Source organism: Emticicia agri, assembly GCF_004168285.1.
Lineage (GTDB): Bacteria > Bacteroidota > Bacteroidia > Cytophagales > Spirosomataceae > Emticicia > Emticicia agri.
Genome location: NZ_SEWF01000007.1, coordinates 1 through 194,976 on the forward strand (window position 1 = coordinate 1; position 194,976 = coordinate 194,976).

Below are 194,976 nucleotides of genomic sequence, written 5' to 3' on the forward strand. Positions count from 1 at the left end.
TCCCGTCCATAAACCTCAAAAATCACCCCAATTCTTATGCAATATAATGAAAATAAGCTAATTGAAATCTTTGTGAGATGCGATGATTTCTGTCAATTATTTGATAATTGGTTAGCAAAAAGGGGGGTACCTGCAAACCAAAACCAACCCTTAAGTACCTTAAGTGATAGTGAAATTTTGACACTTATTATATTCTATCATTATTCAGGATATAAATGCTTTCAGTACTATTATCAAGATTTAGTAAGGAATGTTTTAGTGAAAGATTTCCCTAAAATACCTTCATATAATCGTTTTATTGAATTAATTCCCTATCAGACTCTGAGATTACAAATGTTCTTAAAATACCTTTCTTTGTTTTCTATTAGGACGGGTAATTATTTTATTGATAGTAAGAAAATGCCCGTTTGTGATAATAGACGAATTCATTCAAATAAAGTCTTTGTAGGGTTTGCTGGTCGTGGAAAATCTTCTACTGGTTGGTTCTATGGACTAAAAACCCACCTGATAATCAATGAATTAGGTCAAATTATTAATTTCGCCCTTACACCAGCCAATATCTCTGATAATGATGACAGACTTATGAATTATATGTTTGATGGTCTAAAAGGACAATGCTTTGGTGATAAAGGATATCTAACTAAACTCTTTGAACAATACTATCTCAGAGGGCTTTTATTGATTACTAAAGTCAGAAAAAATATGAAAAATAAACTGATGAAAATAAAAGACAAAATCAACCTAAAAAAACGGGCTTTGATAGAATCTGTCAATGACATTCTAATGACTGTTTTTGACATAGATCATACCAGACATAGAAATCCTATCAATGCTATGGCTCATACTTTTGGTGGACTAATTGCATATTGCTTTTATGAGACTAAACCAGCTACTTTCATCATTAAATAAACATCGAATTCACGTTAAATATAAGTTTATCCTTACGCAAAATACATTCACTTCTCAGAGAGTCTTTTCCCAATCTACCGGTTAGCAAAAGTTTTTCAGCATTAGGTTTTTCAAGTGTCCACACCTGACTTTCATAACGGGTATTCTGGTTATCAATAAAACTAAGCGTAGCCTGCGTTTCTGTAGAATCCATAAAGTAAATAAACCTTTGTCTTTTCAAAGGGCTTTGCAGAACCCCAGCATAACCCTCAAAAAAACATCTGTTAAAGTTACTCGAATCTGTCTCCGCCATCGCTATCCATTTATCATTTACCCATTTTTCCATCTTTTCTACTCTCCAGGCTCCATAGAGTTTATTTTTTGGAGTTGTTGTTTCAGTAGTAAAAAGAGAATCCCAGATACTTACTACTGGTTGATAAAGAATAAAAAACATTAGCAATGCTTTAATGCCGTATCCAAGATACCTGAACGATTGTTTATCAGCCAAATCAGGATAATAGGGAGCCGGAACTTCCTGATTGGTGAAAAAGAATTTCCAGAGCCTATTGCTGTACTGCAATAAAATATAAAAAGCAACAGACAGGTAAGTAAATGAATTGAGCTTTACACAAACATCAAAAAAGATATTGATTAACCATACATTCAATAGCACTACTACCATCAATAATGCCCCAAGTAAGGTGGTGCGGCGAAAAAGCAGTAAGAATGCCGGAATCACTTCTCCCCAGCCTAAAAAAACCTGATAACCTTTAGAGTACCCAAAGAATGCCCAGGCCACGCGCATGGGCGATAATTCTATCAGGCGGGCGTCCATATTTGCCATTAACTGAGGAAATTGAGAAGCAAAAACTTTAGCCAGACCATAACTCATAATTATCCAGGCCAGATACATTCTGAGTAGAAAAACAAGCATTGGCTGAACTCTGTAAGCATTAGGAATCTTCCCATACAATACATTAAAAAGTAATCCAACAGCAGCTCCTATCATCGCACCATACCCTACTGCTTGATAATGTTGCGGAAAATCACCACATCCACTATTATAATTGGCCTGAAAAAATACCCCAATGGCAGCTCCGGCCACTGTAAAACCTAAAATATTATTCCAGAAACTAACGTCCAAAGGGCTAAGACTTTCATAATAACGGTAGGGTTTAGTCATTGTATGTGTAGTTTATTGTTTCCATTTTATATTACATCCCATACTTGGATATTGAATTTCTGATACTAACTGATTAGCCAGTATAGCATTCAAAGCTCCTCTTAAATCGCTCCCGGTTACGGGTTTGGGATTTTCCATTTTTGGTCGGGAATCATCTAATCTACCTCTGTAACGTAAGTTTAAAGCACCATCAAATACATAAAAATCAGGAGTGCAGGCGGCTTCATAAGCACGGGCTACATCCTGGCTTTCATCGTACAGATACGGAAAGGTAAATCCTGACTCACGGGCAAAAACTTTCATGGCTTCCGGCCCGTCTTGCGGATATTGCTCTGCATCATTTGAACTGATAGCAACAAATGAAACACCTTTAGGCTGATAATCTTTTGCCAGTTTTACCAACTCATCTTTTACATGCAATACATACGGACAATGATTGCAGATAAACATCACCACAGTAGCTTTTTCCGAACGTAAGTCGTTCAAGGAAAGCAATTGTCCTGTAATGGTATCAGGTAATATAAAAATGGGTGCCAGAGTCCCGATAGGAAGCATAGTTGATTCAGTGCGAGCCATAATTCAGTTTGAAAGATTTAAAAAGCAATTTAAGGATTTTCTTAATATCATAATGAGGATAAAAATCGTTTTAATTGTCATGGGAGTATTGAAACTGCATAGGATTTTAAAACAAAGAAACAATCCTAAACAACTCCATCAATTAAACCATTCAGGATTTTATTAATCTAAGCATTAAAATGTCTATAAAAATTATGAAAAATCAGTCAAAATTTCGTACGCTAACCTTGGTAGGTGTCTTTGCCCTGCTTACTTTGTCGCTTTCAAGTTGTGTGTATAGTAGCCGACCAGTTCGCTACTATGATAGGCCTGCGGTTGTTCATCGTCCTTATTACAGAGTTCAGCCAAGAACAAGAGTTGTGGTAGTTCCAAAATATAACAGACATCATCATCACCGTGATTACGACAGACGTTATCGTAACAATAGCCGTCATCACCGTGGAAGATATTAAGCTATATTTTGGTTCTTAAACCAGTCAATAGATTGAGGGTTTCGCATAGCGTCCAGAGAAACCGCTTTTTCAACCGGAGTGCCCATCAGGATTTTCTTGATGGGCATTTCCATTTTTTTTCCACTAATAGTATAAGGTATTTCAGGAACGGCAAATATAGCATCAGGCACATGTCTTGGGCTATATTGTTTGCGTAACTGAGCCTTAATTTGGGTTTTCAATGCCTCGTCTAACACTGCATTTTCTTGCAAAACCACATATAACGGCATAAAAAAACTGCCATCAGTTTTTTCTATACAAATTATAAGGCTATCTTTTATTTCTGCTATCGCATCAACTGCATTGTACACTTCTGCCGTACCTATTCTTACACCGTCACGGTTCAGGGTGGCATCAGACCTGCCATAAATAACAATACCCAGATTTTTAGTAATTTTTATCCAGTCGCCATGCGTCCATACATCAGGATACTTTTCAAAGTAGCTATTTTGGTATTTCTGGTTATCAGCATCATTCCAGAAGAATAAAGGCATAGAAGGCATTACCTCTTTAATCACCAACCCTCCTACCTCCTCATATACAGGTTTACCTTCATCATTCCATGCTTCGATATTAGCTCCTAACATTCTGCACTGTATTTCACCGGAATACACAGGCCAATACGGACAACCACCCATAAATGCACTACATACGTCTGTGCCACCGCTTAATGAAATCAGGTGTAGATTTTGAGAAATATTTTCATAAATCCAGTCAAAAGCCTGTGGTGGTAAAGGTGAGCCTGTTGAGCCAAGTGTCTTAATTTTAAGCTTATTATCCCTCAAAAAATGCGTATCCTGCTTCATATAATTAATGTAAAAAGCCGCTCCACCGCCAAAGTGGTCAACTCTGGCATCTTTGGTAAACTGCCATAAAACATTAATATCCGGATAAGCAGGCGAACCATCATACAAACACAAAGTAGCTCCACAAGCGAGCGATGATAGCGCAAAATTCCACATCATCCATCCGGTTGTCGAATACCAGAAATATCTTTCTCCTACCTGCACATCCTGATGCAAAGCAAGAGCCTTCAGATGTTCAATAAGATTTCCACCTGTACTATGTGTAATGGCTTTGGGCTTTCCTGTCGTGCCTGATGAATAAAGAATCCAGATAGGGTCATTAAATGCAACAGGTGTAAAAGTCAAAGGTTGATTTGGTATAGAAGATAATATCGCTTTCCAGGCCGGGCTTTCTACAATAACTGTTTCTACCAATGAGGGCAACTTACCTGATAACTCTTTTACTATTTCGGTTTTGTCAAAAACCTTTCCGCCATAATGATAATTACCGCAAGCAAAAAGAATGGTAGGTTCTATCTGCTGAAATCGGTCAATCAGGCTTTCTAAGCCAAAATCAGGCGAACAGCAAGACCAGATAGCTCCAATAGAATTTACAGCTAAAAAAATAGCAATTGTATCAGGCGTATTGGGCAGATACCCTACTACTCGGTCTCCTTTCTGCACACCTTTTTTCAGTAGATAATGTTGCAGGGCTGAAACTCTATTTTCTAAAATCTTCCATGAAATTTCGATCAAAGGCTGAATTTCAGATTGGAAGGTAATTGCTGGACGTTCAGCAGTTTTATAACGGAATATATGTTCAGCATAGCTCAATGTAGCTCCTTCAAACCATTTTGTGCCAATCATTCCGGTTGTTGGTTGGCTTAATACCGATTGGTAATTTGTGTGGCTTTTAATTTCAAAAAACTCATAGATTGACTCCCAGAATTCCGCAATATTATTAACTGACCATTGCCATAAAGCCTCATAATCTTTAAAAGATAGGTTTTTATGAATCTCAAGCCAGGATTCGTATTTCTTTAAATTGGATTGTTCGATATATGTGGAGGAGGGTGTCCAAAGAGGAATATTCATGCCTATCAATGATTTTTAGGCAATATTAGGAAGATAGTTTTATATTTTAAACAATTTTATCGCCATTCAAAATTATAGCGGGTATTTTTATATCCTTTAATTTCCATGCTGGCACTGCCAATCGGAAATTCTAATTCTATTCTGATTGGTACCCGATTTTTATCGTCAGATACCCATATTTTTATGGCATCTTCACCCTTAAACATTTCATTCTGAGGTAAAACAGGTGTCAGTTTAATCACATCAATTTTTCCGAATTTTGTTTTTACGACCCCCTTTCCATTATACTTTACTTTCATGTTGTAAATCTGGTCGTCAAAAAACATCGGCGAAGTAACGGTCTCTCCTACTCTCATTTTTGCATAATCCAGTGTTCTCAGAAAATAATACCCCGACACTACATCGTGTATATTATTAGGCAGGTTAAATGCTTTTTTCTCATTATTCTGTTCTCTCATGGCCGAATTAGCCGCATGGTCAAAAACAATAACCTGGTCTTTTTTATAATTATTCTCCTGTAAACTCATCAGAAATTTTTGCGGCAGAATAGCCGCCGTATCCAGATAAGTACGATAGGTGTTTCTGATATGAAAAAGGTCTGTTAAACCGGTAGTACGACCAAAAACATTAACTCTGTAACAAGTACGGCTATTCACAGAATATAATTGTGGACTTACTTCTACCGTAGCCTCTCCCACGGGCAATATTCCGTATTTAACCTTATATTCAAAGTATTCTCCGGCCTTAAAGCTTGTGTTGGGAATAAATCGATAGGTATCCCCCAAAACAAACGATGAGACAACGAATAAAAAACAAATCATCAATATTTTCACAAGATATTTCATCTCAATTTTTCTAAACAATAGGTATAACTAAAAAAACATGCCAATATCAGAAAACTATACTGCTCGGATACGCCTCTTTAAGGTGTGCCAGATACTTTTTAAAATCCTGATTGAATTTCGTCCGGAACTCTTCTTCAAATTGATTTTGCTTACTCTGATACGTCAGATAACCTATAAAATAGGCGTTATTTATTTGAGTAGTACGTCTTCGATTCTTTTTAAGTGATTGTTGCATTTCTCCTTTCATCAACGTATCGGTAGAAGCTATTATTTTTCCTATTAAATCAAATTTATACGAAGTTTTCTGGCTGATTGTTAAGTCTTTATTAAAACTATTATAAAGGCTATCTAATTTTTTTGCCCCTCTGATTAAATGCTTTGTGTAAGCATCACCATACTTTTTAGATAGTTTATATTTTCTTAGCTCTTCTGAATCATTACCATATTTATAAGCTAAAAATCGGATAGCACCATACTCTCCTATAAAATCGGCAAGGTTTTCATTAAACTCAAGATTATTTTTCACAAATAGTGTTCCATGTGTCAATTCATGAATAATCAAAGATGCCAACCTCGCATCTGAATAGTAAAGCATTGAACTCAGAATAGGGTCTTTCAGATACCCTAAAGTACTCCACGCCGAAACCTCATTCAATTGGGTATCGTACCCTTGTTTTTTCAATTCTGCAATCTCACTATCAGCAAGTGGCTTTTCAAAATGGCCTTTATAACTAAAAGTGCCCACTATAGGGAAATGCCATTTTTTTGCTTTCAGCTCAAAAGGCTCACAGGCCGTCATGACCCATAAAATAGGTTTGCCATGCTGGTTGTAAAAAGTTGTATAGTTTTCTGATGGATTCAAGCCTAAAGAATCAACGGCAAATTTTTTAATTTCCTGAATTAGTTCAATACGCTTCTTTAATGAGTCAGGAAATGTTTTATCGGCCATAACTTCTTTTACCGGACGGGTATTAAAGATGATTTTCAGTTGGCCTTTTGCCTGGCGAAAGCCATAAACTGCTGCATCAAAATTGAATGCAATAAAGCCTGCAAAGATTATGAAGAATACAAGAAAAAAATATTTGATAAACTTTTTGAAGCCAAGCCACATATTCGCATTAAAATTGAATCCTTAATTTTCTATAAAGAAAACTATACTCTCTTGAATAAACAAAAATAAAAGCCACTCTGTTCAGAATGGCTTTGTATTTAACATTTCTTAAAATTATCTGCTTAAATAAAGATTTCTTTCCGAATATACTTGCAAGAAGAAATCATCAGTTAAATCCTTGATGAAATAAATACCTTCTCCTGTCGATTTCATTTCTGGCCCTAATTCTTTATTTACATTCGGGAATTTATTGAATGAGAAAACAGGTATTTTAATAGCATAACCTTTTTTATAAGGTTTAAACTTAAAGTCTTTTACCTTTTTCTCACCTAACATCACCTTAGTAGCATAATTTACATAAGGCTCACGGTAAGCTTTACAGATAAATGGTACTGTTCGTGAAGCTCTTGGATTCGCCTCAATTACATATACCTTTTCATCTTTTATAGCAAACTGAATGTTGATTAATCCAACAGTATTCAGGCCAACAGCAATTTTCTTAGTATATTCTTCTATCTGGGCAATTACATTCTCGCTTAAATCAAACGGAGGTAATAAGGCATAAGAATCTCCCGAGTGAATACCCGCAGGTTCAATATGTTCCATAATCCCAATGATATACACATCTTTTCCGTCACAGATAGCATCAGCCTCGGCTTCAATGGCATTTTCCAGAAAATGGTCAATTAGAATATTGTTATCAGGAATTTCATTCAGAATTTTCACTACGTGTTGTTCTAATTCCTGCTCGTTGATAACAATTTTCATACTTTGCCCACCTAAAACGTAGCTTGGGCGCACCAGAAGAGGAAATCCTAATTCACGTGATACTTCTACGGCACGATCAGCCGAGCGGACCGTATCAAACAAAGGATAGGGAATAGCTAACTCTCTTAAACGTTCCGAGAATCTACCTCTGTCTTCTGCCAGGTCTAAAGCGTCATAAGAAGTTCCTATTATCTTAATACCATATTTGGTTAGTTTTTCTGCCATCTTCAAGGCAGTTTGTCCACCTAACTGCACAATTACACCTTCAGGTTTCTCATGCTGAATCAGGTCATACACATGCTCCCAAAATACAGGCTCAAAATATAATTTATCCGAAATATCAGGGTCTGTCGATACAGTTTCAGGATTACAGTTCAGCATGATGGTTTCATAACCACATTCTTTAGCTGCCAAAACCCCATGTACACAAGAGTAGTCAAACTCAATTCCTTGACCGATGCGGTTAGGTCCCGAACCCAATACCAAAACCTTCTTTTTATTAGAACTTACCGATTCGTTATCTGGGTTCTCCTGATTGGCATTAAAAGTAGAGTAATAATAAGGTGTTTTAGCTTCAAATTCGGCAGAACAGGTATCAACACATTTATAGACACGCTTGATACCCAAGGCATTTCTTTTACTGAAAACCTCACTTTCTTTGCTGTTTACTAAATGCGCAATCTGACGGTCGGCATAGCCTTTTTGCTTGGCAGTCAGTAATAAATCTTTTGGTAAATCATTAATTGAGAATTTCTCAATTTCTTTCTCTAATAATATCAGTTCTTCAATCTGACGTAAGAACCATTTATCTATTTTGGTAAGGTTTTGTATCGTTTTAAAAGAAAGACCTGCTTTAAACGCATCGTAGATATGGAATAAACGATTCCATGATGGATTCGCTAATGATTTTTTCAGTGCTTCCTGGTCTTTCAGTTCTTTACCATCTGCTCCTAAACCATTGCGGCGTATTTCAAGCGACTGACAGGCTTTTTGCAGAGCTTCCTGAAAATTACGGCCTATTCCCATCGTCTCCCCTACCGATTTCATCTGTAACCCCAAAGAACGGTCAGCTCCCTGAAATTTATCAAAGTTCCAGCGTGGTACTTTTACAATTACGTAGTCGATAGCAGGTTCAAAAAATGCAGAAGTACTTCCGGTAATCGGGTTAATCAACTCATCAAGGTTGTAACCAATAGCCATTTTTGCAGCAATTTTTGCAATCGGGTATCCGGTAGCTTTAGAGGCTAACGCTGACGAACGGCTTACACGAGGGTTAATTTCGATAGCAATAATTTCATCAGTATCTGGGTGCAATGAGAACTGAACGTTACAGCCACCTGCAAATTGCCCGATACCATTCATCATCTTGATGGCCATATCACGCATTTTCTGATAAATGGTGTCCGGCAAGGTCATAGCAGGTGCTACCGTGATAGAATCTCCTGTATGAATACCCATCGGATCGAAATTCTCGATGGTACAAATAATTACGATATTGCCTTTATTATCACGAAGTAGCTCTAATTCATACTCTTTCCACCCTAAAATTGATTGTTCAACCAACACTTCATGTACTGGAGAAGCATGTAAGCCGTGGTTAAGTGCTTTATCAAAATCTTCAGGGCTATGCACAAATCCACCACCAGTTCCGCCTAAGGTAAACGATGGGCGAATCACTAAAGGGAATCCTATTTCCTGTGCTATTTCTTTTCCTTCCAGGAATGAGCGGGCGGTACGGCCTTTACATACACCTATACCCAACTCCAGCATTTTTAGTCTGAACTTTTCACGGTCTTCAGTAGTTTCAATGGCCTTAATGTCAACACCTATAATCTGCACACCATATTTCTTCCATACACCACCTTTATCGCAATCAATAGCAAGATTTAGTGCGGTTTGTCCACCCATAGTTGGCAAAACGGCATCAATGGGCTTGCCCATTGCTTTGTGTTTTTCCAGAATTTCTACGATGGATTTTTTCTCCAATGGTTTCAGATAAACGTAGTCAGCATTGATAGGATCCGTCATGATAGTAGCCGGATTTGAGTTAATCAAACTCACTTCAATACCTTCTTCCTTAATTGACCTTGCTGCTTGAGAGCCTGAGTAATCAAATTCACACGCCTGACCTATGACAATGGGGCCTGAGCCTATGATAAGAATTGACTTAATATTGGGATTTTTTGGCATTTTTTTTTGTGAAGGGGTTTCGATTCGTTAATCGAAGAACAAAGGTAGTACAGAATTTTTATTTTACCATTGAAAGATTGAAAATACCTTAGAAAAGTACAAAGAAAAGATAAAAATATCTCATTAGCACAACCTATGATTTACCATTGGGCAGCCGTATCATTGAAGATATTTAATACTAATTGGTCAAGGATTTTAGGTACTAATGAGCCCTCTACCTGTGCCAGCGTTTGCTCTTGTGGAAAGTCCTGATAAAACGAAAATTCTTTTTCAAAGCTATCATCTTCACTCTTTGAATTCACAAACCTTACTTCTACTCTTATGGTTAACCTGTTAAGTGCTGCTTTATCGCTGGCAGTAGCAGCTACAGGAGTTAGCTCATACCCTGTAATTGAACCTTCTAAAAACAAATCGCCTCCGGTAGGTTTCAGTTTCAGGTTTGTATTACGCTGATAATATTCTTTTAATTTTTCGGTAAAAGTCAACGTAAGATTGGCAGGTCCTCCGGCGGTATTCATTACAAAATTCTGTATGGTAATGGTTTGTAAATCGCTTGAAAGAGTGGTTCCTGTAAAAGAGTAAATCTTGCATGAACCAAGCAAAAATGCATAAAATAACAAAAGAGACAGAATAAACCCTCTCTTTCCAAATAGCCTAAACCTTTGGTTTATTTCTTTATTATTCATCTTCAATATCATATTGCTTGATTTTTCTGTACAAGGTTCTTTCCGAAATACCTAAGTCAGAAGCGGCATATCTACGCTTGAAACCGTTTTTCTTCAAAGCCTTGATAATCATATCTTTTTCCTGTTTCTCTAATGAAAACGAATCTTCCTGCGTTTCATGCGTAATGTCCTCTATATTATCTCTGTCGTCTTGTATATCATCAATCTTGATAAACCTGTCATTATCAACAGGCTGATAGGGCTGAAACTGATTGGCTACTCCAGGGCCATACATACTCTGAGGCACAAGCGCTACACTTTCTTCCTGATGAATATTATTGAATAATTCACTATGCTGCTTCATCATTTCCGGATTTATCTGTCCTCCTTGCATAAGCGACAAGACTAACTTTTTCAAATCGGTCATGTCTTTTCTCATGTCAAAAAGCACTTTATACAATAAATCTCTTTCCGAAATACCTCCATCATTGCCTCCGTTCATGCCTTTTAGTAACGTAGGCAAACCACTCGATTGCTCCCGGGGCAGATATTTTGCCAATATCTCTGCCGAAACTAATCTGTCTGTTTCTAAAATCGTAATTTGCTCGGCTATGTTCTTGAGTTGACGGATATTACCCGGAAAACGGAAGTTCATTAATAATTGTGTAGCACTATCGGTGAGTTCAATAGGCTGGATATGGTTTTTCTCAGCAAAATCAGAAGAGAATTTTCTGAATAATAAATCAATATCGTAACCTCTTTCTCTTAATGGGGGGACATAAATCGGTACGGTATTTAAGCGGTAATATAAATCTTCTCTGAACCTTCCTCTTTCAACAGCTTCAATCAGATTTACATTGGTTGCTGCCACTACCCGAACATCTGTTTTCTTTACTTTAGAAGAACCTACCGGAATAAATTCGCCGTTTTCTAATACACGTAACAAACGTGCCTGAGTACCTATGGGTAATTCGGCTATTTCATCTAAGAAGATGGTACCCGTGTTGGTGGTTTCAAAATATCCTTTACGGTCGTCGATAGCTCCGGTAAAAGAACCTTTTACGTGACCAAATAACTCTGAATCTATGGTTCCTTCCGGAATTGCCCCACAGTTAATCGCTATAAAAGGCCCGTGTTTACGAGTGCTCAGTGCATGGATTATTTTTGAAAAAGACTCTTTCCCACTCCCACTCTCACCTGTTATCAGTACAGTAAGGTCAGTCGGAGCTACCTGTACGGCTATACTCAAAGCATAATTCAATGCAGAGGCATTGCCAATAATTCCAAACCGATTCTTAACCGATTGTATTTCTGCGTTGTTGGTCATTTTAATACTAAACTAAAACTTCTTCTACTGCCTTTCCTATCAGGGTGGCAGCTGTACACTCGGTTACCAGTACGTTTACATAGTCACCTTTTTTAAAATTCTCTTTCGGAAACACAACCATTTTATTCTGGTCATTTCTTCCACATAAATGTTCTGCCGAACGTTTAGAGAATCCTTCCACTAAAATTTTATGCACTTTACCAATAGCCATCTGATTACGCTCTAATGAATGTAGTTGTTGCTTGGCAATCACTTCAGTCAATCGTCTGTTCTTTACTTCAGCTGGTATATCGTCAGTGAGCTTTTTGGCTGCCGGCGTATTAGGTCTTTCTGAATACGCAAACATGTATCCGTAATCATATTTCACATAATCCATCAATGAAAGTGTATCATGATGATCCTCTTCGGTTTCTGTACAGAATCCGGTAATCATATCTTGCGAAATCCCACACTCTACGCCAAGAATCTCACGTATTCTATCAATCTTACCCATATACCATTCACGGTCGTACGTGCGATTCATCAAATCAAGAATACGGCTACTACCGCTTTGCGCTGGTAAGTGAATATATTTACAAACGTTCTCATGCTTCTTCATGGCATAAAGCACATCGTCTGTAATATCTTTTGGATGAGAAGTAGAGAACCGTACACGTAAATCGGGATTAATTGAAGCTACCATTTCCAGCAGATTGGCAAAAGTGGTAGTATTCAGTTCTCCGTTTACCCCTTTCCACTTATAAGAGTCAACATTTTGCCCTAAAAGTGTAACCTCCCTATATCCTTGTTCAAAAAGCTCAGTAGCTTCTTTTACAATCGAAAATGGGTCACGGCTTCTTTCACGCCCACGGGTGTAAGGTACCACACAAAAACTGCACATATTATCGCAGCCCCGCATAATACTTATAAATGCCGTAACACCGTTCGAATCTAAACGAATGGGTGTAATATCGGCATAGGTTTCTTCTCTCGACAAAAACACATTCACTGCTTTTTGCCCGTCTTCTACCTCATTAATCAAGTTCGGCAAATCACGATAGGCATCAGGGCCTACTACCATATCTACAATTTTCTCTTCTTCCAGAAACTTGGTCTTCAATCGCTCTGCCATACAGCCCAGTACGCCAATTTTTACCTGCTGGCGTTTTTTCTTCATTGGTACCAGATGTTGCAGGCGGTTTCTGACCTTCTGTTCGGCGTTTTCACGGATAGCACAGGTATTCAACAGAATCAATTCTGCTTCTTCTATCTTAGAGGTAGTCGCAAAACCATTTTCCCGTAGTATAGACGCTACTATTTCGCTGTCAGCAAAATTCATCTGGCATCCATAGCTTTCTATGTATAGTTTGCGTTTATTACTACTTTCTTCATCAACACTTACACGTGCTACATCTAAATCTTTCTTATCTTCTTCTTTCAGAATTTCTAATCTGCTGGTTATTAAACTCATGATTGCTACCTTGATTTATCAAACACAACCCAATTGAATAAAATAAAGTTCTTCTGCTCTTCAACCGGATTGCTGAATTAAGACACAAATTTACTATAATACTGACAGATTGTCAGAAAAAACTCAATTAATTATTCTTAATTGGGCATTTACACGCTTTTTCTCCTATCTATTTTCAATAATCCTTTGTAATTTGCCACACATTCAACCTTATAACCTGTTGTCCTTATGCCTTTGCTCATTACTATTATTGGGCTTATTATCCTTATATTGCTCATTTCTTATTTCAAACTCCATACATTTCTTTCGTTTCTGGTTGTAACATTAGGCGTAGGTCTGGCTTTACAAATGCCTCCTGCCAAGATCATGAATGCTGTTCAGCAAGGTATTGGTGGCACGCTCGGCTCTATTGTCTCAATTATTGCTTTGGGAGCCATGTTGGGCAAATTAGTGGCACAAAGTGGGGCAGCGCAAAGAATTTCTACCAGAATGATGGATATAATCGGAACAGGTTATGTGCGTTGGGCTTTCATGATTACAGGATTCATAGTAGGCCTACCCCTCTTCTATTCGGTGGGGTTCATGCTTTTGGCACCTTTGGTAATTACGGTATCTTATCGGTACAAATTACCTGCGGTTTATATTGGCATCCCTATGCTGGCTTCACTTTCGGTTACCCAGGGCTATTTGCCTCCCCACCCTGCCCCATTAGCTATTGTGAAACAATTTGAGGTAGATATGGGGTTAACACTCTTTTACGGAATCATCGTGGCTATTCCGGCAATCCTTGTTTCGGGGGCATTGTTTGGTGGTACGCTAAAAAAATACCTGACCTTACCCAACAAAGCCTTTATTGCGCCTGAATTAACCAAAGAACAGATGCCTTCGGCTTTCATGAGTTTTCTATCTGTGTTGTTACCTATTCTGCTAATCAGTATTTCTACTATTATTCTCCCTTACTTTGTCAAAGATTCTTTTCTATATCAGTTCTTTGCATTTGTAGGAGACCCTATCGTAAGTATGTTTATTTCAGTGCTATTCGCCATTTATGCTCTGGGAATCAAACAAAGTAAAAGCATGGAAGAGATAACAACCCTGTTGGGTGATTCTATCAAAGAAGTAGCTATGTTGTTTTTGATTTTCGGAGGAGCAGGGGCTTTAAAACAAGTATTGACTGATGGCGGAGTAAATCAGTCAATTGCCTCTATGATGCAGGCTTCATCCCTGCACCCATTGATATTAGCCTGGGGCATGGCCGCTATCATACGTGTGGCCGTAGGGTCGTCAACTGTTTCGGGCATTACTACTGCCGGATTCGTAGCACCTATATTAGCTTCTACCCATACCGAGCCGCATCTGATGGTATTAAGCATTGGTGCAGGGAGTATGATGTTTTCTCACGTCAATGATTCGGGCTTCTGGCTATTCAGAGAATATTTTCAGCTTTCTATGGCTGAAACACTCAAAACATGGTCTATCATGGAAACACTTGTATCTGTATCAGGTTTGGCAGGTGTAATGCTACTGAATGTTTTTATTGGATAAATACCTTTTAAAAAGGATATCCTATGGCAAAATGAAAAACAGGATAATAATCGTTATTTCTCCCAAACCGGGTTTTATCTAAAACAAATCGGTCTCCCTCCTCTCTTGAGGGGTCAATTACCTTTACACCCCAGTCGAAACGAGCCACAAAATAATCTAAATCCAGGCGGATACCTGCCCCTGTGCCCACAGCAAATTCTTTATAGAATCGTGTCCAGTCAAAATTGGCTTCATTGAATTTAGACGAAATCTGATACCATTTCCAAACATTTCCTGCATCTATAAATAAGCCGGCATTCCAGTTACCGATGAATCTAAACATATATTTGCGGTATTCTATGCTACCTTCTAACAGAATATCTCCGGGTTGCTGAAAGAAACGGTTACCAACTGTTACCCCTTGCGCTGACCCAGGGCCTAACGAACGTGGTCGCCAGGCTCTAATGCTATTCGGCCCACCAATAAAAAAGTTCTTTTCAAAGGGTAACGCCTGATTATCTCCATAGGGATGTGCTACCCCGACGTTTACCCGGTATGCCCACGAATCCCGTGAATTAATCGGAAAATATTTCCTGAAATCAACATTTACCTTAATAAACCTGAAATAGGCTCGTTGAATAGTATCCAGTGGAAATAACTGGTCAATAAAATTGATTTTACTTTTATTCGGAAAAAAATTAAGGGTAGTGCCACCCGATTCTACAAAAATCCTCAGATACCTTGCCCTGATATTTTTGCCCTGTACCTGATTATTAAAAATATAAGTAGCGTTAATACTCGAAACGAATTGGGGGTCAAATAATACTTTCAGATTATTGCCACGTGCTGCCTCTGAAGTTAGAATAGAATCAAAAGTAAAACTTTTGTAGGGTGTATTAATCAGGTTAATATCAAACGGTGAAATCTGAATAGTTTCATATTTCGATTTCAGCCATGAATAATTTCCTGTCAGACGAAAAACCTGTCTGCGATACAATTGCTGTGCTGAATTATTATAACTTAAAGCTACCTGCGTGCGTGGGCTTTTCAGGCTTAACATATTGGCAATTCTATTGAAAAAAATAATCTTCGGGAAATTGAATGCCAGATTTGCCCCTAATTCACGGCTTCGCTGAACCGTTGTATCTAACCCCGGCTGACCTTCCAAATTGGCTCTTAAACCAAGTTCTGTGGTTTCCAGCACGCTTAAAAGGTTCCTTGCTCTTAATGAAACATTAGCTCCTCCGCCTAAAATCCCATTGATATTATTCACATCAAAATTATATGAAGCAGTATATTTAGGGTTAGTAGGAGCAATAATATCTGTTCGTAACCGGTTATCAGGCAATTGAGTAAAACGAATATTGGCAAATGCAAACTGGTCAAGACCATATAACTGGCGGTTTGTTTCGTTCACCAACGAAATTCTGAAAAGCTGATTGGGTCTGAGCAGAATCTTTTTATCTAATAATCTCGCGGGGAACCTTTTACCTATAAAAGTAAAATTAATTCCATTATAAGTGGTTTGCGTAGTATCTCCCCTAACTGTCGGGTCGTTTGAAGGGTCAGCAGAAATAAAGTTTACTGATTCAAAGTAGAACTGCTCATGCTGATTTCTTGCAATCGGGTTTCTTATCAGCATTTTTACATTAACTCTGTAATTCCGCTTGATATAGTCTGTGGTATCAATCTCTGTCGAAATATAATTTTTAGCTATAAAATTATAATACCCTTCGTCTTTCAATAATAGTTCTATCCTACCCTTCTCTAATGTAATATTATTCATATCTACATGTTGCCCCTGTTTTATCATGGCAGAAACTATGGTAACTTTTATAATGCTATCTACACGCGGGTCTTTAATATCATAAGTAATGCTATCTATATAGTAAGCATTTTTTTCATCTACCTGATAAGTGATTTTTATCCCTCGTTTATTACTGACAGAGTCAATCTGATAGGTAACTATGTTATCAAAATAGCCTTTATTATAGATATATTTCTGAATGGTTTCAGAAGTACGTTTAATAGCCGCCTCAGTAATTTTAGCAGGTGGTTCACCTACGTTTTTCATCCACCAGTTTTCTCTGGTCTCTAATCGGTCTTTATAAATGTTTACTTTACGCTGATACCTTGCCCTCTTTTTTTCAATATCAACATCAAAATTAGCAGAGTCAGGTAAGGCTTTAAGTTTAGCATTCCATTTATCATGTCGGCTCTTAATTTTAGCCGAATCGTAAAAGGCTTTTCCCAGATTATACAAGCCTACATAAGGGGTAATGGGTAAATTAAACGGGCGACGATTTGGCTTTTGGGTAGGTGGAATCAGGTATTCCAATTCCTCAGTTGAAATTTGTTTATTACCTTTGAACGCCAGACTGTGTAATCGGTACTCACTGGGTTCTAATTGTACTTTGCGTGAACACGAGATAAAGAGTATGAAAAGCAAAGGCAGGTATTTAATTTTATCAATCAAGACATTTGTTTGTGCTTTTGGGGTTCTGGTATGTCTTGGTGATAAATAAGAAAAACGCATAAATTATATTGATATGTTTTCTAAGCAGCAACAAAAATACGTTCAATCCTTACAAATAAAAAAATATCGTCAGGAACACCACACTTTTTTAGTAGAGGGTTCTAAAAGTGTGCTGGAATTAATGGATTCTGATTTTCAGGTTGAGCTGTTGCTATGTACACCTAAATTCTTTGAAGAAAACGAAAAAAAACTAAAAAAAATATTAGTTGAACAAATTTCTCAGACAGAATTAGAGAAAATAAGCACCCTTCAAAGTAACGATGCAGCTTTAGCTGTGGTAAAAATGAAACCCAACGTCAGTTTGCAGGCTGATTCTGAAGAATTTGTTTTAGTTTTAGACGATATCCGAGACCCGGGTAACCTGGGTACCATTCTGCGTATTGCCGATTGGTATGGTATCAGAAAGGTCATTTGTTCTGATACTACCGTTGATTTTTATAACCCTAAAGTAATAGCAGCCTCAATGGGTTCTTTTACCAGAATCCAGACCTTTTACACCAATCTGCAAGCCTATTTTGAAAAGATTTCCAGTCAGAAACCTGCGGTTATTGGTACTTTTCTGAATCATGAAAACCTGCATCAATTCAGCTTTCCTGATGCCGGATACATTGTTTTAGGAAACGAATCGAATGGCATCAGTGCAATAGTCGAGCAGCTTGTTACAAGCAAAGTAACTATTCCCCGGTTTGGTCATGCCGAATCTCTCAATGTAGGCATTGCAACAGCCATTGTTTTAGATAATTTAATGAGAAGAAAATAATTCTGCCATGAGTAAAACTTATTTTGAAGAAGTATCTTTTGAAAAAGTTGATTTTTCTACAACACCATTAGCTAAAGGTGAATACGAAAACTGTACTTTCAACAACTGTAATTTTGCCGACTTACATTTATCAAATTATACTTTTACCGAATGCGAATTTAAAAATTGTAATTTAAGTACGGCAACGCTCTCAGGTACTTTTCTGAGAGACATTCAGTTCAAAGACTGTAAACTTCTGGGAATCCATTTCGAACAGTGTAATCCTTTTTTATTTCAGGTAAGTTTTGAAAATTGTTTGCTAAACCTTTCTTCTTTCTATAAAAGAAGCCTCAAAAAAACCAGGTTCAGAAATTGTACCTTACAAGACGTTGACTTTACAGAAGCCGACTTGAGTAATGCTGTTTTCGAAGGATGTGATTTGTTTAAAAGCAAGTTTGACAATACCAATCTTGAAAAAGCTGATTTCAGAACATCATATAATTACTCAATTTCTCCGGCAATCAATCGTATCAAAAAAGCGAGATTTTCAAAAGAAGGCATCATCGGGCTTTTAGATAGCTATGATATTATCATAGATTAAACTACTTTGATTTCAAATAGTCCTAAAGTTGTTCCCCAATAATGTTTGGGCAGGTCCTCTGATGGGGTTATTGTTTTTTTGCCAACATTCGCATATCCGGCATTCTGATAAACTTCATGCAGTTGGCATTATCCTGCCATGTATCTAATCTTACATAAGCTATCTGATTAGCTCTGGCATAATCAATAGCCCAGTCAGTAATTAGTTTAGTAAACCCCCTACCCCTGAAATCAGGGTTGGTAGAAATACGATGAATATAAATAGCCGAATCTACATCTTTTTCGTCCCATATGGCAGGGTCATGATAGGCAATCATAAATACGCAGGCCACTTCGTTATTAATCACAATTTTCCATTGCCTGTTGTCTTCAATTTCTTTTAGTACCATCGCTTTATCAAAGCCTTTCCACACCAAATCACTTACTGCTTTTTGGTGAGCAATTGCACTATCATATAAATTCATTAAGGTATCTAAATCGTCAATTGTAGCGTTAATAATTTCCATCATACTTTATTTTTTTGCAAAAATTTGCATAATAAAATTATTCTCCAAATATTTGCGTAACTAATTACGTAATTAATTACCTATTATGGATTTAATATCAGATTTGGGTGCGTTGGCACTCGGCAGTCGCTTAAAAAGACTCAGCGACCGAATGATGAAATCGGTCTCTGAAATATACAGGAATTCGGGCATAGACTTTGAATCAAAGTGGTTTCCTTTGTTTTATTTATTAAGCAAAGAGGGTGAAAAAGGGATTATGGAAATTGCTGAAATACTGCATATCAGCCATCCCGGTGTAATACAGTTAGCCAGAGAAATGGAAAAAGCAGGATGGATAGTCTCAGAAAAATCAGGACAGGATGCCAGAAAAAGGCATTTGAAACTAACGGAAAAAGCCTGGCAGACTTTACCTCAGTTAGAGGAAATGTGGGTGAGTTTTAAAGAAAACAATGCCAAGATTATTCGTGGTTCTCAACAGAATATTTTACTGGCCTTAGAAGAATTTGAGCATTTTCTTGATAACAATGACTTCAAAAAGCAGTATTATGAGACATTCAGGGAAATGAAAGAAAATCCGATTGAAATCAAACTCTTTGACGAGCAATACCAGCAACAGGTAGAAGATATGGTATTGTCTATCCAGAATGGAGAATTTAATTTAGGATTAACTGCTCAAAGACAACCTGACTTGCACAATCTGAAAGCCTTTTATAACGATAAAGGTAACTGGCTTTGGGTTGCCCTTAATAAAAATGACGAAGTAGTGGGTACTATTGGCTTAGAACGGCTGAACGATAAGCAGTCTGTTTTACGGAAAATGTTCATCAAAAAACAATATAGAGGCAAAGCATTGGGGTTAGCCTCAAAATTACTTGAAATTTTACTTAAAGAGGCTAAACAACAGCAATTTACAGAAATTTTGCTGGACACACCTTTAGTTACGCATGCAGCCCATCGCTTTTATGAGAGCAACGGTTTTGAACTAATCAGCAATGATTTAGTACCAGACAATTATATTCTGCCTAAGGGTATTGTTTTGAAAATTTATCGATTAAAATTGTAACAACCTCAATAAAAAATAGCCGCTGATAGTACCAACGGCTATTCTGCATCTATTTCATTTAGCTATTACTTAATCAATTTCAAACGCACCATTGCCTACATTCTCAAAGATTATTTCTCCGTCTCTATCCAATTCCATCATAATCACCGAATCTTTGTGCACTTTTCCGGCTAATATATCTTTTGAGAGTTCGTTCAGAATTTTACGTTGCAAGACTCGTTTCAAAGGTCTGGCACCAAAACTTGGGTCGTATCCTTCTTCGCCTAATTTAGCCAAAACCTCATCAGTAGCCTCTAAAGTAATTCCTTGTTCGGCCACACGTGCCTGAATCTGTTTGAACTGAATACTGATAATTTTATGAAGATTATCTTTAGTTAAAGGCTCAAACAATACAATTTCATCAATACGGTTCAGAAATTCTGGTCTCACAAAGGCTTTCAGTTGGTCTAAAACCGCATTTTTGGTTTCTTCTAAAATCAGGTGGTAATTCCACCCTTCGTTTTCAGCAAACTTCTCCTGAATAATATTACTACCCATGTTTGAGGTCATGATAATAATGGTATTCTTAAAGTTGGCCACACGACCTTTATTATCAGTCAGACGCCCTTCATCGAGCACCTGTAATAAAATATTCCAAACGTCTGGGTGAGCCTTTTCTATTTCGTCTAACAGTACAACACTATACGGTTTGCGACGAATAGCCTCTGTCAATTGTCCCCCTTCATCATATCCAACATATCCCGGAGGGGCTCCCACCAAACGGCTAACAGCATGGCGCTCCTGATATTCACTCATATCTATTCTGACCAGTGCATTATCATCATTAAATAGATATTCTGCGAGCGCTTTTGCCAATTCTGTTTTACCTACACCTGTAGGCCCCAAGAATAAGAAACTACCAATCGGACGTTTAGGGTCTTGCAAGCCCGCCCGTGAGCGGCGAACTGCATCAGCCACTACTTGAATGGCTTCATCTTGTCCGGCTACACGATTATGGAGTTCTTTTTCAAGATGCAATAATTTTTCTCGTTCGCTTTGTAGCATTTTAGCCACCGGAATCCCCGTCCACTTAGCTACCACTTCAGCAATATTTTCAGCCGATACTTCCTCATGCAATAAAGTGGCCTGAGTACTATCTGCTTCTTTCTGAATTTCGTTCAGCCTGTTATTAGCCTCTACTAATTTACCGTACCGTATCTCTGCTACTTTTCCATAATCACCTGCACGCTCGGCTTGTTCAGCTTCTAATTTCAACTGCTCAATTTGCTCTTTTAACGAACGTAATTCATTAATCGAACCTTTTTCATTTTCCCATTTGGCTTTCAACTCATTGCGTTTCTCGCTCAAATCAGCAATTTCTTTATTCAGAATGCTTTCTTTGTCTTTATTATTTTCACGACGAATCGCCTCTCTTTCAATCTCCAATTGCATTATCTTACGATTCAACTCGTCTAATTCTTCTGGCATTGAGTCCATTTCCAGACGAAGTTTAGAAGCAGCTTCGTCCATCAGGTCAATAGCTTTGTCTGGTAAAAAACGGTCTGAAATATATCTGTCAGATAACTCAACCGCTGCAATCACGGCATCATCCTGAATACGCACCCCATGATGCAGTTCGTATTTTTCTTTAATACCGCGTAGAATCGAAATCGCATCAGGTACGTTTGGTTCATCAACCATAACCGACTGGAAACGGCGCTCTAAGGCTTTATCTTTTTCTATATATTTCTGATACTCGCTAAGTGTGGTAGCACCAATAGTATGTAATTCTCCACGAGATAAAGCCGGTTTCAATAAGTTGGCTGCGTCCATTGCACTATCACCGCCTGCACCTGCACCAATCAAGGTATGAATCTCATCAATAAACAACACCATCTCCCCTTCTGAATCAGTTACTTCTTTAATAACGGCTTTCAGACGCTCTTCAAATTCACCTTTGTATTTAGCCCCTGCAATCAACAAACCCATATCTAACGATACGATGGTTTTGGATTTCAGGTTTTCAGGTACATCACCCGATACGATTCTTTGAGCCAGCCCCTCAACAATCGCCGTTTTACCTACACCTGGCTCACCTAAAAGAATCGGATTATTTTTGGTACGACGTGATAATATCTGTAATACCCGACGAATCTCTTCATCACGTCCGATTACCGGGTCAATTTTGCCTTGACGGGCTAAATCATTCAGATTTTTGCTGTATCGTGCAAGGGCTTGATAAGTATTTTCTGCGTTCTGGTCTTTCACTGGATTATTTTTACCTCTTAGTTCCTGTATAGTGGATTTTAGTTCTTTCTCTTTAAAGCCTACTTCTTTCATTAAGCTGGCTACTGCATCTTTTCCTGCTACTAAACCCAGGTAGAGTAGCTCTACACTCACAAACTGGTCGTTAAATTCTTTCAGGTAACTCTGAGCTTTTGCTAAAGCTGCCGATAGGTCATTGCCTAAATAAGGTTGTGCACCACTTACTTTCGGGTAGCCGTTAACAATGCTTTCTAAGCGACTCGCAAACAAATTTTCATTCACATTCAGCTTATTCAACAAAAAAGCAGATGTATTGGCATCTTCTTCTAACAATGCTTTTAGCAGATGCCCGGTTTCAACTGCCTGCTGCATATTTCCCTGGGCAATTTGCACAGCTTGTTGAATAATCTCCTGAGCTTTTATGGTATATTGATTAACATTCATCTTTCAACAATTTTGTATTTGTGTCTATATCAACAAAAAATATGCAGATAGGCTTTTTTCGGAAAAATTGTCAGAAAAAACTATTTTTTACAAAATCAAGAAAGACAAAAAGGCAGTTTCGTAGTTAATACTCAAGCATTTTTAGCAATTTTGGCATTTATTTCAGACCAATATGCTTTTCGACGATACCTATACAACTATTAAGCAAGCCACCGAAGGGCTTTTTAAAGACAGAGGAAGTAAGTTTTTAGCTTTTGCTTATCCTATCCACGATGAACAAGAGGTGAAAAAATATTTAGATGCACTTCGTGGCCTGCACCCCAAAGCCAATCACCATTGTTATGCTTACCGATTAGGTATAGACCGAAACCAATTCAGGGTAAATGATGATGGAGAACCATCAGGTTCGGCAGGCAGACCCATATTAAATGTGTTACTTTCTAAAGATGTTACCAATATTCTAATAGTGGTAGTTCGCTATTTTGGAGGTACGCTTCTGGGTGTCCCCGGTCTTATTAATGCTTATAAAGCAGCTACTATAGAAGCATTACTTAATGCTGAATTGACACAAAAAACAGTAAATGACTTATATGAAGTAAACTTTGACTTTGAGACAATGAACGAGGTAATGAAAGTAATTAAGGAATTTGGTCTAAAAATAAGCAATCAGCTTTATGATAACCGCTGTACTCTCACCATCGAAGTCAGGAAATCCGTTTTAAATCAGGTATTAACTAAAATGGAAAAAATTGATAGTATCTCTACACAGTATCTATTAACTTTATAAAACTTATAAGCTCTATAAACAAAAAAAAGCAAGACAAAATCCTGCTTAGTTTTCTTATTCAATTTATAGTTTGTTAGAAGAGTCTTGTGAAGGCAACTGCTACAAATACAAAGATAGAAGCCCACATAGGCACGCGACGAGCTTTGTAAACAGCTACTTTAAATACTTTCAGGTATTCTAATCTTAGCCATACTACTACGGCTAACAACAAAAACATAACAGCACTTGAAAACTTAAACGCCATCACATGGGCTGGATTGGTTGAGAAGTAAAGGAAAATATTTACTAATAAAAGTAGGACTCCAAGGAGACCAAATACTTTACTTGTCCAGGTATAAGTTTCTTTGTCTATGTTATTTCTCATGATTTTGTTGTTTGATGTACAAATGTAAAATAATTATTAAGTATTTGTCAAGTATTTTGAAATAAATTTTGGCAAATATTAGTATAACCAAATAATATTCTGACACACATCTAAAATATGTATCTTTTAATATTAGAATAATACAATAGTTATTTTCATAATTCTATAAAATCACGTTTCAAAAACAATCAATTACGCTGAAAATATTCAAAAATCAGAAAAACTACGTTTATATAATAATACATAGCATATCTTGAAAAATGTAATTTATTTAAGACATGGGGATACACAGTATCATCAGTTTTTGAATTGTGTCAGATAATAATGAATAACCAGAAATAAATATAAAAGTGGAAGAAGACAGTAAACAAAGGTAATTTCGGTAGTTCTGATAAACCAGTCTGTGATGTTCTGATACGAATACTTTAATAAGTAAACGGGGTTAATTGAGAGGTAGTAAGAAAAATAAATAAGTCTTGGCAATCGGTTTCTATCACTAATTCATCCGATCGCTCAATTTTCAACAAAAGTATATAAACAAAAAAACAATAGCAGTTCATGCAAAAACACGAATGCTATTGTTTTATGGGTTAGGGCTGAATAAGAAAATATTATTTAGTATCTTCTGTAGCTGCCTTTTCGATATTTTCTTTTACTTCACGAGAAGCATCTTTGAATTCACGGATACCTTTACCTAATCCACGAGCTAATTCTGGAAGTTTTTTAGCTCCGAAGAAGAAAAGGACAACTACTAAAATCAAAACCATCTCTGTTGTTCCAAGACCAAACATGACGTAATAAGTTTAAATGTTTTCTACAATAATTTAACACAAATATAAACGAAATTCAAACAACTAAAAAATTAAATTCCTCTTAAAGTCTTTACTCTGGCTGAGGCACAACCTTTTTCCATTGTTCAAATTTTTCAATTTCATCACTGATACTTTTAATAATAAACATCAGCAAAGCGACATCGTCGGTCAGACCGACAAAGGGCAAAAAATCCGGTAACAAATCAATTGGGGAGATAAAATAGATAAACCCCGCAATAACTTTTAAAAGATTCTGGAATTCTATATTTCTATATTCGCCTGTTGCATAGGCTTTTATTAATCCTCCTAATAAAACAACTTTATCTCTTAATACATCAAAGGTCGCCCCTACTCCCAAGCCTTGTACTTTAACAAGCGCACTCTTTAAAAGTTTAAGTAAACTATTGGCATTTTTTGCCAATCTTGGGGCTTTTCCTAAAGCAGTTCTGTAAAAGGCCGATTCTAATACTCTTGAAAGCAGGTTGCCGGTTTCTGATGCCATTTGAGTTTTATAAAGCTATTATATTTCTAATAAACGTAAAAATTCAGAAAAAAAGTAAGGATTTATGGAAAAATACAAAAAAAACGCACTAAAGCCTTGTATTATATTGGTTTTGTCCAATAAATTTGAACCAAATTTAAAACAAGTATTTAGCCTGTGCTTAAATTCATTAATGATATAAGTTATATAACAAAATTATTATGATTAAGTTTGTGGCTCAATTATTACATTATTCTATTTAACATATTTATGAAACTTCATGTCAATAAATTCTACCCCAAAGCATGATAAGTTTCTAACCAAATAAGTTCCGTTAAATACGGATTAGGGGTATTATTAGCAAATGAAAGTAACCGTAGTTGGTGCAGGTGCTGTAGGAGCAACCACCGCCGATAACATCGCTCGCAAACAGATAGTTGATGAAGTAGTATTGCTTGACATCAAACAAGGAGTAGCCGAAGGAAAAGCAATGGATTTGATGCAGACTGCTTCATTAGAGGGTTTCGATACTAAAATTATAGGTTCAACTAATGACTACGCTAAAACGGCTAAATCTGATGTAGTTGTTATCACTTCTGGTCTTCCACGTAAACCGGGTATGACACGTGAAGAGTTGATTGGTATCAATGCGGGTATTGTAAAAGGTGTAGTTACTCAGATTCTTACTCATTCGCCAAAAGCTATTTTATTGATTGTTTCTAACCCGATGGATACCATGACTTATCTTGCTCTGCAAGTAGCACAATCTATGGGCGTTAACAAAAAACGTGTAATAGGCATGGGTGGAGCTTTAGATTCTTCACGTTTCCGTTATTATTTATCACAAGCAATGGGTGTATCACAAGGAGATTTACACGCTAACGTAATTGGTGGTCATGGCGATACAACCATGATTCCGCTTACCCGTTTAGCTACCTGGAATGGTATTCCTGCAAGCAGATTTATTTCTAAAGAAGCCTTAGCCAAAGTTGCCGCCGATACAATGGTAGGTGGTGCTACTTTAACTGGTTTGTTAGGAACCTCAGCATGGTATGCGCCGGGCATTGCTTCATGTTCTATGGTAGAAGCTATTATCCGCGATGAAAAACGTATTGTACCTGCTTCTGTTTCTCTGAATGGAGAATATGGACAGAAAGACATTTGTTTAGGAGTACCGGTAGTTTTAGGCAGAAATGGTTGGGAGAAAATTGTTAACTACCGCCTGAATAAAGAAGAACAGGCTGCCTTTGCAAAATCGGCCGATGCAGTAAGAAACATGAATAATGTTTTAAGTACTTTGAGCATCTAACTCCTTGATTAAGAAAGATTTATTCTGATTTTTTTATAAAAAAATCTCGTAGTGTAAAAACTGCGAGATTTTTCTTTTCTTAGAAACAATTATTAAAACATTTGAATCAAATTCATTGTTTTATTCGTAAATTTGATTAAGAATCCTAATATCCCTGATTGTTTCTTATAACCGTGCTTACAAATGCTTGACAAGAACAACTTTATCGACTTCCTGAACAATCCGCAGTCGTTAAGCCTGAACGACATTATGCTCATGGAAAATATGACCAAAAAGTATCCATATTTCCAGTTGGGCTATACCATGATTGCCAAAGGAATTTACACTAAAGCCCCCGAAATCGCCCATGATGCTATCCGTAAAGCAGCCATTTATGCCCTCAGCAGAAATGCCCTGCGCAAAGTGATAGAAAATGATATTGACTGGAACGCCAATATTACTGCCCGCTTAATTGATACACCCATTGAAGTTAAATTTTCGCCTGATTCCATTGAGGAAGAATTAAACCGTGAAAAGTTGGAAGAAGAACTAATAGAATCTATTGCCAAACCTGCCTTACGTAATATACAGGAAGAACAATTAGCTCTTATTGAGCAATTTATTAAAAAAGAGCCCCGTATTCAGCCTATACGTACCAATATCACTACCGAAGAAGTAGAAGACCTTAGTGAGCGCAGTACAACCATGAAAGGACCGCTTTTGACTGAGAGTTATGCCAAAATTTTATCCCGTCAGGGACGATTTGAACAGGCTATAGAAGTTTATCATAAACTTATTGCAAAGAATCCCGAAAAAAGTAGTTACTTTGCAGCAAAAATCGTCGAATTAGAAAAGAAGAGCCTTTGATAAAGAGGTTCTTGTTTCGAGATAAATCATTGTTCAAAGTTAATTTTAATTGAAAAGATGTACACTACAATTTTAGTTTTGATGGTTATTGTTGCCATTTTATTAGTTTTAATCGTATTAATTCAGAATCCAAAAGGTGGCGGCATATCAAGCGAATTTAGTGGTGCCGGCTCACAGATGTTCGGTGTGCAACGTACAGGAGATTTATTAGAGCAACTTACCTGGGGTTTCTTTGCTTTTATTATTGTAGGAGCTTTAATATCGGGTATTTTTATTGACAAAACCGGTGCAGGTGTACAAGACAATGGTCTGAACGTAGAAAAAACTCAGACTCGTCCTTCAACAACTCCGGCTCCAGCACAAGCCCCTGCTACTGCTCCGGCTCAAACACCTGCTAATACAACTCCTGCTCAACCGCAGAAATAAGAGTTCTTTAGGATATTTAAAAGCCCTGATAATTCGGTTATCAGGGCTTTTGGTTTTATAATTCCTAAATGTTATTTCGATTTAGACTCTTCTTGTTTCCTTTTCTCCTCATTCTCCTGTTTCAGTAAGGCTATTTCCTGTGCCAGTTTAGTCATATTCTTTTGCAGTTTTGAATTAACAATTGATAGGTGTAACAAATAAATCAAGATAATAAAGATAAAACCTGTAAAAACCAGATTTGGGGCTTCATATACCCCGAATAACTTTGATAACACCTCAAGTCCATTTCGCCAGATAGCAAAAACCCCTAAAAACAAGGTACATACTAACCATACAATAGCATATTCTTCTCGCAGTTTCCCTTTTACAATCAGATAAGCGATTGAAAGTAGAAAAAAGAAATTGATAACAATGGTAATAATCTGGATACGTGCCATAGTAGTGATAGCTAATGTAGATTTATGAATAACGGAAGTAAATTTAAGAAAATTGCAGGCAAAAATCCTACAAATAATAAAGGGTACAGAAACTAATTTCCATACCCTTTAAGGTTGAGTTTATCTTTATATCTATTCGTAGCGAAGCGATTCAATAGGATCTAATTTTGAGGCTTTATAAGCAGGATAAATGCCTGATATAATACCTACTACCACACATACTATAATACCCATAAGCATCCACCCCCAAGGTACAATAAAGCTACTTTTATCACTAATAACCTTGGCAATTACATTCCCGACAGATATACCCAGGATAATACCTCCAATACCGCCTAAAATACAGATAACAATGGCTTCCATCAGGAATTGTAACCTGATTTTGAACGGTGTAGCACCAATAGCCTTCCTGATACCTATTTCACGGGTGCGCTCAGTTACAGACACCATCATAATATTCATTAATGCAATAGCCGCTCCTAATAAAGTGATTATTCCGATACCAAAGCCCCCAACCCTCAGATAACCCGTTACCTCTTCAAAATCTTTCGCTAAAGCATCTGAGCGTTCTATTTCAAAAGACATGGGCTTACTCACAGGGTCTTTCCTTACACGTCGCATGACAGCTTCTGCTTCACCTAATATATAGTCCATATCCGACACATTTGGTACAGAGGTTGTAATATCAAAAGTCAGTGTTCTGTTACCAGCTATCTGTCGGCCCGTTTCTAAAGGTACAAGGGCTACTCTATCATCGCCTCCCCCATTAATACTCCCCTTCTTCTCCAAAACACCTATTACCTTAAATCTTAAGCCAAGCAGTGTAATCTCTTTATCTATCGGGCTTTCTTTAGGAAAAAGCAAAGTTGATAGCTCACTTCCTAAAATCACCACATTGTTCGTAAAATCAATATCATTTTTATTAATATCTCTACCAGCCAGCAATCTATATCCTTTAATTGTCAAAAAATCTTCATCAATACCACGTATCAGCGTATTAGGATTTGTTTTGATAGATTTATATTTCAACTGAGCCGCTCCGGCCACGTTTGTATAGATACTGATAGTTGCAGGAGTTTTACCCTGAAACAGGGTTTTATACAATTTTGCCTGTCGGTAATCAATAGGCGGAAAATCTTTATCATCTACTCCCCCACTCCTGCGTCTCCAGGGTCTTGGGCCTTTGATATCAAACGAATTGGCTCCCAAGCCGGCAAAACTATTATCTACCGAGCTTTGCATACCATCAATTGCTGTCAGAATACCTACTAATGAGGTAATACCAATAGCAATAATCAAGGCTGTAAGCACCGTACGGAGCATATTTCCTTGTATAGACCTAAGCCCTTCCCGGACATTTTCTTGTAAATTCATTTGATTACCTGCTAAAAAAATGGAGAGAATAAAATGATATAATTGGCATCATTTATAATTACAAATTTCCACAAGAGTTTTGAAACCTACAAACCAATGAGATAATTGATTTAGCCGTTTATCATTATTTTTAAACGAATCGTCTCATTTTCCTCAGGAACAAGGCTTCATCTTATACTTTTAAATAAAATTAACCAAATTAAACAGGAATTCCTTAATTTAGGAACCTGAATTAACATCACAAACAAACTCTACATGAAAAAAACTACCCGTTCTCTCATGGTTGGTTTGATGCTATCTGGTAGCTTTAGTTTTGCACAAACCAAAGAAACATCAAAAGACCCTGTTATTGCCAATATTATTAAAGAGGCTACTGAAAACTCTCAGCTCGAAAAAATTGCCCACGAATTAATGGATGGCATTGGTCCACGCTTGGTAGGCTCTCCACAAATGAAAGAAGCGCACGACTGGGCTATCGATAAATACAAATCTTGGGGAATCTCTGCCAAAAACGAAAAATGGGGAGAATGGCGTGGTTGGGAAAGAGGCGTATCACACATTGATATGGTGTCGCCCCATGTCAAATCATTAGAAGGCACACAACTGGCCTGGAGCCCAAGTACTAAAGGCCAATCAGTAGTTGCCGAAACGATTATTATCCCCGATTTGGTCGATTCACTGGCATTTCAAAAATGGCTACCCAGCGTAAAGGGTAAGTTTGTGATGATTTCGATGAATCAGCCAACTGGTCGCCCCGACTATAACTGGGAAGAATTCGGCACAAAAGAATCATTTGAAAAAATGAAAGCCGACCGCACTGCGCAAACAGAAGCCTGGACAAAACGTATCAGCAAAACAGGTTATAACACCCGCACACTTCCTGTGGCTTTAGAAAAAGCAGGAGCTGTAGGTATAGTGATGTGTTATTGGTCAAGAGGATTTGGAGCTAATAAGATTTTTGGAGCTAATACCAAAACTATCCCGACCGTTGATATTTCATTAGAAGATTATGGTCTGTTATACAGATTAACAGAGTCGGGTATTAAACCTAAAATCAGTGTCCGTGCCGACTCTAAAGAATTAGGGGTAGTGCCTACATTTAATACCATTGCCGAAATAAAAGGCTCAGAAAAACCTAATGAATATGTGATGCTCTCTGCTCACTTCGACTCATGGGATGGCGGCACAGGTGCAACCGACAATGGTACAGGCACTATCGTCATGATGGAAGCCATGCGTTTACTAAAGAAATTTTACCCAAACCCTAAAAGAACCATTCTCGTAGGCCATTGGGGTAGTGAAGAGCAAGGGCTGAATGGTTCAAGAGCGTTTGTAGAAGACCATCCGGAAATTGTATCTAACCTGCAGGCACTGTTTAATCAGGATAATGGTACAGGTAGAGTGGTAAATATTACAGGCCAGGGTTATTTACATGCCTACGACTACCTTGGTCGTTGGTTGTCTAAAGTCCCTGCTGAATATAAAAAAGGACTGGAAACTCGTTTTCCTGGTGCTCCGGGCGGTGGTGGCTCCGACTTTGCCTCTTTTGTAGCCGCTGGTGCTCCCGGATTCTCTTTAAGTTCATTGAACTGGTCGTATGGCACTTATACCTGGCATACAAATCGCGATACTTACGATAAAATTGTTTTTGACGATGTGCGTAACAACGCTATTCTGGCAGCAATATTGGCTTATCAGGCAAGTGAAGACCCTGCCAAAACCTCTACAGAAAAAAGTATCTTACCGCTCAACGAAAAAGGAGAACCCGGTAGCTGGCCCACAAAAAGGTCTCCTACTCGCAAAGGCGGCTTAGACTAATAGCTACAAAGGCCTATGGCTCACAAAGAATCATAGGCCTTTTAATTGACGCATTTTTTTTTCAAGGAGGCGTTTCTCAGGTTCTGATGTAACCAGATTTAAAGCTTTTTCATAACATTGCCGGGCTAAGGTATTTTCTTTCAATTCGGCATATAAATCTCCTTTAGCAGTCTGATATACATAGTTCTGATGCAAACTCTCCAATTTTACAAGGTCTTCTAAAGCCACTTTTGCTCCATATACATACCCTTTTACAATAGCTCTGTTCAAAAATACAAACGGGGTTGGTTTTATATCTGCTAAAAGATTATATAGTCTTAAAATTACTTCCCAATTAGTTTTTTCAAAACTCTTAGCAGAAGCATGATAAGAAGCAATGGCCGCTTCAATATGATATTCACTGATTTCGTTACCTGCTGACGATTTCCTGAAAAATTCATAGGCACGAGAGGTCATGAAGGCATCCCACAAACTACGGTCCTGATCTTTCAATAAAACAATAGCACCTTTATCATCAAGTCTTGCCGGAAAACGAGCCGCCTGAAAACACATCAAAGCTAAAAGCGCATTAGTCTTGGGCAAATTAGTGAGTGTATTTCTGGTTAAAAGTAGACAGATACGAATGGCATCTTCGCATAAATCGTGTCTGATTACCTGGTCTGGGTACGAAGAGCTATATCCTTCATTAAATATCAGATATACAATTTTTAATACGGCTTCCAGACGAACTACTAATTCTTTCGATTGTGGCACTTCTAATACAATTTGCTCACTTCGTATTTTCTCTTTTGCCCGATACAATCGCTTATTGATGGTATCTTCGGTAGTCAGAAAAGCACGGGCAATTTCAGCCGCACTTAATCCGCCTAATGTTTTAAGGCTCAGGGTAATCTGAGATTCTAAGGCAATAGCCGGATGGCAACAGGCAAATAACATTCTTAACTGACTATCTTCTATTTCATCATCAAGAAAAAGTTTGCCTAATACATGTTCCTGTTGTTCTGATAGATAGGTTAATTCTTCCTTTATTTCGCCAAATAATTTTTCTCTGCGTAATAAATCAAGTGCCTGATTCTTGGCTACCCTATAAAGCCACGCCGAGGGATTTTCAGGAATCTGACTCCTCCACTCGTTCAATGCCTTTAAAAGTGTATCCTGCACTATATCTTCGGCAATTTCAATTCTATCAAAACCGAACATACGTGCCAAAACAGCAGTCATCTTTCCCGCTTCATGGCGAAAAAGATGACTGACTAACAGATTAATATGCTCGTATTTTGTTGTATCAGCCAAAATTCTGAATAGGTCTTACTTCAACCACACTTTCATAATCATACATAGGACACCCCTTCGATAATTCTATGGCTTCTTCAATTGAGTCAGCTTTCAGTAGCATATAGCCACTCACAATTTCCTTGGCTTCGGTATAAGGGCCATCTGTTACCACATGATTTAATCCTTTTACACTCTTTCCGGTAGGATAAAGCGCATCGGTAGCAATCAGTTTGCCTTGTGCTGCTATCCCTCCTATCCAGTTGTTCCACTTTTCTAATTCCGCCTGCATGTCCTCAGGTGAAAAATTTTCATACATTGATTCGACTTGCATTTCGTTGCGGAAGATAAGCATAAATTTTTCCATGATGTTGAATTTTAAATGTTAACTGAATTAAATTTTGCTCTGAAGACGAACCAAATTTCCGGTTTTGGACATTCATTCAAAAAAAATTTTTAAATTGCTTAATGGCTAATTCTTAAAGAATAATCAATACCCAATAAGGCGACTTTTTTTTCGTTAGTTGGTATAAAGATTGCTGTAATATCTTAAATTAATTTGGTTTTAAGTATGAAGAAATTACTAATTTTATTAACCTTTTCCCTTTCATTTGTCTCTCATGTATTTGCCAATAAAATACTGATTCCGATGGATGAAAGTCAAAAAAACCATTTAAAAGCCTATGGCATTGCTTTTTGGTTATTGAAAGAACACGCAGCAGAAGTTGAATGGCTATTAAATTACCGGGGTGGGAGTTTTTTATTTGATGCCTCTCAAAGCTATATTAACGAATGTGTTATCAGAGGGGTAAGCTATGAAATGATTTCTGATGCGGAATCACAATCTATTTTAGCGCAGATAGCCTCTCCTGATGCCAACATGGATGCTGTAAAATTAAATAAAGCGCCAAAAATAGCTGTTTACTCGCCCAAAACAACCCAACCCTGGGATGATGCCGTAACACTGGTTTTAACTTATGCCGAAATACCTTACGATAAGATATTTGACGAAGAGGTCTTGGAAAATAAACTTCCCGAATACGATTGGCTACACCTGCACCATGAAGATTTTACCGGACAATTCGGTAAATTTCTACGGATGCGTGGCCAGGCATGGTATCAGGAGCAAAAGCAGGAAGCGGAGACTATTGCCAGAAAATATAATTTTGCAAAAATTCCGGATTTAAAATTAGCTGTATCGAAAAAAATCAGGGATTTTGTAGCAGGTGGTGGTTATATGTTTGCCATGTGTAATGCTACTGATACTTTTGATATTGCCTTAGCCGCTGATGGAATTGATATTGTAGAATCGCCTTATGATGGGGATGGTGCCGACCCGAACGCTGATAAAAAACTGAAATTTGAAAACAGTTTTGCTTTTCAGAATTACAGATTAATTATCAATCCTTACGAATTAGAGTTTTCATCAATTGATAATCAACAAGAGGAACGTGGCGTTACCGAGAGCAACGACTACTTTTCTTTATTTCAGTTTTCGGCCAAATGGGATCCTATTCCTACCATGCTTACGCAAAACCATGCAAACCTTATTAAAGGATTTATGGGTCAGACCACGGCATTCAAGAAGCAATATATTAAGCCTGAAGTGATAACAATGGCCGAAAATCGCTCATTAGGCGAAGCAAGATATATTCATGGTACAATGGGTAAAGGTTTCTGGACTTTCTACGGTGGGCATGACCCCGAAGATTATCAGCATTATGTTGGCGAAGAACCAACTGACTTGAATCTTCACCCCAATTCAGCAGGGTATCGACTGATTCTGAATAATGTATTATTCCCTGCGGCAAAAAAGAAAAAATTAAAGACTTAAGCTCAGAATATAAACAGTAAAAAATGGCCTGGAAGTTTGACTTCCAGGCCATTTTTTACTGTTTATGTATTGTTAAGAATCACCTTTCTTAACTTTTTTACCTCTGTTTTGTGCCCATTCTTCTGCTTTAGCAGTCGCAATAGCAATAGCAGATCCTTCTTCCTTACCTTCTTCTAATAAAGCATTTGCAATTTCAACTGCCTTATTTCTGACTGGTGCAGTAAGATTTTTCATGGATGGCGGATATTCTGATTTTGTCCAGGGCATAATCTTATCGTTTATGAGAACAGTTTTACTCTATTCTCGTCTATTACTGCTTATCTGTTAACTTCTCAATTCTGTCCGCTTCCTCTTTATGATGATTCAATGTTGGAAGTGTCTTAGACGCAAAGGCTTTCAAATCTGCATCATTACCTTTATCGGCCAATTTCTCAAACTTATCAATATCCTTCTTATGATCTTCTACCATTACGTCCATATACTTTCTATCAAAGTCTTTACCAGTCTTCTCTGACACATCATTTAAGTCTTTCTGATGTTTATCACTTAAGGTCGTTGGTAAAACAATGTTTTTACTCTCGGCAAGACTTTTAAGTTCATTGTTTGCCTTGGTGTGGTCATCAATCATCATCTGAGCAAACGACTTAACTTCTGAAGAAGTAGCCTTTTGTACTGCTACTTTTGCTAATTCAACTTCAAACATCCCACCACTTGCCAGATCTACTACCATTTCTGCATCATCTTTTTGAGCCGAAGCTACAGAGTCTGTTGGTGCTGTTGCTTCAATTGCTTCATTGTTTACTTGTTCAGTAGAGTCTTTTGAATCCTCAGATGTGTTTGAATTACAAGATGCCATTCCTAATGTAAACACAATGGCTGAGCCTAATAAAATGCTTTTTGTTTTCATGATAAAAAAAAGGATTTAGTTTATGCTTATAATGTTAAAAAACCTATGCCAATCCTTAAAAAAGTATTTTTCTGTGGTTTATTTTCTACTAACCATCGCTGACTAAAAAATCTCATTTTTTTATGCCAGTGTAGAAATTTAGAAAGAACATTCAGAAATACGGGTATTTTTTTCTACACATTGGGTGTTTTTTTCCGAGTATTGGGGATTAAGAAAATTTTTAAATTTTGCTTAATAATTCCTGAAATAGATAAATTAAGTGGCATAAATACCCCAAATAAGAAGCAATAAATGCTATAGTTTATCCACAAACAAAGGCCTAATTCATTAGCAATGAGTGATTTATAAAAAAGCCGTCGATAAAATTGGTATTTATCTGACGGCTTTACGGCAAGTTTTAGGCGGTTAAGCCTAAATTTGCTTATATTTTGCTTCAAAATCTTTAATCCTTCTTCTTGAAATACATAGCTGCTCACCTGAATGTAGATATACCGAGCCTGTAAATTTCTCCAGTTTTATTTTCTCGATGTGCAACATATTGATAATAACCCCACGATGAATTCTGAAGAAACTTGATACATCTGTTAGTTTTTGCTCATAAACCTGTAAATTTCGTGCACTCAGCAAGGTTCTTCCCTTTGTCAGATACAGAATTGTATAATTAATTTTGCTCTCAAGAAAGATTATTTCTTCGGGGCGAATGTACTTCGATTTGCCTCCACTCAAAAAACGTAGGGTAAACGATGGATTCATTGGAAAGTGAGTTTTCATGACAATTGTGATAAGTTTTACTTAATACTAAGTAAAACCTCTACCAAATAAAGAAATATTACTACAATTCTCTTTTTTAGTATAAAATATTTATGCCACTATTTATCTCAGTTCTTAATTACTATAGAAGTGGTATTTTTACGGTAAACTTATCGTTAGTTTCATTAATTTCTAATTTGCGATTAGATAAGTAATGATAAAGTGTTTGCAGGCTGGTTAAACCCAGTTTATTTGATGTTTCTACATAATGCTTTTTCTGAAGGTTGTTTTCAACAATTAAAAAATTATTCTCTACATAAATAGCAATCAATAACGGGCTTTCATCTTCTATAATATTATGTTTTATAGCGTTTTCTAATAGATTCTGAAGCGTTACCGGAACAATCCTATACATTTGATATTCATCCGGAATTTGAATCGAAACCTGTAAACCTTCTTCAAATCTTGATTTTTGTAAGTCAATATAATTCTGAACAAAAGCAATTTCTTCTTCAAGACTAACCAGTTCTTTTTCTTTATTCTGTAAAATATATCTGTAAATTAATGAAAGTCTCTTCAAAAACTTTGACGCCTGCTTGGGATTAGTGGCAATCAGGCTATTTAATGAAGTAAGGCTATTGAACAAAAAATGTGGATTCAGATGGTTAATAAGATTCTGATACTGTATTTCTGTTTTATCTTTCTGTAATCTTGTAGTTTGAATCTGCAAATGATGCACCTCAGCCGTCTTCTGAACATTATACCTGTAAAAAGCAAATCCCAATCCAACTATCATCAATAATATCAGACACAAAAACCATTTGGTTTTATAAAAAAATGTATCCACTTCTATGATAAGAGATTTCCCCTCAATAGATTTATTGTTAACAACCGTTTTTACCTTAAATTCGTATTCACCACCAGGGATTTTAGTGTAATTAGCAGTTGTTTTATTATCTGCGGCCACCCAGTTTTCATCATACCCCTCTAACATATAATAATATTTGTATTGCTCCTGATAAGGAGTCAATACAGAATAATTGATGCTGAAATTACTCTGTGTGGCATTCAGGGCAATCTTCTTCGTTTCAGAATTAATAAAAAAAGTACTATCCGGAGTCTGCAAGCTACTAATTAATGCCGGGCTCTTTGGAACTTCGCTCGCTACTTTTTCCGGCATAAACTCTATCAGATAGCCTTTCTGCAGAGCCAGTATATGCTTATTTTTCAGAGGGAACATAAAATTGCGGTAATCAATTTCACCCTCATTATAAGGTATCTTAAAATTCTGAAACTGGTTGTTGATAGGGTTAAAAATAGAAAACTTATTCAAGCTACACGTCCATATCTGACCAAACTCATCCGGACAAACAGCCACACAGTTATCAGAAATTAATCCATCTGCTTCCCGCCAGTTCTGATATCTCTTCTTCTGAGTATCATATTTTACCAGGCCGAATCCTAAACTTGGAATCCAGAAATTATTCAGCGAATCTTTTCTGAACTGATAAAACCATTCTTCAAATGGATGATGATTACTGATTTTTTCAACAACGAACGCTTGTTTCTTTTCCGAAAACTTCGCTAATCCTTCAGGAAATAAGTTTACCCATAATTCTCCTTTACGATCAAGTTCCAAAAAAAACCTTGTTGTATAAAAGCCTTTCTGAACATTATGAGGTAAATAATACTCTTTCCATTTTTTCTGACTGATGTGATAAGAAAAAATAGTTGCTGCATCAGTTCTTACCCAAAGATAATCACCTATTAGTTGAATAGCCATTGTTCCTGTTGACTTCAGGTCTATTTTAGGCGGTAAAGGTAAGGCTGATACTTTTCTGGTTCTCTTATCCAGATAAAAAACGCCTTCTTGTGCTGCCACGTAAACAACATTTTTGGAATCGCAAACACTATGTATATATTTAACCCTCCCGGGAGTTTTGGTCACAGGAATTGAAAATATTTCAGTTGTTTTCTTTACAGGGTCAAAATGAATCAATTTACTGCTCCAGGTACCCAACCACCAGGTTTTATCTTCAGCTTCTGCAAAAGAATTAAAACTTTCATATTCACGTTTTACAAGCGTAAGCGTATCGATAAAAGGAACGCTATAAACTTTGTAGAAAATTTTATCCGGATTAGTATAAGAAATCCCCTTTGCAGCTGTACCCATCCATATAGTTCCATCATCAGTTTGCCATATAGTAGAAAAATACCTCCCTCCAATAGATGTTTTTTTATTAGAATCATACTCTATTTCTTTTGGCACACCAGAAGAATCAATATAGTAAGCACTATCATAAAAACTAATCCAGATATTCTGATTCTTATCAATCATCATTGTTAACAAGACCTTTAATCCTTGCCATGCCTCAGATGTGATAGTTCTTTCTATTTGCTTTGTTTCAAGGTTGTAGATAATTAATTTTTTAAGCTTCATGCCATAACAATAAAGCTTTTTCCCTATAATTTTTATAGCGCCTTTCCACTCATCATCAAATACCGGAATCTTTTCCGGATTGTTCAGATAATTAAAAAATTGTTTCTTCTTTGCATCATAATAATTTAATCCCTTCACGGTAGATACCCAAACGCTACCATTCACAGGGTCTTTTGCAATAGAAGAAACAGAAGTTTCATTAGAAGAAACAGTGCCGGGCACGCCTGATTGATGTTTATATCTTGTAAACTTTTTCGTTTTCTTAGAATACGAGCAGATAAAGTTTTCTCCGCTTACCCAGACATTACCTGAATCATCACAGGCAATAGAAGTACAACGACCGAATTTCCCCAAATCATCTTCCAAAAAACTCACAAATTCTAATTTCTTTTTATCGAAATAACAAAATCCATAAGCAGTGGCTGCCCAGATGATACCATCGCTGTCTTCAAATAAATCTATTACGTAGTTATGAGCTAATGAATTGTGCGTTTTATAATTACTTTTAAATACATTAAAATGGCTCCCGTCAAAACGTAGAAGTCCATCTGTAGTACCAAGCCATATAAAGCCATCTCTGTCCTGCAAAGAGCTATAGACAGAGTTACTCGGCATACCTGTAGACTCGTTCAGATGAGAAAAAACAAAAGAAACTTTCTTTTGTGCGAATGAAGCCACACAAAAAATAAGTACTGTAAAAACTATACAACACGTCTTCTGAAGCATGAATTTTATTTTTCTAACCAACGTCTGAACACCGGAGCCTTATCACGGCTGATGTCTATTTCAAAAGAATGATTAGGTGATTTAAGTTTAAGTATGAGCTTACCATTAGTCATGCTTTTCACGCTTTGAATCGCATCAATATTAATAATCATCTGTCTGTTAGCCCGGTAAAAAATATCAGGGTCAAGCAAAACTTCTACTTCATCAAGCGTGTCCATCTCAAGTATATACTTCTCCCCTGTTTTTGTTACAAAAAAATTAATCGTTTCCCGGTTAAAACAAGCTATTTCCTGTGTTCTTACAGGGACTAAACTATTACGCAGATTACCTAAAAAATGCTCTTTATAGGTAATCCTGCTACTATTAGAACTACTCAAAGCCTCTACCAGTTTAGTAAAGTCAAGTGCTACTTTAGATTTGCTTTTGATGATACTCTTTGCCTTATCTATCGCTCTTTGCAGCTCGTCTAATTCAACAGGCTTCAACAAATAATCAATGCCGTTTACTTTAAAGGCCCTGATAGCATATTCATTATATGCAGTAGTAAAGATAATTGGACAGGTAAGTTTAAATTTTTCAAATATATCAAAACTTACCCCATCTGATAATTGAATATCGGCAAATACAAGGTCAGGTTCAGGGTTTTCGGCAAACCACCGCATAGCAGTTTTCACGCTGCCCAAAATTTCAAGCAAATTGATACCTGCCTCTATTTCTTCTATGCTGGCCACTAATTCCCGTGCCACGAGTTTTTCATCTTCTATAATAATAGCATTCATTGGTATTGCTTTTATGTCGCCTTAAAGTAAGGGTAAAAAAGGGTTTTATTGAAGATAAATACAATAATTTAATATTGAATGACACAAAAATGCCATTGAGTCGTAGCAGATTTGTATTGAGCCGTTTTTATTACTCGCCAATTTCAGTCGGTAGTGCCTGTTAAAACAGCTTGACTGATGTATTAATTCTTTCCTTATTTAATTTGTCGTAAATAGCCAAAAAACATTTTCTTTTCAGAAAAATCTGTAATTTTATATCGTTTTAGTTCTTCATTATATCTTATAAACCGCAAATGATAACTACCCATACAGTTAAGCACCAGCCGGATGACAACCTCTTTCTCATCAATATCGGTCACGATATGGCTTATCAGGAATACATTCAAACCAAAACAGATTTAGTTATTACCCATACTGAAGTACCGAAAGAATTAGAAGGAAAAGGACTGGGAAGTTTACTAGCAAAAAATGCTTTACAATATGCCGAAGAAAATGGCCTAAAATTAATGCCTTTATGCCCTTTTATGGCTGCTTATGTTCGTAAGAATTATGAACAATATAAACACTTATTAGCATCCGGTTTTAACGTTTAAATATAATGAATATATCACGCAAAAATGCCTTAAAATCCTTATTCGGAACATTGATAGGCTTGCCTGCTCTGGCAAAGAGTGACGATAAAAAAGACCTTTTGGGTTTTAAAGACGAGTTTAGTGCTGCCTGGAAAAGTTCATTAGATTATACGTTGAAAATCTTCAACCAGATGCCTGAAGATAAGTTTGAGTTTAAATATACCCCTGAATCTTTCTCTTTCCGGACTCAGTTTGTTCATTGTATTACTTTCACCACATCCCAGATTTGCGGCCGACTAAACCTGCCTAATCCATACGATGAAAAGGAAAAGCAAAATGGTTATTGGGCAAAACTATCGAAAACAGAATTGGAAGCCGAATTAAAAGGTTTTTATGCCTGGGTTGAAAAGACTGTGATGGAAACAAAACCCGATAAATTAGCACAGATGGAAGTCTACGCCGGAGACAAAATTCCTGTATGGAGATTATTATATGCTTTAGAAAATCATATTATTCACCATCGTGGACAAGCCATCTGTTATTTACGTCTGAATGGTGTAACACCGATAGGCTATATAGGTTGGTAAAATTACTGAATCTGAAACTATCCCATACAAAATAAATGCCCTGCAAGAAAAACTTACAGGGCATTTTTATGTTGTAACCAATTGTTTCTTATTTTTCTACGCAAGAACCTTCTTTGCCATCTTTGCAACAACGGTTGTAAGACTTGCCAAGTTGTTTGTATTGTTTTTCATCAATGGTTACATATAATTTATTGTAATCACCAACCATTACATCTTGTTTTGTAAAGTTATAAGTCAATGTTACAGGAACATTTACATTTTGTTCAGGAAGTGGATTGCCGTTAGCATCGCACACTCTGAAGATTTTTGACACATTGCTTAAACCAGAAGTAACTACTTCATAGCTTGATTTAACAGGTACTGAGAATGAACCTAAGCAAAGGTATTTTTCTGGCATTTCGCCTTTAGCAAGTTTACCTTCTTTTTTGTACACACCAATGATAGTTACGCTGTTACTTGCACCTTTAATGCTTCCATCCTGAATCTCAGTTTTACCAATAAAATTAACTTTTTGGTCAGCACATTTAGCGGCACCTGCTGTTCCGATAACAACATCTGATGGGCTATCTGATAAAACTTTTTTCTCGAAAGTCTGAGTACTTGCAGTAGCTGCGCTTGCACTCACTGGGCAGTCTTTATAAGCTCTACCTAATGCTTTAAATTGTTTTTCGTCAACATTAAGATAAATTTTATCTCCTTCACCTACCATCACTTCTGATTTTGTGATTTTGTAATCCAAATTCAAAGGCAAAGTAAGATTCATTGCTGCAGGAGCTGCTGCACCTTGGTCAACACAAACAGGAATTGTTTTTGAATAAGACATTTCACCTTTTACATTGAAATCATAAGTGGCACGAGAAGCTACCGGATATGAACCTAAGCAAAGACCTTTCTGTCCGTTCACGGCTATAATCTCCATTGTTTTGCTGGCATTCATTACATCACCACTTGAGATTTCGCCTTTGGCAGTAATACTTACCTGTTGCTCAACACAAACGGTCGGAGGTACAGGCGGGGTTGGAGGTAGATAAGGGAAATAAGAAGGAATATGGAAAGCATTACCACATTTTTTCATGATGTAGATGTAGCAATCACCTGTTTTCGCTTTTATTTTGAAAGTTTCAAAATCTCTTCCTAACTCTGACCATACGTATTTATGACCTTTGGCATAAGCACCCATCCAACCTGTAGCTCCTTTTGGAAGAATTTCAGGGGTGATAGTACTTACTGTAAACGCAGGGTCGTTGAATCCGGTATAACCTAAAGCAATCAATAAATCATCCATCTCTTTCTTGATGCCTCTTTGATTTCTTCCATAAACCCTCTTCAGGTGGCTATAAGCAGATTCTGCCGTATGTTTAGGAATTTCTCCAAATTGTGGGCTGGTGCCAAGTCTGTTCAAAACAACCCTTTTTGAATCTGAATTACCTTGGAAAACTTTATAAGGTAATGTGTTACAAGGGTTCTGTGGTTGACTAGGCGCTGGGTTCTGTTGGGCATACCCCAACAACGGTAATAATACCACAAGTGTGAGAATTCTAAATGAAGAAGCTTTCATTTTTTTAGATTTTTAAAGTGTCTGAATAAATTTCTAATCCAAATCGGATACAAAAATAATTTATTTAAATTAAAGTGACAGAAACGGATTCTTTAGGAAAAAATTATTTCTATCTATTAGGTTTTGTGAGTTTTTAGGTCTCTATAAGGTGTTTTAGAGAATAGTTACGAGACTATTTCCCGCAAAAATGGTAATTATTTAATTTAAAAACAAAAACTAACAGATAATGTTATTCGCTCCTGACTGTTTTCTTTATTTTTTTTTGCATCAATTGGTTTATACAGGCTTTTATTGAAAAACAGGTTATTTTTTATTTACTCGAAAATTTATATATCGTGGTAGTCTTATACGTTTCTCCCGGACGTAACACTACTGTCGGAAATTTGGTCTGATTTGGTGAATCCGGAAAATGCTCTGTTTCAAAACAAAAGCCCGAACGCTTCTTATACACTACCCCATTTTTTCCGGTAATTGACCCATCTAAAAAGTTTCCGGTATAAAACTGTACACCCGGCTCAGTAGTTGACACTTCCATCAAGCGACCCGATGTTGGTTCATAAGCCGATGCGGCTAAGATCAATTCATCTTTCTTAGGCTGATTTAACACCCAGCAATGGTCATATCCTTTTCCTCTTACTATCTGCACATCTGTTGAATCATTGATTCCTTTACCAATTGCTTTTGGCGTTGTAAAGTCAAAAACTGTGCCTTTTACTGCTTTTAACTCTCCTGTGGGTATTAATGTTTCGTCAACTGGTAAAAAATGGTCAGCATTAATCATTACTTCATGTCCTAAATGGTCTGTTTTACCACCTGTCAGATTGAAATAAGAGTGTTGAGTCAGGTTAATAACAGTAGCTTTATCAGTAGTAGCCGTATAGTTAATTTCAAGTGCATTATCATCTGTTAACACATACGTTATTTCAACATTCAGGTTACCCGGGTAGCCTTCATCACCATCTTTACTTACATGATTCAATTTCAATCCGATTCTGCCATCTTTTAGTTCTTCTGTTTTCCAGATTACTTTATCAAAGCCTATTTTGCCGCCATGTAGGTGGTTAGGACCATTATTTTTCAATAAATTGTAAGTTTTGCCATCTAAAGTAAATTTCGCTCCGGCAATTCGATTACCATATCTACCAACCAATGCACCAAAAAAAGGACTTGATTTTAAATAACCCGACAATGAATCATACCCTAATACCACATCTTCATATTTACCCTCTTTATCAGGTGCTGTCCAGTGTGTAATCAACCCACCATAGTCACTTATTTTCATTTCCATGCCTTTCGCATTTTTAAGCGTATATAGGCTCACTTCTTGTCCGTCAGGCAATTTTCCCCAGGGTGCTTTTGTAATAGATGCTTCTGTTTTCGTTGTTTCCATAGTATTTTCCCTCTTTTTAGACTGACAGGCAATGCTGGTGTACATTAACAGGGCTCCTGCCAAAAACAATTTGGACTGCTTTTTAAAATTATTCATAATTATTAAAGGGGGTTGATTTTGATTGCCAATATTACACAAAAACTCTTATATTGAAACTTTGTTCAATAAACATTTCTTAATTTTAACCTCTCTCCTTAAACGAAAAGCCTATCTTTACCGTTAATTGAACATTATTGTAAATTTTTAAACCCATATTATCTCTCACTCAAAATATGCAAATACGCAAGATATTTATTGCCAGCCTTTTTGCTGTCACTCAAATAACTCAGGCTCAAACTCCCTCTGCTTCAAAATACGACCACAGAGATGCGTTTAATCCTTTATTTAATTTTATGCCCGGCACTGCTTTCCGGAGTGGTACCGGAGCACCGGGGCCGCTTTACTGGCAAAACAAAGCAGATTATAAAATAAATGTTAAGCTTGATGAAACGGCCAATACGCTTACAGGAGAGGTAGAAATAACTTATAAAAATATCAGTCCCGATAAACTCCCTTTTGTGTGGCTCCAGTTAGACCAGAATCAGTTCAACGACCATTCACGTGGGGGCAAAACAACGGCTATTGTAGGAGGACGTTTCGGCAATACAGGGTTTGAGGGTGGCTATACAGTACAATTTGTGAGTGCAGAAAAAAAAGTTACGGCAGGTAAAAAATCATCAAATCGCTCAGTATATGCCGAACATCTGATTGATGATACCCGTATGCAGATACGGTTATCTGAACCACTGACAACCGGAGAAGAATTAAAAATAAAAATAAGCTATTCTTTCAAAGTTCCTCGTTATGGCTCTGATAGAATGGGTAAACAAGAAACCGAAAGCGGAATTATTTATGAAATGGCACAGTGGTATCCACGTATGGCTGTTTATGATGATGTAGAGGGCTGGAACACGCTGCCTTATCTTGGTGCAGGAGAGTTTTATTTAGAATATGGCGATTTTGAGTATAACGTTACTGTGCCCTGGGACCATATTGTAGCAGGTTCAGGCGAATTGACGAATCCAAGCGAAGTACTCACTGCTGAACAAATCAAAAGATTCAATGAGGCTAAAAACAGCGATAAAACTGTTATTATTAGAAGTAAAGAAGAAGTAGCTGATGCTAAATCAAGACCTCGTAACAGTGGCACACTAACCTGGAAGTTTAAATGTAAACAAGCACGTGATATAGCCTGGGCATCTTCAAAAGCTTTTGTGTGGGACGCTGCCAGAATCAATCTGCCAAGTGGTAAAACTTCTATTGCTCAATCGGTATATCCGACTGAAAGTGCAACCAACGACAGTTGGAACCGCTCTACCGAATACGTAAAAGGTTGTATTGAGTTTTACTCTAAATATATTTACGAATATTCTTACCCATCGGCAACAAATGTGGCAGGTATAGTAGCAGGTATGGAATATCCGGGTATTGTTTTTTGCAGCTACCGTGATAAAAACGAAAGCCTATGGGGTGTTACCGACCATGAATTTGGGCATAACTGGTTCCCGATGATTGTGGGTAGTAATGAAAGAAAATATGCCTGGATGGACGAAGGTTTCAATACTTTTATTAATACGCTCTCTACTAAAAACTTTAATAATGGCGAATACTATCAGCCTGAAAATGCACGCCAGTATGCACCCTATTTCTATGACCGTGACCCAATCATGAACATTCCTGATGTGATTCAGAACAACAATATAGGTTTGGCATTGTATGTAAAACCGGGTTTTGGTCTGACAATGCTGAGAGATTTAGTATTGGGGGAAAAACGTTTTGATTATGCTTTCAAGGAATATGTAAATCGTTGGGCTTTTAAACACCCTACCCCTTTGGATTTCTTCAGAACAATGGAAGATGCCGCAGGCGAAGATTTAGGCTGGTTCTGGAAAGGCTGGTACGTAAACGACTGGAAAATAGACCAGGGTGTAAAAGACGTGAGCTATATTCAGCAGGATGCTACAAAGGGTTCAGTGATTACGATTGAAAATGTTGAAAAAATGCCGATGCCTGTTGTAGTTGAAATAAAAGAATCTAATGGTACTACCAAAAGAGTAGATTTACCTGTAGAAGTATGGCAACGTGGCAGTTCATGGAGTTTTAAATACCCATCTACCTCGGCTATCGAATCGGTAACAGTTGACCCTGATGGAAAACTGCCTGATGTAAATGCTAAGAATAATCAGTGGAAACCAACCCGATATAGTGCTCCACAAGCCAATTAGTAGTAATCAATCTTTCAGCCTTCTTCAACAGGAGGAAGGCTGAAAGGTGTAGTAATTGATATTTTTGAGCGTTCACAAACCCCACCTATCGGCGGATTGAATTTGGATACATTTACAGTAATCTGCTGAATTTCAGGAAATTGCTCCTTAACCGCTTCAATTATTTTGTAAGCAATGTGTTCTAACAACCTGTGTTTTATTTTCATCACATCTGCTATGATTGCATAAACCACTTCATAATTAACTGTCAAACTTAATCTGTCTTCCTGAGCCGCACGATTCAAATCGGCCGTAATAGCAATATCAATCGAATATTTATTGCCCATTTTCTGCTCTTCATCATAGTAACCATGATAAGCAAAAAACTCTAAGCCTTCAAGCGAGATTATTCCCATAAATTCAACTAATCAATTACTGTTATAGGTGATGATATATTTATTCTGAATATTTCAAATATTATCAAAGAATGAACTACCGCTATTATTGTCATGATTTTTACCAATCACATCATTCACGGTCGGCAATGGGGTACTATCTTTAGCAGGGCTATCTGCCTTTTCAACCATTGCTTTTCTGATAGCTGCTTTTACCTTATTTACTTTTTCAAGCATTTCTTCGGTAATAGATTCAATATTGTTGTCTGTGGCAGGTTTGGCTTCCTCTGTTTTTGGAACTTCAACTTTATTGACCGGAGGTTCCGGTTGTTTGTTTTCTATCTCTGTTTGAGTTTCGCCAATAGTATCAAAAAATGCAACATTGCTTTCAATACCCCGTTCTTCCACATCCTCCACAATTCTACCACCTACCAACCTGTCTTTCATCTCTTCTAATTCTTCAAAACGGCCTTCAGCAGCTAATAGTGCCTGTTCTACCCAGGTACTTGGGTCATGCATGGCATAAGCAGGCCCGGCATTTTCCAGTATCTCACGAATTTTATAAACAGGCGTAGTCGCTAAATCTTTGAAAGTAAATATACCTGAATCATACAAACGCATAGCTATCTTTGGCCCGATTCCTTCAATTATCTCCAGTTTATCTGACCCTCTCTCTTCTACTGACGTCGCTTTTTGTACAACAGGTTCTTGCGCTTGTGGGTGTTCTACTATGGTTTCAGACTGATCAATTTCTTCTTCCGGGCCTTCTTCTATAATATCATTAGCCGATGGCTCAGTTTCAATCTCTTCCGGTTCTTCTTTTTCTTCACTACTGCTTACAGGCAATGTTTGCTCAACCTCTTCTTGCGGTTCTTCTTCTGCTGTTGTTTCCTCAACAATTTCTTCAGCAGTTTCCTCTTCTAAGGTTGGTTCAGGCGTTACTTCCGCAGGAGTCTCTATGCTTTCCTTCAGTTCTTCAACAATTGCTTCTGTTTCAGGCACTTCCGGTTCTTCTTCAGCAATGCTCTGTACTTCTTTACCATCCGACAATATATTTGCTGCCTCCTGAATTTTCTTATTGATACCTTCTTTATCAAATTTATCTTCAAATCGTTGTACATGGTCCAATGTAGCATTAGAAAGCGTACGCATCTGAACCAGTAAATTGGTTTTATATAGATCCATTGCTTTGAAATCTCTTTCTAACAGTTTTACTTCACCCAATACTTCTTCTTTAATATATTTTGCTTTGGTTTGGGCTTCTCGCAATATTTCGTCGGCTTTAGCATGTGCTTCCTGTAATACCTGCTCACTTTTTTGCTTAGATTCCTGAATATGCTTCTCTGCTTGCTGATTAGCCTGTTCAGTAATCATTGTACTTGTATCTTCTGCGGTTTTAAGCGTTTTAAATAAAGTCATTTCAATCTCCCGAAGCTTACTTGCTTCTTTTTCAGCCATTTCAAGTTGCATTCTGAGCATCTTGCTTTCGTTAAGTATGCGTTCCCATTCCTGCGAGAGATTTGCTAAAAAATTATCAACTTCTTCGATGTTGTAGCCTCTGAAAGTTTTTTCAAATTCATGTTGGCGTATTTCGAGCGGTGTAATTTTCATTTTGTCAATGTTTTATGGAAAGATTAAGGCAAAATTAATAAAAAAACTATCTGTACTCCTTATTTGAGGTTTTTTCTTCGATTTTGCAAGAAAAAGCACTATATAAAATCGGTATTTTTTCAAAACTCTTAAACTATTTCTACTATAACTGTTTTGTTAGCTTTTTGATTATATTTTTTTTACTGAAAGGTTCTATTCGTGCAGTTTCCATACCGAAATTGTACGGTCATCACTACAGGAAACAATCTGATTTTCAAAATCTGACCATAAAACCCTGTTGACGGAAGTTCCGTGTCCGGCATGTCTGGCACGGTCAATTACTTTTAATAATTTCATCTTTTCTGTATCCCATACCTTAATAGATTTATCCATACTGCAGCTTACAAACCGCTGACCGTCAGGACTAAACGAGAGGTGATTGATGGCAAAAGTGTGAGCAACAATTTCTTCTTCTAAACTGTAATCACGCTCGGCATTCCAGATTTTTAAACGAGCATCTCTACTGCCTGATAACAATAATGTAAAATCAGGAGAGTACCTGATACTAAATACCGAGTTATTATGCGCAGGAATTACTTTTTTCAGTTCAAAAGTCTTTAAATCAAATATCTTAATCGTATTATCGCTATATCCTGCCGCTAATTCCCGTTCTACCGGATTAATCGCCAGACATCTCACACTCACGTTAGCCGCCTTCAAGTGTTTACGAAAACTCAAATTTTCGGTATCAATCACTGATATTACCCCATCGCCACCAGCAACAAATGCCTGATTATCGTAAATCTGAATATCAAAATAAAGTGAAGGTGCTAATTTAAGCGACCGGATTTCCTGTTTGGTATTTAAGTCAATTACATGAATTCCCTCCTGATTCTGCGCAACCCACAAATGGTTATGCTGTGGTAAATAAGCTAAAGCATATACCGAGTTCTTCACTTTGGCAATCAGGTCACCAACATCAGGCTTTTGCAGATTCCACCTTACAACAAAGCCGTCTCCCGCAGCAGAAAAAAAACGGTGGTTTTCTCCTGACTTTTCTAAGGCATACACACAATCTCTATGCCCGGTAAATGTATCTATTTTCTCAACTTGTATCATGGCATCACACGATTTTTTCAATCATGTAGCTAATAGTTTAGTAACAATATTTAATTTTGCCTGCAAAACTAATTCTTAAATATATCCATTAATCTTTTCATCTCATGAATTTTTCGGCTCATACAGAAAAAAACGTCGTTTTTAAAGAGGTAGAAAAAGTAATTACCGATTTGGGCTTCACTATTGCCAACCAGGACAAGAGTCGTCCGTGGGGAGGTTTTTTCGTTTTAGATGAATCGCAGGCACCTAAATTTATTGAAACATATTTCCCTCATTTAAGTATTAACGATTTTGGTATAGGACAAAAATTAAGTCCGAAAATTTTGGTAGTTGCTCCAGATAAACGTCTATCCTGGCAATACCATTTTCGCAGAGCCGAAATCTGGAAAGTTGTCGGTGGAATTGCCGGGGTGGTTACCAGTGAAACAGACGAAGAAAATGAATTACAAACTTTAGAATTAGGAACTATCATCAACCTGAAACAAGGCGAAAGACATCGTTTGATTGGTCTTGACCAATGGGGAATTATTGCCGAAATATGGCAACACACCGACCCTGAAAACCCATCAAACGAAGATGATATAGTGCGTGTACAAGACGATTTCGGTCGTTAATATGTATCACGATTGAACGGTCCGTCGTTACGGAAATCGTTTGTTACCTTACGTTTGCTTTTAGATTTAAAGCAAACGTAAGGTAAATCTACTCCACATACAATACCAAACCTTTCAGATAACTTCCTTCCGGGTGGAAAAGATTTACCGGATGGTCTGCTCCTTGTGTCAGATGATGCAATACTCTTACCTTTCTGCCTACTTCCAATGCTGCCGAAACAACTGTATTATAAAAAAGTTCTCTGTCAACTACTTGTGAACAAGAGAAAGTAAAAAGAATACCTCCTTTAGCTAAACGTTTGATACCCTCAACATTCAATCTTTTGTAACCCTGCACAGCCTGATGGCGTTTAGCTATACTTTTGGCATAGGCCGGAGGGTCAAGTACTATTAAATCATAAATCTGGTCATTTCTTTTCAGGAAACTCATGAAGTCTTCTGCATAAGCTTCATGATTATCAATCTCTCCAAAATTAGTGGCTACATTCTGATTGACTAATTCAATGGCTTTTTTAGATACATCTACTGAATGAACCCATCTGGCACCTGCTTGTAAAGCATAAATAGAAAACCCTCCCGAATAACAGAAAGCATTCAGCACCTTTTTGTTTGAGGCATATTTTGCCAATAAAGCCCTGTTATCTCGCTGATCCAGAAAAAATCCTGTTTTTTGGCCTGTTTCCCAGTCAATCAGAAATTTATTCCCGTTTTCTAATACCGGATGCGGTAACAGGTGATTCGTTGGTTCTACAGAAAATAAATAAGTATTACTTACATTTCGGGCAAACTCCTCCGGCAATGTTTCTGCACTTTTATCATAAATAGCCATCAGAGTATTGCCATAAATTCTTTTTAGGGCATTCACTATCTTTTCTTTCTCCAGCCACATTCCTATCGTGTGTGCCTGAAATACAATCACCTGCTGATAATAATCTAAAATTAATCCGGGAAACCCATCTCCTTCGCCATGAGTCAGACGATAACAGGTGGTATTATCACCCAATTGAATAATTTGTCTGAGTTCATAGGCAATTTTCAACTTGTTGTACCAGAAATCTTCATCAACTGTAACCTGTTCATACGAGAAAATTTTTATCGTAATACTTCCTTTATAGAAATGCCCCGTAGCTAAATAATTTCCTTTTTTATCGCAGACTTCTACTATATCTCCATCGTTAGGTTGTCCTTCTATTCTGGCAATAGCTCCTGAAAACACCCAAGGATGTAGCCGCTTAACTACCTGTTCTTTGCCTGCTTGTAAAAATACCTTTGCGTACATATTCTCCTGTTTAATTCATGTTCCATCTACAAAATAAGAAAATATCATGCTTAAAGAAAACCTTTTTACGATTTTATATTTACATTTACTTTCCTTTAATAGTACTCTGATTACAGTAGAATTTGTTTCTAACCCCTTAACATCATTTAAAGCACTATGAAACTAAACCGTCGTAATTTTTTACGCAATACAGGCCTGTTGGCAGCTACTCCTCTATTAGCAAATCAATTATGGTCATGTACTCCTTCATCAAAAACCGAAGAAAAAAGCACCGATTCAACAGCTACTTCCTCAATGGTAGCAGAACCTTCAGTAAAAGAATTTGGCATACAACTATGGACAGTAAAAGAAGACCTTGCTAAAGATCCAAAAGGCGTATTGAAAGCATTGGCAAGTTATGGATATAAACAAATTGAGAGTTTTCAGGGCGACAAAGGTGTTTTCTGGGGCATGACCGCCAAAGAATTTAAAACCTTAATGGATGATATTGGTAGCAACCTGATAAGTACCCACTGTAATCCGGATTATACCATGAAGAAAGAGACAGAGGGAGAGTTTAAAAAATTAGTTGACGATGCCGCAAGCATAGGCATGAAATATCTGATTAACCCATTCTTAGGTGAGTTGAAGAAAGAGGACGAGTGGAAAAAAGCGGCTGAGGGTCTGAACCGTCAGGGAGAAATAGCCGCTAAAGCCGGTTTGCGTGTTGCTTACCACAACCATAATTTTGAATTCAAGAAATTCGCAGATGGTACTCTGCCCGAAACCATTTTATTAGAGGGTACAGACCCTAAATTAGTAGATTTTGAAGCAGATTTATATTGGTTAGTAGCTGCGGGCGAAAATCCGGAAGAATGGTTGACTAAATATAAAAACCGTTTCCGCCTGGTACATGTAAAAGATATATTACCGGATGTAAAAGTAGCCGAAATTACAGAGAAAGAAAAAGTAAAAGACCCTCTATTCTCATTCTCAACTACCATAGGCACAGGTAAAATCGATTTTCCAAGATTATTGAATGTAGCTAAACAAAACGGAGTAGATTATTTCATTGTTGAACAAGAACGTTTTGATGGCACCACGCCAATGAAAGCAGCAGAAACTAATGCAGGTTATATGAAAAATTTAGTTTTTGCGTAGTATCAGCAGTCAAAAAGGGCAATTAATTGCCCTTTTTGACTTTATAGTTACCATTATAGACTACCGATGATTTCTTTTATTATAAAAGTCATGGTTGGCTCTGCTTTATGGGCAGCTTCAAGAATTCTGCTCAATTCTGCTTTTTGTAAAATTTCCGGAATCCCCATATCTGTAATAACAGAAATACCGAATACCGGAATATCCATTTGTCTGGCTACAATTACTTCCGGCACTGTACTCATGCCTACTGCATCTGCCCCTAACATCCTCAATAACCTGTATTCCGACTTGGTTTCAAGATTTGGCCCTGCAACACTCACATATACCCCTTTATGAATACCCTCCAGTCCATTTTGTGTAGCTATCAGCAAGGCTTTTTCCACCGTTACCATATCATAAGGTTCGCTCATATCCGGAAAACGCTCACCCATGATATTCTCGCCCATTAGTGGGTTTTCGGGCAAAAATAAAGAAATATGATCTTCAATAATCATCAGATCACTTTCTTTATAGGTAGGATTCAACCCTCCGGCAGCGTTTGACACAAAAAGCCTTTCAATACCTAAAAGCTTCATTATCCGCACCGGAAAAGTAACCTGCTGCATCGAATAGCCTTCATAATAATGAAATCTGCCTTGCATACACACTACTTTTTTGCCATTCAGTACCCCGAACAGAAGTTTCCCCTTATGAAACTCAACCGTGGCCAAAGGGAAATTGGGTATATCACTATAATTAAGTGTAAAAGCAACTTCTATCTCTTCTGTCAGTTTTCCTAACCCTGTTCCTAAAATGATTCCGAACTGGGGTCTGAAATCACCTATCTGCGATTGTATATAAGCGGTAGATTCTTCAATAAATTTAAGCATGAGTACGGTACAAAATTGTTTGTATAGACAAGGTACGAAATAAAACTAAAAAAGCACGACTCTCAGAGCCATGCTTTTTTATCTACGAACGAGATTATATCTTACAACGCCAATGTACCTTTGCGGGCTGCATCAACTAAAGTAGCTTCTAAGCCTTTTTTGTTGATAGTACGAAGGGCTGAAGTCGAAACTTTCAATGAAACCCAAACACCTTCTGACTCTAAGAAAAATTTCTTGGTTTTAAGATTTGGGAAAAACTTACGCTTTGTTTTATTGTTAGCGTGCGATACATTGTTACCGACTTGCGTTCTTTTACCAGTGATTTGACAAACCTTTGCCATTGCCTTATATAATATTTTCTATGAAAAAAAGATAAATCCTTAAACGGGAGTGCAAAATTCGTAATTTTTTTGGAAATAAAAAAGCATGAATCACTTTTTTTTGAATCCATAAGGGCAATGCCGACAGCCGCTCTTACAGCAATACTCTCTTTTCTTATGGTATATTTCTGTAAAAACCATTAAACCACCCTCTATATAATAGTCTTCTTGTGTTAGTGATGGCAAAAATATGTTTTCTTTTTTATTTTTTCCGTTTTCCAATTTTGAATTACTCTTTTGTTCTATTAACTTTTGTTTTCAAATAAACGTTTCCTGAAACCTCATGAACTTAACTATCCGTTTAGCAACTATCGACGATGTACCTGCTATATTAAATGTTTATGCATCAGCTTTAGACAATAACAAAGTGCTTTCGATAGAAGAAGCGCAAAAGATTTTCATTAAACAAAGTCAATACCCCGACTATCATGTTTTCCTGGCAGAAATGGATAATGAGGCGGTAGGCACTTTTGCGCTTTTAGTCATGGAAAACATGGCACACATGGGCACTCCATCGGCAGTAGTAGAGGACGTAGGTGTGTTACCGGGTTTGCAAGGAAAAGGAATCGGGAAAAAAATGATGGCATATGCCCTGCAATATGCCAAAGAAAAAGGTTGCTATAAAATGAGTCTTTCAAGCAACCTTCGGCGAGAACAGGCCCACCAGTTTTATGAATCTTTAGGTTTCAAAAAACATGGATTCAGTTTTCTGATGGAGTTATCCTAAACTAATTCTGCGCTGTTTAAAATATGGCCGAAGTATTTTTTTATCAAATAGAGCCAGCATCACTATCAGGTTCAATAAAATACCTAACTGAGTAAAGTATTTTGAGAACAAATCACTTAATTCCTTAATCAATATATTAGGCTCTTGCTGAACTGTTGCAGAAGTTGGCTGATAGAATATGGCAATGATAACAGATACCACCAATATTGCTACCATCGTTCCAAAGAAAATATAAGGCAGTTTACGGCTCCAATCTTTCTTCTTTACTGAGATAACTTTGGGTTTTGCTACAGGAGTAGCTGCCAGAACATTTTCTGTAAAACTCACAGAGGTATGCTCTAAAGGCATTTGTGCCAAATCGAGATGGATAGATTCCAATTCTTTAAAATATTGCTGATAAACACCCGAATTAGCTAAAAGATAGGTGTGCTGTTGCAAAACTTCTGCATCGGCACAGCCATCAAGAATATCAAATATTTGTTCGTCTGTTAACATGACTCTTTCGTTTTTAAACTTTCTGCACTTTCCTGCGTCACTATAGTAAACTCTTTACTTCTTCTTTCCAATGTTTTCTCATTTCTTCTGCCAGACGCTTCCTTGCCCGATGAATCTTTACTTTGGCGGTCTCTGCACTGATTTTTATAACAGCAGCAATTTCTTCTAACGATTGTTCCTGCAGATAAAACAAGGTTATTAATAAAACATCATCTGCCGAAAGTTGCTGCATTGCCTGCCTGATAGCCTGCTGGCGTTCGTTTTTTCTGACATCTTCACTCGAATCACTCAGATTACTAACCATTGATGCTTGGGGTGATGCTTCTATATCTTCAGTAAAGATACGGCTTTTTCGTTTCTGCATCAAAGCCGCATTAAAAACTATCCGATAAAACCACGTAGTAAATTTGGCCTCAAAGTTAAAAGTATGAATATTTTTGTACACCTGCAAAAAAGCATCCTGCGCTATTTCTTCTGCATCTTCACGACTATTTAATATACGAAAAGCAACTGTAAACGCATAGTCTTTATGGCGATTGATTAACTCCTTATAAGCTAATCTATCACCACTTTGGATACGTTTAAGTAGGATAATATCTTTCTGTTCGTCGTTCACTATACCATTAGATGCAGTCTAAAAAAAAACGTTACACCTTATAAGAAAAAATATTTTTTTTATCAGCCTGTAACCTCCTGTCAAAGATCTGCATCCTATCGCCAAACATTATTTCACTGCTTAAAACAAATATATTATGAATACTCCAGTAGCTTTAGTTGTTCCTGTTACCGCAATAGTATCTGTTGTCAGTCTGTTGGCTATTTTAAGAAAATTTGAAAATGAAGAAAGAATGGCCATGATTGAAAAAGGCCTTACCCCACCACAAAAAGAAAGCATGAAAGTAAATCCTGCCTCGGCTTTACGTTGGGGGTGCTTATTTATGGGCGTTGGTTTGGGTATCTTTATAGCTAATTTAATCGAAAGTGTAAGAGACGATAGTTCAGAGGCACTATATCCGGCATTAATCATGTTCTTTGGTGGTTTAGGGTTACTCATCTCCTACTATATACAATTAAAATTAGATGAAAGGAACAAACAGGTTTAATTTTAATTCCTGCTTGAGACCTATCTCATTTTTTCCATTTGGCTAAATTACCTTTTGCCCCTATCGCCCAACAGTCGTCTTTATAACAGGATATTGCATGGAAAGCTTCCGTATCAACGGCTTTCCATGTTTTACCCATATCTACCGAAATACCTGTACCGGAAGTACCAACTACCAACAAGCTTTTATTAGTCAATACCCAACTCGATTCTTTCAAGCCATCAGGTTTTGCCTGTTCTGTCAAAATCCATGTTTTACCTCCATCATGCGTAATGGCTAAATTATCAGACACTTTTTTATCTTCTTTATAATCTCCGCCTGTGGCTATTCCATCTTTATCCGTATAAAAGTGTAAGCCAAAAATACCGGAGGTTTCACCTGGTTTAAATGGGGTCTCTGCCACCTGCCAGTTCTCCCCTTTATCAGTTGTATAGAATACCCTGCTTTGTGTATTAATCCAGGCCAGTTTTTTATTTCGTGCCTTTACACAAGTGCCGCTCGAAGCAAAAGAAGCCTCTCCTTTCCTAACGGGTGGAAGTTTTTCTTTGGGTACTCTTTGCCAGTTTTCTCCATCTAAAGTCCGTAAGATATAAGGCTTATCATCAATGGGGTCTCCAATTAAAACCCCCTCTTTTTCATTCCAGAAGTCAAATGAATCAAAAAAAGCCCCTTTTTCAGAGGTCTGAAAAATTACTCTCCACGATTTTCCCCCATCTGTGGTCTTATATATTCTGGCAGCATCTTTATCTGCGTCCCCTGCGCTCATGGCAAAAGCCACCTTTGCACTTACCCCATGTATATCTCTGAAATCTAACGCTTCTGCTCCTGCTACTTGTAATACTTCCCATTGCTGCCCACCATTGGTTGTTTTCAGAATAGTTCCTTTGGTTCCACCAGCCCACACTATCTTATTGTTTACCGCACAAATAGACCGAAAAGAAGCATCGGTGCCTGCATTTTGCTTTATCCATTGGGCTTCTACAGTAGTGATAGATAAAATTAAAAGAAGATAAAAACGTTTTTTCTTAAAAATAAAGGTAATCATATTAATCATTCAGAATAGTGTCTATTTTTGTACGATGAACCAACGAATGTACATATTTCTTGCTACTCTTCTCTTTTTTTGCTTCAGCTTTTTTGCACATGCACAAGAAGATGTTAAAATAAGTTTCGGAAAAAAGAACCTGCTGATTGATGAAAATCTGGAAATAAGTGTGGTAATAACAGATAATGATAAATCTATTGTAAGCACCTTTCCCGAAATACAAGGATTTACTAAAGCTGATAGAAAAATAACACATACCAAAAATCAGTCTCATACCATTACACAAAATTATACCCCTAACAAAGAGGGAACTTATAGAATTGCACCTTTTGAACTAACTGTCAACGGGAAAGTCTATGAGTCTGAAACTACTACTATTGTTGTAACAGCACCTAAAGACGACGACGAAGATGGCAATGAAGTAATCAGCTTGGAAAACATAAAAGAGAATGCTTTTCTGGCTATAAACATTGACAAAAACACAGTTTACGAAGGTGAGGGATTCAGAGTATCATTGGCGTTCTATATTGCTGAAAACAATACCATGCAAATGGATTTTCCTGATGATTTGAATGCACAGGTAGATGCCATTGCCAAGAAAATAAAGTCGCCTGATTGTTTGGAAGAGCGAATAACTATTACCAACATCACAGAAGAACATCGCACTATCAACGGCAAGAAGTTTTTAGCTTATAAAATCTTTGAGGCCATCTATTTTCCGCTTAATAGTCAGCCCATTAAAATTCCTGAAGTACAATTACGCATGGACCAAAGCAGGAAAAACAGTGATGAAAAAGAATCTATTAGTTTTTCTAATAAGCCATTTACTGTAAAAGTGCTGAGTTTGCCTGACCATCCGCTCAAAGACAAAGTAGTAGCTGGGAATTTCAATTTAACCGAACAGATTGAAACCCGAAAAATCAATACAGGGAAAAGTTTCGATTATAGTTTCAAGATTTCAGGGCAGGGAAACTTCTCAACAGTTAATGTTTCTTCGCCTGTTAATGATAGCTTCTTTGATTTTTATCCACCAGAAATCCGGGAGGTACATAACAACGATTTAACCCTAAGAGAAAAAGAGTTTCGTTATCGCATAGTTCCCAAAGACTCGGGACAGCATACCTTAGATAAATATTTCTATTGGGTCTATTTCAATACCAAAACCAAAACCTACGATACACTCAAATCGAAATTAAAAATAAAGGTTTTAGGTAAAGCCATTACCAACAAAGAGTCTGATGCCTCAGAAGATATATTTGCAGGCATCGATAAACTCGATACTTCGGTTATTCAGACAAATTATCAGGAAGTAGTTAAAAATATTTCAAACCTCCTGATAGTGTGCATGATTATGGGTTGTTTATATCTGTTTAGCTGGAGACGGCGGGCAAAATAAATTTAGAGTGCCGGATGTTTTTTATGAAAATCTGTGGCATCCTGATAGGCTTTAGCCACCTGTAATAACTTGGCTTCTCCGAATAATTTCCCCATAAAAGTAATACTGGTAGGGCGACCCTCCGCTCTGAATCCATTGGGTAACACCACACAAGGATGCCCGGTAAGGTTGGTTAATGTCAGGTTTCTTCCGAATGAGGGTGACAGATACACATCAATTCCTTTTAAGCGACGTTCCATTTCCTGAATCAACAGGGTACGGTGCCTATTAGCCTGAATATACTCTACCGCCGGGATAAATCTTGCTGAACGGAAAGCATTAGGCCAGGCATTTTTATTCTGGCGAACCAGCATATCATCCTTACCCGAACGTGTCAGTTCATCGAAAGCAGCGGCAGCCTCTACGCCGAGCAGAAAACTAATATCGTATGAGGGCAAATCAGGCAATTCTAATGAAATTAACTCCGCTCCTAATTTCTGTAAAACTATCAGACTAAGCGAATCTATGCTTTTTGTCGGATACTTTTTTTCAAAATCACTTTTCAGGTAAGCAATTTTTACACCTTTCAGACCTTTTGTGCCGTCATAATTAAAAGGTGCTTTTATACAGGTGAAATCCTGCCCATCTATTCCCTGAATTGTATTAAACACAATCGCACAATCTTCTACTGTACGGCATATCGGTCCCAGTTTATCCATGCTCCAGCTTAGGGTCATAGCACCTGTACGAGGAACCCTACCATAGGTTGGACGTAATCCGGTTGTACCACACTCGGTAGAAGGAGAAACAATTGAGCCCAGCGTTTCGCTACCAATGGCAAAAGGTAATAATCCGGCTGCCACCGACGAAGCCGATCCGGCTGAAGACCCACTCGACCCCCTTTTTAAGTCCCAGGGATTTAAGGTTTTACCACCAAACCATACATCTCCCATTGCTAATTCACCTAAGGTCAGTTTGGCACAAAGTACCGCACCCGCTTTGGCTAATCTCTGAATTACCACTGCATCCTGGTCAATTATCTGGTCCTTATAAGGCACCGAACCCCAGGTTGTTTTATATCCTTTTACTGCCAGTAAATCTTTCGCTCCATACGGAATGCCATGCAATATGCCTTTATACTTACCTGCCTTTATTTCACTATCAGCTTGCGCTGCTTGTTTCAAAGCTAAATCCTCCGTAATAGTAATGGCATAATGCAGTTTGGTATCGTACTTTTTTAATCTTTCAATAAAAAATCTGGTGAGTTCAACAGAAGAAATCTTTTTGGCACGAATCAATTCAGCTAATTCTCTTACTGAAAAATAGGCTAAATCATCACGGTTAGCAGGTAAATTAACTACCCCAATCTGAGAGGCTTTAAAAGGTAAATAAGTTTTTTCAAACTCAAAACCCACAGGCAGTGGATTAAAGTACAAAGCGGGGGCAACACTATTGTCTAATGATATTTTCCTGATACTCTCAAAATCTTTCCGGTTATCATTCAAATCATTAATCATCGAATCAGCTTCAGCATCATTAAAATCCAAGCCTAAAATTTTTTCAGCCTGATTAATTACTTCAACTGTAATCGGAGGGCTATCAACTATTTTAGTAATAAAGGCACCTAAGCCTAATGAAACAATACAGGCAACTGGTAGAACAATTTTTTTCATGATTGGAGTAGTAGTGTTGTTGAAAAGGTATGAGGTACCAATATACTCATTTTGTTCAATATCTGATTATCTTTCCTGAATCCTCAAAAAAAATGGGTAAAATACCTCTCAGCATTTTACCCATTCTGTTATTTTTTTACTGCTTAAGTTGATTAATTAGTACAACCTCCATTAATTAAAGCACTAAAAGCAACTCCTTTATCAGCCATAAATCCCGGACTCAGTAAAACTGATTTCTTGGCTTCATAACTTACCACACTCGCCCCGGTAATCTTATTAGCCGCCTGAATTGAACTGGTTGATTGATAACTTTTGGTAACACTAATCAGGTTTTGGGTAACAGTAAAATTGGTTTCACAGAATTTAATCGTAATTGTTGCCGTTACTTCATTTAGTCCATCTTTAACTTTTACCTCCAAAATAATAGGATTTGGAAAAACAGCAGACTTATTTTTCAAGATAATCTGACCTGTGGCATTAATTTCAAACCAGTTATTGTTGTTGCCAGCTACAATTTGATAAGTTAATGGGTCATTCTCAGGGTCGGTTGCCTGAACTTTTCCAACTACTGTATTAACAGCTATGGTTTCAGAGGTAGTAAAAGTGCTATTACTTACTACTGGTGCCTGATAGGTTTTCAATTGTCCGTTAATAATCTCAAACTTCTGTGGTGTTGTAAACGCCGACCCGATAAACGAAGCATCAATTGCCTGTACAGACCAGTAATAGGTACCATTAGGCAGCATTTTTATATTCCATGATAAATTGTGTTCGGTATTACCTTTTCCTGCAATTTTCCTGACACCATTTACCCCTGCATTAGCCGCCAGAATTTCATCACCCGCAGTGGTTTTACCAATTCTTAAATTATAGCTTAGGCCCGATACAGGTGTATTATCATCAGTAGCTGCCAACCAGGCAAATTCTAATATTTTTTTGTTAGCAACCGTAAGTAATTTAAGTGACTTGGTTTTGGGAATACTTGGCGCAGTATTAAATCTATAAGTTTCTGATGCTGCAAGGGTTGTCTTCATTATTTCCGATTCACTCACAAATCCTTCTGCATTTACAAGACTGTTGGTATTTACACTGGCCGATTCGTTCTGAACATTTAATAAAGCTCTGAAAATCGTATTACTTGCATTACTCACATCATTACCCGTCAGTATCATATCTAAATCGCCATCGTTTTCAATATCACCAAAGGCAAATTCAGCATCGGTCAGGTTTCCATAATTAAAGGTACTGGCCTCATAATTTTTGGTAGTAGCATTATATTGTGCCAGTCCGGTTACCTTACCAACTCCATCTCTGAAACCTGTGTAGAATATATCCAGTAAACCATCTCCGTTAAAATCTCCGAATCTTATTTTGGCATTTCTCAACGAACCGATATTAATGGTATGAGGTACAAAAGTGGCATTTTCTCCAACCAGTTGATTTTCATACACCTGAAACACATCAGGCCCCGAAGCTATCATACCCGTAAATATTATATCCAGGTCTCCATCTCCGTCATAGTCAACCAAATCGGTCGTACCCTGATTAACCGGAACAAATTCGTTAGTAGTTGGTGTCAGTGTCAATGTCGAATCGGCAATAGTTGTATTCTGGTATAAAATACTTTTTAGTCCCTCATTTTCATCATAACCGGATGTTACAAAATCTATTTTCTTATCCTTATTGAAATCTCCGAAGTCATAAGAAGCATATTTCAGAGAAGCTATCTGAGAAGATAAATCACTAAAAACAAAATTACTACCAATCCCCTGCCATTCCATTCTATAAAACTTAGGCACACCATTATCATCAGTTGAGGTAATTCCGGCCATCATAATATCCATCAGGCCATCGTTGTCCATATCAACCAGTTTAAGTTTGGTATTAATCAAGCCTGTGGCAGAGACAGTATATACCTGACTAAAATTACCGCCTGTATTAAAATACACCCGAAGAATTTTATCTGTGGAATTAATCACCACATCTGTCAGACCATCATTATTAATATCTCCTTCTACCAGATTCTCAATACCACCAAAACCAATATTTAAAGATGCCGGACGATATATTTTATCATCAAACAGATAGGCTTGTCTGTTGTAGCTTGAGCCAAGTATTAAATCTAAATCTTTGTCGTTATCAATATCAAGAAGCGTTAATTTAGGCTTATCTACCCCATTAATACTCCTGTTCACAATTCCCCTCTGATTAATCAATTTCCAGTCATATTGTAAAATATAGATTTGTTCAGCCGCAAAAGGTGAACCCTGAAAACCCTGGTCGATTGCCTGTACAGACCAATAGTATTTGCCCGGACTTAATTGAGTAATATAACTATTGGTATAAATAGGCGGAATAGCCGTGATTAATCTTGACCCATTCTGCAAATTACTTTGTGGGTTCGATAATTCGGTACCACCGGGGCTTGTACCCAGGCGGATATTATATCCCAAAAATGTTGAATAGTCGTCCGAGGGTTTATCCCAACTTAGCTTCACAAACCCATTGCCTAAATCTGTCACAGTAAGATTAGTTGGCGCAGCTGGTGCCTGATTATGCTTTACACCTGCATCATTTTTATACAAGACCGTGGTCTGTCCGTTAGTGGCATGAATACCCGTCATAATTAAGTCCAAATCTCCATCAACATCGTAATCCACCCAGTCAGCAGTAGAATTACGCAGGGCTGCCAGTGCTATATCTGAAAGTTCGAAACTTCCGTTACTTTTCTGATAATACAATTGTGACTGACCTGTGGCAGCAGCATTTTCTCCACTGACCAATATATCCGTCAATCCATCATTATTAAAGTCCCCGGCGGCAATAGCACCATTTTTTCGGGCTACGTTGCCCGTGAGAAAAGACAAATAAGTATTTGCACCAAAATTCGGGTTGCTACCACCTGTTGCCCCTAAACCCATAATGGTAAGAGGGCTTGTGTCATTAAATACCTTACTTACTTCATAACGAAGGTCTGTATAGCTTAAAGCAAAACCAAAGTCGCCTGTTTCATTATAGGAGTTTCGTATGTATCCTCCCTTGAATATAATATCGTTGTCACCATCCAAATCAAAGTCAGCTACTTTTAAATCTCCATCCACAATGGCACTGATATTAACCCCCGGATTAAAATCAGAAATTATCTGATATTTTAATTGATTGTCCAGTTTTTCATACAAATAAAACAACGATTGATTAGACTCGTTTTTACCTAAGATAGCCAAATCCAGATCTCCGTCATTGTCTAAATCGCCGAATGCCAGTTTGGTATAAGATAATCCGACAACATTAATATCTGAGGTGGCCGTAAAAGTATTGCCCTGGTCGCTTATGTAAAGAATTGTTTTTCGTACAGTCGTATTGTTTTCTGAACCAATACCACTGACAATTAAATCAAGGTATCCGTCTTTATTAATATCCACCCATTGAATGTCCCCATTTCTAAGTTTAAACAGATTCTGATTTGTATTCACAAATACTCCGTTATCATTCCTGTATATCCTTGTTACATTACCTGTTGCCAGACTTGTACCCATAATGGCTAAATCCTGGTCTCCGTCTCTGTCATAATCTCCCCATGAAATAGCACTTTCGGTTAAAGCCGGAAAAGGCGTGGCTTGTTGAGTCAGTTGAATCCGGTTTTCTTTAATGGTAAGTGTCAGCGCACCATTAGGGAATATAGCATTGGCAGAGGTAGGTGTCAGAATAATACTTTCATCGGTTTCATTCAGCCAATCTTCTATTCCTTTTACTTTTATACTATCGCTTACAGATGTTTGTCCTGCCGGAATAATCATTTGAGGGGCAGCCGCAGTTCCATTGGTCGTAAGTGTAACCAGATAATCAGTATTATATTGAGCAGTTCCTGATAAATCAATGTTTACTATTATATCCCGTGAAGTAGGCGAACTCAGAGTAGCTTTGATAGTAGAAGTACCCCCTACTTCGGTGAAACTATTAGCCGAAGCAGTTAATACCATAGATGGCTTATCTTCAGAGCTAATATAAGCAGTAAGGGTTGGATAAACAGTAGACACATTTACTGATGAGCTGATACCTAATTGAATAGTCTCAGCAATTTCTACAATAGTATCATTTATAGGAATAATTTTAAAAGTAGCGTAAGATTGCCCTGCAGGTATTACCAGCGAATCGCTACTTAAGGTGTAATCTGTACCCTTAATAGCGGTTCCGCTTGTCATGAGTTTAAAGCCAATATTCTTGGCAGACACTCTACTTAATGATACCGTTACATCGGCCCCTGCTGACTCTTCGTTAATTGTTGTCTGAGGTAAAGAAAAACTTAATACAGGTGGCGAATCGTCACTTACAATAGTTAATGTTAAAGTAGTAGGTGTACCGATTGTAGCATTAGTTGCAGTAGGTGTTAATATAACAGACTCGTCAAATTCATCTGTTAAATCATCTAAACCCTTTATTAATAGAGTTCCGGTAGTTTGTCCGGCCGGAATAACAATCTGCGGTGTTGCTGAGGTACCACTGGTGGCATAAACAACCTGATAATCTGTATTTCTGATGGCAGTTCCTGTCAATGCAATATTTACTACCACTTCTCTTGAAGTAGGCGCATCTAAAGTAGCTGTGATTGTTGACTGGCCCGATGCCTCTGAAAAACTTGCTAAGGAAGCCGATAAAGCAACTGATGGTGTATCTTCAGAACTAATATAAGCTGTGAGCGTAGGATAAACAGTAGATAAATTTATAGACGAGCTAATACCTAACTGTATTGACTCTAATACCTCTACTAAATTGTCATTGACAGGCGTAATAGTAAGTGCAGCCAATGAATCTCCGGCGGCTATTGCTATTGAATCGCTACTTAGTGTATAATCGACTCCATTAATAGCTGTTCCACCGATACTGAATTTAAACCTAATATCCTTAGCTGATTTTCGGCTTAATGAGAGAATTACATCAACGGCTGATGCCTCTTCATTAATAGTGGTCTGAGCCAAATTAAAGTTTAAAGTCGGTTCCGGGTCATCATCAATGATAGTCAATGAAAGCGGCGTAGCAGAATATAAGGTCGCATTAGTAGCGGTTGGCGTTAAAATTACGGTCTCATTAAACTCATCTGTCAGATCATTAATCCCAGTTACAGTGAGTGTTCCGGTTGTTTGCCCGGCAGGAATATATATCTGGGGTGAAAATTGAAATCTTCTTACATCATTATACATATAATTAGAGCAGTAAACATTCCCATCTTTATCTACAAATATATCGGTCGGTTCGTTGATGTTGTTATTCCCTTGTTCTACTAATATTATTGGCGTTTTAGAATTAGGTTTAAACATGCGAACTTGCAATAAAGAACCATCGCAAATAAAAATATTGCCTTCATCATCAACATGTATTCCTGTTACGTATTGAATGGGATTGTCAGGATAGTTATTAGGGTTCTCAAGACCTATAAGTTCTTCAACAGTATTTGAAGAAGCGTTCCACTTAAGTATTCTTGAATGAGTTCCGATATAATCTCCTACGTATATATTTCCTACCTTATCGCCATATATATCCATAGGTGTAAAGTTTATATCAAAAACTTTACGATTCACCCCCATAATAGTAGTTCCGACCGAGGCTCCGGGCGCCCATTTCTGGATACGGGCATTACCTCTGTCATTGACAAATACATTTCCTGTTTTGTCAACATAAACACTTTGTGGATAGGTCAATTGATTTGCTGCGGTTCCTTGTCCGTTTCCTCCAGCTACAGTTACCCCTACGCTCGCACCGGGAGTCCATTTCTGAACGCGATGATTATATCTATCAGCCACATAGGTATTTCCCAGGCTATCAATAAAAATTCCTGTTACTCCTGATGAAAGATGGGTTTGTCCGGTTGTTGCACCATAAGCCCATTTTTGTATACGGCTATTTCCTGCATCAGCAACATAGACTTTTTTTTGATTATCAACAAAAATACCAGATGGGATATAAAGTTGATTAGAGGCAGAGCCCTCCCCGTTACCACCTGCTACAACCTTGGGTTGTGCATAATGTGGAAAAGTAATCTTATAATCTACCTTATTAGTTGAGGTACCTCCTATTGAAAAATCAATATATACATCTTTATTTGTGGCAGCAGATAAAGTAGCAGTAATAGTAGCTATTCCTCCGTTCTCTGAAACGTTTGTAGTCGTACTACTTAGTGTGACAGTTGGTGTAATGAGAGTAGAATTGGGGCGAGCCTGGTTAGTTTTTATGTTTTGTGAAGCCACAGTTGTTGCAAGCATTAAACTTGTCAACACAGTTAAAATGAGAACTCTTATTTTAGTCATTAATGTAAAGATTTGTTCATAAGTAATGTTAGTTTGTTTTTAGTTCTAAAGGCTATAATAAAGTGGGGCAAATATCTCTATTTATCGTAATATTATCAAAAAATTATTCACAGCCCAGCGAATATTTACATAATAATAATTCGGAGTATAATTCTGAAAAAACAACTCACTTAATAATCCGCTTATCATAACCCAATCCCTTATAAAAAAAGCCAACTCTGAACACAGAATCGGCTTTTTATGAGTAAATAACACCATAAAAACAGGCAACTTATTGCTTCATTGCTTTAATCACATCTTTATAGCTTACCAGTTGAATACCTTTCTGCTCAATGGCTTCTTTCACTTTATCACTGGTAAAAATATGGGTTACATCCTGGCGTCCTTTGGCAACATCTTCATATCCAATATGATAAATAGCCCTTAGTTCATCATTATCGAGGCCCGGGTGTTCTACATATACATAGGTTTTGCCCTCCTCCAGTTTATCTAACATAGCAATAAAAGCCTGAATGCGTTCTTCGGTAGTTTTATTTCTGAAATCAAATCCGGTGTAGTTAATACCAGAATCTGTATCAATCATAGTCAGATTATACTCTTTAGCTACCCGTTTCGTCATTTCTTTTACTTCCGGTGAAAAGGCCGTACTACCCATATGGCCTGAAATATGGCTGAGACGTGGAATATATTTCAGTGCCATTTCTATCTGCGCCCTGAGTTCTTTTTCTACATCGGCCAATTTCCAGGCATTATCCATCACCGCCTGTTGCGGATAATTGTTGTTATGGAAAAGCATCGGATAAAAATAGCCATCTTTGTTTCTTAAACTCGGGACATCAGTCAATGGTCGCCATTTTATATTATCCCATTCTGCCGTAATCGCAAAATGTAATCCTACATCAATTGTCTTGTTTTGTTCCAGTAATTTAACTGCCTCAGGAAACCAGGGAGAAGGTACAATTACCTCAATTGAGGTCTCAATCCCTTCTTTATAGCATTTTATCAGTGCCTCATTTCCCGAATGAGAAAAACCCATATCGTCACCCCTTACAATAAGTTTAGGCGGATTTGTCAGATTTTTTCTCAAAACACCATTTTTGCTCGATTTGCTGAAAATATTTGCAAACTCTACAGCAACCTTATCGCCGTCAAAGGTACATTTGATTGTTTCAGTATGTGGGCTTTCAATATACCGGAGGGTTAGTTCTAAGTTATTATCATCTTTCCAGGTATAACTGCCTGCTACTTTAAAAGGGGGCAGGTTACTTCGGTTAGCTTTTGCTCTTGCCACTAAATAAGGGCCGAATTTTGTTGTTTCGCTATACTCCCATTTACCCGAACCGAACGGAATACGATGCGTAGTTGAATCGGTTTTTAAACTTAAATAGCAAATATTATTTTTAAAATCAAGGCTTATACTTTCAAGCCCTCTATCCTTAGCTATTACTCCAAATGTTGTGCCCGAAATCTTGCTTTCTAAAGTAGAACTTGCATTTTTTTGAGGGACATTCAAGGCTAACTGACTTATTCGCCCTTTCAAACTTGCTAATGCTTTCTGATTAGCAGGCAGTTTTTTAGGTTTAAAAGCAGGAAGTATGTATTTCCATACCAGATTAATCTCCGATTGCATATCTGGTGCTTCGGCCGTTAATAAAACCACCGCATCTTGATCAGGCATTACAATAATAAACTGTCCGTTGGCACCGTCACCTCTGTAAGCATTATTCCGGCAACGCCACATCTGGTAGCAATAACCCTGCAACCAATCACTTGAATCTTTTTTGGCTTGTGGCGCATTGGGGTCTTGCATGATTTTCATGCTTGATGCTTCCTCTATCCATGAAGCAGGCAATATCTGTTTGCCTTTCCACATTCCTTTTTGCAAAAATAATTGCCCGAATTTTGCCATATCTTCGGTTTTTACTCGCAACCCCCAGCCTCCTGTATTAATGCCGTGCGGATCAACCTCCCAGTCTATGCCTTCAATGCCCAAGGGGTCAAACAATCTTGGTTTCAGATAATCAACTATTTTTTCTCCGGTTACTTTCTGTACAATGGCCGAGAGCATATAAGTCGCTACCGAATTGTATAAGAATTTTGTACCGGGAGCATTTACAATTGGTGTACTCAGAAAAGTTTTTACCCAGTTATCGCTCATAACAACCGGCCCGGTTGGGTCTGGCACTTGTCCGGCACTCATACTCAATAAATCTTTTACTTTAAGTTCAGCCAGATTGGGGCTTACAGTTTTGGGTAAATCATCGGGGAAAAAAGAAATAACTTTATCGTTGACTGTCAGCTTTTTTTCAGCCACAGCAAAACCTACAGCAGTAGCTGTAAAACTTTTACTGCAAGAATACATCGTATGTTTTAAATCTGCTCTGTAAGGGTTCCACCAGCCCTCTGATATTACCTTGCCATGACGCACAATCATAAAACTATGAAACTCATGCTTGCTTTTAGACGCAGCTTCTAAAAACTGATTGATACTTTCACTTGATACGCCTTCTGCTTCGGGTGTACTCCGGGGAAGAGAAGTAGTTTTCTGGGCAAATACATAAACACTTAATAGAAGAAGAAGAAATGTTTTTTTCATCTGTATCGGTTGAATAGGTTAATGGTATAAGGTTGAAAAATTGATGAAAGATAAAGATTATCTGAATACTTTCATAATTTCTATGTAATCAGAAAATAGGAAGATTTTACTCTATTTAGACAATCGAAGTATGAAGTAATTCCGTAAGCTCTTTTGCCTGACTTACGGTCATAAAATGCCCTCCACCTTTTATAACAAAATCAGCATTGACAAAATGAATAGGCAAAATGCGGTCAGTATCACCGTGTATATGAATGACATTCGGAGGGATAGTCAGGTTTTTCCAGCATAAGATTTTATCAATAGCCCATCTTAAAAAATAAGCATCTAAATCGTAAAGAATTTCTGCAAATATTTTTCGGTGTTCTTTAGTCTCTATCCCAAAAAACCAATCATTGATAAAAGTATGTTGCTTGAATACTTTAACAGGTAGAATCTTATGTAATTTTAGATACCCTGCCCATCGGTAGTAGAATGGTATTTCCTTGAAGGTTTTAGCAGAAGCAATCAGAATAACCTTTTCAGCAGGCAAATGCTTTGTTATTTCTATAGCCATCATACCACCAAATGAAAGCCCGACTATAACAGGCTTTTCAGCAGTTATCTGACCAGTCAATCTTTTAGCATAATCTTCTATACTTTCATTGGCATCTGGTTGTACCCATTTTATAAAAGTTACCTCAAAATCCGTAAAGTCGAGATACTTAAATACTCTTTCATCTACGCCTAAACCGCTGAAAATATAGAGATGTTTCATCATTTTATTAAAAACAAAATGGAGAGAACCGCAATCCTCTCCATTTCAATATTGGCCTATGTATTACTCACTTTCGTCTTAGGTCTGATAATCAACCTCAGCGATTGGTCGTAAGTAACATAACTCCAGAGCCAGTTAATAAAAACCATTACTTTATTCTTAATACCTAAAATCGACATCAGATGCACAAACATCCACACATACCAGGCAAAGGCTCCCTGAAATTTCCAGAAAGGTAAATCTACTACTGCCAGATTTCTACCTACTGTAGCCATTGAGCCTAAATCTTTGTACTCAAAACCTTCAGGAGATTCTCCACGCATAATTCTGAATATATTTTTTGCCAGTAAGTTTCCTTGCTGAATAGCAGGTTGCGCCACTTGCGGGTGTCCGTTCGGGAATTTCTCATCTCCGCTCATCAAGGCAATATCACCAACAGCAAACACATTTGTAAAACCATCAACCTGGTTATATTGGTTTACTTTCATTCTTGCACCTCTGCCATACACTTCTGGTGCAAAGCCTTCTACTGTATTTCCTTTCACACCTGCTGCCCATACAATATTATTAGTACGTATTTTTTCATTCGTACTGGTATAAGCATACTTACCATCAAAATCGGTAATTCTCACTCCTGTTTTTACTATTACGCCTAAACGTTCAAGGTATTCTTTACTTTTGGCAGAAGCCTCGTCAGACATGACTTCTAAAACCTCAGCCGAAGACTCAAACAAATAGATTTTCATCGTATTAAAGTCCATATCCGGGTAATCTTTTGGCAAGATAATCTTTTTCATTTCAGCCAAAGTACCCGAAACTTCTACCCCAGTTGGTCCCCCTCCTACTACTACCATATTCATCAGTCCTTCACGGGTATCAGCATCTTCTGCTGTTAAAGCATCTTCAAAATTCTGTAATACTCTGTTACGTAAATAAATGGCTTCAGACACAGATTTCATCGGTATAGCATGGTCAATCATGTTTTTCATGCCAAAGAAATTAGTACCTGCACCCATCGCCAATACCAGATAATCGTATTTTATTTCCCCTAAGTCAGTCTCAATGGTATTTTTTTCAGGATTTACCTTATTCAAATTGGTAATGCGGATATGCACATTTTTCTTTCGCTGAAATATTTTGCGGAGTGGAAAAGAAATCGAACTGGGTTCAAGACCCGCCATTGCCACCTGATAAAAAAGTGGCTGAAACTGGTGGTAATTATTTTTATCAATCAGTACAATCTGGACATCACGTTTGGCAAGTTTCTGTGCAAGTGCCAACCCTCCAAAACCCGCACCTACAATCACGATGCGCTTTTGGGAAGTATCAGGAATATTAGGTTCCATAGTATTTTATAGCCGAAGCAATTTTGGATTTTTCTAATAATAAAACGCCAAAGTAAATAATTTTGTTCGTCTTTTTTTAGATTTATTCAAGGTATTTCCATAAATAAAAAACCCGTTTGAAGATTCCTCCAAACGGGCTGTATTTTGCTTAGAATAACATTTCATTCGGTGGTTTTATACCCTTCATACGGATATAAATAGTAGTTTGTCCACGGTGGTGTGTCTGGTGTTCAAAGGCTTTGGCAAAAACCAGTTCTTTGTTCATTTCATTATTACCCATTTTCACCATCTCTTTCATTTGTGCGTCAGTCATACCTTTCAAGGCATTAATCACAAAATCGTAGCTGTCTAATACCGTTTTAGTGGTAGTTGCTTTTGACTTATCTGTAGATTTCTCAAGCGACCCTCTTTCAATAGGACTTTTAACACCACTCGCCAGGGCAGCAAAATTATAATTGGCATTAGCTAAGTGCATCATTTGGTCGGCAAACGAACGAATATCTGGCGATGGTTTAAAGTCAAAACCATCATCAGGCATAGTTTCCAGATATACTTTTGTGTAGGCTTTGGCTCTCTCCCACTCTTTTATCATCTGCTCTTTGTCAAGTGCGCTGGCACTCTTAAAGCTAAAGACAAACAGGGTCAGTAGGCTTAACAGTAAAGATGTTTTTTTCATAGTAATATCAGACCGCCGAAGCGGATGTTTAAAAGGTAATAAGAAATTGTTTCAGTCAAATTTATAAATCAAACAGTTTCAAAAGTAAATGTAACAAAAAAGAGACTTGCTGTGAACAGGAAGCCTCTTTTTAATAATTTATCTAAAATTAATTAGCTACAAATTCTCCACTGGCTCTTAATTCTACTTCTTCGCTTACTACTGCTGCAGGCATGGCTCCTACACCAAACGCAGTACGGTTGATAGTACCAGACGCTTTGAAACCAACCAGTTTTTTACCCTGACGGTTTTGGCCTGTACCAACCAATGTAAGGTCAACAGTAACAGGTTTGGTTACACCTTTAATGGTCAAATCACCTGTTAATTGGAATTTTTTAGGACCTGTTGGTTTGATAGCAGTACTTTTGTAAGTGATAGTCGGATATTTTTCTGTATCAAACATATCAGCTCTGTTCAAGTGTGCATCTCTGTTTTCCTGGTTGGTGTTTACACTTTTGGCATCAATAGTGAATTCAAAAACTGCATCAGAAAAATCTTCTTTTGATGAGGTAAGTTTAGCATCAAAACTTTTAAAAGTACCATCTACTTCTGACAACATCAAGTGAGTTACAGTAAAGTTTACTTTTGCGTGTGCTTTGTCAACTGACCAAGTTTGAGCAAATGAGCTAACTGATGCCAATAGGCTAAGTACCAAAACGACTGCTTTTTTCATTAGTCTGAGTAATTTTAATTAATAATAGTGAATTGATTAAAAGACAAATGTAGATACATATAATTTATCTACAAGTATTTTTCAGGTTTTAACAAAACATTAACTTATTTAAGTTCAACAAATATGATAAATCGGAACAAAAATCTTAAACATGAGTAGACATATTCCTAAAATCACTCGGCATGCTTTATCATTAAGCAGATGTTAATTGCGCATGTCAAATAACTATACAAGTTAATGAAATATTTGCCATCTCAACTCTTTCCCAAATTTCAGCCTTTCATTCAAACAATTTAAAACGTTTGCACGACGATTTGAAACGTTTGCAAAAATAAATATTTTTATATTAAGTCTTTATATAATACTATTGTAACTATTATTTGTCGGCAAGACAATTATTGCATCTCTAAAGTTTGCCTATACTATTTAGATAAACTAATTTTGCCACAACTTGTCTATACAAGTTATAACAACAATAACCTAAATTCTGCTTTTTAGCTGTATCTATTTCGTATGAAAGACCAGAATCTATTAGTTAAACCACAACAAAACCCTGTTTATCAAGATTTTACTGCCGATGATGTTGGTTGGAAATACCTGAATTTTGGCGCAAGGCTTATGCAAAAAGGTGAAACATGGGAATATGACACAACAGCGCATGAAATGGCAATTGTGGTTTTAGGAGGAAATTTTAAGGTAGATTCAGATAAAGGCACCTGGGAAGTAACCAACGGACGCAAAGATGTTTTTAGTGGTATTGCTCATACGCTTTATTTACCCCGCCATACTAAATTCACACTTACCGCTACCAGCGACATACTGGATATTGCCTATTCGTGGGTAACCACCGACCAGGATTTTGCCCCTTATCTGAAACAGCCTGAAGAATGTGCCATTGAATTAAGAGGGGGTGATAATGCCAATCGTCAGATAAACAGCCTCGTCCAGCCGGGTTTTCCCTGTCATAAAATTGTTTGTGTAGAAGTGTACACCCCCTCAGGTAACTGGAGTTCTTTTCCGGCACATAAACACGACGAAAGGAAAGTAGATACAGATGGCAAATTAATCGAAGCCGAATTAGAAGAAATCTATTTTTATAAATTCCAGTCTCCGCAAGCGTATGCAATCCAGCAGGTTTATACCTACGACAGAAGTTTAGATGAAATCATAAGAGCCCGAAACAATGAGGCCGTATTGGTTCCTAAAGGTTATCATCCGGTAGCCGCCTGTCATGGATACCACGCTTACTATCTTAACTTTTTAGCCGGAAGCGACCAGGTTCTCACTGCTACCAACGACCCCGACCATGAATGGATTTATGGTACATGGAAAACACAAGACCCAAGATTACCATTGGTAACTGCCGATATGAACGTTAAAACCTGATATGCAAGAAAACAATAGAAAATACGATATTCTGACAATAGGTCGCTCGTCTATTGATTTATACTCTAATGATATAGGCTCACCTTTTGTTGATATTACCTCCTTTGGTGCTTTTGTGGGTGGTTCACCATTAAATATTGCCGTAGGCTGCAAACGTTTAGGGCTGAATACAGGTTTCCTGACAGCCGTAGGCAACGACCAGGTAGGAAAATTCATTCTCAATTTCCTGAATAAAGAAGGCATCAATACCTCATCAATTCCAACCATTACTACTGCCCGTAGTTCGGCCGTGATTTTGGGAATTGAACCACCTGACAGGTTTCCATTAGTCTATTATCGTGATAATTGCGCTGATATTCAGGTAAATCTGGAACATATACGTCAAGCTGATATTTCGCAATACCGTTCGGTGATGTTCTCAGGAACGGCGTTCAGCAAAGACCCGAGCCGCACAGCCATGTTTTATGCCATAGAAGAGGCTAAAAAACAGGGAGCTGTTACGGCACTTGACATAGACTTTCGTGCTGACCAATGGTTTGACCCTCTGGCGTTTGGGGTAACCATCAGAGCCGCTCTTCCTTATATGGATTTTGTTTTAGGTACAGAAGAAGAAATTCTGGCAGCTTTTATGACCGACCCTAAACAATTAGAAATTAAACATCAACAAATCTCTGCTCCCGAAATCAGAGGAAATATTGATAGTGCCATTCAAGAAATTCTGCGCAAAGGCGTAAAAACCTTGATTGTGAAGCGTGGTGCAGAAGGCGCATCTATATTCCGACCAGGAGAAGAAGAAGTAAAAGTACCCGGATTTCCGGTAGAGGTAATAAATGTATTAGGCGCAGGAGACTCATTTGCCGCAGGTTTTATGTATGGTTTCTTGCAAGGCTGGGACTTGTACAAAGCCGTAAGAATGGCTAATGCTACGGGTGCTATTATGGTTACCAAGCACGGTTGTGCCAATTTTATGGCAACACTCGAAGAAGCAATAGCTTTTGCTGATAGCAAAGGTGGTTTATAATCAATAAAGAAAAATTCTATTCAAATAAATGGTAAAATTAAATAACTATATAGACGGACATTGGGTAAATAGCTACTCAGAGGGAACATTAGAGGTAAAAAATCCTGCTAATCAGGAAGTGATAGCGAAAGTGCCACAAGGTTCAGTACAAGATGTACAAAAAGCAGCCGAGGCTGCTGCCAAAGCATTTCCTGAATGGAGAAATATTCCGGCTCACCGCAGGGTACAGTATCTGTTTAAACTGAAAACACTGTTAGAAGATAACATTGATGATATTTCAAAAACCATTGTATTAGAAAGCGGCAAAACCTTTGGTGAAGCAAAAGCCGAAATGCAACGTGCCATTGAAAACGTAGAAAACGCTTGCGGTATCCCAACCATGATGCAAGGTACTTTCTCGGAAGATATTGCCCGTGGAGTTGATGAATTTATGATTCGCCAGCCTGTGGGTGTTTGTGCGTGTATCGCCCCTTTCAATTTTCCGGGTATGATTCCATTCTGGTTCTTACCTTATGCTATTGCTTGTGGCAATACTTATATCATCAAACCATCAGAGAAAGTACCTTTAACTATGACCAAGGTAGTGGAGTTGATGGAAAAATTGGATTTACCTACAGGTGTAGTCAACCTGGTTCATGGTACCAAAGATGTAGTTGACGGCATCCTGCAACATCCGGCTATTCGTGCTATCAGTTTTGTAGGCTCAAGCAATGTAGCACGTTATGTATATTCGCAGGGAGCTTTATATGGTAAAAGAGTACAGGCGCAAGGGGGTGCCAAAAATCCGGTATTAGTCTTGCCTGATGCGGATATTGAAATGACTACCCAGATTATTACGGATAGTGTATATGGTTGTGCCGGACAACGTTGTTTAGCCGCCTCAACAATTATTACAGTTGGCGACCATAAGCAAATCACCGAAAGCCTGGTAGAAGCCGCTAAAGGGCGTACAACCGGATTCGGATTAGATGAAAAGAGTCTGATGGGGCCTGTAATTACCCCTGAAAGCAAAAACAGAGTAGAGCAACTGATTCAACAAGGGGTAAGCGAAGGCGGAAGATTGTTGGTAGATGGAAGCAACAAGAAGGTATCAGGCTATGAAAATGGGAACTTTATATTGCCTACCATTATAGAAGATATACCATTAAGTAGCCATGTAGCGCAAACCGAGATTTTTGGTCCTGTGATGTCGCTGATGCACCTGAATGATGTTGATGAAGCCATCGAATTTATCAATAGTGGTAAATATGGCAATGCGGCTTGCATCTTTACAAGTAGTGGAGCCAATGCCCGTAAATTCAGACATGATGCTGATGCCGGAAATATCGGTATCAATATCGGCGTAGCGGCTCCTATGGCCCAATTCCCATTCTCAGGTTGGAAAGATAGCTTCTTTGGTGATTTGCATGGACAAGGTATGCACTCTGTTGAGTTCTTCACACAGACCAAAGTTGTGATTGAACGCTGGTTGAAAGAATGGACTCGTAAATTCTAATAGAATCCACCAATAAATAAATCGATTTAAACTATAACTTACCTATATAATATAGTAATGAAAAAAACACTTAAAATCGGCATTGTCGGGCTTGGGCGTATCGGACAAATCCATCTTTCCAATATAACTACCCGGATAAAAAATGCAGAAGTAGTAGCTGCTGCTGATATATCAGAAAACTTGCTGGATTTTGCCAGAAGACATGGCGTAGAAAACGTTTCTACCAATCCTGAATCTGTGCTGACGAATCCCGAAGTTGATGCCGTGATTATCTGTACCCCTACTCCATCGCATGTACCTTATACGATTTTAGCTGCCCAACATGGGAAACATATTTTCTGTGAAAAACCGCTTGACTTAAATATTGAACAGATTTTAGCAGCCAAAGAAGCCGTTGAATTAGCCAACGTACAATTAATGTTAGGTTTTAACAGACGCTTTGATGCCAACTTTCTGAAAGTAAAAGAGATGGTTCATGGTGGCTTAGTTGGTGACCCTCATATCCTGAAAATAACCAGCCGAGACCCGAATCCGCCACAAATAGAATACGTAAAATCATCAGGTGGGCTTTTCATGGATATGGCCATTCATGATTTTGATATGGCACGCTATGTAATGAACAGCGAAGTAGTAGAAGTATATGCCAAAGGCAAAGTATTGGTTGATGCTCGTATTGGCGACGAAGGCGATATTGATACAGCCATTACTACCCTTACTTTTGCCAATGGTGCAATTGGGGTAATAGATAATAGCCGTAAAGCGGTATATGGTTACGACCAACGCATTGAAGTTTTTGGTTCGGGAGGTATGACCCAAACTAAAAATAATACCCCAGATACGCATGAATATTATAATGAAAAAGGCGGCCATTTGTCATTACCGCTCAATTTCTTCTTAGAAAGATATGCCGAATCTTATGTGAACGAAATTAACGTTTTTGTAGCAAGTGTACTATCAGGTGAAAAAGTACCTGTAAGTGCACATGATGGGCTAATGGCCACAGCCATTGCCATTGCCGCTAAACAATCTTGTCAGGAAGAAAAACCAATCAGAGTAGAAGAGATACTCAATGCCTTGATGGCATAGTAGTCTGAGAGTACCCCAAAACACCAATTCAACCTTATAACCTAAGTATTATTCGAATGGAAACACCTGGTTTACATACGCTCGACTATATAGTATTTTTTCTATACTTTGTTCTCATACTTGGTTATGGGTATTGGGTATTTCGTAAAAAGAGTGCCGATAATAATACCGCCAACGGCTATTTTCTGGCCGAGGGTTCTCTGACTTTCTGGGCAATTGGTGCTTCATTAATTGCCTCAAACATCTCCGCAGAGCATTTTATTGGTATGTCAGGTTCGGGCTTTGCCATTGGTTTGGCTATCTCTTCTTACGAGTGGATGTCAGCAGCAACACTCTTGGTAGTAGCAGTCTTTTTTCTACCTGTTTATCTCAGAAACAAGATATATACCATGCCGCAGTTTCTGCGTCAGCGGTATAACCCTGTGGTGGCTACCACTATGGCTATTTTCTGGCTATTGCTATATGTCTTCGTAAATCTCACTTCTATTCTGTATTTAGGGGCTTTGGCTTTAGAGGTAACCGCCGGAGTGGACTTCAATATGTCTATTATTGCTTTGGCCGTTTTTGCTATTATTATCACCATCGGTGGCATGAAGGTAATCGGCTATACCGATGTGATTCAGGTAGTAGTACTGGTATTAGGTGGATTAATTACCACTTATCTGGCTATGGATTTAGTAGCGAAACATTTTGATAAGCCTAATATTTTAAGTGCCTTTGGTACATTGAAACAGCAGGCTGACTCTCATTTCCACATGATTCTGCCAAAATCAAGTCCTTATTATAAAGACCTGCCGGGTTTGACAGTAATCATAGGTGCGATGTGGGTTAATAACCTGAACTACTGGGGTTGTAACCAATACATCGTTCAACGTACTTTAGGAGCCGATTTAAAAACAGCCCGTCAGGGAATTGTCTTTGCAGCTTTCTTAAAATTATTAATTCCATTGATTGTAGTTATTCCGGGTATTGCAGCTTTTGTATTGTATCAGAATGGCGTATTTCAGAAAGAAATGTTAGATACTACCGGAGTAGTAAAACCAGACCATGCCTATCCTGTTTTGTTAAACTTATTACCATCGGGCTTAAAAGGCATTGCCTTTGCCGCTTTAACTGCCGCAATCGTAGCCTCATTGGCCGGAAAAGCCAATAGTATTTCTACGATTTTCTCATTAGATATTTACAAAATTTACATTAAGCCCGATGCATCTGACAAACATCTGGTAAGAGTAGGCCGGATAGCCGTTTGGGTAGCAATGGGAATCGCAGCCTTAATTGCTCCACAATTGCGTGTTTTAGACCAGGCTTATCAGTTTGTACAGGAATATTCAAGTTTCATAACACCGGGCGTATTTGCTATTTTCTTTTTAGGTCTTTTCTGGAAAAGAACAACAGGCACAGCCGCCCTTGTAGCGGCATTATTGACTATTCCGCTATCGTTAGGCGGTAAAATCTGGTATTCAGAGATTCCGTTTTTAGACCGTATGGGTATTATATTCTTGATTTTAGTAGCAATTATGGTAGCTATAAGCATGACTTCTAAAAAAGCTGACAATACCAAAGGTATGGATATAGGTGTACCTAAACCTAATTTTACTACCGGATTTATTATCTATAGTGTCATTATTTGTGGTATTTTAGTGGCATTATATACAGCGTTCTGGTGAGAATAGGTTATTCTGTCTGATATTAAATATTTTATTAATAACTGCGAACGGGACGCAACCGTCACCCGGTTCGCACCACAATTTTTTAAAAATGCTTTTAACAACCAAAGAAATATTCAAAAAGTGTTATGGCAAATATGGGATTCCTGCCGTAAATGTGTTTTATATGGAAGAAGTGCATGGACTATTTGAGGCCGCACAAAAAGCCAATGCACCATTTATTGTACAGACTACTCCCTTTGCCCGTGATTATGCACACCCGAAAATGCTGATTGCCATGATTGAAGCAGCAGCTAAGATTTATCCGAAAGTAGTGTATGCGGTGCATGTTGACCACGGTGTAGAAGAACATATCTATGATGCGATTGATAGCGGAAGTTATACATCAGTCATGATTGATGCTTCGCACGATGATTTCGATACCAATGTAGCCCGTACTAAAGCAGTAGTAGACAGAGCCCATGCCAAAGGCATAAGCGTAGAAGCTGAATTGGGTGTGCTGGCAGGTATTGAAGATGATATAGTAATTGAAGCCGGGAAATCATCTTATACTAACCCGAAAGATGTTGAAAGGTTTGTACACGCCACAGATTGCGATTGTCTGGCAATTGCCGTTGGAACAAGTCACGGAGCTTATAAATTCAAAGGTAAACAAGGGATTCAGTTTCATATTTTAGAAGAAATTCAGCAACGGTTGCCTGAATTTCCATTAGTATTACATGGAGGTTCATCAGTAAACCCGGAGGAAATTCGTCGTATCAATAATGCGGGCGGAGCCTTGAAAGACGATGCGCAAGGCGTAGCAATGGCCGAAATTCAGAAAGCCATCAGCTTAGGCGTTTGTAAAATTAATATTGCTACCGATACCCGATTACTCTGGACAAGAGTAGTCCGTGAATTTTTCAGAGATACTCCAGAACAATTTGCCCCAACAACACCGGGTAAAGTTCTGATGGAAGAATACGTAAAATTCATGCTCAATAAATTTGACGACTTCGGCACCACAGGCAAAGGAATAGATTTTGGAATTAGCTAAGAATTGGGCACAATTATATTGTAACATTTATTCGCTAATTCACCATTCACAAATTCACGATTATCATGACTATCAAGCTTACTGTTGCCCAGGCAACTATAAAATTCTTAAAAAACCAGTACATCGAAAGAGATGGCGTTGAACAGCCTTATTTTGGAGGTTGCTTCGGTATTTTTGGTCATGGCAATGTGGCTGGGTTAGGACAGGCATTACAACAAAACCCTGATTTCAGGTATTACCAATGCCGTAATGAGCAATCAATGGTGCATACAGCCGTTGCCTATGCGAAAGTGAAAAACCGCTTGGGTGCAATGGTCTGTACATCTTCAATAGGTCCGGGTGCCACGAATATGATTACTGGTGCAGCATTGGCAACCATCAATCGTTTGCCTGTCTTACTACTACCCGGTGATATTTTTGCTACACGTGAGCCAAACCCTGTTTTACAACAATTAGAAAGCAATGTTACGCAAGATATATCAGTCAACGACTGTTTTAAACCTGTTTCCAAATACTGGGATAGAATCAGCAGACCGGAGCAGTTAATTTACTCACTGCCGGAAGTTATGCGTGTGCTTACTTCACAAGCCGAAATGGGTACAGTTACTCTTTCAATGCCGCAGGATGTACAGACTTTTGCTTATGATTATCCTGAAGAACTATTCAAGAAAAGAGTCTGGAGCGTGGCTCGTCCTCGTCCTGATGCCAATGCTTTGAAAAAAGCGGCTGAACTGATTCACAATGCTCATACTCCTGTAATTGTGGCAGGTGGTGGCGCTACTTACAGCGATGCCAATGAAATATTACACCAGTTTGCTACTAAAACAGGTATTCCGGTAGGAGAAACTTTTGCAGGCAAAGGAGCAGTAAGATACGATGCTCCATATTCATTAGGTGGTTTAGGTGCTACAGGCACCAAATATGCCATTGAAATTGCCAACGAAGCCGATGTAGTCATTGGCATTGGCACACGTTATAGCGATTTTACCACAGCATCTAAATCTATTTTCCAGAATCCTGAGGTAAAATTTATTAATATCAATATTTCTGATTTTGATGCGTTTAAACATGCTGCCTTACCTTTGGTAGGAGATGCCAAAGCAACCTTAGAAGAACTGGCAGAACTATTAGGTGATTTTGAAGTTTCTGCTGATTACCGGGCAAGAATCAAACAAATGAATAAAGCCTGGGATGACGAAGTAACTCAGATTTATGCCGAAGGTAATGGAACGGTCCCTCCTATCGACCAGGCTATTGTGATAGGTACATTAAACAGTTTCATGGACGACCGGGATATTATGATAAATGCTTCCGGTTCAGCCCCCGGCGATTTACATAAACTCTGGCGTGCTACCGACCCTAAGAATTTCCATTTAGAATATGGGTACTCAACTATGGGGTACGAAATTGCCGCAGGTTTGGGAGCAAAAATGGCAGATACCTCTCGTGAAGTATATATCATTTGTGGTGATGGTGGGTATCTGATGAATAATCATGAAATCATTACAGCCATACAGGAAGGCTATCGCTTTACTATCTTATTGTTGAATAACAATGGGTTTGCCAGTATCGGCGGACTTTCTCAAAGCATAGGTAGCGAACGTTTCGGAACAAGATATGTCTATCGTGACGAAAATTCAGGACAATTATCAGGCGATTTTCTTCCGGTTGATTTAGCTAAAAATGCAGAAAGTTTAGGAGCAGTAGTGATCAAAGCCACTGACAGAGCCTCTTTAGAACAGGCATTGGCCGAGTCGAAAAAGCAGGATAGAACCACAGTGATTTATATCGAAACCAGTCTGTATCGTACGGTAAAAGGCTATAATGCGTGGTGGGAAGTACCAATAGCAGAAGTTTCAGAATCAGAAGGTGTACAAAAAGCCTTTGAAACTTACAAAGAAAACAAAAAGACACAAAAAATTTATCTATAAACCATTCAAGACATACAACGTACTAACGTATTATCAATATGAGTGTTCAAAATATAAAATTAGGTGTAGCCCCTATCAACTGGACAAACGATGATTTACCTGAATTAGGCGCAGAGAATACCTTCGAGCAATGTATCAGTGAAATGGCTTTAGCAGGCTTTGAAGGTTGTGAGGTTGGCAATAAATATCCTCGTGATACCGAAGTTCTCAAAAAAGCATTGAACCTGAGAAATCTGCGAATCGCCAATCAGTGGTTTAGCTATGAATTAACTACTAAATCATTGCAGGAAAATGTCGTGGAATTCAATAAGTTGCTTGACTTCTTAGGTGCAATGGGTTGTACCATTGTAGGTGGTGGAGAAACTGGTAATAGCTGCCAAGGTAAACCTGTTCCGGTTTTTGAAGGTAAAGGCATGTTACATTCTGCGGCTGACTGGAAAAAATATGGTAAAAACATGAATGAGTTAGGCAAGATAGCTTCTGACAGAGGTTTTAAATTGTCTTTTCATCACCACATGGGTACAATTATCCAGACTATAGAAGAAACTGACAAGTTTTTAGAAAATACCAATCCTGATTATGTATTTTTGAATTATGATTGCGGCCATTTCTATTTTGCAGGTGAAGACCCGGTTACGGCACTGAAAAAATATATCAGCCGTGTAGGGCATGTACATTTAAAAGACATTCGCCCAAAAGTACTACAACAAGTGCACGACGAAAAATGGAGTTTTCTGACTGCCGTTAAAAATGGTGTCTTTACAGTTCCGGGAGATGTAGAAGGTTGTATTAATTTTCCGGCTTTATTCTCTATCTTGCAGGAAAATAGCTATAAAGGATGGGCCATTGTAGAAGCCGAACAAGACCCTGCTAAGGCAAATCCTTTAGAATATGCCTTAATAGCAAGAAATTACATAAAAAAGAACCTCGGTATATGAGTGGACAGTCTCAAATTACCATTAAAGACATTGCCAGAAAATTTAAGTGTTCGCCCTCGACCGTGTCGAGGGCATTGAATGACCACGATGCCATCAATATAGAAACACGCAAAACTATTCAGGAATACGCAAAAAAAATGAACTATCAACGAAATCAGGTTTCGTTGAGCCTACTTAATAAAAAAACCTATTCCTTAGGTGTCATTGTTCCCTCTCTCAAATACAGTAACCTTGAAGCCTCTGTTATAGAAGGCTTACAATCTGTTTTACAACCTTTAGGCTATTCAATCAGCATCTTTATTTCCCAGGAAAGCCATGAAATTGAAGCCCAGAATGTAGAACAATTATTAGCCAGTCGGGTTGATGCGATATTCCTTTCAGTCAGTCAGGAAACTTATAATTTAGGCTTCTACGGTCATTTTGATAGAATCATCAATGCCAATAAAAGCTTAATCTTCATCGACCGTGATTATGAAGGTTTTAAATCAAGCCGCGTGGTAATTGACGATTATCAGGGTGCTTACATGGCCGTTGAGCATCTCATTAAAATGGGTTGTAAAAGAATTGCCCATCTGAAAGGCCCAAGCGGCACATCAGTGTCAGAAAAACGGCTCGAAGGTTATATCGATGCTCTCAGGAATTACAGCATTCCAATAGATGAAGACCTGATTCAGACCTCTGGTTTCCTGTCTGACAGAGCTATTTTCCCTACTAAAACCCTATTAGATAATCCTGACAGACCAGATGGAATTTTTGCCGTAAATGACCGTGTAGCCATCGGTGCCCTTTCTGTAATTCGTTCGGAAGGGTTAAGTGTACCCGGAGATATAGCAGTTGTTGGTTTTGATAACGACCCGTCATCTGCTTATATCACCCCCTCTCTTACTACTATTTCACAACCAAGTTTTGAAATAGGCAGAGAAGCTGCCCAGCTTTTCCTGAATACGCAAAACTTAGAAAAAGAGGGAGAAGCAAAATTCGAAAAAATTATACTTCCCCCCGAATTATTAATCCGTGAATCTTCTTTAAAAATTCTCTGATTAAGATAATGAATCCTTAAATAGTTTTAATGTCCGTTCCCATGCCAGTTTAGCAGCCTCAGGATTATAGCGTGTAGGGGCGGTATCATTATTAAAGGCATGATTAGCCCCTTCATACACATAGAGCTCATATTGGGTTCCTGCAGCTTTCAAGGCGGCTTCATAAGCCGGAATCCCGGCATTTACTCTTTCATCTAATCCGCCATAATGCAACTGTAGTTTTGCTTTTATTTTAGGTACATCAGCCGCATCTGCCTGGCGGCCATAGTAGGCTACTGCCGCATTTAGTTCCGGCGAATTTACTGCCAACTGATTGGCTAATCCCCCACCCCAACAAAAACCTACACAAGCTGTTTTTCCGTTGCTTTCGGGTCTTGATCTTACATAATCCAATCCTTTCAAAAAATTATTGAGATTTTTTTGGGCATCTAATTTTGCAAATAAGCCTCTCGCTTCATCTTCATTGACAGGAGTTCCACCAAATGGAGAAAGAGCATCAACTGCTACGGCCAGATAACCTGCTTTAGCCACACGCCGGGCCACATCTTTAATATGAGGATTCAACCCTCTGTTTTCATGAATCACAATCACCGAACCTAATTTTCCGGTTGCATTTTTAGGTTTGGTCAGGTAGCCCCGCATAGTTGTATCATCGCCGGCATAAGTAATGCTTTCTATCGTTAAATCATCATCTTCTTCTTTAACGGTTGCTGCATGCGCATAATTCACTTCTAAAAGTGGCAGTACAGCCAAAGCAGCCGCAGTGCTTCCGGTAAGTCTGGCTAAACGTTTCATAAATTCCTCTCGTCTCAGAGGTTTGTGAGTGTACTCGTCAAACAAATTAATAATTTCTTGATTCATAAACGTATGTTTTAAACTTTTGAATTTATTATACTTGTACTTAGAGGCTATGTTGAGGCTTTTTTAGTTAGCAGTATTGGCCGAGAAGTTTATTTTTTTAGTCGCAATATTTGTTCTGCCAAATTTACAAAAAAGAAGCTTGTCGCAAAGCAACAAGCCTTTTTATTAACCTAATTTTATATTTAAAATCTTTATCACCTCTTTATCCAAAGAGAAAGATACTTGATATCTGCTGTCAGGAATCTATAAACTGCTGATTAGCTTCTATTCAGCTTTTTGTCTATAGACGAGTATTCATACGTTCAGGTTTCATCTTTTATTGAATTTTAACAGGTATTTAATCTCTATTAATACCACTTCTGAACCTAAACTTTACTCAAAACAACTAACAAATAATATATGTTCAAACATCTATTATACCATTTGGCACATTTTCTCGACAAGTAAGCACAATTATCGTAAAACAGTCGAGTTTTTTCGACAATAAGTCGGTAAAACGCCTTAAATAGTATAAAACTACCGTCTTAGATTAGTCTAACAATTTGTTTATTAAACAATATCTGCTTACTTCGTCGTGATTATATACTAAACATGGCAATTCAATCTTTTGTTCAGCGCCACCGGAATCTGATAGTTCACCTGGCCTTTTGGTGTGCCTATTTTTCTTTTTTCTTTTATCAGATTGGCTTTCAGCATAGCGATGAAAGGAACCTTGCCCGTCTTCTGGCAGATGCCATTGCGCACGTCTCGGTTATAGCAATTGCCAGTTACATGAATTACTTTTATTTTCTACCCCGCTTTCTTAAACATAAAAATAGCTGGCGCTATCTTTTTGAATTTATCATTCCCTTTTTTTTACTGCACGTTTTCCTGATTTATCTGAAAAGACAGATATACATCGATAGCGGTAATCTTAACCGGATTAAGGTGGTATATAGTACCAGTTTTTTTATCAGAAGTTTTATCAGTGCTATGTTTATTGTTATTTTCGTAGGTATGCTGAAATTTGTTGAAGACTGGTTTGAATTAGAAGCAAGAAAAAAAGAAGTAGAAAACGAAAAACTGATTGCTGAATTAAGATTTCTGAAAGCGCAGATAAACCCTCATTTTTTATTCAACACACTCAATAACCTTTACTCATTGGCTTTTTCAAATTCGCCCAATACCACCGAAGTAATTGCCAAACTCTCAAAAATGATGCGCTACATGCTCTACGACTCCAATCATGCCAAAGTGCCTTTAGAAAAAGAGATTGAATACATAGAGAACTATATCAGTTTAGAAAAACTCCGTTTAAATCATCAGATTCCGATAGATTTTGTCGTAAAAGGAAACACAAGTCAGGTAATGATAGTACCTTTGGTGCTGATTACTTTCTTAGAAAATGCTTTTAAGCATGGCGTTAGTGGAAACGACCCTAACTCGTGGATAAAAGTGTTGTTGCTTATTGACGGTAAAATATGTACTTATACTGTTGAAAACAGCACTCTGATTGCCATAAATGGCCATACCAAAGAAAGCTCAGGAATTGGTTTACAAAACCTGAAAAGACGTCTGGAATTAAGCTATCCTGATAGTTATGAATTAAAAGTAGAAAACAAAGATAATAAGCATCGTATTCAGTTAAAGATAGATTTGTGATGAAAATGAGGTGTATCATTGTTGAGGACGAACCTTTAGCCCGTAATTTACTTGAACAGTATATACAAAAATTACCTTATCTGGAATTAGTAAAGTCTTTTGCCAATCCCTTAGAAGCTTTAGATTTCTTGCATACCAATACTGTCGATATACTCATTTCAGACATTCAGATGCCTGAATTGACAGGGATCGGCTTATTGAAAATTTTACCTGCAAAACCTTTAATTATTTTAACAACAGCTTACCCTGAATTTGCGCTGGAAGGGTATGAGTTAGATGTAATGGATTATTTGCTAAAACCCGTTACTTTCGAAAGATTCTTACAAGCTATTGAAAAAGCAAAAAGCAGAGTACAAACTCTCAGACAAGCAAGCACTCAGGAAGAAAATGCTGTCAGGTCTTTTATTTTTGTAAAAGACCGTACCAAATTAGTAAAAGTTAAATTAGAGGATATTATTTACATAGAGGGGTTAAAAGATTATATCATCATTTATACCAAGGATAAAAGAATTGTTACACTGCAAACCCTTAAATCTTTTGAAACCCAGCTACCAGCCAATCAATTTATACGTATTCACAATTCTTACATTGTTTCTTTCGATGCCATTGATGCGATTGATAAAGATAGGGTACAAATTGTACCTATTACTTATCCCACAGGTACTCCGGCCAAAACTTTTCTTCCTATAAGCGATACCTATCGTAAGGCCTTCAAAGAATTTATTGAGAAGAAAAGTAACTAATCATAGAAGATAACTTCGTTATGATAGGTGATAATAAAGTACTCTTGAATATAATTGATAAATAATCCTAATCTTTTTGCATAGCTACATTATGCAAAATGAAAGGCTATTGATTGAGATTTGTCAAAAAATTTTAATTTTGTAGGAATAAAAACATAATACCTATGCTTAACGCTCAAAAAATATTGAAATGTACTCTTGGCTTTTTATGCTTTTTCCTTCTATCTGTTTCATATACGCAGGCACAGTATTATCCGGGCTATGGTCGGGGTGGTGGCTTTGGTGGAGGACTAAACAGATACGGTAGTGAATTTGACAATGTAAAACCCAAAGGGCCATTAGACCCCGATGAACTGGCTAAAGAGGAAACCAAATGGATGGTAAAGAAACTGAAACTGACCGATGAACAGGAAATTTTAGTGTCTTCTTTAAATGAAGATTACGCTTACCAACGTAAAGACTTATACGACCGTATCAAAAAAGATTTTGGCCTCGAACGTCCAACGCCTCAGCAAATATCTGATGCCAAAGCTAAAATGACAGATTTGGACGAAAAGCAAAATAAAGAATTAGAAAAAATTCTTACGCCTGAACAGTATAAGATATACATAGAAAAGAAAGAAGCCACCAGGAAAAAAGCTAAACAATAAGCGCATAATCATGTTATAAAGTAGGTATATATTATCTTATTATTTATGATTAGCCGATGCTTATCAACTCTGTATTCAAAAGAATAAATACTGTCTGTTGTTTCTTAGGAGCTTCAATAATTTTTATTTTTTTTCTCTGTTCATTTTCACAGGCACAAAGTACTCATTTGTTGTCAGACTCTGTTTTGTTAAGACCACCCGATGCTCCCAAACGAGGTCTGGGCTTTGTTCTCAACTGGGATGCCCGCAGGTCTTTTGTAAAGAATCAGCGTGTCAATATATGGGGAGTAAATACAGGCCTTGTTTTTGGCAAAAAAAGAAATCAGATGACTGTGGGGTATTATTGGCTAAATTTTAATTCATACCAGAAGTTACTGGATTTCAGAAGAAAAAACTCCAAACTTGTCAATCTGGACTCTTATACCAAAACAGACTTATATTTCTTTAGCCTGATGTATTGGAAGAACTTTATTGAAACCCGTCGTTGGCGGGTCAGTATGCCTGTAGAAGTGGGCATAGGTGCAACCAAAAACCAAGGAACTGAACTACTGACCGAAATACAAATCTGGAAAAGAAAAGACTTTTTTCTGCCTGTTCAATCAGGTCTGTATGCCAAATGGAAAGCTACCCGCTGGATAGGACTGTCTGTACAAGGAGGCTATAGATATGCCCTGATTTCTCAGAACATTCAGGAGAATTACGATGGCTTTTATTACAGCTTTGGTGCTGAATTACAACCTGAATTGTTCAGGGATCTTTATCGTTGGATTTTCAAGAAAAATAAAACCGAAAAGCATCCGGAACCTGAACAATCAACCATAAATCCTGGATTATCACAATAAAATAATTTACAAAGAGTTAATTATATCCAGATACCTCTATTACAAAGAAATTTAACAATTAGCTGAATAAATTTCATTAAATTGATATGACTTAAGGTTTAGAGACTAATATCAAGTTAATCATTCAAAAAATTTGGTAGCTATATTTTTACTGTTTGTCTATAATTTCTTTGAAATATAAATTTTGTATTATGTGAAATTTATATTAAATTTGACTTAGAAATTGAGAATATAGGCGGGGGCAACGAATAGTTTTCAAGAAAATTATAAAATTTCTTGTTTTTTTACCAGAGTTTTTTTTAAATTTGTCCTATTAAAAATAAATAATTAAAAAAATACTTGTTTAGTTATTAATTTCGTTTTTATATTTGAATCTGAAATCTTTGTAATAAAAATTTAAGGGACTGGTAAGATTTCAGACAAAAGCTTAAAGATTTAAGCATTATTTTCATCAGAATAAAAATATTAAAGATAAAAGTTGTGTGGATTTAGTAGCGGGAAAGGCTGGAGTCATTTACTCCAGTCCTTTTTTTTTATACATTCCTTCATTTTAATCCCTTTTTAACCTGCTATTAATAACAATTTTAATACCTTCTTCTAATTTTGTAGCAGAAAAAAGCAATCATATTGTTAATTTCTTAGCTTATTAAAGTTTTCAGATTCGATATTATTCAGAACGTAATATAGTTTTTTCATAAAAGTTGTGTGGATTCAATAGGACAAAGGCTGGGCAAATTGACCCAGCTTTTTTTGAACAACCACAAAAATTTACCAACTGGGTAAATGGTTTTCTGAAAAATCGTTTTAAGTAGGCACCCCATTAAAAGCTTTTAATTGGTTTTTAATTTCATATTAAAGCTATCTTCATGTTGCCTTCTCACCTTTGCTATCGTAAAAGCACCATCAGGTACAATCAGGATTATTATCAGATTTGAAATAAAATTTCAGGTGATTTTATTTTATCAGATTTATTAATTAACTTAAAATTTAATATAACTATGCCAAACGATATGAGAGTTTTAGTAGTGGAAGATGAGCCGAAATTAGCCGAATTTGTAAAAAAAGGTTTAGAAGAAAACGCATGCAATGTTGACATAGCCTATGATGGACAAATAGGAAGAAACATGGCATTGAGCAATCCTTATGATGTTTTAGTACTTGATGTAAATTTGCCTAAAATAAATGGTTTCGATTTAGCGCAGCAACTTCGGCAAGAGCAATTAGGTACGCCCATTTTAATGCTCACAGCTATGGGAAGTATCAATGATAAATTGGTGGGATTCGGTGCAGGAGCAGACGATTATTTAGTGAAACCTTTTGAGTTCAGAGAGTTATTAGTGCGTTTGAGAGCTCTGCAACGCCGTTCAAATGATATGCTTCCGCAACAAAATATATTAAAAGTTGCTGACCTTGAACTTGACCTTAATGAAAAAGTAGCAAGACGCAGACAACATACCATTGATTTAACTGCACGTGAGTTTGCTTTATTAGAGTATCTCATGCGTAACAGAGGTCGTGTGGTATCACGGGTGGACATTGCAGAAAAAGTATGGGACATACATTTTGATACGGGTACTAATACTATAGACGTGTATATTAATTTTCTGCGCAAAAAAATTGACAAAGATTTTACTACCAAACTCATTCATACTGTAGTAGGAATGGGCTATATTCTGAAAGAAGACTAACCATTTTTAATGAAAATTATAGATAGACAACCTCTTCGTGCCTCTTTAATAGTTTCTATTTTATTTGGTGCCTTTTCCATTGTAATCTATAATTTTTATGCTGATTTCCGTCAGAAAGAATTTCTTAAAATTCTGAGGCAGAACGCCATCTCGCGCGAACGTCTCTTGGCTGACAGTACTTCTCTTTTGCCTGCGGTTCTTGAACAGATTGAGACTAACTCAGAATTCAGAATGAAAGGCGAAGCTACCGGTATTTATGATACCAATGGGAACGCTATTTATGTCTTCTCTGCTGAAAAACAATTATCTCCTCCTTTACTTAAACAGGTACTTAGAAAAAAAGAGGTAGTTATTGATAGCCTCAATATTGACAGAATATTATTTCTTTATGAAGTACCTGAAAACCATCAGAAAGTTATTCTATCAGCAGCCGCTATTGACGATTTTGGCTATGCCAAGCAAGAAAGGCTTAGAGATTTATTATTGGTAGGCACCTTCATAGCCATTATTGTAATTATTCTGATGATGCGCTTTTTTGTAAAACGTGATGTAAAACCCATAGGCCAGATTGCCGACCGAATGGAGCAAATTACAGCACACGATTCTAATCAGCGTTTACCGGAGGCTAATCTGCATGATGAAGTAGGCCAGATGGCACGCACATTCAACGATTTGCTTGATAGACTTGAGTTTGCCTACACGCAACAAAGAAATTTTGTATCTTACGTAACGCACGAACTGCGTACACCGCTGACAATTATGCAAGGGCAGGCAGAAGTAACGCTCATGAAAGAACGTACCAATCCTGAGTACAGGCAAGCCTTAGAGTCAGTAAAAGCTGAGGTACAGGATATGATTAAACTGGTGAACGAGTTACTGGAACTGGTAAGAGCCAATGCCGATGCCCATCTGGTTGATTTAAGACAAGTACGGGTAGATGACCTTCTGTGGCAGGCACGTGGCCAGTTGATACAGAAAAAACCACATTATGAGATAAACGTCCGTTTTGAGGAAGTACCGGACTCTGAAGACATAACCGTAATGGGAAATGCCGCTTTATTAAAAATGGCATTTATGAATATCATGGAAAATGCCTGCAAATATAGTCTGGAACCAGTTTGTCAGGTATTGATTCATACCCGTAAAAAAGAAGTGGCTGTGCGCTTCATCGACCAGGGGACAGGTATTTCAGAAAACGATTTAGAACATATTTTTGAGCCATTCTATCGCTCAGTCAATACACACGATATATCCGGTCATGGAATAGGGCTGCCTCTTACCAAAAGAATCATCGAAATTCACCGAGGAAAGATAGCAATTGAATCAGAAGTAGGGAATGGTAGCACAATTATTATTATATTGCCAACAATTGATTAGCATTATAATTCTCAATGAAACTTCTCATTCTAGCCGGGGGAATGTCGTCCCGTATGAAAAAGGATTTAACGAGCAACATGGCTCTTGATCCAAAACTAATTGAACAGGCCAATACATTACCTAAATGTATGATTGGTGTAGGAAAAAACGGCCGTCCTTTTATGGATTATGTCTTATACAATGCTTCAAAAGCAAGGATAAAAGAAGTAATACTAATTCTGAACCCTAAAGACACTGTTACGCAAACCCACTACGAAAATCTGACAGCTAACCATAAAAACTGGGGACTTGATATAAAGTTTGCGAGGCAATATATTCCTGAAAACCGTGAAAAACCTTTAGGCACTACTGATGCCATTGAACAGGCATTAATGCAATTCCCTTCCTGGCAAAACAGCCGATTTATTGTCTGCAATGGCGATAACCTGTATCCTTCCAAAGCCTTCAGATTATTAGTAGATGATACCCATCCGAATGCCATGCTTGACTGGGACACAGGAGGCTACACCGTAGAAAGGGTACGCAATTGTGCCATTATCAAAAAAGATAAAAAAGGCTTTTTAATTGATTTAGTGGAAAAACCCAATGACACTGAGTGGGAAGAAATTGTGAAAACCATGCCACGTATGGGCATAAGCTGGAATATATTTGCCTTCACAGCCAAAGACCTAATACCTTTTTTAGAAAAAACGCCTTTGCATCCAATCAGAAACGAAAAAGAAATACCTGTTACTGTCAGACTATGGGCAAACGAAGTACCCGAAAGTATTTATACTATACCCATAGCAGACGTTTTACCTGATTTAACCAGTAAAAGCGATATTGCAGACATTCAGACTATTTTAGAAAAAGACTACGGGGATTTTTAAGACTCTTTCTCTACCACTAAATTTTTGGTTGGGTCAATCCAAAACCACAATAGTGAGGCTACTATCAGGCAACCCGCTATCAGGAACAGCGGATAGTTGAAATTGCCTGTCTGCTGTACAATGATACCAAAAATGATGGTGATGAAAAATCCGCCTAATTGTCCTGCAAAATTCATTGCGCCTGCTACCGTACCTGAATACTGCTTGCCAATATCTACACATACTGCAAAAGCAACAGGTAAAGTAAAATCTTTTAACAAAACACATAAGGCTAAAAGATAGCCAGCCAGTTCATTATCAGTTGTGAGGCCTGAGGCGAGAAAGCATATACTTGAACTACCCAGGCCCAATACACCAACCACCCGTCTTCCTATCTTTAGTCCATACCTTTTAGTCAGCAAATCACTGGCAAACCCTCCCGCCAGGCACCCGATAGCCCCTAAGAAATAAGACAGCGAAACAAAATTCTTTGCCTGGTCTTCGGTCATGTGCCTGCCTTCCTGAAAATAGGTAGATGACCAGTTGGTAAAAAAATAGGACGCATAAAAAAACAAATGACACATCAGCATTAATACCCATACATTCGGATTTTTCACAACAATCCGCCAATCTACATGATGGTCTGAAACCGACTTTTTTCTACCTTTTTCTATTTCATCTACCTCTGCCTGTTTAATCCCGGGCATTTCAGCAGGCGAATCACGAAACCATAAATACCAGGCAATTGCCCATACCGCACCCACTATACCCAATATAAAGAATGCCATACGCCAACCTGCCGCATGCACCAACGGAATCACTAACAAGGGAGTCAACGCTCCTCCTAACCGTCCGGCTGCCCAGATAACTGATTGCGCCCTACCTACTTCAACCGAAGGAAACCAACGTGAAATGACAATAGAGGCATTAGGATAAGCTCCGGCTTCTCCTGCGCCAAATAAAAAGCGTATAATTAGTAGATAGAGATAATTAAATGCGGTACCTGTGAGCGCCGTAAAACCAGACCACCACAATACTACCCTTGTTAAAACCTTGCGTGGCCCAATTTTATCACCTAATATGCCGGTTGGCAGTTCAAAAAGTGCATAAGCAAGTGAAAAAGCCCCTAAAATATAACCGAAAGATTCATTATTCAAGTTTAAATCAGACTTCACATATTTACTTACCACATTCATACAAACCCGGTCAAGGTAGGTAATAATAGAAAGCAGGAATAAGCCAAAAAGGACCTGATAGCGGATTTTCATAGAATTTTGGTAAGAATAGTATAAATTTAAGACAGGTAAATATAAGAAAAATTAATGATTAGTCTCTATTTTTGAATACTCATTCACCCTAAGGAATTATTATGTTGAAACCTGTTTTTACTATTAAGCAATGCATCTCTTGCTTGGTTTTATGGTTATGCGCTGCCTGTTTCCCATTATCCGCTCAGCAAGATACTACCATTATTATCAAGGTTTTAGGCAATTTGCAGTTTGATTTACCCCGTTTCGCTGTTCGTCCTAATACACGTGTAACCATTACTTTGGATAACCATGATGATATGGCACATAATCTTGTGGTTACCCAGCCCGATTCAAGAGTTAAAGTGGTTGACGAGGCTTTGAAATTAGCAGACAAAGGTGCTAAAATGGATTATGTACCCAACTCTCCGTTAGTTATTGCGCATACTAAAATTCTTGAACCCGGCAAAATGGAAAGTATCACATTTATGGTGGATAAAGAAGGTACCTACCCTTATGTATGTACGTATCCTGGGCATGGATACATTATGTATGGCGCTATGTATGTAACAACAAATCCTTTACCTCCACTTGAAAAAGACCTGAACGTGCCGGAGACACAAAGGCAAAAAACAGGCACTATGGCAAATCATGCCGGGCATCACATGGCTACCCCCTCGCCTCATCCTTATCCTTTAAAGTACCCATTACATTACCGCACTTTCATGCCAGATTGCAGTCCGGCAGCGATTGCAGTTGCTTTGACTGAGACGGAATCTTACTGTTTCGATGCCGGAAAATGCTTTTTACGGTATGCCTGGTCTGGTGGATTTGTAGATAACAGCGAGCAATGGAAAGGAAACGGCAGTAAACTTACTAAAATAGTGGGTGATGTTTACTGGCGTGATAATACAGGGTTTCCATTCCGGGTCGGAAATACTGATAACACGCCTGAAGTTCATTTTAAGGGTTATCATTTTACCAATCGCAATCCTACATTCAGATATTTATTAAATACGATTGAGGTAAAAGAAACGCTCACCTTATTGCCCAACGGTGCAGGTTTAAAAAGGACTTTTACTTTTAAAAACAACACTCAACCGCTTTACTTTCTCACGAAAGCCGACGATGGCGTTACCTATAAAAGCTCGGTAGGCAAGTTTGATAAGGGTATGCTGAAAATCCCGACAGGCACACAGAAAGTAACCCTAACCATGATAAAATAAGATGAAAATGCCTCGAAATATAACCATTCTAATCATCAGCTTACTCTTTATTCAGAATAGCTATGCCAGATACTATGCACCTAAAGACTCGGCTGCACAGTATTATACGGTTGAAAATATTCCATTGCCAGAAGGCTTAATTGCCGAAACAGGTGCTATTGGTTTTATGCCTGATGGCAGGTTTATCGCCTGTTTTCATAGAGGCGAAATAATGACCTATAACCTGAAAACCAAAAAGTGGAAACTTTTTGCCGAAGGTATGCACGACCCGTTAGGTATTTTAGTAGTTAATAATCGTGAAATTCTGATTATGCAAAGGCCTGAACTCACCCGCATCAGAGATACAGATGGCGATGGAGTAGCCGATGATTATGAAACTGTAACCGACGACTTCGGCTTATCAGGAAATTACCATGAATTTGCTTTTGGCCCTGTGGCAGACAAACAGGGCAATCTCTATATTGCACTCAATTTAGCTTCTAATGGCGCAGGTATCAGAAAAGAAATCAGAGGTACCTACGATTCTCTTTCACGCCCCGGCCGTATGTATTCTTGTGTACCTTACAGAGGATGGATTATGAAACTAACCAAAGATGGCAAACTTCATCCTTTTGCTGTAGGTTTCAGGTCGCCGAATAGTTTAGGATTCGATGCAAAAGGCCGTTTATTCGTTTCAGATAACCAGGGAGACTGGCTCGGAACAAGTAAACTTTTCCATGTAGAAGAAGGTAAATTTTATGGGCATCCGGCAGGTCTAATCTGGAAAGAAGACTTCCCAAGGGTAGTACCTATTAAATTGCCTGTATCAAAATTGGATAGTATGCGCACAAAAGAATCTATTCAGTTTCCTCATGGCTATTTTGCCAATTCCCCTACCCAACCCATCTGGGATAATACCAACGGAAAATTCGGCCCCTTTGCCGGACAGATGATAGTTGGCGACATGGATCATAAATATGTGATGAGAATATTGGTTGAAGAAGTGGGTGGTGCTTTACAAGGTGCCTGCATTCCTATGAATTTTGGCTCGAAAATGCGTATTGGCAACAATCGGTTAGTTTTTGCACCCGATGGTAGTCTATGGGTAGGTCAGAACGACCACGGTTGGGCAGGTTCAAGAGGTATTCAGCACATTAGCTGGAAAGGTAAAACACATCTCGATATAATGGCTATGAATCTGACCAAAACAGGTTTTGATTTAACTTTTACCCTACCCCTCAGCGAAGAAGCCGCCATTGATTTAGCTAATTATAAATTCAAACGTTACTATTACGAATACCATCAGGCTTATGGTTCTAAACAATTTGATGTGCAGGATATACCAGTAAAAGCTGTTAAGCTATCAGCCGACCGAAAAAAAGTATCCATTGAACTGGCTGATATGAAAGCAGGGTATGTGTATGAATTAAGAACAGGAGATTTAAAAACAAACGACGATAAATACTTATTCAACAACCTCATCTGTTATACTTTGAATAAACTCTTAGAATGATTCTTTGGTTAATGAAAATAAGGCAGTAAACATAAGCTTTACTGATAAATATCATATGAGTTAATGTCTTACTATCCGAATTTTGCAACACGAATCATCCTTATTTGAAGATGCCAATAGTTTCAGCAGAAGAAGCCCTGAAGGTAATTAAATCGGGCGATAAAATATATGTACATAGTGTAGCGGCTGCTCCTCAGTATTTAATAGACAACCTCGTAAAACGTTCAGATGAGATACGACACGTTGAATTATACCATTTACATACAGAAGGCGATGCACCCTATACAAGACCTGAATACGAGGGTATTTTTCATACCAATGCTTTTTTCATAGGCAAAAATGTAAGAAAAGCCATTGATGAAGGCCGTGGAAGTTATATTCCGGTATTTCTGTCCGAAATCCCTAGACTCTTTAAACAGAAAATAATTAAGCTCAATGTAGCTTTAATCTCTGTTTCTCCTCCCGACAAAAATGGTTTCTGTTCCTTAGGCACCTCTGTTGATGCTACATTAGCCGCACTTGACTCGGCCGATATAGTAATTGCACAGGTAAATAAATTTGTACCCCGTACTTTAGGTGATAGCCAGATACACAGTAGTAAAATTAACTATCTTGTACCTTTCGATGCACCTTTACATGAAGTTTCATGGGGAAATCCTACCGAAATAGAGCAAAAAATAGGTAGTCATGTAGCCTCATTGGTTGAAGACGGAGCTACCCTGCAAATGGGCATAGGCAACATCCCGAATGCAGTTTTATCTGTTTTAGGCAATCATAAAGATTTGGGTATTCACACCGAAATGTTTTCAGATGGCGTAATTCCTTTGGTTAATAAAGGCGTGATTACAGGAAAATATAAGAAAAAGCATCGTGGTAAAATTGTGTCAACCTTTTTATACGGAAGTAAAAAACTCTATGATTTTGTTGACGACAACCCATTGATTACCATGTTACCAGTCGATTATGTAAACGATACATCCATTATCAGACAAAACCCTAAAGTAACCGCTATTAATAGTGCCATTGAAATTGATATTACCGGACAGGTTTGTGCCGATAGTATTGGTTATAAAATGTATTCGGGTGTTGGTGGGCAAATGGATTTTATCAGAGGAGCAGCATTGTCGGAAGGTGGGAAAGCCATTATTGCACTGCCTGCCGCTACTAAATATGGTGAATCTAAAATTGCCACTCACCTGAAAGAAGGGGCTGGTGTAGTAACTACCCGTGCACATGTGCATTATGTAGTAACCGAATACGGAATTGCCTATTTATATGGAAAAAATTTAGTAGAAAGAGCCAAAGAACTGATAAAGGTGGCTCACCCGGAACATCAGGAACGCCTTGAAAAAGAAGCTTTTGAGCGATTTAAACATCAATATTCGCAGGGTATTTACACTTATAAGTAATTTACTGAGATTCAACTTTATAAATAGTTAAAAACAGGAATTTGTTGTTAATTTTGGGTGGACTAAAATTAACAACAAATGAAACTTATCCTGATATTTATACTACTGACCTTTTCTTTTGATACCTTCTCCCAAAGTCCTTTAAAACTGGTTAATCCAAACTCGGTTTCTACTCCCAAAGGATATTCGCACACGGCCCAGATAGATTTAGGCAATGCTACCATGATACTCATTGCAGGACAAGTACCTTTAGATAAACAAGGAAACCTGGTCGGCAAAGACGATTTTACCGGACAAACTGAACAGGTTTTTACCAACATCAAAAACATTATTGAAGAAGCAGGTGGGAATATGAATCATCTGGCCAAAATAACCATCTTTATCAGAGACGTAAGTAAAATACAAGTGGTACGAGATGTCAGAGACAGGTTTGTGAATACTCAAAATCCACCTGCGAGTACTTTGGTTGAGGTAAGCAAATTGTATCGGGACGATGTAATGATTGAGATAGAAGCTACAGCTGTAATCCCTAAAAAATAAACTTTCCCGATATACATTTTTTAGCTACTTTAGGAAATCAATTATATCTTTTTCCCTATGACTCAAGTACAATCGCTAATTGATGCTATTAGCAAAGCACGGGCAGAATATTTATCAGAAGTTAATAGTCTGAATCCATATCAGATAAGTAATAAAATGGCAGAAAATGTCTGGAATGCCATAGAAATTACCGAGCATTTATACTGGGCTGAACAAAACGGATTAGTAGCCATCTATAAAACCATTCAGGCTAAAGAAGAAGGCAAGTCGGTTTGGGAGGGCGAACAAATCAACAAAGGTTTATCTATTGAAATAATTATTGAGAGAACCTGGCAGGCCAAAGAAATAGTACCAGCCAGTGCTGCTCCGAGAGTGGGTGGCCCTATTGATTTATGGACAAATTATCTGCAAAGTTTAGATATACCTCTTAATGGGCTTGCTAATAAACTGACAGACGAAGACCTGACTATCATGACCTTTCCTCACCCGATTTCCGGCCCATTTGATATCCGGCAAAGATTAGAGTTTTTACGGTTTCATATTGACCGACACAGGGGACAGGTGGCTGCTTTAAAAATTTAGTAGTACTGAAATTTCTAACAAATCTATTCTAAACTATGAAAAAAAAATTACTATCAATTCCTATAGTCGCCATTCTGGTATCCTGTATCGGTAAAGGAGAAGAAATTCCATTAATAAAAGCAGGAAAACTGGAAGTGGGACAAACCTATATATATGATTATGGTGATGCACGCTATGAAGTAAAATGTCTGACAGATACTACCTTACGTTGGGAATGCGTATATGGTGAAGAAAAAGGCAGGCAGGAAACTGACAGATATTACCAAAAAGAGTTAGAGGGCAATAACGTATTTGTTACCTGGGCAGAAGCTGACGGCATAGGTGTTAGTCAGGTAATTGATTTCAATAAAAACAAAGTACAGTCTTATTTATTAATTGATAAAAAAATCGAATTGGCCGAGGCTAAGATAACCAAGAAATAATGCTATTCCGAAAAGCTACGAAAGCAGATGTCCCCTTTATTGTTCAGATGTTAGCCAACGATAAATTGGGTAAGTTAAGAGAGGATTATCGTGAACCCCTACCCGAAAAGTATTATCAGGCTTTTGAAAATATTGATACCGACCCGAATCAGGAGTTAATTATCGTTGAAAAAGACGGAGAAGTAATAGGTACTTTGCAGTTAAGTTTTATCCAGTACCTTACCTATCAGGGAGGTATCCGGGCACAGATAGAAGCAGTAAGAATCCGGGAAGATGTAAGAGGGGCAGGAATCGGCCAACAAATGTTTGAATGGGCTATTGCAAGAGCCAAAGAAAGAAAAGCACATATCTTACAACTTACTACAGATAAGAGCCGCCCTGAAGCTCTAAATTTTTATGAAAAATTAGGTTTCAAAGCTACTCATGAGGGTATGAAACTGCATTTGGAAATAGTATAGGCTGAAAGTTTGATACAACTTTAAACATACCCAAATTAATAAAAACAGAACAGACAGAAATCACAATCCGTCTGTTCTATTTTTAAAATCTACGTCATCAAACTAAGTCTTTATTTCTTCTCTAACACCACCCATCGATTAAGGGTATTATAAGGCATTTCTAAAACAACTTTATAAAATGAAGAATTATAAGAATGTACATCAATTGTAGTTTTTTCAGCGTCAACAGGCACTTTTTTAACCAATACATAGGTATCCTTTTGCCCGGTTTCAAAATCATTGGTCGTACTCAGCCATATTTTAGCCTGTCCTTTTTTATCAATTGCTTTCCATGATACATCAATCTTACCATCTTTGAATTGAGCAGTGGGTTTTATAGCTGAAATTTTTCCTGTCAAAGGTGCTCCATCAATCTCAAGTTGTCTTTCTCTCGGAAAAGTAATATCCATAAACGAAGCAATAGAAGGCATAATGTCTACAATACCGGGCTGATAATTACGAAAATACGAATTCAGGTTTTTAGCATTGGTAACTATCCAGGTGGCTCTTTCTCTATCCGACTGTCCACCATGATTTTTTCCCGTTTTGGCATCACGCCCGTGGTCAGTAGTAATATAAATTACCCATTCTTCTTTAAAATTCTTCTCCCGGTATTGAATAGCCTGCCAGACACGCCCCACTTGTGCATCCATCTGCTCTATGGCCGAATAAAACTGTGGACTATCGCCATATTTATGACCCATATCATCTGTAAATTCCAGATATACCCAGGTTAAATCAGGCGCATCTGTTCTGATAGAATTTGCTGCTTCGGTGGCTATTTTTTCATCAATCAGATTAATATGTTTACTACCTGCCGTATGCGGATAATTGACCGTATCTAACTCTAATCCATCTAAATGATAGTTAGTCATTATATTGCCCGTCTGTGGCAAGTCCTCGCCTACAAGTTTGGTACGGTTATCCAGCCATGTCGAAAAAACAGCAGTTTTCTTTTTAGGATATTGCTCTTTAAAAAACCGGAATATAGTCCAGTAGTTATAATTAGGGGCTTTTATATCATTACCCCATACATTATGCTTATTTACCCACGTACCTGTTAGTAAGCTATTATAGCCCACTGCCGAAATAGTAGGTGTTTGCGAATAAGCCCCTTTATCTCCGCCAACATAAGCACGGGCATAGCCGCCTATTTTAGCAATAGAATCAAGGTAAGGCTTTTTCACCTTTTCAATTACATCATTCGGAATACCATCAACAATAATAAATACTGCTTTTTTGGTAGTTTGTGCCTGACTAATGGTAGCACAAAGTAATATCAATAATGAACACAGAATTTTTTTCATAACGCAGTAAACAATTGTTGTAATTTTCTGACCGCAAATATAGCCAAACAATAGGGCTACCCGAGCAAGCATAGATGAATTATATATTAAATAAAAGAGGTAGTTACTCTCTTTCAAATACATATTCACCATTATCAAACGGAATCAGGATAAGTTTCTTAGCAGAAACCGATTTAATTTTTACTAATCTGCCAAATGTAGAAGACATACATAGCGCACGAATCCTGACATCACCGCTCTCCATTTCATAACTTCCACTGCCACAACCTAAAAAAGCATATTCAACAGGAATAGTCCCCTGATAAGTTTCATTGAAACTTCCTTTCCCTGAAAACTCTACAAAAACTCTTTTATTGTCAGGCACGGTTGTATTGGTACAGGTATTTGTTCCTGATGGTTTGCAATAAGAAGTCAGTTTCCATTTGCCTACAATTCCGTTTCCGGGCTCAGGTTTACTTTCTTTACAGGAAAAAAGCAGGCTTATGAATACAAGTGTAAGTAATTTTTTCATAAAAATGTTCATTAGATAGATACTCCTGACTGGTTTACAATATTAGCCAAAAGCTTTGAGGGAAGCAAGGTCATTCTGCTTCAAAGATTACTTATCTTTGCCTTACTATCTGTCAAAACTCCTGATTCATGAACAAACACATTTTATCCATCATCTTTTTACTTTCTTTTATTTACAACCTTACGAATGCACAAACAACCGGAGAGCCTTGGTGGAAAAGGAACAATTTACGGGTAATACAGACCAATCTTCCTGCTTATGAGGCAGCTACTCTTAACCCTGATTCGCTCATAAAAGACTTAATAGATTATTCGGCCAATACGCTCATCATCAATGCCGGAGGTATTATGGCTTTTTATAAAACCAGACTCGACTTTCATTATACTAATCCTTATATGAAAGAAGATATGCTGGCGCAGGTTGTCAGAAAATGTCATGGCCATAACATTAAAGTAATTGTTCGTTTTGATTTTAGTCGTGTGCATGAGAGTATTTTTAAAACTCACCCGGATTGGTGTTATATATCGCCTAAAAATGAGCGCATTATTAACACTGATATGTATGTGGTGTCCATCAACGCACCTTATGTACAACAAAAAGCCTTTCAGATTATTGAAGAAGTCATAGATAATTTCCCGATTGATGGTATTTTTCTGAATATGCCGGGCTATCAGGTAAATAATCCTTATGAGGGCAAGTATCATGGTATCGACCAGAATGAGTATGATAAAAAAGCGTTTTCAGTATATAGCAATGGTTTGATACTACCAACCATTGAAGATAAGGCCGACCCCGTTTATCAGAAATACCTGACCTTTAAGAAAAGTACCATAGAAGACTGGTCTGAACGTCTGCATCAACTCGTAAAATCAAAAAGTAATCAGATTGCCATCTGTACCTATTTAGATAAGCATGTAGACATCATTCGTCATGAATCACAGACAAATAGCCTGCCCTATTGGCCTTATAGTGCTTCTGATAATGTGAACAATGCACAAAATTCCTTTCCCAATCACATTATCAGTAATGCAAGTATTCAACAAATCTCTTTTCAATCAAGGTATAATGCCGTTGAGCCTGAAGAAGCAGGAATCAGACTTTACGAAAATATTGCTAATGGTTCGGGATTAGATATTAGTCTGATGGGCGATATGCGCAATTATGAAGATGAACGGAATTTTGAGGTAATTAAAAAAATATATGCTCATCATAAAAAGCATGAACAGTATTTCGGCAATTATACTTCAGTAGCAAAAATAGCCCTCATTGCGCCTGGTTCATGGCCAAGTGGTGAGCCCATGCAAGAGTACAGAGGCATACAACTCATGCTCAAAGAAGCGCATCTGCCTTTAGATATTATTGAAGATGCCCAGATAGCCTACCTCAAAGAAAAGCTACAAAAATACAGGCTGATTATTCTCCCCGAAATTACCTATCTGAAACCAGAGACCATCACCTTATTGAAAGAACTAAGCCGGAATGGCACGAATCTGATAGCCACCAATCGTAGTTTTTTTGATTCACCAGAATCTTTGCAGGAATTATTCGGAGCAAAAATATGAACAAAGACCATGAGGGAAGTGGCTTTTATCTGTCTCCCGACAATAAAGATTTATTTAAAAGATTCAAACAGCAAAAAATGCTTTTCTGGAAGTTTAATTTAGGCTTGTACGATTTATCAAGTGCCGATAAAACCTACTTACCTATTCTGAGCAAAGGCCGACCCGGACCACCGGAAATCATTGGAGGGCATGACCCGACCAATTATTATGCAATGGGTGTAAAACAAAATCCTACAAGCAAAAATATCATCTTACCAATTAACTTAGGCAAATTATACTACTTGCATGGTTATGAGCAGCATAAAAATATCCTTTTAGATATAATAGACTATGTATTTCCTGAGAATGGGCAGATTGTTCAGACCGATGCACCGGAGCGTATAGAAGTGATACTGCAGGAATATAGAAAAAACACTGCTCCAATGAATCATCAAAAACAGAGCTATGGTTTGATTCTACATTTAGTAAATCTGACAGGTTTTAGCGGAAATACGTATTTTAAGGCTTTGCCTGTTTACCAGACAAATTTTAAAATAAAAACCGATTTTAAACCCTCTAAAATATTTTCACTGAACACAAACACCACTATTCCATTCCGTTGGGAGAATGGTTTTATTAGCTTCAAAGTTAATAAGATTGAAGAGTTTGAAGGAATTGTCATCAATAGATAGGTCTTGAAAATAAATTACCAGCCAATAAAAATAAGCTATTTAAAATCCATGTTACCCATTAAAAACCCATTATGAGAGCTACCATCTTTTTTATTACATTTTTCTATTCTGTTTACGCTTCCGCACAAATTGATTTTGTAACACCCTTCAAATATTGCCAGATAGAGGGCAGTACAACTATCTACGATTACAAAAACAAAAAATGGTTATTCAGCAATAGCAAAGATGCCCGTGTAGAGACCTTACCTGCTTCTACATTCAAAATAATTAACTTGTTGATTGCCTTAGAAACAGGTGTTATTAAAGATGAAAATGAGGTAGTAAAATGGGTTGGCAAAACAGATACAACACTATATGGGTATCGTCCTGATATTTATAAAGATATGTCGGTTAAGGAAGCCTTTGAAGTATCTGCGGGTTGGGTATTTATTGAATTAGCTAAAAAGATTGGCAAAGAAAGATATAAACACTATTTAAAACGCTGCCAGTATGGTAACCAGAATCTCTCGGAAAAAGATGACGATTTCTGGAATTTCGGAGCTTTCGCTATATCTCCGGTTAATCAGGTTGAGTTTTTGGTAAAAGTTTATGAAGAAAAACTACCTTTCTCAAAAGGAAATATGGAGATTCTGAAAAGAGTCATGCTTACCGAGGAAACCGATAATTACAGTATCAGGTCTAAAACCGGATGGACAAGGGTATCAGGCAACGATATTGGTTGGTGGGTTGGATATGTTGAGCGCAACGATAACAGCTATTTCTTTACTACCCGTATTATAAAGAAACGAAGCACGCTTAACAAAAACTTCGGACAGTGCCGCAAAGACATAACTAAAAACATACTCCGGCAACTAAAAGTAATAAACTAATTGTTTGTTTTTTGAACATCTACAACTTATGCCTTCAGAACTTGAAAACTACTATCTGAAACAAACTGAGCCTATTCAAAGCTGCCTACTAGCCTTGAAAAATATTATAATGAGTATTCATCCGCTGATAACCCACGAACGGAAATATCAGATTCCTTTCTTTTATTATAAAGGCAAGAAATTAGCTTACTTATGGGTAACCAGAAAAAAATTACAAGTGGGTTTTATAGAAGACAAGTGTCTGCAGGAACCAATTGAAGGCGTCAGACTAAAAGATAAATACCAAAGCATTATCGTAAATCCGAACGAGGATATTCCTATGGGAGTAATTGTCAGAAACCTGAAAGACCTTATTCATTTGTATGATAATTTGACCTGACTAACCTGACCGTAATCAGATTCTTTCTCTCTTTATTCTATATTGAATTTTATAGTATATTTGGGCAAGCGTGTTCGCTGTACAATCAAGGTGTAAATCTATTACCTTTAGCTATTTCAATCTTATTCTTTTATGCAAAAAATCTTATCCTTCTCTTTAGTTATTTTAACTGCATTATTTTTTACGGCCTGCAGTAAATCTGAAAGTTCATTCGACGAACAAGATGGTATCAGTTCTTTTAATAAAGATAGTCTGACCCAACACATCATCACTTTAGCTTCTGACGAATTTCAAGGCCGCCGCCCTTTTACGGTTGGTGAAACCAAAACAGTAGAATATCTGACACAAACGCTCAAAAATATGGGTGTAGAGCCGGGTAATGGCAATGAGTATTTCCAGAAAGTACCTATGGTTGAAATTACGCCCACCTGTGACCCTACCATGAAAATTACCTCGGCCAAAGGCAGTTTCACTTTAAATAATATGAGCGACTATGTAATCTGGACTGAGAATACAGATTCTGTTATCTCATTGAATAATGAAGAAATTATTTTTGCCGGGTTTGGTGTGGTTGCTCCCGAATATAACTGGAATGATTATGCAGGGCTTGACGTAAAGGGAAAAGTAGTATTGGTAATGGTGAACGACCCCGGATTTAGTTCGGGAGATAGTACGCTATTTAAAGGCAAAGAAATGACCTATTATGGTCGATGGACGTATAAATTTGAAGAGGCAGCCCGACAAGGTGCCAAAGGTTGCCTGATTGTACACAATGAAGCGGCGGCTTCTTATGGCTTCAGTGTAGTGCAAAATTCCTGGGGTAAATCTCAACAACATTTAGATACCAGAAGCAGTAAAGAATACCGTTGTCCGGTTGAAGGCTGGATTACAGAACCGGCAGCTAAAAAGTTATTGAATACTGTTCCGAATGGTGAATCACTGCTGGCAAAAGCTAATCAAAAAGGCTTTAAATCAGTGTCTTTAGGGCTGAAGGTTTCAACCTCTATGAAAGTGAAAGCGGTATTTAATGAATCAAAAAATGTAATAGGCAAAATAACAGGCACTACCCACCCTAAAGAATACATCATTTACACTGCTCACTGGGACCACTTTGGTATCGGAAAACCTGATGCCAAAGGAGACTCTATTTACAATGGGGCTTTAGATAACGCCAGTGGTACTGCTGCCATATTAGAAGTAGCCCGTGCATTTAAAAGTATGAAAAATAAACCTGAACGCAGCATTGTCTTTTTATTTGTTACAGGCGAAGAACAAGGGCTGTTAGGCTCGGCGTATTACGCCCAGAATCCGGTTTATCCTGTCGATGAAACGGTAGCAAATCTGAATATAGATGTCATTAATAATTTTGGCCCTACAAAAGATGTTTCTATTGCAGGCGAAGGTCAGTCAGAGTTAGAAGATTATCTGAAACAGGAACTCGAAAAGAAAGGAAGATACATTGCTCCTGAAGCCCACCCTGAAGCCGGTCATTATTTCCGTTCAGACCATTTTAGTTTTGCTAAAGTAGGCGTCCCTGCTCTGACTACCGGAAGTGGAATTGATGCCATACCTCAAGGCAAAGAATACGGGCAAAAACAACAGGAGGCTTATAATGATAGTTTTTATCACCAGACTACTGACCAGTACGATGCTTCAACATGGAAATTGGAAGGTGGTATAGAAGATACTATTCTGCTATTTCAGATAGGAAAAAGATTAGCCTTTGAAACTACCTGGCCGCAATGGAAAGAGGGTTCAGAATTTAAGGCATTGAGAAAAAAATAATAATATTTATGAATCAACCAGCAGAAACAACACGACCAGCAGCTATTACCGCTATTTGTACAATTGGCTTTGTAGGAGTCGCATTAGTAATTCCATTGATATTTTCTTCTATTGCCCTCAAAATTGGCAATTGGTATCCCCCCTATTTAGCTTTCTCTTCCATTGCAGGTTTTGCTTGTTTATGGGGATTCTGGACAATGAAAAAGTGGGGAGTATATGCTTATACCGTTTTAGTATTGGCTAATCAGGTAGTTCTGCTCAGCACAGGCTTATGGTCTTTGTTTTCCATATTAATACCTGCTATTGTCATAGGCGTAGGTTTTACTCATCTGAAAAAAATGACTTGATACGAAACCTGAATAGCTGACATACAAAAAGCGCCACATAAACAATTTACGTGGCGCTTTTCTATTATCTTGATGATTTACCTAATCATTTATCAGGATTTAACAAATCATAGAATTGATCCAGTTTCGGCATTAATATAATACGTGTACGACGGTTAGTAGCACGGCCTTCTGGTGTATCATTGCTGGTTAAAACATTAAATTCACCTCTACCGGCTGCAATCAATCTGTTTGGGTCAATTTTAAAGTTGCCTTGTAAGGCACGTACTACCGAAGTAGCTCTTTTCGTACTTAAATCCCAGTTGTCAGAGATACATTCTGTATTGATTGATACATTATCTGTATAACCTTCAATCATTACCTCTAAATCAGGACGTGACTGAATGATTTGTGCAATTTTACCCAATACCTCGTTGGCTCTGCTTGAAAGTTTGTAGCTTCCGCTTGAGAACAACATTTTATCCGAGATATTTACCATTACTACAGTTTTGTCAACTTTAATATCTACATCTTTTTCGTCGATACCTGCACTTAGTACACGAGTCAGGTTAACTGCTAAAGCTAAGTTGATAGAGTCAGCTTTAGTTCTGGCGGCTTGCAGACGATTGATATATTTGTCTTTCTTTTCCAATTGAGCCAGCGTTTTGTCGATATTATCGTTGGCTGCTTTCGAAAGAACTGTCAGATTACCTACTTGCTCCATTTGTTTGTCACGTAGGCTTTTTAAGTCATTAATCTGGTCTCTTAAATCTTTGATTTGAGAATCACGTTGTTGAATATCGTTGGTTGTAGCAGTACGTAAGCTTTCTCTTTCTTGTTCAGCTTTAGCTAAACGGTCTTTGAAATCCTGTACCTGGTCACCACACTTTACTAAATCAGCTTGTGATTTTTCTAACTGCTGTTGAAGACCTGCATACTTCTTTTTCGCCACACAAGACGACATGAAAATAGCTACTGCGATAAAAAATAGAAATTTAGATGGGGTTTTCATACACTAATCTACCTTATGTTTAGGGTTTAAATTTTCGCAAATTTCGAAAATTATGGATTAATAAAAAATTAAATATTAGGTGCTTTATCGTTTTTTAATATTTAGTACTAATGCTTGGCAAAAAAGTACTATTTCTTAGTAAGAAATCATTAAAACTGGCAAAACATATAAATATTTTAATACTAAATTTTGTTAGGAGCATAGATAATATAAACGCAATTCAGCTTTATTTTATTTCTTTACATACACTTTTAACGAGTACACAAAGTTTAATTTCTAATCAAAAGAATAAGATAACAAACCCATTTAAGGCAATATTATTTTTTTGAAAAATTTTTTAAAGAAATTTTCTCTCATGCAAATTCACTACTCGTTTTTAAAGTAAAAAGTTTTTCAAAAACTTCAACTTCTATTATTTAATAATTTTAGAAAGTCATTAAACAGTATAAAACAAAAGCCTGACAATCGATTGATTATCAGGCTTTTACGATTTTCCGCAGAGCGATTTAGTGACCCTAAGGGGAATCGAACCCCTGTTTAATCCGTGAAAGGGACTTGTCCTAACCGCTAGACGATAGGGCCGGCTGGTTCCATTTATCGTCTGCGTTTGTAAATCGTGGTGCAAAAGTACAGCTTTTATTTTACAATGCAATATCTCCACAAAAAAAAAGTCAAAAATTTTCAAATTCTTTTTTCTCACCCATTTTCAGAAGTAAAAATCTTATATTTGAAAATTATTAAAACCTATCCAGGATGTACGTATGAAAAAAATCTGTTTGCTTGTTTTATTCTTCATCAATACACTATGGGCAAATGCTCAAATTACTAAAACTCCCGACGAATTTCTTGGCTACAAATTAGGAACTAAATTCAGCTTTCATCACCGCATTGTTGACTATGCCCTTCATGTAGCAGCTCAAAATCCGACACAGGTAAAGATATTTGATTATGGCACTACTTTCGAAGGCCGCCCGCTTGTATTAGTAGCCATAGCTACTCCCGAAAATCTTTCAAAGTTAGAAGAGATACGCACTTCCAATCTGAAAAGCATTGGTTTATTAGATGGCAAACCATCCACCAAAGTACCTGCCATTGCCTGGTTAAGCTATAATGTACATGGCAACGAAGCCGTAAGCTCAGAGGCGGTTATGCAGGTCTTGTACGAAATGCTCAACAAGAACAATACCGTTACACAAAATATTTTGAAAAATACGGTTGTGCTCATAGACCCTTGTATCAACCCCGACGGCCGTGACCGCTATGCGCAATGGTATAATAGAGTATCAAATCAAGGTTTTAATGCTACTCCTTTTGCGGCTGAACACAACGAACCCTGGCCGGGTGGACGATTCAATCACTACCTTTTTGACCCGAATCGTGACTGGGCCTGGCAAACACAGGAAATATCAATGCAACGATTGAAAATCTATAACCAATGGATGCCTCATCTACATGCTGATTTTCATGAAATGGGAGTAAATACACCTTACTATTTCCCACCGTCGGCTCGTCCCTACCATGAAGACCTGACTACCTGGCAAAGAGAATTTCAGCAGACTATCGGGGAATATAACAAAAAGTATTTCGACAAAAACTACTGGCTGTATTTCTCAAAAGAAAACTATGATTTACTTTATCCAAGTTATGGGGATACCTACCCCTCATATAACGGTGCTATAGGAATGACCTACGAACAAGGTGGTGGCGGACGTGCAGGGATTGCTATTGCTAAAGAAGATGGAGATACTTTAACATTGTCTTATCGAATCTCTCATCATTTCTCGGCAAGTCTGGCTACGCTCGAAGCCATTTCTTCAAGAGCAGATAAAACGGTTGAGGAGTTTGTCAAATTCTTTGAACGTAACAAAAATAATCCGGTAGGCACTTACAAATCATTTGTTTTGAAAAGCAAAGGCAATGAAGCGAAAGTCAAGGCATTAGCAGGGCTTCTTGATAAATTACAAATTAATTACGGCTATGCCACCAAAGAAGCCTCTGCGTCAGGTTTTGGCTATCAAAGCCTGAAAGATGAGAGTTTTAAAGTAGAAGCCAATGACCTGATTGTAAGCACTTATCAGCCTAAAGGTACATTTGTTAAAATTTTATTTGAGCCTAAAACCACATTAGAAGATTCACTTACTTATGATATTACGGCCTGGGGCTTGCCTTATGCCTATGGTTTAAAAGCATTTGCTACCAAAGAAAAATTATCAGTTGGCAATCCTCAATCAGGCAATACAATTCCTGCACTCACTGTCGAAGGCAAGCCTTATGCCTATGTGGCCTCTTATAATTCGTTTGAAGATGTAAAATTCTTGTCGCAAATCCTGTCAAAAGGCATTAAGGTTCGCTTCAACGAAAATCCGTTTGAAACTGGCGGAAGAAAATTTGAAGTGGGTTCTATCATCATTACCCGAACCAACAATTTAAGATTGGGTGACGAGTTTGACAGAATTGTACAATCAGCAGCTAAAACGTTTAATATTAATCTGTTAGCCTCTAATTCGGGTATGGTTACTTCAGGCAACGACTTTGGTTCCAGCTCAGTTAATGTACTGAAAAACCCTCGTGTAGCTGTTATTTCCGGCGATGGTATCTCCCCTACTGCTTTTGGTGAAGTCTGGCATTTCTTTGAACAACAGATTCACTACCCCATTACAGTAATTGAAGGTTCTACTTTCTCTCGTGTACCTCTCGACCAGTTAGATGTTTTGATTTTAGCTGACGGCAGTTATGAGCGCATTTTTGGGAATGGAGATGCCTTGAAAAAATGGATTCAAGGCGGCGGAAAAGTAATTGCGATGGAAGGTGCCACCAGTTATTTTGCTGATAAAGAGGGTTATGGGTTAAATCGTAAGAAAGACAATTCGGCTAATGATAAACCAGAGTTAAAAACCTACGGTACAAGAGAGCGTGAAAGTATTTCGGAACAAGTGGTAGGTGCTATTTATAAAGTAGAAATTGACAAAACGCACCCTTTAGGCTATGGTACTGATGGCAGCTATAATTTACTGGCCCGGGACCCTTACAATTTTGAATACATGAAAGAAGGCTGGAACGTTGGTTATGTAAAAGATAATAATTACATAACCGGATTTGTAGGTGAAAAAGCCAAAGATAAAATGAAGAATACGCTGATTTTTGGTGTACACGAAATGGGCAGAGGAAAAATTGTCTATATGGCTGATGACCCTATTTTCAGAGGTTTCTGGTATAGTGGCAAGCTTATATTTGGTAATGCAGTATTTTTAGTGTATTAAACATAACCTGATTTCATTCATACCCATGTATTCAACCCGACGCTCGTTTCTTAAAAATGCGGCATTAGGCAGCGCTGCTGTCTGTGCACCTGCTATTGCTCAGGCGCAACCCATTATTCCTGCCGCCGCCACTAACAAAGTAAAGCTAAGTGTATCCAGCTACTCTTACTGGCACTTTAAAGGAGAGAAGTTTCCGATAGAAAAAGTAATTGATGATGCAGCTAAATTAGGTCTCGAAGGTATTGATGTTTTGCACCGCCAGATGGCCGGTGAAGACAATGCTTATTTACAAAAACTCAAAAAGCATGCTTTTGTAAACGGTATTGCCATGACCTGTCTTTCTATCCATCAGGGTTTTGTTAATCCTGATAAAGCAGAATTGAAAAAACACATCGACCATACAAATCATTGTATCGAATTGGCCTATAAAATGGGAATTCCTTGTATGCGTTTAAATACAGGTCGTTGGGGTACAATCAAGTCTTTTGATGATTTCATGGCAAAACGAGGTATTGAACCTGCCATTGAAGGATATACAGAAGATGAAGCCTTTAAATGGTGTATCGACAGTATTCAGCAATGCTTAAAAAAAGCAGAAGAATGTGGTGTACTATTAGCACTCGAAAATCACTGGGGACTTGGCTCAACGCCGGAGGGTATGCTACGCATCAAAAATGCCATTGATTCACCGTGGTTAAGTTTATTAATGGATACAGGTAATTTCTTGGAGAATCCTTACGATAAATTGGAGAAGATAGCTCCGCAAACCAGTTTTGTACAAGCCAAAACCTATTATGGTGGCGGCGTATGGTATTCACTTGATTTAGATTACAAACGTATTGCTGATATTCTGAAAAAAGTGAACTATCAGGGCTATGTTTCCATTGAATTTGAAGGAAAAGAAGACCCATATTCAGGCGTTAAGAAAAGCGTAGATTTATTAAGAAGTGTCTTGTATTAAGTCCTAAAGATATATCAGGCGTTCGCAAAATAAATTTTGCGAACGCCTATTTTTTTGTACGAACTGCCAGTTTATGTCTTTTTCTACGTCTTTGCCAAAGTAAGAACCCCGTAATAGACAAGAAACCCGGAGTAAGCCCAATAATAATATAGATTATTTTAATTGGTAAGCCTCCATAGTTACCGATATGCAATGAATAAAAAGTAGCTTCTATTCTATTCCAAAGGCTTTCATCAGCAATACGGCTTATACTTATCATCTCTCCTGTTTGCGGGTTAAAATGAATAGAATTGTTTCCTGCCCATATAGCCGCTTCACCTTTCACAGCCCCTCTTACAAAAAATTTCTTGGCAGGTTGCGTTGGTAAATAAACATATTGCGGCATTAAATCCGGCATTTGTATGGTTGCCTGTTTAAATAAAGAATCCAATGATTTTTTAGCTACTGTATTAGATTTGGTCGGAATCATTTCCTTGATCCATACTTCAGGTTCAAAAGCAAATAAATTCAACCAGAATCCGGTAAATGCTATAATACTATTGAAAAACAATGCCCACACACCTATTATACGATGTAAATCAGAAGTGATAGTTCGCCAGCTTTTACGGTTAATTTTTATTCGGAAAGTTAAAACCTGCACAATGTGTTTTTTGTAAATAATTACACCTGTAATAATAGAAAGAATAATACATAAGCCTAAAAGTGCTACATAGGCAGTACCCGGCACACCCAATTGCAGACTGAAGTGATACTGATAAATCCAGTTGATGGCACTGGGAGTTAAATCTTGTAATTCTCCTTCTCTCAGAATTTTCCCTGTAAATGGGTCATAGGTAATAAGACCTAAATCATAACTGGTAATACGGGCATCGTTGAGATATAGCCTGAAATTATAGGCTTTATTGGGAGCATCATCAGGGTTCAGCCAGGCAATACCATCAATGGCTGGATAACGCCTGACAATATCTTTATAAAAATAATCAAGTGGCAGTTTCTTCGGTTTTTCCTGAACAGTCAGCAATTGTTCATTGACTAAAACGTCGATTTCTTCTTTAAATACCAGTGCTGACCCACTTAGCCCTAACAAAATTAAAAAAAAGCCATTAACCAGCCCGAGCCAACTGTGTATTCTAAAAAGCTGACGGTTCAGTTTCATATTTTCTTTGGTAAACAAGGTATAAAATTAGTCTCCTGTTACTTTCGCCACGAACACAACAGCACTTTATTTCCAAAAACACTGCCTATCAGCATTTTATTCCTCCAGACTGCTCCAACACTTGACCCGGAAAGTGGATTTCCATCATTGAGATAGATACTTTCGACTGAAGGTTTTTCATTTTCAAAAGAAATTTTAACGATTTCAGAAGGTGATAATTTTGAATGGTCTTTCGAATGCGCTAAAAAAGCCAGTAATTTCGGGTGGCATCCCACCCATAAATCGCCCGATTCATCTAATTCTATATTATCTGCCCCATTTACAGCAATTTCACTGTTTTCTGTCAGCTTTCCCGATACGATATCTCGGTCAAAGACCTTGATTTTTTTTCCGGTAGTAGCCGCAACAAATAGTTTTTTACCATCCTGACTCACGTTGATTCCATTGGCATATAAAAATCCATCAGCCGAAATGCTTCCTTGAGTACCATCAAAATAGCATACATTTCCCATAGGTATCTGCAATAAATCTTTTTTCGAACGCAACCACGATTTTTTTTCATCATGGTCATTGGTCAGGTAAAACTGTCTGTCCCCTACGCCAACAATATCATTAGGACTGATAAACAACTCATTTGTAATGGTTTCTTGATGAATCAAACTACTATCCGTAAACTGAAATATTTCAACAGAATTATCCTGATTTCTATGATGATTAATGACAAAAAGTATTCTCTGCCCTTCGTCCGTTTGATACAAACTAATTCCATGCGGATGAAAATCATTAAATGGCAAATTGTCTGTCAGTTTTTTAGGTTGAGGAGTATCTTCTTTAAGATTTAAAAGATAAATAGCTCCATTTGGGGCATTTTCGGTAAAAGCACTTGAGGATATTAAAGCCAACCCTGTTGTTTTATCGATTGTGATATCTTCTGCCCCATTAAAACCCTTGATTTCGGTTACTCTACCTTCAAAATGTGGTTCTATCTTTGTGAAAAAACCTGAGTTCCATGCAATTCTAAGAATAAATGCGATTACCAACAGCAATATTACTAAAGTAATTTTTAACCAGAGTTTCATAGGATAGTCTGTTTTAATCAATTCTTTTTTCTTTTCCAGAATACATAAAATATCAATACAATAAGCGCACTTATGCTAAAGGCAATCAGTAGAAAAACCTTTTTATGATTAGCTTCTGCCTGACTTTGTTTCTCGTCTATGACAGTTACATTAGCCCAGGCAATAAAGGCATCAGCCATCGGAAAAGTACCAAAGAAATATTTCTTTTGTTGTTTGCCACTTATAGGATAGCTCAGGCCTTCTATGTTATTGCGTAAACTTCTGACTATGGCAAAGTCTTTATGAATAGCCATTGCCTTGATTCCTACGATAGATGCAACTCCTCCCACATCCCAGATAATAGGACCTGAATCAATATCACCAGCCCCAACATGACCTTTGGGAAACTCCCGAATAGCTACTAATCCTAAACGACGGTCAAGAAAATGTGCTTTAAATTTCACATACTGTTGCTCGGCCAATACTGAATCAATTTCGGGTAAAAAAACATTTATCAGACTTTGCGAAGAGCCTCTGGGATATTTTTCGTCTGTTGAATGAGGTATCAACCCTGTATTTCTATCTAAATCAGTCTTTATATAAGTTACACATTTATTGATTACTTCCTGATATTTCGGGGCAAATAGTCTGTCATGCAAAGCTAATGAAGCTAAACATATAATATTATCAGCCTGCCATGTTCCGGAAGAATACGAACGTAAATAAGAAAATCCTTTTGCTTCAAAAGCATGAGCAATTTTCTCACATTTCAATGAAAAATTCTCTATATCAATACTTCTTCTTTGACTTGAATCGATAAGGGAGAGTTTTTTACCTGATAATAGTGTTGTCCAACCCTGATAAAACGCCCCATATTCTAAAGACAGATTTTTTCTAAAAGTTTTCTTCCCTTTTGCAGAGTTCACTTGCTTGATTGCCCAATCAATTTCCTCTATTGCTTCTTTTGCTAACTGACTACGCTTATCCGTTTTATCAATAAGCTCACACCATGTTAAACCATATATTACATGAAAAAAGATAAATCCTTCCGGAAAAATTTGTTGTAGTTCATCTGCTTTCCCTTGATGAATTTCATTTTTCAGAAAGTGTAACTGTTTAATAACATCCTGATTCAATACATGGTTATTATCAATTATCAGTTCAGGTTGATCATATAATTTTACACTCAAATGAATCAGCATAAACAGCAATAGCAGCAGAAAAAAACTACAGATAACTTTCAGGAATGTTCGCATCAGAAGATGAGGGAAATATTAACATTACACATCACAAATCCCTACTCCTTGTTTCAATGAAGCCAATTTATCTTTACGGGCAGGAATAAATTCCTGAGCTACAAAACCTTTAAAGCCCGTATCAGCAATTGCTTTCATAATTGAAGGATAATACAATTCCTGTGTCTCATCTATCTCGTGTCTGCCCGGTACACCTCCCGTATGATAATGCGCAATATATTGTTGATTCTCTTTAATAGTTCTGATTACATCGCCCTCCATAATCTGCATATGGTAAATATCATAGAGCAGTTTAAAATTAGCTGATCCTATCATTTTACACAAATCTACTCCCCATTTAGTATGGTCGCACATATAGTCTTTATGGTCCACTTTGCTATTTAATAATTCCATTACCAGAACCACTTTCTTGCTTTCGGCATAAGACAGTATTCTCTTTAAGCCCTCAGCACAGTTTTTCATCCCTTGCTCATCGTCAATAGCGGAATCCCGATTGCCTGAAAAACAAATCAGATTGGTAAAACCTGCTTTAGCCGTCTCGTCAATCAGGTATTTGTGCCATTTTTCTAAACCTTCGTGATGTTCTTTTTTATTCCAGCCTTTCACAATTCCCCAATCTTTTGAGGTACTCGAAACCATCGCACAACTAAGTCCGTGCTTTTTAACCGTTTCAAATTCTTCTGGTTTCAATAATTCTATGGAGGCTAAACCAATATCTTTGGCCGATTTGCAGAGGGCATCTAACGGAACCGAATCATAACACCAACGACAAACGGAGTGATTGATTTTTCCTTTGAGTTCGGAACCCATTCCGATATCGGCGGCATCAATTCGGGAAGCAATTAATCCTGCTGTGGCTACAGTTGCAGCTCCACCAACAATTTTTTTCATAGCATTACGGCGAGAGTTTGAATTTTCCATACTTTTGGAAAGTATTTAAAATATGAGGGGTTGAAATTATACAAATGTATAAAATCACTCTTTTAATCTATTCTTCGCTTATGAAAAAATTATTTGCATTCAGTTTCAGTCTCTCAATACTGACACTATATATCTCCTGCCAAAAAATTGAGGAAAATGATTCTGTTATTGAAAGCCCGCCCAAGTACGTTATTGACGACGCTAAACCTGTATGGGCAGATGAATTTAACTATTCAGGTGTGCCTGATCCAACTAAATGGAGCTACAACATTGGCGGACATGGCTGGGGCAATCAGGAAAAACAATACTATACCAAAGACGCCAAAAATGCACGTGTAGAAAATGGTGTGCTGATTATTGAGGCCAGAAAAGAAAAAATGGAAAACAATGATTATACTTCAGCACGGTTGGTAACCAAAAACAAAGCAGACTTTGTCTATGGGCGGTTTGAGATTAAAGCTAAACTCCCCAAAGGAAGAGGCACATGGCCTGCAGGTTGGATGCTGGCTACTGAAAAAAACTACGGAGCCAGCGACTGGCCGGATAACGGTGAAATTGATATTATTGAACATGTAGGTTTCGACCAGGACCGTGTACATGGCAATATTCATACAAAAGCATTTAATCATACCATTAAAACCAATAAAGGGAATAATGTGGTAGTACCCGGGGTATCAGATGATTTTCATGTTTATGCCTGCGAGTGGACACCTGATGCCATAACTATTGAGATAGACGGCAATAAATATTTCACCTTTCCAAAGCAAAGCAATTACGGTTGGGCAGAATGGCCTTTTGATAAAAAGTTTCACTTAATACTGAATATAGCTGTTGGTGGAGGTTGGGGCGGACAAAAAGGGATAGATGATAGTATCTTCCCTCAACGAATGGAGGTAGACTATGTGAGAGTCTACCAAGGAGTAAAAAAATAAATGATTTATGGTGGATAGCGGGAAAAGCACTTATAATAAGGCACTTACCATGAAACATAATTGATGAAATAAGAAAAGCAAGAATCAGATGACTCTTGCTTTTGCTCTCGTCAAACTGCTGTTGATTATTAAAATCATCGAGCCGTTGGCCTTGGCGAACGGGCCGGTGACTTTATGGCTTATTGCCTTACGCTTTACACGCATTTACTGCAATTATAGCAATAAAAATCATCACGACAACAATTTCATCAAAATATTCGTAAAAAATCTTCTTCATACTCCTTTACTTTTCCTAAAATGACTCTAATTTCCGTAAAAAGGTTGGAACTCAAGTATTATTTATTTGTTAAGTTAAGGTAGTAGTCAGAAGGATATATTCATGGCTATAACAAGTGCGTGATTACAATGCAAATATCGCAAAGCCCTTGATACCTGCCAATACCCATTTCAGGGTATTTTTTATAAATGTTATCCGTACCAGTACGTATTAGGTTAAATTAATTTTCTTTCAACAGCATATTTTATCAAGCCGACAATGGTTTTTGTATTGGTTTTACGGTAGATATTTTTTCTATGTGTCTCTACCGTTCTTTCCGAAATATACAATTGTTTCGCAATATCGGCATTCGAAAATTCTTGTGCAATTAATTTCAGGATTTCAATTTCTCTGTCTGTCAGCCGATAGGTTTCTTCTTCCGAATCATTTCTGTTAGCAAGGCTCCTCAGAATTTCGTTTGAAACTTCTCTGCTAAAATACACATTTCCTTTAGAAACCTCGTTGATAGCTTCAATCAACTCACCTCTGCCGATGGTCTTTAGAATAAAACCCGATATACCTGCGTCCATAAGGTCATGCACGATTGAAACATCATATGAAACTGACAGCGCCAGTACCTTTACCTCAGGAAATTCTTTCTTTACTCTCTGTGTCAGTTCAATACCTGTCATTTTAGGCATATACAAATCCGTCAATAAAATATCTACCGGATTATGCGCCAGATACGACAAGGCAATTTTGCCATCTAATAGCTTCCCAACTACTTCAAAATTGTCAACGTCCTGTAACATGGCTTCAATTCCATCAATCAGAATTTGATGATCGTCAACAATTAAAATTTTGAGTTTGGTGGCAGTCATTTAGAGTTAATCAGGGGAATTTCAACAATCACACTTGTCCCTCTCCCGATTGCGGAATCAAAATTAACACTTCCATTTAAATATTCCACTCTTGTTGCCACATTTTTAATTCCAATTCCATGATTTCTGGCATCTTTTGTATCAAATCCTTTTCCATTATCTTCTACAACCAGCACCAGTTCATGCTCATGTTTTACTAGTTCTATACTCACTTTGGTTGCCTCTGCATGGCGGATAATATTACTCAGAATCTCCTGCACAATCCTGTACATCATGGTCTCTATCTTTTCGCTCAATCTTTCTTTAATACCTATAATCTGTAACTCTATCTGCAAAACTCCTAAAGCATTGATTTTGTTAACAAATTGTTTCAATGCCGTCGATAACCCTAACTTGGTTAATGCCCCAGGCATCATATTATGAGATATTTCCCTGATTTCCTTTATACTTTCTTCTAATAAATCCAGAGAGTTCTGTATATGTTCGTTCTCTACTTTTTTCTTGGCCAGAAAATTACCTAATGCCATTCTTGCGGCAGCAAGCATCTGCCCTATTCCATCATGCAAATCACGTGCTATCCTTACCCTTTCTCTGTCTTCAGCTTCCAGAATAGCTTCTGTCCGCTGCTGCTGTGCCAGCGTTTTTTCCATAAAAAGTTTTTCAGCCGTATCCTGCATAGCTTTTAAGCGGTAGGCTAATAAAACCATTAATACAACTATCTCTAAAAGAAATGCGCCCGCAAAATATTCTATTTCCACCAGGCGGGTTCCATTTATAATTTCATAATTACTCAAAGCTGAGTGAAATACAATAGTAGCGATAGGTAAATTGGCCAGCAAAAAATAAAAAGCTTCTTTGGCAAAATGTTGAATCCTAATACAATAGATAGCTCCAAAAATCACATATAAGGTAGGAAACCAAAAAACCACACTTAAAATGCCACTTATGAGAGCACTGTACGAATGAAAAAGTGTATCCTTTAACGAAAGGTGGTCAACATATAAAAACAAGAGCATAATGGTAAGCATACCAATTACTGCCCAGGTCATATAATTAAAAAATGATGTTTTCAACAAATCCCAGCGAAGGTACTTTCTGATAAATAATAAGCCGGATATTAGAAACAGAAGCGAACATACATATCTCATCCGGTTACCGGATACACCAAACGAGCCATCTACATAAAACCGGATAAAATATCCCTGAGAAGTGCATATAAACCCAATGGCCATTAATACATATAGCCCATAAAAAAAATAGAGCATATCTTTAAAGGCAAACAGCAGAAGAAAAGAGAAGAAAACCACAAACAACAATATACCTATTACAAATCCCCAGGTATGATAGTCAGCCGAATAATAGTAATAATCAAAAGCATTTCTCTCCCATACTGTAATAGGTACCCATATCGAACCTACTTCTTTCCTGAGTTTTATATAACAGGTAATTTCCTGATTGGCTTTCAGGGCTATAGGGAAAATAAAATTTCTATGCTTAACAGGTCTGTCTAACTGAGGGGTATCCCATGAAAGATACTGAACATTTAATATTTTATTGTCTTCAACCGCATAAAATCTTCCTTCGTCATACAAAGGCGTAGGCAATTCTACCACAAAAGTCTGGTTGATATTAGTCGTATTTTTCAGCCTGAACTTAAACCAGTAAGCATTACCCTTAGCCCAGAAAGTAGGCGCATTGCCATTGGCTTTTTTAAAGACAAAGTTTTTAGGAAACTCCAGTATTTTCTCTATGGTAAGGGCATTACTTTTATCTAGCAGGTACATCAGCCCCAAAGGCATATTTTTTTTTGCCAGTTACCATCATAATTAATACTGGCAAAACCTGTACTATCTTGTGCCAAAAGCCTGGAACTCAGCAGGCTTATGATAAAAATATAAATACCCTTTTTTACCAGACCATCTGACTGAACTAATCCTGAAATGACTGGCAACTTCATGACATTAATAGAAGAATATATAGGATACAATAATAGCCGTAACTACTCCGGCGAAATCGGCTAACAAACCTGCTACGAGAGTATAGCGTGTATGCTTGATACTAACAGAGCCAAAATACAAGGCTAATATGTAAAGAATGGTATCTGAACAAGCCTGAAAAACACATGATAACCGACCTACAAAAGAATCGGCACCGTAGGTTTTCATGGCATCAATCATCATGGCTCTTGACCCACTGCCGCTTAAGGGGTGCATTAAGGCAGTTGGCAAAGCATCTGTAAAATCAGTATTGATACCTGTAAGTCCGAATACCCATTTCATACCATCTACTATATAAGTTAAAGCCCCACAATTACGAAAAACACTGATGGCTACCAGCATACCTACCAGATAAGGAATGACTCTTACTGAAGTTTCGAATCCGTTCTTGGCTCCTTCAATAAAGGCTGAAAATACATCTACTTTCTTATACATAGCCCCCCCAATAAAGCCCACAATAAAAATGAACAGTATCATATTACTCACTACTTTAGAAGTAGTCTCAATTTCTTCTTTCGACAACCTCGCAAAATACCAGATAACAAAACCGATAAAGGCCGTAACACCCAACAACCATGATAGCAGGGTTTTATCAAAGAAATTGATACGTTGTTTAATACCCACAAACAACATTCCGGTAAGGGTAGCTACATAAACAGATATTAACGCAGGGATAAAAATATCAGAGGGGTCGGCAGCATTATAAATTGCTCTTTGTGCCATTATACTTAAAGGTATTAGTACAGGGCCTGCACTATGCAGTACCATAAACATAATCTGGGCATTAGAGGCCGTATCTTTATGAGGGTTCAACTCCTGTAGGCTTTGCATGGCTTTTAAACCAAATGGTGTAGCGGCATTATCTAACCCTAACATATTGGCCGAAAAATTCATAATCATTTGTCCATTGGCAGGGTGGTCTTTGGGTACTTCCGGAAATAACTTGCTGAAAAACGGCCCGATGATTCTTGCCATTCTTCTGATAACCCCTGCCTCCTCTCCTACTTTCAGAATACCCAGAAAAAAAGTCATGACCCCGGCCAGCGGCAAAGCTATATCCATTACTGCCAGTTTAGCAGAATCAAACATACCATCAACTACAAGCTTGAATATTTCAGTATCGCCTGTAAAAATGAGTTTGATAAGCGCAATAACAAATGCAATAAGAAAAAATGCTACCCAAATGTAGTTTAATGCCATAAATTTGAGATTTTAGGGTTAGATTTGTCGGGAATATAGAACAAACCGATATTAATCTGATAGGTTTTCTGTCAAAAAATCAAATTTACACAAACAAATCATTACTATGACAAAACTAAAGCTAATTTTAGGATTCTTCACTATTATACAGCTAATAGCGAGTTGTACTTCTCAAACCAAAACTGAAAATACTGATAGTCTGACGGCAGACTCAACCCAGATTCAAAAGGATACAGTAACTATAGTTGATGAGAATAAAATTCCGGAATTAGAGCAAAGAATGATAGATCAGGGATTAGTAAATATCCAGACTATCGACTCAACAATCATGGTAGAATTGAAATATTCGACTACTGATAATTTTGTACATACAGATGTTTATGGCGACTTGACACGTGCTTACATGCAACAAAAGCCTGCTGAAATGCTTGCCAAAGCCAGTAAGATACTCCAAAGCAAATATCCCAACTACAGACTACTGGTTTACGATAGTTCACGTCCTTTAACAGTACAACATAAATTCTGGGCATTGTTAGATACTGTTCCACCAATAAAGAGGGCTGACTTTGTAGCCAATCCGGCAGAAGGCTCTATTCACAATTTCGGTTCGGCTGTTGATTTGACAGTCTATGACCTGACAACGCAAAAACCATTAGATATGGGCACTAAATACGATTATTTCGGCGATTTAGCCTACCCTATCTATGAAGAGCAGATGTTGAAAGAAGGCAGACTCACCAAAGAACAAATTGCCAATAGATTGGTATTACGCAATGCTATGGAAAAAGCAGGCTATATGCGTATAGACAGTGAGTGGTGGCATTTTAATGCACTCTCTCGTGCAAAAGCCAAAGAATTATATAAGATTATAGAATAAGTTTTTCATCTTCCACAGTAGCTAACATTCATGTTTGAAGAGATTAACGCCTATATAAAACGTTACACACTTTGCGACGAACAAGAGGTAAAGTTTTTCAACTCATTGCTTCAATATAAAACCATTACTAAGAAAACCTTTTTGTTGCAAGAGGGAGAAATATGCAAGTTTGAGGCCTTTATCAAAAAAGGCTGTATCCGTACCTATTATATAGACCACAAGGGTGCAGAAGTAACCTTGCAATTTGCCATTGAAAACTGGTGGGTGAGCGACATTGCCAGTTTTCATGAGCAAAAGCCCAGCCGTATGTTTATTGAAACCCTAGAAGACTGTGAGTTGCTTCTACTAACGCCTGAAACCAAAGAAAAGCTCCTGATGCAAGTACCCAAATTTGAGCGGATGTTCAGGTTAATGGTACAGCGTAATCTTACCCGATTGCAAGAACGTTTGTTTCAGACCATTGCTACTACTGCCGTAGAAAAGTACCTTGACTTTATAGAACGCTACCCAACTATTCCACAAAGAGTAGCGCAACATTATATTGCTTCTTATTTAGGCTTTTCGCCGGAGTTTCTGAGTAAGGTTAGAACTAAACTGGCGAAGAAATAAAACAAGTGTTTTGCTGCCAATTATTGAAGTTTTTTCAGATTTTTAATTATGCTTAGACTAAAAATTATACCTCGTCAAACAATGAACAAACTATCTGTTCTGATTCTTTTTTTACCCTTTTTGTTTCTTATCAATCTTTTGCACAGATTAATCCCTACTCACCGCTTGAGGGTTTTAGTAATGCACACTTAAGTAAAGAAATAGCTATTAGATTAACTGAAGGAATTCCCAACGATTCATTAAAGCTATTAGCTATCTACGACTGGATTATAGAAAATATTGCTTACGATACTTTATTATATAAGCAGTCACAAAACTCTATGTTTTGGGATAAATTCAATTCTTCTAAATTCTTTACGATTGTGCTGAAATTCTTGCGAAAAAGAAAACAATTGATTTTGGCTATGCTCATTTATTTTCCTCTATGTGTAACCACATAGGCATACAGAATGCTGTTGTAAAAGGGTTTGGTCGCATTGATAGTACTCAAATTCAGAAACCAAATCATACCTGGGTAGCATTTAAACTACATAATAAATGGTACATTGCTGACCCCTCATGTGATTCGGATATTTATCATACAGGCTATAAAACTGAACAGAAATCCAGATATGTTTACTTAATGGGTGATCCTAAAATTTTTCTGACTCTCCATTTTCCAATTGATCCACTATGGCAACTCAGACCCTCAATTATCTCATTGAAAGACTGGAACGCTTTTACCTTCAATTCAAATACCGGAGATATTGCTTTTAATTATATTGACTCTTTGAAAAATTATGACAATATTGCCATAGAAAAAAATTTCCTTGCCAGCCTGAATAGAGTTATTCAAAATAAAGAGCTTGCTTATATAGCCCACTATGAATACTGTTCTTTTTTTTCACAACTTTTGGACGAAGAAATAGCTAAATATTTAAACATTAACAGACAATTAAATTCAGGAAATAAGAATATTGAAGAAATGGCAAGAAAACTATTGCCAAGAAAAAAAGAATTATTTGATCGACTTTTACGAATCGAATCTTATGTGACAAAATTTAATTATCATGGTCAAAAGTTATCAGAAGTTCAATACCCGAGTAAATTCAACTCCATAATAGCTGGAACGATATCATATTCAAAAGAAGAAACCAACAGAATAAATCATTTTCTGGTGTATGAACGGAACTCATTAAAGGAGACTATCAAAGAGTTAGAACCTTACCAAAAGAAAACCGCCAGTAAAAAGTAATACCCACCCGGTACTACTTTTTTTTCACATTCTTCATTTCTTGTCATAGTTCAATGTTTTTGAATTTTCAAGGGCGCAACTTTGTATCATTAAATCAACAACAACTAAGTTGAGATTTGAGACAAAGCATTTTTGAATTTTAAAATATTATGACAATGGAAAATAAAACCTTAGGTATCCACCACATTACAGCCATTGCTGGTGATGCCAAACGCAATTTCAACTTTTATACAAAAGTATTAGGCTTACGTTTCATTAAAAGAACCGTAAATTTTGACGACCCTCAAACTTATCACTTTTACTTTGGCGATGAAGAAGGTAATCCCGGTACTATTCTTACTTTCTTTCCTTGGGGCAGTGCGGTAAGACAAGGTAAACGTGGCGCAGGTATGGCTACCGAAATCGGGTATGCAGTACCCGAAGGAAGTCTGGATTTCTGGGTAGATCGATTCAAAAAATACAATGTAATTTATAACAAACCTTCTGAAAGGTTTGGCGAGAAATACCTGACTTTCTTAGACCCTGATGGTTTGAAATTAGAATTGATTGTACCTAAAACCCCTGATACCAGAAAGCCTTATGAAACAGGTGAAGTAAAAGCTGAAGTAGCTACCAGAGGTTTCTATAATACAACCATCACGCTTAACGACATCAAACCAACTGCAATGGTATTGACAGAGATATTTGGTTATAAATTAATCGGACAAGAAGCAAATCGTTACCGCTATGCGACTGATGCCGTAACCACTGCCAATATTATTGATTTGGTAGAGTTACCAAACGAAGCAAGAGGATTAGGCGCCGGTGGTACAGTTCACCATATTGCGTTCAGAGTAAAAGATGATGCTACTCAAATGGAGTTTCATGATAAAATCGAGAAATTAGGGTTTCATATTACGCCGCAGATAGACCGTAATTATTTCCATTCGTTGTATTTCAGAGAACCGGGTGGCGTATTATTTGAAATTGCCACTGATAATCCAGGATTTACCGTAGATGAGCCATTGGAAGAATTAGGTACTAACCTGAAACTACCAGCACAATACGAGCCACGTAGAAAACAGATAGAAGAACATCTGGTAAAATTAGACTGATTTAAAAACTGATAATGTATCATGGATTTTCAAGCATTAAAATATATTTATCAGCCAAGCAATCATGCAGGAGCAAATACCCTTTTGCTTCTGCATGGCACAGGTGGCGACGAAAATGACCTACTGCCTATTGCCAAAGAATTCGGGAATGATTTCAACATTCTGAGCCTTAGAGGAAATGTATCAGAAAATGGAATGCCTCGTTTTTTTAAACGCTTAGGCATGGGCATATTCGATGAACAGAATTTAACCTTTCGTACACACGAAATGGTTGATTTTATCAAAATTTTGGCTGAAAAAGAAGGCTTCGATACTACAAAGATTATTGCTTTGGGCTATTCGAATGGGGCTAATATTGCAGGCAGTACCTTGGTTTTGTACCCTGATTTTCTGGCAGGAGCTATCTTATACCGACCAATGCAGCCCTTTAAGAACATAAAAGATGACTTAAAAAACAGCAGTAATACTCCCATATTTATGAGTAATGGCATGGCTGACCCGACCATTTACCCGTCTGATACTGTAAAATATATAGGTATTCTAAAAAATGCAGGGTTTGACGTAGCCAATTACAGTCTATCAACCGGCCATAATCTAACCAGAGAAGATTTGCAACTATCGATTGAGTGGTACAAACAACACTTTGTTAATAATCGTTAAAAAGCCAAGGGATAATAGCCAGAATATAGCATCGAGTTGAAATAGTTTTTTTAGATTTGCGGAAAGATTCCTTAAACCCATTATGATAAAAAAACTATTCGGGGCTTATATGCTGGTTATTATCCTTTTTTCGTGTAATAACACCGAAAAATCAGGTGATACTACTGATAAAACCTCAACCACGCCTTCCATTCCTTTTAAATTAGTTAATTCTTTTCCTCACGACACCACCGCTTTTACCGAGGGGCTTTTAGTACATAATAATCAGGTATTTGAAAGTACTGGTTCTCCTGACCAACTGACTGAAACTTCGTCTGTTATCGGGATTCTTGATTTAAAGACAGGAAAACTAAACACAAAAGTTACACTTGATAAATCACAATACTTTGGTGAGGGCATTGCCATTCTGAATGACAAAATCTATCAACTTACCTGGAAATCGAAAAAAGGTTTTGTATATGATTTAAAAACTTTCAAAAAGATACAGGATTTTAGTTTTAACAATAATGAAGGCTGGGGATTGACTACCGACGGCAAATCTTTGATTATGAGCGATGGCACTTATAACCTTACTTATTTAGACCCTACTACTTTGGCTGTTATTAAAACCCTTCCGGTAAGAGAAAATGGTTATGCCAAAGAGCAGATTAACGAATTAGAATACATCAAAGGCTTTATTTATGCCAATATCTGGCAAACCAATGAAATTATAAAGATTGACCCTGCTACGGGCAATGTAGTAGCTAAATTAGATCTTGGCACACTGGCAACAGACGCCAGAACCCAATATGCCAAGTCTTTGGAAATGAATGGCATTGCTTTCGATTCAACAAGCAATAAAGTTTATGTTACCGGAAAAATGTGGCCCAAAGTGTATGAAATAGATTTTAGTTATTAAAAAAACAAATGTCAGGTAGCAGGAAAGACTGGTACTAACGAAAACTGTGGAAAGAAGCCTTTTGCGTTTATCAATCGGAATATTATAGAGATTTATTGAGGGCAATGATTTGTTTTTGAAAGATTTTAATACAAATTATTAGTTTTTTTCGTATCTTTGCATACTTTTTTGGAAGACACTCCCAAATAAATTATTTTTATCGATATGCGTAAACTCCGTATTCTGTACGTTGCAAGTGAAATAAATCCCTTCCTGCAAGTTTCAGAAGTAGCAGAATTTCTTCGTAAACTTCCGCAAGCCATGCAAGAAAAAGGCATGGAAATCCGAATCCTGATTCCTCGTTTTGGCTCAATCAATGAGCGTAAAAACCGCCTCCACGAAGTGGTAAGACTATCAGGAATAAATATTTCAGTCGGAGAAGATGAAAAACCTCTTATTATTAAAGTGGCTTCTATCCCGAGTGCAAAATTGCAGGTTTATTTTTTAGACAATGAAGACTATTTCAACAGGAAATACGTTTTCTTAGATAAAGAGGGAAGTTTCTACGATGACAATGACGAAAGAACTATCTTTTTCTGTAAGGGAGTTCTGGAAACTGTGAAGAAACTTGGTTGGGCTCCAGACATCGTACATTGCACTGATTGGATGACTGCTCTAATTCCGCTGTATCTCAAAACAACTTATAAAAACGACCCTGTTTTCAAAGATACAAAATCAGTTTTTACTATTTATAATAACGCTTTTGAGCACAAGTTCGACGAGGATATTCTTGAAAAAGCAAAAGCGATGGACGTCTCAGACGAGGCATTAGCCCATTTGCGTTCGGCGGACTTTGAAGGATTCATCAAAATAGGTTGTCAATATGCCGACTCGGTAGTAAAAGCTAACGAGGATATGAATGAAAAATTAAGTACATTATTGAATGAAATTAAAGCTAACAAAATTGAAGCAGGTATTGAAGACAACGACGTTACAGAAACGTACTTTAATCTTTATACAGAACTCGTTCCTTAAAAATAGCCGGAATTTCACACATAAGATGCGGAATGTAGCCCTGATGCTACTTTCCGCTTTCTTTTTCTCGTGTGAAGACCCTATTAATATTGCCGTTGACACACCCACTACCGGAGGACAGTTTTCTACCACATTTACAGACACACTTACTGTGGAAAGAGCAACCGTTATGCTCGACTCTACCGTTACCTCTGAACAAACAGGTGCACTTGTCGGACACTATAAAGACCCAGTTTTCGGCGATGTATCAGCTACAGTATTTGCACAGGTAACACTTCCTTATGACGGAACCAATGGTTCTTATTATCCTTTTGCCGTAGCCACTGCCGATTCATTGACAGCCGTATATGATTCAATGTATGTATATGTAGTACATAACGGTTTTTCTTATGGAGACTCTACTAAACCTGTTACATTGAATATTCATCGCTTAACAGAAGATTTTGTTAAAGGCAAAAAATACCTTAACGATAATTCACTGGCTTATAATGCTACTCCTTTAGCCAGCCAGGTACTTACCTATAAAGACTTCAAGCGTGCGACTGTAAGTACAACAGATAGTTTGATTAAATTTAAAATGCCTCAGACAGTAGGTCAGGAGTTGTTTGCACTTGCCAACAAAGCCGAAAGCCGGGATATTGATAAATTTACAGCAGCCGTAAAAGGATTTGCCTTTACAGTTAATCAGAGTGCCGAAACTGTGTATGGTCTTTCGCTCACGGCTGGCACCAGCTACCCGGTTGTTTATTACCATGCGCCTGGAGATACCGTAGCCAAAAGCCTTCCATTAACATTCCTCGGTGAGCGTTTTAGTGAGATTAAAAGCAACAGACAAGGTACTGTTTTGCAAGACCTCAAGATGTTTCAATCAATTCCGGCGTCGGCTACCGGTAATAAAACCTATATGCAGACAGGGGCTGGTATTACCACCAAAATGACTTTCCCAACCCTGGAAAACCTCCTGAAAACGGGTAGTAATAATGTTGCTATTAACAAAGCGGAGTTAATTCTTGAGCCCGATTTAGACCAGATTACTGGCAATTTCAAGCCACCTGCCCAGATTGCACTGGTTGAAATAGGAAAAGATAACCGCTTGAAGAAAACCAATAATATAGAAGATTTTGTTGCGCTTGATGTTGCTTCTGGTGTACAATATGTATCAGACTACAGCACTACTAACAACAATTACAAGTTTAATTTTACTTCGTATATTCAGGATATTATAAACAAGCGGAAAACTACCGATGGCATTGCGCTTGTGCCAAGTATAATCAGCACCAGTTCTACCGGAGCTACTACGATACTTATTTATAACAATAATGTATCAAGGGCGGTATTCAAAAACATTAAGCTGAATGTCTATTACTCAGGTAAAAGATAAAATACTATATTTAAAGGATAAAATCATATAATAAAAGAGGAGACCGAAATCTCCTCTTTTTTATTTTTATATTGTATTTTTTTCATAAATTTGAATGATTATGAGTTCATAAATTGGACTTTTTTAATTAAAAACTTCTTTATTTACAGAAAACTAACATTCTACTTAAAAACTTTTTAAAAACTATGTGCGGAATTGTTGCATACGTCGGGCATCGGGAAGCTGCTCCTCTTATTATCAAAGGGCTTAAAAGATTAGAATATCGTGGGTACGACAGTGCAGGTATAGCCTTGTTAAATGGTCACGGCCTTAAAGTCTATAAGAAAAAGGGCAAAGTTTCAGATTTAGAGAATGAGTTAAAAGACAAGGAACTCTTAGCCCGTATAGGCATTGGTCATACCCGTTGGGCTACTCACGGAGAGCCAAACGATATTAATGCCCACCCGCATTATTCAACCAACAAGAAATTAGCTATTATCCACAATGGAATTATTGAAAACTATGCCTCTATCAAACAAAGCCTGATCAATAAAGGCTATGCTTTTGAAAGTGCAACAGATACAGAGGTATTGATTAAATTCATTGAAGATATTCAGACCAATATGTTTTGCAATCTGGAAGAAGCAGTCAGAATTGCACTTCATGAAATTGTAGGTGCTTATGCCATTGTGATTATTGACGAAGAAAACCCTACACAGTTAATCGCAGCCCGTAAAGGTAGCCCTTTGGTAATTGGCGTTGGTGAAGATGAATTTTTCTTTGCTTCTGATGCTACACCTATCATTGAATATACCAAAGAAGTAGTTTATCTCGACGATTACGAAATTGCCATTGTCAAAGACAATGAGCTAATCATTAAAAACTTAGCCAACGAAGATATTGCGCCTTATGTAGAAACCGTTGAACTGGAACTGGAAGCCATTGAGAAAGGCGGATACGACCACTTTATGCTGAAAGAAATCTTTGAGCAACCCCGTTCAATTGCCGATTCCATGAGAGGACGTATCAATCTTGAAAATGCAAGTTTACAATTGGGTGGTCTGAGAGATTATTTAGACAAAATAGCTAAAACAGATAGAATTGTAATAGTGGCCTGCGGAACTTCGTGGCACGCTGGTTTGGTAGGTGAATACCTTTTTGAAGAATTGGCCCGTGTCAATGTAGAAGTTGAATATGCGTCTGAATTCCGTTACAGAAATCCAATTATCAAAGAAGGAGATATAGTAATAGCCATTTCGCAATCGGGCGAAACTGCCGATACCATGGCAGCATTAGAATTAGCCAAATCAAAAGGAGCTATTATTTTAGGTGTTTGTAATGTAGTAGGGTCTTCAATTGCCCGTATTACACATGCAGGGGTTTATACCCATGCAGGCCCGGAAATCGGCGTAGCCAGTACTAAAGCCTTTACAGCACAGGTAACCGTACTAAGCCTGATTGCCATCGCCACAGCGCATAAAAAAGGCACTATCAGCCAGGATTTATACCGTGAGTTGCTTTTTGGCTTAGAAGCCATTCCGGCAAAGGTTGAAAAAATCCTGAAAAGTGCCGATAAGATAAAAGATATATCCAAGCTGTTTACGTTTGCCTCTAACTTTATCTTCTTAGGTCGTGGGCTGAATTTTCCTGTAGCTTTGGAAGGTGCATTAAAGTTAAAAGAGATTTCGTATATTCATGCCGAGGGATACCCTGCCGCTGAAATGAAACATGGCCCTATTGCCTTGATTGATGAAGATATGCCTGTGGTATTTATTGCGACTAAAGATAATTCTTACGAGAAAATTGTCTCAAATATTCAGGAAGTAAAAGCCCGTAAAGGCCGTGTAATTGCGATTGTTACGGAAGGCGACACGCTGATTCCAAAAATGGTAGATTTCGTGATAGAAGTACCAAGAACCAACGATTTGTTGCTTCCGCTAATCACTTCTATTCCATTGCAGTTGATTTCTTACTATATAGCCGTTATGAGAGGCAGAAATGTTGACCAGCCCCGCAACCTGGCCAAGTCGGTAACTGTAGAGTAAGTTGGTATATTATATAAGAAGCAGTAATCTTTTATCGATTACTGCTTCTTTGCAAAAACTTCAGAAAAATAGGGCTCGGCAAACTATCTGTTAAATACCTTGATAAAATTGCTTATCAGCCAGTTTTCATCTGCTTTTAATAATGAGGTAAGGGTAGTATCAGCAAACACTGTTACTGTACTAATATCATTCACAATTTTCAAAAACTCTTCTTTCTCGGCAGTATCAGGCTTAATACCTTCTTTCAAATCTGCCATAGCATCAATAAGTGGTCCGATTTCTCGGCGTCGTCGCTCTTTAGCAATCTGCTTTGCGACTTTCCAAATGTCTTTTTCTGCAATAAAGTACTCTTTCCGCTCTCCGGGAAGTAGTTGCTTGTAAATTAAGCCCCAATCCATCAAATCGCGGAGGTTCATGTTTACATTCCCCCTTGAAATCTGTAAATCTGCCATAATTTCGTCGGCATTCATAGACTTGGGTGAAAGCAAAAGCAATGAGTGTATCTGTGCCATCGTGCGGTTAATCCCCCACTGAGTGGCAAGCGTACCCCATGTATGGATAAACTTATCCTTTGCTTCTTTTAACTCCATAGTAACCATTTTTTTAATTTTATATATTTGCACGTAAGCGTTATTGACTCAAAGTAAAATAACAATTTTGAATTTTCAAAATATTTTGAAAAAAATAACACAAAAACCAAACCAAACTTTATATTTTCATAACTAATTGATTAGCAACTATTTACAAAATTAAACAGTTCCAACTTTTGAGTAGAATATTACCCAACACTCATTAGTTCGGGAGAAATCTATACTTAAATACCGGAATACAAACCTTTATCTCCTAAATTATTGAGTCTGAATCGTATAAAATATAGTGTAATTTCGCTTATTTCGTATCCTAAAAAATCAGCAAAAAATGTTCTCTACACAGACCTATATCGAAAGACGCAATGCCCTGAAACGCCATGTCGGAAGTGGATTGATTTTAATTATGGGCAACGAAGAAGCCCCTATGAATTACCACGATAATACCTATCGTTATCGGCAGGATAGTAATTTTTTATATTACTTCGGTATCAGCCTTGCCAATCTGGCCGCAGTGATAGATGTGGACTCGGGAGAGGAAATTATTTTCGGCGATGAATTCTCAATGGACGATATTATCTGGGTCGGGCCACAACCTACTTTAGCCGACCAAGCCCGCAAAGTGGGAGTTTATCGTACTGAAGCTTATGCAAAATTAGCCGATAAATTAGCGAAAGCGAAGAAAGTACACTTTACACCGCCTTACCGTTATGAAAACAAGTTCAAACTGAGCGAATGGTTGAGTATCCCCGTAAATCAGCTAAAAGAAAAAGCTTCAGTTGACCTTATTCATGCCATTATTGCACAACGTGCCTATAAATCGGCAGAGGAAATTGTGCAAATGGAAGAAGCTGTCAATATTTGTCGTGAAATGCACATAGCAGCCATGCGTGAGACCAAAGCAGGAAGAAAAGAGTATGAAATAGCCGCAATTATTCACGGGAAAGCCCTTGAGTTCGGTGGTGAGTTAGCTTACCCTATTATCTTCAGTGTAAACGGGCAAACGCTTCATAACCATTATCATGGCAATACCATGACCGAGGGTAGATTAGCCCTGAATGATTCAGGGGCAGAAAACAGTATGTTTTACGCAGGAGATATTACCCGTACAATTCCGGTGAGCAAAAAATTTACTGAAAAGCAAAAAGACATTTATAATATAGTTCTTAAAATGCAACTGGCGTCTATTGAAGCCCTGAAACCGGGTATTCAGTATAAAGAAGTCCATTTATTAGCTAATAGAGTTTTATTAGAAGGATTAAGCGATTTGGGCTTTGTAAAAGGCAATGTTGATGAAATGCTTAACGAGGGTGTACAAGGGCTGTTTATGCCACATGGCTTAGGCCATGCTATAGGTTTAGATGTACATGATATGGAAGATTTGGGCGAAAACTATGTGGGCTACAGAGACGGGTTAGAAAGAAGTACTCAATTAGGATTAAAATCGCTCAGAATGGCTAAAGAATTAGAAGAAGGATACGTAATTACGGTAGAGCCGGGCCTCTATTTTATACCTGAACTAATTGACAAATGGAAATCTGAAAAAAAATTCACCGATTTCATCAATTATGAGAAATTAGAGACATACAGAGACTTCGGCGGTGTGCGTATAGAGGATAATTGTCTCATAACCGCCGATGGACAAAAAACATTAGGCAAGCCTATTCCTAAGACCATTGAAGAAGTAGAAGATTTAAAAAATTAGTGTTCATTAAGGCATATTTTTTCAGGAGATATGCCTTATTTTTTATACCTACTATGAAAAAACTCATCTTTATTCTATCCCTTATCTCACAATGCATGGTTGCTCAGAATGTTAATTATGATGAGGCTAAAATACCTCCTTATACCCTACCTGATATTCTTACAGGAGTTGATGGCAAAAAAATTACTACTCCTAAACAGTGGGAAGCCAACCGTTCGGCATTGCTTCAGTTATTTGCCGAAAATGTTTATGGCGTTACCCCAACTATTTCAACCAGACAACATTACAAAGTACTTGAAACAAAAAACGATGCGTTGGGCGGAAAAGCTATTCGCAAACAGGTATTGATTACTTTTGATGATTATCCGCAATTAAGCGGCATTAATATGCTTCTTTATATTCCTAAAAACGTAGCCAAACCTCCTGTATTTGTAGGGTTAAATTTTGAAGGCAATCATTCTCTTGGCAATGACCCTGCTGTACTTCTTACTCAAAACTGGATGGTTGACTTTCAGAAAAACCCTGAAAGGGTAAAAGATAATCGGGCCTTAGAGGCATCAAGAGGGAAGGCAGTAGTAGAAAGCTGGCCTGCCGAAATGATGATTGACCAGGGATTTGCGATGGCTACCGCCTATTATGGAGACATAGAACCTGACCATGCCGAAGGCTGGAAATCAGGCTTGAGAGGTGCAATCGGGAGGACCGACAGCCAGAAATGGAGTGCTATGGGTGCATGGGCATGGCAACTGAGCCGAATGTTAGATTATTTACAAACCGATACCGATGTAAACAGCAAAAAGGCCATTGTGTTGGGTCATTCAAGATTAGGGAAAGCGGCTTTCTGGGCAGCAGCACAAGACCAGCGTTTTGCGGCATTTATCTCTAATGAATCGGGCGAAGGAGGTGCAGCTTTGAAAAGACGCTGGTATGGCGAAACGCACGAAATCATTAATGATAAATTCCCTCATTGGTTTTCGGGCAAATACAAAACTTACAGCAACAATATTTCATCACTTCCTTTCGACCAGCATCAGTTATTTGGTTTAATTGCCCCTCGGCCTGTGTATGTAACAAGTGCAGAAGGCGACCAATGGGCAGACCCTAACGGACAGTTTCTTTCTCTGAAAAATGCCGAACCTGTTTTTGCATTATATAGCAAAAAAGGCTTGGGAGCCGATAAACATCCCCCAGTCAATCAGCCTGTGGGCGACCATATACGTTATCATTATCGGTCAGGCAAACATGACATGAACGCCTATGACTGGGAGCAATACCTGAAATTTGCCAGAGAGGTAGTAAACAAGTAAAAATAACGAGTATTAAACAAGACATTCACAAAACAGAGGATAGTGTTTAAGTATCCTTCATAATATCCTTTTGTCATATTTTTTTACGGGTTTTACCAATTTATCTGTATTATTAAAGTTTATATCATACTCTATCTAAACACTTAACTTCATTATGCAGCTCACCATTTCTAATCTTAACAAAACGTATTCCAATGGCGTACATGCCCTGAAAGATGTCAACCTTACCATTAATCAGGGAATGTTCGGACTATTAGGCCCTAACGGTGCCGGAAAATCTTCGCTCATGCGTACCATTGCCACCCTACAAGAGCCTGACAGCGGTTCTATTAGTCTTGGGAATATCAATGTTCTGACTCAGAAAGAAGAAGTGCGTAAAACACTGGGGTATTTGCCACAGGAATTTGGCGTATATCCGAAAGTAGATGCCATTACTCTATTAAATCATCTGGCAGTACTAAAAGGCATCACAAATACTACTGAACGTAAGTCAGTTGTGGAAGCACTCTTACATAAAACTAACCTTTGGGGCGCTCGTAAGAAAAATTTAGGTGGCTACTCTGGTGGTATGAAACAGCGTTTTGGTATTGCTCAGGCATTATTAGCTAATCCGAAGCTAATCATTGTGGACGAACCTACGGCTGGTCTTGACCCTGCAGAACGCAACCGTTTTCTGAACCTGTTATCTGAATTGGGTGAAAATACAGTGGTGATACTTTCGACTCATATTGTAGATGATGTAAAAGAGTTATGCTCTGATATGGCCGTTTTCAACAAAGGTGAAGTGCTTTTTAAAGGAAGCCCTGACGAAGCGCTGAATGCGATTGTTGGTAAAATATGGGAGAAACGCATCAGCAAAGCCGAATTAAGCGATTATAAAAACAATTTCAAGGTAATATCTGAGAAACTGATTGCCGGAAACCCGATTATTCATGTGTTTGCCGAAAGCAACCCTGATGGCACTTTTGAGCCTGTTGAGGGAGATTTAGAAGATGTATATTTCTCAAAAATATTTGCTTAAACCTTATCGTTTTTACCATCATGTTAAAAGAAATACTAAGGTTTGAGTTTTCTTACAGAAAGAACCGACCTGCTACCTATATTTATTTTGGAATTCTATTTATCCTCTGCTTTGCTGCCTCAACCTCTAAATACGTGAGTTTTGAAGGAGTAGCCGGAGGTCAGATTAAAGAGAACTCACCATTCTTTTTAACCACTATGACCATCATCATGACCTTTTTTATGACTTTCATCTGTTCGGCCATTATGGGTGTGGCAGTTTTGAGAGATTTTGAACATAAAATGGAGTCACTGGTATTTAGTACAACCGTATGTAAGTTCGATTACCTCATCGGGAGGTTTTTAGGTTCATTCATTGTGATGGTACTGGTTTATTCATCTATCTGGCTTGCCCTTATGTTGGGCTTCAGCATTGGCGAATATCTGCCCTGGGAGCCCTCATGGGAAGGCAAAAAGATGCTTCCTTTCGATGCCTGGTCATTTCTACAACCTTTCATTTACTGGGGTATAACCAATATATTTATCCAGGGTGCTATCTTTTTTGCCGCAGGAGCGTTGAGCCGTTCAACCATTGTTATTTATACACAAGGTATAGTATTGTTTGTTTTGTATCAGATAACCAATACCATTCTAAGCGATATTGAAAACAAAACCGTTGCAGCTTTACTTGACCCTTTCTGTTACCGTACTTTTCAGATTTATACTGAATACTGGACACCCGCACAGAAAAACGCATTGCTGGTACCCTTTGAGGGTATAATGTTATGGAATCGGGTTATCTGGTGCAGTTTTGCCTTATTGATTCTTATCATCACTTATTTTTCTTTCAGCTATAATGTGGTGCGTAATAGTTTGTTTAAGAAAAAAGCAGTTAAAGAAGAAAAGTCAGCATTTCAACCCGACTCAATCCGTATTCCGGTAGTTCATCAGTTCAGTGGATTTGGTACCAACCTGAAACAACTCTGGAAAGAATCTGTGTTTTATACCAAAATGATTGTACGGGAAATTCCTTTTATTGCTATCATCTTTGTAGGTCTGGCAGACTTAACTATCAGTTCGTTTTATTTTGACGAAATGTACGGCACAAGCTCCTATCCTATTACGGCCAATGTAATAGGATTATTAAACAACTTCGACCTTTATTTTCTTATTATTGTTGTTTTCTATTCTGGTGAAATTATCTGGAAAGAGCGTGTTACCAATATGCACCTTATCATAGATGCCACGCCAGTACCCGACTGGGTAAATCTCTTTGCCAAATTCGTTGGTTTGTTAATCATTTATATAAGTTTGCTGCTTATTCTGATACTATCAGGCATTCTCATTCAGGCAAGTCACGGTTATTTTAATTTTGAAATCTCACTATACTTTAAGGCACTTTTCACCAATACGTTGATTTTCTTAGTGCTTTATACCTTATTGTCTTTCTTTGTGCAGGTAATGGGCAATAACAAGTTTGTAGGTTTTGCCATGATGTTCGTGTTTTTTCTGGTTACCTTTTTCTTGGGAGCTTCGGGTATTCAACATCCGCTCTTCTCTTTTGGCAGCGGCAGTTTGCGCGATTACTCCGATATGAATAAATACGGGCATTTTATTACCAGATTTTCATGGCTTAAATTCTATTGGCTCGCATTTGTGGCTTTTCTTTTTATTCTCGCTGTAGTTTTTTCGGTCCGTGGTTCAGAAGCGGTCATGAAAACGCGCTTGAGAGTAGGCAAACTGCGTTTAACCCGCCCGATTCTTACTATTGGTATTTTCTCGTTTATAGCGTTTATCGCCGCAGGATGTTATGTATTTTATAATACCAATCGACTGAATGAATATGAAACCCGTGAAGAGGGCGAAGATAAACAAGTGGCTTATGAAAAGGCACTCAAGAAATTTGAGCATCTGCCTCAGCCAAAAATCATTGACGTAAACCTGAAAGTAGAGATTTACCCGCAAACCCGCAATTTTACAGCCGAGGGCTACTTCTGGCTTAAAAACAAGACAGAAAAACCCTTAGCTGATGTTCATATTCAGAATGATATGGAACACAAGATGAAAATCGATTATCTGAAGTTTGATAATGGTGCCAAAGAAAATAAAGCTCACAGTAAGTTTGGCTATATCATTTATACGCTCAATAAACCTTTAGCCCCCGACGATTCGGTTAAGATGTCATTTAAGACCCAATTTGAAACAAAAGGCTTTGTAGCCACAGGAGGCAATACAGATGTAGTCTATAATGGGACTTTCTTTAATAATATGTACTTCCCGACTATCGGTTATAATAATAGCTACGAAATCAATGATGATGATACCCGTCGCAAGAAAAAATTACCTGAAAAAGAACGCATGATGGAGCAGAATAATCCGGTGGGCTTATCTCAGAGTTTATTTGGTGATGATGCCGATTATATCCGTTTTGAAATGGTTATTGGTACAGACAAAGACCAGACTGCCATTGCACCGGGTTATCTTCAAAAAACATGGGATGAAAACAATCGCAAGTATTTCCACTATAAAATGGATGTATCTATGTGTAATTTTTATTCAATAGTTTCGGCTAAATATGAGGTTAAAAAAGATAAGTGGAAAGATGTAAACCTGGAGATTTATTACAACAAAGGGCATGAATATAATTTAGATAAAATGATGGCCTCTATGAAAGCCTCATTTGATTATTTTTCTAAAAATTTTACGCCTTATCAGTACCGCCAGATGCGTATTATGGAGTTCCCACGATACGCTGAATTTGCACAATCATTCGCCAATACTGTTCCGTTTTCAGAAGGAATCGGCTTTATTCAGAAAGTAGCTGACCCGAAAGAAGATATAGATATGCCTTATTATGTTACGGCCCACGAGTTGGGGCATCAATGGTGGGGGCATCAGGTAGCAGAGGCCAATGTAAAGGGTAATGCCATGCTTTCAGAAACACAGGCGCAATACTCTGCCTTAATGGTAATGAAACATGCGGTTACACCTGAAATGATGCAGAAATTCCTGAAATATGAGCTGAACAGGTATTTGCAGGGTCGTGCTACTGAACGTAAAAAAGAACAACCATTGAATATGGTGGAAGGTCAGGGTTATATTCACTACCAGAAAGGCTCATTGGTAATGTTTGCCTTACAGGATTATATTGGTGAAGAAAAAGTAAACTTAGCTTTAAGAAACTTCCTTGCCGACTGGCAGTATCCGGGGCCGGACTCAAAAAACAAAAGGTATCCGACCAGTAATGATTTATTGAAATACTTTAAAGCCCAAACACCTGACTCTCTCAAAAATATCATTACCGATATGTTTGAGACCATTACTTTATTTGAGAATAAGGTGGAGAAAGTAGCATATAAACCATTGAAAGACAAAACTTTTGAAGTTAAAATAACTACTACCAACGAAAAATTCAGAGCCGATAGTTCGGGAAATGAAGCCCCGATTGCGATTAACGACTGGATTGATGTAGGGGTATATGGAACAGATAAAAACGGCGATGATAAGCTATTATACCTGAAAAAACACAAGGTTACCCAAAAGAACAATACTTTTACGATTATAGTAAAAGAAGAGCCTAAAAAAGCAGGCATTGACCCAATTAATAAACTGATTGACCGACACGCAGAAGATAACACCAAAGCGGCCGAAGAAAGTGAAGGGATTTAAAAATAAGAAAGAGGACTAACAGAAATTAGTCCTCTTTTTTATTTAAGAGAAACCCCTAAGCTGACTCCTCCTCTTAATTCAAATACGCCCAATGAATAAGAGGGTGTTACATTGGCTCTTAGAAATAGAACTCTCGGATGCGGCGGAATATCAAAAATTACTTGTTGTCTTATACCCAGAATAAAATAGCTGTTGTGCCTGATATCTCCGTTAGGATAAGCACCGAAAGTATAACCAAGACCTGTTTCACCAAACAATTCAGAAGCAATTCTTGATGGGGCAGATTTGCATTTGACATAAACCCTATTAAAAATACGTTTACGCAGGTTATTGAGAAGCAAGTTATAAGTAGCTGTTACAGGAAATGAGGCTCCGCCTCCATTATTGATATTAAATTCGTTCACTCCCCCACCTGGCAGGAAGCCAATACCACCTCTAAGACTCATAAAACTGGTTCGCCAACGAACCGGAAGATATTCATAATTAATAGATATAATAGGACTTGATGCGAAAGTTTCGACCATCAGTGCTGATGTATATCGGGTACGATACATAAGCTGTCCCTGGCTATTACTAAGAAATAGCAAAACAAATATAATGGATAGGAAATATTTCACTGATTAATTAGGAATAACTTTCATTTAAAGTGAGAGTATGTTTAAATTTTATTATTCTGGCCGAAAAGAGCAGATTTTTTAGATAGACAAGGCACATTTTGCAGATGTAGCCGGCAGCTACATCGAAAAAATGTAACGCAGTATAGCTGAAAAAGATGCCTTTGCAGGTCGAACACTAATTTTTAAACATGCTCTAAGATAAAAACATACTAAAATGTGTTCAATTCAAGAAAATTTGCTTAATTCACGGCTGAACTCTTAAAAATATTCACAAAATAAGTATTATTAGGTACACATTATCAATAAACTGTATTAAAAATTATTAAATATCCCTAAACCCTACATGGAATCTATCAAAGAAATGATCAAAATCTTTCTCGCCTTAAAAAGAGACCTTCTATCAGCATTTTATCGAAAGATTGTTGGTTACAAAACGGTAAGCACTGGTTTTTATTGCAATCTATCCCCTCTTGGTGTCTATTTTAAATAATTAAGATTTGCTTTGCTCGTTTAGAAATAAAAATAATCGAAACACTTTATCATAACTTATTTATAGGCAATTCTTATTCTCTATCAATTAACTTAACAAAACTAAAAACAATTTTAAAATGAGTATCAGGTTCAGGCTTATCATCATGAATTTCCTGCAGTTTTTTATATGGGCTTGCTGGCTCCTTACCATAGGGGCTTACTGGTTTCAGAATAAAGGCTGGTCAGGTGCAGAGTTCGGAGCAATTTTTTCTACGATGGGTATCGCTTCTTTATTTATGCCTACCCTAACAGGCATCATTGCAGACAAATGGGTTAGTGCCGAAAAATTATATGCTATTCTGCATTTATTAGGTGCAGCGGCACTAATCTATATTCCTGAGGTAAACAATCCTGGTGATTTCTTTTGGGTTATTTTGTTGGTAGTTATCTTTTATATGCCCACTTTAGCACTCTCCAATTCTATTGCCTATACTATCTTAACCAGAACTCAAACTGATATAGTCGATGATTTCCCTCCTATCAGGGTATGGGGTACGGTTGGTTTTGTAGTAGCTCTTTGGGTAATTAGTCTTACACACAACGAGACTTCGGCTAATCAGTTTTATATCGCTGCGGGAGCAGCTATAATATTGGCTATTTATTCATTTACCTTGCCTAATTGTCCACCTTTAGCAAAGGGAACCGATAAAAAGACTTTTGGCGAGTTATTGGGTCTGAATGCTTTTCTTCTCTTTAAAGACAGTAAAATTGCCTTGTTTTTTATCTTCTCTATGTTTTTAGGAGCTGCATTACAATTAACCAATGCTTACGGTGATACTTTCTTACATGATTTTGCCACTGTAGATGCCTATAAAGATACAATAGCCGTTAAGTATCCGGCTATTATCATGTCTATCTCACAAATCTCTGAAACCCTGTTTATTCTAGCTATTCCTTTCTTTTTAAAGAGGTTTGGTATCAAGCAGGTAATGCTTTTTAGTATGATTGCCTGGGTATTGCGTTTTGGTTTGTTTGCCTATGGAAATCCGGGAAGTGGTTTGTGGATGATTATCCTATCTTGTATTGTGTATGGAATGGCCTTCGATTTCTTCAATATTTCAGGTTCATTGTTTATCGAAACGCATACCGACCATAAAATACGGGCCAGTGCACAAGGCTTGTTTATGATGATGGTTAATGGGTTTGGAGCAGTTTCAGGGAGTTTAATCAGTGGTGTTATTATTCAGAAATATTTCACGCTTGCCGATGGCACCAAACAATGGGAAGGTATCTGGCTAACATTTGCGGGTTATTCTTTAGTAGTAGCTATACTTTTTGCCATACTATTTAAACACAAACACGAAAACAACCTGGTAGTTCCGAAACATTAATACGTTCTATTAATTTGCATAAAAAAGCGAGATGTGGATTGCCATATCTCGCTTTCTGTTTATTGCTTCACTAAAACTGCAACTGTGACAATCTTAAGCTAATACTTTCTCCTTTACCTTCTGGCTTTTATTACTCGAAAATATCCACAAGCCTACAAAAGTAATAAACCCATTCAGCATCAGTTTTGAGAAACCAAATTCAAATGAAAAGTAGCTAAGGCTTATTTTTTCAATGTAATAAGTTAAGATTGGTGAAGCAATACAAATAAACGGAACGTATTTATCAACGACCGGACGTTTCAGGTACAAGCCAAAGGCAAACAGCCCCAACAAAGGTCCATAAGTGTAGCCTGCAATATTAAATACTGCCGAGATTACTTCCTGATTATTTAATGCTCTGAAGATGATAATTACCAGAATAAATACACCTGTAAAGCCAATGTGTGTCCAGTGTTTGAGTTTTTGTCTTTCTTTTTCTGAGCGGTTTTCAAATTGCAGAAAGTCTACGCAGAAAGAGGTAGTAAGGGCAGTAAGAGCAGAGTCAGAACTGGCATAGGTAGCCGCAGTGATACCCAACAGGAATGTAACGGCAGCCAGTGTACCAAAATGATTACCTAATGCCAGAGCCGGATATAAATCATCTGTTTTGGCAGGGATAGGGAAACCCATTTGTTCTGAATACACATACAACAATACTCCCAAACTCAGAAAAAGCAGGTTCACAAATACCAGTACTACATAAAACCAGAACATATTTTTCTGTGCCTCGCCAATGCTTTTACAGGTAAGATTTTTCTGCATCAAATCCTGGTCAAGCCCGGTCATGGTCATGGCAATAAATGCGCCTGATAAGAAATCCTTTAAGAAATGGTGCTTATTCGCCCAATCCCATACAAAAATCTTTGAGTATGGGCTTTCGGTAACTGTGGTCAATACCTCACCTGCTGAAAGATTCAATTGTTTGCCAATCAGATAGATAGTCATAACAAGTGCTGTCAGCAAAAAGAATGTTTGTAAGGTATCAGTAATAATAATTGTTTTTACCCCGCCCTTAAAAGTATAGACAAAGATAAGCGCCATAGCAATCAGCACCGTTAGTTCAAAAGGCACACCTAAGTCTTCAAAAATAGCTAATTGTAATACCTGCACGGCTACGTACATTCTTACGGCAGAACCTACCGTACGAGAAAGCAGGAAAAAAGCCGAACCTGTTTTATAAGACCAGAACCCGAAACGTTTTTCAAGATACCCATAAATAGAAATCAGATTTAGCTTGTAGTACATGGGCATCAGTATCGTAGCAATTACCCAATAACCTACGGCATAACCTAACACAACCTGAAAATAAGAGAACTGTATTTTACCAACAGCACCCGGTACCGAAACGAACGTTACACCCGAAATTGATGTTCCTATCATACCGAATGCCACCAGATACCAGGGTGATTGGCGGTTGGCAGTAAAAAAAGTATTAGTGTCGGCTCCTTTGGCAGTATAAATAGAAATGGCAATCAGCACTAAAAAATAAATGACAAGAATGGTCAGGGCAAGCGTAGAACTCATTGATGCTTGGGTTTATTAGTTTGTTTCAATTTGGGTCAAATATCAAAACTTTTTTCGCTATAACAAAACGACTCTTTGCGAAAAATGAATTATCTTAGCATAAAAATAGACGAAATACGTATGTTTTAAACCCGTTATTTTCGTTAATGTGTAAATCATCAACAATAAAAATTGTTTATTATTAAAAATAGTAAAAGTATAGAAATGGCAACATTACCGAATCCTGAAATTGAAGTCATTGAGGAAGTAATAGAAGATATTGCAAACATTAAATTGTGGGAACTTGTAGTGTACAATGATGAGGTAAATACTTTTGACCATGTGATTGAGACTTTAATTGAGGTTTGTCAGCATTCTCCCGAACAAGCAGAGCAATGCACACTTATTATTCATTACAAAGGACAATGTGGCGTAAAATCAGGAGATTTTGAAGAACTGGCTCCTATGAGAAACGAAATTTGCAGAAGAAAAATATCGGCTGAAATCATGCTTAAATAAGGTATTTTCTTTAATCTGAATTTTATTAAATCCATTACAATAGATTAATTACATCAAAAGGTCTGAATAACGTTGAACTTCCCCTCGAAATTAATAGAAGACGCTGTCGTTGAAATCTCAAAGCTCCCCGGTATTGGAAAAAAATCTGCCTTGAGACTGGTTTTGCACTTGCTGAAAAGAGAAGAAACCCAGACACAACTATTGGCCGATGCGCTGATAGCCATGCGTACCAAAACAACCTATTGCCGGAAATGCCATAATATATCCGACGACGAACTTTGTCAGATATGTAGTTCGCCACGTCGTGACCAGAATATTATTTGCGTAGTAGAAGATACCCGCGATGTACTGGCCATTGAGAATACGGCTCAATACCGAGGATTATATCATGTTTTAGGAGGTATTATTTCACCATTGATGGGTGTGGGGCCTACTGACCTGAATATAGATTCTCTGCTGAAACGAATTGAACAAGTCGACGAAAACGAAAAAATTCAGGAGATAATTCTTGCATTAAGCCCAACAATGGAAGGCGATACCACAGCCTTTTATCTGCAAAAGAAACTGAAAGCATTTCCTGTAAAAATCAGTACCATTGCCAGAGGCATTCCGATTGGCGGAGACCTGGAATATACCGATGAAGTAACCCTCGGCAGAAGTATTCTTAGCCGGATAGCTTATGATTAGTATTTTTCAGGAATGCTAATCAATACTTCTCATCTATATGACAAATCAAGAAAAAACCGATACTTTTCCTAAACCGAAAAGTTTTCCACGCATTAAAATCTGTTGTATCAGTAGCATTCAGGAAGCAAAAGACGCTATTAGTTTTGGTGCTTCTGCTTTAGGTCTGGTAGCTAAAATGCCCAGCGGCCCCGGCCCTATTGCTGATGAGCTAATCCGTGAGATCGTAGCTACTATCCCACCCCCTGTTGCTTCTTTTTTATTAACCAGCCGCACAGATACCAGAGCCATTATTGAACACCAGCAATCGGTCAACAGTAATGTAATTCAGATTGTTGATGCTATTGCTTCGGGTACTTATGCCGATTTCAAACGTGAAATACCGGCTATCAGAATAGTACAGGTGATTCACGTAGTCGATGAAAAAAGCATTGATGAAGCACTGGCTTGTGCTGAACAGGTTGATGCACTTCTATTAGACTCCGGTAATCCAACGCTCGCCGTAAAAGAATTAGGTGGAACCGGGCGTGTACACAACTGGACAATGAGCCGTAAAATTGTAGAACAATCAAAGGTTCCGGTGTTTCTGGCAGGTGGCTTAAAAGCCGAAAATGTACGGGCAGCCATCGAAAACGTACAACCCCATGGTTTAGATTTATGCAGTAGTGTCCGAACAAACGGACACTTGGATTTGTTTAAGTTAGAAACGTTTTTTAATGAAGTTTATAAAATATAAGTCTTTATATTTGCGCCAGTCAAATTCCAGTAACAACGATTATTTTTTATCATAAATCCCTGCATAAACATGAACAGAAAAGATTTCATCAAAGCCATTGTCGGAAGCTCTTTCTTATTGAAAATGGGTGATGTGTTTGCCAGACCTGTCAGCTTCGAAGGCATGTACACATTAGCTCCTCTTCCTTACGCTAACGATGCGCTTGAACCACATATCGACAAAATGACGATGGAAATTCACCATGACCGTCATCATAAAGCATACGTTGACAATCTGAATAAAGCCATTGCCGGTACAGATATGGAGAAAATGCCTTTAGATAAACTGATAAAAGACATTAGCAAATATCCGGTTGCTGTCAGAAATAATGGCGGTGGTCATTGGAATCATACATTTTTCTGGCAAATCATGGGGCCTAAAGGGGGTGGTGCTCCAACAGGAAAATTAGCCGCAGCTATCAATAGTGCTTTCGGCAGTTTCGATAAAATGAAAGAAGAGTTTGCCAAAGCAGCTACTACTCGTTTTGGTTCGGGTTGGGCATGGTTGATTGTTGGCCCGGATAAAAAACTTAAAATCACTTCTACTCCAAATCAGGATAATCCGTTGATGGACGTAGCTACTGATAAAGGAACGCCTATTCTGGCTATCGACGTTTGGGAACATGCGTATTACCTGAAATACCAGAACAAACGTGCCGATTATATCAATGCTTTCTGGAATGTGGTGAACTGGGACAAGGTGAACCAGAATTTTGAAGCTGCCTGAACATAACAGATTCAGCTTATAAAAACAGAAAAGGATTTACCAATAGTAAGTCCTTTTTTGCGTATTATAGGCTAATATTTACTATTTTTTTGTTATATTTGCTATAAATTAATGCTTTCTTGTATTGACTCCCATGAGTGAACAAAATCCTAAGTACGATCCGCTTCAACAAAAAGAAGTTATCGATGATATGTTTGAGAACTGGTTTCTCGACTATGCATCTTATGTAATTTTAGAGCGTGCTGTACCTGCCATCGAAGATGGTCTGAAACCAGTACAACGCCGTGTGATGCACGCTCTTAAAGAAATGGATGATGGCCGCTTTAATAAAGTAGCCAATGTTATCGGCTCTACCATGCAGTATCACCCACATGGTGATGCTTCCATCGGAGACGCTATTGTTTCGATGGGGCAAAAAAATCTGTTATTAGATACTCAGGGAAACTGGGGAGATATAAGAACCGGAGACGGTGCTGCTGCCCCTCGCTACATTGAGGTAAGGCTATCTAAATTTGCCAACGACATTTTATTTAATGAAGACACTACTGAGTGGCAGATGTCTTACGATGGCCGAAAACGTGAACCCATTAATCTTCCGGCAAAATTCCCGTTGTTATTGGTACAAGGTGTTGAGGGTATTGCTGTTGGTCTTTCAACCAAGATACTTCCACACAATTTTGTTGAAGTGTGTGAGGCATCTATCGCTCACCTGAAAAAAGAAAGTTTTCAGTTATATCCTGATTTCCTGACTGGTGGAATGGTTGATGTAAGCACTTACAATGATGGCGCAAGAGGCGGAAAGGTAAAGGTAAGAGCCAAAATTGCCGAATTAGACAAAAAAACACTTGTTATTAAGGAAATCCCGTTCGGCACTACTACTACCAGTCTGATTGAGTCGATCATTAAGGCCAATGATGCCGGAAAAATAAAAATCAAAAAGGTAGAAGACAATACAGCCAAAGAAGTATCAATTATTGTACACTTAGCGCCTAATACCTCGCCTGATATTACCATTGATGCGCTTTATGCTTTTACTGAATGTGAAAACTCTATTTCTCCCAATGCCTGTGTAATTATTGACGAAAAACCTCACTTTGTTTCTATCAGTGAGATACTCCGCCAGTCTACACAGCAAACCATGCACCTGCTGAAAAGAGAGCTGGAAATCAAGAAGCATGAGTTGAAAGAAAAATTACTCTATAGTTCATTAGAGAAAATCTTTATCGAAAACCGGATTTATCGTGATATAGAAGAGTGTGAAACTTTTGAGGCAGTAATCCAGACAATTGATAAAGGTTTAGACCCTTTCAAGAAAGACTTTTATCGGGAAATTGTAGAGGAAGACATTCTACGTTTGTGCGAAATCAAAATCAAACGTATTTCTAAATACGACTCTTTCAAAGCCGACGAATTAATGCGTCGTTTAGAACAGGAATTAGCTGAAGTAGAGGATAATTTATTGAATCTTGTACGCTATACCATCAGTTTCTTTAAAGACCTGTTGAAAAAATACGGCAAAGGACGTGAACGTAAAACCGAAATCAGACAGTTTGGGGCAGTACAGGCAACTGTGGTAGCAGCTAATAATCAGAAATTGTATGTTGACCGTGAAGGTGGTTTCATTGGTTATGGTCTTAAAAAAGATGAGTATGTAATGGACTGTTCTGATATTGATGATATTATTGCTTTCAAACGTGACGGAAAGTATGTAATTACCAAAATTCAGGAAAAAGTCTTTGTTGGTAAAGACATCATCTATTGTTCGGTATTCCGTAAAAACGATGAACGTAAGATTTACAATGTTGTTTATTCCGATGGTAAATCTGGGGCATCTTATGCCAAGCGATTCTTTGTAACAGGCATTACCCGCGACAAAGAGTATGACGTTTCAATGGGAAATCCAAAATCTAAAGTGTTGTATTTTACAGCCAACGATAATGGAGAGGCCGAAACTGTTTTTGTAAACCTGACAGCCAACTCTACGGCCAAGAAAAAACAATTAGATTGGGATTTTGCCACCCTTGCTGTTAAAAACAGAAGTTCTATGGGGAATCTCATCACCAAGTTCCCTGTCAGAAAAGTAGTGCTTAAATCAACAGGTAAATCTACTTTAGGTGGAGTTGATATCTGGTTCGATGCCGTTATCGGTAAACTGAACAGGGACGAGCATGGCTTATACTTAGGAAACTTTGACTCCGAAGACAGAATATTGGTTCTCTATAAAGACGGACAATACGAACTCACCAATTTTGAGCTCACCAACCGTTATGAACCAAGAGAAATTTCAAAAGTAATAAAGTTCTCTCCTGACAGAATTATCTCTTGTCTATATTTCGAAGGTGAAAACAAAACTTTCTATATCAAACGCTTCAAAATTGAGACAACTACTATTGATAAAAAATTCCTCTTTATTACTGATACCAAAAACTCTCGCTTATTGGCGGTAAGTACCGACAAATACCCACGTGTATCGCTTAAAACGAAAGCTGATAAAAAAGCACCGATTGAAGTACAAGCTATTAATGTCGATGAATTTGTAGAAGTAAGGGGCTGGAAAGCCATCGGCCAGAAACTGAATGTTTATGATGTAGTGGAGGTAAAAATGCTTGACCCTAAACCTGAAGAGGTGGAAGAGAAAAAAGTAGCAGTACCGGTTCAGGAAGTACAAGCTGAAACTCAACAAGAAGTATCAGACGATACAGAAGGCCAATTAGCCTTGTTTTAATAGAAATTGAACGATACATGTAAGAGGGAAAACCGAATTTCCCTCTTCATTATTTATACGCTTATCAAATTTACTTCATACAGCTATGCGCTATTTTCTGCTCGCCACTTTACTTATCGTCCATTCACTTACACAAGCACAAACACTTATTGACAAAATAAAGCAACTCAGGTATGATACGCAATGGCAGCAGGTAGCGGCTATTCCCCTGCAATTTCCTACTTATCACCCGCAGGGCATGGTCAGAATCGGAAAGTTTTTCTATATGAGTTCGGTAGAGGTAATCAAGCCACCCAAAAACGGAGAAACAGGCGAAGGTATCGGGCATTTGTTTAAAATGGATTCTACGGGCAAGCTGTTAGCACAGACTACTTTAGGCGAAGGCTCCATGTATCATCCCGGCGGTATTGATTATGATGGCAAACATATATGGGTTCCGGTAGCAGAATATCGTCCCAACAGTCAGGCGATTATTTATAAAGTTGATCCAGCCAATATGCTATCAACAGAAGTTTTCCGTTTTAAAGAACACATCGGAGGCATTGTACATAATACCGATGCGCACACACTTTTTGGCATTAGCTGGGGCTCAAGAAATTTTTATCAGTGGAAACTGACTTCTAAGGGGCAGGTAAGCAATGCCTCTGCTTCTCCGCAAGATTTGCGTATCAGCAATCCGTCATTTTATATTGATTATCAGGATTGCCATTATTTGGGTAATCATATGATGCTTTGTTCCGGCCTTCAACGATATACTCATAATAACCAGACCATCCGCATTGGGGGTTTCGACCTAATTAGCTTAAAAGACTATCGGCCTGTCCATCAAGTGCCTATTCGCTTATGGTCTCCTACAGGCTTACCCATGACAAGCAATCCATTCTGGATAGAATCTACTGCCGACGGAATCAGCACCTATTTTCTACCCGACGACGATAAAGCCTCTACACTTTTTATTTATAAGGCTGTTTTGAAGCCTTAAATAGGCATATATTCTGCTCAATATTAAGTTTTTACAAAAAATCAAAAAAAAACTACCGAAAATTTGGTAGTTTACGAGTTTGTTTTTATAATTGCCGAAGATTTCGGCAAGAGAATCCGAAAATATCGGCACAATGAAAAACAGTACAACTAAAACTTTACTTGCTTTTAATATTGCTCATCTGAGAAAATTAAAAGAACTAAGCCAGGGGGCTTTGGCAGAAGCACTGAGTGTTCCAAGAACCACATTAGGTTCTTGGGAAGAAGGGAAGTCATCTCCTACCATTGAGGGATTAACAGCCTTAGCCAGGTTTTTTGATGTATCCATTGACACATTGGTAACGATAGACCTTACACACCTAACAGACTTGAAAAGCCTGCTTGAAATAGGTGGTAAAAGAGTACTGTTTCCGATAGTAGTAGATAAGCAGGGCAATGATATGATTGAGTTAGTGCCTGTAAAAGCCTCAGCAGGTTATCTGACAGGGTATAACAATCCTGAGTTTATTCAGGCCTTGCCTCGTATCTCATTACCTTATATCGCCAACGGAAAATACCGGGGCTTTCCAATTATAGGAGACTCAATGCCACCATTGGAAAAAGGAGCATTTGTGATTGGCAAGTACCTGGAAAACCTCTCTGAAATAAAAGATGGCAAAACCTATGTGATACTTACCCAGAACGATGGACTGGTGTATAAAAGAATCCATCAGTTTAATATAAAAGACGGGCATCTGATGCTTCATTCTGACAATACCTATTATATGCCTTATAAATTGCCTTTTGAAGAAATTTTTGAAATATGGGAGTTTGTCTGTAGCATCAATCCTACCGACAGACAACCGAGTGATTTACTTTTTTCGGTCTTACAAAGTATTCAATACGATGTGCAGACGATTAAGCTAAGCATGAAGTTGTAAGCTATATCGATAGTAAGGGACTCGAAAACTGCTGTTTGATTATTAAAAAAGTAGTTTGAATTCCATTCAAACTACTTCCAAAAACTTTTCCTAATAATTAACATTTAAAACAAACCTGAAATGCAAACCGCTAAATTTTTAAGTATGAGAATTTACGAATATATGGCCGAAGGAATCGACTTCAAGATGCACGATTTCTTACCGGCTTCCAATAAAAAACAAGCCATGAAAAAGGTGCGTTCAACGATTGCCAAAATGGGCTACCAGAAACCAACCTCTCTTAATTTAGTACCTGTTAAGTAAGCAATCACATGATCATTGAATCCCTGAATATTTTTAGAAGAGTAAGTGTAGAGAAATAGCTTAATCCACATCACACTTTTTTAATCAGAACAATTTTTGTCTTTCACTGCTACAGGGCTATTTCTCTTTACTCTTTCTTACCCCTTCTATTCATAAAAGTTCTGCCTATACTTTTTTTACCGAGTATATACTATTTATTGCTTTTATTGTCTGCTACCTTCGAGATGCCCCTATCAGGCTGTTTATGAATGATTTGACAGGGCACTAAAAATATTATTGCAGCTAATACAAGAAATTTAACCAAAACTTAGTTAAATTCGTGGTGTGCTTTAAAATTTTTTATACAGGATGCTGGAAAATCGTAAACAAACTATTCTTTTTTTCTTCTTTTCAATTCTCATGATTTACGCTGTGAGGTTGCTATACCTACAGGTAATTGATGACAAGTACCGCTCTTTGGGTTCAACCAATGCCATCAGACGAGATGTACAGATTCCATTACGTGGACAGATATACGACCGTAACGGAAAACTTTTAGTGGCTAATGTAGAGGTGTACGATATGTATGTAACCCCTCGTAAAGTACAGCCCCTTGATACCCTTACATTCTGCCGTTTGTTTGGCATCACACGCCAGTATTTCGACAGCACTATGCGTATAGCTAAAGAGTATTCGGTCAACCGGGCTTCTTTATTTTTAAGACAATTATCAAAAGAAGACTTTGCCAAAGTTGCCGATGCCATGGTTAATTTCTCAGGCTTTCATTTTGAGCAATCTTTCTTCCGCACTTATCCTGCCCATACAATGGCCAATGCCCTTGGCTATATAGGTGAGCTATCTAAAAAACAATATGATGAGCAGGGAGAAGCAAAATATTACAGAAAAGGAGACTATATAGGTTTAACAGGTCTGGAAAAAGAATATGAACTCGACCTGCGGGGACAACGTGGAATTAGGTTTACGATGGTGAATGTAAAAGGCGAAGATAAAGGTTCCTATGGTAATGGCGAATTTGATACGCTGGCTGTAATTGGCAAAAATCTCTATTCTACTATTGATGTGGAGGTACAACAATTGGCTGATAGTCTTTTCCAGAACAAAGTAGGTGGTGTAGTAGCCATTGAACCTAATACCGGAGAAATCCTTACTTTAGGTTCGTACCCTACTTATGACCCTAATGAACTTTCAGGCAGGCTTTTTTCTACCAAATTCAGAGAGTTATCTCTGAACCCTGATAAGCCTTTATTGAATCGGGTAACCAACTCTTTTTACCGCCCGGGTTCTACTTTCAAATTAGTGCAATCGGCTGTTGCTTTAGAATTAGGGGTTATTACGCCTACCACCTCTTTTACGGGCTTTCCCTCTCCTATGGCTTGCCACGGGCACTCAGCTTATCATACTGCTAATCTGCATAATGCTATTCAGAACTCTTGCAACCCTTATTTTTTCAATGTATTTAAGAAAATCATTGGCAACAACGATATTTCCAGTCCTTTTATGTCAGCACGTGATGGTCTTGCCGTATGGCATACGATGATGGAAAAATTTGGTTTTGGTGTAAAATTAGGTATTGATTTACCGGGTGAAAAAGCCGGACTACTGCCAAGCGTAGAACGTTACGACAAAGTATATGGTAAAAACCAGTGGAAATTCTCTAATATTTACTCATTGAGTATCGGTGAGGGAGAGTTAGGTGTCAATGTCTTGAAACTGGCTAACCTGTGTGCGGCTTTAGCCAATCATGGGTATTGGGTAACTCCTCACTTGATAAAAGGAGTAGGTAAAACAAAAGGTGGTGTAAAATCTGATTTAGTGAAAGTACATAAAACAGATATTGATCCCGGATATTTTATACCTGTAGTAGATGGGATGTATGATGTTGTTGAACACGGTACAGGCCGTGTGGCACGTATAGAAGGTCTTGAAGTATGTGGTAAAACCGGTACTTCGCAAAACAAAAAAGGTGGCGACCACTCGCTTTTCATCGCTTTTGCGCCACGCGTCAACCCTAAAATTGCCATTGCCGTAGTAGTAGAGAATGGGATATGGGGTGCAAGGGCTGCGGCTCCGATTGCCTCTTTGTTGATAGAAAAATATATTAAACGAGATATTAAACGTAAAGAATACGTACAGCAAATCATGAATACCAGCTATCGTACAATGGCAGGGCGTGCCGCCGCAGGTAGTCCTGAAAATTAATATCCCAAAACAAAAATACCCCTTTTCGAGGGGTATTTTTGTTGATAAGCATATGTTTTAGTTACTCAATTTCAGCATCGGAAACAATCTTCTTATATCATCATCTGTCGGCCTTGACCCATACTCGCATATTTCAAAAGACTCAGCGTGCTTTACATTGGCGGCATAAGCCTTTCCATACCATTTTTCCAACGAAGCTCTTGCTTCGGGCGTAATGGGTACCGCCCTGGTTTTGGCCAACCATGCTTTTCTTTCCGCATCACCTTTAGGCACCTGGTCTAAATACCCTCCTATCCACGGCAACCATTCATAAACCTGAGAAACATGTGCATCAAGCGCATAAACTTTCTGTTCATACACGGCTGAAATATCTACTACTACATCAGGTCTGAAAGGGTTTGGTCGCTGAAAATTATCCTGAAAATACATAAAAACAGGATTTTTCTTCAATGGTGGTGTATCCGGAGCAACATTGGGCACACCTACCATATAGGCCGCATCTTGTACCAAAATACCTGTATATCTATGGTCGGGATGATAGTCGTTGGGTCTTGGGGCTATTACCATATCAGCCCCCCACTCTCTTATTTTACGGATAATCTGTAGTCTGACATTCAGATTAGGCAACAACTCTCCATCATGATTGTCTAATACATCATACTCTACACCAAATCTTTTCCCTGCTTCTTTGGCTTCGGCAAATCTTCTTTTGGCAAGCATACCTCCACCCTCGCTTTGATGTCCGGCGTCTCCGTTGGTTACTGCCACAAACTTAACGGCATGACCCATCTTGGAAAGCAATATGCCTATGCCGCCTGCATCTAAATCGCAGTCGTCGGGGTGGGCACCAATCATAATAATTCTCAGAGGTTTTTGTGTCTGGCTGTAAGCCGTGGCACTTACCAGCAGAAAAGCCAGTAAAATGATATGTCTTCGCATAATTGTGTTTTTAAAGGGTTGAATTTGTTTAAATTACTGCTAAAAATATAATATTTTCGCATGGTTTACAATCTATTCAGCATACAAAAAACATCTATACGCATGAATAAATCATATTCTCTTTACGCTATACTATTTCTACTCTTTTTAAGTATCGGCTCTAAAGCACAACAGAACACTGATAACGGCAAATTGACTGTTCTGAAAACACCTGACTTTGAAGTAAACGGTAAAGGTACAAGCACTTACTGGGGTAAAACCAACTGGGTTTCTTTACCACAGCGCAGAAAAGACGGCAAAGTATATGTAACCGATGCCAAAGTACTATATTCAGATACAGGCATTTATTTTCTGTTTCACTGTCAGGACTCTCTGATTACTTCAACGCTAAAAGAAGATTTTGCGAATTATATCTGGAAGACGTAGTGGAGGTTTTTTTATGGACCGACGAAAGTATGCCTATCTACTTTGAATATGAATTATCGCCTTATAATTATGAGTTGCCTATTCTGGTACCTAATATGAAAGGCACATTTTTAGGGTGGCGTCCTTGGCATTATGAAGGAGATAGAAAAACCCGTCATGCCGCCTATATTGAAACCAAAGGCAATACTGTAACAGCCTGGAATGCTGAATTTTTTATTCCTTATGCTTTACTGAAACCTCTGAATAATGTTCCTCCTAAAAAGGGCAATCAATGGCGTGCCAATATGTATCGGATAGATTATGATAACAAAAGTTCTACCTGGTCGTGGCAATTAACAGGACCCAGTTTCCATGATTATGAGAAATTTGGCACTTTTATTTTTGACTGATAAGGTATCCATCAATATTTTCAGGCAATAATCAGGGCTTTCATCCGATTATCAGATTGGATTATTCTTTTTCCTGAAAAATCTTTTACATTTGCCCAAAATAGAAACAACAATGACTTTACAACAACTTTTTCAGCGAATTGGCGAAAATCCGGGCTTTTTGCTCTTCTACTTCCTGATTATTCCTGTGGCAGCCATTGTAGCAGGCTTTTTAGGCAAAGGAGAAGGCCATCTTTCTCCCTGGAAATACCTGTATGCGATTCTTATTTATCTGGTAAGTGTACCGGGCATTTTTTCAGTAGCGCTCAATATCTACTTTTTTCTCTTTCAACGGGGCGATGTGATGCAGACTGATGTTTATATGCAGATTTTGCCAATCGTAGTCATGTTAGTTACCATATTCATCATCCGCAGAAATGTTAGTTTAGCCCTTATCCCGGGATTTGATAAGATTTCAGGTTTGTGGTTTATGCTTTTTGCCACCATGTTTCTGATGTGGTTATTAGAAAAAATACATATTGTTGTTTTCTCTTACCTGCCTTTCCAATACCTATTGGGTATCTTTGTTGTACTTTTCATTCTGATTTATATAGGTTGGCGACGCTTTGTGGCCAAATAATATTTTCTCTCATTTCTTAAAGAAATGAGAGGTTTTTGGGGATTATCCATTCAACTATTGTTTTTAGTCATACTGCTTATGAAGAAAATAATTCTATTTCAGAAAGAGCCTAAAGACAATACAAAGCGTTCGGGTTCGCGTAAAATGCTTATTTTACTGACAGTCAACCTGATTGGCATAGGTCTTATTTCCATTCTACCTAAAAATGCTTCTTTTATTCAATTGAAAGTAAATAGTTTTTATACAACCAAAGCTCGTTTAGGCAATGGTTTAGATAGTACCGCCCGTTATAACCTTACTTATGCCAAAGAATGTGCTATCATCAATTTATTAGATTCGGTACTTCAGAAAGATGATTTATTTCTTTTACCCCCGCAGTATTATCTGGTAGAAAATACTTACAACAGTAAACAAGCCTTCGACCCTTATACCTGGACATACCCAAGTAAATTCAAGAATCTGGCGATGAATAAAATACCTTTTGTTGAAATTACGTACCCGGATTCTATCCTGCAAAGAGCGACGCATACTTTTGTAGCCAGCCCCAAAAAAGGACTTCAATTAGTCAGTTTAAATAGTTACTCTTTAGCAGAAAAAGAAGCCATCATCAATAAACTCAAAACTTACCGGCCCTTTGGTTTTTTCATTCCTCAAACAGCCATTGATTACCTGAAACAGAAAAATAAAAACCAATGGAAACCTTAGCCATTTTTATCCATATCATTACCGGAGCAGGTTTGCTGAGTATCTTCCGTATACACAGACATTTCATTGCTTTTGTATCTTTGGCTTTTTTATTGGGTATTGGTTTAGCTTCTTTTATCCCTTTTCTCTTAGAGTGTATACATATCAATATCAATCAAACCACTGTTTTAAGTGGCCTGATAGTCCTGGCTATCATTAGCATCATCTCTTGTATCATTAATAAAAATTTTCTATCTGAAATAATCACATCTGCCAATATAAAAATCAGACTTTATGAAATTCCCTTTTTTCTGATTACAGCCTATTTTATATACATCAGTGTATGGAAATGTTATTTTTATCCGAATATTCCTTTTGATACCATTGTTGGGCCCGAACTGATAGCAAAAGCTACTTTTTTTGAGCAGACACTTAAAAACAGTATATATACCGATTTCTTACCCAAAAGTTATCCACTTAGTAATCAGCCCTATTATGCGCCTTTTATTATGCTCATGCAGGTAGTTTATCTTTGCTTAGGCTCGTTTTTTGGCAAAGTCTGGCTTTCGGGTATGGTGTTGGCTTTTTTCCTTTATTTTTATTTTGAGTTAAGACACTATATTCATCCTATTCTGGCAGGTTGGTTACTTATACTCCTGTGGTTCATGCCCGAACTCTATGCTTATACCTATCTGGTACAGACCGATTATCCGAATGCTATTTTTCTATTGATTGCTTTTAGCTTTCTTTATCGTTATTATCTCAATGAAGTTCCTCAAAAAGCAGATTTCTGGTTATCAAGCATATTTTTTGCCTTTGCCTGCTGGACCCGTACCGAAACTATCCTTTTTCTACCGGTAGTATTGCTGTTTTTATACAAGCAAAAATTCCTTCAAAACGCTATCATTTACAGCATATTGCCATTGATTTTGTTTCTAGGGTGGAATTATCTGTTTTTAGGTATCGTAGTTCCCAAAGCTGTACCTTTAGGAACCATTCATCTTGATTTTAACAACTATTTCTCTCGTGGCTGGGATACGTTAATTGGTACGCACAAAATCATGTTCGATACAACCTACTGGAATTACAGTTTCATTCTCTTCTTCATACTTTTACTTATTAATATCAGTTTATACCGAACCAGAACCGAACTCATCAAATTGAGCTGGGTAATGGGTGTGCACATTATTTTTATGTTGATTGTGCTACACATAGAAGGAGCCAATATTCCATTTACCTTTAGAAGAGGCTTCTTCAAAATTATATTTCTTACCCTATTCTATGCAGGCACAAGTCAGCTATTGATTAATTGTTCGAAGTGGGCTGAACGGGTGTTAGAAAACAGATAGATGCAAGATTTATTCACTTATCAAAAAACCTAATGAAGCATCTGAAAGAGGCTCTGATACACTGCGGGGATCAGGTTTTAATTCAACTTTCCGCATAGATTCAATATCTATCGAATAGAATCCGAAATCTTCAACTACTTTGCCTTTCAGGTAGTAGATACCTGAACCACGAAGCGGATATTTTTCCAGAGAATAAGGAAAATGAACCGTATCAAAAAACTTACCCGACAAATCGTAGAAATACCCAAAGCCCATCAGGTTTCCATTCTTTGCTCTGATAGACTTCCATGTTACCAGATAGCCGTACAAGCTTATGTTTTTACCAAACAGTTCATGCAGGTTATCTGAAGTAAGGGTACTTTCCAGCGGTTCTGCACATAAATCGAACGGAGAGCCGATTGTGAAATCCAGAAATTCTATTTCATCATACATGTCTTCCAGAGGGTCAAACGATAGAGTTGGTAAGTTTGTCTCAGGTTCAAGGTATTCAAATAAGGCTTCTTTATAGACTGATGGCTTAAAATTGTTATGAAGCAGCAAATGTGCCTCCCATAATAATTCTTTTTTCGATACCCCAAAGTTTCTGAAAGCCCCAAGTCTTACCAAAACAATGAGTTGTTCAAGTCCTATGGCAACACGATGAGCAAAATCAGAAAAAGACAAAAAACGACCATTTACCTGTCTTTCTTTCAGAATCCTTTCTAAGATTTTCATTTCAAGGCTTTTGACATGTACCCATCCAAGCCAGATGGTTTTCCCTTTAATAGTGGTCAGAAACTCACTTTCATTAATATCCGGCACTTCTATCGTTCCTCCGCTACGTTTGGCTTCATGTATATAAAATTCAGTCCGGTAAAACCCTCCGAAATTATTGATAACAGCCGTAATAAATTCTAAAGGATAATAGGTTTTCAGAAAAAGACTCTGATAACTTTCAACGGCATAGGAAGCTGAATGAGCCTTAGAAAAACTATAACCTGCAAAACTTTCAACCTGCCGCCACACTTCTTTTGCCAGTTCATCACTATATCCCTTTTCTTTACAATTAATAAACCATTTATCTACTATTTTCTCAAACTCTATTCTGGCTCTATATTTACCCGACATGGCACGTCTAAGCATATCGGCCTCCCCCAGGGTCATACCTGCAAACCCATGAGCTACTTTTATTACATCTTCCTGATAAATCATTACACCATAAGTATCTTCTAATAATTCTTTCATTTTTGGGTGCAGATAATCGATGTTGTGTGGATTATGATGCCTTTCTATATAGGCTTTCATCATACCACTACTGGCTACGCCGGGCCGTATAATAGAACTTGCAGCTACCAGTGTCAGGTAGTTATCACATCTGAGTTTCCACATCAGTTGCCGCATAGCCGGCGATTCTACATAGAAACAGCCCATCGTTTCATTACTTTGTAGTTTTTTCCTGATGTTTTCATCTTCCTTAAACTTCTGTACCTGATGAATATCAATAGTAATCCCGTGGTTTTCACGCACTATATCAACTGCCATTTTGATATGCCCCAACCCTCGCTGAGACAATACATCAAATTTTGCGAAACCTATCTCTTCAGCTACATACATATCCCACTGACATATCGGGAAACCCTTAGGCATAGGTTGCAAGGCCGTATAATTGAATAAAGGTTCTTCTGAAACAAGAATCCCTCCTGCATGGATAGATAAATTATGCGGAATATCATCCATCAAAGGAGCATATTTCAGAATATACCTCATGTATTCGTTCGTGTGTGCTTTTTCAGGGTATTTCAGATAAGTATCTATTTCTGTTTTTGGTAAACCAAATACTTTAGCTAACTCTCGTATAGCCGAATTGCGCTGAAAAGTATTATAGGTGGCAAGCAGACACACGTGTTCTTTACCATATCTTTTAAAAATATACTCTATAATTTCGTTGCGTTCATCCCAGCTGAAATCGATATCAAAGTCAGGAGGTGAAGTTCTTTCCGGATTGATGAATCTTTCAAAATATAAATTGAGTTCAATAGGGTCAACATCTGTAATGCCTATACAATAAGCCACTATCGAATTAGCCCCTGAACCCCTGCCTACATGAAAATAACCTCTGTTTTTTGCGTAATTGATAACATCCCAGGTCATCAGGAAATAAGCCTCAAAATTCATTTTATCTATAATTTTCAGCTCACTTTCTATACGTTCAAAAACTTTCTCATGGTTCTTATTATATCTTATCGCTGCACCATCAAATGTAAGTTTGCGAAGAAACTCGGTGTCCCCTTTCTTGCTATTAGTATATACTTTTTTGTTTTTATTAGTAGATACATCAAGCTCAAAGTTACACGCATTCATAATCAATGTGGTATTCCTTAAAAAAAGCTGACAATTACTAAATTTTTCGAGAAGTGTAGCAATATCGACAAACGTCTCTTCAGGACAGGCTTCCTCGCTTTTAGGCAATTTACTCAATAGTACATTTTTATCGATAGCTCTTAGCAAACGATGCAGATTAAATGTAATCTTATCATGAAAAGTTACTGAGTGTATAGCCAGAATCTTATGAACAGCGGCTTGTTTTTGATATTTAAACAATCTGCTTATTTCCCAGAATCGTACGCCTATATATTCATTTTCATCAAGAGTTGGATTCGACTCAAGGTAAGTAACAGGATAAATAGTAAAAGTATTTGTAAAAGGTGGTGCTTTTTGCGGGAATGGCTTACCTGAAGCCAAATACGCAGATAAAAACTGATTAATTTCATAAAGCCCTTTCTGATTTTTCGCCAGAGTAATGTATTTCATTTCATAGCTGTTTCTGAATTCAACCCCCACAATGGGTTTTATATCAGCTTTTTTACACTCTTTGATAAAGTCAAAAATACCCGACACATTATTAATATCGGTCAATGCGAAGCTATTACAGCCTGCAGTTTTAGCCTTGATAATCAAGTCTTTAATGCTAAGTGTTCCGTAATTGAAACTAAAGTAACTGTGGCAGTTTAAGTACATAAGAATATAAGTTGAATATTTGCGATTTACTTAGTTGTTGGCAGGGTTTTCGATTTAATTACAGGAGGCTTGTTTGTTTGCATGCCATAAGCTCTTCCTATTATTTTTTCGCCATGTTTGTGCTTTACTTTATCCATAGCCTGATGCAAAGCTGCCAGTTTAGATGAGTTATCGAACAGATTTATCTGAGAATACCCCTGTACCAATTTGCTCAAACGAACACCTATCAGTCTGATTAGCAACCGTTTATCGTACAGATTATCAAACAAATCCATCACCTTTTCAATAATTACCTGGTCGTCAGAAGTATAAAAGACATGCGTCTGGCGGGTATAGGTATCAAAATTGGAGTAGCGGATTTTTACTGTAATAGTGCCTGTGCATTTTATTTGTTGCCGCAAGTCAAAAGTCAGGCTTTCTACCATAAAGACTAAGATTGATTTGAGCCTGACTACATCTGTCGTATCTTTATCAAAGGTCATTTCTTTTGAAAACGACTTCTGGTCATGATATGGCACAATAGGCGTATCATCAATCCCATTAGCCCGCTCCCAGAATAGCTTACCATGCTTGCCAAACACAGCCTCTAATAGTTTTATAGGCATAGCCGCCAGGGTACCAATATGCTGTATGCCCATGGTACGCAAGGTTTTAGCAGTGGTATTGCCAACCATTGGCAGTTTATTAATAGCTAACGGCTTTAAAAACAGCTTTTCATACCCTGTCAATACCTGCAATTTGCCGTTGGGTTTTGCTTCATTGGTAGCTACTTTGCTGACTGTCTTACTGGTGCTTAGTCCAAAGGTGGTATTAAGGTGTGTTTCCTTCGAAATTCTTGCTTTGATTTCTTTGGCCCATTTATAACAACCAAAGAATTTCTCCATACCCGAGAAATCACAATAAAACTCATCAATACTGGCTTTTTCTACCACAGGTACCATCTCGCTTATGATTTCAGTAACTGCATTAGAAGCCCTCACATAAGATTCATAGTCCCCCTTTACAAAAATGGCATCCGGGCACAGACGTTTAGCCATTTGTGACGACATAGCAGAGTGCACACCAAACCTGCGGGCTTCATAGCTGGCAGAGGCTACCACGCCTCTCTCGCTCGAACCACCCACCACAACAGGTTTACCGATAAGTGTCGGATTTTTCAGCCTTTCAACAGAAACAAAAAAAGAATCGAGGTCATAGTGAACTATGGCTTTTTCCATGAGTATAAAGATGTGGATAAATAATTTTTGGGATTCTGCAATAAATGTATGTACATTTTGTGTAGTATTGTCTCAACAAATTGTGTAGCCAATGGAAAGTCAATTAGTGAACCAGCTAAAAATAGCCCGGAATATCAAATTGTTAAGGCTTGGCAGAGGGCTTACCCAGGAGCAACTGGCAGATGCACTTGCTATCCCGAGCACCCGGTATGCCAATTATGAACAAGGTACAAGAGCAATTCCCATCGATACGTTATCGGCTGTATCGTCTTATTTTCATATTGCTTTAGATGCCCTTGTGAAATCAGACCTAAGCAAGGTTGATTTGAAAGGCTTAATGAAAGTAGGAGAAAACCGTTTGTTATTCCCGATTCTGATTAAAGACGACGGCAAAATTGAAAGCATTGAGGTGGTTCCCATCAAAGCTTCGGCCGGATATTTAAGCGGTTATGCTGACCCTGAATTTATAGAGACGCTCCCGAAGGCGTCTTTGCCTTTTATTGGCATTGGTACCCACAGAGGTTTTCCACTTACCGGCGACTCCATGCTTCCAATTCCTGATGGTGCTATTATTATAGGAAAATTTGTAGAAGAGCTGGCTGATATAAAAAGCGGCAGAACTTATATTGTGGTTTCCACCACAGGCATTGCCTATAAGAGGGTATATATCAAGCCACAGGAAAACGAATTACTCTTAGTATCTGATAACAAAATATATAGTGCCTATACCATGCCTTTTGAAAACATACTTGAACTATGGGAATTCAGATGCTTTATTAGCACCAAAGAGTATTCAGCTGATGAATATTCTTTAGAAAATCTTTTTCAGCAAGTACACGGTCTCTCAAAAGGTCTTGAAGAAATTAAACAGAAGATTGTTGGACAGGCTTAGCAGTTGACTTATCTCTACTTTTACAAAACAAAAAAAGAGTACCCACAGCCCAAGCCATAAGTACTCTTTTATTATTTATCAAAGCTTGATTAATCCACAAACTCAATGGTATTTACTCCAAACAATGGTTTACCTTCTGCTTTCGGATTTTTGAATACAAAATAGATATTTTGTACACCTGCTACATCAACCTTGATTTTTAGCGGATTCATATTTGCTTCCTGCACATCAGCAGTACCGATTACAGTTCCGGTTGGTGAGCCTAATCTTACTTCCATAGTACCTCCTACTGTCGTACCTTGTTGCGAAAATGCACCAATGATAATGGTTTTAATACCTGTCAGGTCAATATCTTTGAAAGCTATGTAGCTATCGTTTTCAGAGGCTATAGCTAACTCACCTCCTAATTGTTCAACATTAAATTTCGCTACGCCTTTCGATTCGTCATAAGTAACGGCTTTAATCTTAGGGCTACGCAAAGCTAAAGACTGAGAAGTACTCAACGGGCCGATTACTTTTCCGCCTTTGTCGGTGTAAGTAGCCTGAATGATATAAGCACCTTCTTTTTTACCTTTATGTGCCGCAGCTTCATAAGCACCTGTAACCGGTTGTGAAGCCTTACGGGTATCGTTTAAAGAAAGTATATAATCAACCATGTCTCTTGCCTCTGACATTGGTATTTGTGGGTGAGCAGCCATGGCTTGTTCGCCCCATACACCACCGCCACCTTTGATAACTTTTTCAGCTAACTGGTTGATAGCCGTTTGACCACGACGGTATTTCTTCGCTATATCCATATAAGCAGGCCCGATAGATTTTTTATCAACAGCATGGCAAGCTTTACAATCGCTTAAATCAATCAGACGTTTTCCTGCAGCAAAGTTCATATTTTCTTTATGCCCTTGTTCCAGCATGGTTTTGTCATATCCTTCCAGATAGTTAATGTTTACCACTACATCTTCCGGGTCAATGCCTTTAGATAAAGTACCATCTTCTTTATCGGTTACTTTTACATCATAATTGATTTTGTCCTTATCAAAGAAGAAAGTTTTATTACCTTGTACCGAGATATTTACGGTAGGCACAGCATTACCCACTTTAACAATAGTACTCTGCGACGATTTATTTCCGGCAGCATCTGTTACTGTCAATACCACATTATATTCACCCGGTTTGGTAAAGGTAAATTTCGGATTAGCCTGTGTACTTACAGGTAAGCCCTTACCGAAATTCCATGAATATTTCATGGCATCTTTGTCGTAATCTAAAGTTCCGGCTGATGAAAAAGCTACTGTCAAAGGTGCAGCACCTGCTTTTTTATCGGCCGCCATCATAACAAAAGGTTTTCTGTTACCCGGATTGTATTCAATTACTGACAATGTGGCATCTTCGTTCTGCGCAAACCAGTTCATGCCATAATCTAATACAAACAAACGACCATCTTTAGAGAAAGCCATGTCCATTGGGTGAGCAAACTTGGCACTTGGCATAAAACGCTCCATACCCTGATAGTTGCCTTCTTTATCCATACTTACCAGATAAATCCAGTCACGCATCCATTCATAGGCAAAGAATTTACCATCAAAATAGCTTGGGAAACGCTTCGGATTATTGGTATAATCTTCTGAATAATACACAGGGCCTGCCATTGGGTTCGCTCCCCCCTTACCAAATTCAGGATAAAGTTTCGATACGCCATATCCATAATAGAGCCACGCTTTGGTAGCAGGCATCAATTCTCTTAAACCTGTATTATTCGGTGAGTCATTGATCGGTTTGGCTGCATCATATTTTTCACCTGATTCTTTTTTAGCAAAATCATAGTGATTATAAGCAAAGTTATCTCCGGTAAAGATAGGCCAGCCAAAGAAGCCCGGTTTACGAGCCTGGTTAAACTCTACAAGACCATCAGGACCACGTTTAGGGTCAGCTTTTCCGGCATCAGGGCCTACATCACCCCAATATAAATAGCCGTTGCGTTTATCAACCGAAATTCTGTATGGATTACGCATACCCATCGCATAAATTTCCGGACGGGTTTTGTCTGTTCCGGCAGGGTACAAGTTGCCTTCAGGAATTGTATAAGTACCATTGTCCTGTGGTTTAATTCTCAATACTTTCCCACGTAAATCATTAGTATTACCCGATGAACGAAGCGCATCCCAACCTTCACGACCCGGGGCGAAATCAATTGGCGCATAGCCCTCAGAAGCAAACGGGTTAGTATCATCGCCTGTTGAAAGGAAAAGATTTCCTTTACCGTCCCAGTCAATTGACCCACCTGTGTGGCAACACTCATCACGTTTGACAAACACACGTAACAATACTTTTTCTGACGACATCACAATTGTATCTTTCTTATCGTCATATTCAAATCTGGCCAAAAAGTTATCTTTGGTTACTTCACGGGTTTCGTCAGGTGTATAGTATAGATAAATCCAGTGATTTTTCTCATAGTTAGGGTCAGCACCAATACCCATCAAGCCATATTCAAACTTGGTATACACAGGCATTTGCCCGGCCAATTTCACTTTCTTGGTAGCCGGATTCCAGACCTTTAAAGCGCCTTTACGCTCAACAAAAAGCACTTTACCGTTTGGTAAAACGGCTAATTCCGTGGGTTCATTCAGGTTGCTTGCCAATGTAGTGCGCTCAAAACGATTTTCTTCCGGTGAGCGTACAGAACGGGCTTTCGAATAGTCTAATTTGGTAGCCATAGCCCATTTTAATCCTTGCCAGAAATGTTCTGTTATTAATGGTTCGCTGAAAGTTTCAGGTGTATGACCGTAGTTTGAATAAAACGCCTTACCACCATCAAACTCATGGTACCATGCCATCGGGTGAAAATCGCCCATTTTACCCATCTCGTAACTGCTTTCATCTACTCTTACAATAAATTTCAGAATGTCTTTTTTCAATGATTTGAAATCATAAAACTCATCGGTTTTTTCGAAAGTATCAGGAAAATGTGCCGAAGCAGGGAAGGTTTTATCAAGGGTAATCATTTTACCTTTTTGCACATTTGATACTCTACCGCCCGGGTGACTGGCAAAATATCCACCCATCAAATCATTATACCAGGGCCAGTTATATTCGGTATCAGAAGCAGCGTGGATACCCACATAGCCACCACCTGCCTGAATATATCGCTCAAAATCAGCTTGTTGTGCCGGATTCAATACATCTCCGGTAGTGCTTAAAAAAACCACAGCCGCATAGTTTTTCAGATTGGCTTCATTAAACTTTGAGGCATCGGTAGTAGTATCAACACCTATGGCTTGTTTTCTACCTAATTCGATAAAAAACTGATTGCCCTCTTTAATAGAGTTGTGGTGAAAACCTTTGGTTAAAGAAAAAACTAATATTCTTCTTTGCTGTGCAAACGAACTCGCACCCACAAACAAGAGTAGCATTAAAAGGATAGGATTAAACTGTTTTTTCATTAGAATAACTAATATTTTTTATGAGAAACAAAGGTAATTAAAAACCAAAGAATAAGTGTCGTTCAGACATTAAAAAGTATTTTATTGAGAATATATAGGAGGATTTGCCGAATAATTAAATTGTGGTGCGAACTGGAAGTTCGCACCACAATTTAATTATTCGGCATTTATTCGTTCAGTAGAAACAGCTATAAAATTGTTGCTAATATCATATAATACTTCTAAATAACCTTATGCTTTCAATGTCTACTGCGAACTTCAAGTTCGCACCATAACTTAATTATTCTACTTCCCAGCCCTCAACACATAAGTTTTCCCGGCCTGTGTAGGTAAATCATACACCATAGTTTCTTTAATAAAACTGGCATCCACATTGGCTTTAGGCGATACCAATGGTTCTTTAATAGCCGCTATCTGGAAAAACGGATTCGGGTTTTTACCATTGGCTTTTTTCATAGGCAGATTGGTCTTCAAAGCATGGCTTACACGCAAGCGGCAGTTCCCTCCTATCGTAGATTTTATGATTAGTTCGGTTATCTTCCCATTTTTCCAGGTCATTTTTACAATTTCAAATCCACCTCTCGCTTTCAGGCCGCTTACACTACCTTCACTCCATCTATCGGGTAAGGCAGGTAATAGTTGAATAGCACCATCATGACTTTGCATGAGCATTTCGGCAATTCCGGCGGTGCAACCAAAGTTCCCATCAATCTGGAATGGTGGGTGTGCGTCGAATAAATTATCGTAGGTTCCTCCACCTTGTCGACCCGGTACTTCGGCAGGCGATAACTGGTCGGTAATGAGTTTATAGGCACGGTTACCATCTAAAAGCCTTGCCCACCAGTTGACCTTCCAACCCATTGACCAGCCTGTCGATACATCACCTCTATAAATCAAAGAGGTACGAGCCGCTGCAAATAAAGCAGGATGTTGATATGGCGAAACCTGATTGGAAGGAAAAAGTCCATATAAATGCGAAATATGGCGGTGTTGGTCTTTCGGATCGTCTAAATCCTCTAACCATTCCTGCAATTGGTTGTGCTGTCCTATCTGCATAGGAGGTACTTGTTGCAATTTAGTTTTTATCTGATTGGCAAATTCCGTATCTGTTTTTAATACTTTAGCTGCATTGATAGCATTGGAAAACACATCAAAAACTAACTGATTATCCATTGTAGCTCCTGCCGCAATAGAAGATTTCGGGCGACCTGCCGGAGAGTTTTCAGGTGAGCTACTTGGGGTTACTACCAGCCATTGATGAGATGGTTCAGGTATTAAGAAATCATGATAAAACGTAGCGATACCTTTTAGGGCCGGATAATATTTTTGTAAAAAGGCTTTATCTCCTGTATACAGATAATGTTGCCATATGTGTTGACTCAACCATGCCCCACCCATCGGCCACATACCCCAGAAAGCGCCATCTACTGCTCCATTGATACGCCATAAGTCAGTATTATGGTGTGCTACCCAGCCATTAGTACCATACATGGTTCGGGCAGTCTCTACACCTGTTTCCGATAACTCTCTCACCATATCAAACAAAGGCTCGTGCATTTCTGTCAGGTTAGTAAGTTCGGCAGGCCAGTAATTCATTTCTGTATTAATGTTGATGGTATATTTACTATCCCAGGGCGGATTTACCCGATTATTCCAGATACCTTGTAAATTGGCAGGTTGTCCACCCGGGCGAGACGAAGAAATCAATAAATAGCGACCAAACTGAAAATACAGCGATACAAAACTGGGGTCATTGCCCTGTGCAAAGGCTTTCAGGCGTTCGTCAGTAGGTAGTTTCGCCGCTTCGTTTGTACCTAAGTCTAATTTTACTCTTTTAAAAAAACGCTGATATTCTTTGATATGGTTGTTGAATAAAGTACCATAAGGCATTTTTTCTGCCTTAGCTATATAGGCTTCTGCCTTTGTATTTTCGTCGGCACTTACATCATGGTAATTCACAAAATTGGTGGCAATGGATACCAACAAGGTTACTGCCGACGCATTTTCAACCGTAACACTTGTATCATTTTTACTGGTTCGCCCATCGTTAGGCAATATTTTTGCCACTGTACGGAAACGCACCTCACCTTTTACACCCTCATGGTCTTTACCAAGCCCGGAAAGCGATACCTGATTTCGTAGGGTAGTTGCAGCCGTTTTAAAGGGGCTGTTCATCGACAGCTTAAAAGACAGGCTCTTAGCCTTATTGGCATTCAGGCGAATCACTATTACCTGGTCAGGAATAGAAATAAAAGTAGTTCGGGTATATTTAACCCCATTCACCTGATAAGTAGTCGTTTGAATAGCCTGCTCAATATCTAATTCTCTCCGGTAATTCGTATAATTTTCATGATTAGGAAAATCTAACTGAATATTTCCGACAGGCAGGAACATCTGTCCATGATTTTTCTTGGCAATAATATGTCTCTGGGCTAAATCCTGCGCCTCCTGACTTTTCCCCTCAAAAATAAGCTGACGAATAGCAGATAAATTAGCTAAAGCATCAGGGTTATCATTTCTGCTCGGCCCACCTGACCAAAATGAAGACTCATTTAACTGCAAGGTTTCGTGTACTACATTTCCATAAGCCATAGCCCCTAACCGCCCGTTACCCAAAGGCAAGGCTTTTGTCCAGGTATTAGCGGCAGGTTGTTTGTACCATAGTTTAAGATTGGTTTGCTGAGCCCGTATGGCCGTAGAAAACAACAAAAGAAGTACAAGAATTCTTTTCATAAAGCAAGTTGAAAGGGTTAAAGAATAGATAAATATGCTCAAAGAGAGCTATTATTCATCGGCAAAGATAATATTCCTGAAGAAAGATAATAGTATATCTCCGGCTTTTCTTCTATCTTTTTGAATTTATAAAAGCAGAGATATGGATAGTTTTGAGAGAAAATCAGGTAAAAAACAACTTTAGGCAGGCAATAGTCAGCCCAAAAGCCAACAGATAGCGCAGGGTAGGAATATTAAACCGTTGGCTACCAAAATAAGACCCTAATAAACCTCCCACAATAGTTGCCCCTACTGCCCATTGTAAATCAGGTGTGAGATGAATACCCCCTTTAGACAATTGCCCATATAAGCCTGACAAAGAATTTACGAAGATAAATAAAGCTGATACAGCCGCTGTTTCTTTCAATTTTGACCAACGCATGAGTAGCATTAAAGGACTCAGGATAATCCCTCCACCAATCCCAATCATACCCGATAATAAACCTATGGCCGCTCCTGACAACAAAGCTGCCCATAATGGTATAGGACGGTTAGGTGTTTCTTCTGTACGAAACTGGTAAAGCAGACGGGCAATAGAGATGAATATACAAACCGCCAGTATTTTTTTATAGATACTATCAGGAAGTGTCATGGTGCCTCCCAGATATGCCATAGGGATACTGGCCAGTGCAAAAGGAAGAAACAGATTAATTTTAAAATGCCCTGCCCGATAAAACCCGATAAATGAAAACAAAGACACTGCCAGATTCATTACCAGAGCCGACGATTTCATCATAGCAGGGGCCACACCCATCAATGCCATCACAGCCAGATACCCACTTGCTCCTCCATGCCCCACAGATGAATATAGAAACGCAACAATAGCTAACAGAAAGAGTAGGATATATAAAGTAGATTCCATAAGCATCAGGCTGGGTCGTTATGTTTTTACAAATATAACGCAATTCCCTATTTTACTCCAAAGAATTTAGACTTCTGGTATCTGAATTTGTAATTTAGAGCAGGTTCGCTTAAATTGTAGCCTCTATCAATATCCACAAATCTTATGAACGGTTTTTTCTTGGACTTCTTTCATTCGGTCAGTATCATTGTTATTCTTATTGTAGCTTTGGCCTTCTCACAATTAGCGCGCAAAGCACTTAACCGATACGCAAGAGTTTCTGCAAATAATATCAGAATTAACCCTACTACTTTTAGTTTTCTGAAAAACGCCATCAGTTTCGTCATTTTTGCGGTAGCCATCATTCTGGTTGTGCATCTGATTCCGGGTCTGGAAAAACTGGCAACTACTTTATGGGCAAGTGCAGGTATCTTGTCGGTTGTGATAGGTTTAGCCACACAACAGACTTTCGGCAATATTGTAAGCGGTATTTTTATTGTTATTTATAAGCCCTTTCGCATTGGCGATGCTATCCAGTTACCCAACGGACAACACGGTATTGTAGAAGATATTACTTTGCAATATACAGTTATCAATAATGCTGAAAACCGACATATCATTGTACCCAACTCGGTTATTACAAGAGATTATGTGATTAATTCGACAATTATTGACGACAAAGTATGTAACCAGATTGACATAAAGATTATTACCAAAGATATTGACAGAGCTATGAGCCTGCTTAAGGAAATAGCCGTCAGCCATCCTGATTTTTATAATGCTTCTATCATAGAAGTACCTAATGAAACCCTTCCAAAAATTACTCCTGTATTGGTACAGGTAATTGACTTATCTGACTCATGGATTACACTAAGATTGAGCGTATGGTGCAAATCTTCAACCAAAGCCTTTGCTATGAAATCTGATTTATTATTAGCCATAAAAAAACGTTTTGATAGTGAAGGAATTAAAATATAAGAGCTACTCAGAAAGTAGCTCTTGGGTTGAAAAATGGATTTAATTGTTCAGGTCAGATGGAATTAATGTCTGCATTTGGTAATTGCACCGTTACTTTTGTACCCTGGTTCAGTTCACTCTGAATATTTATTTTACCTTTATGCAGTTCTACAATTTTATTACATACCGAAAGCCCTATACCAAAGCCGGAAATATTGAGGGCATTTTTTGAACGGTAAAAAGGTGCAAAAATCGTTTCCAGGTCTTCTTTGGGTATGCCTATACCTTCGTCTTTAATCGTAACTATGGTATGTGTTTTATTGAAATCAATAATTACCACCGCCTGTTGCATGGGTGAGTATTTACAGGCATTATCTATCAGATTAATAAAAGTGGTTTTCAGAAGTGCTTCGTTCCCAAAAACAATAATCGAATATTCGTTTTCAGGCTCTTGTGCATACTCTACTACAATGCGGTATTCAGGCTTACTCAATCCTAATTCATCTTGTGCCTGAAAAATAATATCATCAATACGTACTTCACCAAAATTAATTAATGGTGATTTAAACGGACGCACTATCTGCAATAAGCCATTCGAAAGATTGATAAGCCGATTAATATCCTGACGGATATTCTGCAAAATACCTTTGTGCTGCTCTATGGAAAGATTTTCTTCAAGACTAATCTCTACTTCTGACTTTAAAGCGGCTAAAGGTGTACGTAATTCGTGTGAGGCATGAGAGACAAAACTTTTCTGTAACTCGAATGACTGCTCTAACCGAGACAGCATTTTATTAAAAGCTGCTGCCAACATTCCTATCTCGTTCTTGCTATCATGTCCTTCAATACGTTGCCTGAGATTATTGGCCGTAATAGTACTTATCTTATTTATAAACAGGTTTACCGGTTTCAACGCCCCCCCGGCAAAGAAGATACCTAAAATAATAGTAATTAAAATACCTACTATCAACCCTATAATGAGTGTATCACGCAGGTTTTTCAGTTTGCTCTTCCCGAATTTATCAAAGGCTGAAGCTAATATAACAAAGTGCTGTGGGCCATTATTATAAATTAGACCTAAAGATTCATTTTCGCCGCTTGGCAACTCTAAATATTTAGCCTCCCTTACACTATCTAATAAGGCAGCATCATAATTAATGACGATTTCGTCAATATTGCTATACAATAGCTCATTTTTGTCCGAAAAAATCAGAATTTTCTCGTCATGGAGAGCAGTCAGCGTATTTTTATCAATAATCTTTAGTAAAGCCTTATCAATCTCATCTACCTTAATAAAAAAGGAAGCTGTAGTAAGTGCCTTATTTTTCAGACGCTCTATAAATTCCTCTTCTCTATAAGAAGCTGATTGCTGATAGATAATCCATGAAAACAACGACAATAAACTTGCAACAATAATTGAAAACTGAATCGCTATTTTGGTCTGTATTTTCATGCACTTTCTCTAATCATGTAGCCTAATCCGGGGCGGGTATGAATCAGTTTAGGCTCAAAACCTTTATCTATTTTTCTGCGAAGAATATTGATATACACCTCTATCACATTAGTACCTGTATCAAAATGTATGTCCCATACATTGGTAGCAATTTCAGGCTTGGAGATAATTCTCCCCTGGTTTCTTACCAAAAACAGCAGAAAGTCATACTCTCGGGCGGTCAGGCGTATTTCCTGCCCTGCCCTTTTCACTAATTTACTGTCGAGAAAAATCTCTAAATCAGCAATCTTCACAATATTCCCCAGATTTTCAGGCTCAGGATTATTATGTCTTAATGCCACCAATACTCTATGATATAACTCTCTGAAATCGAAAGGTTTTACAATATAGTCGTCTGCTCCTGCTTCAAATCCCTCTATCTTATCTTCTATTTCGCTCATCGCTGTAAGCATCAGTATTGGCAAATTAGGCTTAAACGACCTGATACTTTTGCATACTTCAAAGCCATTCATTTCAGGCAGATTAATATCCAGTATAATCAGGTCAAAGTCAATAGACTCTGCTCTTCTCAAGCCTAAAGTGCCGTTATAAGCTACTTCTATTTCAAAACCTTTATTTGATAATCCTCGTGTCAGTAACTGAGCAATTCTCTGGTCGTCTTCAATTACTAAAATTTTTTTTGCCGACATTTCCATTCACAATCTTTAAAATAATCCGGTTTTTAATACGTATAGTCATGGTTTTTACTGATTAAAAGAGTTTCTTCCCTCTTATTCATCTTCATTTCAAGACATACATTTACTCAAAGATACAAATCTAAAATCAGTGATTTTATTCATTTATCTTTTTTTAATTTATTTCTAAGTAAGAATTAAGGTGTATTTCAAGGCAAAAAAAGATTTATAGCTTAAAATTGTATCAGGATTAAAAGCTTTCGAAGCAGCAAAATATACCCTGAAAATATTCTTAACCTGAAACGCTGAAAATACCTTAATAAACCGACACAAGCAGTATTTTATTGCCTATAACCCTATAATAACCGAATAAACTACTGTTTCCATTAAAAATATCCTTAATTTATTAACTGACTACGTATATTTCTTTTTAAAGTACCGATTCGCAATTACCTTTGCTTTTCGATTGTTTTTAAAGCTTTCCTAAACTATCTATTACAACATGAACCAACAACCCACAGAACACCAGACCCGCACCTATGCGGCGGCTATCAGTATTTTACTTTTATTAGCATTACTATGGGGTGGATACCAATGGCGAATCGGAGGAACACTCAAAAAAGAAAACGAAGTATTAACCAAACGAACCGACTCTTTAAAAGTAGTAAGAGATAATCTCCAGAGAGATTTAGAAGGTATATCCTCACAATTAGAAGCAGCTACTGCTCACAATCAGACTCTTTCGGCCTCACTGACAGGTATCAACGAAAAGTTAGCCGAAAAAGACAAAATATTGAATCGCCTGCAAAAAGAAAATCAGTCTCTGGGGGCTTTAAGAAAACAGGTAAATGAATTGAAGCTACTGAAAGAATCTCTTGGGAATGAATTAGCCAGTATTAAGCAGGAAAATGCTCGTTTAAGGGCTGATAATTCGAGACTAAGTAAAGAAAATGAAGATTTAAGAAAGCTGAACGACAATAAAAATGTCACTACTTTTTTGCCAAAAGAAGAAGAGTCGTCTAAATCTCTTTTAGGTGCCAATGCTTTTCGGGTAGAGGTGATGAACCGAAGAGAAAAACTGATAGTAAAAGGTCGCAGAGCGAGAGAATTAGCTATTATGTTCGATTTACCGGAAGAAGCGAAAGGAGGGGCAGACGAAATTGTATACCTGAGCCTGAAAGACATTACTCAGAAACCTCTGAAAGACACAAAAGCCAAACAGGTAAATGTTGATATAAAAGGAGTGATGAATCCGGTTGCAGTTCATGTTACTAAAGCTGTAGATTTTACCCGAAACCCTCAAAGGGTTACGCTAAGATATAAATTAGATGAGAAATTGAAATCGGGCGTATATGTTGCTGAGCTTTTTACCGAAAAATTATTTGTAGGAAAAGTTGAGTTCCGGTTGAGGTAATTTGCTATCAACATCAATTATCAAGCACTTTTAGCTTTGGGATTTATATTGATAAAATTGGTAAAGATTAGCATTATCTTTACCAATTTTTTTTGTTCCTACTTCACATGAGTCAGTACTCTCGGAATCGGAATAATTTCTGTCTGACGGCCATCTATATACCGAAACCCTTTTTCATCAAAAAAGCCATCTTCTTCCAGCATAATCCTGATGGGTTTCTTCCATTCTGTCAAATCAACCGATACGTTCAGTTCTATTGAGTAAGCCGTATTATAATTCAATGGATAATCACCGCTACCAATAGTTTTCCCCTGATTATCCCACATACCAATAGTTGGCCCGGCAGCATGTCCATGATTACCAATAGGGTGTGTATAAATTGTTCCTCTCAGGCCATCTTTTTTTGATTGTTCCAGAGCTTTTGATAAAATCTCATTACCTGTAAGTCCTGCTTTAAAATTATCGGTCAGATTATTCTGCAACTGATTCCCCTGTTTAAATGCCTTTTTCAGATATTCGGGTACATCTGTTTCTCCTGCTTTCAGTATATAGGCATGTTGCTGTTGGTCAGAGTTCAGGCGTAAATAAATTATTCCGAAATCACAGTGTAACAAATCACCCGGCATAATCACCTGTTTCTGAGGGCGTTTCGAGAAAGTTCGTAAGTGGTCAAAATTCTCGGGGTCCAATCGTTGAATATCTACTGTCGGATGAAACCACGTGTCGAGTCCCAGATCAGTTACTCTCTGGCGCATCCACCATACTACATCGTCAGTAGTAGTAATACCCGGCTGAATTACTTTATCTGAAAAGGCCTCCTGAATTATCTCATGTGAGATACGGCATATCTGCTGATAAATAATCATTTCCCTTTCTGTACGGGTTTCAAGCCAGTTTACTGCTAAATCAGAAGCCGACACAATTCTGCTTTGAAATTCGGCAGGTAATTTTTCCATTAACTCTTTCTGCTCTGTAAAGGTCAGTCCATCGGCGTGGGCATAATATTTCGAGAAATTCAAGCCTATTTTTTTAGGGTTCTTTTCTCTGATTACTTTTATCAGTGCATCCCATTGGTCAGGGTTCGTATTCAAATCCCATTCACCTTTCAGCAAATTACCTACATCATAGCGGGCAATAGCCAGACGCTCAACGCCCTCTTTAGCACCCTTATCAAAAAAAACCATGATTGTACGCCGCCTTGCCGAAAGCCATACCGAAGGCAACATGGTTTTCATTACCGGGTCTTCGTTATACTCTCTCGAAATCAGTACCCACATATCAATGCCTTCTTTCCGCATGAGTTGGGGTAATAGATTGGTCATTCTGTCTTCTAATATCTCGTCAATGACCGTAGCACGTTCACGTTCTGACAAAATACGGGCAATAGGAATCTGAGAAAAAGCACAGGTAATCGTGAGGCAACAAAAAACAAACAATAAGATTTTTTTCATGATGAAGGTAGCTTAGTTTAGAAACCTAAATATAAGCCTCCTGAATTAAAAAACATGAGCTGCCCGAACATTTTTCTACAATTCTGCTCACATTTCTACTAATTCATTTTATTTGAATATATTTGTTTAAAACCGCTTATTGCCCTATGAAATGTAGTTTTACTGTACTATTTGCTTTATTTAGTGTATCCATACTCTTTGCACAAAACAAAACTCAGGTGGTAAGAGGCAGTGTCATTGACCGCATTACCCGCCAGCCGATTGTAGGCGCCTCTGTACAGATTATAGGTACTACACAGGGGGTTATTACCGATGCCTCGGGTCTTTTCTCTATTCCTAATGTTACTATTGGCCGTCGTTCTATCAAATGTAGTTCTATCGGTTATGAAACTTATGTAAGCGAAGAATTTATTCTGAATTCTGCCAAAGAAGTGGTATTGACAATTGAGCTAAATGAAGCCACAGGAGATTTGCAGGAAGTAAAAATAACAGCTTCGCAAAACACAAGTCGCCCTGTAAATGACCTCGCTTTTGTGAGTGCGAGGTCTTTTACAGTAGAAGAAACGGAGCGGATTCCGGCCTCTGTCAATGACCCCGGACGTATGGCATTGGCTTATCCGGGTGTAAAAGCAGGCAGAGACGAAAACGAAAATAAAATTGTAGTACGTGGCAACTCTCCTTTTGGTATTCTTTGGCGTTTAGAAGGTATTGATGTGCCTAATCCGAATCACTTTGCACAACCGGGTTCTGGTGGTGGAGGTATCACGGTTTTTAGTGCACAGTTACTAAGCCGTTCTGACTTTTTTACGGGTGGTATGCCTGCCGAATATGGAAATGCCATTACAGGTGCTTTCGATATCCGGTTCAGAGAAGGCAATCGGCAAAAAAGAGAATACAGAACTAAAATAGGCTTATTAGGGCTCGATTTCTCAACAGAAGGTCCCATTGCCAAAGGCCGTTCGTCTTATTTAGTCAATTATCGCTACTCTACTTTAGGCTTATTGAGCCAGATGGGTTTTTATCTGGTAGGCGAACGGGTATCGAACCTTTTTCAGGATTTATCTTTCAATGTAGCTTTTCATAGTAAAGATGGCAAGAAAACCACTACCCTTTTTGGCTTAGGTGGTTTAAGTACTGAACATTATTTTCCGGTCGAAAATCCCGAAGAACGTGTATTGGGAAAAGCCGATAACTGGGAAGACAGAATCAGACCTGCCAATATGGGAGCTGTGGGCTTAACTCATACAAGCAATATCAACGAAAAATCATCACTTAAGTATGTAGTGGCTGTTATTGGCAGTTCTATCAAACGTTTCTCTGATACACTCAGCCTGAAAGATGAAAGATTCAGGTATGATACACAAGCCTACAAAGAGTTTCGTTTGGCAGGTTCGGTGGCCTATAACTACAAATTCAGTAATAAAACCCGTTTAAAAACCGGAGGCATTCTGAATTACATTGATTTTGATTTCTTTAAAGAGACTGCCGCCCGAAAATCGGTCAGCGACGTCAATCAATTAAATGCAGGCAGAAAAGTTTCAGTAAATGGCAGTGGCAATACCCAGACAGCACAGGCTTATGCGCAGATAGTACAGAATGTAGGCAAAGGCATAACCTTAAATGCCGGATTTCATTTCATGCACCTCTTTCTGAATAATACTTCTTCCATAGAACCCCGTTTATCAATCCAGTATCGTTCGCCCAATGCGCATACTTTTAGTTTTGCGTATGGTTTATACAGCCAGTTGCTACCCATGAGTGCTTATTTCTATACCCGAAAGGATACAGTGGCCGGAGTAGTCAGCGAATCTAAACCTAACAGAAACTTATCATTCCCAAGGTCAAATCACTTTATTCTGAGCTATAATTATGTAACGCCGGGTCTCTGGAAATTTTCAGCAGAGGCTTATTATCAGCTATTAAACAAAATTCCGGTAGAGCCTAAAGCGGGCTCTTCTTACTGGATGCTCAACTATGCTGATAATTTCCCCGAATTTGCCGTAATAAGTAAAGGCAAAGGCAGAAACTATGGCATTGATTTATCTGTTGAAAGATTTTTCTCTAAAAAATACTATTTAGTACTTACAGGCTCTCTGTTTGATGCCAGGTACCAGACCGTTGACGGTAAATGGTATAATTCTTCATTTAATGACAAGTTCAGCACGGCACTTACTTTTGGCCGCGAGTTTATATTTAAAAATGGCTCTGTTTTTCAGCTTGGGGCGAGGTCAATCTACAACGGTGGTTTCAGGTATACCCCGCTTGACGAAACAGCGTCTGCCCAGGGAAAAACGTATATAATGCTGAAAGGTGCCGATTATTCATTGCAGGCACCTGCTTACTTTCGTATTGATGGCAGGATGTCTTACCGCACCAATCGCCGGAAATATGCCACAGTAGTATCGTTAGATGTACAGAATGCTACCAATAAAATCAATATTACGAGTGTGCAATATAACAGTATAGAAAACCGGCTAGAGGCTCGCAAAACAGGCAATGGTCTGGTACCTGTGCTGAGTTTTCAGATAGACTTTTAAATCTATCTGTATAAAAGCCGCTTTTCACCATCATAATCAGGTATTTCATCTATAAAATACCTCTATCATACATTATTAATTTCTAATCTGTCTTTGAATATTTATATTTGTCAGTTATACAATTTATTTAGTCTGTGTCTATTCTATGATGTCTTTATTCTCAAAAATAGCGGTCATTACCCTTGTGCTATTCGCTGGTGCTTGTGTAACTCCATTTGAGATGAATGTATCAAGTGCAAAGAAATATCTGGTAGTAGAAGGCAATCTGACAGACACAGACGAAGAACAAAACATTACTATTCATGAAACCTACAATTTCGAAAAAGACTCTTATAATGTTCCGACCTTGAACCTGAAAGTTGAAATTGTAATCAATGGTTCTGAAACAGTCCGCTCTACTGAAAAAGGCAATGGTAGTTATGTTTTCCCTTACGGTTTTCGTATATATCCGGGTACTGCTTATCAATTAAGAATTACAAAACCTGATGGTACGGTTTATGAATCAAGTGAAGAAAAAACTACACAGGTACCTGCCATTGACCGGATTTTTGATGAATTTGAATCACAGGGCATAGCAGGCGAATTGAGAGACATACCCGCCAATTATATTTATTTAGATTTCAAGGATAATCCCGAGGAAAAAGATTACTATGTCTGGACATGGAAATTGTGGGAACGCCAATACTATTGCTACACCAATTACTACGATTTCTCTTGTGACAGCGAATGTTGGGAAATATTGTATAACAAAGATTTTAACGTTTTCAGCGATGTTTATGCTAACGGCAAAAGTAATTACGGAAAGTTAATTGGCAAGATACCTTTTTACTCGTTCGATGGAGCACTTCTTGAAATTGAACAAAAGACTATATCAGCACAGGTATATCAGTATTTTAAACTGGTAAGTGAGCAGTCGCAGAAGAGTGGCACACTGGTAGATACGCCACCTGCGGCCATTGTAGGGAATATAAAAAATATCCATGATATTACCGAGCCCGTAGCAGGGGTATTTTCGGTAGCAAGTATAGTAAAACAAAAATATTGGTTAGACCGTAAGAATGGTTATGGCAAGGCTGTACCTGTAAATGTGCTGGGTCGGGCACCAGTTCCGGCACCCAATGCACGACCTTATCCTTGTGTGGAAGGACCCGGACGTACGCCCTGGAAACCGGAAGGGTGGATAAACTGAAACATACAACTATAGATAAAATTTCCATTTGACTAATGCGTACAAAAATAAAGGGGTTGATTCTTGTAATAGGCTTGTGGATAGGCTCGTGCGTTGAGCCTTTTGAAATAAGTTTTCCGCAAGGTAAAAAAATCCTCACAGTAGATGCTACCATTATTGATACTACTGAAGAGCAGTTTTTTACGATTACTGAATCTGAAAGCCGGAATAGTGTAACTTATTCGTTTCCTATCAGGCAAGCCAGAGTTGAAGTATTGGTTAATCAAACAGAAAAGGTATTGCTTACCGAAAAAAATCCCGGTATTTATGCTCTACCGAGGTCGTTTCAGTTAAAAATAGGTAATAGCTATAAACTTTTGTTTGAGAAGTCAGACGGAACAAAATATGAATCAGGAGAAGAAATCATGACCAGTGTACCTGATATTGATCGGGTATATGATGAGTTCAGGATGAGAGGCAGTGAAACACAAACAGGTTATGACCCGGCATCTTATATTTATTTAGATACAACAGATCCCGCTGACGAAAAAAATAATTATGTGTGGTCATGGAAATTGTGGGAGAAACAGAGTATCTGTAAATCTTGTGTGGGTGGCCGATATTTTACTTCACCACCACCTCTGGGAAAATGTGAAAGCGAAGAAAAGTATAAAGATGTGCCATATTTTGATTATGCCTGCGACGGCAATTGCTGGGATATATTTTATAATAAAACCATTAATGTGTTCAGCGACATCTTTAGCAACGGGAAACCCATTATAGGGCGGTTAATAGCTAAAATACCTTATCATCTGCGAGAAGGAGCTTTGCTTGAAATCAAACAGCAATCTGTTTCGGCTGCCGCTTATAGGTATTTAAAACTTTTAGTTGACCAGGCACAGAATACAGGTAGCCTGGTTGATACGCCTCCGGCAGCAGTGATTGGCAATATCAGAAATGTAGCGAATCCTGATGAGGAAACTGCCGGATTTTTCATGGTTTCAGGCGTACGGACACTCAGATACTGGTTAAACCGTGAGAATGCCAGAGAAAGTGAAGCTGTTCCGACAGGTATTATCGGGCATCAGATTTATTATGAACCTAACTCATTACCACCTGACCCACCGAGACCTCCTTTAGCTCCATGTGTACCGGGTAAGTACCGGACAAACGTGAAGCCGGAGGGCTGGATTGATTAAACGATAATCAAATTAAAATTAATAAAATGCTCAAAAGCAAAAGTTTTTTACTCCTACTGTGTGTCTGTTTGATGTTTTACGCTTGTGTTGAACCTTTTAGTTTAGGAGGACAGCAAGAACGAAGAATATTAACAGTTGATGCTACTATTACCGACTTAGCTGATGAGCAGATAGTTAAACTTACGGAATCTTTTAGCAGTGGCAACGTAGTATATGCGCTACCTGTTACAAAAGCTAAGGTAGAAATTGTAATCAATGGTAATGAAAGGGTGCTTCTGACTGAAAGGGCCGGAGGGGAATATGTTTTACCTATTTCATTTCATACAAGAGTAGGCGAAAAATATAAACTGGTTTTTCAGAAAGAAGACGGAACCAGCTATGAGTCAACTGAAGAACGCCAGAGTGTAGTCTCTGATATTACCAGAGTGTATAATGAATTCAAGGCCGATGGCATTAAAACGACCTCTTTAGATAAGCCGGCTCATTATGTATATATTGACACCAATGACCCTGCCAATGAAAAGAACAATTATATGTGGTCGTGGAAACTGTGGGAAAGACAAAACGTTTGTATGACCTGTACCGGTGGCAGATATTTTACTTCCCCTGCTCCTGCGCGTTGCAGATTAGAGCCTGCTTTCTCGGAAGTAACCTATGACTATTATTGTGCTGAATCTTGCTGGCAGATTTTTTATAATGAAGAGTTGAATGTTTTCAGTGATGTCTATTCTAACGGTCAACCGATTGTAGGCAGGCTCGTGGGAAAAATCCCCTATTATTCTTCAATGGGTGCTTTGCTTGAAATCAAACAACAATCTATTTCATCATCGGCTTATCAGTATATGAAACTATTAGCCAATCAGGTTCAAAATAATGGTAGCCTGGTAGATACGCCTCCTGCAGCTATTATTGGCAATATAAGAAATGTAGCTAAATCTGACGAAGCCGTGGCGGGTTTCTTTATGGTAACAAGTGTTCGTACTCAAAAATATTGGTTAGATAAACAAAATGCAGATGTGCTGGTAACACCTATAGGCGTTGTTGACCATCCTGTTAATTTTGAGCCTTCAGCCGGAGACCCCAGACGCCCTCCTGCAGCTCCTTGCGAAGAAAGCAGAGTTCGTACCCGTTTCAAACCTGAGGGTTGGATAAATTAGTGAAATTTAAAAAACTTTAGAAATGACCCGCATTACATCTGTTATTTCTCTCTCAATGATTTTGTGGGTTTGCTCGTGTATAGAGCCATTCCCCTTAACTTTTAATGGCAATAAGGTTATTTTTACAGTTGAAGCTACGCTTACAGACATCGACGAGCCTCAGAAAATTAAAATAGCTGAATCTATTTCTTACGAGCGAAATACCTATTCATTGCCGGTTTTAGAAGCCAAAGTTGAGATATTGGTAGATAATAAAGAGAAAATCATGCTTACCGAACAGGAAAATGGAGTCTATGCGCTTCCAGCTTCTTTTCGTACCAAAACAGGTAGTACCTATCAGTTATTCATTCAGAGGGTTGATGGCTCTCAGTATAAGTCAGGTATAGAAACAATGGTTAGTGTCTCTGATATTACCGGAGTTTATGATGAATTTGTTTTTGAAGGCATACCAAGAGGAGAGTTTTATATCCCGGCCAATTATGTCTACATTGATACACCCGACCCCGTCGGTCAGAAAAATAATTATATGTGGACCTGGAAATTGTGGGAATTGCAGGAGATATGTGTTACCTGCGCAAATGGCAGGTATTTTAAGACGGGAGCCTTACGAGACGCCCAGGGGTGTAGAAAAGAAACCGGGTTGCTCAATCAGTGGTTCGATTATTTTTGTAACGGTGATTGTTGGGATTTGTTTTTCAGTAAAGAGCTGAATGTATTCAGTGATATCTATACCAATGGCAATTTAATTACCGGAAAATTAGTTGCAAAAATCCCTTACTATCAGGAAGAAGGAGGTCTGATAGAAATACAGCAGCAATCTGTTTCGCCAGATGCTTACCGTTATTTTAAACTCATAGCAGACCAGGTACAGAGTAACGGAAACCTGGTAGATACCCCTCCCTCAGGAATCATCGGTAATGTGAAGAATATCAATAATGCCAATGAGCCTGTTGCCGGGTTATTTATGGTTACCAGCATAAAAAAAAGAAAATATTGGATTGACCGTAAAAGTGCCAAAGGAAAAGCATTTCCTATCGGTTTATTAGACCATACGATTATACCGGAGCCCCCTGATGACCTCGACCCTGAAAGGCCTCCGCTTGTACCGTGTATTGAAGGCCCGACCCGAACCAAAATTAAACCGGAAGGTTGGATTGACCGAGTTAAAAAAAAAATAAAATACATTCATTTATCATTTACCATCAATTGATTATTCAGAACAATGAAGAAAATTTACCTTATCACTTCATTTTTGCTATTCACCATAGCCGCCAACGCACAGGTTTACTATCGTTTTAGTGGCTATGTAAGAGATACTATTGATGGCAAGCCTTTAGTCAAAGCCTCAATCAATGTTGATTTTGGCAAGTTCGGGGCTGTTACCGATGAAAATGGCTTTTTTGACATAAATATTCCCTCAGGCGAACACGCCGTAACCATAAAGTTTGTTGGTTATCGTCCTGTAAGAGATGGTTTCAGAATCTTATCAGATATCAGGCGTAACTATGCTTTAGGACGGTTAGAAAATGAACTCGAAGAGGTAATCGTATCAAGCAAAGGTGTAGAAGCCAACGTACAACGCCCCTTGTTAGGCGTAAATCAGTTGAATATTAAAACTCTCCGTAAACTCCCTGCTGCGGTTGGTGAGGTTGACATTCTGAGAGGGTTACAGATGCTTCCGGGTGTAACCAGTGTAGGAGAAGCTTCAAATGGGGTTAATATCAGAGGAGGTACTACCGACCAGAATTTACTTTTGTTAGATGATATTCCTATTTTCAATCCTACACACATGTTTGGTTTGTTCACGGCATTCCCGTCTGAAGCGGCATCAGGGGTTGAGGTTTATAAAGGAAATACCCCTGCTCGCTTTGGTGGTAGAGCAGCCGCAGTAATGGATGTAACCCTTGCGCAGCCTTCATTAGATAAATTCAAGATGAATGGTGGCATCAGTTTAGTTTCCAATCGTTTGACATTAGATATGCCTATTATAAAAGATAAATTAGGCATTATGATATCAGGCCGGGCTTCTTACAATGATTTCCTGCTACCACTTGCCTCTAAGAAATTAGATGATATAAAAGCCAATTTTGCCGATCTGGTAGGGAAAGTATTCTGGCGTTTAAACAGCAAAAATACCATTACTGCTTCGGGCTATTATAGTAAAGATTTTTTCCAGACCGAACTCCTGGGCGGAATCGGTAATATCAATGCTACTTCTACGCAGTATGACTACCGCAGCAGAAGTTTTTCGGCACGTTGGTTTTATGCTATCTCACCTAAATTAAACCTGCAAACTACGGTGGTCTCAGCGTATTATATTCCAAAAACTTTGTTACCTGAGCTTAACACTGACAACAAGGTTGTACTCTTATCAGACATAGATTATAAACAAGCCAAGACCAACCTCAATTATTCGTTAGATAAGCATAATATTGAAGTAGGTTTAAGTGCTACTAAATACAAAGTTGGCCCCGGCGAATTACAACCCGGTACCAGCAAAAGTGTGTTAGCCCTGAAAACCCCTGATGAATATTCTTTAGAAACCGGTATCCATGCTGAAGATGAAATTACTCTTTCGCCTAAAACTACCTTTTCTGTGGGTGTCAGATACTCACAGTTTTTCGCTTTGGGGCCTTCTAATGTACAAATCTATGCTCCCGGAGAACCTAAAGACGCCTTATCAGTGCGTGATACCGTTTTTTATCCCAAAGGCAAAGTCATTCAGTCGTATGGAGGTTTTGAACCAAGAGTAGGTCTGAAATATTCGATTAGCGAAAAAACCTCTGTTAAAGTGGGCTATAATATCATGCGCCAGTATATGCAGGTAGTAACCAATACCACTACTCCCCTACCAACCTCTCGCTGGAAAACATCCGACCCCCATATTCGTCCGCAGGTAAGTTCATTAATGGCAGCAGGAGTATTCCATAATTTACCGGGCAATGTATATGAGCTTTCGGTGGAGGGATATTACCGCACCACCAACAATATCATCGATTATAAACCCGGCGCAGATTTTTTATTAGATTCTCATCCTGAAATGCAATTATTGCAAGGTAAAAACCGCTCTTATGGTTTAGAAGTGATGTTTTCAAAGAAAAAAGGCGAAATGACAGGTTGGGTAAACTATACTTATTCCCGCTCATTAAATCAGGTTTCGGAAGGAAATAGTTTTGGAGAGCAGATAAACTTCGGGAAATGGTATGCGGCTAACTACGACAGACCACACTCTTTTAATGCTTCTGTCATTATCAACCAAGGCAAACACCACGATTTTTCATTCAATTTCTCTTACAGTACCGGACGTCCGTTTACCATGCCGGAAGGATTCATTATCTATCAGGGTACCAGTTATCCATATTATGGCGTACGCAACAATGCCCGCCTGCCTGACTATCACCGCCTTGATTTTGCCTGGAATATCTATCAGCCAAGCATGAAAGATAAACGTTTTAAAGGCAACTGGACATTCACGGTATTTAACCTCTATGGCAAGAAAAATGCCTACTCGGTATTTATCCGTACACAAGGTACAGCAGTTACCGCTTATAAATTAGTTGTTTTTGGCGCACCAATTGTGTCTTTGTCCTATAATTTCAGATTTATGTAAAATAGCATTGTTGCCATATTTTATAGAAGGTCCTCCCATAAAGAGGACTTTTTTTATGGCTACGCAACCCTCTCAGCCATATCTGCATCTACTTACTGAACTAACAAATTTAATCTTCTCTGAAATTATGAAAAAGCTCCCATTATTCTCAATTGCCCTTGTATTGCTTTGCACAAATTTGGTTTCTGCCCAGACTTTAGAATCAAATACCCAATGGTTGAGTAGCCACTTAGACAGATTAGTCAAAGAAGAAAAAGGTAAAAACCTGACTGTAAATGACAAAGAAAGCGTGCCTACTTTCAGATTCAAAGGCTGTCAGATGAATATGAATATTGACTCAAGAGATTCGGATGTTAATTTTGGTATGACTATTTCATGGTTATTAAAAGACGTACAAAAAGTTTCTTATGCCCGGGAAAAAGACGGCAATTATGAATTGAAAATGATAGTACCTGCCGACAGGCTGAAAATGAAGTTAGGTTTTGGCAATGACAACGCTTTGAGCGGCTCATTCAATCTGAAAGATGATGACAACAATAGTAAAACAAATTTTACACTACATACGCAAGACGAGAGTCTGGTAAAAGAAATAGTGCATAAATTTGAAGATTCGGTAAGAATGTGCAAAAACGCAAGATAATCAGGGGGGCACTTGCCCCTCTTCTTTTTCAAAACTCAATATACGGTTCTATTTTTTGAATAGTCGCTGCATCTAAAATTTTTATCTGTTTTAAATCTTCTATCGACTTAAAACTGCCATGTTGCTCACGATAGGCAATAATAGCTCTTGCTTGCGCAAATTTCAGGTAAGGATGCCGTAAATCTGCCAAAGGCAGTTGATTCACTTTTAACTTCTTAATAGTACCATTCACATAGCCATACTTTAATAATTCATCTGCGGTTTCAGTAGGCAAGCCATACGTTTCTCGCACCTGCTCTGCATTGGCAAATCCACCTAATATATCTCTGAACTTAACAATCCGTTTGGCATAACCTGAGCCAATTCCTCTGATTAATTTCAGTTGAGTAGTATCGGCCGTGTTTAAATCAAATTTCGCAAGGATTTCTGTTTTCTTAGGTATAAAGGCAACTGGTTTTTCAGCTACTAAAGGCTGAGTTATAATTTCGGCTTGTGGCGTATTAACAGAGGCTTCATCGGCAGATGGAAGGGTAATATAAGGCTCTAATCGCTCATAAGTTTCCGGATAAAGCCCATAGATTTTAGCTAAATCTTCTTTTTTCCTGAACTTCCCTCCTTTGTTTCTGTATTTCTCTATGCGTTCGGCAATAAATTTGGGTAGTCCTAATTCTTCAAATTGTGCTACGGTAGCAGTATTGGGGTCAAAATTAAAATGCTTATAGGTTTTAGTTTTGGTATCAGTATAGTCTGACTTAAACGTACGGTTCTTGTTATACTCCTTGGTCTGGTTATCTACAGCAACTGTCAGACTATCCAGCATTTTTGGCGAAGAAATAACCAGATTCTGTGGTTTCTGGCTAAAGAAATAGTCAGCTCCCCACATTAATACCAATACTCCGATAATGATGCCAAAAGCAGTTATCACTCCCTTTGCTTCATAGGAAGTCATACTTAAAGAATCACGGATAAATTTCTGAAGTCGGTTCATAAAATAGCAGTCACACACAAATTACTCAAAAATAATAAGATAGCTCATGTATTTGCAAGGTTTTAGTTAATTTTGTGAACAAAATAATATTTTTCAATGAAAGTACGCTCCCTCCAGTTAAAACATATTGGTGTCTTTGAAGATGAAACTATTTCTTTTCCTGAAAAGAAGGATAAAGATATGGCAGAAATTCATATTCTGACAGGAGAGAATGGGACTGGGAAGACTACTATTTTGCAAGCTTTGGCATGTGCGTTGTCAACAACTAATTTTGATTATTCTTCAATTTCAAATGATTTATTATTTACAAAGCGTTTCAGATTTGAAAATAACAAATCATTATGTATAGTTTCTACTTCAAGAGGAAGAATAGAATTACAAAAAAATGAAGATACTTTAATTCCTTCTGGTATAGATGATTATCACCTAAACGAAGAAAAAGAGGATTTTGGCATTAATAAAATCCCAGCTTTTGCCTATTCAGGATATAGATTTGTTAATAGTGATTTAAGAACCAATATTAAAGAGATTCCTAATTACAATCCTCTTGTAAAAGCATTAGATTTTAACAAAATTTATTATGAAAATGATTATTCCATAAATCAATGGCTTGCAAATACTATTTCAAAAAGAAATAATGCAAGAAATAGGAATGAGAAAGAGAAAATAAAAAAATTCGAAGAAAATATTAAGAGCCTGGAATTTGTGATTGGTGAAATTATAAACCAAGACATTGAATTTGTATTAAATACAGAAAATTTAAATGTAATGGTTTTAATAAAAAAAACTAATAAAGAATTTGAATTTGATGTCTTACCAGATGGTCTTCGCTCTCTAATTAGTTGGATTGGAGATTTATTAATGAGAATTGATAATATAAAATGGAAAACTGATTTATTGCTTAGTGACAAACCAATTATTCTGCTTCTTGATGAAATAGAAGTGCATTTACACCCTGCCTGGCAAAGAAAAGTTTTACCAGTTGTACAAAAGCTGTTTAAAAATGCACAGATTTTTATTACTACCCATTCTCCTTTTATTGTTAATTCAGTAGATGGTGCTTATATATATGAATTAAAGTTAAACGAGAGTGGATATTGTAAAGTTAAAGAACGTACATCTTCTTCAACCTCTAAGCCAATTGATGAAGTTCTGAATGAAATCTATGATATTGAAATATCTCAAATGTATGGACTTCCTGTTGAAAAAGAGATTGAGAATTTTCATAGAATAATAGAAAAAGCATATAAAAAAGATGTGAGTTTTGATAAAAAAGATTTATTAAAAAAAGCAAAGAGATTAGCCCTGAAAAGCCCGGAATTACAAAATAGAGTGCAATTTGAACTTAGACAATTATCAAGAAATTTAGCTGATGATTTTTCTATATGATAAATTTTAAAAGGGGGCTCAATCCTTTAACTCCTGAAGAAGAAAAAAAACTTGGCGAATGGTGGGAAGAAAAGTATAGTAAAAGTAAAAAAAGTAGTGATTGGTCATGGAAAGGAAAAGGCAAGATTATACAAAGTGCTTTATTGAAATGTAATAATGACCATTGTGCTTATTGTGATTGCCATCTATTAAAAGATGACCGAGGATTTGAAATAGATCATTTTAAACCTAAAACAACTTTTTTATTAGATGCTTTCACTTACAGTAATTTATTCCCATGTTGTAGAGAATGTAATAAAAGAGGAAATAAATATGATACTTTGTTATTAAAGCCGGATGAGACTAACTTTCAGTTTGAAGAATATTTCCGGTACGATTCTCGTACGGGGAAAATCCTGCCTAACGAATTAAAATCAGTTGAAAATCAAAAGAGAGCAGAAATAACTATTAAAATATTTAATCTAAATTCAGGTAGTAAGCCACTTAATAGATTTAATGCAATAAAAAAAGAAGTCGCTTACAATACTCCTTTTGATGAGAGACCCTATAGATATGGTTATTAATAAAGTGTTAAAATTAAAATAATTAAATGAGCAAACCAGCATTAACAAATTCACTGCAAGATATTATTTCTCATGCCAAAGAATATGGCTTTGTGTTTCCTTCCTCTGAAATCTACGATGGATTGCAGGCAGTTTATGACTACGGACAAAACGGTGTAGAACTTAAAAATAACCTGAAAACAGCATGGTGGAAAGCCATGACTCAACTGCACGACAATATTGTGGGGATCGATGCCGCTATTTTCATGCACCCACTTACCTGGAAAGCATCAGGACACGTAGATGGTTTTAACGACCCTATGATTGACAATAAAGACAGTAAAAAACGTTACCGTGCCGACCAGTTGTTAGAGGGTAAAGCAGAAGAATATGCGGCAGCCGGACAAACGGAAAAAGCACATACTTTACTGGCTGAAATGGGTAGACTATTAGGTGCAGAAGATTTATCAGGTGTGCGTGATTTGATTATTGCTGAAAACATTGTTTGTCCTATCTCAAAAACAGCCAACTGGACAGAAGTACGCCAATTTAACCTGATGTTCTCTACGCAGGTAGGTTCGGTAGCAGAAGATTCAAGTCTGATATATTTACGTCCTGAAACGGCACAAGGTATCTTTGTCAACTTCCTGAATGTACAGAAAAGCGGACGTATGAAAGTACCTTTTGGTATTGCACAGATTGGTAAGGCTTTCAGAAACGAGATTGTAGCCAGACAGTTTACGTTCCGTATGCGTGAGTTTGAACAGATGGAAATGCAATTCTTTGTACGCCCCGGAACAGAAATGGAATGGTATAAAGAATGGAAAGAAACCCGTTTGAAATTCCACAAAGCCGTAGGCTTACCTGTTGAAAAACTGAAATTCCACGACCATGAGAAGTTAGCACACTATGCCAATGCAGCGGTTGACATTGAATTTGAATTCCCATTTGGTTTCCGTGAAATAGAAGGTATTCACTCAAGAACTGATTTTGATCTACGGAATCATCAGGAACTATCGAAGAAAAAACAGCAGTACTTTGATGCTGACCTTGATGAAAACGGTAAGCCTTTTGGTAATTATATTCCATACGTAGTAGAAACGTCTGTAGGTGCCGACCGTCTTTTCTTGGCTACTTTCTGCAATGCCTTTACAAGAGAAACCGTGGGCGAAGGAGAAAACGAAAAAGAACGTACCTATCTGAAACTACACCCTGCCCTGGCTCCCATTAAAGTGGCCGTATTACCATTAGTAAAAAGAGATGGTTTGGCAGAAAAAGGTGAAGCTATTGCGCAATCGTTGAAATCTTCTTTCAGAACAGTTTATGACGATGGTGGTGCCATTGGTAAACGCTATACCCGTCAGGACTTAATTGGTACACCTTATTGTATTGCTGTTGATTACCAGACTATGGAAGATGATACGGTTACTATCCGTCACCGTGATACAATGGAGCAGGAAAGAGTATCCATCCGCGAATTGAAAGAAAAAATCGGGTATCAGGTTTCTATGGAACGTATCCTCGAAAATATATAGGATTTTATATCCTCCATTATTAAAATCAGCATGAAATAGTCCATTATTTCATGCTGATTTTGTTTTTAGCCGTTCCGGCAATCCTCTTATCAAAACTAATTTTCTCGGGCTTCAATCCAATAGATAAAATTTTTCGTAACTTTCTTAGTATTATTTAATTTCTTCATCTTTTTATACTATTTTTATAGTACCATCGATATACCTGTTAATGCCAGCACTCTTATGAAACTTTCTCCCGATAAAACCTTATTGGAGTATTTTTACTATCGAGAAAAAAATCAACCTGATAATATCTATCTTCGGCAACCTCTCGGAGATACTTACAAAGATTTCTCCTGGAAAGAAGTAGGTCAGCAAGCCCGAAAGATAGCCACCTATCTGAAATCGCTGAATCTGCCTCCCAAAAGCAATATTGCATTGGTTTCAAAAAATTGTGCAGAATGGCTTATTGCCGACTTTGGTATTCTGATGTCAGGCCATGTGTCTGTTCCTTTCTATGCTACGCTCACAGCCGAACAACTCAATCAGGTAATGGTTCATAGCGGTTGTCAGGTAATTTTTGTTGGTAAATTAGATGAGGTAGAGAATATCGAGAAAGGGATTCCAAAAGATGTAACACGCATTTCGTTCCCTACTTATAATCCACAACCTGCCCATGTGCAGTGGGAAGAAATAATGGCTCATCATGCCCCGCAAGCCGAAGATTATCTTCCGAAAATGGACGATTTATTCAGTATCATTTATACTTCCGGCACTACCGGAAACCCCAAAGGCGTCATGCTGACCTTTAAAGCGGTAGCATCAGGCGTATATAGTACCCGTGAACACGCTAAATTAGATTATCCCAATGCCCGGTTCTTTTCTTACTTACCGCTATCTCATATTGCCGAAAGAAATGTCATAGAATCCGGCGCAACCATAGCCGGAGCAACTGTCTATTTTGCCGAAACCTTAGAAAGTTTTGCTAAAAACTTAGCAACGGCCAAGCCAACGCACTTTTTGGCAGTTCCTCGAATCTGGACAAAATTCCAGTTGGGTATTCTGTCAAAACTCCCACAAAACAAATTAGAGTTTCTCCTGAAGATACCTGTTATCAGCAGTCTTATTAAAACTAAAATCCGTAAAGGGTTGGGACTAAACAATACCGCTATTATTCTGACAGCGGCTGCACCTATGCCAATTCCACTGATAGAATGGTTCAGGAAATTAGGTATTGTCATACAAGAAGCTTATGGTATGACCGAGAATCTGGGAGCAGTAAGCATGATGCCCCGTGAGAAAATCAAAGATAGTACAGTTGGAAAAGTGTACCCTGGTATGGAGATAAAACTGATGCCCGATACTCATGAAATATGTACCCGCTCAGACTGGAATATGATAGGCTATTATAAGGAGCCGCAAATGACAGCCGAGACCATTGATTCGGAAGGTTGGATACATACTGGAGATGTAGGAGAATTGGACGAGGAAGGCTACCTGAAAATAACAGGACGTGTAAAAGAAATGTATAAAACCTCGAAAGGTGAATATGTAGCTCCGGCACAGATAGAAGTAGGCTTTGCCAGCAATAGTTTTATTGAACAGATATGCGTAGCGGGCAATAATTTACCACAACCTATTGCATTGGTAGTATTATCTGATTTTGCCAGAACTACTGCCAGACAAAAGGTGAATGAAAGCCTGGAAGCAACGCTGAAAGGATTAAATCCGACGCTGAAGCCTTACGAAAAGGTGCAAAGGATAGTCATACTAAAAGACACTTGGACAGTAGACAATAACAAACTGACCCCAACTATGAAGATAAAAAGAGGGAATATTGAAAAAGAATTTGCGGCTCAGTTAGAACCCTGGTATAATAAAAAAGAAACCGTAGTCTGGGAATAAAATACATTGAGACTATTTTTTAAACTGTGTCAAAACTAAACTTAGAATTTTTCTAATTTTACAATAGACAAAGTTTTTTTATGGCAACCAATCAAGACTTCGATTTTAAGGCTTTTCAAGAAGAAGCCATCAAGGGTTTATATTCAGGCAAGCCCTTAACAGGTGAGAATAGCATTTTTGCTCCCATGCTCAAGCATTTTTTAGAGCAATCCTTACAGGGTGAGATGGAAGCTCATTTATTAGAAGAGCGATCATTAGGCAAGTCAAACAGGCGAAACGGTACTTCAAGTAAAAGGGTAAAAAGTAATGTTGGGGAATTTGAACTGCAAACCCCAAGAGACCGTTCTGTAAGTTTTGAACCAAGTATAGTATCCAAGCGGCAAGTTGTTTTAACAGAGCAATTAGAGGGTCAAATTATTTCGATGTATAGCCGTGGTATGAGTTATTCAGAAATAGGCAAACATCTTCAGGAAATATATGGCTATTCCTTGTCTGCCAGTGAACTTACCAGTATTACTGACAAGGTATTACCCATGTTAAGAGAATGGCAGGTACGTCCATTATCACGCATCTATGTAGTTGCCTGGTTGGATGCGATGTACTATAAAGTAAGAACCGATGGTAAGGTTAATACTCGTGTGCTTTATAGCGTTATTGGATTGAATTTAAGAGGTCAGAAAGAAGTATTAGGTATTTATCTGACAGAAAGTGAAGGGGCAAAATTCTGGTTAAGCGTACTTCAGGATTTCAAAAATAGAGGTGTAGAGGATATTTTTATTTCCTGTGTGGATGGTCTAAAAGGTTTTCCGGAAGCTATTGAAAATGTGTTTCCTAAGACCCAAATACAATTGTGTGTTGTTCACCAAATTAGAGGTTCTTTACGCTTTATTCCAGAAAAATACATTAAAGAATTTATTGTTGATTTAAAGTCAGTCTATCAAGCTCCCAATAGTATTATTGGTGAAGAGAACTTGCTTGTTCTTGAAGAGAAATGGCGTA

General features: G+C 37.9%; 164 protein-coding genes and 1 tRNA gene. 95 read left to right on the forward strand and 70 right to left on the reverse strand.

All coding sequences use genetic code 11. The features are described from left to right. The first annotated feature begins 36 nt into the window (after nt 1–36). The gene (locus EWM59_RS06175) at nt 37–909 is read left to right on the forward strand and encodes an IS982 family transposase (protein WP_229239262.1); all 873 of its coding nucleotides are present in this window, start codon (nt 37–39) and stop codon (nt 907–909) included. Here the strand turns inward: EWM59_RS06175 and EWM59_RS06180 are convergent. Together EWM59_RS06180 and EWM59_RS06185 are read right to left on the reverse strand one after the other, a co-directional pair. After that, complete coding sequence (locus tag EWM59_RS06180) at nt 902–2,071, reverse strand: hypothetical protein (protein ID WP_130020078.1); 1,170 nt, start codon at nt 2,069–2,071, stop codon at nt 902–904. The two genes, EWM59_RS06175 and EWM59_RS06180, sit on opposite strands and share 8 nt — an antisense overlap. 12 nt (nt 2,072–2,083) lie before the next feature. Continuing rightward, nucleotides 2,084–2,647: a thioredoxin family protein gene (locus EWM59_RS06185; RefSeq protein WP_130020079.1), complete on the reverse strand. Its 564-nt coding sequence runs from the start codon at nt 2,645–2,647 to the stop codon at nt 2,084–2,086. Nucleotides 2,648–2,826: 179 nt separating this feature from the next. Between EWM59_RS06185 and EWM59_RS06190 the strand changes: the two genes are divergently transcribed. After that, complete coding sequence (locus tag EWM59_RS06190; RefSeq protein WP_165372114.1) at nt 2,827–3,099, forward strand: hypothetical protein; 273 nt, start codon at nt 2,827–2,829, stop codon at nt 3,097–3,099. Here the strand turns inward: EWM59_RS06190 and EWM59_RS06195 are convergent. The 7 genes from EWM59_RS06195 to miaB all read right to left on the reverse strand — a co-directional run bounded on the left by EWM59_RS06195 (nt 3,096) and on the right by miaB (nt 13,374). Next, entirely contained in the window at nt 3,096–5,018 is a 1,923-nt protein-coding gene (locus tag EWM59_RS06195; protein WP_130020081.1) for an acetoacetate--CoA ligase, read from the reverse strand. The two genes, EWM59_RS06190 and EWM59_RS06195, sit on opposite strands and share 4 nt — an antisense overlap. A 56-nt stretch (nt 5,019–5,074) precedes the next feature. Then, complete coding sequence (locus tag EWM59_RS06200; protein WP_130020082.1) at nt 5,075–5,863, reverse strand: DUF3108 domain-containing protein; 789 nt, start codon at nt 5,861–5,863, stop codon at nt 5,075–5,077. 46 nt (nt 5,864–5,909) lie between these two features. Then, the gene (locus tag EWM59_RS06205) at nt 5,910–6,974 is read right to left on the reverse strand and encodes an aminopeptidase (protein WP_130020083.1); all 1,065 of its coding nucleotides are present in this window, start codon (nt 6,972–6,974) and stop codon (nt 5,910–5,912) included. Between the two features lie 114 nt (nt 6,975–7,088). Beyond that, nucleotides 7,089–9,932 carry a carbamoyl-phosphate synthase large subunit gene (gene carB / locus EWM59_RS06210; RefSeq protein WP_130020084.1) on the reverse strand — a complete coding sequence of 948 codons (2,844 nt, stop codon included), beginning with the start codon at nt 9,930–9,932 and terminating at the stop codon, nt 7,089–7,091. A gap of 140 nt (nt 9,933–10,072) precedes the next feature. Then, nucleotides 10,073–10,534 carry an LptE family protein gene (locus tag EWM59_RS06215; protein WP_229239290.1) on the reverse strand — a complete coding sequence of 154 codons (462 nt, stop codon included), beginning with the start codon at nt 10,532–10,534 and terminating at the stop codon, nt 10,073–10,075. Between the two features lie 76 nt (nt 10,535–10,610). Continuing rightward, nucleotides 10,611–11,924, reverse strand: coding sequence for a sigma-54 interaction domain-containing protein (locus EWM59_RS06220; RefSeq protein ID WP_130020086.1), 1,314 nt, complete (start codon nt 11,922–11,924; stop codon nt 10,611–10,613). 7 nt (nt 11,925–11,931) lie between these two features. Next, nucleotides 11,932–13,374, reverse strand: a complete 1,443-nt coding sequence (gene miaB, locus EWM59_RS06225; protein WP_130020087.1) for a tRNA (N6-isopentenyl adenosine(37)-C2)-methylthiotransferase MiaB — start codon at nt 13,372–13,374, stop codon at nt 11,932–11,934. A gap of 228 nt (nt 13,375–13,602) precedes the next feature. Between miaB and EWM59_RS06230 the strand changes: the two genes are divergently transcribed. Then, on the forward strand, nt 13,603–14,919 hold the full coding sequence (locus EWM59_RS06230; RefSeq protein WP_130020088.1) for a gluconate:H+ symporter: 1,317 nt from the start codon (nt 13,603–13,605) through the stop codon (nt 14,917–14,919). A gap of 7 nt (nt 14,920–14,926) precedes the next feature. On the opposite strand, the gene tamL is transcribed toward EWM59_RS06230, so the two are convergent. After that, nucleotides 14,927–17,434, reverse strand: a complete 2,508-nt coding sequence (gene tamL / locus EWM59_RS06235; protein ID WP_130020089.1) for a translocation and assembly module lipoprotein TamL — start codon at nt 17,432–17,434, stop codon at nt 14,927–14,929. A gap of 13 nt (nt 17,435–17,447) precedes the next feature. Between tamL and EWM59_RS06240 the strand changes: the two genes are divergently transcribed. Further along, nucleotides 17,448–18,194 (forward strand): TrmH family RNA methyltransferase, encoded by a 747-nt coding sequence (locus tag EWM59_RS06240; RefSeq protein WP_130020090.1) that lies wholly within the window; start codon nt 17,448–17,450, stop codon nt 18,192–18,194. A 7-nt stretch (nt 18,195–18,201) separates the two neighbouring features. Continuing rightward, nucleotides 18,202–18,774, forward strand: a complete 573-nt coding sequence (locus EWM59_RS06245; protein WP_130020091.1) for a pentapeptide repeat-containing protein — start codon at nt 18,202–18,204, stop codon at nt 18,772–18,774. A gap of 67 nt (nt 18,775–18,841) precedes the next feature. Here the strand turns inward: EWM59_RS06245 and EWM59_RS06250 are convergent, their stop codons facing one another. Next, nucleotides 18,842–19,282 (reverse strand): GNAT family N-acetyltransferase, encoded by a 441-nt coding sequence (locus EWM59_RS06250; protein ID WP_130020092.1) that lies wholly within the window; start codon nt 19,280–19,282, stop codon nt 18,842–18,844. A gap of 82 nt (nt 19,283–19,364) precedes the next feature. On the opposite strand from EWM59_RS06250, the gene EWM59_RS06255 reads away from it, so the two are divergent. Further along, a complete protein-coding gene (locus tag EWM59_RS06255) occupies nt 19,365–20,342 on the forward strand; it encodes a bifunctional helix-turn-helix transcriptional regulator/GNAT family N-acetyltransferase (protein WP_130020093.1) in 978 nt (325 codons plus the stop codon). Nucleotides 20,343–20,411: 69 nt separating this feature from the next. Here EWM59_RS06255 and clpB read toward each other — a convergent pair whose 3' ends face one another. Further along, nucleotides 20,412–23,030 (reverse strand): ATP-dependent chaperone ClpB, encoded by a 2,619-nt coding sequence (gene clpB, locus EWM59_RS06260; RefSeq protein ID WP_130020094.1) that lies wholly within the window; start codon nt 23,028–23,030, stop codon nt 20,412–20,414. Between the two features lie 172 nt (nt 23,031–23,202). Between clpB and EWM59_RS06265 the strand changes: the two genes are divergently transcribed. Then, nucleotides 23,203–23,817, forward strand: a complete 615-nt coding sequence (locus EWM59_RS06265; RefSeq protein WP_130020095.1) for an IMPACT family protein — start codon at nt 23,203–23,205, stop codon at nt 23,815–23,817. A 73-nt stretch (nt 23,818–23,890) separates the two neighbouring features. Here EWM59_RS06265 and EWM59_RS06270 read toward each other — a convergent pair whose 3' ends face one another. The 3 genes from EWM59_RS06270 to EWM59_RS06280 all read right to left on the reverse strand — a co-directional run bounded on the left by EWM59_RS06270 (nt 23,891) and on the right by EWM59_RS06280 (nt 25,495). After that, nucleotides 23,891–24,181, reverse strand: a complete 291-nt coding sequence (locus EWM59_RS06270; protein ID WP_130020096.1) for a hypothetical protein — start codon at nt 24,179–24,181, stop codon at nt 23,891–23,893. Nucleotides 24,182–24,792: 611 nt separating this feature from the next. Continuing rightward, the gene (locus tag EWM59_RS06275) at nt 24,793–24,972 is read right to left on the reverse strand and encodes a Sec-independent protein translocase subunit TatA/TatB (protein ID WP_130020097.1); all 180 of its coding nucleotides are present in this window, start codon (nt 24,970–24,972) and stop codon (nt 24,793–24,795) included. A 91-nt stretch (nt 24,973–25,063) separates the two neighbouring features. Continuing rightward, a complete protein-coding gene (locus tag EWM59_RS06280; RefSeq protein WP_130020098.1) occupies nt 25,064–25,495 on the reverse strand; it encodes a YkvA family protein in 432 nt (143 codons plus the stop codon). A gap of 343 nt (nt 25,496–25,838) precedes the next feature. Here EWM59_RS06280 and EWM59_RS06285 point away from each other — a divergent pair, with 343 nt between their 5' ends. The 3 genes from EWM59_RS06285 to secG all read left to right on the forward strand — a co-directional run bounded on the left by EWM59_RS06285 (nt 25,839) and on the right by secG (nt 28,055). After that, nucleotides 25,839–26,783 carry a malate dehydrogenase gene (locus EWM59_RS06285; protein ID WP_130020099.1) on the forward strand — a complete coding sequence of 315 codons (945 nt, stop codon included), beginning with the start codon at nt 25,839–25,841 and terminating at the stop codon, nt 26,781–26,783. A 183-nt stretch (nt 26,784–26,966) separates the two neighbouring features. Further along, on the forward strand, nt 26,967–27,629 hold the full coding sequence (locus EWM59_RS06290) for a DUF8458 domain-containing protein (RefSeq protein ID WP_130020100.1): 663 nt from the start codon (nt 26,967–26,969) through the stop codon (nt 27,627–27,629). 57 nt (nt 27,630–27,686) lie between these two features. Beyond that, entirely contained in the window at nt 27,687–28,055 is a 369-nt protein-coding gene (gene secG, locus EWM59_RS06295) for a preprotein translocase subunit SecG (RefSeq protein ID WP_130020101.1), read from the forward strand. Between the two features lie 71 nt (nt 28,056–28,126). On the opposite strand, the gene EWM59_RS06300 is transcribed toward secG, so the two are convergent. Both EWM59_RS06300 and EWM59_RS06305 read right to left on the reverse strand, forming a co-directional pair. Beyond that, on the reverse strand, nt 28,127–28,492 hold the full coding sequence (locus EWM59_RS06300) for a DUF2304 domain-containing protein (protein ID WP_130020102.1): 366 nt from the start codon (nt 28,490–28,492) through the stop codon (nt 28,127–28,129). 132 nt (nt 28,493–28,624) lie between these two features. Further along, entirely contained in the window at nt 28,625–29,866 is a 1,242-nt protein-coding gene (locus EWM59_RS06305; RefSeq protein WP_130020103.1) for an ABC transporter permease, read from the reverse strand. A 255-nt stretch (nt 29,867–30,121) separates the two neighbouring features. Between EWM59_RS06305 and EWM59_RS06310 the strand changes: the two genes are divergently transcribed. After that, on the forward strand, nt 30,122–31,684 hold the full coding sequence (locus tag EWM59_RS06310) for a M20/M25/M40 family metallo-hydrolase (protein ID WP_130020104.1): 1,563 nt from the start codon (nt 30,122–30,124) through the stop codon (nt 31,682–31,684). Nucleotides 31,685–31,714: 30 nt separating this feature from the next. Here the strand turns inward: EWM59_RS06310 and EWM59_RS06315 are convergent, their stop codons facing one another. Beyond that, nucleotides 31,715–32,977, reverse strand: a complete 1,263-nt coding sequence (locus EWM59_RS06315; protein ID WP_229239291.1) for an RNA polymerase sigma factor — start codon at nt 32,975–32,977, stop codon at nt 31,715–31,717. After that, nucleotides 32,970–33,323, reverse strand: a complete 354-nt coding sequence (locus EWM59_RS06320) for a YciI family protein (protein WP_130020105.1) — start codon at nt 33,321–33,323, stop codon at nt 32,970–32,972. Before EWM59_RS06320 ends, EWM59_RS06315 begins: the two co-directional genes overlap by 8 nt. A gap of 204 nt (nt 33,324–33,527) precedes the next feature. Here EWM59_RS06320 and EWM59_RS06325 point away from each other — a divergent pair, with 204 nt between their 5' ends. Further along, on the forward strand, nt 33,528–34,790 hold the full coding sequence (locus EWM59_RS06325; RefSeq protein ID WP_130020106.1) for an asparagine synthetase B: 1,263 nt from the start codon (nt 33,528–33,530) through the stop codon (nt 34,788–34,790). A 72-nt stretch (nt 34,791–34,862) separates the two neighbouring features. On the opposite strand, the gene EWM59_RS06330 is transcribed toward EWM59_RS06325, so the two are convergent. The 5 genes from EWM59_RS06330 to EWM59_RS06350 form a co-directional block, all read right to left on the reverse strand. Continuing rightward, nucleotides 34,863–35,057: a DUF2188 domain-containing protein gene (locus EWM59_RS06330; RefSeq protein WP_130020107.1), complete on the reverse strand. Its 195-nt coding sequence runs from the start codon at nt 35,055–35,057 to the stop codon at nt 34,863–34,865. Nucleotides 35,058–35,100: 43 nt separating this feature from the next. Further along, a complete protein-coding gene (locus EWM59_RS06335; RefSeq protein WP_130020108.1) occupies nt 35,101–35,697 on the reverse strand; it encodes a DUF4142 domain-containing protein in 597 nt (198 codons plus the stop codon). A 411-nt stretch (nt 35,698–36,108) separates the two neighbouring features. Continuing rightward, nucleotides 36,109–36,468 carry a LytR/AlgR family response regulator transcription factor gene (locus tag EWM59_RS06340; protein WP_130020109.1) on the reverse strand — a complete coding sequence of 120 codons (360 nt, stop codon included), beginning with the start codon at nt 36,466–36,468 and terminating at the stop codon, nt 36,109–36,111. Between the two features lie 121 nt (nt 36,469–36,589). Beyond that, nucleotides 36,590–39,613, reverse strand: coding sequence for a ligand-binding sensor domain-containing protein (locus EWM59_RS06345; protein ID WP_130020110.1), 3,024 nt, complete (start codon nt 39,611–39,613; stop codon nt 36,590–36,592). A gap of 5 nt (nt 39,614–39,618) precedes the next feature. Continuing rightward, complete coding sequence (locus EWM59_RS06350; protein WP_130020111.1) at nt 39,619–40,392, reverse strand: LytR/AlgR family response regulator transcription factor; 774 nt, start codon at nt 40,390–40,392, stop codon at nt 39,619–39,621. Nucleotides 40,393–40,685: 293 nt separating this feature from the next. Here EWM59_RS06350 and EWM59_RS06355 point away from each other — a divergent pair, with 293 nt between their 5' ends. Both EWM59_RS06355 and EWM59_RS06360 read left to right on the forward strand, forming a co-directional pair. Beyond that, complete coding sequence (locus EWM59_RS06355) at nt 40,686–40,985, forward strand: GNAT family N-acetyltransferase (RefSeq protein ID WP_130020112.1); 300 nt, start codon at nt 40,686–40,688, stop codon at nt 40,983–40,985. A 5-nt stretch (nt 40,986–40,990) separates the two neighbouring features. Further along, entirely contained in the window at nt 40,991–41,551 is a 561-nt protein-coding gene (locus EWM59_RS06360) for a DinB family protein (RefSeq protein ID WP_130020113.1), read from the forward strand. A gap of 88 nt (nt 41,552–41,639) precedes the next feature. Here EWM59_RS06360 and EWM59_RS06365 read toward each other — a convergent pair whose 3' ends face one another. Then, on the reverse strand, nt 41,640–43,109 hold the full coding sequence (locus tag EWM59_RS06365; RefSeq protein ID WP_165372115.1) for a hypothetical protein: 1,470 nt from the start codon (nt 43,107–43,109) through the stop codon (nt 41,640–41,642). Nucleotides 43,110–43,419: 310 nt separating this feature from the next. Then, nucleotides 43,420–44,499, reverse strand: coding sequence for an aldose epimerase family protein (locus EWM59_RS06370; RefSeq protein WP_229239292.1), 1,080 nt, complete (start codon nt 44,497–44,499; stop codon nt 43,420–43,422). 272 nt (nt 44,500–44,771) lie between these two features. Between EWM59_RS06370 and EWM59_RS06375 the strand changes: the two genes are divergently transcribed. Next, nucleotides 44,772–46,763: a M1 family metallopeptidase gene (locus tag EWM59_RS06375; RefSeq protein ID WP_130020116.1), complete on the forward strand. Its 1,992-nt coding sequence runs from the start codon at nt 44,772–44,774 to the stop codon at nt 46,761–46,763. A 14-nt stretch (nt 46,764–46,777) separates the two neighbouring features. Here EWM59_RS06375 and folB read toward each other — a convergent pair whose 3' ends face one another. From folB to EWM59_RS06390, 3 genes are all read right to left on the reverse strand, one after another. Continuing rightward, the gene (gene folB / locus EWM59_RS06380) at nt 46,778–47,158 is read right to left on the reverse strand and encodes a dihydroneopterin aldolase (protein ID WP_130020117.1); all 381 of its coding nucleotides are present in this window, start codon (nt 47,156–47,158) and stop codon (nt 46,778–46,780) included. A 54-nt stretch (nt 47,159–47,212) separates the two neighbouring features. Further along, nucleotides 47,213–48,748, reverse strand: a complete 1,536-nt coding sequence (locus tag EWM59_RS06385; RefSeq protein ID WP_130020118.1) for a DivIVA domain-containing protein — start codon at nt 48,746–48,748, stop codon at nt 47,213–47,215. 192 nt (nt 48,749–48,940) lie between these two features. Next, nucleotides 48,941–49,867 (reverse strand): WD40 repeat domain-containing protein, encoded by a 927-nt coding sequence (locus tag EWM59_RS06390; protein ID WP_310587834.1) that lies wholly within the window; start codon nt 49,865–49,867, stop codon nt 48,941–48,943. 83 nt (nt 49,868–49,950) lie between these two features. On the opposite strand from EWM59_RS06390, the gene EWM59_RS06395 reads away from it, so the two are divergent. Then, nucleotides 49,951–50,460 (forward strand): cupin domain-containing protein, encoded by a 510-nt coding sequence (locus EWM59_RS06395; RefSeq protein WP_130020119.1) that lies wholly within the window; start codon nt 49,951–49,953, stop codon nt 50,458–50,460. Between the two features lie 88 nt (nt 50,461–50,548). On the opposite strand, the gene EWM59_RS06400 is transcribed toward EWM59_RS06395, so the two are convergent. Next, on the reverse strand, nt 50,549–51,739 hold the full coding sequence (locus EWM59_RS06400; RefSeq protein WP_130020120.1) for a class I SAM-dependent rRNA methyltransferase: 1,191 nt from the start codon (nt 51,737–51,739) through the stop codon (nt 50,549–50,551). Between the two features lie 156 nt (nt 51,740–51,895). Between EWM59_RS06400 and EWM59_RS06405 the strand changes: the two genes are divergently transcribed. Next, on the forward strand, nt 51,896–52,879 hold the full coding sequence (locus tag EWM59_RS06405) for a sugar phosphate isomerase/epimerase family protein (protein ID WP_130020121.1): 984 nt from the start codon (nt 51,896–51,898) through the stop codon (nt 52,877–52,879). Nucleotides 52,880–52,932: 53 nt separating this feature from the next. On the opposite strand, the gene EWM59_RS06410 is transcribed toward EWM59_RS06405, so the two are convergent. The 3 genes from EWM59_RS06410 to EWM59_RS28360 all read right to left on the reverse strand — a co-directional run bounded on the left by EWM59_RS06410 (nt 52,933) and on the right by EWM59_RS28360 (nt 54,350). After that, nucleotides 52,933–53,748, reverse strand: coding sequence for a purine-nucleoside phosphorylase (locus EWM59_RS06410; RefSeq protein WP_130020122.1), 816 nt, complete (start codon nt 53,746–53,748; stop codon nt 52,933–52,935). A 101-nt stretch (nt 53,749–53,849) separates the two neighbouring features. After that, complete coding sequence (rpmB, locus tag EWM59_RS06415) at nt 53,850–54,089, reverse strand: 50S ribosomal protein L28 (RefSeq protein ID WP_116985525.1); 240 nt, start codon at nt 54,087–54,089, stop codon at nt 53,850–53,852. Nucleotides 54,090–54,179: 90 nt separating this feature from the next. After that, nucleotides 54,180–54,350 (reverse strand): C1orf53 family protein, encoded by a 171-nt coding sequence (locus tag EWM59_RS28360; protein WP_165372116.1) that lies wholly within the window; start codon nt 54,348–54,350, stop codon nt 54,180–54,182. 61 nt (nt 54,351–54,411) lie between these two features. On the opposite strand from EWM59_RS28360, the gene EWM59_RS06420 reads away from it, so the two are divergent. After that, the gene (locus EWM59_RS06420; RefSeq protein ID WP_130020123.1) at nt 54,412–54,855 is read left to right on the forward strand and encodes a GNAT family N-acetyltransferase; all 444 of its coding nucleotides are present in this window, start codon (nt 54,412–54,414) and stop codon (nt 54,853–54,855) included. Here the strand turns inward: EWM59_RS06420 and EWM59_RS06425 are convergent. Both EWM59_RS06425 and EWM59_RS06430 read right to left on the reverse strand, forming a co-directional pair. Continuing rightward, nucleotides 54,847–55,350 (reverse strand): hypothetical protein, encoded by a 504-nt coding sequence (locus EWM59_RS06425; protein ID WP_130020124.1) that lies wholly within the window; start codon nt 55,348–55,350, stop codon nt 54,847–54,849. The genes EWM59_RS06420 and EWM59_RS06425 overlap by 9 nt on opposite strands. A 40-nt stretch (nt 55,351–55,390) precedes the next feature. Continuing rightward, on the reverse strand, nt 55,391–55,966 hold the full coding sequence (locus EWM59_RS06430; RefSeq protein ID WP_165372117.1) for an RNA polymerase sigma factor: 576 nt from the start codon (nt 55,964–55,966) through the stop codon (nt 55,391–55,393). Nucleotides 55,967–56,102: 136 nt separating this feature from the next. Here EWM59_RS06430 and EWM59_RS06435 point away from each other — a divergent pair, with 136 nt between their 5' ends. After that, nucleotides 56,103–56,453: a DUF6249 domain-containing protein gene (locus EWM59_RS06435; protein ID WP_130020126.1), complete on the forward strand. Its 351-nt coding sequence runs from the start codon at nt 56,103–56,105 to the stop codon at nt 56,451–56,453. A 25-nt stretch (nt 56,454–56,478) separates the two neighbouring features. On the opposite strand, the gene EWM59_RS06440 is transcribed toward EWM59_RS06435, so the two are convergent. Continuing rightward, a complete protein-coding gene (locus EWM59_RS06440; protein ID WP_165372118.1) occupies nt 56,479–57,498 on the reverse strand; it encodes a WD40/YVTN/BNR-like repeat-containing protein in 1,020 nt (339 codons plus the stop codon). 46 nt (nt 57,499–57,544) lie between these two features. Here EWM59_RS06440 and EWM59_RS06445 point away from each other — a divergent pair, with 46 nt between their 5' ends. Continuing rightward, complete coding sequence (locus tag EWM59_RS06445; protein ID WP_165372119.1) at nt 57,545–58,894, forward strand: BatD family protein; 1,350 nt, start codon at nt 57,545–57,547, stop codon at nt 58,892–58,894. A gap of 2 nt (nt 58,895–58,896) precedes the next feature. Here the strand turns inward: EWM59_RS06445 and EWM59_RS06450 are convergent, their stop codons facing one another. The 7 genes from EWM59_RS06450 to EWM59_RS06480 form a co-directional block, all read right to left on the reverse strand. Continuing rightward, complete coding sequence (locus EWM59_RS06450) at nt 58,897–60,546, reverse strand: amidase (protein WP_130020129.1); 1,650 nt, start codon at nt 60,544–60,546, stop codon at nt 58,897–58,899. Between the two features lie 152 nt (nt 60,547–60,698). Beyond that, the gene (locus EWM59_RS06455) at nt 60,699–66,803 is read right to left on the reverse strand and encodes an FG-GAP-like repeat-containing protein (protein ID WP_165372120.1); all 6,105 of its coding nucleotides are present in this window, start codon (nt 66,801–66,803) and stop codon (nt 60,699–60,701) included. Between the two features lie 316 nt (nt 66,804–67,119). After that, entirely contained in the window at nt 67,120–69,444 is a 2,325-nt protein-coding gene (locus EWM59_RS28200) for a ChbG/HpnK family deacetylase (RefSeq protein WP_207219944.1), read from the reverse strand. A 115-nt stretch (nt 69,445–69,559) separates the two neighbouring features. Continuing rightward, nucleotides 69,560–70,204 carry an alpha/beta fold hydrolase gene (locus tag EWM59_RS06465; protein ID WP_165372121.1) on the reverse strand — a complete coding sequence of 215 codons (645 nt, stop codon included), beginning with the start codon at nt 70,202–70,204 and terminating at the stop codon, nt 69,560–69,562. Nucleotides 70,205–70,257: 53 nt separating this feature from the next. Further along, nucleotides 70,258–71,547, reverse strand: a complete 1,290-nt coding sequence (locus EWM59_RS06470) for an NAD(P)/FAD-dependent oxidoreductase (protein ID WP_130020131.1) — start codon at nt 71,545–71,547, stop codon at nt 70,258–70,260. A 148-nt stretch (nt 71,548–71,695) separates the two neighbouring features. Next, a complete protein-coding gene (locus EWM59_RS06475) occupies nt 71,696–72,223 on the reverse strand; it encodes a DinB family protein (RefSeq protein ID WP_130020132.1) in 528 nt (175 codons plus the stop codon). Between the two features lie 148 nt (nt 72,224–72,371). Beyond that, the gene (locus tag EWM59_RS06480) at nt 72,372–72,935 is read right to left on the reverse strand and encodes a YceI family protein (RefSeq protein ID WP_130020133.1); all 564 of its coding nucleotides are present in this window, start codon (nt 72,933–72,935) and stop codon (nt 72,372–72,374) included. Between the two features lie 513 nt (nt 72,936–73,448). Between EWM59_RS06480 and iolB the strand changes: the two genes are divergently transcribed. From iolB to EWM59_RS06525, 9 genes are all read left to right on the forward strand, one after another. Continuing rightward, nucleotides 73,449–74,321: a 5-deoxy-glucuronate isomerase gene (gene iolB / locus EWM59_RS06485; protein WP_130020134.1), complete on the forward strand. Its 873-nt coding sequence runs from the start codon at nt 73,449–73,451 to the stop codon at nt 74,319–74,321. A 1-nt stretch (nt 74,322) separates the two neighbouring features. Further along, nucleotides 74,323–75,342 (forward strand): 5-dehydro-2-deoxygluconokinase, encoded by a 1,020-nt coding sequence (gene iolC, locus EWM59_RS06490; RefSeq protein WP_130020135.1) that lies wholly within the window; start codon nt 74,323–74,325, stop codon nt 75,340–75,342. A gap of 28 nt (nt 75,343–75,370) precedes the next feature. Beyond that, entirely contained in the window at nt 75,371–76,837 is a 1,467-nt protein-coding gene (locus EWM59_RS06495) for a CoA-acylating methylmalonate-semialdehyde dehydrogenase (RefSeq protein WP_130020136.1), read from the forward strand. A 57-nt stretch (nt 76,838–76,894) separates the two neighbouring features. Beyond that, a complete protein-coding gene (gene iolG / locus EWM59_RS06500; protein WP_130020137.1) occupies nt 76,895–77,923 on the forward strand; it encodes an inositol 2-dehydrogenase in 1,029 nt (342 codons plus the stop codon). 56 nt (nt 77,924–77,979) lie between these two features. After that, entirely contained in the window at nt 77,980–79,590 is a 1,611-nt protein-coding gene (locus tag EWM59_RS06505) for a sodium/sugar symporter (protein WP_130020138.1), read from the forward strand. 91 nt (nt 79,591–79,681) lie between these two features. Further along, a complete protein-coding gene (locus EWM59_RS06510) occupies nt 79,682–80,626 on the forward strand; it encodes a class II fructose-bisphosphate aldolase (RefSeq protein WP_130020139.1) in 945 nt (314 codons plus the stop codon). A gap of 65 nt (nt 80,627–80,691) precedes the next feature. Beyond that, nucleotides 80,692–82,557, forward strand: a complete 1,866-nt coding sequence (iolD, locus tag EWM59_RS06515; protein WP_130020140.1) for a 3D-(3,5/4)-trihydroxycyclohexane-1,2-dione acylhydrolase (decyclizing) — start codon at nt 80,692–80,694, stop codon at nt 82,555–82,557. Nucleotides 82,558–82,595: 38 nt separating this feature from the next. Continuing rightward, a complete protein-coding gene (gene iolE / locus EWM59_RS06520; RefSeq protein WP_130020141.1) occupies nt 82,596–83,495 on the forward strand; it encodes a myo-inosose-2 dehydratase in 900 nt (299 codons plus the stop codon). Further along, complete coding sequence (locus EWM59_RS06525; protein ID WP_130020142.1) at nt 83,492–84,535, forward strand: LacI family DNA-binding transcriptional regulator; 1,044 nt, start codon at nt 83,492–83,494, stop codon at nt 84,533–84,535. Before iolE ends, EWM59_RS06525 begins: the two co-directional genes overlap by 4 nt. Here the strand turns inward: EWM59_RS06525 and EWM59_RS06530 are convergent, their stop codons facing one another. After that, nucleotides 84,536–85,396, reverse strand: coding sequence for a dienelactone hydrolase family protein (locus EWM59_RS06530; protein ID WP_130020143.1), 861 nt, complete (start codon nt 85,394–85,396; stop codon nt 84,536–84,538). Between the two features lie 591 nt (nt 85,397–85,987). Between EWM59_RS06530 and EWM59_RS06535 the strand changes: the two genes are divergently transcribed. The 7 genes from EWM59_RS06535 (at nt 85,988) to EWM59_RS06565 (ending at nt 93,206) form a co-directional block, all read left to right on the forward strand. Then, the gene (locus tag EWM59_RS06535) at nt 85,988–87,037 is read left to right on the forward strand and encodes a sensor histidine kinase (RefSeq protein WP_130020144.1); all 1,050 of its coding nucleotides are present in this window, start codon (nt 85,988–85,990) and stop codon (nt 87,035–87,037) included. After that, the gene (locus EWM59_RS06540; RefSeq protein ID WP_130020145.1) at nt 87,037–87,780 is read left to right on the forward strand and encodes a LytR/AlgR family response regulator transcription factor; all 744 of its coding nucleotides are present in this window, start codon (nt 87,037–87,039) and stop codon (nt 87,778–87,780) included. Before EWM59_RS06535 ends, EWM59_RS06540 begins: the two co-directional genes overlap by 1 nt. A gap of 164 nt (nt 87,781–87,944) precedes the next feature. Beyond that, on the forward strand, nt 87,945–88,430 hold the full coding sequence (locus EWM59_RS06545) for a DUF4890 domain-containing protein (protein ID WP_130020146.1): 486 nt from the start codon (nt 87,945–87,947) through the stop codon (nt 88,428–88,430). 170 nt (nt 88,431–88,600) lie between these two features. Then, nucleotides 88,601–89,272: a hypothetical protein gene (locus EWM59_RS06550; RefSeq protein WP_130020147.1), complete on the forward strand. Its 672-nt coding sequence runs from the start codon at nt 88,601–88,603 to the stop codon at nt 89,270–89,272. Between the two features lie 1,010 nt (nt 89,273–90,282). Next, nucleotides 90,283–90,960 carry a response regulator transcription factor gene (locus EWM59_RS06555; RefSeq protein ID WP_130020233.1) on the forward strand — a complete coding sequence of 226 codons (678 nt, stop codon included), beginning with the start codon at nt 90,283–90,285 and terminating at the stop codon, nt 90,958–90,960. Nucleotides 90,961–90,969: 9 nt separating this feature from the next. Further along, complete coding sequence (locus EWM59_RS06560) at nt 90,970–92,337, forward strand: sensor histidine kinase (RefSeq protein WP_130020148.1); 1,368 nt, start codon at nt 90,970–90,972, stop codon at nt 92,335–92,337. Nucleotides 92,338–92,351: 14 nt separating this feature from the next. Continuing rightward, nucleotides 92,352–93,206, forward strand: coding sequence for a sugar phosphate nucleotidyltransferase (locus tag EWM59_RS06565; RefSeq protein ID WP_130020149.1), 855 nt, complete (start codon nt 92,352–92,354; stop codon nt 93,204–93,206). Here the strand turns inward: EWM59_RS06565 and EWM59_RS06570 are convergent. Beyond that, the gene (locus tag EWM59_RS06570; RefSeq protein ID WP_130020150.1) at nt 93,203–94,453 is read right to left on the reverse strand and encodes an MFS transporter; all 1,251 of its coding nucleotides are present in this window, start codon (nt 94,451–94,453) and stop codon (nt 93,203–93,205) included. The genes EWM59_RS06565 and EWM59_RS06570 overlap by 4 nt on opposite strands. Before the next feature lie 101 nt (nt 94,454–94,554). On the opposite strand from EWM59_RS06570, the gene EWM59_RS06575 reads away from it, so the two are divergent. From EWM59_RS06575 to EWM59_RS06605, 7 genes are all read left to right on the forward strand, one after another. Continuing rightward, on the forward strand, nt 94,555–95,658 hold the full coding sequence (locus EWM59_RS06575; protein WP_130020151.1) for a plastocyanin/azurin family copper-binding protein: 1,104 nt from the start codon (nt 94,555–94,557) through the stop codon (nt 95,656–95,658). Nucleotides 95,659–95,665: 7 nt separating this feature from the next. After that, on the forward strand, nt 95,666–97,150 hold the full coding sequence (locus tag EWM59_RS06580; protein WP_229239293.1) for a DUF7133 domain-containing protein: 1,485 nt from the start codon (nt 95,666–95,668) through the stop codon (nt 97,148–97,150). Nucleotides 97,151–97,254: 104 nt separating this feature from the next. Then, on the forward strand, nt 97,255–98,559 hold the full coding sequence (locus EWM59_RS06585; RefSeq protein ID WP_130020152.1) for an acetyl-CoA hydrolase/transferase family protein: 1,305 nt from the start codon (nt 97,255–97,257) through the stop codon (nt 98,557–98,559). Between the two features lie 78 nt (nt 98,560–98,637). After that, complete coding sequence (locus EWM59_RS06590; RefSeq protein ID WP_130020153.1) at nt 98,638–99,099, forward strand: RidA family protein; 462 nt, start codon at nt 98,638–98,640, stop codon at nt 99,097–99,099. Nucleotides 99,100–99,156: 57 nt separating this feature from the next. Continuing rightward, nucleotides 99,157–99,681 (forward strand): DinB family protein, encoded by a 525-nt coding sequence (locus tag EWM59_RS06595; RefSeq protein ID WP_130020154.1) that lies wholly within the window; start codon nt 99,157–99,159, stop codon nt 99,679–99,681. Between the two features lie 35 nt (nt 99,682–99,716). Further along, on the forward strand, nt 99,717–100,103 hold the full coding sequence (locus tag EWM59_RS06600) for a MoaF-related domain-containing protein (RefSeq protein ID WP_130020155.1): 387 nt from the start codon (nt 99,717–99,719) through the stop codon (nt 100,101–100,103). Further along, nucleotides 100,103–100,561, forward strand: a complete 459-nt coding sequence (locus EWM59_RS06605) for a GNAT family N-acetyltransferase (protein ID WP_130020156.1) — start codon at nt 100,103–100,105, stop codon at nt 100,559–100,561. Before EWM59_RS06600 ends, EWM59_RS06605 begins: the two co-directional genes overlap by 1 nt. Before the next feature lie 110 nt (nt 100,562–100,671). Here the strand turns inward: EWM59_RS06605 and EWM59_RS06610 are convergent, their stop codons facing one another. Together EWM59_RS06610 and EWM59_RS06615 are read right to left on the reverse strand one after the other, a co-directional pair. Next, entirely contained in the window at nt 100,672–101,907 is a 1,236-nt protein-coding gene (locus tag EWM59_RS06610) for an alkaline phosphatase family protein (RefSeq protein ID WP_130020157.1), read from the reverse strand. Between the two features lie 103 nt (nt 101,908–102,010). Then, nucleotides 102,011–102,418, reverse strand: coding sequence for a lipocalin family protein (locus EWM59_RS06615; protein WP_130020158.1), 408 nt, complete (start codon nt 102,416–102,418; stop codon nt 102,011–102,013). 128 nt (nt 102,419–102,546) lie between these two features. On the opposite strand from EWM59_RS06615, the gene EWM59_RS06620 reads away from it, so the two are divergent. The 6 genes from EWM59_RS06620 (at nt 102,547) to EWM59_RS06640 (ending at nt 108,031) form a co-directional block, all read left to right on the forward strand. Beyond that, nucleotides 102,547–103,980 carry an alpha-amylase family protein gene (locus EWM59_RS06620; protein WP_229239294.1) on the forward strand — a complete coding sequence of 478 codons (1,434 nt, stop codon included), beginning with the start codon at nt 102,547–102,549 and terminating at the stop codon, nt 103,978–103,980. Then, nucleotides 103,977–104,651, forward strand: a complete 675-nt coding sequence (locus EWM59_RS28365; RefSeq protein ID WP_229239295.1) for a hypothetical protein — start codon at nt 103,977–103,979, stop codon at nt 104,649–104,651. The genes EWM59_RS06620 and EWM59_RS28365 overlap by 4 nt, the downstream gene beginning before the upstream one ends. A gap of 71 nt (nt 104,652–104,722) precedes the next feature. Continuing rightward, nucleotides 104,723–105,520 carry a penicillin-binding transpeptidase domain-containing protein gene (locus tag EWM59_RS06625; protein WP_130020159.1) on the forward strand — a complete coding sequence of 266 codons (798 nt, stop codon included), beginning with the start codon at nt 104,723–104,725 and terminating at the stop codon, nt 105,518–105,520. A gap of 28 nt (nt 105,521–105,548) precedes the next feature. Further along, entirely contained in the window at nt 105,549–105,899 is a 351-nt protein-coding gene (locus EWM59_RS06630) for a DUF1801 domain-containing protein (protein ID WP_130020160.1), read from the forward strand. Between the two features lie 132 nt (nt 105,900–106,031). After that, on the forward strand, nt 106,032–107,684 hold the full coding sequence (locus EWM59_RS06635; RefSeq protein ID WP_130020161.1) for a M28 family metallopeptidase: 1,653 nt from the start codon (nt 106,032–106,034) through the stop codon (nt 107,682–107,684). An 8-nt stretch (nt 107,685–107,692) separates the two neighbouring features. Then, entirely contained in the window at nt 107,693–108,031 is a 339-nt protein-coding gene (locus EWM59_RS06640; RefSeq protein ID WP_130020162.1) for a hypothetical protein, read from the forward strand. Between the two features lie 85 nt (nt 108,032–108,116). On the opposite strand, the gene EWM59_RS06645 is transcribed toward EWM59_RS06640, so the two are convergent. Both EWM59_RS06645 and EWM59_RS06650 read right to left on the reverse strand, forming a co-directional pair. Further along, entirely contained in the window at nt 108,117–109,022 is a 906-nt protein-coding gene (locus tag EWM59_RS06645) for an OmpA/MotB family protein (RefSeq protein ID WP_130020163.1), read from the reverse strand. A 510-nt stretch (nt 109,023–109,532) separates the two neighbouring features. After that, nucleotides 109,533–109,604 (reverse strand) — tRNA-Glu (locus EWM59_RS06650). Nucleotides 109,605–109,783: 179 nt separating this feature from the next. Here EWM59_RS06650 and EWM59_RS06655 point away from each other — a divergent pair. Both EWM59_RS06655 and EWM59_RS06660 read left to right on the forward strand, forming a co-directional pair. Continuing rightward, nucleotides 109,784–112,282, forward strand: a complete 2,499-nt coding sequence (locus EWM59_RS06655; protein ID WP_130020164.1) for a M14 metallopeptidase family protein — start codon at nt 109,784–109,786, stop codon at nt 112,280–112,282. 25 nt (nt 112,283–112,307) lie between these two features. Then, nucleotides 112,308–113,243 carry a sugar phosphate isomerase/epimerase family protein gene (locus EWM59_RS06660; RefSeq protein WP_130020165.1) on the forward strand — a complete coding sequence of 312 codons (936 nt, stop codon included), beginning with the start codon at nt 112,308–112,310 and terminating at the stop codon, nt 113,241–113,243. A 46-nt stretch (nt 113,244–113,289) separates the two neighbouring features. On the opposite strand, the gene EWM59_RS06665 is transcribed toward EWM59_RS06660, so the two are convergent. Genes EWM59_RS06665 through EWM59_RS06680 form a run of 4 tightly spaced genes read right to left on the reverse strand, consistent with a single transcriptional unit; the run spans nt 113,290 to nt 117,604 of the window. Further along, the gene (locus EWM59_RS06665; protein ID WP_130020166.1) at nt 113,290–114,399 is read right to left on the reverse strand and encodes a PepSY-associated TM helix domain-containing protein; all 1,110 of its coding nucleotides are present in this window, start codon (nt 114,397–114,399) and stop codon (nt 113,290–113,292) included. A 38-nt stretch (nt 114,400–114,437) separates the two neighbouring features. Continuing rightward, nucleotides 114,438–115,478 (reverse strand): SMP-30/gluconolactonase/LRE family protein, encoded by a 1,041-nt coding sequence (locus tag EWM59_RS06670; protein WP_130020167.1) that lies wholly within the window; start codon nt 115,476–115,478, stop codon nt 114,438–114,440. 17 nt (nt 115,479–115,495) lie between these two features. Beyond that, the gene (locus EWM59_RS06675) at nt 115,496–116,713 is read right to left on the reverse strand and encodes a hypothetical protein (protein WP_130020168.1); all 1,218 of its coding nucleotides are present in this window, start codon (nt 116,711–116,713) and stop codon (nt 115,496–115,498) included. A gap of 24 nt (nt 116,714–116,737) precedes the next feature. Continuing rightward, complete coding sequence (locus tag EWM59_RS06680) at nt 116,738–117,604, reverse strand: hydroxypyruvate isomerase family protein (protein ID WP_229239296.1); 867 nt, start codon at nt 117,602–117,604, stop codon at nt 116,738–116,740. Between the two features lie 110 nt (nt 117,605–117,714). Here EWM59_RS06680 and EWM59_RS06685 point away from each other — a divergent pair, with 110 nt between their 5' ends. Further along, nucleotides 117,715–118,566 (forward strand): glycoside hydrolase family 16 protein, encoded by an 852-nt coding sequence (locus EWM59_RS06685; RefSeq protein ID WP_130020170.1) that lies wholly within the window; start codon nt 117,715–117,717, stop codon nt 118,564–118,566. 492 nt (nt 118,567–119,058) lie between these two features. Here EWM59_RS06685 and EWM59_RS06690 read toward each other — a convergent pair whose 3' ends face one another. Genes EWM59_RS06690 through EWM59_RS06700 form a run of 4 tightly spaced genes read right to left on the reverse strand, consistent with a single transcriptional unit; the run spans nt 119,059 to nt 122,900 of the window. Next, nucleotides 119,059–119,703 (reverse strand): response regulator, encoded by a 645-nt coding sequence (locus EWM59_RS06690; protein ID WP_130020171.1) that lies wholly within the window; start codon nt 119,701–119,703, stop codon nt 119,059–119,061. Continuing rightward, nucleotides 119,700–121,487, reverse strand: a complete 1,788-nt coding sequence (locus tag EWM59_RS06695) for a sensor histidine kinase (RefSeq protein ID WP_165372122.1) — start codon at nt 121,485–121,487, stop codon at nt 119,700–119,702. Before EWM59_RS06695 ends, EWM59_RS06690 begins: the two co-directional genes overlap by 4 nt. Beyond that, nucleotides 121,487–121,660, reverse strand: a complete 174-nt coding sequence (locus EWM59_RS27590; RefSeq protein ID WP_165372123.1) for a hypothetical protein — start codon at nt 121,658–121,660, stop codon at nt 121,487–121,489. Before EWM59_RS27590 ends, EWM59_RS06695 begins: the two co-directional genes overlap by 1 nt. Nucleotides 121,661–121,664: 4 nt before the next feature. Beyond that, the gene (locus tag EWM59_RS06700) at nt 121,665–122,900 is read right to left on the reverse strand and encodes a spore maturation protein (RefSeq protein WP_130020173.1); all 1,236 of its coding nucleotides are present in this window, start codon (nt 122,898–122,900) and stop codon (nt 121,665–121,667) included. Between the two features lie 106 nt (nt 122,901–123,006). Between EWM59_RS06700 and EWM59_RS06705 the strand changes: the two genes are divergently transcribed. The 9 genes from EWM59_RS06705 (at nt 123,007) to glmS (ending at nt 132,691) form a co-directional block, all read left to right on the forward strand. Next, complete coding sequence (locus EWM59_RS06705) at nt 123,007–123,777, forward strand: M15 family metallopeptidase (protein ID WP_130020174.1); 771 nt, start codon at nt 123,007–123,009, stop codon at nt 123,775–123,777. A gap of 30 nt (nt 123,778–123,807) precedes the next feature. Beyond that, nucleotides 123,808–124,386 carry a Crp/Fnr family transcriptional regulator gene (locus EWM59_RS06710; protein WP_130020175.1) on the forward strand — a complete coding sequence of 193 codons (579 nt, stop codon included), beginning with the start codon at nt 123,808–123,810 and terminating at the stop codon, nt 124,384–124,386. 370 nt (nt 124,387–124,756) lie between these two features. Beyond that, a complete protein-coding gene (locus tag EWM59_RS06715) occupies nt 124,757–125,620 on the forward strand; it encodes a transglutaminase domain-containing protein (RefSeq protein WP_262709172.1) in 864 nt (287 codons plus the stop codon). 155 nt (nt 125,621–125,775) lie between these two features. Further along, complete coding sequence (locus EWM59_RS06720) at nt 125,776–126,714, forward strand: ring-cleaving dioxygenase (protein ID WP_130020177.1); 939 nt, start codon at nt 125,776–125,778, stop codon at nt 126,712–126,714. 21 nt (nt 126,715–126,735) lie between these two features. Beyond that, nucleotides 126,736–127,374, forward strand: a complete 639-nt coding sequence (locus EWM59_RS06725) for an alpha/beta hydrolase (RefSeq protein ID WP_130020178.1) — start codon at nt 126,736–126,738, stop codon at nt 127,372–127,374. An 82-nt stretch (nt 127,375–127,456) separates the two neighbouring features. Continuing rightward, the gene (locus EWM59_RS06730; protein WP_130020179.1) at nt 127,457–128,272 is read left to right on the forward strand and encodes a glutaminyl-peptide cyclotransferase; all 816 of its coding nucleotides are present in this window, start codon (nt 127,457–127,459) and stop codon (nt 128,270–128,272) included. Nucleotides 128,273–128,476: 204 nt separating this feature from the next. Next, nucleotides 128,477–129,286 (forward strand): glycogen/starch synthase, encoded by an 810-nt coding sequence (locus EWM59_RS06735; RefSeq protein WP_130020180.1) that lies wholly within the window; start codon nt 128,477–128,479, stop codon nt 129,284–129,286. Nucleotides 129,287–129,311: 25 nt separating this feature from the next. After that, nucleotides 129,312–130,667, forward strand: a complete 1,356-nt coding sequence (locus EWM59_RS06740; RefSeq protein WP_165372124.1) for a DUF4270 family protein — start codon at nt 129,312–129,314, stop codon at nt 130,665–130,667. Nucleotides 130,668–130,852: 185 nt separating this feature from the next. Next, a complete protein-coding gene (gene glmS, locus EWM59_RS06745) occupies nt 130,853–132,691 on the forward strand; it encodes a glutamine--fructose-6-phosphate transaminase (isomerizing) (protein WP_130020182.1) in 1,839 nt (612 codons plus the stop codon). Between the two features lie 83 nt (nt 132,692–132,774). Here glmS and EWM59_RS06750 read toward each other — a convergent pair whose 3' ends face one another. Continuing rightward, the gene (locus EWM59_RS06750) at nt 132,775–133,281 is read right to left on the reverse strand and encodes a GbsR/MarR family transcriptional regulator (protein WP_165372125.1); all 507 of its coding nucleotides are present in this window, start codon (nt 133,279–133,281) and stop codon (nt 132,775–132,777) included. Nucleotides 133,282–133,609: 328 nt separating this feature from the next. Between EWM59_RS06750 and EWM59_RS06755 the strand changes: the two genes are divergently transcribed. From EWM59_RS06755 to EWM59_RS06770, 4 genes are all read left to right on the forward strand, one after another. After that, nucleotides 133,610–134,983: an aminopeptidase P family protein gene (locus tag EWM59_RS06755; RefSeq protein ID WP_130020184.1), complete on the forward strand. Its 1,374-nt coding sequence runs from the start codon at nt 133,610–133,612 to the stop codon at nt 134,981–134,983. Between the two features lie 53 nt (nt 134,984–135,036). After that, on the forward strand, nt 135,037–136,290 hold the full coding sequence (locus EWM59_RS06760) for a glucuronyl esterase domain-containing protein (protein ID WP_130020185.1): 1,254 nt from the start codon (nt 135,037–135,039) through the stop codon (nt 136,288–136,290). Nucleotides 136,291–136,444: 154 nt separating this feature from the next. Continuing rightward, nucleotides 136,445–137,311 carry an ABC transporter ATP-binding protein gene (locus tag EWM59_RS06765; protein ID WP_130020186.1) on the forward strand — a complete coding sequence of 289 codons (867 nt, stop codon included), beginning with the start codon at nt 136,445–136,447 and terminating at the stop codon, nt 137,309–137,311. Between the two features lie 20 nt (nt 137,312–137,331). Beyond that, the gene (locus EWM59_RS06770) at nt 137,332–140,958 is read left to right on the forward strand and encodes an ABC transporter permease/M1 family aminopeptidase (protein ID WP_130020187.1); all 3,627 of its coding nucleotides are present in this window, start codon (nt 137,332–137,334) and stop codon (nt 140,956–140,958) included. Nucleotides 140,959–140,996: 38 nt separating this feature from the next. On the opposite strand, the gene EWM59_RS06775 is transcribed toward EWM59_RS06770, so the two are convergent. Further along, nucleotides 140,997–141,512: a hypothetical protein gene (locus EWM59_RS06775; RefSeq protein WP_130020188.1), complete on the reverse strand. Its 516-nt coding sequence runs from the start codon at nt 141,510–141,512 to the stop codon at nt 140,997–140,999. Between the two features lie 671 nt (nt 141,513–142,183). On the opposite strand from EWM59_RS06775, the gene EWM59_RS06780 reads away from it, so the two are divergent. Next, a complete protein-coding gene (locus EWM59_RS06780; protein ID WP_130020189.1) occupies nt 142,184–143,437 on the forward strand; it encodes a nucleoside permease in 1,254 nt (417 codons plus the stop codon). Nucleotides 143,438–143,530: 93 nt separating this feature from the next. Here EWM59_RS06780 and EWM59_RS06785 read toward each other — a convergent pair whose 3' ends face one another. Beyond that, nucleotides 143,531–145,000 (reverse strand): sodium:solute symporter, encoded by a 1,470-nt coding sequence (locus EWM59_RS06785; RefSeq protein ID WP_130020190.1) that lies wholly within the window; start codon nt 144,998–145,000, stop codon nt 143,531–143,533. A 204-nt stretch (nt 145,001–145,204) separates the two neighbouring features. Here EWM59_RS06785 and EWM59_RS06790 point away from each other — a divergent pair, with 204 nt between their 5' ends. From EWM59_RS06790 to EWM59_RS06830, 9 genes are all read left to right on the forward strand, one after another. Beyond that, entirely contained in the window at nt 145,205–145,498 is a 294-nt protein-coding gene (locus tag EWM59_RS06790; protein WP_130020191.1) for an ATP-dependent Clp protease adaptor ClpS, read from the forward strand. 72 nt (nt 145,499–145,570) lie between these two features. Continuing rightward, nucleotides 145,571–146,185 carry a recombination mediator RecR gene (gene recR / locus EWM59_RS06795; RefSeq protein WP_130020192.1) on the forward strand — a complete coding sequence of 205 codons (615 nt, stop codon included), beginning with the start codon at nt 145,571–145,573 and terminating at the stop codon, nt 146,183–146,185. A gap of 37 nt (nt 146,186–146,222) precedes the next feature. Next, nucleotides 146,223–146,918 (forward strand): phosphoribosylanthranilate isomerase, encoded by a 696-nt coding sequence (locus EWM59_RS06800; RefSeq protein WP_130020193.1) that lies wholly within the window; start codon nt 146,223–146,225, stop codon nt 146,916–146,918. Nucleotides 146,919–146,987: 69 nt separating this feature from the next. Beyond that, nucleotides 146,988–147,683: a superoxide dismutase gene (locus EWM59_RS06805; protein WP_130020194.1), complete on the forward strand. Its 696-nt coding sequence runs from the start codon at nt 146,988–146,990 to the stop codon at nt 147,681–147,683. Nucleotides 147,684–147,816: 133 nt separating this feature from the next. Further along, the gene (locus EWM59_RS06810) at nt 147,817–150,408 is read left to right on the forward strand and encodes a DNA gyrase/topoisomerase IV subunit A (protein ID WP_130020195.1); all 2,592 of its coding nucleotides are present in this window, start codon (nt 147,817–147,819) and stop codon (nt 150,406–150,408) included. 85 nt (nt 150,409–150,493) lie between these two features. Beyond that, nucleotides 150,494–151,390 (forward strand): DUF6454 family protein, encoded by an 897-nt coding sequence (locus EWM59_RS06815; protein ID WP_130020196.1) that lies wholly within the window; start codon nt 150,494–150,496, stop codon nt 151,388–151,390. A 133-nt stretch (nt 151,391–151,523) separates the two neighbouring features. Beyond that, complete coding sequence (locus EWM59_RS06820) at nt 151,524–152,309, forward strand: XRE family transcriptional regulator (protein ID WP_130020197.1); 786 nt, start codon at nt 151,524–151,526, stop codon at nt 152,307–152,309. 120 nt (nt 152,310–152,429) lie between these two features. Next, nucleotides 152,430–152,612: a hypothetical protein gene (locus tag EWM59_RS06825; RefSeq protein WP_130020198.1), complete on the forward strand. Its 183-nt coding sequence runs from the start codon at nt 152,430–152,432 to the stop codon at nt 152,610–152,612. A 399-nt stretch (nt 152,613–153,011) separates the two neighbouring features. Beyond that, nucleotides 153,012–154,811 (forward strand): peptidoglycan D,D-transpeptidase FtsI family protein, encoded by a 1,800-nt coding sequence (locus EWM59_RS06830; protein WP_229239297.1) that lies wholly within the window; start codon nt 153,012–153,014, stop codon nt 154,809–154,811. 57 nt (nt 154,812–154,868) lie between these two features. On the opposite strand, the gene EWM59_RS06835 is transcribed toward EWM59_RS06830, so the two are convergent. Next, on the reverse strand, nt 154,869–155,750 hold the full coding sequence (locus tag EWM59_RS06835) for a PIG-L deacetylase family protein (protein WP_130020200.1): 882 nt from the start codon (nt 155,748–155,750) through the stop codon (nt 154,869–154,871). A gap of 102 nt (nt 155,751–155,852) precedes the next feature. Between EWM59_RS06835 and EWM59_RS06840 the strand changes: the two genes are divergently transcribed. The 5 genes from EWM59_RS06840 to EWM59_RS06860 all read left to right on the forward strand — a co-directional run bounded on the left by EWM59_RS06840 (nt 155,853) and on the right by EWM59_RS06860 (nt 159,217). Continuing rightward, nucleotides 155,853–156,176: a DOMON domain-containing protein gene (locus tag EWM59_RS06840; protein WP_130020201.1), complete on the forward strand. Its 324-nt coding sequence runs from the start codon at nt 155,853–155,855 to the stop codon at nt 156,174–156,176. 29 nt (nt 156,177–156,205) lie between these two features. Beyond that, complete coding sequence (locus EWM59_RS06845) at nt 156,206–156,565, forward strand: carbohydrate-binding family 9-like protein (protein WP_130020202.1); 360 nt, start codon at nt 156,206–156,208, stop codon at nt 156,563–156,565. A gap of 112 nt (nt 156,566–156,677) precedes the next feature. Continuing rightward, complete coding sequence (locus EWM59_RS06850; RefSeq protein ID WP_130020203.1) at nt 156,678–157,184, forward strand: hypothetical protein; 507 nt, start codon at nt 156,678–156,680, stop codon at nt 157,182–157,184. A 78-nt stretch (nt 157,185–157,262) separates the two neighbouring features. Then, nucleotides 157,263–157,889 carry a hypothetical protein gene (locus tag EWM59_RS06855; protein WP_130020204.1) on the forward strand — a complete coding sequence of 209 codons (627 nt, stop codon included), beginning with the start codon at nt 157,263–157,265 and terminating at the stop codon, nt 157,887–157,889. Further along, nucleotides 157,877–159,217 (forward strand): hypothetical protein, encoded by a 1,341-nt coding sequence (locus tag EWM59_RS06860; protein ID WP_130020205.1) that lies wholly within the window; start codon nt 157,877–157,879, stop codon nt 159,215–159,217. Before EWM59_RS06855 ends, EWM59_RS06860 begins: the two co-directional genes overlap by 13 nt. Nucleotides 159,218–159,226: 9 nt before the next feature. Here EWM59_RS06860 and EWM59_RS06865 read toward each other — a convergent pair whose 3' ends face one another. Both EWM59_RS06865 and dinB read right to left on the reverse strand, forming a co-directional pair. After that, nucleotides 159,227–162,214 carry a DNA polymerase III subunit alpha gene (locus tag EWM59_RS06865; RefSeq protein ID WP_130020206.1) on the reverse strand — a complete coding sequence of 996 codons (2,988 nt, stop codon included), beginning with the start codon at nt 162,212–162,214 and terminating at the stop codon, nt 159,227–159,229. A gap of 26 nt (nt 162,215–162,240) precedes the next feature. After that, on the reverse strand, nt 162,241–163,431 hold the full coding sequence (gene dinB, locus EWM59_RS06870) for a DNA polymerase IV (RefSeq protein ID WP_207219946.1): 1,191 nt from the start codon (nt 163,429–163,431) through the stop codon (nt 162,241–162,243). A 91-nt stretch (nt 163,432–163,522) separates the two neighbouring features. On the opposite strand from dinB, the gene EWM59_RS06875 reads away from it, so the two are divergent. Next, complete coding sequence (locus EWM59_RS06875; RefSeq protein ID WP_229239298.1) at nt 163,523–164,323, forward strand: XRE family transcriptional regulator; 801 nt, start codon at nt 163,523–163,525, stop codon at nt 164,321–164,323. 89 nt (nt 164,324–164,412) lie between these two features. On the opposite strand, the gene EWM59_RS06880 is transcribed toward EWM59_RS06875, so the two are convergent. The 3 genes from EWM59_RS06880 to EWM59_RS06890 form a co-directional block, all read right to left on the reverse strand. Next, the gene (locus EWM59_RS06880; protein WP_130020208.1) at nt 164,413–167,766 is read right to left on the reverse strand and encodes a ThuA domain-containing protein; all 3,354 of its coding nucleotides are present in this window, start codon (nt 167,764–167,766) and stop codon (nt 164,413–164,415) included. A gap of 285 nt (nt 167,767–168,051) precedes the next feature. Beyond that, nucleotides 168,052–170,499: a glycoside hydrolase family 95 protein gene (locus EWM59_RS06885; protein WP_130020209.1), complete on the reverse strand. Its 2,448-nt coding sequence runs from the start codon at nt 170,497–170,499 to the stop codon at nt 168,052–168,054. Between the two features lie 163 nt (nt 170,500–170,662). Continuing rightward, nucleotides 170,663–171,400, reverse strand: a complete 738-nt coding sequence (locus EWM59_RS06890; RefSeq protein ID WP_130020210.1) for a sulfite exporter TauE/SafE family protein — start codon at nt 171,398–171,400, stop codon at nt 170,663–170,665. Nucleotides 171,401–171,544: 144 nt separating this feature from the next. Here EWM59_RS06890 and EWM59_RS06895 point away from each other — a divergent pair, with 144 nt between their 5' ends. Then, nucleotides 171,545–172,357 carry a mechanosensitive ion channel family protein gene (locus EWM59_RS06895; RefSeq protein ID WP_130020211.1) on the forward strand — a complete coding sequence of 271 codons (813 nt, stop codon included), beginning with the start codon at nt 171,545–171,547 and terminating at the stop codon, nt 172,355–172,357. 52 nt (nt 172,358–172,409) lie between these two features. Here the strand turns inward: EWM59_RS06895 and EWM59_RS06900 are convergent, their stop codons facing one another. Both EWM59_RS06900 and EWM59_RS06905 read right to left on the reverse strand, forming a co-directional pair. Next, nucleotides 172,410–173,789 carry a sensor histidine kinase gene (locus EWM59_RS06900; protein WP_130020212.1) on the reverse strand — a complete coding sequence of 460 codons (1,380 nt, stop codon included), beginning with the start codon at nt 173,787–173,789 and terminating at the stop codon, nt 172,410–172,412. Beyond that, nucleotides 173,786–174,478 (reverse strand): response regulator transcription factor, encoded by a 693-nt coding sequence (locus tag EWM59_RS06905; protein WP_165372126.1) that lies wholly within the window; start codon nt 174,476–174,478, stop codon nt 173,786–173,788. The genes EWM59_RS06900 and EWM59_RS06905 overlap by 4 nt, the downstream gene beginning before the upstream one ends. A 487-nt stretch (nt 174,479–174,965) precedes the next feature. On the opposite strand from EWM59_RS06905, the gene EWM59_RS06910 reads away from it, so the two are divergent. Continuing rightward, entirely contained in the window at nt 174,966–175,877 is a 912-nt protein-coding gene (locus EWM59_RS06910; protein WP_130020214.1) for a DUF8428 domain-containing protein, read from the forward strand. Between the two features lie 98 nt (nt 175,878–175,975). Here EWM59_RS06910 and EWM59_RS06915 read toward each other — a convergent pair whose 3' ends face one another. Further along, nucleotides 175,976–177,328 carry a M24 family metallopeptidase gene (locus EWM59_RS06915; RefSeq protein ID WP_130020215.1) on the reverse strand — a complete coding sequence of 451 codons (1,353 nt, stop codon included), beginning with the start codon at nt 177,326–177,328 and terminating at the stop codon, nt 175,976–175,978. A gap of 146 nt (nt 177,329–177,474) precedes the next feature. Between EWM59_RS06915 and EWM59_RS06920 the strand changes: the two genes are divergently transcribed. The 7 genes from EWM59_RS06920 to EWM59_RS06950 all read left to right on the forward strand — a co-directional run bounded on the left by EWM59_RS06920 (nt 177,475) and on the right by EWM59_RS06950 (nt 187,639). After that, entirely contained in the window at nt 177,475–179,865 is a 2,391-nt protein-coding gene (locus EWM59_RS06920) for a TonB-dependent receptor (RefSeq protein ID WP_130020216.1), read from the forward strand. Nucleotides 179,866–180,010: 145 nt separating this feature from the next. Next, nucleotides 180,011–181,054, forward strand: coding sequence for a DUF4249 domain-containing protein (locus tag EWM59_RS06925; protein WP_130020217.1), 1,044 nt, complete (start codon nt 180,011–180,013; stop codon nt 181,052–181,054). Between the two features lie 35 nt (nt 181,055–181,089). Further along, nucleotides 181,090–182,232: a DUF4249 domain-containing protein gene (locus EWM59_RS06930; RefSeq protein WP_130020218.1), complete on the forward strand. Its 1,143-nt coding sequence runs from the start codon at nt 181,090–181,092 to the stop codon at nt 182,230–182,232. A gap of 71 nt (nt 182,233–182,303) precedes the next feature. Then, on the forward strand, nt 182,304–183,389 hold the full coding sequence (locus EWM59_RS06935; RefSeq protein WP_165372127.1) for a DUF4249 domain-containing protein: 1,086 nt from the start codon (nt 182,304–182,306) through the stop codon (nt 183,387–183,389). A gap of 22 nt (nt 183,390–183,411) precedes the next feature. Continuing rightward, the gene (locus EWM59_RS06940; RefSeq protein WP_130020220.1) at nt 183,412–184,599 is read left to right on the forward strand and encodes a DUF4249 family protein; all 1,188 of its coding nucleotides are present in this window, start codon (nt 183,412–183,414) and stop codon (nt 184,597–184,599) included. Nucleotides 184,600–184,611: 12 nt separating this feature from the next. Continuing rightward, nucleotides 184,612–186,999: a TonB-dependent receptor gene (locus EWM59_RS06945; RefSeq protein ID WP_130020221.1), complete on the forward strand. Its 2,388-nt coding sequence runs from the start codon at nt 184,612–184,614 to the stop codon at nt 186,997–186,999. 127 nt (nt 187,000–187,126) lie between these two features. Further along, on the forward strand, nt 187,127–187,639 hold the full coding sequence (locus tag EWM59_RS06950) for a hypothetical protein (protein WP_130020222.1): 513 nt from the start codon (nt 187,127–187,129) through the stop codon (nt 187,637–187,639). Between the two features lie 28 nt (nt 187,640–187,667). On the opposite strand, the gene EWM59_RS06955 is transcribed toward EWM59_RS06950, so the two are convergent. Continuing rightward, entirely contained in the window at nt 187,668–188,627 is a 960-nt protein-coding gene (locus EWM59_RS06955; RefSeq protein ID WP_130020223.1) for a ComEA family DNA-binding protein, read from the reverse strand. A gap of 96 nt (nt 188,628–188,723) precedes the next feature. Between EWM59_RS06955 and EWM59_RS06960 the strand changes: the two genes are divergently transcribed. The 5 genes from EWM59_RS06960 to EWM59_RS06980 all read left to right on the forward strand — a co-directional run. Beyond that, the gene (locus tag EWM59_RS06960) at nt 188,724–190,016 is read left to right on the forward strand and encodes an AAA family ATPase (RefSeq protein WP_130020224.1); all 1,293 of its coding nucleotides are present in this window, start codon (nt 188,724–188,726) and stop codon (nt 190,014–190,016) included. Beyond that, nucleotides 190,013–190,579, forward strand: coding sequence for a retron system putative HNH endonuclease (locus tag EWM59_RS06965; RefSeq protein ID WP_130020225.1), 567 nt, complete (start codon nt 190,013–190,015; stop codon nt 190,577–190,579). Before EWM59_RS06960 ends, EWM59_RS06965 begins: the two co-directional genes overlap by 4 nt. Nucleotides 190,580–190,605: 26 nt before the next feature. Further along, on the forward strand, nt 190,606–192,093 hold the full coding sequence (locus EWM59_RS06970) for a glycine--tRNA ligase (RefSeq protein WP_130020226.1): 1,488 nt from the start codon (nt 190,606–190,608) through the stop codon (nt 192,091–192,093). A gap of 222 nt (nt 192,094–192,315) precedes the next feature. Next, nucleotides 192,316–193,977, forward strand: coding sequence for an AMP-binding protein (locus tag EWM59_RS06975; RefSeq protein ID WP_130020227.1), 1,662 nt, complete (start codon nt 192,316–192,318; stop codon nt 193,975–193,977). Between the two features lie 80 nt (nt 193,978–194,057). Beyond that, nucleotides 194,058–194,976, forward strand: a 919-nt coding sequence (locus EWM59_RS06980; protein WP_130020228.1) for an IS256 family transposase, incomplete at its 3' end; no start/stop codon positions are given.

Coding starts and splice junctions, on each gene's coding strand:
- EWM59_RS06710 (WP_130020175.1), top strand. CDS start 123,808: ATGTTTGAAGAGATTAACGCCTATATAAAACGTTACACACTTTGCGAC.
- EWM59_RS06195 (WP_130020081.1), bottom strand. CDS start 5,018: ATGAATATTCCTCTTTGGACACCCTCCTCCACATATATCGAACAATCC.
- EWM59_RS06285 (WP_130020099.1), top strand. CDS start 25,839: ATGAAAGTAACCGTAGTTGGTGCAGGTGCTGTAGGAGCAACCACCGCC.
- EWM59_RS06685 (WP_130020170.1), top strand. CDS start 117,715: ATGAAAAAATTATTTGCATTCAGTTTCAGTCTCTCAATACTGACACTA.
- EWM59_RS06960 (WP_130020224.1), top strand. CDS start 188,724: ATGAAAGTACGCTCCCTCCAGTTAAAACATATTGGTGTCTTTGAAGAT.
- EWM59_RS06180 (WP_130020078.1), bottom strand. CDS start 2,071: ATGACTAAACCCTACCGTTATTATGAAAGTCTTAGCCCTTTGGACGTT.
- EWM59_RS06825 (WP_130020198.1), top strand. CDS start 152,430: ATGCAAACCGCTAAATTTTTAAGTATGAGAATTTACGAATATATGGCC.
- EWM59_RS27590 (WP_165372123.1), bottom strand. CDS start 121,660: ATGAAGTTGCCAGTCATTTCAGGATTAGTTCAGTCAGATGGTCTGGTA.
- EWM59_RS06720 (WP_130020177.1), top strand. CDS start 125,776: ATGGAAAATAAAACCTTAGGTATCCACCACATTACAGCCATTGCTGGT.
- EWM59_RS06435 (WP_130020126.1), top strand. CDS start 56,103: ATGAATACTCCAGTAGCTTTAGTTGTTCCTGTTACCGCAATAGTATCT.
- EWM59_RS06660 (WP_130020165.1), top strand. CDS start 112,308: ATGTATTCAACCCGACGCTCGTTTCTTAAAAATGCGGCATTAGGCAGC.
- EWM59_RS06800 (WP_130020193.1), top strand. CDS start 146,223: ATGACAAATCAAGAAAAAACCGATACTTTTCCTAAACCGAAAAGTTTT.
- EWM59_RS06665 (WP_130020166.1), bottom strand. CDS start 114,399: ATGAAACTGAACCGTCAGCTTTTTAGAATACACAGTTGGCTCGGGCTG.
- EWM59_RS06835 (WP_130020200.1), bottom strand. CDS start 155,750: ATGCGAAGACATATCATTTTACTGGCTTTTCTGCTGGTAAGTGCCACG.
- EWM59_RS06405 (WP_130020121.1), top strand. CDS start 51,896: ATGAAACTAAACCGTCGTAATTTTTTACGCAATACAGGCCTGTTGGCA.
- iolC (WP_130020135.1), top strand. CDS start 74,323: ATGCAAGAAAACAATAGAAAATACGATATTCTGACAATAGGTCGCTCG.
- EWM59_RS06385 (WP_130020118.1), bottom strand. CDS start 48,748: ATGAAAATTACACCGCTCGAAATACGCCAACATGAATTTGAAAAAACT.
- EWM59_RS06700 (WP_130020173.1), bottom strand. CDS start 122,900: ATGGCATTAAACTACATTTGGGTAGCATTTTTTCTTATTGCATTTGTT.
- EWM59_RS06755 (WP_130020184.1), top strand. CDS start 133,610: ATGTTCTCTACACAGACCTATATCGAAAGACGCAATGCCCTGAAACGC.
- EWM59_RS06930 (WP_130020218.1), top strand. CDS start 181,090: ATGCGTACAAAAATAAAGGGGTTGATTCTTGTAATAGGCTTGTGGATA.
- EWM59_RS06820 (WP_130020197.1), top strand. CDS start 151,524: ATGAAAAACAGTACAACTAAAACTTTACTTGCTTTTAATATTGCTCAT.
- EWM59_RS06725 (WP_130020178.1), top strand. CDS start 126,736: ATGGATTTTCAAGCATTAAAATATATTTATCAGCCAAGCAATCATGCA.
- EWM59_RS06945 (WP_130020221.1), top strand. CDS start 184,612: ATGAAGAAAATTTACCTTATCACTTCATTTTTGCTATTCACCATAGCC.
- EWM59_RS06810 (WP_130020195.1), top strand. CDS start 147,817: ATGAGTGAACAAAATCCTAAGTACGATCCGCTTCAACAAAAAGAAGTT.
- EWM59_RS06805 (WP_130020194.1), top strand. CDS start 146,988: ATGAACAGAAAAGATTTCATCAAAGCCATTGTCGGAAGCTCTTTCTTA.
- EWM59_RS06695 (WP_165372122.1), bottom strand. CDS start 121,487: ATGTACCTGCTAGATAAAAGTAATGCCCTTACCATAGAGAAAATACTG.
- EWM59_RS06205 (WP_130020083.1), bottom strand. CDS start 6,974: ATGTGGCTTGGCTTCAAAAAGTTTATCAAATATTTTTTTCTTGTATTC.
- EWM59_RS06190 (WP_165372114.1), top strand. CDS start 2,827: ATGTCTATAAAAATTATGAAAAATCAGTCAAAATTTCGTACGCTAACC.
- EWM59_RS06475 (WP_130020132.1), bottom strand. CDS start 72,223: ATGAAAAAAACATCTTTACTGTTAAGCCTACTGACCCTGTTTGTCTTT.
- EWM59_RS06625 (WP_130020159.1), top strand. CDS start 104,723: ATGAGAGCTACCATCTTTTTTATTACATTTTTCTATTCTGTTTACGCT.
- EWM59_RS06655 (WP_130020164.1), top strand. CDS start 109,784: ATGAAAAAAATCTGTTTGCTTGTTTTATTCTTCATCAATACACTATGG.
- EWM59_RS06480 (WP_130020133.1), bottom strand. CDS start 72,935: ATGAAAAAAGCAGTCGTTTTGGTACTTAGCCTATTGGCATCAGTTAGC.
- EWM59_RS06830 (WP_229239297.1), top strand. CDS start 153,012: ATGATTTACGCTGTGAGGTTGCTATACCTACAGGTAATTGATGACAAG.
- EWM59_RS06290 (WP_130020100.1), top strand. CDS start 26,967: ATGCTTGACAAGAACAACTTTATCGACTTCCTGAACAATCCGCAGTCG.
- folB (WP_130020117.1), bottom strand. CDS start 47,158: ATGGGAATAATCTCGCTTGAAGGCTTAGAGTTTTTTGCTTATCATGGT.
- EWM59_RS06885 (WP_130020209.1), bottom strand. CDS start 170,499: ATGAAAAGAATTCTTGTACTTCTTTTGTTGTTTTCTACGGCCATACGG.
- EWM59_RS06570 (WP_130020150.1), bottom strand. CDS start 94,453: ATGAAAATCCGCTATCAGGTCCTTTTTGGCTTATTCCTGCTTTCTATT.
- EWM59_RS06270 (WP_130020096.1), bottom strand. CDS start 24,181: ATGAGAAATAACATAGACAAAGAAACTTATACCTGGACAAGTAAAGTA.
- EWM59_RS06595 (WP_130020154.1), top strand. CDS start 99,157: ATGACTCAAGTACAATCGCTAATTGATGCTATTAGCAAAGCACGGGCA.
- EWM59_RS06455 (WP_165372120.1), bottom strand. CDS start 66,803: ATGCTTGCAACAACTGTGGCTTCACAAAACATAAAAACTAACCAGGCT.
- EWM59_RS06615 (WP_130020158.1), bottom strand. CDS start 102,418: ATGAAAAAATTACTTACACTTGTATTCATAAGCCTGCTTTTTTCCTGT.
- EWM59_RS06630 (WP_130020160.1), top strand. CDS start 105,549: ATGCCTTCAGAACTTGAAAACTACTATCTGAAACAAACTGAGCCTATT.
- EWM59_RS28365 (WP_229239295.1), top strand. CDS start 103,977: ATGAACAAAGACCATGAGGGAAGTGGCTTTTATCTGTCTCCCGACAAT.
- EWM59_RS06305 (WP_130020103.1), bottom strand. CDS start 29,866: ATGAATTTACAAGAAAATGTCCGGGAAGGGCTTAGGTCTATACAAGGA.
- EWM59_RS06860 (WP_130020205.1), top strand. CDS start 157,877: ATGGAAACCTTAGCCATTTTTATCCATATCATTACCGGAGCAGGTTTG.
- EWM59_RS06465 (WP_165372121.1), bottom strand. CDS start 70,204: ATGATGAAACATCTCTATATTTTCAGCGGTTTAGGCGTAGATGAAAGA.
- EWM59_RS06575 (WP_130020151.1), top strand. CDS start 94,555: ATGTTGAAACCTGTTTTTACTATTAAGCAATGCATCTCTTGCTTGGTT.
- EWM59_RS06245 (WP_130020091.1), top strand. CDS start 18,202: ATGAGTAAAACTTATTTTGAAGAAGTATCTTTTGAAAAAGTTGATTTT.
- EWM59_RS06740 (WP_165372124.1), top strand. CDS start 129,312: ATGCGGAATGTAGCCCTGATGCTACTTTCCGCTTTCTTTTTCTCGTGT.
- EWM59_RS06935 (WP_165372127.1), top strand. CDS start 182,304: ATGTTTTACGCTTGTGTTGAACCTTTTAGTTTAGGAGGACAGCAAGAA.
- EWM59_RS06375 (WP_130020116.1), top strand. CDS start 44,772: ATGCAAATACGCAAGATATTTATTGCCAGCCTTTTTGCTGTCACTCAA.
- EWM59_RS06735 (WP_130020180.1), top strand. CDS start 128,477: ATGCGTAAACTCCGTATTCTGTACGTTGCAAGTGAAATAAATCCCTTC.
- EWM59_RS28200 (WP_207219944.1), bottom strand. CDS start 69,444: ATGAAAAAAACATTTCTTCTTCTTCTATTAAGTGTTTATGTATTTGCC.
- rpmB (WP_116985525.1), bottom strand. CDS start 54,089: ATGGCAAAGGTTTGTCAAATCACTGGTAAAAGAACGCAAGTCGGTAAC.
- EWM59_RS06250 (WP_130020092.1), bottom strand. CDS start 19,282: ATGATGGAAATTATTAACGCTACAATTGACGATTTAGATACCTTAATG.
- iolD (WP_130020140.1), top strand. CDS start 80,692: ATGACTATCAAGCTTACTGTTGCCCAGGCAACTATAAAATTCTTAAAA.
- iolB (WP_130020134.1), top strand. CDS start 73,449: ATGAAAGACCAGAATCTATTAGTTAAACCACAACAAAACCCTGTTTAT.
- EWM59_RS06200 (WP_130020082.1), bottom strand. CDS start 5,863: ATGAAATATCTTGTGAAAATATTGATGATTTGTTTTTTATTCGTTGTC.
- EWM59_RS06675 (WP_130020168.1), bottom strand. CDS start 116,713: ATGCGAACATTCCTGAAAGTTATCTGTAGTTTTTTTCTGCTGCTATTG.
- EWM59_RS06330 (WP_130020107.1), bottom strand. CDS start 35,057: ATGCCCTGGACAAAATCAGAATATCCGCCATCCATGAAAAATCTTACT.
- glmS (WP_130020182.1), top strand. CDS start 130,853: ATGTGCGGAATTGTTGCATACGTCGGGCATCGGGAAGCTGCTCCTCTT.
- EWM59_RS06865 (WP_130020206.1), bottom strand. CDS start 162,214: ATGTACTTAAACTGCCACAGTTACTTTAGTTTCAATTACGGAACACTT.
- EWM59_RS06605 (WP_130020156.1), top strand. CDS start 100,103: ATGCTATTCCGAAAAGCTACGAAAGCAGATGTCCCCTTTATTGTTCAG.
- EWM59_RS06910 (WP_130020214.1), top strand. CDS start 174,966: ATGAACCAACAACCCACAGAACACCAGACCCGCACCTATGCGGCGGCT.
- EWM59_RS06355 (WP_130020112.1), top strand. CDS start 40,686: ATGATAACTACCCATACAGTTAAGCACCAGCCGGATGACAACCTCTTT.
- EWM59_RS06840 (WP_130020201.1), top strand. CDS start 155,853: ATGAATAAATCATATTCTCTTTACGCTATACTATTTCTACTCTTTTTA.
- EWM59_RS06400 (WP_130020120.1), bottom strand. CDS start 51,739: ATGTACGCAAAGGTATTTTTACAAGCAGGCAAAGAACAGGTAGTTAAG.
- dinB (WP_207219946.1), bottom strand. CDS start 163,431: ATGGAAAAAGCCATAGTTCACTATGACCTCGATTCTTTTTTTGTTTCT.
- iolG (WP_130020137.1), top strand. CDS start 76,895: ATGAAAAAAACACTTAAAATCGGCATTGTCGGGCTTGGGCGTATCGGA.
- EWM59_RS06970 (WP_130020226.1), top strand. CDS start 190,606: ATGAGCAAACCAGCATTAACAAATTCACTGCAAGATATTATTTCTCAT.
- EWM59_RS06895 (WP_130020211.1), top strand. CDS start 171,545: ATGAACGGTTTTTTCTTGGACTTCTTTCATTCGGTCAGTATCATTGTT.
- EWM59_RS06920 (WP_130020216.1), top strand. CDS start 177,475: ATGAAATGTAGTTTTACTGTACTATTTGCTTTATTTAGTGTATCCATA.
- EWM59_RS06450 (WP_130020129.1), bottom strand. CDS start 60,546: ATGAAAAAAATTGTTCTACCAGTTGCCTGTATTGTTTCATTAGGCTTA.
- EWM59_RS06360 (WP_130020113.1), top strand. CDS start 40,991: ATGAATATATCACGCAAAAATGCCTTAAAATCCTTATTCGGAACATTG.
- EWM59_RS06600 (WP_130020155.1), top strand. CDS start 99,717: ATGAAAAAAAAATTACTATCAATTCCTATAGTCGCCATTCTGGTATCC.
- EWM59_RS06940 (WP_130020220.1), top strand. CDS start 183,412: ATGACCCGCATTACATCTGTTATTTCTCTCTCAATGATTTTGTGGGTT.
- EWM59_RS06275 (WP_130020097.1), bottom strand. CDS start 24,972: ATGTTTGGTCTTGGAACAACAGAGATGGTTTTGATTTTAGTAGTTGTC.
- EWM59_RS06425 (WP_130020124.1), bottom strand. CDS start 55,350: ATGTTAACAGACGAACAAATATTTGATATTCTTGATGGCTGTGCCGAT.
- EWM59_RS06790 (WP_130020191.1), top strand. CDS start 145,205: ATGGCAACATTACCGAATCCTGAAATTGAAGTCATTGAGGAAGTAATA.
- EWM59_RS06505 (WP_130020138.1), top strand. CDS start 77,980: ATGGAAACACCTGGTTTACATACGCTCGACTATATAGTATTTTTTCTA.
- EWM59_RS06620 (WP_229239294.1), top strand. CDS start 102,547: ATGAACAAACACATTTTATCCATCATCTTTTTACTTTCTTTTATTTAC.
- EWM59_RS06175 (WP_229239262.1), top strand. CDS start 37: ATGCAATATAATGAAAATAAGCTAATTGAAATCTTTGTGAGATGCGAT.
- EWM59_RS06580 (WP_229239293.1), top strand. CDS start 95,666: ATGCCTCGAAATATAACCATTCTAATCATCAGCTTACTCTTTATTCAG.
- EWM59_RS06955 (WP_130020223.1), bottom strand. CDS start 188,627: ATGAACCGACTTCAGAAATTTATCCGTGATTCTTTAAGTATGACTTCC.
- EWM59_RS06255 (WP_130020093.1), top strand. CDS start 19,365: ATGGATTTAATATCAGATTTGGGTGCGTTGGCACTCGGCAGTCGCTTA.
- EWM59_RS06785 (WP_130020190.1), bottom strand. CDS start 145,000: ATGAGTTCTACGCTTGCCCTGACCATTCTTGTCATTTATTTTTTAGTG.
- EWM59_RS06610 (WP_130020157.1), bottom strand. CDS start 101,907: ATGAAAAAAATTCTGTGTTCATTATTGATATTACTTTGTGCTACCATT.
- EWM59_RS06770 (WP_130020187.1), top strand. CDS start 137,332: ATGTTAAAAGAAATACTAAGGTTTGAGTTTTCTTACAGAAAGAACCGA.
- EWM59_RS06845 (WP_130020202.1), top strand. CDS start 156,206: ATGCCTATCTACTTTGAATATGAATTATCGCCTTATAATTATGAGTTG.
- EWM59_RS06185 (WP_130020079.1), bottom strand. CDS start 2,647: ATGGCTCGCACTGAATCAACTATGCTTCCTATCGGGACTCTGGCACCC.
- EWM59_RS06310 (WP_130020104.1), top strand. CDS start 30,122: ATGAAAAAAACTACCCGTTCTCTCATGGTTGGTTTGATGCTATCTGGT.
- EWM59_RS06950 (WP_130020222.1), top strand. CDS start 187,127: ATGAAAAAGCTCCCATTATTCTCAATTGCCCTTGTATTGCTTTGCACA.
- EWM59_RS06540 (WP_130020145.1), top strand. CDS start 87,037: ATGAAAATGAGGTGTATCATTGTTGAGGACGAACCTTTAGCCCGTAAT.
- EWM59_RS06670 (WP_130020167.1), bottom strand. CDS start 115,478: ATGAAACTCTGGTTAAAAATTACTTTAGTAATATTGCTGTTGGTAATC.
- EWM59_RS06975 (WP_130020227.1), top strand. CDS start 192,316: ATGAAACTTTCTCCCGATAAAACCTTATTGGAGTATTTTTACTATCGA.
- tamL (WP_130020089.1), bottom strand. CDS start 17,434: ATGCGTTTTTCTTATTTATCACCAAGACATACCAGAACCCCAAAAGCA.
- EWM59_RS06410 (WP_130020122.1), bottom strand. CDS start 53,748: ATGCTTAAATTTATTGAAGAATCTACCGCTTATATACAATCGCAGATA.
- EWM59_RS06765 (WP_130020186.1), top strand. CDS start 136,445: ATGCAGCTCACCATTTCTAATCTTAACAAAACGTATTCCAATGGCGTA.
- EWM59_RS06780 (WP_130020189.1), top strand. CDS start 142,184: ATGAGTATCAGGTTCAGGCTTATCATCATGAATTTCCTGCAGTTTTTT.
- EWM59_RS06470 (WP_130020131.1), bottom strand. CDS start 71,547: ATGGAACCTAATATTCCTGATACTTCCCAAAAGCGCATCGTGATTGTA.
- EWM59_RS06320 (WP_130020105.1), bottom strand. CDS start 33,323: ATGGAAAAATTTATGCTTATCTTCCGCAACGAAATGCAAGTCGAATCA.
- EWM59_RS06555 (WP_130020233.1), top strand. CDS start 90,283: ATGAGAGTTTTAGTAGTGGAAGATGAGCCGAAATTAGCCGAATTTGTA.
- secG (WP_130020101.1), top strand. CDS start 27,687: ATGTACACTACAATTTTAGTTTTGATGGTTATTGTTGCCATTTTATTA.
- EWM59_RS06645 (WP_130020163.1), bottom strand. CDS start 109,022: ATGAAAACCCCATCTAAATTTCTATTTTTTATCGCAGTAGCTATTTTC.
- iolE (WP_130020141.1), top strand. CDS start 82,596: ATGAGTGTTCAAAATATAAAATTAGGTGTAGCCCCTATCAACTGGACA.
- EWM59_RS06560 (WP_130020148.1), top strand. CDS start 90,970: ATGAAAATTATAGATAGACAACCTCTTCGTGCCTCTTTAATAGTTTCT.
- EWM59_RS06525 (WP_130020142.1), top strand. CDS start 83,492: ATGAGTGGACAGTCTCAAATTACCATTAAAGACATTGCCAGAAAATTT.
- EWM59_RS06915 (WP_130020215.1), bottom strand. CDS start 177,328: ATGAAAAAAATCTTATTGTTTGTTTTTTGTTGCCTCACGATTACCTGT.
- EWM59_RS06815 (WP_130020196.1), top strand. CDS start 150,494: ATGCGCTATTTTCTGCTCGCCACTTTACTTATCGTCCATTCACTTACA.
- EWM59_RS06420 (WP_130020123.1), top strand. CDS start 54,412: ATGAACTTAACTATCCGTTTAGCAACTATCGACGATGTACCTGCTATA.
- EWM59_RS06495 (WP_130020136.1), top strand. CDS start 75,371: ATGGTAAAATTAAATAACTATATAGACGGACATTGGGTAAATAGCTAC.
- EWM59_RS06265 (WP_130020095.1), top strand. CDS start 23,203: ATGCTTTTCGACGATACCTATACAACTATTAAGCAAGCCACCGAAGGG.
- EWM59_RS06590 (WP_130020153.1), top strand. CDS start 98,638: ATGAAACTTATCCTGATATTTATACTACTGACCTTTTCTTTTGATACC.
- EWM59_RS06880 (WP_130020208.1), bottom strand. CDS start 167,766: ATGAAAAAACAGTTTAATCCTATCCTTTTAATGCTACTCTTGTTTGTG.
- EWM59_RS06850 (WP_130020203.1), top strand. CDS start 156,678: ATGACTTTACAACAACTTTTTCAGCGAATTGGCGAAAATCCGGGCTTT.
- EWM59_RS06370 (WP_229239292.1), bottom strand. CDS start 44,499: ATGGAAACAACGAAAACAGAAGCATCTATTACAAAAGCACCCTGGGGA.
- EWM59_RS06510 (WP_130020139.1), top strand. CDS start 79,682: ATGCTTTTAACAACCAAAGAAATATTCAAAAAGTGTTATGGCAAATAT.
- EWM59_RS06445 (WP_165372119.1), top strand. CDS start 57,545: ATGTACATATTTCTTGCTACTCTTCTCTTTTTTTGCTTCAGCTTTTTT.
- EWM59_RS06350 (WP_130020111.1), bottom strand. CDS start 40,392: ATGAATGCTATTATTATAGAAGATGAAAAACTCGTGGCACGGGAATTA.
- EWM59_RS06855 (WP_130020204.1), top strand. CDS start 157,263: ATGAAGAAAATAATTCTATTTCAGAAAGAGCCTAAAGACAATACAAAG.
- EWM59_RS06230 (WP_130020088.1), top strand. CDS start 13,603: ATGCCTTTGCTCATTACTATTATTGGGCTTATTATCCTTATATTGCTC.
- EWM59_RS06240 (WP_130020090.1), top strand. CDS start 17,448: ATGTTTTCTAAGCAGCAACAAAAATACGTTCAATCCTTACAAATAAAA.
- EWM59_RS06535 (WP_130020144.1), top strand. CDS start 85,988: ATGGCAATTCAATCTTTTGTTCAGCGCCACCGGAATCTGATAGTTCAC.
- EWM59_RS06545 (WP_130020146.1), top strand. CDS start 87,945: ATGCTTAACGCTCAAAAAATATTGAAATGTACTCTTGGCTTTTTATGC.
- EWM59_RS06875 (WP_229239298.1), top strand. CDS start 163,523: ATGGAAAGTCAATTAGTGAACCAGCTAAAAATAGCCCGGAATATCAAA.
- EWM59_RS06705 (WP_130020174.1), top strand. CDS start 123,007: ATGACAAAACTAAAGCTAATTTTAGGATTCTTCACTATTATACAGCTA.
- EWM59_RS06335 (WP_130020108.1), bottom strand. CDS start 35,697: ATGAAAACAAAAAGCATTTTATTAGGCTCAGCCATTGTGTTTACATTA.
- miaB (WP_130020087.1), bottom strand. CDS start 13,374: ATGAGTTTAATAACCAGCAGATTAGAAATTCTGAAAGAAGAAGATAAG.
- EWM59_RS06690 (WP_130020171.1), bottom strand. CDS start 119,703: ATGACTGCCACCAAACTCAAAATTTTAATTGTTGACGATCATCAAATT.
- EWM59_RS06440 (WP_165372118.1), bottom strand. CDS start 57,498: ATGATTACCTTTATTTTTAAGAAAAAACGTTTTTATCTTCTTTTAATT.
- EWM59_RS06965 (WP_130020225.1), top strand. CDS start 190,013: ATGATAAATTTTAAAAGGGGGCTCAATCCTTTAACTCCTGAAGAAGAA.
- EWM59_RS06760 (WP_130020185.1), top strand. CDS start 135,037: ATGAAAAAACTCATCTTTATTCTATCCCTTATCTCACAATGCATGGTT.
- EWM59_RS06280 (WP_130020098.1), bottom strand. CDS start 25,495: ATGGCATCAGAAACCGGCAACCTGCTTTCAAGAGTATTAGAATCGGCC.
- EWM59_RS06530 (WP_130020143.1), bottom strand. CDS start 85,396: ATGAATCAAGAAATTATTAATTTGTTTGACGAGTACACTCACAAACCT.
- EWM59_RS06220 (WP_130020086.1), bottom strand. CDS start 11,924: ATGACCAACAACGCAGAAATACAATCGGTTAAGAATCGGTTTGGAATT.
- EWM59_RS06340 (WP_130020109.1), bottom strand. CDS start 36,468: ATGAAAACTCACTTTCCAATGAATCCATCGTTTACCCTACGTTTTTTG.
- EWM59_RS06900 (WP_130020212.1), bottom strand. CDS start 173,789: ATGAAAATACAGACCAAAATAGCGATTCAGTTTTCAATTATTGTTGCA.
- EWM59_RS06345 (WP_130020110.1), bottom strand. CDS start 39,613: ATGCTTCAGAAGACGTGTTGTATAGTTTTTACAGTACTTATTTTTTGT.
- EWM59_RS06565 (WP_130020149.1), top strand. CDS start 92,352: ATGAAACTTCTCATTCTAGCCGGGGGAATGTCGTCCCGTATGAAAAAG.
- EWM59_RS06730 (WP_130020179.1), top strand. CDS start 127,457: ATGATAAAAAAACTATTCGGGGCTTATATGCTGGTTATTATCCTTTTT.
- EWM59_RS06750 (WP_165372125.1), bottom strand. CDS start 133,281: ATGGAGTTAAAAGAAGCAAAGGATAAGTTTATCCATACATGGGGTACG.
- EWM59_RS06680 (WP_229239296.1), bottom strand. CDS start 117,604: ATGAAAAAAATTGTTGGTGGAGCTGCAACTGTAGCCACAGCAGGATTA.
- EWM59_RS06300 (WP_130020102.1), bottom strand. CDS start 28,492: ATGGCACGTATCCAGATTATTACCATTGTTATCAATTTCTTTTTTCTA.
- clpB (WP_130020094.1), bottom strand. CDS start 23,030: ATGAATGTTAATCAATATACCATAAAAGCTCAGGAGATTATTCAACAA.
- EWM59_RS06905 (WP_165372126.1), bottom strand. CDS start 174,478: ATGTCGGCAAAAAAAATTTTAGTAATTGAAGACGACCAGAGAATTGCT.
- EWM59_RS06365 (WP_165372115.1), bottom strand. CDS start 43,109: ATGAAAGCTTCTTCATTTAGAATTCTCACACTTGTGGTATTATTACCG.
- EWM59_RS06925 (WP_130020217.1), top strand. CDS start 180,011: ATGATGTCTTTATTCTCAAAAATAGCGGTCATTACCCTTGTGCTATTC.
- EWM59_RS06640 (WP_130020162.1), top strand. CDS start 107,693: ATGAATCAACCAGCAGAAACAACACGACCAGCAGCTATTACCGCTATT.
- carB (WP_130020084.1), bottom strand. CDS start 9,932: ATGCCAAAAAATCCCAATATTAAGTCAATTCTTATCATAGGCTCAGGC.
- EWM59_RS06775 (WP_130020188.1), bottom strand. CDS start 141,512: ATGTATCGTACCCGATATACATCAGCACTGATGGTCGAAACTTTCGCA.
- EWM59_RS06325 (WP_130020106.1), top strand. CDS start 33,528: ATGAAGAAATTACTAATTTTATTAACCTTTTCCCTTTCATTTGTCTCT.
- EWM59_RS06635 (WP_130020161.1), top strand. CDS start 106,032: ATGCAAAAAATCTTATCCTTCTCTTTAGTTATTTTAACTGCATTATTT.
- EWM59_RS06395 (WP_130020119.1), top strand. CDS start 49,951: ATGAATTTTTCGGCTCATACAGAAAAAAACGTCGTTTTTAAAGAGGTA.
- EWM59_RS06890 (WP_130020210.1), bottom strand. CDS start 171,400: ATGGAATCTACTTTATATATCCTACTCTTTCTGTTAGCTATTGTTGCG.